This window comes from Cloacibacterium normanense, assembly GCF_003860565.1.
In the GTDB taxonomy this organism is placed as follows: domain Bacteria; phylum Bacteroidota; class Bacteroidia; order Flavobacteriales; family Weeksellaceae; genus Cloacibacterium; species Cloacibacterium normanense.
Window position 1 is genome coordinate 1,671,727 of sequence record NZ_CP034157.1, and the last position, 230,686, is coordinate 1,902,412.

The window sequence follows — 230,686 nt, forward strand, 5'->3', positions numbered from 1 at the left end:
GGGGAAATTATAAGTTTAATTTTTCAAACCAAACTTATAATAATCATCTGGAAGTGCTTTTTCATTAAATTTTAATTTGCCTAACCAATAAAGTTTATCAAAATCACCTTGTTCATATGGAGAAAAGGTTAAATGGATATCTTCAGCTTCAGCTAATTTTTTAAAGTTGGATGGATTTTGTAAATAGCAAGCACAAACATCAAGTTCATCAATCGAATACATTCTATCGTGCATTTGTCTTCTACAATCTAAAAAGTCAAAAAAATTATTGATATGATTTTTCGATTTTAATTGTAACGTTTTTAAAAATACTTCTAAATCATCAATATAAACCGACCAAGGATAATCTATATCGTCTTCCTTCTCTAACAATAAACCTAAATCAGTTTGTATACAGCCAAATCTTTCTAATGTTACAACAATTGAAAATACATTATTGATTTCAGAAGGATTAATAGCTTGTAGTACTTTTTTACGATAATTTTTCAAATGAAAAACTTCATCAGAATAAAAGAAATCCTCTACTCTTTTACATTGATCAAAGCCATATTGAATAGAATTTTCAAAATCTGATTTCAATCTGTCAATAGCCTTATCTACGTCCCTAAAAGGCTCACGTAGTTTTGAAGCTTTAACTTCTATAATAATAGCATTTCCCTTATATATGATTAAAAAATCTTGCTCGTAATTATCAATTACATAATAATTCTCAAAAAAATTGGAATGTTTACTGGCAAAGAAAGATTTAAACATGTCACTAACCTTATTTTCTAAAGTTTTTTCTCTGTGCTTCCTTAATTTAACATTGGTATTATTATCATTAAATAGATGTGTATAAAGAATTTTATAAATAGCAATAGGTAATTGTTTACCATATAAGCTTAAATAATTACCATTAGAAAGTTTCAAAAACGGTGTCTTTTCAAATATACTTTCAGCAGTATAATATCTTATAGAATTGTCAGATACTGGCACTATTGAAACTAATTTTAGAAGTTTATCAACTTTTTCAGCATCAAGCCTATGATACAAATCAGATGCTGAAAATATTAAATATGCATATGTTTTATAATTAAATGAATCTAATGCATCTTGAATTTTCTTTGGCATTAAATCATATGAAGCAGAGACACTCATTTTGCCACCTTGAATTCTATCATTAAAATCTGCAAATTCTTTAGTAAACATAAACTCCATAGTTTGCTTCCCACGAATTAAAGAAATTAATTCAATCTCTTTACAAGCTTCAATAAGAAAATCAATATCAAACCCAAAATCTGAAGTTATCTTTTCATCAAAAGGAGAAAACACCCTTCTTAATTTCTCTAAATCCTGTTCAACATAGCTTAGCACACCATTATCAAAATGATTCCTAACAGCCATTTCGTGAATTACGGATTCTTTAGTATAATTATTTAAATCTTGTGGGTAAATATTTTTTTTTATCTCATCAAGTTTATCTGCAATTAGATGTAATCCATCAAATGGAAACTCAAACTTTTCCTTTCCTTTTTTGTCAGAAAATGCATTCAATGAAATTAAGTATAGAAAATCTTTAAGTTTAGAACCAAATCTATTTATTCCTATATCAGCTGCAGGGTCAATATTTTTTTTAATAAAAAAAGCTAAAGATCCTGCAAAGCTTTCGGTATCATATTGAGATACTAAATCTTGAAGTTCGTTTATTTTGTTTTCAATATCCTTCATATATTTCTCATTAGCTTTTTCAGGCTACATCTGTGTAAATGAAAAGGAGTTATTTGTATGAATATCTCCTTTATCATTAATTAAAAAAAGTGATAATATTTATGCAGATAAAAAAGCATTAAAAAGTTTAGTCCATTTGTCTACATATTCTTTCGGTATATCATCGGATTTTTTGTTTTTCAATTGAGCTTTTGCAGTCATTGATATCCCAACTTTCCAACACTTTTCCAATACGATTCCATTAGCCTTAGCAAATGTTTCGATTTGAGACACTACAGGAATTTTTTTATTGTAATTATCTTCAAAATCTACTTCATCTAAAGAATTGAAAAGCCTGTCAACACCTTTCTTTATCAATGAAAACGGAATCAAATCTTCCACTTCTGATTTTTCAATTTCGGTAAACTCTTTAACATCAAGTATTCTATTTTCCAATCCTTGGTACAAACCCGATAATAATTTTTTCTTCGCATCTTCACCACTCTTATCAGAATCGATAATCAAAAAAGGTATATCATCTGCTTTACTCGAAATCATACTAACAACACCTGGGACACCTTTTACACCACCTGATGGGACAAATACAATTTCTTGTTCTGGAGCAATCAGTTTTTCTCTAATCAAAAATCCTTTAATTGCATTAAGATAAAATTGGTCGGATGGCCCCTCAACTACAATAGCTTGGCAACCTTGTAATAAAACATCTGAGACACTTAATCCTAAAGCTGCGTGAACTGCATATATAGATTTTTCGTTCAGAGCATCACTACCTTGCCTTAAATTACTTGAAGCAACTGTATAGCCATCCTTATCCATAAAAACTACCCTGCATCTGTCTATATTAGAAGTATCAACAATAAATGGAGAATGTGTTGTATTAATTATCTGATTGCCTTGTGATAAATTATCAAAAAATACAGCAAGATCTTTTTGTGCTAAAGGGTGTAAAGTTAGTCCTGCTTCATCAAGCAATAAAATTGCCCCTTTGTGTTGTTCTTGGCTTTCAACTAGAAAGATTAAGTAAAAACTGATAAACCATTGAAGCCCTGTACTACGAAGTTCTAATGCTACTTCGTCAGTTCTAATGCTATCAGATACCCAAATACGAAAATAGTCGCCATCTGCTTCAAATCTAAATTTATATTCTCCCTGTTTCCACCATTCTCTAAACTTCTTCGTTAAATCACCTGAGGCTGATTGCAAAAGAATACTTCTTTCCTCTTTATCATTTTCGGCTTGTCTAATTTCCTCTGCTGTCGGTTGTGAATTTCCGTTTCTACCATTTCTAAGCATTGCCATTTCTTTTGGGTCTTGTCCTAGTTCCAAAATTTCTTTTGGATCTAATTTCACAAATTCAAAAAGCACTCTTAATGTCCTAACTTGTTCTTCGTTTATATCTATACCATCCACAGATTTCCCGTCTAACCACTTAATTACATTTGGAAGATATATCTTTGACGATAAATTTCCATAATTTGAATAATAAACAAATGATGGTAGTTCTGCAAGAATAGCTTTCTCTAAATCGACATCTTTAAGTGGTACAATAACATCTTCTTCTATTGGTTCTTCGCCATCCTCAACTTCTTTGGCTACTTTTTCTGTTTTCGTTGATTGTGGTTTTCCACTTGGAAATTCAAATGTGTAACTCCCATCATAAAAACGCGTAACAGTTATTAATTTATCTCCTTGTAAGCTACATCCAACTTCAGTTTCAATATTCTTTATAGATTCTTCCTCAAGCTCAAATTCTGCCGTAATAAATTTCACTTCTTCAGGAGTTTTTCGATAAGTACTTAGTTTAGAAACCGGCATATCGTGTAAAATGTCAATATTTCCCTCTCGTGCTGGATTTATCTTCCATAAAGCTAAAAGTAAGTTAGACTTTCCTGCTTCGTTAATTCCTACTAACGTTGTCACATTATCGCATTCAATCCACCCGCTATCAAGAATGGACCGAAAATTTTCTACTTTACCTGTTGTGCATTTAGGAATTAAGAAAGAAAAAGATTGTCCATTTGATTAAAAAATCGTATATTTAGTTGATTACCAAGTCATTAAATATATGAACAATCTCATTCAAAATTACAATATTATTTTAAAAGAATTGACAAATACTTGTAAACATATAACTACAACCAAGCAAATTAGGCTTCCAAAAATGTCTGATTTGGAACTTGTGGCACTTAATGTTACTGCGGAATACATGTCAATTAACTCTGAATTACAGCTGTTTAGATGTATTTCAGGAACCGATTTGGACGGAAAAATTGAAAGAAGTGTCTATAATAAAAGAAAGAGAAAACTTTTACCTTACATTGAAAAGATCAGAGAAACTTTAAGCAACAATTTTTCGGATTTTACCGATGTATTTATTGTAGATTCAACGCCAATTGAAATATGCAAAATTAGTAGAGCAAATCGCTCGGCAATCTGCGCAACAGATGAAATTAAACCTTCTTTTGGATATTGTGCTGCACAGAAGTCAAGATATTTTGGTTATAAACTTCATGCAGTTTGCGACAAGAATGGAATCTTTCATTCTTTCGATTTTTCACCTGCAAACGTTCATGATGTTAATTACCTTAATGACATTAAAGAAAATTTTCAGAATTGCCTGTTAATAGGAGATAGAGGATATATCAGCAAAGAAATTCAAATGGATTTATTCAACTATTCTAGGATAAATCTTTCAGTCCCAATGCGCAAGAACCAGCATAATTTTGTGGAGTTTTCAAGAACAAAATCTAAAATCAGAAAACGTATTGAGACCAATATCTCGCAATTGTGCGGACAGTTCACAATCAACACCAACTTTGCAAAAACATTTCAAGGTTTAGCAACAAGAATAGTATCGAAAATAACTTCTTTTACGATGATTCAATACCTAAATTTCTTCGTATTTAAGAGAAGTTTGAACAAATTAAAAATTAATTTGTGCTAAATGCACAATAGGTTCTACTTTGTATTTTTTTAATATCATATTGCTTATAAAGTTTATCTTTTCCAATTATATTTTCTTATTTTACTCTTCCTTCCCCTCAAAACTCTCCAACTCTTTATTTAACTCCTCTAATAATTGTTTTTGACTTGGTAGATAGAGTTCGTATTGACTAGTTACTATTTGTTTTTGGATTTCGGATAGTGTAAATTTTACTATTGCATCATTTTTATTAGCACAAGGAATTGAAGTCAAGGGCTGAACGTAGACTTCTTTGGCTATATCAAGGAAATTAACATGAGAGTGTTGGGAATATTTCCATATTAGTTTTATGATTATTAGTTCATTACAAATATAATAAAAGGAATGAAATAAAATTATGGGAAGTTGTAATTTTTTAAGATGGGGCTTCGACGGGCTCAGCCATCAGTTAAAGTTATGATGTAATGGAGGGATGAGGTGATGGAGTTATGAAAAATCCTTTTCCCTGAGCCTTCCTTCGACTCCGCTCAGGATGACAATGGAGGGATTTTTTGTTTTACGAGAAAGTTGGGATTAAATTACTCAGAAGTTTTGTGCTTTGGAGAGTTATTTTAAGGAGCAGAGATTAGAAACCGAGACATCGAGGGATATAATAAAATATCTTTAACACCTATAATTTTGGCAAAATAATATGATTTTGCCAAAGTTATATCTCTTTATTATATCCCAATTCTTGACCAGATTTGGGACATAATAGAAGATATTTCATTTTCGATTTACTACGCAATGTGTAGTATTTTGCGAATGAAATATTTGTTAAGTTTTGGCAGTAAATAGGATTCATTGCCGAAAGTTAATTTTACCTTTCAATACCGATTTTGGATTTTATATGATAGAACTTCGTTTGGTTTTCATTGACTCTTACCATTTTCCAATCACAATGAATGCGAATAGTTAGTTTTTTGGTTTAAAATTATTTTGGCAAACAATCATTGACTAACTTTATCCAATCTTTCAGTTCCATTTTTACATACTGATTTTTATAATATTCACCTACTATTTGTGCAGCAGTGAGAATTCTATTTGATTTAAGATAGGGTTCAATCTTTTGTAATAAATCTAAATCCGTAATTTTAGATAATTTCCCTTCAGATAAGTATTCAGTTGGAGATTCGTTTAATAATGAGTTTTTTGGGATATTTTTTAATGAATTAAATTTTAAAAAATCAATATATGCATCAAATGCGCATGAATACATGTTTTTGCCAATAATATTAAGTTCTTTAAACTCTTCTTTTTTAAAAAGTTCATGATGAATTCTATTTAATATCAATATATCATCAATAAAAAAAATTGAATTTAAATCTTTTAAAAAAAAATTATTTATTCCATTTGTTATTCTTCCTTTTAAGGCTCCAAAATAATTTTTAATTGATTTATCTGAGAGCATTCTATGATTCTCAAGATAAAATAAAAATTCATCTTCAAGGCTGTCTTTGCGATAAACAATCTTTTCAAATTCAGGAGTCCCGAATTCTGTTGAAAAAAAGGAATGGATATTTTCAAAAAAATCAATCAAGCTAGTTCGTTTAAAAAAAACTGGTGTGTCTCCATTTTTTAAAAGTCTCTTAACAAATTCTCCTTCTTTGACTTCTGATTGAAAAAAAGATCTAGAATAAAATGAAACACTCTTACCTACATTTAACCTACTTTTAGCAACATTAAAGTTCCAACAAACATATACGTCATTAATCCCATCATATCCTAAAAAAATAAAAGTTTTAGCAGATTTCTTAATTTCCTCAAATTCTTTTTTTATTGGAAGTTGAGCTCTTGTTGTTTTATCTCTATCGCTAAAATATGCACTTGATATGTTTTTTATGTAAACATAAAAATCTTCATTTTTAAATGACATCAAGAAGGGTTGTGAGCCTGATTTATAAACAAAATCATCACTTTTATCTAAAATCTCTCTAGCTAGTTCTAGAAGTTTCTCTGGCTTAATTTTATCTATATTTTTATACTCATTCATAAGCCTAAATTTAAAAATAAAGGATTTTCACTAAAATTATTTTCTCCTAATAATAGAGGAGAAACATTAGTTAAATCACAATCAAAAGACACATTAGATATTTGAGATGGTATATTTTGATTCAGTATTTTTGGAATCACTTCGCTGTTGTAAAAACACAATGAATCTTTTGCTAATTGATAATCAAAAAATATATCTCCTAATTTTTCAAAATCACTGCCAATTGTTTTATAGATTATTTCATTCAACCTCAGATGCTGATCAATATTCTTCACTTTTGAAACAATCTCATCTCTTAAATTCAGTATACTTTTACCAACTCCTGTTTCAATAACAAAAACTGATGCAATCATTAACCCAGATCCCATATTGGGATTAAGTTGTTCTATGGAAAACCGATGAATACGATATTGCTTAGTAGTAGACTTAACTTCCAATTTATCTTGACCATCATTAAAGTCGTATTTGTCATTAGGTGAAATATGCCACGAAGCAATTAAATATTCTGGATTCTTAGCGCTGTTTATCACTAATAATTCAGACCATAAACCTTGAATTGATTTTACTGGTGGTTTGGTAATGCTGCTAAATAAATCTATAACTTTTCTAATTTCGCGATGTAATTCTCTTTCAGTGGGAATTGAAGGAAGTTGCTGTAAAATAATAGAAAATACATCTGTAAAATATTGTTGTAAATCTCTGTTCAAAGTTTTTAACAGAACAATGGTATAGACCTCATTAGAATTTATATTACCTTCTTTAATTCTACACTCTTGTGAAAATAAAACTGAAATAAGTTCTAAATTGATATCTATAGATGGTTGAGAATTATCACATTTAACAAAGAATAGAGGAAATCCTTCTTCAGATACACCAATTTTATGGTAATCTGAAAATGGGACCGTATCTACAGAAATATAACCTTCTGCATTTCTGTTTTTATGCTGAAGGTCAAGAAATTTTTTATAACCTGAGGTTTCCATATTATTCATCGTCTTCTGGTTCAAAATATTCAGGTTCTGAATTTGTGTACTTTGTTGCAAAATCTAATGGATAATAGATTGCAATTGTATTAATAACTTTCCCAACAAGTCGGTTTGTTTGATTACAATCAAGTTTTACTTTATGAATTTGTATACAAATAGAATCCTCAAGTTTAATTTCTCTATCCCCTGGATAAGTTTCACTACCACTTGTTGATCTACCTGTAAACAGTTGATCTATTTTTAAAGTATCTGGATTAAAATTACGTCTACGATATTCGCTTTCATATGCCATTTGTATAAAATGAACATGGGTAATAGGCTTTTCAGATTCAGAAGATAGATATTGCAAATATCTTATTGTAGCTTGTTTTCTGGCTGTATCAGCATAATTACCAAACTTAAACTGAGTTAAAAAATCAATAGCTTTTTCAACTGAAACCGTATAAATTTTATGTTTTCTATCTTGTGTTCCATATTGTGGGTTCCAAAGTTCAAATTGATTAGCATCTAAGAAATCGGATACCACCTTTTTATTTGGTTCTATAGAATACAAAGCATTCATAGCATGCCAACCTTTCATTTTTGTTTGAACAATATTGTATGGCAGAATATTTTTTCTAGTCGCATTAAGTTTTTCAGCAAGCATCAGTTGTCTTTCAACATTCTCAAGGCTATCATTATTTTTCAACCATGTTCTCATTTCTTCCTCATGTTCCACATAGTCTACATACTCAATGATTGAATCTGTAGGCAAATAAACACGACAAGATTTTAAATATTTTTGTTTGTATCCAAAAAATCTACATCTCTGTTGTATCGTATCTGCATTGGACTTTCCTTTTGTGTATCTGGGCATATAAGTAACTGCTAAATTCTCAACCGTAAAACCACGATTTAGCATATCTGCACCCACGAGAATATGAGAGGAAGAACTTTCCCAATCTACTTCAGTCTCTGCGTCAGAATCACTTATAATTAAGTTTATTTGTGTGTCATTTATAGCATCAGCAATAAGGAGTTTTATTTCATTAAAAGAAGGTAAATTATCTTCAATAGAATAAAATTTCGTTGCTTCTTTTTCATAAATTTCTTTAAATTCTTTATCTAAATCTTCTCGACCAATATCTCCATCTTCAAGATTAAGAATTGTCGTCCATCTATCAATCAATTCACTTACCCAAGTGTGAAAAAGTCTGCTTACACCTTTCTGACGATCTGCATGAACCATCATGGAAAGAAATTTTTCTTTGTTCCAAAAATTAGTAATTAGGGCAACTCCTAAAATATAAACCTGTAGAGCTTCTTTTAATGATTTTGGTGGAAATTTCAATGGGTTATCTTTATAATGAAAGACTTCATTGTCTGGTATTGAAATTATTAAATCTGGGAAATCTTTAAAATATGTTTTACCACCAGTGTATTTTTTGCCGGGTGTAAGAACAGTATGGCTCTCTGGGGAAAGCAAATCCATTATACTTATTAGCAGCGGACCTTGTGGTGTTGCCGTATATTGAACATATGAATGATTAGGAATTGCGGCTCTTAGATTAAGAATACTAGCATATGTACTTGATTCTTTATTGTCTGTTTCTTCGTCCCATTCAGAAGAAGTACTCTTCTTTTTGCTGTTAGCATAAGAGAAGCCATTCAATGATGCTTGGTCAGCTTCATCATCAATAATCAATACTCCTTGCTTATCAAGTTCTTTCTTAATAGGTTGAGATTTAAAAATATCTGCAAGTTTGTTGATATGATCATAATGTTTTAACAAAGTTATTAAGACCGTTGGTTTAGATGAGAGTCTTAATTTATTGCGAATTTCGAGTATTTTTGAATCTGTTGGATTTTCAAATATTTTATAAGCATTATTCAAAGAACTGCTTGTTATCAAATCTTTTGTTAATCTTTTTGTAGTCTGTGAAAGTAAATTATTTTTTGTACCAGCTAAATAAATTACTATTCTGTAACCGTTATCTGCAGCTAGAGCTGTTAGTGCTGTAAAAGATAAAGTTTTCCCACTTTGAACGTAACCAACAGTAAGATGAGTAACATCTTGTTCCTGATTTAATTGGGGGTTTGTACATCTAGATAGAATGTGAGCGGTTTCACTTACTAAAGAATCAAACTCGTCCTCATCTAAGAAGTCTTTTAGCCTTAAGCCCAAATCATTCATTTTCTCACCAATTACAGGTTTAAATTTTATCTTTTGGCTTGTTGGATGTAGTATTTTGATTTCCATAAGCTGTGTTTATCTATTGAACAATGTAATTATTGAAGTTGGTTCTAAATTCTGAAGGGTAAAGCATGCTTTTTTTTGTTGCAATAAATTCTGCAATAGCAAATGATTTGAAAATCTCAATTATAGGTTGATAATCATTTGCTTTTTTGAATTGTTCAAACCTACTAAAAAAGGGATGTGCCAAATTAATTTTACAAATTAATACAGGGACTTCTATGACTTCAGTTTTTTGTATTTCTTGCTTTACGGCATACAAAGCATCAGACTCATCTTCATTTATCAGATCTACCTGAAATCTGTACGTAGTTCCATCAATTTCAAAATAATCTTCTAAAGTTTCTAAAGCTTTAGCCTTAGCTATTTTTTCTTCTTCAATTGCAATATTTTTTTTGTCTTTTGAAGCATCTTCAACCTTTTTTATTTTATCTGTCAAAGGTTCTTTTTCAACTTCTTTCTTTTGAGTCTTTACAATTTTAGCGGCAATTTTAGAATTTTCTTCTTTTGTCTTCACACGATAGTTATCTGCTTGACTTAGAAGATTGAAATTAGGATCACGAAGTTCCTCGCGCAAAGCATCAATAAATACATTTAGATTTTCTTCATCAGTAAAACCATTTTTATTAAATGTAACATCAAATCCTGATAATTCTAATTCACCAAATAGTCTTTTGTATCTAAAATTACCTGGAGAACCAAAAATTGAACTTGGAAAGAAGCGATCTTCGTCACCTCCTACAATTACACGACCTCTCCTAAGAAGAACAAGACCATTGGCATTATTTTGTATAGTTTTTAGAATCGCTATGAAACCTTTTGCTTCGTACTTTCCTAAATTAAAATTTATTTCTTTTTTCCATTGTATATCTTGTCCGCTTGGATTACTATAGAACGGTGCTTCAAGGACTTCAAAACTAGGAGCCACTAATTTTTCTCCATTTACAATAATATTAATTTCATTATTTCGTAAAAAGACTCTATAAATGCTAGATAAATGGCGTCTCACTTTGTCCATTTGATATGGAGAAGGTGCATTATGAGACAAATTTGATAAGATAATTTCGGTGTAATGTAGATTAGAATTTTTATTAGTTTCAAATACTATTAAATCTTCTTTGTTCTCTTTTATAACTTTATGTAAATCAAACTCAGTATACCTCTCTACATTTTCTCCAATTGCTTTTGTTCGAACACTCCATTTGTCTGCTAGCCAAATGGAAGCTGTTTTCATCCCCATACCAAACTCATTTAATTTAGTATTATCTAAAGGAATATTAGCTGGTTCAAAAGCACGAAGATAATTTTGGTGATCTATACCTCCAGCATTATCTTTAATGATAATTTGATTATTTATTTGATCAACATCAATACTCACTTCAAAAACATGATGAGGATTTTCCTGAAGAATTCGTTCTTTGTTGTCAAGATATGATTGTACAGAATTGTCAACGTACTCACTTAAAGTAAGTGCTACTGTATTATTTAAAGCTCTAAATGTATTATAGACACTTGGCTGTAATGCTATGGATACTTTTTCTATCTGGTTCATGATTTGTTAGTAGTTTTTCAGCGATTAATTTAACCAAATCAACATTAACTGCATTACCAAAAGCTTTAAAAGCAGTGGGAATAGTATATGGATATTTTCTTAAATTTTGCATACCCTGTAACTTCGCAGCTTCAGTAATAGTCATGTATCTACCGTATAATTCTTCATCTGCCTCTAATGATTCCTTAGGAAGTTTTACCCAAGGAAAAATTGGTATTTGTGTAGTTGTTAATACTAATGCGGGAGAATAAGTTGGTTTTTTGACCCTAATCCCTGATGGTCTGAATTGAATAATTTTATTATATATTGTTGGATTATCTTCTTCACCACAATTCCATTCAAATTTTTGATGGCTATTTTCAAAATCAATTATTTTTGGAATCCATTTATCTAGCCATTCTTTATGCTGGTTATAGAAGTCACGATTTCTTTTGATAAATTGAATTTTCCATTTAGGAAATTTTTTAGTCTTATCAGTTATTGCATAAACGGGCAAATGAGAAAGACACTCATTCAATGTTGACCCCACAATCTTTTTCCCTAGTTTTCCTCGCTTATTTTTCAATTGTTTCATTGTTTGATAAGCTGGAGCAATTTCTTCATAATCATAATCTGCACCAAATTCCATAGCCCATATTGGAAAAGTAGGCATTGAACCCCCATGATTATGTAATTCAGTTACAAACTCTTGCCATATTTCAAGATGGTTTCTTGTTTCTTTTCGTAAATGCATAAAGTCTAAAGCATTCTCATCCACAATTGCCTTTATATTACAATCATGTTTCTCTGGTACTGGAAATTTAAAGTTTTTAAGAGGAAACTGATTATTGCTTTTTTTTAATTTTCCCACAATATAAATTCTAAATCTATGCTGTGGAGTTCCAAACTGATGAGGAGATAAAATCGCTTCTTTAACTTCATATAATGAGGATAGCCTTTCATGAATTACATTCCATGTATTACCATAATCGTGGTTCTTTAAATTCTGTACATTCTCCAGAAAGACATATTCAGGTTTATGGTATTCAAGAATTTCCATGATATTATTAAACAAATTCCCTCTATCTTCTGTAAATCCTAATCTTTTCCCCGCTTGAGAAAAAGGTTGACAAGGAAAGCCCCCACAAAGAATATCATGCGCAGGTATATCATTTACTGATATTTTTGTAATATCTCCAAAAATGGGAGTTTCTGGAAAATTTTCAGAATACAATTTTTGTAAATCGGTTTGTAATTCACTTGCAAAAACACATTCATGTCCTAAACTCTCTAAAGCCAAATGAAATCCTCCTAAACCTGCAAATAAATCTATAAACTTCATCTAATTATTTATCTTATCTAGATTTTTTTTCCTTAATATCAATTTATTTTTTTTAACAGATATTAGAAATATTAAGTTCCAATATATTAGTTTTCTACAAATATATCAAATCCTTTTCAAACACCATTACGGAAAAACGTATTGCGATAAAAATCATAAAACCCCATCATTTTTCTCCCAATCAAGTTAGGGTCAAGCTACTCAAGTTTTAGGTTTGTTCGTGGTTTGTTCGTCATTTATGGTACTTTTCCGAGGCTGATTATAAAGAAACACGAAAAAATCACTAGCTAACACGAAGGAAAACCCAAATAATGGCCGATTTTGATACATAACAGAGAAGACTTTCTTTAGAAATGACTTCATTTAAATTGGCTTATATTAAAGTCACTTTCTTATCCATATTTTGTTAGCTATTAACTACAAATTGTGTAGTGTTTTGCGAATGAAATATTTGTTAAGTTTTGGCAGTAAATAGGATTTATTGCCGAAAGTTAATTTTTTCTTTAATGTTGATATAAGATTTTATATGATAGTAATATCTCACCCTCATTAGCAAAGTCTAAAATTAATTATTTCTTCTTTTAATTTAAATGCATTTCAGTTTTTTTCTACCCACTTTTTCTACCCACCCTGAGGTGAGATATAGTTGAGTTTCCAATTACCGCCTTTATCACTTCCTTCTCTTTCAAGCAGTCCCAATTCTTTTAGAACGTTTAAGTTATTATCTATAGCAGAAGCACTTATACCCACTTCTTGTTCTAATTCTCTTTTAGTTACTCTATTATTTGCATGAACTTCTCTAAGAATTTTAACTCTGTTATTGGTTAGTTTTTCTGCCCATCTTTCTACCCACTTTTCAAAATCAAAAGGTCTTCTAAATATTACTGTAAACATTCCCTCCATTGTAAATTCAGGAGGCGTGAGTCCTGCTTCTATCATTAAGTCTCTCATTCTTACAATACCAGAACCTATCTGTTCCACCATTCTAATTCTCTCAAATAGCCCAAAGATAAGAGGGTTTCTGCTTAAACTTCTTTTTCCAAATTCGTTTCTTGGAATACCACTTACCAAACCACCTGGATTGGATATTTCAACCCTATCTGTGAACAATTCAATAGTTATTCTTGCTCCTTTTTCATAATAATCTCTATGAGCTAAAGCATTGATAATAGCCTCTCTAAAAACTGTTTCAGGAATTTCCCATATTTCTTTTCTTGGCTGAGAACCTACTCCTTCAATGTCATAGCGGACATCTAGCTTTCCTTTTAGCCACTCCATTGTCTGAAGAAACTGCTGATACAATGTCCCCTGCATTAATTTATCATCAATTATAAATCTTTTGTCTGTGCCTTCAAACGCAATACATCTTACTACCGCTTTTTCAAAAAATTGTTCGGGATTCTGAGCGAAAAACAATACAGCTCCATTTTTCAGAAAAGTATCTTTGGTATAAAGTTTTAAATTATTGAAAATCTGCTCATCAGCAATAGTACCATTAAATCCTGCTAATTCTCTGAACTGTCTGATGTTTTCTTCCGGAATATCTTTGGCAATATCAATTGCTTTGCACGGAGCTTCATCGAAATAAATGCGATCAGCCTGCTGAAAAAAATCTCTCATTTCTTCCACGGTTGTCAGTTTTTGAGAATTTGGACCTTGACGAACATATATTGCTCCCGAAAGAACATAAGGTTTATTATCTCCAGACGGAACTTTTATTACTATAATTTCCTTTCCTTCAACTTCTGCTGTTTAAATCTCACAATGAAGTGTGGGAGAAATTTCTCCAATAGAATTTTGTAATGCAGAACGTTTTGCATTATCAAAAGTTACTCCCTGAACTGTGTTTTTATCATCAACACCTATTAAAAGCGTACCTCCCGCAGCATTTGCAAAAGCACATACTTCTTCTGTAACTTCTTTAATTTTAGAAGGAAAATTTACTTTGAATTCGGCATTATATCCTTCTCCTGAAGCAATGATAGATTTTAGTTCAATTTCTGTCAGCATCTATATTAATTCTTTTGGTTTTAGTTGTAGTGTCAATATATCTTCTGTTCTAAAAAGCTCAGAACAATTCTCTAAAGAATCTATTTGAATTTTAACTGGTTCTATTTTTTCGTTTTTCAAAAAAAATCTAAATTCTTTCTGATATTCAAATTCTAACGGCTTTTCGAATAAGGAAACTTCTCTACATATTTTTTCCTTATCATAATAATCTACAAATCCGTGATTGTACGAATATCCTAGATTGTGGAGTGTTTTTTCTATTTTGTTAATAAAAGATTTGGGATCAATTACTAAACAATGGGAACCAAATCCATTCAATCTTTCATCTATTTTAAAATCCTGATAATTCCGGAATCCTTTATCTGAAATTGCATATAAAGAATAGATATTCCCTAATATTTCTTTGAATGATTTTCTTAAATGGACTTTTTCAAATCTGAACTCCTGTTCACTTTGCTTAATTTTAAATGTTCCAGGAAGTGAATTAATAACTTCAGAAATACCCTCATATTTATCACCTCTTAGCTCTCCATCCTCAATATTTCTAAAATATTGAATTGTATTTAGAAATACTGTTCCATTATTATATAAATCTATAATATTTTTTTCACTCCCTAATTTTATAAATGCTTTTATATTATAATTCATAACTAAACAATTACCTACCCAAATTATTGAAATTATTATCTACCTCTTCCCTTTCTGGAAAAACAAGCTTGTACGCTCAGTTCTCGTTGAATATTTTAACGAAGTCAAAGTTTGGATTAGTTTGATTATTCACTTTTTAATTTTTTGACTCCTTCCTTAATTCTTTTAATCAATCTATTATTTGTCATTTTTTTACCCTCACTATCAAAACTTAAAAGCAATTTATATTGTGTCCAGCTTAATTGTGTCCGCAGTGCAGACACAATTGGAAATGTTCGAAAAAACTGTCTATACCAATTTAATTGTCTCGCAGAAAAACCACTTCCGAATTCTGGTTGTAATTGTTCTGAAAGATATTTTATTAAGTATTTCCCATAATCAGCACGGTCTTTACCTTCTTGCTCTTCTTCAAAAATACGTTTGCCAATATGCCAATACATGAGTGTGCGTTGATGGTCAACTGCTCTTATCGCCCTATCTTTTGACTGAGCGATGATAGATTTTATGTCTGATATTATGGATTGGTTGAGTTGCATTTGGTTTTCTTGATTTGGGTTTTGTTTTGGATACGGTGTGAAATTTCTGTTTATAAGAAAATAGCACAAGGAAATGAAGCCAAGAGCGGAGTATAGACATCTATGCCTGTATTCAAGAAAATTAAGATGAGGGAGCTGGGAAAATTTCCATATTAGTTTTATGATTATTAGTTCATTACAAATATAATAAAAGGAATGAAATAAAATTATGGGAAACTGTAATTTTTAGAATATGGCTTCGACTCCGCTCAGCCACCGTGAAAGGTGATGGAGTGATGAAGAATGAGGGATGAAGGATGAAGGATGAAGGATGAGGGATGAGGGATTAAGGATGAGGTGCAAGATGTGAGATACGAGATGCGAGATGCGAGATTGGAAAACCTGAAGATGGATTATGAGTAACTAAGTTATGGAAGTGATGTGGGATGTTAAGATAATAAAAATCAGGTTTTTTCGTGGTTTGTTCGTAATTTATGGTACTTTTCCGAGGCTGATTCGAAGGAAACACGAACAAACCACGAACAAACCCCACAGAAAACCCGAATTTCACCCAACTTTGACTCGAATGTATGTCTTCAAACTAACTTAGACATTTTGGAATAAATCCTTAAGGAGTATTTTAGGTTATAAATTTAGAAATTTTTGTTGAAAATACAATTGTCTTCTTTTACGGATAGAATCCGATTTTATTTGTCTTCTTTTTTCCAAAATCTGTTCAGATCTTCCGAAGTATACATCCGCTGGCGTAAGGTTTTCCAAAGATTCGTGATATCGTTTATTATTGTAGTTTTCCACGAATTTCTTTAAAGCTTCGATAAGTTCTTCAGGATGGTAAAAATGATTCAGTTTTACCACATTTTTCATCGTTCTATGGTATCTTTCAATTTTCCCTTGGGTTTGTGGGTGCATAGGCTTCCCATGTACCTGTTTCATCTTCAAATCATCTTTCAGATAGGCATTGAGTTCGTTTGACACATAGCAAGAACCATTGTCTGAAAGTAATTTTGGTTTGGCTTTAGACTTCAATTTTGCTTTTTCAATTGCGGTATTCACAGTTCTTTTCACGTCTTCTGCTTTCATCGAATCGCAGATTTCCCAGTGGATAATATAGCGACTATAATCATCCAAAATGGTGCTCAGATAGTACCAGCCCCAACCGATAACTTTGAAATAAGTAAAATCAGTTTGCCACATTTGATGCACGAATTCGGTCTTGTCTTTAAATTCATTTGCTGCTGAAAGAAGAAAATGATTTGGTGCCGGGATTAAATCCCGTTGCTTTAAAATCCTGTAAACACTTGATTCTGAGATGAAAACACCTTGCTCATCGGTAATTTTGTGTGCCAGTTCTCTTGAGGAAAGTTCAGTATGTTCCAATGCTATTTCTACTACCAAATCTTTTTGTTCTTCAGGTATGCTGTTCCATTGTCTTTTGGAGGTTCTTTCGGTCGTTTTTAAGCCTTCGTAGCCGTTTTCTAAATACTTTTGATACCATTTGTAAAACGTACTTCTCGCAATCCCAAAGCTTTCTAAGGTCCGTTTTACTCCAATCTCACTTGTGGTGACCGCTTGAATAATTTCGTACTTTTCACCTGCTGATAATCTCATATATTTTCGATATTGATGAGTTAATCCAGCATGTCTAAGCTTTTTTTTACGATGTCATAGCGTAGAACCAAATCTGCTACCATCTCCTTCAATCGGGTATTCTCTTTCCTCAAGTTAGAAACTTCATCACTGGTGGCTTCACGGACAACATCTCCGTTGAGACGTTTCTTTCCAGCTTCCATAAACTCTTTGTTCCATGCGTAGAATTGCGATTGAGCAATGTTGTGTTTTCTACATAATTCTACAACAGAGGTCTCTGCACGAAGTCCTTCCATTACAATGAGAATTTTTTGCTCGGCTGTAAAAATCCTTCGTGTATTTTTACGAATGTCTTTTACGAATTTTTCAGTACTTTTTTTCTTAGGTGTTTCCATAATTAAATGTAATTCTTTTTTTTTGAAAACACTCCTTAAGCTTTTAGTATATTGTGTCCACTTTTTGCTGACGATTTACATTAAGACATAATGTTTTACGTCAGACAGACATTTGATGATAAGTTGTATAACTGCTTCAATGCGTTCTATCGAACAGTCTGTTTCAATCTCCAATTCTTTGATTTCGCTTTCCAGTTTAATCAGTGTTTGGTTATAAAATTTATCCATCCGTTATCTTAAATCTATTTTTTAAACAATAATAGAGAAGCCCAAATACTGTCATATTGGAAAGAAATTTGCATTTTCGGGCTTCTCTTTTGGAACTTTGGTTTTTGCTCGATACAGAACTAATAAGTCCACTTTTAGTGATAGTGATAGATATAATAGTGTCTAATTTTTATGTATATCAAAGCAAAAAGACACAGAGCTAAAAATATCCCAAAAAGTATCATAAAGAGCGAAGGTCTTTTCTTCTTCTTCGACAAATTGACATTTGAGGGTTTAGAAGCTCCGTATCTTTTGTACGGAGGTACTTTTTGATAACTTTTGCCTTTCTTACGCATTGTCTGTTTTATTCATCATTAGGATGACCTAATCTTAAAATTTCATCCGTTGTATTCTTACTGCGTTTAGTATAGCCAATAAGGCAACCCCAACATCGGCAAAAACAGCTTCCCACATAGTCGCTAAGCCCCCAGCTCCTAAAACTAGTACAATAGCTTTTACTCCGAATGCTAAAGCTATGTTTTGCCAAACTATTTTTTTAGTTTGTTTTCCAATATTAATTGCCATAGGTATTTTACTCGGTCTGTCGTCTTGTATCACTACATCCGCCGTTTCGATGGTGGCATCACTTCCTAAACCGCCCATTGCCATACCTACGTCGCTCAAAGCTACTACAGGCGCATCATTCACTCCATCGCCAACAAATGCTACGGTTTCGTTTTTGGTTTTTATTTCTTTTACTTTATTTACTTTGTCTTCTGGCAACAAGTCGCCGAAGGCATTATTAATTCCCAATTTATCAGCAACAAATTTTACCACGGTGCTTTTATCTCCACTCAACATTGTAGTTTTTACGCCTAATGTTTTTAGTTTGTCAATCGTAATCTGTGCATCTTCTTTGATGCTGTCGGCAATGGTAATGTAGCCTGCAAATTTTCCATCATAAGCAATGGCGATTAGGGTGTAAACAATTGTACTTGGGTCTAAATCATAAACAATATTAAATTTATCCATCAGTTTAAAGTTTCCTACCAATAACTCTTTTCCGTTAACGATAGCTTTTAATCCGTGACCCGCAATTTCTTCTACATTTTCTAATTTTATAGAATGGTCTATTTCGCCGACATATTGATGGATTGCGGTAGCAACTGGATGCGTGCTTTGACTTTCCAAAGCGTTGACCATTTTCAAGATTTCGTCTTTACTAAATTCTGATTTTAATATTACTTCTTGCACTTTGAAAACGCCTTCTGTCATTGTTCCTGTTTTATCCATCACTACATTTTGGATATTAGCGATGGCGTCTAAGAAATTGCTTCCTTTAAATAAAATTCCATTTTTAGAAGCGGCACCAATTCCACCAAAATATCCTAAAGGAATACTTATAACCAAAGCACAAGGACAAGAAATAACAAGGAAAACCAATGCTCTGTATAACCATTGACTGAACAAATAATTATCAACAAAAAAGTAAGGAACTACAGTAATAAGCACTGCTAATAACACCACAATTGGTGTGTAAATTTTTGCAAATTTTCTGATGAATAACTCTGTTGGTGCTTTTTGAGCAGTAGCGTTTTGTACCAATTCCAAAATCTTTGAGAGCTTGCTATCGGTATATGCTGTGGTTACTTTTACCTGTGCAACGGTCTTTAAATTTATCATTCCTGCTAAAACAGTTTCGCCTTTGGTTTTGGTGTCTGGCTTGCTTTCTCCAGTCAATGCGGCGGTATTGAATGATGCAGTTTCGGATAACAATTCGCCATCCAATCCTAATTTTTCTCCGGGTTTTAATTGAATGATATTGCCGATGTTGACGGTTTCTGCTTTTACAGTTTTAGGTTGGTTATTTTCTAAAATCGTTACTTCATCGGGTCTTTGGTCGAGCAGGGTTTTAATGTTGGCTTTGGCTCTTGTTACGGCTAATGTTTGGAACACTTCGCCAACGGCGTAAAACAGCATAACGGCAACACCTTCGGGATATTCGCCAATGACAAAAGCTCCGATGGTGGCAATGCTCATCAATAAAAATTCTGAAAAAACATCGCCTTTGCGGATGCTCTCAAATGCTTCTTTAATTACAGGAAATCCGACTGGTGCATAAGCTATTATATACCAAACAGCTCTTACCCAACCTGTAAACCAGGATTGCGGTAGCCAATTATCAAAAGCAATAGCAATCATCAATAGCACGAATGAAATGATTGCAGGCAAGAACATTTGAAGGGTGGACTTATTTTCATCGTGGCTATGGTCGTGTCCATCATCGTCTGAATGTTCGTTGCTGTGGTCGTGGTCTAATTCTTCTTTGAACCTTGTACCGTGAAAATGACCATCGCCTTTGAAGTGGCGCTCTCTTGTTTTTTCTTCAATAACGGGTAAGGCTTTGGCACCTTCCTGCTGCACCAATTTTTCATCGGCTTTTTCATTTATTTTTGCTTCCTGCGGCGAACAGCAAATTTGCTTGCCTTGTGCATCGTATTTATGTTTGTGTTCCATTAGAGTAGTCTTTTAGTTGTTTTTTTATAAATTAAATATTGTTCTCCGTGTTGTTTTTCCAAAAACTCTTCTTCCAGTCTTATCTGAATTTGAATAACGATATAGGTAGTAAGCATCAGGAAAAATGTAAGTGTATTGGGTAGTATAAAAAATATTCCTGCAACACTGATTATCATTCCCAAAAAAATCGGGTTCCGGCTGTAAGAGAATAATCCTTTTGTGATTAATTCGGTTTTGTTATTTTCATCAATACCGACACGCCAACTGTTACTCATTTGATATTGCGCTACAGAAATCCATAGTAATGAAAAGTGTATCAGAATTAATCCAATGATTAAAAACACGTCTTTCATTAAATAAGAAATCGGCACTAAATATTGATATATTTTATCGCTGAACGAATAGATGAATACCGCAACGAAGAGCAATGCTATCAATACCTTCATCACAAAACCGATATAATCGTGTGCATTATCTGTTTTGCCAAAAGTTACGGGATTGATGCCAGTTTGCTTGTAGGTTCGGTATTATGGTGGCACAAAAGCTACCATAATATACAACACCAAATACACCGGCAAATAAAATTTTAGCCAAATCATAGCGTTCAATTTTTAATGTTCGTGACCACCTGCATTGCTTAGTTTTGCATTGACGAAAAACGCACCTTTTACTACAATCTTTGCATTGGCAGGAATTTCATTTACAAATGTTACTGCGGTGTAACCCATATCAGATACGCCTTTTAGCACTTCTACCTTTTCAAAATTCTTAGCCGTTTTATCTTCTTTATGGTCTTTTTCTTCGCCCTCTTTGTGGTTGCCTTCTTTTTCTCCTTCTTCGTGATGGGCTTCTGCTTCTTTGTCGGTTTGTACAAAAATGTAGTATTTGCCATCGGCATTTACAATCGCATCATTGGGTACAGCTGGAGTTGTTACATTGCTAAGACTGACAATACCAGTGATGTTCATTCCATCAATTAAACCACTTTTATTACCATTTACACGACAATGAACGGCGATGGTTTTGCTCTCGTTTTCAAAGGATGAACCAATGCTGAAAACTGTAGCATCATACTCAGCAGTAGGATTATTGGTTAAAGTAAAATGAATAGTTTGTCCAACTTTTACCTGTGGTAAATCTTTTTCAAACACCTGTAAATCTAAATGCAATGAACTGTTATCTACAATTTCGATAACCGGCGAAGAAACATCTACATAACTTCCAATTTTGGCAAAAACGTTGCTAACCGTACCGTTCAGCGGACTGGTTACGACCAATGCGGATTTTAAATTTCCGTTTGATACCGAACCTGGATTGATGCCCATTAATTGTATCTGCTGTTGCAAGGAAGCTCTTCGGGTTCTTAAACTGCTTAATTCGGCAGTAGCACTTTGCAGATTTTTCTTTGCACCTGCATTGCCTTCATTCAGTTCTTTTTGCCTTGCTAATTCCTGTTCTGCAAACGTAATTCTGCTTGCTGTACTCAAATATTCTTCCTGCAATTGGATGAACTGCGGATTGGCAATGGTAGCGATTACCTGACCTTTTCTTACATAATCTCCGATTTGAACTTTCAGCGTTTTTATGACACCGCCATACAAAGAAGTGGCGTTGGCTTTATTGTTATTGGGAACTTTCAGATTTCCGTTTGCTTTGATGGTTGCTGTTAATTCCTTGTGTTCAATGGTGCCTAATTGTATGCCTACCGTTTTTATTTGTTCTTCGGTAAGTGTGGCAATGGTTGGCGTTTCTTCCTCGTGTGGTGCTTCTTCTTTTCCTGCAGTTTTGGTTTCGGCAGATTTATCTTCTGCTTTCTTATCATTTTTACAGGCAGAAAAAGCAAATAGTAAAACAGCTATGGCTGTCATCAACGTGATTTTTTTTATATTGAATTTCATTTGTACTTATTGATTGATGAATGAATAAATATTGATTACAGATTGGTTGACCTGCTGAATACTTTTGAGGTAATTCAACTGAATATCGGTTGCGGTTTGCAAGGCAAAAAGATATTCTACATAACCGATGTCGCCTGTTTTGTAACCTAATTGTGCTGCTGAAACAATTTCTTTAGCATTAGGCAAAGCTTCTTGCTGAAAATAATTGAACTGCTTCATATCCTGCTGGTATTGCAACAAAGCATTTTGTATTTGTGTTGCCAACGTTCTCTGTTGCTGTTGTGCATTGGCTTCGGCTGCTTGCTTTCTATAATCCAAAGATTTTATTCTGGCTTTGGTAGCACCGTAAGTAATGGGAATTGCAATGCCGATGTTTACAGAATTAAACCGGTTTCCGCCATTGAAAAACTTCTCAGCTCCATTCACATTTTGAAAACCAATTAAAGACTGATTGACATACCCAATCGTAAAATCGGGTAAACCTTGTGCCCGTTCTACTTTTTTGGTTTTTTCCGCAATAACTGCTTCCTGATACAAAGATTGAATAGCAGGATGATTGGCTACTGCATCATTATCCAACAAATTTGAAATTTGTAAAGGCTGAAAATTTCCATTTCCTGATATGGTAAAATCTTCTTTCGTATTCATCAATGTTTTCAGATTGGCAACGGCATTATTTAAGAAAACTTCATTTTGTTTTAATAACAAATTAATTTCGCCTTTCTTGGCTTCTGCCGTACTGATGTCCACTTTTTTGGTATCGCCCGTTTTGTAACGAAGCTTTGCAATGCCTATGAAATTGTTGTACAAACTGTCTAATTCCTGTAGTTGTTTTTGATTGTGTTGCAAGTACAAAATTTGATAATAATAAGTACGTACTTGGTTTTTTAATTCTAAAACACTCAAGTTCTTCTGCAATTCTTTACCTTTAATTTCAGCATTAATCAACTCCTTTTTTGCTCCGAATAATGACGGAAAAGGAATGGTTTGTGACACCTGAAAAGACTGGTCGAATTTGGTGCTGTTGTATTGTCCCAACTGTGCATTAATATCCAACTTAGGTAATTCTCCGGCTGTTTTTTTCAACGCTTTGCTGGCATCAATTTCTAAATCTGAAGCTTTAATGGCTTGATTATTTTGAAGCGCAATATTTATCGCATCATCAACACTTGATAAATGCTGTGTTTGTGCATTTGCTGTAAAGCCTGTTAATGACAGAAGCAATACAATGATAGTTGCAATAGGTTTCACTTTGGGTTTTCTTTTTAAATTAATTTTTGAATTGAAAATGATGTAGAGTAAAGGCAGAACGAACAGCGTAAGGAAAGTTGCCGTAACCAAACCACCGATTACTACGGTTGCTAAAGGTTTTTGAACTTCTGCACCTGCACTGCTACTTAGTGCCATCGGTAAAAATCCTAAGCTCGCAACGGTTGCCGTCATCAATACAGGTCGAAGTCTTATTTTTGTTCCTTCGATTACTCGTTTGAAAACATCTTTTATTCCTTCTTTTTCCAATTGGTTGAAAGTGCCTATCAATACAATTCCGTTAAGAACGGCTACACCAAACAAGGCGATAAAACCAATTCCTGCACTGATGCTGAAAGGCATTCCACGAAGCATTAAAGCCAATACGCCACCAATGGCGCTCATCGGAATTGCGGTAAATATTAAACCTGCTTGCTTAAAGGAACGGAACGTGAAATAGAGCAACACAAAAATTAATAACAAGGAAATAGGAACGGCTATCATTAATCGGTTACTGGCTTCCTGCAAGTTTTCAAATTGACCGCCATACGTGAAATAGTACCCCGGTGGTAATTTTACCTGTGTATTTAATTTTTGTTGAATTTCTTCTACCACACTTTGTACATCCCTATCTGCAACGTTGAATCCGATTACAATTCTACGTTTTCCAGCTTCACGGCTTATTTGTGCCGGACCTAACTTATAATCAATATTTGCTACTTGTGATAATGGTATTTGATTACCTGTTGAAGTGGGTATCATCAGATTATTTACATCTTCTATACTACTACGATATGTACTGTCTAAACGTACGACCAAATCAAACCTTCTTTCGTTTTCAAAAACTACTCCTGCACTTTTACCTGCAAACGCAGTGCTTACCACGTTGTTCACATCTTCCACTGTTATTCCGTAATTGGCTAAGCGAGTACGGTCATATTCCACATTTATTTGCGGTAAGCCACTCACACGTTCTACTTGTGGAGATGTAGCGCCTTCTACTGTTTGTATAACCTTACTAACCTTATCAGCATTCAAGGCAAGCGTATCTAAATTTTCTCCAAATATTTTTACTGCAACATCTTGCCTAATACCTGTCATCAACTCATTGAAACGCATTTGTATTGGCTGGTTCTTTTCGAAAAATACACCAGGTATTGCTTCTAATTTTTCATTGATAGCATCTGCCAATTCATCATAACTTCTGCCACTTTTCCATTCGCTTTGAGGTTTCAGCAAAATCATCATATCGGTTGCTTCGGGCGGCATTGGGTCGGTTGGTACTTCTGCTGCTCCGGTTTTACCTACAACCATTTTTACTTCATCAAATTGCTTGATAATTCTTGAAGCTTGCATTGATGTTTCGATACTTTGGCTTAATGAACTTCCTTGTGGCAAAATGCAGTGAAAGGCAAAATCGCCTTCCTGCAATTGTGGTATAAATTCGCCACCCATTCTGCCAAATAAAGATAATGTAAAGGCAAATATGGCAACGGTAATTCCCACTAACCAATATTTTATTTTAATGGCTTTTTCTAATAATGGTTGATACATTTTTTGCAACCAATTCATCATTTTATCTGAAATGTTTTCTTTATGCATTGGCTTTTTAGACAAAAACAAAGCACACATCATCGGGATATAAGTGAGGGATAAAATCAATGCGCCAAATATTGCAAAACCTACTGTTTGCGCCATCGGACGGAACATTTTCCCTTCTACACCTACCAACGTTAAAATAGGAATGTAAACAATCAAGATAATGATTTCGCCAAATGCTGCACTGCTACGGATTTTAGAAGCGGATGTAAATACTTCATTATCCATTTCCTGCTGAGTAAGCCTTTGCGTGGATTTCCTTAAACCCAAATGATGCAACGTGGCTTCTACAATAATTACCGCCCCATCTACAATTAATCCAAAATCTATCGCTCCCAAACTCATTAAGTTAGCACTTACCCCAAAAATGTTCATTAAAGCCAAAGCAAACAACATCGCCAAAGGAATAGCAGAAGCTACAATCAATCCGGCTCTGAAATTTCCTAAGAAAAGAACCAATACGAAGATGACAATCAAAGCTCCTTCAATAAGGTTTTTCTTAACAGTATTCATTGCCCTGTCTACCAAATCTGTACGGTCTAAATAAGGTTCTATCACAACATCTTCGGGCAAAGATTTTTGTATGGTGGGTAGTTTCTCTTTTATTTTTTCTACCACATTGTTGGCGTTTTCGCCTTTCAGCATCATCACTACGCCACCTACTGCATCTACCTCTCCATTGTAGGTCATTGCTCCGTAGCGTACTGCATTACCAAAACGGACATCTGCCACATCTTTTATAAAAATGGGTACACTTCCGGTTTCGTTCTTTACACTAATATTTTTTACATCATCTAATGAAGTAACCAAACCGATACCTCGGATGAAATAGGCATTCGGTTTCTTATCAATGTATGCACCGCCTGTATTTTGGTTATTTTTTTCTAATGCTGTGAAAATATCGGTAACACTAACACCCATTGCTTTTAAGCGGTTAGGATTTACAGCTACTTCATACTGTTTCAGCTCGCCACCAAAACTGTTAACTTCTGCAATGCCGGGTGTGCCGAAAAGCTGACGTGCAACAATCCAATCTTGCATTGTTCGTAGTTCTTTAGCATTGTATTTATTCTCGCTACCCTTCTTAGGATGGATAATGTATTGGTATACTTCACCTAAGCCTGTACTCACGGGAGCAAGTTCCGGTGTACCAATACCCTTAGGTATATTTTCTTCGGCTTCTTTTAGTTTTTCATTAATAAGCTGTCGGGCAAAATAAATATCTACTTTGTCTTTAAACACAACTGTAATTACCGACAAACCAAACCTCGAAATACTCCGTGTTTCCTCTAAATCTGGAATATTTGCAATACTTTGCTCAATAGGAAAAGTTACTAATTGTTCTACTTCTTGTCCCGCCAATGTGGGACAAACCGTAATTATTTGTACCTGATTATTAGTAATATCGGGTACGGCATCAATGGGTAATTTTGTGGCGCTCCACACTCCCCAAATAATGAGCAACAAGGTCATTATCCCAATGACGAGCTTGTTTTTAATACTGAATTTTATGATACTGTCTAACACAATTCATTTGATTAATGATTAATAATAGTGGATATAAGTTCTTTCTGTATATTGCAAAAAGAACAGCTAAATGCACGACTTAGATAGTACGCTTCTTTATTAGTGGAGGAAATGCCAAACGCCCCACCTATAAATGCATTTGCTAAAAAATATTAAGCATTAATCTTTGGCGGTTGCCAAATGTTTCCGTGGTAATTGGAAATGAAAGTGAAAGCCCAAAGTGGGAGTTTTTGCTGTTTGCCGAAACTCGGCTTTGTCTCGCTTATTTTGAACGTTTGAAACGTAAAATTTACAACGGTATGGCAACAGGCGCAAGAACAAAAAGGGCTGCACACATCTTTGCAGTTCGTTTGGTCGTTGGAGATTTTAGTAAATTCTGATTTTGAAGAATTGCTTATATTTATATCGCACGCATCAGTACAGGGCATTACGGATAATGCCAAAAAATAGATACTGAATAGGATTACAAATATTTTCATCAGACTGCAAATATAAAAAATATTTTAGTGCAAACGAATTGCAAAGTTGAAAAAGTCTATTTGTTACATTTGTCGCATTTCCCCTTAAGAACTAAATTAGCTCCATATAATTTAAAGTTTTGAGGGACTTTAATGTTTGGAATTTCTGTTTCGTTAAGGCAAAAAGTATGTTTACATTCGGTGCAATAAAAATGAGTGTGCAGTTCCGATAAATCGCAATTACATCCTGATTGGCAAAGTGCGTATTTTATCACTCCGCTTCCATCATCAATAGTATGGATAAGTTTGTGCTCTAAAAAAGTTTTCAGCGTTCTGAATAGCGTAACATTATCTGCATTTTCAAACTGTTCTGCTAATTCCTTATGACTGATGGCATATTGCTGTTTCAACAATTTTTCTACTACCAACAAACGCATTGCTGTGGGTTTAATATTTCTTTGTTGTAAAATATTTTCTTCATTTTTCATAATGATTAATTTCTATTATGATTTATTCTAAATTGAGAGCTATGTTAAAAGGGTGTTCAAACTAAGGGTTCTGCTATTTATATTTAATCTACAATATAATTTCTTATTAATACAAATTAAGGGTTGGATTTTAATAGTTATGGTTTTGCAATGTTTAATTTTTTGTAACAAACCGCAAATTAATTGATAGTTTTAACCCTTAATTCGTATTATATATACACTGTTTACTAATAATTCATTACGAGCCCCACTCCAAAACCCATATCGCTATCGTAATGTGTACGGATGCCCATATTTTTGTTAATGATGTACTTTAGATCTGCAATATATTCCATATCAGTATTGACCAAAAATCCTGCTCTTAATCTTTTAGAAATAGGAATGTCTTCACGCATTAATGACAACCTAACAATGCCATCGTGATATACCTCTGCCTGAAAATTGACTAACATTGGTAATGTGTACATAAAACCTAAACTAAAGGCTCTACGTGTATCCTTCTTATTTTTTTGCCCAAACAAATTTGTTTCGTGTTCGTCCATTCCCATTTTACGATACCTCCAGTCAAAACCGATGAATGGCATAAACCATTGCATTTTACCAATATATCGTCCTAAATGAGTTTCTACTTCATAACCGTGCATATCATTGTAGCCCAAACGCCATTCTGTACCTAAAGACCATCTTGAGTTCTGGAGCATTGCATCACCATCATTACCATTAGTTGCAAAATCATTCTGCGCCATAAAGTGCGGCATATTGCTTTCTCTCTGCAACTTGTTATAGGCTTGTTTTTTGTTGGGTAAATTCGGATTTTGATAATCATCCACTGCAAAAACCCTGTTCATTCCCGACATCATATGATAAAGGATATGACAGTGGAAAAACCAATCTCCTTCTTCGTTTGCTAAAAACTCAATGGTATCAGTTTCCATTGGCATTATATCTATAACATTTTTTAGTGGTGATTTTTCGCCTTTACCGTTGATTACCCTGAAATCAAAACCATGCAAGTGCATCGGGTGGCGCATCATTGAGTTATTATGAATGGTAATTCGTAGAATTTCTCCTTTTTTTACAGGTATTTTATCAACTTCTGAAAGTATTTTATTATCCATACTCCACACATAACGGTTCATATTTCCGGTAAGGGTAAATTTCAATTCTTTTACTGGCGCATCTTTAGGAAGTTCCGTATTGGAAGGAGATTGTAGCATTGCATAATTCAGCGTTTTGATTTCTCCCAAAGCATTTGCATTGTAACGGTTGGGATCATTTTCCATATTCATATTGTGTTGACTATGGTCTTCTTTTGGTTTTGCCTCTCCAGTAATTTCAGGATACATTACCACGTTCATATCCATTTGGTTCAGGCTCATTTTCATTCCCATATCGTCCAAATCTCCATTCATCTTCATCATATCGTTCATCATCTTCATCCCCTCAAAATATTTCAATCTTGGGAGTGGCGATATTAACTGTTTGATACCATTGCCTACAAAATAGCTTGCCGATTGTGTTCTGTCTTCAGTTGTGGCTAAAAACTCGTAGGCAACTCCATCGTCAGGAATTGTTACTACAATATCATAAGTTTCGGAAACCGCAATGAATAATCTATCTACTTCTACTGGCTCTACATCATTACCATCATTGGCTACTACTGTAATTTTACCGCCTGCATACCGCAACCAAAAATAGGATGAAGCTCCACCGTTTGATATTCGCAATCGTACTTTATCGCCTGCTTTTAGCGTTTTGCCGTCAACAGTTTTTAAATCGGTAGTATACTTTCCGTTGATTAAAATTTTATCGTAATAAACATCGCTTACATCCATTGCCAGCATACGTTTCCATTCGTTCTTTATTTTTGTTTTAAAATATCCTTCTCTAATGGCTTCTGCGTAAGACTGTGTTGCATTTTTTTTAATAGCTGCCCAATCGTTGGCATTATGCAGCATCCTGTTAATGTTGTCGGGGTTAAGATTTGTCCACTCGCTTAAAATGATGGGTACAGTCGGCAAATCGTCAATTCCTTTTCTAAAGGTTTTATCATCATCCTTTTTCTTCATTATAAAACTACCATACATCCCAATTTGCTCCTGCAAACCAGAATGTGAGTGATACCAATGCGTTCCGTGTTGGATAATTGGGAAACGATAGGTATACGTTGTGCCTGCCTTAATAGGTTTTTGTGTAAGCCAGGGCACACCATCTTCTTTGTTGGGCAGGAACACTCCGTGCCAATGCAATGAGGTACTTTCTTTTAATTGGTTATGTACAACAATTTCGGCTGTATCACCTTCTGTGAATGTAAGCGTTGGCATTGGTATTTGACCATTTACGGAAATGGCTCTTTTTTCTTTGCCTGCGTAGTTGACAAGCGTATCTTTTACATACAACTCGTAACGAACTACTTTTTGTGCAAAGAGAGATTGCGAACATAACAGTATAAAAACTGCTTGCAGCAACCTGATCGTAATATTTTTAGGTATATTCATTTTGATATTTTTTTTCTTGAAACTTACTCCTGCTCTTTTAACCAATTGGTTAATACTTTGATTTGCTCATCATTCAGTTTTGTATTTTTATGCATCATTGTATATGATGATAAGGGCATTTGTTTAGTTTCGATTTGTTCTTTAATTGAGTTTAATAATCTTTCCTGCTTCCTATTTGAGTATGTATCCCATTCGTTGAAATTCAAATCCTCTTTTGCGTTTTTGATGTGATTTTCTACTAATGCTCTCATAGGTTGCACATAGTCGTACCAAACATAATTAGTATTGTTACTATGACAATCGTAGCAAGAGGTTTGAAACATCGCTTTTACTTGAACAGGCATTTTATAGGCTTGGGTAAAATCGGTTGTGTAAACCTGCCCTTTATCTACATTAAGGGCAGGCTGATAAAATTGTATTCCAATAAAAATAAACAGCACTATTGCCAATATTATCTTTAATACTTTCTTCATTTTAGAACTCTTTTTTTACAGAGCCACAGGTAAGCATCTTACCACCATAGTATGGGTTTTTGATAGCTTTAGCTTCGCTAATCCAAACAGCACCTTTACCATCGTTATACATTGGACAATGGTCTTGATATAATTTTTGTGTAGTTCCAAATAATACTATAAGATCGGAAACATCTTTACTTAATGATGCTAAATGTTCTCTTTGATGGTCTATTTTGCCTGCATTATCGCCAATGTGTTCTGCATTTTCCTTAGCATTTTCGAAAATATCCATAAACTCCTTATGCTTGTTTGCAGCTATGGTTTTCATATCCACCTTGCTTAAAGTAGCAAAAAGTTGTTTTCCTGCATTAGCAGCTGCTTTGTCATTATCTGCAACGAGTGCATTTTTTAAAACCAGATAATCTTTTACAATTGGTTCAATAGAGAAGTTTTGTGCCTGCTCTTTTACAGCGGATTTTTCCACCTTTTGAGATAGTGTATCTCTTGAAGTAACGGCAGCTGTTGTATCATTTTGTGTTGCTGCTGACAAATCTTGGGTTTCAGTTATGGCTGTGCTATCATTAGTTTGCTGGTTGTTATTTTTATTTGAAGATTGATTGCAGGAAATTGTTACAACTGCAATTGCTACTAATGTAATGATTGAGAAAATTATATTTTTCATTTTATTTATTTCTAATATTATTAAAGGAATTTATCTTATTTATTTGTTTTCAAATTCTTTCAGCTTACGCTTCATAAGTTCGATTTCTTTTGCCTGTGTTTCGAGTATGTTTTTTTGCAACTCCATCAGCTCGGGGTCGGTTAGCTTTGCTTTTTCAGACATCAGCACTGCTGCTGCGTGATGCGGTATCATACCTTTTACAAACTCCTTATCTCCCACAAATAATTGCTCCCTAATACCGAACCAAGAAAAGATGCCAATCGCTAGGGAAACTGTTATGATTGCCCAATTGATTTTTTTGTTTTGATACATTCCTTTCATTATCCATATTTCAATGATCAACATTGCCGAAACCATTAGTAGGGTCATATATAAATTATTGATGTTGGGGATAAGGTTCTGCAAACCGTCAATCATAGCATACATAATAAAATACATAGCTACAAACATTGCAACAGCCATTAGAGCAAAACGTTTGTACATTGCTAAAGAATGATTGGGATTATTTTCTTCACTCTTTTGGGTATGTTGTATTCCGTGTTGGTTTTTCATACTTTCCATAACAATTGTTTTTTATTTGTTATTTAATAGTTTCCTGCACACTACCGCAGGTAAGCATTTTAGAACCGTAATATGGGTTTTTAACCACTTCTTCCTTACTTAACCAGTTTGCACCTTTCCCATTATTGTACATAGGGCAATGCAGATAATAAACAGGTGCTTCTTGTTTTGATACCTTAGTTAATTCATACATATTCTTAGAAAGCAAAACGAAAGTTTCTCTTTGTTTGGCAACATCTTTGGAAGTAGCAATCTTTTCAGCATTTGCCGTTAAGTCTTTCATTACTTTCATCCAAACAGTATGTTCTTCAGTAGAAAGTTTTGTCATTTCTACTGCTTTAATAGCTTTTACCAATTCAGCGGCTTTTGCAGATGAGATACCTGCATCAGTTTTTACTAATGCATCTTTAACCGAAAAGTAGTTATCGAAAACGGCTTTTAATTGCGGTACATTTTGCGTTTCAGTGGTGTTTTTTTGAGCCATATCGCTTTGGTTATGGTTGGCGTGTTCATTTTTCATATCCATACCTGCATCTTTGGTTTTTGCAACTGGTTTTAGTTCCCTTTTATACTGGCAACAGTCGGATAATTTTGCATATACATCATCCGGAGCCAAAAATTTCTCACTGTCATAACCTGCCAAAGCAATACGTTTCAGTATTTCATCCTGATTTGTTTTTTTACCATCATAGTTGAGTGTAGCCATCTTGGTATCTTTATTCCAATTTACGGTGGCTACATTTTTTAAATTGCCTGCTTTTTCGATGGTTTTTTTACACATTTCGCAGTTGCCATATATTTTTACGGTTTCTGTTTTTTCATTTTTGATTTGTGCGAAACTGTTTACTGATGATAGTAATACGGCGATTACCATCACTATTTTTGATAATGATTTCATTTTGAAAATTTTTAATTTAATAAGATATACAAAGATTGTGCGAAAACTTAATAGCTTTCGACAAGACATAACTATGGCTGTTAAGCCATCGTTTTAGCTTATTTTAGGCGGTTGCCAAATAGAATAGTAGCCTGAAGAACAATAGGCTTGTTTGAAACCAAATTTTTGCTTTTTAGTTTCGGCAAAAGGGGTTGTTACTTTTAAATCAGTTGGTATCGGTATGCTTAGAGAAGATGAAGAAGTGCTACATCCACAAGAACTGTGCTTGCAATTGCCATCGCAGTCGTGACCATCCTTGCATTTTTTACAGGACTTGTCCTTGCAACTGCTTTTATGTTCTGATCTTTCGGATTGCTCTTTTGAGCAGGAAGCCTGCTCGGTCTTTGCTACTTTTTTTGCACAAGCATAGCTTATGCTTGGCATTAGGAAAAAGCCCAAACATAGTAAAATGACAAAGCTGATATGTTTACTCAAATTTTTCAACCCTACAAAATTAAGAAATTATTTCTTTTAATTGCTATAATTTGCACTTTCATAAATCTTCAATCTAAAATATACACTGCACTGTATAAGTTTTTTAGCGATTTCCGTTCCCTTGAAAGGAATACCTATTTAATTACCACCTTCAAATATTCAAATGAAAATAATTAAAAAGGCATCCCAAATAGAAAGTTATTTTATAGTCAGATGCTCTATTTTAAAACCTGTTTTTTGTATCGTTTCGATAACTTGTTCCTCTGTAATTCCTGTTGATTTTACGGTCAGTACTTTGTCTTTATTTGTTGTGTCCACATCCCAATGACAAATGCCATCAGCATTATCTAAATGCGGTTTTACAGATGCTACACATCCACCACAGTTAACATTTGTTTTGAATCGTAAGTCATGATTATTCTTTTCCATTTTGTTTATTGAATAATTCATTTAAAGTTTAAAGCTGCGTAATCGCAATGCATTTACGATTACCGATACAGAACTCATAGACATTGCTAAAGCTGCAATCATTGGTGATAATAAAATTCCGAAAAATGGATATAAAATACCTGCTGCAATTGGAACACCAAGCACATTATAGAAAAAGGCAAAGAATAAGTTTTGCTTGATGTTTTTCATAACAGCATGGCTCAAATTTTTTGCTTTAACGATACCTAATAAATCGCCTTTTACTAAAGTTATTTTGGCACTTTCTATGGCTACGTCGGTTCCAGTTCCCATAGCTATTCCGATATTGGCTTGTGCTAATGCCGGAGCATCATTTATACCATCACCAGCCATAGCTACAATTTTCCCTTCTGCTTGTAAACGTTTAATTTCGTTGAGTTTGTCTTCGGGTAAGCATCCTGCTTTATAGGAAGACAAACCTAATTCATCCGCTACTGCTTTGGCTGTATTAACATTATCGCCAGTAAGCATAATTACTTCTACACCTTGGAGCATTAGTTCTTTTATCGCTGCTGCACTTGAAGTTTTTATCGCATCGGTAATTGAAACAAAACCAACTGTAGCACCATCAACAGCAATGTAAGAAACCGTTTTACCAAGTTTTTGTTCTGCAATAATTTTGTTTTCTAAATCGTCAGAAATAGTTGCCTTAACCTGTTCCATTAGTTTTTTATTGCCTAATGCTACTTTTCTATTGGTAACCGTTCCCGTAACTCCTTTTCCTGTAACATTTTCAAAATCTTTGACTTCAATTAATGAAATAGATTTTGTTTTGGCATAATTGACTACTGCTTGTGCCAATGGATGTTCACTGTATTGGTTTAAGGAAGCTATATTTTGCAATAAATCATCCTCGTTATTAGTTGATGCGTAAATTTTTTCTACCGAAGGTTTCCCCTCTGTTAGCATTGTTTTAGCTTCTTCTTCATCTCTTCCTTTGAAACCTCTTCTTTGAACCAATTGGTAGAAAACTCTTCCTAAAATCTGAGGATTTTCATAAAATACATTTTTATAATCTGGATTGGAAGCAAAAGTTCTAAAAACATAATAACTCTCATCTTTATCCTTTCCAAACAAATGAAAGTCTGGCTTGCCGTCACCATCAAAGTCAAATCGTATCCAATTCAAGAATTTTTCAGATTGTGGGTATTCTCTTTTCTTTCCCTTTCTGTATGTTTTCCAATTATTAAAGTCCTCAATAGATAAAGGACACATATTTTTTTCAATTAGGAATTGTAAAATTCCAAACTTCCTATACTTTTCTGCTTGATAATTTCTCCTTTTACCTCTACTCTCTGTTCTTTTTTGAACTTTCGGGTATTCATTACCTTTTTCAGAGGCTACTCCTTTTTCAAAAATAATCACTCCAAAACCCTCTATCTGATTACCTTCTAAGTCTGTATTTCTAATTGCCCATCCAGTACTATTACTACCTAAATCGATTCCTAATATTTTACCCGTAACTAATTAGTTTTTAGAGATTGTATAAAAATAAAAAATAAAAAAAAACTCTACAATACGGATTTCCGTAATCGTAATTAAAAAATTGTATTTATATTTGCAATAAGCAATTCACAATAAGGCTAAAAGCCGAAGAAAATCTTTAATCCTGCGTACTCCGTGGGATTTTTTTATATGAAATTGTTTTGTGATTTTTTAGAATAGTGAATGTCAAAGAATATAACTTGTCTTTTTACGTCTAAATGTTTCCAAATCTTATTGAAATAATCAAATGATCTAAAAATTCACAAGCAAAAACATTGAAATTTTAAGTATTTTGACACTCATCTAGCAAAAATCACATCATTAAATTTTAATATGTCGTTTAATCATTTCTAAATATTGTAATGATACCTACATTTTCATTTTATAGATGCATAATCATACTTTTGCAATAAAAAACGCTTTAATCTAGGTCAAAACAGTTCCAAAAATTCTCCGCTCCATATTATTTTTTAATTGAAGAATATTCCCTTTGTCTTTGTAAAAGAATATCGACATCTATTTATATTTTTTTAATTATTAAATTTTTATTGGTTTTGTTTGACAAACAGAGCATTTATTGTTCATCCTCCCTTCCCTTCAAAACTCTCCAACTCTTTATTTAACTCTTCTAATAATTGTTTTTCACTTGTTAGGTAGAGTTCGTATTGGCTAGAAACTATTGGTTTTTTGGGTAGGATTAATTTAACCACATCATCATTTTATTAGCGCAAGGAAATTAAACCAAGGGCATAACATTGACAGATTTGGCTATATTCAAGAAAATTAAGAAGAGGGCGTAGGGAATATTTCCATATTAGTTTTATGATTATTAGTTCATTACAAATATAATAAAAGGAATGAAATAAAATTATGGGAAACTGTAATTTTTTCAATATCGTCCTAAATAAAAAAATAAGAAGGAATTAAAGTAACTCAAAGTATCTTTGAGGTTGCACAACAAAAAAACCTTCTTATGGATTCAAAATTAACATTATTTTCCCAAATCATTTCAAAAATAGACCAAGGAATTTTCAAAAAAATAGTAATTGAGAAGAAAACCGATTACCGAAATAAAGGATTTGATAGTTGTAACCACTTAGTTTCTATGCTTTTCTGTCATTTTGCCAAAAGCACTTCGGTTCGGGACATTTCCAACGGACTTCGCAGTGCCACAGGAAACCTGAATCATTTAGGGATAAAAACAGCACCTTCCAAATCTTCTATTAGCTACCAGAATGGAAAACGAGATGCAGATTTGTTTAAAGACGTGTATTTCAAACTATTAGAACAATTAGGACAGCACACGAAAGATAGACGGATAAAACTCAAAATAAAAGTTCCTGTCTATTTATTAGATTCTACCCTTATTTCTCTATGCCTGTCTTTGTTCGATTGGGCAACATATCGAACTAAAAAAGGAGCCGTGAAAATGCATACCTTACTTGAATATGACGGGAAACTTCCTGTTTATGTGAATATTACCAAAGGAAGTGTTGCTGATAACAAGGGAGCGGAAAACATTCCTTTGGAAAAGGGAGCAGTCATTGTTGCAGACCGATTCTATAACGATTTTCCAATGCTCTCTATTTGGGACAGCAAAGGTGTTTTCTTCGTAATAAGACATAAAGAAAATCTGAAATTTGAAACTTTACAGGAACGAGAACTTCCACCAAAAGGAGCTCAAAGCATCCTAAAAGACGAAGAAATAGTACTCTCAAATCCTTTATCCAAAGAAAAATATCCAAAAAAATTAAGAAGAGTGGCTATTTGGGATAATGAAAACAAGCAAACCATTGAAATGATTTCCAATAATTTCTCTTGGGCTGCTTCTACCATAGCAGAATTATACAAGCAAAGATGGCAAATTGAGATCTTTTTTAGAGATATCAAGCAGTTGCTTCACATCAAAACCTTCATTGGAACTTCTGAAAATGCAGTGAAAATCCAAATCTGGACGGCACTTATCACTATTCTCATTCTGAAATACCTGAAATCCATCGCTAAATATAATTGGCAATTATCAAATCTGGTAGCTTTTATCCGATTGAATATTTTTGTTAAAATTAATCTTCAATTTTGGCTCGACAAACCATTTGAGCAACCGCCTGAAACCCCCAAAAACTATTATCAAGGGGTTCTTTTTTGAAATTAAATGTAAAGCTAAATGTAAAATAGGTATTTAGGCTGTTTCTATTTTTAATAATTTTTTTTTTAGGACAGTATTGAAACTTCAAAAATATTTCCTACATTTGTACTGTTTTACTTTATAATGCACGGTAATTTAAAAATACTATTCCTTTCCTTTACACTCGCGTTATTTCTGGCGCCGGGGATATCTTTAGCTTGCAGCAAAAAGGAGAAGCAGCTTTTTAAAAACCGGGCGCATGCTGAAACTTTCATCAAACAGTCATTCGCGAAATTTCATCCGTCTTGCGATAGCGGCTATTGCAAAGACGAGTGCTGTCATCCAAAATCGCATAATTGTCAAACGGAAGGGTGCTCAGGAAACTGCAGCGGCAACCTTTGCAGTTCTGCTCAATACACCCTTTTAGCCTACAGTAATTTCTTAGAGGATTCCAAAACTGAAGCCTCCGGCTACTATAGCAACAATTCCAATTTCTATTATCAGAATCCTCATTACTCCTGTGAATTCCATACCGTTTGGTTACCGCCCAAAATAGGGTAATACTTCTTTCTTACAGCCCGAGTTATGTCCGGTCGTGAAGAGTTTTTAACACTTTATCCCTGATGACTTATCAGCGCTGTATATTCCTTTGAACTTCAACTTTTCCTTTAAAAGTAAATCTTTCACAAAAGATTTTCCTTTTGGAGCGAGGACGCTTTTGAAGATCTGAATGTTCGTAAGCAGTTTCTTAACAAGGAAACTTAAAATTAACCTGTAATCTAAAATTTAATGAAAAATATTCTTTTGGGAATACTGGCTTTTGCATCGGTATTTCTCGTTTCCTGCAACAATTCAAAAGCTGAAAACACCCAAATCTCGGTCGCAAAGTTCACCACAGGCGACATTGTTCCGCACGATCAGGTATGTATGGTAAATAACGCCTATATGGGTAAAAAACAACTCGAAGTACAGCACGAAGGTAAAACGTATTACGGCTGCTGCGAAAACTGCAAACTGAGAATCCCGCAGGAAGAAAATGCACGAATGGCATACGATCCGATTTCTCATCAACTCATCGATAAAGCAACCGCAATTATAGCGATATCCGATAAAAACGACAATGTCGTGTACTTCGAAAACAAAGCAAACTACGAAGCCTTTTTTAATAAATAATAAATAACCTTTAAACTTATAAAATAATGAAAATACTAGTATTCAGCCTTTTGGCAATCGGAACATTGGCACTCACTTCTTGTAAAGAAAACAAAGAACAGAAAAGCACTACTGAAACATCCATGCAGCACGATATGAGCATGATGTCTGACAATTCAGCAATGGGCGATATGCCTATGGATGAAAAGGTAACCGTGATTGACGCAAAAAAAACTTCCGCAAATCTTACAGAACTCTATTCCCATTACACCCACCTTACATTTGCACTCTCAGGTGATGATGATAAAGAAGCAGTTAATACAGCCAAAGGAATTCTGGAAGCATTGCCTAAAATAAACAAAAAGGGATTTTCCGCTGAACAGAAAAAAGAATATGCAGAACTGGAATCAAGCATTAAGGAACACGCACAGCATATTGCGGATAATGCCGGAAACATTGATCATCAGCGCGAACATCTGGATTTAATGAGTGAAGATTTTTACGACCTGCTGAAAGACTTCGGAACATCAAAAACGGTGTACAAAATATTCTGCCCGATGTATAATGACAACAAAGGGGCCTTCTGGCTCAGCGATTCACGCGAGATCAAGAACCCTTATTACGGCAAAAAAATGGCTTCATGTGGTGAGGTTCAGGAAGAAATTAAGTAAATAGATTCTAAATCATGATTCAAAATTTAATCAAACTCTCCCTCCGCAACAGGTATTTCGTTTTGCTGATTGCAATCGGCCTTTTTATCTGGGGTATTTTTGCGGTAAGGGACAATCCCATCGATGCCATTCCGGATCTGAGTGAGAACCAGGTCATCGTTTTTACCGAGTGGATGGGCAGAAGTCCCCAGATTATTGAAGATCAGGTGACTTTTCCTCTGGTCAGCAACCTTCAGGGAATTCCGAAAATTAAGAACATCCGCGCCTCTTCCATGTTTGGGATGAGCTTCGTATATGTTATTTTCGAAGATAATGTGGATATTTATTGGGCCAGAACCCGCGTAATGGAACGGCTCAATTATGCGCAGCGTTTACTCCCACAAGATGTCACCCCTACGCTCGGACCGGATGGCACCGGTGTTGGTCACGTTTTCTGGTACCATTTTGATGCACCCAAAATGGATTTGGGAGACCAGCGCGCACTCCAGGACTGGTACGTGAAATTTGCCTTGCAGACGGTTCCCGGTGTCGCGGAAGTGGCATCCTTTGGCGGCTTCGAAAAACAGTACCAGCTTATCGTAGATCCTGTAAAATTGCAGTATTACAACGTCTCCCTCATGGAGGTGATGAATAAGGTAAAGGCTAACAACAACGATGTAGGGGGACGGAAATTTGAGATGGCCGATATGGCCTACGTCATCCGTGGACTTGGTTACATTAAGAATGTAGCCGATATCGAAGAAATCGCGGTGGGAAATTACAACGGTATTCCCGTGCGGGTGAAAGATATTGGCTCGGTACAAATGGGTGGAGATCTTCGGCTGGGTATTTTTGATGCGGACGGTGAAGGTGAAGTCGTGGGTGGTATCGTGGTGGCACGGTATGGCGAAAATGCGGATAAGGTCATCAACGATGTGAAAGAGAAAATGAAGGACGTTGAAAAAGGACTCCCTGAAGGCGTCACCTTCAAGACATCGTACGACCGCAGTACGCTGATTGAAGGGGCAATAGACAATATTAAAACCAAGCTGATTGAAGAAATTATCGTGGTGGCAATCATTGTTATTCTGTTCCTATTCCACTGGCGAAGTGCATTGAGCATCATCATTCAGATTCCAGTCACCATTGCCATCAGTTTTATTCTGCTCAATGCGTTTGGACTTTCCTCCAATATCATGTCCCTTACAGGAATTGCGCTGGCAATTGGGGTGATTGTAGATAACGGAATTATCATGTCTGAAAATGCATATAAAAATCTCTCCGATTGGCAGAACCATCAACAAAATAAAACCCCCTAACAATGAAGACCAACTGGTTTAAAAATATATTCAGAAAAAAAGAGAAGGAGAAAGACAGTTACGTTAAAATTCCCGAAGACATTCGGTTGAAGATTATCGAAAAATCATCCTTACAGGTATCCAGAGGCGTATTTTTTTCTACGGTAATCATCGTGGTTTCTTTTCTCCCGGTATTTATGTTGACCGGTCAGGAAGGTAAACTTTTTCATCCGCTGGCATACACTAAAACATTCATCCTGATTGTTGATGCAATCCTGGTGCTTACCCTTGCCCCGGTGCTCATCTCCTTTTTCATGAAGGGAAAATTTAAGGACGATAATAAAAACCCAATAAACAGAGGCTTGGAACGGATTTACGAACCGCTGATAAGATGGTGCATGAAATGGAAAAAAACCACGCTGGGAATTAATATTTTGGCACTGCTCATCAGTATTCCAATGATAATGAACCTTGGACGTGAGTTTATGCCGCCTTTGGATGAAGGATCCCTGCTCTTTATGCCGGTTACCCTTCCCGATATTTCAAACTCTGAAGCCAAAAGATTACTGCAGGTACAGGATAAAATCATTAAGGGAATTCCGGAAGTGGATCATGTCCTCGGAAAAGCCGGAAGAGCCAACACGGCGACAGATAATTCACCCATCTCCATGATTGAAACCATTATTTTGTTGAAACCGCAAAGCGAATGGCGCGAGGGCAAAACAAAAGATGATCTCATCAATGAGCTGAATGCCAAACTGCAGATTCCAGGCGTAACCAATGGCTGGACCATGCCGATTTCCAACCGAATCAATATGCTTTCAACCGGGATCAGAACGGATGTGGGCGTAAAAGTATACGGACAGAACCTGGACAGTATTGCCGTCCTTTCAGAAAAGATTAAAAAGGAACTCACAGGAATTGAAGGGATCAAGGACATGTATGTCGAACCGATTACCGGCGGAAAATATGTGGACATTCAAGTGAAACGCGAAGAAGTAGGAAGATACGGGCTAAGCGTGGATGATGTAAATGCAGTCGTAGAAAGTGCCCTTGGCGGAATGAAACTAACCACCACCGTCGAAGGCCGACAGCGATTCTCGGTAAACGCCAGGTACGGCCAGGATTTCAGAAATAATCTGGAGTCACTGAGAAGACTGCCTATGCAGACCATGGAATTTGGTTCCATCCCACTGAGTGCAGTGGCGGACATCCGCCTTACAGAAGGTCCACCAATGATTAATTCTGAAAATGCCATGTTACGCGGAACTGTTCTGTTCAACGTCCGTGATCGGGATTTAGGCAGTACCGTAGCAGAAGCACAGAAAAAACTCAACAGCATGGTCACCAAAATGCCTAAAGGCTATTTCGTGGAATGGAGCGGCCAGTATGAAAACCTGATTCGGGGTGAGCAGACCTTAAAAATGATTATGCCACTGGTATTGGTCGTGATTTTCCTCTCCATGTATTTTGCATTCAATTCTTACCGCGAAGCTTTTTTTAATCTCATCAGTATTCCTTTTGCATTAATCGGGGGCGTTTTTATGATTTCGATTTGGGGGGTGAACCTTTCCGTAGCAGTAGCAGTAGGATTTATTGCCCTATTCGGACTTGCGGTGGAAACCGGAATCGTGATGGTCATCTACCTGAACGACGCCATGGTTCAGCTTATTGCAAAAAATGGCAACTCAAGGGAGACCATCACCAATGAAGAACTTCGTGAATATGTCATTCATGGTGCAGCCAAAAGATTAAGACCAAAGATTATGACGGTTTGCGTGACCCTCTTCGGGCTTGTACCCATCCTGTGGAGCCACGGCGTGGGAAGTGATATGATGAAACCAATCGTATTGCCGATGGTTGGTGGTGTTTTCACTTCGGCCATTCACATCCTTTTGGTAACACCAATTATCTTTTATATGCAGAAGGAATGGGAACTGAACAAACTAGGGAAAATTGACGTCCTCGACGCTGCCCATTAATCCTTAAATGATTACAAAATGAAAAAATTAATAATAACAGCAGTACTGGCCTTCCTTTACACTACCATTGATGCTCAGCAAATGTCCCTGCCCGCAGTAATGGACAGTATCGCAGCCAACCATCCGGTGGTAAAAATGTACAATGCCGAAATCCGGTCAATGGATGCTGCCGCAAAAGGAGCAAGAAGCTGGATGCCTCCAACCGTAGGAGCAGGTTTCTTCATGACGCCCTATAATGCAAAACTCTGGCAGCGCGACGGCGATATGCTCGGCATGGGCTCAGTAGCAGTTTCGGTGGAACAGATGTTTCCTAACAGAAAGAAACTCAACGCCAACGAAAATCTGATGAAGGCAATGTCTGCTGTAGAAAAGGAAAAACTTTATGCCGCCCTCAATGAAAACTTTCAGGATGCAAAAAAACTGTATTACAGTTCCATTGTCCTGGATAAAAAGCTGAAGGTCGTTAAGGAAAACGAAAAGATGCTGGACTTTATGATTAGAAACGCCGAAATCCGGTACAAAAACGGACTTTCCAAAATATCCGCCTATTACAAAGCCAAAGCGGCCCTCGGAAGTTCAAAAAACATGCAGCTCATGTATGAGAATGACCTGCGCGTCAACCGCATCCGGTTGAATGCCCTCATGGGAAGAGACGCGTTCGCACCGCTGGAGATTGAGCCCGAATACAACCTGAATGACTACTCTCTCGAGACTTTTGGTCAGGATCTCTTTTATCAGAACAGAAGTGATCTCCGCGGCATCGACCGGGAAATCAATATTGCCAAACTCAAACAGGATCTGGAAAAGCAGAATCTAAAGCCGGAATTTGGCGTAAAGTTCGAAAACATGTTTGGTTTTGGTGGCCAGCCCATGCAGTTTTCTCTGATGCTGATGGCAAAACTGCCTTTCGTATCCTGGGCTTCAGGCATGAATAAAGCCAATATTGAAAGCCTGAAACTGAAAGAAGAAGCCTTGCAGGCACAGAAAGAAATGATGGTGAACGAATACAGCGGAATGGCCTACGGAATGCGCAATGAACTGGATCTGAATAAAAATCAGCTGAAACTCTATGAAGACACCATTATTCCGGCCTTAAAAAACAACTACAAATCCATGCAGTTGGGCTATGAGCAGAATACGGAAGAACTCTTCATGTTATATGACGCATGGGAACAGCTGAATATGGCCCAACTGGAATATTTCGAGATCCTTACCAAAGCACTGCAGACGCAAACTGAAATTGACCGCTTAATTGAAAGAAGATGAGAAAAATTATAATATTCACTATGCTTTTATTTGGTTTGACGGCGTGTGACAAAGTTAAGTTCTGGGAAGATAAGCACTCGGCAGAAGCTGCAATGCATACTTATACCTGTCCGATGCACCCGGAAGTGATTTCAGACAAACCCGGCAAATGTCCCAAATGTGGGATGGATTTGGTCCTGAAAGATGCCCCTGAAAAAAAGGAAAAGGGGATTAAACTCGACGATCTGTTGAAACCAACCAATGAATTTGTAGTGTCGGAACAGCCCGTAATAAAAGTAAAAAGAGAAAACATACCCACCACGGTTGATGCTTTAGGGACGGTAGAATACGATACTCGACAGATTGGCAGTATTTCCTCACGCGTTGCTGGCCGTATCGAGAAACTCTATGTGCGGTATAAATACCAGAAAGTGTCGAAAGGGCAGCGTATTTTAGATATATACAGCCCGGAACTTTTAACCGCACAGCAAAACCTGCTCTTCGTTATTAAAAATGACCGCTCAAACAAAACAATGATCGATGCTTCACGCCAGAAACTCCTTCTTTTGGGAATGCCGGCTTCACAGATACAGAAAGTCATCCAGCGAGGGAAACCTGATCTCACAGTTCCGGTTTTCAGCAATTACAGCGGACACATTCAGCAGGCAGGATCGGCCGGAAGCATGGGGTCATCACCACAATCTGCACCCGCAATGGCTTCAAATACGGCAGCCACCGCTGAACTACCCCTAAAAGAGGGAATGTATCTCCAGAAAGGACAGAATATTTTCAGTGTTTACAATCCCAACAGAACCTGGGCCCTGATCAATATTTTCTCTGAAGACATTGCACTGGTCAGCAAAGGACAGTCAGTCATGATCATCCCGGAAGCCAATCCTGAAAATCGCTTCAAAGGAACCATCGGTTTTATTGAACCCTTTTTCAGGCAGGGCAGCAAAACCGTAACGGCGCGCGTCTATTTTGATAATTCCACCGCAAAAATTCCTGTCGGAAGTCAGGTTAAAGCGGAGATTATGAGCCACAACAGAATGGCAGACTGGCTGCCGAAATCAGCGGTGGTTTCTTTAGGGATTGATAAAATCGCGTTCAAAAAAGTAGAAGGCGGTTTTATTGCCCATAAAGTTGTTACCGGCGCGGTGGTAGGCGATAAAATTCAGATCGTCAGTGGTTTGCTTCCTGAAGATGGAGTTGCCGAAAATGCACAGTACCTGATGGACAGCGAAAGTTTCATAAAAATTAACAGATAAAAATTGATAAGATGAAATTTAATATTTTAATGCTGGCCTTGCTGGTTTTTCTTTACTCCTGTAAAAAGGAGGAAGATCCGCATGCCGGCCACGATACCTACTACACCTGTTCCATGCACCCACAGGTGGTATCTGACAAACCGGGAAAATGTCCTATTTGTCACATGGATTTGGTGCCGGTGGAGAAGAAAAAGAATGCGGATCCCAATGAAATTATCCTGAATGATGAGCAGATAAAACTTGGGAATATCAAAACAGTCGCGCTATCTGATGGGTCTATGGCCGACAAACTTACGCTGACTGGAACACTCAATTTTAATCAGTACCAAATGCAGGCAGTAAGTTCCAGAGTAATGGGCAGAGTTGAACGGTTGTATTATAAAAACATTGGCGATTTTGTTCCGAAGGGGGCGCCGTTGGTCGATATTTACAGTGAAGAACTCAATAATGCAAAGCAGGAATATTTGCTGGCATTGGAAAGACGCAAGCTGTTCGTCGGTAATACTTCCATTGATTTTGATCAGTTGCTCCAAAGTTCCCGAAACAAGCTTTATTTATGGGGAATGTCCGAAGGCCAGATCAAACAGCTGGAAAGATCAGGAAAAGCCACGCCAACCACTACTGTGTTCAGCAATGCAGCTGGTTACATCACCGATCTGAGCATTGCCGAAGGCGATTATCTTGCGGAAGGCGGCACCATCGTGAATCTGGCAGATCTTTCATCGCTGTGGGCGGAGGCGCAGGTGTATTCTTCCCAAATGTCACTCCTTCAGAAAGACAGTAAGGTCACCGTATATATTCCCGATCTGGATAATTTGAAGATTAATGGAAAGGTTGATTTTACAAACCCTGAAATAAGCGCCTCCAGCAGGATAAATCTGGTTCGCATTTCCGTGCCCAACAAAGGAAACCTGCTGAAACCCGGCATGCCGGTATATGTTCTGGTGGAAAACAAATCCCGTGATGGTCTTTCAATGCCTGTGGATGCGGTAATCAGGGATGGCAAATCTTCCACGGTGTGGGTGAAAACCGCGAAGAACACCTTCGTCAACAGAATGGTGGAAACGGGTCTCGAATATGAAGACAGAATAGAAATCACATCAGGAATTAAGGCGGGAGACGAAGTAGTGGTCTCCGGGGCCTACCTGCTGAACAGTGAATACATATTCAAAAAAGGGGCAGATCCGATGGCGGGTCACGATATGAGTACAATGTAATATGAGAAAATTGAATATGATAGGCTGGCTGGCGGTGCTAGTGGTGGCTATTGTTTTAGTCATTCAGGTCATACCGGTGGAGCGCAATGTCTCCACCGTTCCGCCAGGTCAAAGTTTTGAAAAAACCGAAAAGGTGCCCGCCAACGTGGCTGCAATCCTTAAAGTTTCCTGCTATGACTGTCATTCAAATAATACCCGTTATCCCTGGTATTCGGTATTACAGCCGGGCGCGTGGTTCATGGCCCGGCATATTAAAAAAGGTAAAGAAGAACTCAATTTTGATGAGTTCAATAACTATTCAAAAAGACGTAAAAAAGCAAAAATAAAAAGCATCATCAGGCAGATTGAGAAAGACGAAATGCCTTTAAAATCATACCGCATGATGCACGGAAACGCCAGATTATCAGCGGATGAAAAAAAAGAACTGTTAGATTTTTTTAATACCATTAACCCACACTAAAAAATTACTAGGATGAAAAATTTAGAACATGACCACAACATGCTTAAGGATACTGATTCAACAACAGGCAATCATTCCAAACATGAAATGGAATCGGGCAAGGAGTCTGTCCAGCACGCGCAATAAAGCCATGCCTCTGCATACAAAAAGTTATTTTGGATGCTTCTGATTTCCTTTATTTCAATGTTTATACTAATGTATGCGATGGTGGACAAGCTGGCTAACGTAATTCCAAACATAAACCAGTTATAGATGGCAGGCCTGATGGCTTCTTCTATGTTAATCATCGAACTGCTGATAATGGGGAAGATGTATCCCAACAAAAAACTCAATAAAATTCTTATGGGCCTCGGAGTGCTGATGATGGTGCTGTTTTGGTCCGGGATTCGGCAGCAGACAGCCGTGGGAGATGTCCAGTTTCTAAAGTCCATGATTCCACACCATGCAGGGGCTATTCTTATGGTCGAAGAAAGTAATCTGGTCGATCCGGAAGTGAGAAAGTTGGGCGAGGAAATTATCAAAGCACAGGAGGAAGAAATTGCCGTCATGAGGGCGAAAATTAAGGAACTTCAAACCCGGAAGTAATCTCAAATAGCAGAATTTAACGCAAAAAAATTGAATTATGAAAAAATACACCTGTCCCATGCATCCCCAGATATTGAAGGACGAACCGGGGAAATGTCCACTTTGCGGAATGAACTTAATTCCCTTGGGAGGAACCGCCCGACCTGAAAAAGACGAACACAGCCATCATCATCAGAATCATGATCATCACTCAGAATCTGATAGTTCAGCGGCGGGATTTGACAAACATGCAGGTCATCATACTCCGGATTTTCTAAAAAGATTCTGGATTACACTGGTACTTTCTGTCCCGGTGCTGCTGCTTTCCCACATGATTCAGCAGTGGCTTGGTTTCACCATAGCTTTTCAAGGCGATAAATACGTGCTGTTGGTTTTGGGAAGTATTATTTATTTCTACGGTGGAATGCCTTTTTTCAAAGGGTTTTTGGGCGAAGTGAAAGCCGGAGCTATTGGGATGATGACGCTCGTTGCTTTGGCGATTACCGTAGCTTATGTCTATTCCGTTGCCGTCGTATTCGGGCTGCCGGGCATGGATTTCTTTTGGGAGCTCGCCACCCTAATTGTCATCATGCTTCTGGGTCATTGGCTCGAAATGCGTTCACAGATGGCAGCTTCAAAAGCGTTACAATCCTTAGTGGCATTGCTACCAAATGACGTAACCGTCGAGCATAACGGAAGTCCGGTTAAAATAAAACTGGAACAGCTGAAAAACGGAGATACAGTAATCATAAGACCGGGCGAAAAAGTCGCCGCTGACGGTCTGATTGTCGAGGGCAGTTCCTATTTAAATGAAAGCATGCTGACCGGAGAAAGTGTTCCTGTAAGAAAAGAGTCCGGTGGAAAGGTTATCGCAGGGTCTATCAATGGAGACGGGGCTTTAAAGATAAAAGCAACAGGGGTTGGAAAGGATTCGTACCTCAATAAGGTCATTAATTTGGTTCAGGATGCGCAGGCAGCAAAGTCGAACACTCAGAATCTGGCGGATAAAGTAGCCAAATGGCTTACTATAGTAGCAATTGTGGTGGGAGTAGGAACTTTCGCTTACTGGTACATCACCATGGGAGATTTGGCTTTTGCTCTGGAACGGATGGTAACGGTAATGGTAACGGCCTGCCCTCATGCTTTAGGAGTGGCAATCCCTCTGGTAGTGGCCATTTCCACTACACTTTCAGCGACAAATGGTTTACTCATCAGAAACCGCACAGCTTTTGAAACCACCAGAAAATTATCGACCATTATTTTCGATAAAACCGGCACCCTTACGAAAGGTTCCCACACCGTACAGAAAATCATTCCTCTAACTGAACACTATTCGGAAAACGATTTACTCCAGTATGCAGCAGCAGTGCAGCAGAACTCCGAACATCACATTGCAAAAGGAATCATGCAGACCCTTTCCGAGAAAAAACTGGAGCTATGGAAGTCAGACAGTTTCCGCTACATGCAGGGAATTGGAGTGACAGGAATCGTAAACGGTAAATCGGTTGTCGCGGCTGGTCCTAATTATTTTGTTCAAAACAATAAACAGGTACCTGCCATTCCGGAAGAAATCAACCAGGATGCAGAAACAGTGAACTTTATTTTGATTGATGACGTGCCCGTGGGTATTGTTTCTTTAGCAGATACCATTCGCGAAGGCGCAAAAGAAGCTATTGACCAACTTCGAAGCATGAACATTAAATCATTCCTGCTTACAGGTGATAACGAAAAGGTAGCGGCGGCGGTGTCAAAGCAGTTAGGAATGGACGGATATTTGGCAAATGTACTTCCGCACCACAAACAGGAAAAAGTAAAAGAATTTCAGGATAAAGGGGAAATCGTTGCGATGACAGGTGACGGCGTAAATGATGCACCGGCTTTGGCAGCAGCAGATGTAGGCATTGCAGTTGGCAGCGGAACTGATGTTGCTGCCGAAACCGCAGATATTATTCTGGTCAACAGTGACCCTCGAGACGTGGTGAAAATGATAAATTTTGGAAAGAAAACCTACAGCAAGATGATCCAGAATCTCGTATGGGCAGTGGGCTACAACGTCGTGGCTATTCCACTTGCTGCGGGTGTTCTGTATCCTACATTTGTCCTGAGTCCCGCCATGGGCGCAGTGCTGATGAGTGTAAGCACCATCGTGGTCGCACTTAATGCAAGTCTCCTTAAAATAGATTAGACGTAACGTCCAAATCTAACAAAAGTCACACTTCTATTTATACATTAAAGGCGCAGCGATGCGTCTTTTTACATTTTGTACTTAAACCTCCCCGCTCTGCCGTAGCAAATAACATAATGCCTTCCTAGCAACATGAAAAGCCTTTATGGGCTACACCTTCCAATCGCTCATTAGGTCAAAATAAATACAAAAACCAAAAGTGATCTCTAAATCTCCCTACATACTCGCTCTTCAAAGTCTCTTATGTCTGAGTATATTAATAAACTCAACACGGTATCCAAAATATAGTTTATATAAAATATTTCAGATATATTAAAATTTATATCCGTTAAAATTCTAATTTACTGTTTTTGGGAATAGAAGGTAGCTTTTTATTTCTATTGTCAAGTTGGATTTATTTAATTCTACAACTCGCAGAACTATAATTAAAAAAATCAATTTCTAAATACTTAAAAAAGCAATATCTATCATAATTAATGTAATTAGAGTCTTAATCATAATATCTAATAATTTCTATAACTAATTATTAATATTGGAACTTTTTTTAAACTTATCATTATAGATAGAAATAGATTTTTTAAGTTAAACTGTATCATTAACCAATCCTATATAAAATAAGCATATCCATTACAATTACTAAAAAATAATATCTATCTTATTCATAAAATTCCTTCTTTCTGATTAAGTATTTTTTTTAAATTATTCATATCTTCACTTACTTTTTTATCCAATATTTTAGCATAATGTTGAGTAGTTTTAATGCTTTTATGACCAAGCATTTTACTTACGCTCTCCATTGAGACATTATTAGATAAAGTAACAGTAGTAGCAAATGTGTGTCTTGCACAATGAAAAGTAAGTTTTTTATTGATATTACAATTATCAGCTATTGTTTTTAAATATTCATTTACTTTTTGGTTTGAATAGACTGGAAGCAATTTTCCAGAATTGGAAACTAATGGATGATTTTCATACTTTTTAATAATTTCTTCTGCTATTGGTAACAAGGGAATATTTGAATTTATTCCTGTTTTTTGACGATTTGTTATTATCCAAAGGTTTCCATCAACACCTATAGTAATTTGTTCTTTTGTAAGGTTAAAAATATCTATGTAAGCTAATCCTGTGTAACAACTGAAAATAAAAATATCTCTAACTATATTTAACCCACTACCAATAAAATCTTTATTTTTAATTGTTTTTATTTCTTCCTCCGTAAGAAAATTAACATTTACTTCATGGAATCTACCTTTGTAAAAAATTACCAAATCTTTTTCAATCCAATTATTCTGATAACACAATTTTAATATTTTACTTAAATTTTTGGTGTGTTTTACTGCTGAATTATTATTGATATTGGGTTTGGTTCGCAAGAAAAAATCAAAATCGTTTAGAAATGATGGTTCCAGTTTCTGAATATCAATGTCGGATTTTTTATGAAACTTCCACAAAAATTCTTTCAAATGAGCCAAACAAGTTTTAAAATTCTTAAGTGTAGCTGGTGCGTATTCCTTACCTAAAAGTTTTTCTATTTTGGAGTTGTGTTCTTCAAAAATTGGAATGAGGTATCTTTCAGTAGTATTTGCACCTGTTAATAGGTTTTTAATATCTATTGCATCAAAACTTTCCCTTGATAGCGCTAATTTGTTTTCCAAAACTAGAACATTAGATTTCAAGATGTCTAAATACTTATTTATAGCTCTCGCTTCTTCAGAATTACCTTTTAAACGATTTTGAGCGGAACTCCATTTGGAAATCTCTACATCTTTTCCAGTAGAAAATTCTGCACGCTTTCCATTCACGGTAATTCGCAAATAAATAGGAACGCGTAAATTAGATTTTGTTTTGGATTTTTTCGCATAGAATAATACCGAAATTTTTGCATTCATACTGGTGACTTTAAAAGTTAAAATAAATTTAAAGTGCCCTTTTTCACAAGATGTTCAAAAATGAAACAAGCTTATACATGGGCTTTTCAAGAGAATTCGGTTACCTATATGCTAAAAAATTTAGAGGTAACCGAATAGGTCACCTCACGAATTGAGAAAAATTGTTTTTATTTGATATCAAATAAAAACAAAAAGCCCCTAAATCTTACGATTTAAGGGCAATTGCTTGAAATTGAACATTTCAACGTGGTTTCTCCAGGAATCGAACCAGGGACACACGGATTTTCAATCCGTTGCTCTACCAACTGAGCTAAGAAACCTTTTTTGTTTCATCACTGTGTTAAAGTGGTGCAAAAGTAAGCACTTTATCTATATGACGCAAGTCTTTTCAAAAGAATTTTACATTTTTTTTTGAACTCCCTGATTTTCAAGTTCATTTTTTTTAACTTTCTTTTAATTGTTCGCTCATCTCTTCTAAAACGGGCTTAATCGTACTTTCTGGAAGGTCGCTTATTCTGATATACATGAGTCCGTCTATCGCATCATTGAAATTAGGGTCTACATTAAATGCGATAACCTTAGCATTTTGCTTGATGTATTTTTTTATTAAAACAGGCATTCTCATTTCTGGCTCTAAATCATCGATGAGTTTATCAAACTTGTTCAAATCATTGTCTAAACCTTCGAAAAAGAGATGTTTTTCCTTTACCTTGAGTTTTACCTTAAAATCGTTTTTAGGATGTACGTATTGCGCCACCACAGAATCATAATAATGCGAACGCATAAACTCAATCATCAAAGACTTAGAAAAATCTGAGAATTTATTACTGATGCTTACTCCACCCATTAAGAATTTATGTTCAGGATTTTTGAGGCAAACATGCACAATTCCTCTCCATAATAAGAACAGTGGTAATGGTTTTTGCTGATATTCTAAATTCACATAAGCACGGCCCATTTCTATCACTTTTCTAAAAAATGGCTGTATTTCTTGGTCAAATTCAAACAATGAGCTCGTATAAAAGCCACTAATTCCATATTTTTTCATGACTTGAGCACCTAATGCCATTCTATACGCTCCAGCGATTTTTTGAGCACTATTATCCCAAAGAATGAGGTGATGGTAATGCTTATCATACTCATCCAAATCAAAAGGCAGGTTGGTTCCCTCTCCTATTGCTCGGAAAGTTAATTCTCGCTGTCTTCCGATTTCTCTCATCATTGAAGGAATTTCGTCATATTCGGTGAAATAAACTTCGTAATTAGAGTTGGAAAACAAGAGTTTATCTTTCTTTTTAAGATTTTCTATATCTTTTAAAATATCTTCATGAGGTGTTTCGTCTATGATATTCTGAATCACTTCTTGTCCAGATTTCAGCGGAAATTTAATCGGCAAATTAGACAGTTTAAAGAGCTCCGCAATGGATTTTCTCCTTTCATAGTAAGACTTCATCATGTAGACTTTCTTTCTCAAGAAATCTCCTAATTCTTTCACCGATTCATATTCTTCTTGAATTTTTGGCGAAACAGGCTTTCCTATTCTGATTCTAATAGGCTTGTCTCTTTTCTTCATCATCTCAGACGGAAGCAAGAGCGTTTGCAAATCTGCATGAATCTTGGCAATGCTATAAAACTTGCTCGAATTCTTGGTATGGAAATACATCGGAACCACTGGAACCTTTGCTTTTTTTATCAATTTAAGTGCTGGAATTTCCCATTCTTTATCCAGAACTTCATCAAAAACATTGTTACGATTCGACACTTCTCCCGCAGGAAAAATACCGATACAACCGCCTTCCTGAAGGTGTTTCAAAGTATCACGCATTCCAGAAATACTACTATACGCCTCTTTTCTGGTCTCAAAAGGATTCACAGGAATCACATAATCTTTCATAGGCTCTATTTTCTGCAAAAGAAAATTGCCCATGATTTTAAAATCAGGTCTAATTTCTGTAAGGATTTTACACATCAGAATGCCATCAATCGCTCCTAAAGGATGATTGGCTACCAAAATGAAAGGTCCTGTTTTTGGGATTTTAGCCAAATCTTCTTCGAAGGCTACGTATTGGATTTCTAATTTTTTGAGAAAAGCATCAAAAAAAGCTACTCCTTCATGGTGTTTTATGCTGTCATACAATCTATTGACATCATTCAATTTGGTAAGTCCCATAATGGTAGAAGCAATCGGACTTTTAATAAATCCGAATTTCTGCAATCCTGCTGCTTTGATAAAATCTTGTTTAGAAATGAGGCTCATGGTTGGTTATTGCGTAACGATTTGTACTGTGTTTTTTGAAATTTGTTCTAAAAGGATTTTTTTATCAGCATAGAAATTAGAAAGCTCGTCCATATTGGCATTTCTAACCGTGTATAACGAAACATTTTTCACAACATCCGTGCTGAATTGTTGAGTTAACGTTTGATTAACCTCATCAATTTTCCCAAATTTATCTTCCAGACAAAGCGCCAAAGAAATCGCAGAGTTTTGCATCATAGAAACTTTGATTTTATGTTTTGCCAAAAGATTAAAAATCTGGCTAATGTGATCTTCGGCAATGAAAGAAAAGTCTCTCGTAGAAATATTCATTAATACTTGATTTTCTTTCAGGATATAACTTTCTTCGCTTTGGTTGACATCAGAATTTCCTACTTTAGTTCCTGGTTTTTCTGGCTCTACAAAAGATTTCACATAAAAAGGAATGTGCTTTTGCTTCAGCGGTTGTAAGGTTTTCGGGTGAATTACAGAAGCTCCGTAATACGCCATTTCTATGGCTTCTTCGTAAGAAATATTAGAAAGCAAGGTTACGTTTTCAAATTTTCTAGGGTCACCTGTCATCACACCCGGAACATCTTTCCAAATGGTCATGGCTTCAGCATTTAAACAATACGCAAAAATCGCCGCAGAGTAATCTGAACCTTCTCTTCCCAAAGTTACAGTAAAATTATTGGCTTCTGAACCGATGAAACCTTGTGTAACATAGGATTGATTCTGGTCTAGACCGCTAATATTCTTTTCGGTTTCTAGCCAGTTCACTACGCCTTCTCTGTACGTGTCATCCGTTTTGATGTAATCTCTAGCGTCTAGCCAAGCATTGCTAAAATTGATATCATTAAGATACTCACTGAGAATTTTAGACGAAATCATTTCACCACAACTCACCACTTGATCATACACAAAATTGTAATTTGGCGATTTATTTCTTCTCAAAAAAGCTTCTAAATCATCAAAAAACAAAGCTACTTCTCCAAAAATTTTATGATTTTCGGCAAAAAGACCTTTGGTAATTTCTAAGTGAGATTGTTTTATTTTTTCTACCTCATTTTGGTAATCTTCTTTCTTAAAATAGTATTCTACTACTTTTTCTAATGCATTGGTCGTTTTTCCCATGGCAGAAACTACTAATAGGCATTTTTCAAAACCTTGCGAGTTTAACACTTTCGCTACATTCTTTACACTCTCTGCATCTTTTACTGATGCTCCTCCGAATTTAAAAATTTTCATCTTCTTTTATTTAAAATCAATTCAAACCTTCAAATTTATTAAATTATTTCCATATGAATCAATTGAATATTTTTTGGGAAATATCACCAAAAATTGCGAAATTTACAAACAAGCAAATACCAAAAAAATGTCTGAACAAACTTTTCAAACTTTAGGTGAATTTATCATTGACAAACAAGACGATTTTAAATATTCCACAGGGGAACTCTCTAGACTTTTGAGCGCCATTAGACTGGCTTCTAAAGTAGTGAATAGAGAAGTAAACAAGGCGGGAATCGCAGAAATCATCGGTCATGCTGGAAACCAGAATGTACAAGGTGAAGACCAACAAAAACTAGATGTTTTAGCCAATAATCTTTTTATAGAAGCACTTTCTCAGCGCGAAGTAGTCTGCGGAATTGCCTCTGAAGAAAGTGATGATTTTATAGAAATTAAAGCGACAAGTAACGCTCACCTTAATAAATATGTGGTTTTAATTGATCCACTAGATGGTTCATCTAATATTGATGTAAATGTTTCAGTAGGAACCATTTTCTCTATCTACAGACGCGTTACGGAGCCTGGAACACCTGTTCAACTGAAAGATTTTTTACAAAAAGGCGTAAAACAAGTAGCAGCTGGTTATGTAGTTTACGGAAGTTCTACCATGATTGTTTACACCACAGGAAATGGCGTAAATGGATTTACTTTAGACCCATCTATTGGTACATATTATCTTTCTCACCCGAATATGAAATTCCCAACTACGGGAAAAATTTATTCCATTAACGAAGGAAATTACATTAAATTTCCTCAAGGTGTGAAAGATTACATTAAATATTGTCAGTTAGAAGAAGGAGACAGACCTTATACTTCTCGATATATTGGTTCATTGGTTTCAGATTTTCACAGAAATATGATTAAAGGTGGGATTTACATCTATCCTTCTACGTCACAATCTCCAAAAGGAAAACTGAGATTGTTATACGAATGCAATCCAATGGCATTATTGGCAGAACAAGCTGGCGGAAAAGCGAGTGATGGCTACAGAAGAATTCTAGAAATAGAACCTACTGAATTGCACCAAAGAGTACCTTTCTTCTGCGGAAGTGCTGCAATGGTAACCAAAGCCGAAGAATTTATGGCAAAAGCTTTAAAACCTTAGAAATTTATAAAATTGCTGATTATAAAATCGTAAAGTCTCTCTTGATTTTACGATTTTTTTATTATTTTTATATCAAAATATTATCATGATTCTCACTTTTTTGTCCTTGTCTATTCTGCACTTGGTTTTCGTTTTGTTCATTATTCTTTTACCTTCTGTTTTATGGATTTTTGCCCTTATTGACATTTTAAAAAGCAACTTTAAGGATTCTACTAATAAAATTATTTGGGTTTTAATTGTACTTTTGTTGCCCGTTTTAGGCTCTATTCTGTATTTTATTTTTGGAGGCCAACAAAAAACAAATTAAATGAACGCTCAATTTACCAGACACGAACTCATCTTTAAACAAGCGAGTGGAACTTCTAGAGGAGTTCTTACTACTAAGGAAACTTATCTTTTAGAAATTTCTGAAAATAACAAAAAAGGAATTGGCGAATGTGCCATTTTCAGAGGATTGAGCTATGATGACGTTCCTGATTATGAAGAAAAACTCACTTGGCTTTGCAAAAACATATATTTAGATTTTGAAGTTTTAAAAAAAGAACTGCTGCATTATCCTTCTATTATTTTTGGGTTAGAACAAGCGCTTCTTAACCTTCTGCATGGCGAAGATTTGTATTTTCCGAGTGATTTTACTGATGGTAAAGATTCTATAAAAATCAATGGACTCATCTGGATGGGAAATGCAGATTTTATGCAATCTCAAATTGAAGAAAAATTAGCCAAAGGTTTTGACTGTATTAAATTAAAAATAGGGGTAGATTGGAAATCTGAAAAAGAAATCATCAAAAAACTCAGAGAAAAATTCCCAAAAGAACAATTGGAACTCAGAGTAGATGCTAATGGCGCTTTTTCTTATGAAGAAGCTACAATTGTTTTACAAGAATTAGCAGATTTAGGAATTCATTCGATTGAACAACCGATAAAGAAGAACCAAGTAAAAAGTAAAAAGAGCCAAGAAACTGATGAAATAAATTCAACGGATTGCTGTGCTCCTTGGAATGACATGGCGAAATTATGCGCAGAAACACCTACTCCTATTGCTTTAGATGAGGAACTTATCGGCGTAATCGATTTTGAAGATAAAAAGAAACTTTTAGAAACCATTAAACCACAATACATTATTCTAAAACCAGCTTTAGTGGGCGGATTTTCGGGTTCTGATGAATGGATTGCCATTGCAGAAAGTTTAGGAATCAACTGGTGGATTACTTCTGCTTTAGAAAGCAATATTGGCTTGAATGCGATTTGCCAGTACACTTACACCAAGAAAAATCCTTTACCTCAAGGATTGGGAACTGGAGCACTTTTCACGAATAATTTTGAAACTCATCTGCAATTAGAAGGCGACCAAATGTGGCATAAAAAATAAAACCTTGAAATAATTTTCAAGGTTTCTACATAGTAGTTTTAATAGTCATGGAAAGATTAAACCGTATCTATAAAAAGTTCATCTATCCATTTTTTAATGATTAATAGTAATTTCCTCTTAGCGTTTTTCATTTTAGTCAGGACTGCCTTCTTTCTGTAATTTTTTATTATCTCTTAAATATTTTATCAATTTATCTACGATTTGTTTAGAATCATCTGAATATTCATTTTTAAGCCTTTGAAATTTATCTGCTTTCACTTTTGAAGCGCTGGTTTCTTGAACACTTACAAAAACTTCTAACAAAACAAAATCATCTGGAATAACGAATAAATCGGTAATGTATTTATAGTCATTATTCTCATCCAAAACATTAAATTGCTCTGCATTTCCTATTTCCACGAGGGGCACTTTTACATTATGGAAAGCGAAGATTTCTTTTTTTTTCCTCCAGATTGATAAGCAATATTAATTTTGATTTCGTAATTATTAAAATTGGTTTTTTCCCAGACTTTAGCACCACTTGCATTGCATTCTATATGGTGAAGTTGATACACCAATGCATTTCCTTTTACGATTTCAGGAATAAATTGTGCGGAGAATGCTGTTAATCTTTCCTTTTGATTTTTGGTAACAATTTCTCTTTTTACTTTAAAAGCAGGAATTCTTTGGTCAAAAAGGTAGGTTCTTTTTGCAGAAAAGGAATCGGTATATTTAAGCACATCTCTATCAATTTGATTTTTAATGATTTTGTAGCTTAAATTCACAAAAGTATTAAGATTGGTATCGAAAAAGCGAAGAAAGCTAGGACCAATGCTTTTTTCGGCATTCAATTCTTCGTATTTATTTACGGGAGGTTTTTCAAAAATCACAAGGGATTCTTCGCCTACAGTGGGAATGGATGAAGCGTCTTTTTTATAAAAAAAATCTTGTGCAAAACTGATTTGTACAACAAAAATTAAAAAAAGAAAATAGAATTTTTTCATTTTTATTGTTTTACTATTCAAAGTTAGTATTATTGCTTGTAGCTTTTTTTTTATTGACCGTGATAATTGTCATAAAACCCAAAAAAAGCTTCTGCCAGAGACAGAAGCTAAAATGAATTCTTTGCTATACAATAGTGTTAATTAAAAATACAGAAATAAGAATTCGTAATTATTATTACAAAAATCATGCTAAACACATAAAAAAACGCCTTATTGCTAAGACGTTTGGTTGTTAGTTTTTTGCATTTGTGTTTCTAGAATGTTTTCATGATTGTTTTTACCGTGACAAAAGTAGTGAACCATGCAAAACGAGTCAATTACACTTTTGTGTAATATCACAATTTTATTTCAAAGACTAAATGCAGTCCTTTTTCACTTGGTTTTATGACAAAAAGACCACACAAATTCTGAATTCTGCGCCGCATATTATTAAGACCATTTCCTGAAGTTAAACTCTCTTCTAATCCTACTCCATCGTCTATAATTTCCATGGTAAAAAGATGATCTTTCAGTGTAAAAAGAATATCTACATTTTGAGCTTTACTGTGTTTATAGACATTATTTAGGGCTTCTTTAGCACAGAGGAAGAAATTTCTTCTGATTTCTGCATTCAATTTAGTATCAGGAAGTTCTACTTTTCTGGTAATATTGATTTTAACATCTGTTTTCTTGAAAAAACTCTCGGCATATAGCGATACATATTGCATAAAATTCCCCAAGTTGTCATTACTAGAGTTAAGGCTCCAAAGCATTTCTCGCATCGAGAGATTCATTTCTTCTGAAGTCTTAAGTAAATCATCTATATCTTCTTTGAGATGCTGTTCTCCCACTTTTTGTTTTAAAAATTCTGCTTGAAGTTTCAATGCTGAAATTCCCGCACCCAAATCATCATGCATATCGTGAGAAATTCTCTCTCTTTCTTCTTGAATTTTTTTCTGAATTTCTAATTCTTTTTCTAGAATTACGTTACGATGCTCTATTTCCTGAAGCAGTTTTTCATTAATGAATACTGCTTGTTTTTTTTTGTACACCATCACTACCAAAATAATAAACCCTACAAACATTAATAGAATAATGATTGCAAAAATAAGTACCAATAATACTGGGTCTGGTAGAATTTGAGCCAAAATTTATTTTTTAAAAGAGTTAAACGTACGTAAAACATTATAATCTACACATCTTAAACCTTTTATAAAAAAGGAATACATCATGATATTACAAATACTAAATAAAAAATTAATCACATTAAAAATATCTTGATTATAATTATATAACCATGTTCCAAGATACATTCTGAACAAAGCAAAAATACTCCAAAAAAGTAGAGCAAAACTTACCCAAAATGATTGTTTTACTGTGATATTCTGCTCATCTACAAATCTAATAATGTATAAAAACCACTGTAAACTCGCTAATAAGAAAAACAGAATCATCATGAGAAATACATTATTATTGAATTTTGGAAAACCAATAGAAAATTGGAAATATAATGACATTCCTACAGAAATAGCCGCAATAGCATTTAAAAAATAATGGTCCTTCTTTGTTTTATAATCTTGGATATAAAAATATCTGAAATACAGTATGGAAAATATGATAAATGGGAAAAACAAATAAGTCTGATGAATCTTAAAAGCTTTTCTTATAAATACAAGCCCTAAAACATCTACAATAAATACCGCCACTAAATAGAGGAAAAAATATTTTTGTTTGGCAGTATATCCTTTTTTCACCCATAAATAAATAGAGTATATCATTGCTATGGCCACAACAATGTCATACGTATAATCTAAAATTTTATCTATCAATATCAACATTATGGGCAATCATTAGGACAAAAAGTATTCAAATCAAAACCAGACAAACTTTCTACATCACTCCCTTGAGCGTTTTGACAGTCTGTAATAAAAGTCATTTGACCAACACTTTCATCATTATACAATTTTAATTTTTTTCTCAAAATATTAGCTTCGGTTGAGGTGAGCAAGGTTTCATAATTTACCCACTGTGCAAGTGTAATTTTAAAATTTTTGACATTTGCCTTAGCTGTTACTTTATTTTTGTAAGCTAACAATTCATCTTTGGTAATTTTTACTCTTAGCGTATTTCCTTGAGCACCTTGTACTACTGCATCTATTTGAGATTTAATGTTTTGGATATAATCATTTTCCATGATTTGGTAATCCGCCTCAGAAACTTCCACTATGTTATTTACATCTAGCATCGCATAAGCTTTATTCCCCACATTATTACCAGATTTATCCATATAATAATACAACAAATAAAGGGAACCATCAAATTTAGTTAATTCTTGGTATTTATTCGGGAACTTCACCTTATTAAATTGAACAAAACTAAATGCTACTCTGTCTGCATTCACAGGAATTTGATCAATCATTTTTAAATAATTTTCTTTGCTTACTTTAAATGATTTTACATTTTTAGGATTCAGTTTTTTAAGAATTTTATACGTTACCGTATCAAAACTGTGTCTCATTGCAGAGTCTAATTTTGGGGGCATTGGAATATGCGAAAGCAATAGGTCATCTTTAGATAATTTTTTCTGGTCTCCACATGAAAATAATAGAAAAAACATCATACAGTAACCTAAAAAATAGAGAGTAGATTTTTTTTTCATAGTTCGATTTTAGATTTTTATGCTTGATTTTTAAGAAGGTTTATTGCTTCTACTTTATTATTTACATGCAGTTTTTTATAGATATTTCCTACATGTTTTTTTACCGTATCTAGTGTAACTTCTTTTATATCTGCTATTTCCTTGTAAAGATGACCCTTTGCAAGAAGATCTAGAATGTCATGCTCTGTTTTAGAAAGCTCGTTTAGGTGGTTGTTAAAATTAGTTTTTTCTTCTCTAAAATATTGTAAAACTCTTTTAGCTACCCCGAAACTCATCGGCGCACCTCCTTGGTAAACATCTTTAATGGAAGTGATGATTTTATCCATACTTTCTCCTTTAATCAGATAACCAGTTGCGCCAACTTTCAAGGCCTCATAAATATGCAAGTCATCTTCAAAACTCGTACACATCATAAATCGTGTATTAGGCATTGTATCTAAAATCTGCGCGATGACTTCTATCCCGCTCATATCAGGAAGTTTAATATCCATTAAAACCACATCAGGATAAATCTCTTGTAAGGAAACAAGAGCTGCTTTACCAGAATAAAATTGACCTACACAATGCAAACCTGCATCATAATCAATAATTTTTTTGAGCGCATTGTTATAATGCTTCTCGTCTTCTACGATAGCTACTGAGATTGACATAATATTTTCATCGTTTGTTCATTACAAATTTCAATAGAAATATTGTAACAACCAATTACACTTTTGTGTAACTAAGTTTGTGTAAATAAAAATAGTCTTTTTTTCAATACAAAATAAAAATAAATCACATTTTTTAAAAATGTGATTTATTGTTTAGAAATTAACAGCAATATTTGGTTTATATTAAATTATTAACAAACACTGTTTTCACATTTTTTTTAACCTCAAATCATAAACGATAACAGACCGGTTAATTGTTAATTTACTTCCACTTGTAAAAATTCCTGTTCTTAATTTTATTTTTTTCACAAACCAATGTTTCAATTTTTTTATTCAACTAAAAATAGTTTTCTAAATATGACAATAACAATTAAAATGTTAAAAATTCTATCATAAAACTATATTCTCATCAACGATTATTAGACTATTTTTTAATTTAAAAAAGAATTTAATTTTTCTTAAATTTGCAAGATTCAAGAACTGATTATGGAAGAAGAAAAAAAACCGCTCAATTTTATTGAACAAATCATCGAAAATGATTTAGAAAATGGTTTAGATAAATCTAAATTGCGTTTTAGATTTCCACCAGAACCTAATGGTTATTTACACGTAGGACATACCAAAGCGATTTGTATAAACTTCGGTTTAGGAGAAAAATATGGTGCTCCTGTTAATTTAAGATTTGACGACACTAATCCTGAAAAAGAAGAGCAAGAATTCGTAGATGCCATCAAAGAAGACATTAAATGGCTTGGTTTCAAATATGACCAAGAGTTATACGCTTCTGATTACTTCCAGCAGTTGTATGATTGGGCTGTAGAAATGATTAAACAAGGAAAAGCCTATGTAGATGAACAGCCTTCTGAAGTGATTACAGAACAAAGAAAAAATCCTACCGAAGCAGGAATAGAATCTCCATACAGAAATAGACCTATAGAAGAATCTCTAGATTTATTCGAAAGAATGAAAAACGGAGAGTTCGAAGAAGGTACAATGTCTCTAAGAGCTAAAATAGACATGACTTCGCCGAATATGAACATGCGTGACCCTGTGATGTACAGAATTCTGAAAAGACCACACCACAGAACTGGCGAAAAATGGAAAATCTATCCTATGTACGATTGGGCTCATGGTGAATCTGATTATATAGAGCAAATTTCACACTCCCTTTGTTCATTAGAATTCGAAAATCACAGACCTCTTTATGATTGGTATTTAGACCAAGTCTATGAAGATGGAAAAGTAAGAAATAAGCAAAGAGAATTTGCGAGAATGAACGTTACTTACATGGTAACTTCTAAACGTAAATTACAAAGATTAGTAGCAGAAGGCGTAGTAACAGGCTGGGATGATCCTAGAATGCCTACGATTTCTGGAATGAGAAGATTGGGTTACACTCCGAAAGCCATTAGAGAATTCATTGACAGAGTAGGCGTTGCAAAACGCGAAAACCTCATCAATATTCAGTTGCTAGAATTCTGTGTGAGAGAAGACCTCAACAAAGTTTCTACCCGAGTAATGTCTGTGGTAAATCCTGTAAAACTTATCATCGAAAATTATCCTGAAGATAAAGAAGAATGGCTAGAAACTGAAAATAATCCTGAAGACGAAAACGCAGGAACTAGAGAAGTGCCTTTCAGCAGAGAACTTTACATCGAAAGAGAAGATTTCATGGAAGAAGCTCCGAAAAAATTCTTCAGATTAACGATTGGTGGAGAAGTAAGATTAAAATCTGCTTACATTATTAAAGCCAACAGAGTAGAAAAAGATGAAAATGGCGAAATCACTACTATTTACGCTACTTATGACGAAGAATCTAAATCTGGAAGCGGAACTGAAGCAAGTATGAGAAAAGTAAAAGGAACGCTTCACTGGGTTTCTGCAAAACATGCTTTACCAATTGAAGTAAGAATTTACGACAGATTATTTACTCACGAACAACCAGATGCAGAAAAGGAAACAGATTTCATGGAATTCGTGAACAAAGATTCTCTGAAAAAAGTTCAAGGTTTTGCTGAGCCAAGCCTTAAAAATGCAAAAGTGGGAGACCATTATCAGTTCCAAAGAATTGGTTATTTTACTCCAGATAAAGATTCTACAGCAGAGCAATTAATCTTCAACAGAACGGTTACGCTGAAAGACAGTTTTAAAATTGATTAAAATTTCAAGTTATAAAGAAAAAAGCTTCACGATGGTGAAGCTTTTTTTAATTTCTATTTTTGAGGAGAACCCAACCTTTAAAATCTCTACCATCTGGTAACGCAATGTGATACCAATAAGTAGACGTAGGTAATTTTCTACCATTAGATAAGCCATCCCAACTCAAAACTCCTGATTTATCTTGTCTGAAAACCAAATTTCCATAACGGTCATAAATACTCAAAACACTCTTCTCTGCACCGAAAAACGCTACATCTGTAATCATCCAAACATCATTAATTCCATCACCATTTGGCGTAAAAGAATTAGGAAATTGAAGAACCAAACCATCCTTAGTTTCGCCGATGCAGTTATCATCTTCGAATCTAACATAAAAAGTAACTTTTCCTTTCGGTAAATTGGTAAAAAGATTGCTTTCTTGCCAAGAAATTCCGTCTATAGAATATAAAATTTTCTTACTTCCCGTTGCAATTACGGTATAATCATTTCCATTGGTTTCTAATTTTGTGATTACAGGAATTTCCTTTTCTAGCACTTCAAATTCATCTGTAAAAGAACAACTTTTATCATCTGTAATGGTAAGTGTATATTTACCCGCAGCTAAATTAATAACCGCATTACTGCTTGAAATAACTGTTCCTACAGCATTTTTCCATTCATAAGTGACGACATTAAATGGATAAGAAGAAAAATCTGGTTGTAAAAACGGTAAAACATCTTTCGGGCAAATCCAGAAATTCTCTATATCAAATGCTGGAACTTTATTTAAAACCAAATTAATTTCCGCATAATTAGGACAAGTTGTGCTTGAAATAATTTTGACAAAAAATTTAAAAATTCCTGAATTTTCATCAAACGAATAAGCATTTGGATTCACGATTTTCTTTGTGGAACCAGCTTTTAAATCAGAGAAAGAAAGATAATATTCGAAAGTTTCATCACTGGTTTTCAATTGATTTTCAAAAACGGTAAGATTAATAGTTTCTTTGCCATCATTTACAGCATCACAAACCGAAAGCGTGAAACTCCCTTTATTTACAAAAGGTTGCAATACAAAATTCACCGTGGTAGTCTCTGCGCAATTTCCATTAATTTCGGCTTTCAATGTAATATTTGGTTGTGCATTATTAATGGTATAATTCATCGCTTGAGCTGTAGTAAGCGCTACTCCATTTTCATAAAAGGTATAGGTTGCATATTGTGCTGCTTCGGAATTGGTGAGAATGTCATTATCTAGATTAGCATCGGTATTCAAACGATTGAGCCAATCTATCAGGTTAAAAGTGTAAACTCCATCTAAATTATCATCGCAAACTGAAATATCTTCAATGACATTAAATTTTATATTTCCAATAATTTTCAAAACAACCTCACCCACATAAAAACAACCATTGATGGATTGATATCTTGCATAAACTGTTTTAAAAGGTGTGGTAGCTGGTAATAAATAATTTTGCACGTCTGCATCGCTTAAATAATTAGTATTCGCAATGTCAAAAGCGTCATTTTGATTTTCAAAAAATCGAACTTCTCTTATAAAATCTGCAAAATTAGGATTTCCCTGATTTTCGTATAGTTTAGGAATCGCTTCACTTAAATCAAAACTCATGGTTTGCGTTCCAGTCGCATCACATCTCAAAATGGTGGTAGATGGAGCTAACTTTACCTGAGTATACGCTGAAAAATCAAACACAAAACGCAATTCTACTTTTTTAAGACAACTGCTTCCATCTAAAGTAGAAATTCTGAGATAAAAAGTGGTATTTCCAGCAATGGTAATCGGTTGAGACGGGTCTACAATCAGTGAATTAAACACGCCAGAAACTGGGAAATAATTTCTAAACCATTCGAATTTATAATTGGCTAAGTTTCCATTAAAAAACTGTGAATAATAATCGGTAAGTTTTACTTTTTCTTCATTATTGTTAAAATGGTCACACTTCAAACTGACGACTAAATTATCCGTAATTATTCCTTGAATTTCTGACAATTGAAACGTAATTTCTTCCACATTAGAGCAAGAAGGCGCTAAAGAAGAATTAATCACGGCGTAAACAGAAACAGGAGTATTGGTAACATTAAGCGTAGTAATCACATTGGTAAGTGCTGCATCACTGTAATAGGTAACAGTAGGCTTCGGATTTTGATTCCACTGTGTTCCTAGAATTTCTATATCATAATTGCTTAACGTAATATTTGCATTTCCAGGACTATTGGTAGCACAGACAAATAGCTTTTTCTTCTCTGCAATAGGTTTGAGAATATGATAATTTAATTTTTTTACCACATAACAACTGTCGTGAACCAAATATCTTACAAAAAATTCTTTTGTGCTGATGTTATCTGGTAAGATTTGGTCTAATTCTGCGGTAGTCAATCCAAAATTGGTTACATCATTAGCTGTAGTCGTATTATAATGAAAAGTTTGAGTGATTCCAGAAGTAGGTGTAATCACTTTGATGACTGCATCTGCATCATTTTTCAAATTCACGAGTTCATCTCTATTTTTTTCGCAGAGATAAATATCTGCATCTTCGGTATCATAAATCGTTGGAGAATCCGGGACAACATCAGTATCTGCATCAGTTACATTTAAAATAATTCTGTCAAAAATCACTTTAACGGTAAATTTCAATACCGAAAAACAAATTCCTTTACAAGCATCTGTTTGTTGATATTCTATTCTCGCAAACAAATCATAAGTGTAATCTTGCAACTCTTGACCTTCTCTGATAAAATCTAAAGGATTTACATTTTGTAAAGCATTTTCTTCTGTTTCAAAAACACTAATTTTAAAAACATTTTGGTCATTAGAAAAGACGATTCCACGATTTTTAAGTTCTTTTTCCCATTCGAAAGGCTCGATATAAATAGGATTGCTGCTAGAAATAATATCACAAATTTCATGAATAGAATTCATCTGAATTGGGGTAGAAACCACTGATGGAGCACTAGTAAAAACTACAGAAATAGGCCCAAAAATCTGTGTACCGCATTGAGCTGTGTTATATTTTACATAAATTTTAGAAGCCGAAGTGAGGTCTGCACTGGTTACTTCTGCAGGATTATTGTCTATGGTAAAACTTACAGAACCTGCGAAATTGGCATCAAACAATTGACAATTTAGTCTAGACAACTGAAAATTTCTCTCTATTCCATCATTGTTTGAATCACAAATTTCTACCGTGTTTTTGAGCAAAATATTATTGAGCAATAAAAAACTCAAATTAGAAATGGTAAAACAACTTGCATTGGTTGCGCTTTCTACTCGTACAAAATATTTCTGCGTAACGTCTAAAGGCAAACTAGCATCTAAAAAATTTGCATTTCCAGCAAAAGCATCGGCTCCATCGAGATAATATTTAAAAACAAATGGAGAAATTGCTGCGCCATGAATGGTTAAATCTGGATTAATATCTGCTTGATAAAAAATATTCGTAGAAGAATTACAAACTGGTTTTACAAAATCTTTGGCTTGAGGATAACTCGGATCAAAAGTAATCCGAATATCATCTGAATGCGTAATCACTACACCATTAGAAAGCGTATAATAAGCAGTAGCAGTAATGGTTTCGTTCTGCACAGAGCATAAATCTATTGAACTATAATTAGTATTAAAAACGGTAGGTAAAGCTTGTGTAGCAGAACCGCTCCAAATAATACGTTGTGGTTTTATTACATTTCCCGAAGGTGAAAATCTGTAGGCTTCTTGAGTAGCTGACCAAATTCCTGTATTTCTATTAATGGGCGCAATTCCGTTTCCTGAAGCATTATTAATCCCAATAAGTGATTCTCTAACCGTCGCTGAAACATCTGGCAAAGGTTTTTCTGCAACATAAACATCTATTTCATTCGTCAATTCATATAACACAATCTGCGTAGTGCTTCTCTGTGTGGTTCTGGTAATTTCTCCGTTGTTAAAATTGATAATTAATTTTCTACACGGCGAAACACCTTCTACTCGATAACTTACATTTCCTACTCTGTCTGTAAAATCTAAATCTTGATAGACTCCAAAAATAGATTTTGTAGGCAAATAGGTATTGGGAATTTGTTTTCCCGTAATATCTGCAGCACTGTAATCACCAACTGAATAGTTTTCATTAAAACTTACAAAGCCATTACTACTAATGATTAAAGACTGTACATTTTCGCCATAATAATTAAAAGAAAAAGGCTTATTTCCAAAAATGGAAGCATCATTAAAAGCTATTTTAGCTAAATATTCATCGTCTTTATAGCCTAAAATCGTTCCAGTATTGGTATCAATGTTAGGAAAAGGGATGGCAGAAACCGAATATTGATTGGTATCTCTAATATCGGGAAAAGTAATATTCAGCGGAAAACATTTAGAAGAATTGAGCGGATAATTACACGTAATAGTAACATCAGAATTTCCTAAAGCATCTTTAATCGATGGACATGACTGAGATTTTATTACTGCATAAGGTAGTAATACCAATAAGAATAGTATAATCTTATTCAGTCTCATTTTCACTTTTTATTCCAATCAAATTTAAAGAATTATAACGAAATAACCACTACAATATTTTACGTAAAAAAAGCCGAGAAAATTCTCGGCTCATTTTTTATCTTCTTTCGTAATATCTTGCTCCAACTAAAACTGGGCTTTCTTTTTCTACTTTTACCAATCCAAATCCTTTCCAATCTGGATTTACAGAAGTACTGAGTTTTTTTCTATGTAAATTTTCATAAGTATCAAAATCTATTGCTCTGCGCTGATTCAGCACTTCAAAAATATTCCATTTTTCTACCACAGATTTCCATTCGCTCCCTATTTTCCCAGCAAAAACTTTAGATTTACTTCCGCTTCCGTAGGCTAAAAACCCTAGTTCTTTTCCTGCTAATTCTTCCCCATTTTCATAAGAAACTTGGAAAGCAGAAAGTAGCGCCATAAAAATAGAAGCGGTGTACATATTCCCAATTTCTGAACTTGCACGTTGCGTAATTTCTATTTTTTCGGCAACTAAATTTTTATATTCATCGGTTTGAGCGATGGCTTTTATATCATCAGAAGTAGTGGCATTCATTCCGTTTTCTAAGCCGAAAATTTCGGTAAATAATCTCTTCCCGTGGAATGCATACGGAAGGTGGAAAATCAAAAATCGCCAATTTTCATAAGGCTTTTCTTTTCCGCTTTCTTCTTTGTAATGTTGATAAGCTTCTCTAATTCTATCTTGGTAACATTGATTAGAATATTGACCGTCAAAAACAGGTTCATCTGTAAAAATTTCTACTTTTTCGGCAAAGGTTTCTGGTAAATTCTGCACCAAATCTTTAGTGGTTTCTCTTCTTGGTTTAAAGAAATCAAAAACGCTTTCTGTAGCGATTCCAAATTTATTTTCAATTTCCAACAATGTAGGATTTGCCGATACCAAAACTGCAACTGCACCACCACCTTGCGTATATTCACCAGTAGAAGCCAATTCATATTTCGCATAATCAGAAGCAATTACAATGGCTTTTTTCTCAGGATTCGCTCTTACAAAATCAAGAGAATTGTGCAACGCATCTACAGCACCTACACACGCAAAAGTCATATCTACTACGTCACAATTTTTGAAACATCTCACTCCAAATTCTTTTTCTAGTTCTTTTTCTACCATTTGCATGGCATAAGTAGCAGTAGGTTTTGCAGCATCTAGCGAAGATTCTGTTCCTAAATAAATTCTAGAAATTTCTTTGGGGTTTATTTTATAATCTTGTATGAGTTTTAAAAGTGCTTCTGCGGCAAAAGTGGCTGCGTCTTCGTGTACATCCGGAAAAGCCATCCTCTTCAACCCTAAACCTTTTTCTAATTTTGCAGGTTCTATTCCTCTTTTTTCGGCTAAATCCTTAATTTCTAAATATAAACTTGGCACAAAAAAACTTGCCGCTTCGATTCCGATTTTCATCATAATTCCTCAATTTTTGTACGAATTTAACGAGTTGAAAATTCCTGACAAAAGAATTATGCTAAGAATTTTGTTTTTTATTTTAAATCTAAATAATTTTTAGCATCAAAAAAGCCCTTTTTACAAAAAATGTAAAAAGGGCTTCAATTTATTAAAACAAATTAATTAGTTGCTGTAAGAAGTAATCGCTTTATTCAGCATTTCTATTTGAGTGTTTAGACTGGTGCTTGAAGGGTTCTCTCTAAATAGTTTCATCTTTCTTTCTAAGCCTTTTTTTAGCATTTGTACAATCATCATTTTGGCTTGTACATTATCGCCAATTTGACTTTTCGCTTGCCCTAAAACTTTCGTAAGATTGTGTACTGCTTTTGTATTATCAGAATCCATAATCCAATTGAAACCTTCTTCTGCGGGTGCTGCTAATGTAGGATTTTGAAACCCAATAAAAGGATAAAACGCTACAAGAGACGCAATATTTGGCATTTGAGCAGTGATTTTATTTTTTACAATCACCGGCAAAAGTGTCATCACTAAATCTTCCGAAGCGCTTTCCAAATCTATTTTTTCGGCATAATTTACTACTTTTTCAGGAGCAACTTGAGCAATTCCAGAAAGTGAATTTCCTTTCACCGAATTAGATACTGCATTGATTCCTTTTTCAAATAATGGTAAATATTTAGGGTTTTTAGTTTTTGCTAAAACACCGATTGCAGCTCCTTTCACCAAATTTTTATCATCATTTTGCGCTAATTTTTCTACATCTGCCAAAAATGATTTTGGATCTTCTGGTAAACCTTCTAATGCTAACAATCTATTTCTGTAAAACTTATCTTTCAAAGCTGCTGCATATAATTTGTCTGCAAACGGATTTTTAGAAACTTGGTCTTTTGCTTCTTCTATAGCCGTGTATTTGCTGTACAAATCTTTAGCAGTAGTGTATTGTAAAAATAATTGTTCTGGAGTTTTGTCTTGTTTAATATCGCTTAGCAATAAACCTTCAGGATTTGCATTAATCAATTCAGGATTTTTAGTCGCATCAAAAACGAAGTCATTTTTCGCATTTGCCGTTACCCAAACTTCTTTTCTAGAAATTTTACCATTTTCTAAAACATCAATCGACAATGGAAACTCAAATTTTTCTTCTTGTGTCTGAGCAACATTTACGGTGACTTGTTTTTTCATCGGGTCAAAAGTAGATTTTACTTCTAACTTAGGATAACCTTTACCGAAATACCATTGATTAAAGAACCAGTTTAAATCTTTTCCCGAAACTTTTTCCAGAGAAAGTCTCAGTTGATGCGCTTCTCCAGTTCCATATTCATTGGTTTTAAGATAATCTGAAAGTCCAGCGAAAAACGCATCATCTCCCAAATAATTTCTTAGCATGTGTAGAATTCCGCCACCTTTATTGTAAGAAACGCCATCAAACATGTCTTCTCTGCTTTCATAATTAAATCTCACTAAATCTTTACCAAAATTTCTTGGGTCTGCTTTAGAATTTCTGAGCGATTTTAATCTTTTATAATCGGCTTCGTCTTTTCCATACTTGTATTCGTTCCAAAGATATTCTGAATAATCTGCAAAACTCTCATTTACCGTAAGATTACTCCAACTTTCTGCGGTTACCAAATCTCCAAACCAATGGTGGAATAATTCGTGAGCGATTACATCTTCCCATTTGTTTTCGTCTGCTAAATCACCCGCTTTTTGTTGTGCAGATTCTTCGTGAATTACTGCGGTAGTATTTTCCATAGCACCAGAAACGTAATCTCTGCCTACAATCTGTGCGTATTTATGCCAAGGAAAATCATAGTTTAATTTTTTAGAAAAGAACTCTATCATTTCTGGAGTATTCCCAAAAATTTGTTTTGCATAAGGCTCATATTCTTTTTCTACATAATAATCTACGTCTATATTTCTCCATTTATCTTTAATCATGGCATATTCTCCTACTCCCATGAAAAACAAATACGGAGCGTGTTTTTTGTCCATTACCCAATGATCTGTTCTCAGGTTTTCGCCTAAATTTTCAGAACTTTTTAAAATTCCGTTAGAAAGGGTTACATATTGTTTAGGAACCGTCATGTAAATTTCCTGCGTGGTTTTCTGATTGGGTTTATCTATTGTAGGAAACCAACAAGAAGAAGATTCCGTTTCACCTTGAGTCCAGATTTGTGTAGGTTTATCAGCATCTTTTCCTTGAGCATTGATGAAATAAAGTCCTTTTGCATCATTAATGGCAGCAGAACCTTTTTGTTTTACTTCATTAGGTCTCGCTACATATTTGATATAAACGGTATAATCTTGATTTTTTTGGTAAGTTTTATCCAAAGAAATTTTTAGAATATCTTCTTTGTAATCATATTTCAAAGGAGTTCTTGCACCATTTTTTTCTAATGCTACCTCATTAATAATCATTCCTTTAGCATCTAAAACCAATTCATTGGAAGCATAAAAAAATGGAGAAGCGGTAATCCAAGCTTCGCCGTTCATTTGTTCTTTTTCAAAATTGAAATTCACACGCAATTTGGTGTGTTTCAACTCTGTAGATTTGGTATGAGTAGCTCTGTAAACACCAGTTCTGCCAGAAGTTTCGGTTTGTGCAAAAGTGAAATTGTCAGTAGAAAAAAGCCCTAAAAATAAGGCTGCAATGAGTAGTTTCTTCATTTTAAAATTTTGTATTTCGGTTAATTAGTCCCATTTATGTACTCTTTGTTACGTATAAAAACTTTGCCAAAGTTAAAATTATTCTCAAATTAACTTTGGCAAAATCCTAAAAAAAAATCAAAATTTACTCTCTAAATCTTAGAGGAAATAAATTTTGATTCTCAAATATTTAATGAATTATCTTTTAAATCGCAACTGGCGCTTTAATTCCAGGATGTGGATTGTAATTTTCTAACGTAAAATCTTCAAAATCGAAATCAAACAAATCTTTAATTTCTGGATTGAGTTTCATAGTTGGTAATGCTCTAGGTTCACGAGAAAGTTGCAATTTTACCTGCTCAAAATGGTTGTTGTAAATATGAACATCACCGAAAGTATGCACATAATCTCCTACTTCTAATCCACAAACTTGTGCCACCATCATACACAGCAATGCATAACTCGCGATGTTAAAAGGAACGCCCAAAAATACATCAGCACTTCTTTGATACAGTTGCAATGACAATTTTCCATCTGCTACATAAAACTGAAATAACGCATGACAAGGCGCTAAAGCCATATTGGGAATTTCTGCTGCATTCCAAGCAGAAACGATAAGTCTTCTAGAATCTGGATTTTTCTTGATTTGCTCTACTACTTCTACGATTTGGTCTACCACTTTTCCATCTTTGCCTTCCCAAGTTCTCCATTGTGCTCCGTAAACTGGACCAAGATTTCCGTTTTCGTCTGCCCATTCATTCCAAATGGAAACACCATTATCTGTGAGATATTTGATGTTTGTATCGCCTTTTAAAAACCAAAGCAATTCATAAATAATAGACTTTAAATGCACTTTTTTGGTCGTTACCAAAGGAAAACCTTTAGACAAATCATATCGCAATTGGTAACCAAAAACGCTTCTGGTTCCTGTTCCTGTTCTGTCGGTTTTATCGGTTCCGTGGTCTAAAATATGTTGGAGTAAATCGAGGTAGTTTTGCATAATGGTTTCAATATTCTTGGTTCTAAGTTCTGAGTTGACTTCTACAAATTAATGAAATTTTTACCAAATATTTTTGATGAATTGATTTAAGTTATTCACAATGAATGCATCGCCTTCTTTTTTACCATTCATGGCTTTCGCTAAAGGAGATTCTGCTGAAATGATGAATATTTTTTCTTGGTTAAAACTCAACTCGCCTAAAGAAACTGCAATGAAAAATTTGCCTTTATCTGTTTCCACCAAACTTCCTAAATTGACGGTTTTATGAGAAATAGTCTGAATATTTTTAAGAATCTGTTGAGATTTCAGTTGTTCATTCAGTTGAAGCTGAAGGTTATTAATTTCTTGCTGAAGCATTTCTCGGGAAGTTTCATACTTATCTCCCATAGAACTTTTGGTATCATTATTAGAAGCTCTGGTTTCGGCAATGAGTTGCTCTAATTTCTGAATTTTTTCAGAAATTTTTTGTTTTACCAGTTCTAAAAGTTCAGCTTTGTTCATGAGTAAATGTTATTAAGAATACTACCCTTTTTGCGTTTAGAACGCAGAAAGGGTTTGTTGAATTAATTAAAAAATTGAATTTAAAAAATCATAATTTTTATGACACAAAACAAAATTTTCAACATCATCAAATAATTCAATTACTTCCTTTCTTTTTAATTTAGTTTTAGCATTTGAAATATGAGAATTATAAGAACTCCATTTATAATCTTTTGGCTTTTCTACTAAATTATGTTTCAAAGGATTAGTATTAATATACAGAATCACTTGTCTCAAATAATGATTATCAGAAATTCTTTTTCTTTCAAATCTTTTTTCGAAAAGGCTTCCTGTTCTGGCATATTTTTTATTTACAGCCTGTGAATAAGCATTTAAAAAATGTGAAAACTGTCTAGAAGCAGAAACTTTTTTTGGCTTTTCAATCGTTGAAAATTTTAATTTATTAATTTCAATTTCATTTTTCTCTTTTATCCTGACTAAAATATGAAAATGATTATTTAACAAACAATAAGCATAAATGTCTGCGACTGGAAAAATATATTTTGTAAGAAGTTTAAGAAAATAAGCATAATTTTCCTCTGAAAAGAAAATCTTTTCACTGTTATTTCCTCTGTTATAAATATGATAGAAATATCCTTCTTCAATTTCATCTATTTCCATATTCAAATATAAAATTATTTCTATAAAAACAACAAACCCTTTCTGCGTTTAGAACGCAAAAAGGGTAAGTCTTTCTATTAACTTTCAAATTGTTTTATTTCTCAAAAACAATATGTTCCCACTTGTACATTTCTATGGTAGGTTTTGTATCAAAATCTGTGGTTAAACCAGAGAAAATACTTTTGAATTTTCCTTTTACCGTTTCGTCTAAAATCTGCACTTTCAAATGTTGAGCATCTGATAAATTAAGGATTACCAAAACTTCGTCATTTCCATTTTTTCTAAGATAAGCAAGAACTTGATCTGGAGCGCTGGTTTTCAAAATTTGGGTAGTTGCTTGATCATCACCTCCTCTCAAAGCAGGATTTTTAGATTTAAGTTCAAATAATTTCTTGTAGAAATTTTCTAATTTATTTTCACCATTCCAAGGAATTGGATCTTTCTCGAAAAATTCTAATCTCTTATTTAACAATGGTAATTCTTGACCGTTGTACATCAAAGGAACACCGTTCCAAGTTGCTGAAAATACGGCTAATGTTTTGGCCATTTCACCATACTTTTCATATTCTGTTCCATTCCAAGTATTTTCGTCATGATTGGTGGTAAACCAAGCTCTCAGGCTTTTGTTTCCGATGGCAGAATACTGTGACAAAAGATTCGTTAAATCTGTAATTGGTAATTTTTTCTGATAAAATTCTTTGGTTAGGTGCATCCATTTCCAGCTGTAACTCGCATCAAAAACTGTTGCATAATCTGGATTGTCTAATTCATCATATTCTCCTAACCAGAAAAGTGGTTTTATGGTTTCAACTTCTGGTTTTGCTTGTTGCCAGAAATCTACTTCTACCCAAGAAGCTAAATCACATCTAAACCCATCAATATCCGTTTCTCTTACCCAATATTTCATGGCTTCAATCATGGCTTCACGCATTTTTGGGTTTTGATAATTGAGCTCTATAATGTCATCCATTCCAGAAGCGATTTGGAAATCATTGGTTTTAGGATCCATCAAATAAAAGTCTGGATGCGTTTTGGTCCAAACATGATCCCAACCCGTATGATTCGCCACCCAGTCGATGATGACTTTAAAACCCATTTTATGGGCTTCATTTACCACACTTTTGAAATCTTCTAAAGTCCCAAATTCTGGATTGATAGAGGTATAATCTTGTGCAGCATATTGACTACCAAGTGTTCCTTTTTTATTTTTTTGAGCAATAGGTGTAATTGGCATAAACCAAAGTGTTTCTACGCCCATTCTTTTAAGTCTTGGTAATTCTTTTTCTACAGCTTTGAAGGTTCCTTCTTTAGAAAATTGTCTTACGTTTACTTCATAAATGTTGGTGGTGTGTTTCCAGTCAGTTGTCATTGTTTTCTGATTTTGTAAAGCGCTGCAAGAGATTAGTGACAAGCCTAACATTGCAGATAAAAATAGCTTTTTCATAGTTGAAAATTTTAGCGAAACAAATGTAGTGATTGTATTCTAAAACCAATAAAAAAATCCGGAAAACTTTTCCGGATTTTTATCATAAATTTCAATATTATTTAATCATCTTCCCCTCCTTCATCGATAAAATCATCACCAAAACCATCATCTTCGTCTTCGTCTTCCGTAGCAAACTCGTCATCAAAATCATCTTTAAAGTCTGCGTCTAAATCTCCAAAATCATCATCCATGAAAGCTGCCGCAACTGATGCTTTGCCAGAAGCGCCACCAGATTTTCCTGGAGCCTTTAATGGAACGTTACCAAATCTAAAAACGGTAATAGGATAATTTACAGCAGGTTTCTCGTCTATAATCTCTACCAATTCACAGAAAAATTCCCATAAATCAATTAGACCATACTGAAACTGCACTTTGTCTCCTACTTCTTCGAAGGCTTCCATCAGATAAACATCTGACATAATTTCTCCGTCACCATCATCGCTCATGTCTTCTAGTGGAACGGTTTTTACTTCCATTCCTTCTTCGTCTAGAATTGTGAACATAGACAATTCGTCACCTTGCAAACTGAAAGCACTTTTAATCCCGTTATGTAAATTCCAAAGGGTTTGCTTTTCTTTAATTTCAATATCTCTAAAAATATTGTCTTTTGAATCTAGAATTACTCTAATTTTATAAACCATATTTTACTTTTTACTAATATTTAGAAGCTAATTGTATTAAAGTATTTTTATTGATTTTGATGTTTAAAATTTCGGTTACAAAGATAAAACAAAAGAAATTTGACTTTCTAAAAAAATAAATTTTTATTCAAAAAAGTTTTTATTAAATTCCCAGCGTTTTCTGGTGCCAATATACAGAAATAATTAATACTACAAAGCTTTTTCTAGATAAAAGGTGAAGAGCGTTCCTTCCAGATATTTGCTTTCTACAGTAATACTTTGATGGTGAGCTTCTAGAATATGTTTTACAATGGCAAGACCTAGTCCAGAACCGCCGTCTTTACGGTTTCTGCTGGTTTCTACCCTATAAAATCTTTCGAAAATTCTAGGCAAGACTTCTGGCTTGATTCCCATTCCGTTATCTTGCACGATAATTTTCACTTTTTCTTGCTCAGTTTTGGTGATTACTTTAATCAAAGCTTCTTCTCTATTAGAATAATGAATGGCGTTTGAAATAAGATTGGTAAGTACTTGAGAAATTTTTTGCTTGTCTGCTCTTACCATAATAGCACTTTGCGAGGTTTGCAAAACTAATTTTGCAGATTTTTTATGCGCTTCGATTTCTAATAAATCGAAGATTTCTTTTGTTAAAGCATTGATATCAAAAACAGAATAATTGATAGAAATTTCTGCGGCTTCGTATTTAGAAATCTGGTCTAAATCGGTGACGATGTTCAGTAATCGTTCTACAGAATTTCCTATGCGTTCTAGATATTTATCTCTAATGTTTAGATTTTCTACAGCGCCATCTTTCAGTGTTTCTACATAACCTTGAATGGAAAAAAGTGGCGTTTTAAGCTCATGAGAAACATTCCCGATGTATTCTTTTCGGTAATCTTCCATTTCTTTCATCATGTCGATTTCTGAAACGTTTTTTTGGATTCTCTCACCTAATTGTTGGAAATTTACATTTTCCTCCTCTTGAAGAATATTTTCGGGGAGAATATCAGAAATTCGCTTAATTTGTTTCTTTCCGTAAGAATTAAAGAGTAATTCTAACACGAAATAATTAAGCAATGCTATAAAAACGAGACTGATACTTAAATAAAAATAAAAAGACTGTGTATCTGCAATCACTTTTTCTTGCACATAATTGAAAGCCAAGGCTACAATTGCCATAGCGCAAGTAAGAATACATGCTGCAAAAAGCGAAAGTCTATGAATTTTCATATTACATTTTCTGAGAAAAAGGTAGAATTACACTACTAATTTGTAGCCAATTCCTTTGAGAGTCTGTATAGAATTATCTCCTAATTTTTCTCTCAATCTTCTGATGTGTACATCTATGGTTCTTTCTCCTACAATCACATCATTCCCCCAAACTTTGTCTAAAATTTCTTCTCTTTTAAAAACTTTTTGGGTATTAGAAGCTAGAAGATAAAGCAAATCAAATTCTTTTTTCGGGAGTAGGAAATGTTCGCCGTTTTTGGTGACTTTAAAATTATCTTTATCAATCACTAAGTCGCCTAGTTCTATTAATTTAGACTGTTCTGCAACTTGAGTAGTGAGTTGTAAAAGTGCATTAACTTTAGAAATAAGCACTTTTGGCTTGATAATTTTTACAATGTAATCATTAGCTCCTGCATCAAAACCTGCTAACTGAGAAAATTCTTCGCTTCTAGCAGACAAGAAAACAATCAATGTTTTTTGAAGTTCTTTTATTTGACGCATTTCTTGGCACGTTTCTATCCCATCTTTTTCTGGCATCATTACATCTAGTAAGATTAAATCTGGGATAATTTCTTTGGCTTTTACGATGCCTTCATTGCCATTATTAGCTGTAAAAACCTGATATCCTTCTTTTTCGAGGTTGTATGACAAGATTTCTAAAATATCTTGTTCATCATCTATTAAAAGAATCTTTTTTCCTTTCATCTATACATTTTAACCTCTCAAAATTAATGAAAATTTACATTGGAAACACGAATATTTAAAACTTCACAATAATTTAACATAAAAGAATTTTTGGTAAAGATTTATTAAAACAAAATTAATTTTTGCTAAACCAGACTTGCACGTGTTTCTTTATTTCTTTGCGCCAAATAAGAAGTAAAAAAATGAATTACAGAAAAATAAGTTTAGCAGCCCTATTTTTATTGACTTCGCAACAAGTGGTTTTCGCTCAAGTTACCAAAACAGATTCGGTAAAAACCAAAGACGAAAAAGTAATAGAAGGAGTTCAACTGAGAGGAAATGCCAATAAAAAATCTGAAAGCGCAATTTTAGTAGAACAGAAAAAAGCCATCATCCAAAAGCAAAGTATGGGAACAGAAGAAATTTCTAGAAAAGGAATTTCGAATGTAGAACAAGGTCTTACTAAAGTGACGGGAATAAACACTGTAGACGGAAGAGGAATTTTTGTACGCGGCTTAGAAGAAAGATACAACACGCTACTTATCAATAATTTAGGTTCTCCATCTAATAACCCTTTCCAAAAAATTATTGCTCTAAAACAATTTCCTACAGATGTGGTAGGTAAATTAAATATCTATAAAACATTCAATGCTAACTTATACGCAGATTTTGCAGGAGCAACATTTGACATAGAAACTCTTACTTACGAAAAGCCTTTCAGCAAAGTAGAATTTTCTGTAGGAGTAAACTCGGTGAGTAGTTTTAGAAATTTCAGGATTTCTGAAAATGCTAATACCATGAAAGGTTATGTAGGTCTCAATTCAGAAGATCGTAAACTACCTTCAGAAGTTAGAGGGTACATCCCAGAAAATTATCAATTTACGAAGGATGAATCTATTCATTCTTTTAAAGATTCTTGGAATGTAGATGTGGTAAAATCTTTACCTAATACCAGCATTGGTTTTACTACTGCCCAAAAGTTTAGAGTAAATGATACTTCTAGCCTTGGTTTACTATTTTCTATTAACCAAGGAAGCAGTTATGAATACAGAAATGGTAAAAAGAACCAGTTTGTGTATAACGGGAACTCTATTATTCTGAATAATAACTTAAATAAAACCCAATACAATTACGAAATAGAATCTTCGGCTTTACTTGGTTTAGGATTTAAATCTCAAAAAACAGAAATCAACTTGAATGCAATTTTCTTACAGAATGCAGACAATATGATTCAGGATTTCAGTGGATATAGAAACAACCAGATCCAAGCGCCAGAATTCTTCCGTGTAAATCAGTTAGATATTTCTAGATTTACAGATGTGCAGCTTTTTGCTTCTCACAAAATCAATGAAAGAAACCAAATTAGAGGTGGAGCAAGTTGGGTAAATAACCATTTTTCTCAGCCAGATAGAAAAATCTTTAACGGAACTCCAGTTAATGCAAATAATGAAACCGAAATTTCTTATGGTGGTAATAATTTCATCAGACAATATCTAGATGTAAACGGTAAAAACTATTTTTCTGGATATGCAGAATATGTGCTAAATCTTGGTGAAAAATCTGGTAAAGAGTATCCTTATACTTTTACTTTAGGTTACAACGGATTTTTTGACAAAAGGTCTAATTCTTACCGTTTCATCTTCGGAAGAAATAATACCAATGCTGCAGGAATTATGGTGGATATTGATAATCTACAAGACACTCTTAATCAATCCATTCAAAACAATGAAATCTATTTCCAAGAAAGTGCTTGGAATTTTGAATACAGAAGTTTTATGTATCAATTGGTGAATGCTGGTTATCTTACATTCAACTATAAACCTAATCAAAATTGGGATATTTTACTAGGAATGAGAGCAGAAAGCAATACGAATCTTACCCGTTATAAAAACTCAGATTCATTGCCTAATTCGCCATTCATAAACCTAGAAAGAAACCAAACCTTCATTCTCCCAAGTTTATCGGTAAAGAAAACCTTAAACAATTCTTCTAACATTAGATTTTCTGCAAGTAAAACCATTACCAGACCTATCTTGATAGAATACATGCCGATTACATACATCAATCCTGACAACGAAAATATTATCGGTAACAAAGATTTAAAAAACTCAGAAAACTACAATTTAGATTTAAAATATGAAGTTTTCCCTACATCTAAAGAACTTTTTGCAGTAAACCTTTTTGCTAAAAAAATAGACAATGCTATTGAGAGATCTTTCGTAGCTTCTGGAAATTCTAACGGACAAACCATTACTTTCTACAACGCAAAACACGCCATTCTTGCAGGAATAGAATTAGAAGGAATTTTTGCCCTGAAAAGAATTCACGAAAATTTAGAAAAATTCTCTTTGGGAGCTAATGCTACTTTAATGTATTCCGAAGTAAAAAGAAGTGCAGCACAATCTGGTGAAACAGATGCAGAAGCTAATAGAAAAAGAACTCTACAAGGTGCAGCTCCTTTTACCATCAATGCAGATATAAAATATGAAACCAAAAACAGAAACAATTTCTCTAGAACAGCTTCATTAGTATATAACGTTACAGGAAAAAAAATCTATGGGGTAGGTTTCAGTAAATTAGATAACATCTACGAAAAACCATTCCATCAATTAGATTTTGTGTACAGCAATCAGATTAATAAAAACTGGAACTACAAATTCTCTGTACAGAATATCTTAAATGATACGTACAAACTAGATTTAGGCGAAAACAGCTTAGTAACTGTAGACAGTAATTCATTAATCATGACTGATTTCAAACGCGGAACTACTTATAGCTTAACCGTAGGATACAGTTTTTAATCCTTAAACCAATATAATTCGTAACTCAATAAAAATAATAAAATGAAAAACAAATTTCTAGCAATCGCATCTCTTACTTTATTTTTAAGCATTACTTCATGTACGATAGAAGTAAGAGAAGATAATGACATCCCGAAATCTGACAATGTTTTCACAGGAAATACTATTTCTGGAACCATTACTAAAAATACTACCATCAAAAAAGGAAATTATACATTAGAAGGAATTGTAAAAGTAGCAGACGGAATTACCTTAACCATAGAACCGGGCGCAGTTTTTACAGCTAAATCTAGCGTTGGTACAAGTTTAGTAGTTCTAAAAGGTGGCAAAATTGATGCTCAAGGAACTGCTACGGAACCCATTATTTTTACCTCAGATAATAAAAAACCAGGAGATTGGGGAGGAATTACCATCTACGGAAATGCGCCTATAAAAGCTGCAAACGGTGCTTCTACTGCATTATCTGAAGACGGAAACAACCAAACTTATGGCGGAAACGATGCCAATGATAACTCTGGCGTAATGAAATATGTAAGAGTAGAATACGGAGGAAGAAAAATTGGAGATGGAACTTCTGAAACCAATACCATGACTTTCTATGCAGTAGGTGCAGGTACAATTTTAGAAAATCTAGTCGCTTACAAAGGAACTGATGATGGTTATGAATTTTTCGGAGGTACGGTTTCTGCAAGCAATTTAGTCTCTTACGGAAATTACGATGATGCTTTTGACTGGCAAGATTCATGGAGCGGACAAAACAATAGCAACTGGTTTGCTTATCAAACTTCTATTGGTAACTTCGGGATGGAAATAGAATCTTCTTCTAATGCAGACAATACTGCTCCTAAAATCTCTGGAATTACCTTAATTAGAGAAGCAGGAACCAACCCAGAAGTTGCAGGTTCTGCAGAAATTTCTGCCATCCAATTCAAGAAACAAGGTTCAGGAATTTTCACCAATGTATTTATCGATGGTTATAAAAACTTAGGCGGTAAAAATGCATTTGCCGTTCTTATTCAAGATGCAGGAACAGAAACGGCTCAAGTTTTAACCAATAAGGTAAAAGTTTCTCCAATTTTTGTTCAGAATTCAGACAATTTTGGAAATTGGGGCTATGCGTTTACTTCTACTCAGCCAAAAACGTACACTAATGATAACACTGTTAAGAAAATCTCTTTAACTTCAGGAGCTTGGGCTACTGTAAATGGTGTAGATTTATTAACAGCACTTAAATAATTTCTTCTTATTTAAAAACCGTTTTTTGATTTTAACGAATGCGCCCCGAAAAAATTTTTCGGGGCGTTTTTTTATCTAAATTTTTAAATCGTAAATCTAAAATCTTAATTCGTCAATCAAAATTATTCCTCGTCTTCATATTGCTCCAGATAATAGGCAAAAGTAAAATCTTCTACCTCATCTTCCGCATCTTCTAAAGTAGTGAGTAAATCTTCGAAAATTTCTAATTGCTCTACACTCATATTAACAAATTCTAAATGTAGAGGCATTTCTAATTCGCCTGTAATCACATCAAAAAGCGCATCGAGATTATCCCCGAAATGCTCTGGTAAAGTCAATTTTTCTTTCAGTTGAGCATAAAAATCCTCGTAATCACCAATTTCTAAAAAATCTATATATACTTCCATAATTTTATTTCAATTTTCAAAGTTAGTAAACTTTTATTTATCAAATTTCCAATGTTTACTTATTAATACTATTTTACAATTTTTGCAGAAATCTGTTTCTTCATCTGTATGATTTTCACCTTCTGCATCTCTCATAAAGCATGTTTTTTCTGGACAATGTTTTAAACCTTGTGTATGTCCTAATTCATGAATGGCAATCTTGTAAAATTGTTCATTTCTATTTTTAGAATTCAGCCTAAAACTTGAAGCTACACAAGCAGAACCAGGTCTATAACCAAGTCCCATAATCCCGAAATCTGCAATTTTGCCTTTGGTTGCACTAATATCTTTATTGGTTAAACCAATAGTGACAGAATTTTCAGGTGTTCTCAATTTTAAAAATTTAATAATAGAATCTGCTCTGTACCGGCTTCTAGGTTTGTAATAACTATTTTTAGGGAACTTTATAGGCTCCAAAACCTTAACATTAGGATAAATCTTTTTGATGTTTTCGGAAATTTCTGACAATTGTTGAGGTTTTATATCTTCAAAAGGTTGAATAAGAATGGTGACAATTTCTTGATTTTTTATTACATTTTCTTTTGACTTTTCACAAGAAAAAATCAATAAAAACAATAGAATATAAAAAATATATTTTTTAAAAACCTCCATCTTCCACCATCCAACTTCTATCAAATTATTTTTCCTCGAAACTTCTGTAATGATCAAACGTCACGAAAACCAAACCATCATTAGAAAAAACTACTCTATCTGCATTTCTATTGCCGCAATTGTAATTAAGGTCTGCTTCGAAATATTTTCGTCCAGATTTTGTAGGAAGAGATTTTTGTCGATTTGTCCAGATATCACCACCAATAGCCTTTCCGGGAGCAACTTCGCAAAGATTTCCTTTGCTTGGAACCCAACCCATAGATTTTGCTTCTGATTTTGTGATGTAATAATCGGGCAATTCTCCATGTTCTTTTAGATATTTCACCACCAATTCATCATTGGTAAGTTCATCAATATTATTCTTGGAAGCATTATTATCATCAGAAAAATCAGACTTTCTTTCCTCAAAATTGTCTTGATTTTTCTTTGAATTATTTTCGTAAGAATAAGAACTTTCAGATTTCTGATTGTCAGATTTTCTGTAAGAAATTTCTGAATTTTCTGATGTGTCTTTTTTCTCGATTTTATAGTTATTGAAAAGATACATCAATAACAATCCTGCCACGAAAGCCAGAAAAATATAAAGTAACGATTTTTTGTTTTGCATAATTATGTTTTCTCAGTTTTTGCAGCCCGACTTGAGTGAAGCTCTTTTTTATTTTTTGCAAAAAAATAAAAAAAGCGGGAGCGGAAGGCGGAAATAGCTGCCCAAATAAACAAATTTTTAATTAACTTCTCCACTCTTCCGGAATATCGCATACCGGAATTGGATTCATTTTATGTTGTGCTGCTTTGTGCATTCTGCTGAAAATTTTATAAACTTCCAAGTCTCTTCCAGAATAATCGCTTTCGGTTTTGGTTCCCCATTCTTTTTGGATTTTTTCCAATTCAGGATAAGTAGCTCCAATTTGTTGCTCATCGGTTCTATCTACATCCCAAAGTCCATCAGTTGGAATGGCATTTTTAATAGATTCTGGCAAATCTAAAGCTCTTGCCAAAGCATACACTTCGGTTTTGTACAAATCTGCAATCGGCGAAACATCTACTCCACCATCTCCGTATTTCGTGTAAAAACCAATTCCGAAATCTTCCACTTTATTCCCAGTTCCACAAACTAAAAGTCCATTGATTTGTCCGTAATAATACAAAGTGAGCATTCTCAATCTGCTTCTGGTATTGGCAAAAGCTAATTTTTCCGCAGGAAATTCATTATCTTTTACATCAAAAGTTTTGTATAACGCTTCGAAAGGTTCATTTAAATCTACTGAGAAACCTTCCACATTTGGAAATTTATTTTTTAGAAATTCTATATGCTCTAAAGCACGAGAAGCTTGATCTTTTTGTTGACGAATTGGCATTTCTAGAGCCAAAACTTTAAGTCCAGTCATGGCACAAAGTGTAGATACCACACCAGAATCTACTCCACCCGAAACTCCAATTACATAACCTTTTACTCCTGCTTTTGTAGCGTAATCTTTTAGCCAAGAAACTATTCTTTCAATTATTTTTTCTGATTGCATTTTATTGTATTTTTGCGAAACTAATTTTTTGTAAAAATAATGAAGTTTTTTAGATTTTTATTGATTTTTTTAGTTTCAATTTCTTTCTTAATTTCTTGTGAAAAGAAAAAAGATTTTGAAAAAAGTAGAGTTGTGAGATTTCATTATGGAGGTTATGGAGATAATGTTAATGGATTTATTGAAGGAAAAGCAATCAAAATTGTTACTTTAGATAAAATTATTGGAGCAGGAAAATTTGAAGTTGAAATAAATCATTCAAAAAGAATTATTGTAAAAACTGATTTAGATGGAAATTATTTGATTAAAATTCCTAATGGAAATTATGACTTAAAATATATTTTAAAAGGATATCAACCAATTATTATTAAAAATTACAAATCTTTTGAAGACCAATTTACAAGAATAGATGTGAATTTTGAACAAGGAAACGAAACACAAATATTTAATGCACCAAAATGGGAACAATAATTATGAAAAAAACAATCACATACTTTTTACTTCTCGCATTTTCTTTCGTACTTTTTTCTTGCAAAAAAGAAACAGAAAACCGTTGGAATGTAGAAATTAAAACTACTGAACCTGTAAAAATTACTGATATTTCTGCAGCTTTTTATAATGATAAAATTCCTTTTCAGAATTTCAAAAAAGATTTTGGTTTTTTCTTGGCGCCACAAGTTCCTGATGCTACTTACGAGAAAAAACGTGCAGATGCCATCGAAAAAAGAGTCTATAAAGATGCTCTAAATAAAAATAATCTGGCGAATTTAGAAAAACAATTGGCTGCACTTTTTGCTCACATAAAATACTATTTCCCTGAATTTAAAATTCCACAAGTTTACGTGTTTTCTTCGGCTACAGAATTGTATGAAGAACCTATTTTGTATGTTCCAAATAAAGGTGTACTTTTCATAGACTTATCTGCATTTTTAGGCGAAAAATCAGAATTTTATGAAGGGATAGATGTTTACATGAGAAAAGAAATGACGCCTCAAAACGTTTTGCCAAAAGTAGCAGAAACCATTGCTGCAGATTATGTTCCTGCAACTCCAGACCACAATAAATTTTTGGACAAAATCATCAATTTTGGAAAGTTAATGATTCTCCAAGACGCTTTTCTTCCTGAAACGATGGATCAATACAAAATACATTATTCTAAAGACCAACAATCTTGGGCGATTTCAAATGAAGAAAATATTTGGAATTATTTTGTAGAAAACGACCTGCTTTTTAGCGATGACAATAGATTAGACGAAAGATTTTTGGCAAAAGCTCCATTTTCTAAATTCTACACCGAAATTGATCCAAAATCTTCACCAAGAGTGGGTGCTTTTATCGGTTGGCAGATTTGCAGACAATATTTAGAAAAAAATCCTGAGGTGACTTTGCAAAAATTCTTGCATTTACCTGCAACAGAAATATTTAACAACAGTAATTATAAACCTAAAAATTAAAAAGAGATGCGAGATGCGTGTTACGAGGTAAACTCGGAACTCGAAACTCGGAACTCGAAACTCCAAAAAATGAGACAAACACAGATAACAATTAACGTAGAATTAGATGAAAACCACGTTCCAGAAAAAATGACTTGGAATGCTCAAGATGGTGGTGTAGAAAATCAAGAAACCAAAGCCACCATGATTTCAGTTTGGGACGAAAAAGCAATGGAAGCATTACGCATCGATTTATGGACTAAAGATATGCCTGTAGATCAAATGAAAATGTTCCTTCATCAGATTTTTGTTTCTCTTGGTCATACTTATCAAAGAGCAACTGGCGAAGATGATGTAGCCGAAAAAATTCAAGAATTTGCGGAAGATTTCGCTTTTATGAGTAAAATTAAATAATGTGATAATTTGTGAATGAGATGATGTGTTAATTTTATACATCATCAAATCAACAAACCAACTAATCAATACATCAACAAATGAAATTCAATACTAAAGTAATACACGGCAATCAAAGCCACGAAAAAGTAACAGGTTCTGTAAACGTTCCAGTATTTTTAACATCTACATTCGCACAAAAATCTCCAGGAGAACATTCAGGTTACGAATATTCTAGAGCGGCAAATCCTACTAGACAAGCGTTAGAAGACGCACTCGCTTCCATAGAAAACGGAGCTAGAGGTTTGGCTTTTGGTTCTGGTTTAGCAGCAATAGATTGCGTTTTGAAATTATTAAATCCAGGAGACGAAATCATCGCTGTAGACGATTTATACGGAGGAAGTTATAGAATGTTTACCAGACTTTTCGAGAAATATCAACTGAAATTTCACTTTGTAAACTTAGAAAATCCAGAAAATATTCTTCCGCTGATTAACGAAAAAACCAAATTGGTTTGGCTGGAAACCCCAACCAATCCTTTAATGAAATTAGTTGACATTCAAAAAGTTGCAGAACTCATCAAAGGAAAAGATATTCTTTTAGCGGTGGATAACACTTTTGCAACACCTTATATTCAGACTCCATTAGATTTAGGTGCAGATATTGTGATGCATTCTGCTACCAAATATTTAGGCGGACATTCTGATGTTATTGCAGGAGCTTTAATTGCCAAAACTCCAGAATTAGGAGAAAAACTTCATTTTATTCAGTTTGCAAGTGGCGGAATTTTAGGACCTCACGACTCTTATTTGGTTTTGAGAGGAATTAAAACTTTGGCTTTAAGAGTTCAAAGACATTCTGAAAACGGACAAAAAATTGCTGAATATTTACAAAATCATCCAAAAGTAGATAAAGTCTTTTATCCAAATTTAGCGAGCAATCCTCAGTTAGAATTGGCAAAAAAACAAATGAAAACTTTCGGCGGAATGATTTCTTTTACTTTCAAATCGGGTAAAAAGGAAGATTCTATCCAATTTTTAGAAAAATTGAAAGTCTTCACTTTGGCCGAAAGTTTGGGAGGTGTAGAGTCTTTGGCAAATCATCCAGCTTTAATGACTCACGCTTCTATTCCTGCAGAAAAACGTGCAGAATTAGGCATTACCGATGATTTGGTTCGTTTAAGTTGCGGTATTGAAGATGTAGAAGATTTAATTGCAGATATAGAACAGGCTTTTAATTAAAAATCTATGTTGACGAGAAAAGCCACTTTAGAAGATTTACCACAACTGTCAAATTTATTTGACCAATACAGAAGTTTTTATCACAAGGAAAGTGATATTGAAGGTGCTGAAAATTTTCTAAAAGAAAGATTAGAAAACCAAGATTCTGAAATTTTCGTAGCAGAAGAAAACGGTATTTTGACCGGTTTTACTCAATTATATCCTTTGTTTTCTTCAACAAGAATGAAAAGATATTGGCTTTTAAATGATTTATTCGTCAATGAAAATCACAGAGGAAAAGGTCATTCTAAAGCTTTGATTGAAAGCGCAAAAGAACTTTGTATAGAAACAAAAGCTTGCGGAATTCTTCTAGAAACCGATAAAACCAACGAAATTGGCAACCAACTTTATCCGAGTTGTGGTTTTGAACATTATAATTACGCCAATTTTTATGAATGGACTAATCCTATTTAATCTTTGATTTTGGATTTACGATTTCTAACAGAATAATGAAAAATTTTAAATCCAATATCTCAAATCGTAAATCGTAAATAATTATGACTGAATTTCAAAAATATATTCAAAGATATTTAGACCTAATTCCATCTGATAATTGGTTGGAAGAAATGATCAATTCTGGAGCAGAAACCATTCAGATTTTTTCTGGTTTAGACAATGAAAAATCACTTTTTGCCTACGCAGAAGGAAAATGGACGCTCAAGGAATTGCTTCTTCATTTAATTGACACCGAAAAAATTTTCCAATACAGAGCTCTTCGTTTTGCCAGAAAAGACCAAACCGAATTGTCTGGTTTTGATGAAGATTTATTTGCTGCAAATTCTTTTGCTAACGATAGAACTTTGGTAAGTTTGTTAGAAGAGTTCAGAATTGTGAGACAAACGTCTATCATTTTCTTCGAAAATTTACAAAATGCAGCACTTACCAACACTGGAAAAGCCAACGGAAACAAAATTTCTGTAGAAACCATCGGAAGATTAATCGTGGGACATAATTTTCATCATTTAAAAATAGTTGAGGAAAGATATTTACCGAATTTGAAATAAATTTCCCACAGATTTTCACAGAAATTTTGAAATCATTTTTAAAACCATTTAATATTATCAATAGGAACGGGCTTTAGCCCGTTTTTTTAGTAAAATAAATTCCTTTGGCTTTAGCCAAAACCTAAATTTTTATTATTTTTGATAAAAAAAACTAAAATGCCTTTTATCAAAATTTACATTCATTTTGTGTTTTCAACGCTAGACAGAAAACCACTCCTAAATTCTTCGGATTTAAGAATTAAACTTTGGAAACATATCAAACAAAACGCCACGGAAAAAGGTATTTTTATTGATATGATAAATGGATATTCAGATCATTGTCATATTGTTTAATCTCTTTAGGTTTTAGTCAAAATATTGAGAAAATAGTTCAGCTAATAAAAGGAGAATCTTCACATTGGCTTAACCAAAATCAATTGACAAAAGAAAAATTTGCTTGGCAAGATGAATATTTTGCAGTTTCTGTTTCAGAATCTATGATTGAAAATGTTAGAAATTACATCAAAAATCAAGAAAAACATCATCAGAAAAAAACTTTCGCAGAGGAATATCAAGAATTTATAGAAAAATATAATTTTGAAAAATTAAAAGATAAAGAATAAGTTTTGGCTAAAGCCAATAAGAATTACTAATTTTGAAAACGGGCTAAAGCCCGCTCCTATTGATGAAAATGAATTTCAAAATCACCATACAATATTTATTAATTTCTGTTCTATTAATTGGAGTTTCATTCTTATTAGCTTATCATTTTTGGTGGAAAATTGATTTAAATTCAGGTCAATTTTTTATAATCGTTTTTGCAACAATAATTTGTTGCCTTGGAATTGGATTTTTATCAATATTAATCAGCGGAATTATTGTATTTAAAAATATTGAAAAAATTGGTTTCATAAGTCCTTTTAATTTAGCAATGAATGGATATTATTATGAAAAATTAGGGCTTGAAACTGCAAAAAAATTAAAAAACACTTTTTCTCTAATTGCTTTTCCTACATTTTTTATTTTAATTTTAGCTTTCTATAAAATTGTAAATTTCGTAGAATACACAGATTTAACCTATTACGGAATTGAAAAATCAGTTAAAATTGAACAAATTTCATATTATAAAGGCAAAAAAAGAGCAATAATAAATTTTGAATTTAACAATGAAAAGATTTCAAAAAATTTGTTTTTGAAAGATACTTTAAAAAATATTGGAGACATTGAAACCATCATTTTTTCATCAAGAAATCCTAATATTGTAGAACTAAAATCAGAATTTGAAGAAAATTCTAAATAATTATGGAAAAAGCACTAGAAATATTAAAAAACGGCGGCGTAATCCTCTATCCTACGGATACGATTTGGGGAATTGGCTGTGACGCAACCAATGTAGAAGCCATCAACAAAATTTTTGAAATCAAAAAGCGTGAGAAAACCAAATCCATGATTATTTTGGTGGAAAACGAACGCCGATTACAAGATTTGGTAGACGTTCCAGAAATGGCTTGGCAAATTATTGATTTGTCTGAAAAACCAGTCACCATCGTTTACGAAAATCCTAAAAATTTACCCAAAGAAATTTTAGCTGAAGATGGAAGCATCGGAATTAGATTGGTAAAAGATGATTTTTGCAAAAAATTGATTTCTAAACTCAATAAACCTTTGGTTTCTACTTCTGCCAATTTTAGCGGAGACAAATCACCATTGAAATTCTCTGACATCTCGCAAGAACTGATTGATGCGGTAGATTATGCAGTAGAAGAAAACAGAGAAAGCGTTTCCAAATATTCTGGTTCATCAGTGATAAAAGTTTGGAGTGACGGAAGAGTGAAAGTACTTCGCGAGTAGTCTTACCACAGCGAAACTGAGGTTAAACAGAGAACACAGAGCAACTACTTTGTGTTCTCTGTGTTTTTCTTGGTGTCTCTGTGTTTTAATATTATCTTTGCAAAAAATTAATTTCTCGCAGATTTAGCAGAAACCGCAGATTAAACCTGCAAAATCGGCTCAATCTGCGAGAGTTTTTATACAAAAATGAAAATCAATTTAACTCAAAATAAAAATTTCAAACTTTTTAAAATCATTTCTAAAGTCGCCCAAGAAAATAACCAAACGGTTTATATTGTTGGCGGTTACGTTCGGGATTTGTTGATGCAAAGAAAAGCACCAACAGACATCGATTTTGTAACCGATCAAAGCGGAATAGAACTCGCAAAAGCGGTAGGAAAAGAACTCGGAGATTTGAAGGTTTCTGTGTTCAAAACTTATGGAACTGCGATGATTAAATACCAAGATTTGGATTTGGAATTTGTGGGCGCCAGAAAAGAAAGTTATTCCGAAGATTCTAGAAAACCAGCGGTAGAAACTGGAACTTTAGAAGACGACCAAAAACGCAGAGATTTCACTGTAAATGCTCTTGCAATTTCTCTGAATGAAGAAAATTTTGGAGAACTGATTGATCCTTTTAACGGAAGAGAAGATATGCAGAACAAAATTCTGCGAACGCCTCTAGAACCTGCGCAAACGTATTCTGATGATCCTCTCAGAATGATGAGAGCGATTAGATTTGCTTCGGTTTTACATTTTGAAATTGAGAAAAATTCTCTCGAAGCCATCAAACAAGAAGCAGAACGCATCAAAATTGTTTCGATGGAAAGGATTATGGTAGAATTCAACAAAATTATGTTGAGCGAAAAACCTTCGGTTGGTTTAAAATTGATGGAAGAAACTACTCTTTTAGAAAAAATAATCCCAGAATTAACAGCACTGAAAGGCATTGAAGAAGTAGAAGGACAAACGCACAAAGATAATTTTTGGCACACACTAGAAGTAGTGGATAATATTTCTAAAAACACCGATAGTCTTTGGTTAAGATGGGCTGCTTTATTGCACGATATCGGAAAAGCACCGACTAAAAAATTTGTAGAAAAAATTGGTTGGACTTTCCATGGACACGAATTTCTAGGCTCTAAAATGGTGAAAAATCTTTTCACGAGACTGAAATTACCATTAGGACCAGACATGAAATATGTTCAAAAAATGGTGAAACTTTCATCCAGACCGATTGCTTTGATTGATGATGGAACTTCGGATTCTGCCTTGAGAAGATTGCTTTTTGATGCTGGTGAAGATTTAGAAGATTTGTTCACGCTTTGTAAAGCAGACATCACCACGAAAAATGCTTCGAAACAGGAAAAATTCAAGAAAAATTTTGAATACGTAGCCAAAAAAATAAAAGAAGTTGAAGAAAAAGATCAAGTTAGAAATTTTCAACCTCCGATTTCTGGAGAAGAAATAATGGAACTTTTCAACTTAAAACCGGGCAGGGAAATTGGAATTTTGAAAGAAAAAGTAAAAGAAGCGATTTTAGAAGGCATAATTGCTAACGATAAAGACGAAGCTAGAAATTTCGTGATTAAAGAAGCGAAACTTTTAGGTTTGGAAGTATAAATTATGCCACTAATGCACGAATTAATTTTAAAAATATTTGTGTATTCGTGGCAATAAAAAAATCCCTCAAAAATTTGAGGGATTTTATTTTAGTCTTCTACTTTATCTGAATAATCAAAATTTCTAACCGCTTCAAGCGTTTTATCAATTTCGGTGTCGTTTATTGCATCAGAAATAAACCACGTTTCATAACCACTTGGTGGAAGATAAATTCCCTGAGCCAACAACTGATGGAAGAAATTATTGAATAATGAATGGTTAGAATCCGCAGCTTCCTCAAAATTAGAAACTCTGTTCGTATGGAAGAAAACACTCATCATACTTCCTTTTCTGTTGATTTTATGGGCAATTCCCTTAGAATTTAGGATTTTACCAATTTCAAAATCCAGCGTTTCTGTAGTTTTATTTAATTTTTCGTAGAAATTAGGATTGTTTTTAATGAGTTGAAGCGTTGTAAGTCCAGCTCTCATTGCGAGAGGATTTCCACTTAAAGTTCCCGCTTGATAAACATCACCTCTTGGCGAAAGTTTATTCATAATTTCGTTTCTTGCAGCAAAAGCACCAACTGGCATTCCGCCGCCAATTACTTTTCCGTAAGTCACAATATCTGCTTTTATGTTAAAAAGTTCTTGCGCACCGCCAAAACCCAAACGGAAACCAGTCATCACTTCATCAAAAATCAATAAAGCGCCATTTTCATCACAAACTTTTCTTAGATTTTGAAGGAAATTATTTTCTGGCAAAACGCAACCCATATTTCCAGCAACGGGTTCTACAATAATCGCAGCAATTTCTCCTTGATTATGACGGAACAAATCCTCTACTTGTTCTATATCATTGTATTTTGCTAAAAGTGTATCTTTTGCAGTTCCTGAAGTTACTCCCGGTGAATTTGGATTCCCAAAAGTTGCCGCTCCACTTCCTGCTTTAATCAAAAATGAATCAGAATGACCGTGATAACAACCTTCAAATTTGATTATTTTTTCTCTTCCTGTATAACCTCTTGCTAATCTGATGGCACTCATACAAGCTTCTGTACCAGAGGAAACCATTCTGATTTGGTCAATATTCGGAACATTTTCGATGATAAATTTTGCAATTTCGGTTTCTAATTCTGTAGGCGCACCAAAAGAAAAGCCTTTTTCTGCTTGTAATTTTACCGCTTCTACTACCTCATCATGAGCGTGACCTACAATTGCTGGTCCCCAAGAATTGATGTAATCTACATACGTTCTGTCATCTGCATCTGTTAAATAAGCACCTTTCGCAGATTTCATAAAAATAGGAACTCCTCCTACAGATTTGAAAGCACGAACTGGCGAATTAACACCTCCTGGAATATATTTGTACGCCTCTTCAAATAAAGCCGAACTTCTTTGATATAACATAATTTTGAATTTATTTTTTTAATGTTTTGGGCGTGTCCTTCATAAAAATTTCAGATTCTTCATTCCATTCAGAATGACAAAAATTTTTATTTCAGGTCGCGCTTTTCGTTACAATTCCTCACTCGCTTTCAGCGGTTGCGGGATTTTCACTTCAATCGCTCACGCAAAATTCTTTACAAAAAATTTTATCTAGGTTTTCTATTTTTAAGATAAATCAATTGACCTTCTTTTACTTTATCTCCATATTCCATGCGGTTTTTGTCATAAAGTTTATCCAATCTTATGGCAAATTTTTGTGCGATAGAATACATATTATCTCCTTTTTCTGCGCGATAAGTTTCTACACTTCCGCTAGAATTTTTCTTTTCGAGGAAGAGAATTTGTCCTTCTTTTAAAGTCTGAGAAGAAAGTTCGTTCCATTTTATCAATTTAGAAGTAGAAACACCATATTTTTTAGAAATATCGTGTAAGTTTACTTCCGAAGCATCGTCATAATCTGGTTCCATCGGAATCACAATATATCTCAAAGCTTCATTAGGATGTGCTTTCATCAAAACAGATAATAAAACTTCTTCTTTAGTCAATTTTTTAGGTTCTGGAGCATCAATTACGACTTTTGGAGCCTCTTCTTTTTTAGGTGTTGGTAAATTTTTAGCTAAAAATTCTTTATCATTCACCAAATCAGGATACAAAGCCAAAAGTTTTTCGGTCACTTGTTCTTTTTTGATATAGTCAAATTCAAAAAGTTTATATTTCTGAATTTTATCAATCAAAATATAAGCATATCTAGGATTGGTCGCATAACCAGCTTTTTTCAAACCATGAGCCCAAGCGTTATAATCTTTTGGGTCAAGTTGAAATAAATTTTTGTAAAAAGGACGATTCACCAAAAACAAAGAATGGTCTCTGTAAGATTCTCTAGGATCTTCATACACTCGGAAACATTCATTTGGTGCGTCATCTGTATGTTTCATGGTTTTGCCCGTCCAGTTTTCTTTACACTTAATCCCGAAGTGATTTTTCCCTTCTTGTGCCAATCTAGACTGACCACCACCTGTTTCTAAAAGTCCTTGTGCCAAAGTAATAGATGCGGGAATATTGTATAATTCCATTTCTTCTACAGCATATTGTGCAAATCGCTGAATGTATTGGTCTTCGGTTTTCCAAGTTTGGGCTTGGACATTTGAAAACAAGGCAATTGAAAATATTAAAATGAGTTTCTTCATATTTATGTGTCGTTCCTACGGAACTTATTTTAAAATTTAAAAAACTTTAATTAGATTATTTAGGACATGACAATTTTTTAAATTATATTTTTAACCGCAAAAGCGACAAAAGATTTCACCTGTTTATAAGTTATTCAAAAGTAAAAAAAGCGAAATGTTTTACTTTTTTTACTTTTGAAATACTTTTTTTAAGTATTTCTTTTGATTCTTTTGTGGTTATTAATTTTTGTCATGTAATAAAATTAAATTTCTTTTTTTCTTTTTCAACATTTCGTTTGCGCCTTTTATTCCTTGCAAACCTCCTGTATGAAAAGCTAAAATCTTGCTATTTTCTGGAAAATAATCTTCTTCTATGAGTTCAAAAATCTTCCTCAGCATTTTCCCAGTGTAAACAGGCTCTAAAACAATGCCAAAATCTTGGTAAAATTTATTTATAAAACGAATATTTTCGTCTGTTATTTTGCCAAAACCGCCATCAGAAGCATCAAAAATGGTGAAATTTTGTCTTTTAGAAAAATTTAAAATCCTTTTTTCTAAAGATTCATCTTTCACTGCTTTGAAACCTAACACTTTTTGATGTTCTTCAGCAAATTTAGAAATTCCTGAAAGGGTTCCTCCTGTTCCTATAGCGCTGCAAAGATAGTCAAAATCTTGAGTTTCTTCATTGAGCATAAACTGAATTCCCTCCACCGCATTTTCATTAGTCCCGCCTTCTGGAACCACCAAACTTTCGGGAAATTCTTCTTGAAGGTTTTTCATCAAAGTTTCCTTGTCTCTATAAGTTTCTCTGGTCACAAATCTGAAAGTCATTCCGTTTTGGTGCGCTAAAGAAAGGGTGGGATTTTCTTGCCAAGTATTTTCTAATTCGTCTCCTCTGATAATTCCTAGAGTTTCGATGCCAAATTCTTTTCCCAAAGCTGCAGCTGCTGCAATATGATTAGAGAAAGCACCTCCGAAAGTGATGATTTTCCTGTCTGAAACTTCTTTTTCTAAATATTTTTTGACATTGTAAAACATTTTCCAATATTTATTTCCTGAAATTTCGGGATGAGTAAGGTCTTCTCTTTTGATGAAAAGTCTTACTTTTTTTCCGATAGGAATTTCTACAATAGGAATTTTATGTTTGGGTAAATTCATAATACAAAACCTGTTGTGCATTTAGGAATTAAGAAAGAAAAAGATTGTCCATTTGATTAAAAAATCGTATATTTAGTTGATTACCAAGTCATTAAATATATGAACAATCTCATTCAAAATTACAATATTATTTTAAAAGAATTGACAAATACTTGTAAACATATAACTACAACCAAGCAAATTAGGCTTCCAAAAATGTCTGATTTGGAACTTGTGGCACTTAATGTTACTGCGGAATACATGTCAATTAACTCTGAATTACAGCTGTTTAGATGTATTTCAGGAACCGATTTGGACGGAAAAATTGAAAGAAGTGTCTATAATAAAAGAAAGAGAAAACTTTTACCTTACATTGAAAAGATCAGAGAAACTTTAAGCAACAATTTTTCGGATTTTACCGATGTATTTATTGTAGATTCAACGCCAATTGAAATATGCAAAATTAGTAGAGCAAATCGCTCGGCAATCTGCGCAACAGATGAAATTAAACCTTCTTTTGGATATTGTGCTGCACAGAAGTCAAGATATTTTGGTTATAAACTTCATGCAGTTTGCGACAAGAATGGAATCTTTCATTCTTTCGATTTTTCACCTGCAAACGTTCATGATGTTAATTACCTTAATGACATTAAAGAAAATTTTCAGAATTGCCTGTTAATAGGAGATAGAGGATATATCAGCAAAGAAATTCAAATGGATTTATTCAACTATTCTAGGATAAATCTTTCAGTCCCAATGCGCAAGAACCAGCATAATTTTGTGGAGTTTTCAAGAACAAAATCTAAAATCAGAAAACGTATTGAGACCAATATCTCGCAATTGTGCGGACAGTTCACAATCAACACCAACTTTGCAAAAACATTTCAAGGTTTAGCAACAAGAATAGTATCGAAAATAACTTCTTTTACGATGATTCAATACCTAAATTTCTTCGTATTTAAGAGAAGTTTGAACAAATTAAAAATTAATTTGTGCTAAATGCACAATAGGTAATACAAATTTAAATAAAGCAGTAAGAAGAAAAAATCAAGGCACAATCAATTATTTACCAATTTGAAACGCAAAGCTACATTAATAAGCAACTAAAATTTAAGAAAGCAAAGATTGAATTCGCTAGCGAATTGATGAAGCGAACGTTTAAAAAACGAATTTATTCGTTGACTTAGCTCACTTTAATCGTTAAATAAATAATTAAAAATCTTTGCGTTTTAAAATTAAAATGTGAATGAATTAGTCATGTCCTATTCACACTCTATACTTCCAAAAACTCCAGATTTTTCTGGTTTCGAGATAATTTAAATCTTCTTCCATAGCGTAAGCTTCTCTTTCGAAACTGATATTTCGGTAAGCCAAATGTTTGTCTTTTAAACTAAAATACCAATAGTAATATTCTACTACATACCACAAATAAAAGAAAATAATGAGGAGTTCTAATTGCTGACGAATGTGTATTTTTTCGTGATTAATGAGTATTTTATTTTCCTTAAACGCTGATTCACGAAGAAAAATGAACGGAAAAATGGTAATTCCGTTGATTCTAGTCTTTCGGAGAAGGCGTAAACTCAAAATAATCATAGAACAAAGATATGAAAAGTTAATAGGAGCAATTAACACAATGATTTAAAAATATGATTGAATTTTTTGTAATTTTATGGAATGAAATTTGATAAAGAATTAGTAGAAGGCGAAGATTTTTATTATAATGAATTAGGCTACAAAGTTTTCACCGAAAGATACCACTTAAAACGCGGTTATTGCTGTAAAAGTGGTTGTAAACATTGTCCTTATGGTTATGATAAGAAGACTGATTCTTTTAAAAAAATTGAGAAAAAACCCTATAAATCATAAAAAAAATGAAGAAATATTTTTTCCTTTTGTTGGCTTCAGCAGCACTTTTTGTTACGTCTTGTTCACCATTTAATGTGAGAACAGATTACGCTGAAACTGCCAATTTTAGTTCTTATAAAACATATCAGTTTAGAGTAGATGATTTAAAACTGAATGATTTAGACAAAGACCGTGTTTTAAACGAAGTAGCTAAAAACCTACAAATGAAAGGTTTATCAGCATCTCAAACTCCCGATTTAGTTGTAAACTTGAAAGCTTCTCATAAAAAAGTAGAAGATACGAGAATTGAACCTAGTTTCGGAATGTATGGTTGGGGAAGACCTTTTGGATGGGGAGTTGGAATGAGCAGAGCTTGGACTACCGATTACAACAGAGGAAGTTTGATGATTGACATCGTAGATGCTAAAACTGGAAAATTAGTTTGGCAAGGTGTAGGAAGCGGAATCAATGTAGATTCTCCTAAATCTAAGCAAAAACAAATTCCAGCGATTGTAGCAGAGATTATGGCCAATTATCCACCTGTGAAAAAATAAAAATATTTTTAACTTTAATATTATTGTCTAAAAACGTACGGCGCGAGCTTTGCTCGCGCCGTACGTTTTTCATTTTTTAAAACAAAAAAATCGGGAAATTTTCCCGATTTTATAATCTAATAATAGATAAAAATCTATTATTTTTCTAAAACTTCTGTAATAGGATTTCCTATGTTTCCACTTGGATTTTCAACTTTCAGCATTTGAGCTAGAGTTGGTGCAATATCAGTCATGTGATATGGTTTTGCACTTTGTCCGTTTTTAACTTTCCAACCCATAAAAATTAATGGAATGTGAGCATCGTACGAATTCCAAACACTGTGAGTAGTTCCTTTTTTAGCATAAGTTGGCAACATGCTGTCATGTGTAATGATTTGAATATCACCACTTCTTTGCCAGTTGTAACCATTAATAATTCTCGTTTTAATCGGTTCAGGAATTGCTGCTTCTGCTACTTCTTCTAAATCTACTGCGTACAATACTCTTTTATCTTTATTCAATAAACCAAGAATCGTTTTCTTTACCTCATCTGTTTCCAATCCTTTTTCTTTGATAACATTTTGATTAAGATAAACTTGGTAATTATCAATTCCTAAAATCAATTTACTTCCTGCATATTTTTTTTCAAGTTCATCATTAAGTGTTTTTTCTAAACCTTCACCAAAGAAACCTGTTGCCATTTTATTGGCTTGCATATAACCTTCTGAATGTGCAGCACCGTGATCTGCAGACAAAAATACCAAGTAGTTTCCTTTTCCTACTTTCTTGTCTAACTGCTGAAAAAACGCTTCTAAATCTCTGTCTAATCTTAAATAAGTATCTTCTATTTCAATAGAATTTGGGCCAAAAGCATGACCTACATAATCTGTAGAAGCAATATTTATTGCTAAGAAATCTGTAATATTATCTTCACCCATTTTGTAACCTTTAATTGTTGCTTCAGCCATTTTTAGGGTTAAAGAATTTCCAAAAGGTGTAGTTCTGATGACTCCTTTTTTAGCATCATAATCCTTCGCTAAATTTTCATAAGGAAAAGTAGGCGTTTTAGCGCTTCCTAAAAGACTTTCCCAAGCTACATTATCCTCTGTACTTTCGAAATATTCTGAAATGGGAAGTAATGTTTTCCAACCTTTTGAAACTAATTTTTTACCGTTTTCTTCTTTGTTAAATTCATTCAACCATTGTGGTAATTCTTTCAAATAGTAATCAGAAGTGATGAAATTTCCTGTGGTTTCATCAAACCAAAAAGCTGCAGTAGGATTATGTCCTGCTGGTAAAATAGAAGCTCTGTCTTTCAAAGAAACGCCCACTACTTTTGAACGGAAATTAGTTGCAATTCCTAACTGGTCTGTAATGGTAGTACTCCAAAGATTTCTAGGAGAATGCTGACCTATTTTTTTAGCTTCTGTTCCTACAGCATTTACTGTTTCATCTGTAGTACAGTAAACATTTTTACCTGTTTCTTTATCCGTCCAGTCGTTTCCAGCAATTCCATGAATCGAAGGAACAGAACCTGTATAAATAGAAGTATGACCTAATGCTGTAACCGTAGGAATATAATCAATCATCACATTATTAAAACTGTAGCCTTCATTTAATAATCTTTTGAAGCCACCATTTCCGTATTTTGCTTGATATTTATACAAGAAATCCCAACGCATCTGGTCTACCACAATTCCTACCACCAATTTTGGCCTTTCTACTCCATCATTGTATTGAGTATTTTTATTTTTTTGTGCATCTACAGATAACAAAGCCAATGTTACTAATGCAAGTGTGCTAATTTTTCTAAGCATTTTTCTAGAAATTTTAATTTAGGCAAATTTAAAGGTTTTTATTGTAGCTAAAGTTTAATTTTACATTAAAAATTAAATCGTTTGACTTCACAAAAAAACGCACCTAAAAGATGCGTTTTATTTATTTCAAAAAAAGGAGTTTTTTTTAGAATTTTAAATCTCCATTTACTTCTCTAACCGCTGCTGCTGCAGTTGCAAATTTTTCTTTCTCTGCTTCAGTTAATTCGATTTCTACGATTTTTTCTACTCCATTTTTACCGATAATCGCAGGAACACCTAAGCAAATATCAGACTGTCCATATTCTCCGTCTAACATAAGTGAACAAGGAATCATTTTCTTTTGGTCACATGCAATTGCCTGAACCATTACAGAAACTGCTGCACCTGGTGCATACCAAGCTGAAGTTCCTAATAATTTAGTTAATGTAGCACCTCCTACTTTAGTTTCTTCTACTACATAAGCTTGTTGTTCTTCAGTTAAGAAAGAAGTTACAGGAACTCCGTTTCTAGTTGCTTTAGATAATAAAGGAAGCATACCAGTATCCGAGTGTGCCGCAATTACCATTCCGTCTACATCAGAAATTGGAGCTTCTAAAGCTTCTGCCAATCTGTATTTAAATCTTGCAGAATCTAGAGCACCTCCCATTCCAATGATTTTATGTTTTGGTAAACCAGAAGTTTTGTGAACTAGGTAAGCCATAGTATCCATTGGGTTAGAAACCACGATAATGGTTACATTAGGAGAATGTTTTACTAAATTAGCCGTTACATCTTTTACAATTCCTGCATTGATACCGATTAACTCTTCTCTAGTCATTCCTGGTTTTCTAGGAATACCAGAAGTGATTACCGCTACATCTGAACCGGCAGTTTTACTATAATCACCAGTTGTTCCCGTAATTTTAGTATCAAAACCATTCAAAGAAGCAGTTTGCATTAAATCCATTGCTTTACCTTCAGCAAAACCTTCTTTAATATCTACTAAAACTACTTCTGAACAGAAGTTTTTCATAGCAATATATTCTGCGCAAGATGCACCTACAGCTCCTGCTCCAACTACAGTTACTTTCATTTTTTTATTTTTTTTAAAGTTTAAAATTAAGTTGCTCAAATTTAATGATTATTTGAGGATTAGACAATTTTCTTGATATGAATTAAATCCTAATTTTAAAATTTTTCAATCGTGTAAATAGATGTAAAAATTACCATAAATCAAGGACAAAAACAGAGACATTGCTTACCTTTGTTTTAAATTTTGAAGGATGGAAAATTTTTTGAAGCATTTACAAGACGGATATTCTAACAGAAAATATGATTTAGATAAAAAGAAAATCGAAACCTTTATCGATGATTTTTTCAGATTCGTATTTTTTCTAGAACTTCAAAGATGTGCTTCAGAAGATGAAATCGCCAATAGATTACAACAATTTAAAATAGATTTTATCAAGATTCTGTATTCTGTTTTTGATGACAAAGAAAAAGCCACAGCATGTGGAGAGTATTTTTTTACCAAATTTCCAGAAATTTATAAAACTTTAGAACAAGACGCTGCATTTGCCCTAGAAAATGACCCAGCTGCAACCTCTGTAGAAGAAGTCACTTTTTCTTATCCGGGTTTTTATGCGATTGCAATTTACAGATTGGCTCACGAATTACAATTGGAAAAAATTCCGTTGATTCCTAGAATTTGGACAGAGTTGGCGCACAGCAAAACAGGAATAGACATTCATCCTGGTGCTACCATTGGTTCGCCATTCTTCATCGATCATGGTACGGGAATTGTAATAGGTGAAACTTCAGAAATTGGAAATGGTGTCAAAATTTATCAAGGAGTTACTCTTGGTGCTCTTTCTGTTTCTAAAGAAATTGCCAATACCAAAAGACATCCTACCATAGAAAATGGTGTAGTTATTTATGCGAATGCTACCATTTTAGGAGGAGAAACCGTGATTGGCGAGAACAGCATCATCGGTGGAAACGTTTGGATTACAGACAGCCTGCCGAAAAATTCGGTGGTTTTTCACAAAGGTCAAGTGACGGTGAGAAACAAATTTCCGGGAGATGAACCAATTAACTACTTTATTTGAGGTAAAGGCTAAGGTTGAGGTAAAGGTGAGGTAAAGGTAAAGATAAAGGTAAAGGTTGAGGTAGAGGTAGAGGTAAATATAGAGGTAGAGACAAGTAAAAACTGATTTTAATTAAGATAACGAAACTTGCAGCCCGACTTGAACGGAGCTCTTTTTAAAATTTTTCGGCTCTCTCCTTTAGGAGAGTTAGTGAGGAAAAAATTTTAAAAAAGCGGGAGTGGAAGGCGGTAAAGCTGCCCAAATTAATAATATTTAAAATTTAAAAAATATGAAAGTTAATAATGTACTAGAAGTGATTGGCAACACTCCATTGGTAAAATTAAATAAGATTTTCGGGAGTGATGTAGAAGTGTGGATGAAACTAGAACGCCAAAATCCTGGTGGAAGCATCAAAGACAGAATTGCTCTTGCGATGATAGAAACAGCGGAAAAAGAAGGAAAAATTAATAAAGATACCTTGATTATAGAACCTACATCGGGAAACACAGGTGTAGGTTTGGCAATGGTTTGCGCGGTTAAAGGTTACAAATTAGTTTTGGTAATGCCAGAATCTATGTCTGTGGAACGCAGAAAACTCATGTCTGCTTATGGCGCTGAATTTGTTTTAACTCCTAGAGAATTGGGAACCAATGGTGCGGTGAAAAAAGCTTACGAACTGGCTTCTACGATTGAAAATTCATGGATTCCACAGCAATTTGAAAACGATGCAAATCCAGAAATTCATAAAAATACCACTGCTCAAGAAATTTTGGCAGATTTCCCAGAAGGATTTGACTATGTGATTACAGGTGTAGGAACTGGCGGTCATATTACGGGCGTAACAGAAGTTCTGAAAGAAAAATTCCCGAATCTGAAAAGTTATGCCGTAGAACCTACTGATTCTCCCGTTTTAAGTGGTGGAAATCCTGGTCCGCATCCTTTGCAAGGAATTGGAGCTGGTTTTGTACCAAAAGTTTTGAATTCTGAAATTCTAGACGGTGTGATTCAAGTAGAAAAAGCAGAAGCTTTTGATTTTGCTAGAAAATTAGCGGCTCAAGAAGGAATTTTAGCAGGAATTTCTACCGGTGCTTCTCTTGCTGCAATTGCGAAGAAATTACCAGAATTACCAAAAGGCGCTAAAGTTTTGACCTTTAACTATGACACTGGTGAAAGATATTGGTCTGTTCCAGATTTGTTCCAAGAAAATGAATCTGAATTGAAATAAATTGAAAACGCTCCAAAAATTTGGAGCGTTTTTTTTGTCTCTCGCTGATTTTGCAGATTAAGCCGATATTTTTTAAAATTAATTAACCGCAAAAAGAGACAAAAGAAAAAATTGAAAATAAGAAGTTCAAAAGGACAAAAAAGTAAATTTTTGTCCTTTATTTTTTAAACTCTAGCTTATTATACTGATGAATATTTTTTTTAAAATCTGCTAAATTTGCTAAATCAGCGAGATATTTTTTTTAGTTTTCTTCTTCGAAATAGAGCATATAATATTTTCCGTTTTCGTCTTGTCCTTGTTGGATGAGTTTTCGGTCTCCGTGAATGTAAATATGGAAGTTTTTATCTAGTTTGATAACGCTTTTTAAAATTCTAGCGTTTTTCTTAACTGCCGCATCATTGATGGCGAATTCGTCTGACAAAGCATAATCTCTTTCGTCCTCGTATTGTGTTTTGAAGGCATTGAAACTTTGGATGACTTCTTGATCTTTCAAAACTTCTCCTGTGAATTCTTCCATCTTAAATTCTTCTTTTTCTTTGAAAAAACTCAGCGATTTATTCAAAAAATCTGCTTGGTCTGCTTTGGTGATTTCAAATTCCTGCGGAAGTTGTTTCGTGATGTATTCTTTGTAAAGTGTAAGCGTTTCTTGCGTCTCGAAATACTCGTCTTGTCGCTGACGAACCTGTAAGAAATCGTCCATCCAATAACTGGTTTCTGCTCTACTCGTTCCATCAATAATAGACATGAGGTAACCTTGTTCTTTATTGGTATTGTAAATCAAGCAACCTTTGTCTACTTTATTCAAATTGATTCCCTGTAAAGTTTCCAATTCAAACACTTCGACTCCGCTCAGTGTGACATCATGTTTGGTAGAAACTTTCAAGAAAGTGTCTTTGTTTTCGGATTTAAAAAGTCCAACTGCGTCATATCTTTCGCCTTTTACGATGCAATCTTTGAAAAAGCAAACGTAGAATTCTCCACCTTTGGTTCTAGGATTGGTAGAATGTTCGTACAGCAGTTTTGCCAATTTTTTAGATTGGTTTTCTAACAATTCTGGTTGTTCAAAAATCTCTGAAATGTAAGTAAACACTTCGTTATTTTCGATATTAGAACTATGAAAAAACTCGAAAAAGATTTCGGGTTTGAAATTTTTAAGGAAATAATCTTTGAGCAATGCTTTCATCTCATCTGTGATGAAAACTTCTGTTTCTGTGGTTACCAAAGCCTCTTGATGCGTTTGGTTTCCTACGTAATTGATGCAAAGATGTTCTAGTGTGGTTTCTTCTGTGAAAATCATGCTGCGAAAATAGGGAAATTTAAAGAATTAAAGGAGTGTCACTTACCTATTAATTATATCTTTATTTTCTCATTTACTTCTTAACTATGTAATAGTTAGTTTCTTTTTCATTATTATAATAATTATTTTCAATTTTAGAAATTACTTTAAAGTTTTCATAACTTTTATCAATAAAATTATTTTCTTCAATTAATTTAGATAACCAATCTTTATTTTCAATTTTGACATTTTCAAAATATATGTTCTGAAAGGAATTATTTTTAAAAATCACTTTATTTTCAATATTACAATTATTAAACTTAACATTTATAAAATCATTTTTATAAAATTCACAATCAAATAAAACAGCATCAGAGAAGCTTACATTTTTCAGCAGAGAATTTTCAATATGAAACTTTCCTGGCTCACTCATAAAAAAAACATTATCAAGATAAGCCTCAAATATAAAACGATTGGAAATAGATTGATCTATGATTTCTACATTAAATAAACTTTCATTCCATAAAAAATTAAAAAAGAAGAGAAAATCTGTTATTCGCTCATCACATTGAATTAGTTTTGGATTAGTTTTATTGGTTTCATGAATAAAAATCCATAAAACAGAAAATATTTGAGCTGATTTTTCATAAGCTGTAAGTTGATTTTTCTTTCTATCATAAAATAATAAAAAATCATCTTTTTTCAATTCATCAAGAAGTTCGATGGTTTGATTAAAAACATTTTCATTAACAACTTTATCCTCATTTTCTATAATTTCAAATAAATTATATTGAATAGAATGTTCCGAAATTTTTTTGTTTCCTATTATTTTATCCAAGAAAGTAAAATATTCTTCCTTATCAAGCATTTCAAATTCTCCAAAATCATCTTTTCTTAAAACATTTTTTTTATTTTCTTCCCAAAAATATTCAGCTGTCAAGTATTCCCAAAGTGAATTATGAAAAAATTCTAATGCAGTATCTCCCTTATCATTATTCGAATGTTGAAAATAAAAACTTATTAGCAAATACTTACTAATTTCTTTTATTTTCTCTTCTGATTTTAATTCTTCATCAAAACATCTTCTTATAAAATTTTTGGTTGCATCTAATTCCAAAAGTTTGTTTACAGTTATATATAGTTTAGGAGATTGATAAATTTCGAAAGCTATGTTCCTTATAAATTCTCTTAAGTACTTTTTATATTGGTTGGGTTTATCTTTTAATTTATGACTTATATAATTTAATTGCCCATTTTCATCCCAACTTCGTTGAGAAAGCGAATCGAAAATTTTATCATAAATTTTAGTCCTTGAATCTTTTTTGTCAATTTTTATATTTGAAACAGCAATGAAATAAATAAGAACAGCCTGTTTTAACAATTCCTTAACATGTTTATATTTTTCATTTTCTAGAATAGTTTTTATACTTTTTACTAATAAGTTTTCCGGATAGAATTTTTTAAATTTTAAACAATATTTATTAATTTGTTCATCTGTTAATTCATTAAGTTGTAAAACCAGCGTATCATCTAAACACGAATCATCAACATTTAAAAAATTGAATCTTGATGTTAGAATTATCTTAATTTTTTTATTACTTCTTTTTTTTAATCTTTCATACAAGTTTCTTAAATCTTCATTTGTAATTCCGCCACTCATATATGCTTCATCTAAACCATCTAATACAAGTATCATCTCATCTTCTTTGAAGTTCATAAAATTATAATAATTAGAAACTGTTTCAAATGGATTATTAATAAAATCTTTCGCAACTAAATCTCTAATTTTTACAAATATTATAGGTATTGGTGGTAAATCAGAATTTCCTTCAATATAATCATATAATAATTTATAACAAAAAGAAGTTTTCCCTTGTCCTGGTTGTCCTAAAACAAAGACCATATCATAACTATCCTTTATCTTATTATGTTTTTTTGATTGTAAAAAAAATTCATTAAAAAACTCATGAATACTTTTAGTTTTAGAATACAATTCAAAATCTTCACTTATAATTTCTTCCCTTTTATTTATTAAATTATTTTTATGAATTGAAAATAGCGGTTCAATATAAAGATCTTTTAAAGTTTCTTTAGTGTCAGAATTTTGCTGTAAAAGGTTTGTGTAAAAACTTTTGAAACCGTAGTGCCTATCTAGCAAAAAAGCAAACTTATCATTCTGTAAGGCAACTGGATTTTTAAAAAAATCTATTAATTCTTGATATCTCTCTTTATGGTTTTGAAATTCATTTTTCAGATTTTCTCTAAAATCAATATAATAATTTAATCTAATATCTTCTGGTAGAACAATACCAATTTCTTTACAAAATTTTGAAAAGAGATTAAAAGATTTAATCATATATTGATTGTCAGATCTAATAACATTTTTAAAAAATTCTTCTGTTAATGTAACATTTAACTCTAAAAATTCTTTATATTCTGATTCTAATTTTTTAGTAATTGAAACTAAATTATATTGATTATCTAATTGCTCTCTTCCATAAGCTTTAGCAAGTTGCATATTTGTTTCTCTAGAAGTATTAAAAATCAAAAGAAATGCTTTTGTTTCTATATTAGATTCTAAACCAACAACTTCTGTTAAAACACTTCCTAAATTAAAATCAAATAAATTTTTAATTACTTCTTTTTTATTAATTTTCATTAAGAATTTTGAACAATTTAATTTTATTTTCATATTATTAATTTTTTACTAATTTAAAAATAAAACCTTAATAATAATTACGGATTTACGTAAATTTCTAGGATTACTTCGTTTGTTTTTGTATTGCTAATAATTACGGAGATGTTTTTGCGGCCCGGCGAAAGCGGAGCTCTTTTTTCTGTATGATGGTGGTTTCAAATTTCTAGAAATTTTGAAAGAATTACTGCTCGTTAGGTTTATTCTGCTCGTTATGACAGAAAAAAAGCGGGAGCTGTAGACGGAAATGCCGCCCAAATAAAAACAAAAAAATCCCCCTTGAAAAACCGGCAACAAATCTACTACTCTACTCACTAAATTTTTTAAAAACGGAGCGTCTTCGGGAAACATGTTTGCCAATTCATTTAATCTTGCCACTTCAAAACTTTGATTATACGTGACAATATTTCCATCGGTTCCGAAATCTTGTTTGAGTTGCCCAACCAATAATTTCAGTGGATTTTTACCATTAGAAAAATCTTCAGGATGAGCTAAAAATTCTTGATGAGAAAGCCTTCCATCTTCTTCTAAAATATGCAAGGAATACTGAAACGGAACTTGCTGATAAGGTCTCGTTCCGTCCAGAACAGGAATGGCTGGGAAAACAGTCTCAAAATCAAAGAAATACAAGGGAAACTGCCAAGAAGAAATCATATTCTTGATGGCTTCTTTATTGATGTACTGCTCTTGATTTCTCAATCCTTTTCTTTGTAAATGCTGAAAATGCGTAAGCGGAAAATCATCTTCTATGTCTTCAATTTTCAGAATTCCTTGCTTATATAATTCCCATGCTTTATTGCCACCACGATACATTTCAAAAACAGAATTTTCGGGAATGTGTTTCCAACAATGATGTACGAAATCACAAGCAAAAGGAGACGAACAATGTGCACCGATGGAAACATTGGGTTCCTGTTTATTTTCTAACATTACAAGTAATCTTTCCAAATTTTCTTCTACCCAAGTTTGTTTAGACAAAACTTTATCTGTAATATCTTCCAAATGAAAAAATTCATCTGTTAACTCACCATTTTTAATGTACTGATTGTTAATGTGCATCAGAAAAAACTTATCTGGTGCATAACCCGCTTCTTTCATCACAAAATATTGCAATGATGCATCGGTAAGATGATAATCTTTGACAGAAGTACTGTTTTTTACTTCTATTGCCCAAACTTCACTATTCATTCGATGTAAAATATCAAGCATACAAAGTGCATTTTTAGCGGTGAAAGTAGCTTCGTAGATGGTTTCTACCTCTTCTGCAATCCATAGTTTGGTTTTTTCAATGGAAGGAGAAAAATCCGAAAAATCTTCTGGAGTGGCATCTTTACCATTAGGAAATCTATTTTGTGCCAAATTTCCTATCTGATGTCCTAGGTCAAAAATTGCTTGAGTTTGTTCATCAGTAGGCAGTTGTAAGTCTTTTCGGTAATAGGAATACCAAAGTTTTTTTTCGCATTGTACGCCAGAAACGAAACGAGATTTAGAAAGTGTTTTCATGGTTATTGGTAAATGTTGGATAATTAATTTTTTATTTTTTAGGAATTACAAAAAATTCTTGAGCATGATTTCTACTTCTTCTTTCATTTCTTTTTTGAAAGATTCTGGAGCCAGAATTTGCACCCGTTTTCCGTAAGAGAGAATTTCTCTCTGGAAATCATAAGTAGGCACTACAAAAACTTTAAAAACCGTCTCGTTTTCATCTTCAGAAATGATGGTTTGTGAATGATGCAATGGCAAAGCTTTTACATAATTGGCTTGTTCATTATCAAACTTCAATAGAATTTCTTGAGGCAAAGCTCCGTCTGCACTGATGATACCGAAAGAATTTTTGTACGTTTCTTCTATATTAATTTCTTCTCTTGTAAAACTTGCTGTGGTAATATCAAGGTCAGAAATACGGTCTAAACCAAAGGTTTTCAAGAAAAAAGAACCATCTTTTGATTTGTAATCTGCAGCCAAAAGATACCATCTGTTTTTAAATTCTTTCAATGCATAAGGTGTTACTACTTTGGAAGATTTTTCGTTTTCCCAAAATTTTTGGTAACTGAAGGTGATGACTTTTTTCTGAGTAATGGCATGCACAATTCCGTTTAAATATTCAAAACCTCTGGCTCTTCTCGGCTCGAAGAACATGACGTCTGTTTTATCTTGAGTTTCACGATAGGCTTGTACCAAAAGCAATTGATCAAAAACACTTTCCTGAGAAAGTTCTAGTTCTTCTTGCTCTATAAAATGTACATTTCGCTTTCTAGAAAATGAAATCTGTATCCCAAAAACATCTGCAATGGCAACTTTGTCTCGCTGAAAAGTGCGTTCTGTAAATTTAAGCGTGAGACCTTTTTCTTGAAATTTATCTTCTAAAAAATCAGAAATTTCTTCGTAAGATGCGCCTCTATCTTTTCTTCTTCTTAATAATTGTTCTATTAAAACTAAGCGAAGCATTTGTTCATTTTTGGCCATGAAATTTGGTTTTTAGGTTCATTATTCTTTTCTATGAACCAAAGTTAAGCAAACAGAACGTCAATTTAAGTCGTTTTAATACAAATTGTGATTTTTTTCTCTTCCACGAGTTTATCATTCAAAAAACACTTCTTATTGGCTTCTGTAAAACCATCGGTAAGAAATCTATATTGAAATAACTGGCTGTTAAATCCTTTTTCGTCATCAAATTCTTGGAGTAACAATTTCCCTTCTTTATCAAAATTTTTAAACGCTTTTCTTTTTTTAACTCCTAGAAAATAAAAATCACAATCAAAGGAATTTGAAAATCTTCTTTCGGAATAGACACAGTCATTGATTTTCAAAATTTGAGCTTTTACATTCTGTTTTTTATCTGTGATGATGATTTCTTCAAAATCATTTTCTTTTTTGATAAAAGGAGTCTTCAACCAACCATCGGGAAGCTGACCTTTCCAAAAATATTTATAAAAACACAACTGACCTTTTTCCTCTAATGTAAAATGATGAAAGGTTTGTTCATAGAAAATACTGTTTTGGAAAAATAGAGATTTTGGTCTTTTATAAGTCTCACATTTTGTCACTTTTCCTTTTTCATCATAGAGGGTAATGGTGTAATCTTCCGTTTCGTTTTCGATCTTATTGGATTCAAAAAAATAAAAAATATTTCCATTTTCAAATCGTTTTTCTTTGACGATTTTTTGGTTTCCATCTAGCCAAACCTCCCGAAAATCATCCTTATAATAGATTAAACGTTCCGAAATTTTTAGAACTTCATCTATCTGAAAATCTGGCTCATATTCTAAAATATCTAAGTGATGATAGTTGAAAAATTTCATGGTATTGGATTTTTTTAATTTTAATGAAGTCTATATTTCTTGGCAAAGAAAAAGCCTTACTCAGACAAAGTAAGACTTGGAGAAAATTTTTTATTTATGAACAATAATTTTAATTAGCGTTTAATTTTTCATTCCAATTTCTCTATTTTAAAATTGTGAAGATTTACAGAAAGCGGATTGCAAACAGTATCATATTTTTCTTCCACCGTAGCCGCTATTTTCATTCTATCTTCTAATAAAAGCAGAGGATTATTCTGCGCAATGCACTCTACTTCCACTACCCATTTCTTCTGAAGAATCGTAGAAAAAGTATTCAAATCTCTTATCGTAATGAATCGATATTGTGGCATATTTTGCGGTTAAAAAAATTCTTTACACTCTGAAATTGATCCAATTTCCCGAAAGTGGATTCAGTGAATCATAAAAACCATTATCGGTAAAAATTACCATCAGATTTTTAGAACTCAACAAATAATGCATGGTAGCTTCGAAACTTTTAAATGAAGTAAAGTTCTTTGCAGTAGTTCTTTTAATCAATAATTCTTTTCTGTTTTCTGGATTAATCTTAAACGTAAATCCGTTAAATTCTACAATTTGTGCCATAACTTTTTTTTTAACAAAGAAAGCCAGAAGAAAAGTCAAAAGAAGTCGTTTGAAAATTCATGGCGTTTTATTTTATTAAAAAATTCACAAAAAAATCCCAACCATTACTGATTGGGATTTGACATTTATATTTAAACGAAGTTTACTTCACTTCTTCGAAATCTGCATCTTGTACATTTTCGCCAGCGTTACCTTGTGTTTGTTCAGGTTGCGGTTGAGCTTCTTGAGTCGCTTTGTACAATTCTTCTGAAGCTGCCATCCAAGCTGCGTCTAATGCTTCTAACTTAGGTTTAATTGCATCTGCATCTTTGGTTTCATAAGCAGCTTTCAATTCTGTGTGAGCTGCTTCGATTGCTGCTTTCTTATCTGCAGATAATTTTTCTCCAAATTCTTTTAATTGTTTTTCTGTTTGGAAAATCATTCCATCAGCTTTATTGATGGTTTCTACATCTTCTTTTCTCTTCGCATCTGCTGCTGCATTTTCTTCTGCTTCTTTTTTCATTCTCTCGATTTCTGCATCAGAAAGTCCAGAAGATGCTTGGATTTTGATAGATTGTTCTTTACCAGTTCCTTTATCTTTCGCAGAAACGTGTAGAATACCGTTTGCATCAATGTCAAAAGTTACCTCAATTTGTGGAACTCCTCTTGGTGCAGGTGGAATATCTACTAAATCAAATCTACCAATTTCTTTGTTGTCATTAAACATTGGTCTTTCTCCTTGTCCTACTCTGATGGTTACCGCAGGCTGATTATCACTTGCTGTAGAGAAAACTTCTGATTTTTTAGTAGGAATGGTAGTATTCGCTTCAATTAATTTAGTGAAAACTGAACCCATTGTTTCAATTCCTAAAGAAAGCGGAGTTACGTCTAATAAAAGAACGTCTTTTACATCACCCGTTAAAACTCCCCCTTGAATTGCAGCACCAATTGCTACTACTTCATCTGGATTTACCCCTTTAGAAGGCGCTTTTCCGAAGAATTTTTCTACCGCTTCTTGAATTGCAGGAATTCTGGTAGAACCACCTACTAAGATGATTTCGTCAATATCAGAAGTGCTCATTCCAGCATTTCTAAGAGCAGTTTTACATGGTTCGATGGTTCTTTGAATTAAATCATGTGCCAATTGCTCAAATTTAGCTCTGGTCAATGTTTTCACTAAGTGTTTAGGACCAGTTGCAGTAGCGGTGATATATGGTAAGTTGATTTCAGTTTGAGTAGAAGAAGACAATTCAATTTTTGCTTTTTCAGCAGCTTCTTTTAAACGTTGAAGTGCAATAGCATCAGATTTAAGATCTACACCTTCTTCAGATTTGAATTCATCTGCCATCCAATCGATGATTACGTTATCAAAGTCGTCACCACCAAGGTGTGTATCACCATCAGTAGCTTTTACTTCGAAAGATGCGTTACCATCTACTTCGTACATTTCTAGTACAGAAACGTCATGAGTACCACCACCACAGTCGAAAACAACTACGTTTAGGTCTTTTTTACCTACTTTATCTAAACCGTAAGCTAAAGCTGCAGCAGTAGGTTCGTTGATGATTCTTTCTACTTTAAGACCAGCGATTTCACCAGCTTCTTTGGTAGCTTGTCTCTGTGCATCGTTAAAGTATGCAGGAACCGTAATTACTGCTCTGGTTACTTCTTGTCCTAAGAAATCTTCAGCAGTTTTCTTCATTTTTTGAAGAATCATTGCAGAAATTTCTTGTGCTGTATATTCTCTATCGTCTATTTTTACTTTAATAGTATCATTTGGTCCAGCTACCACAGTATAAGGAACTCTAGAAATTTCTTCCTTATCTTTAGAGAACTGTGTCCCGATGAATCTCTTGATAGAATAAACGGTTTTAGTAGGATTCGTTACTGCTTGTCTTTTTGCAGGATCACCTACTTTTCTTTCTCCATCTTCTGTAAATGCTACAATAGATGGTGTGGTTCTTTTACCTTCTGCATTTGGGATAACTACAGGATCTTTACCTTCCATTACCGCAACGCAAGAGTTGGTCGTACCTAAATCAATTCCGATAATTTTGCTCATAATATTTATATTTTATTTTTTACTTAACTAATTTGACTTGGATTTCTCCAATTTTATACCATTGAGAAAATTGTGACAAATTGACATTATCATTTTCCTAAATTGACAAATACACGAAAAAGATTAACAAAAATTTATTTTAGAAACCGCTTCATTTTCTTTAATTTTGAAGTAAACTACATCATAAATGCCACAATTCAATCCTAGAGACATTACCTGGTTAGGTTTTAATGCAAGAGTTTTGCAAGAAGCGATGGACGAAACCGTCCCATTACACCTGAGAATTAGATTTTTAGGAATTTTCTCTAATAATTTAGATGAATTTTTCCGAGTGCGAGTTGCAGGACTAAAAAGAGCACTAGAACTGAAAGATAAACTTGCAGTAGAGACGTTTTTTGACAAACCTCAAAGAATTCTGGACAAAATCAATAAAATTGTCATCAAACAACAGGAAGATTTTGAAAAAACTTGGGACAAAATCCAAGAAGAAATGGCAGAGCAAAAAGTTTTCATTAAAACTCCCAAAAAACTCACCGAAAAACAAAAGGAATTTGTAAAAAAATATTTTGACGAAGAAGTAGAAAGCAACGTCATTCCTATTCTGCTTCATGACCATGTTCAACTACCGTATTTGCGAGAAAAAAGCCTTTATCTAGGCATTGCAATGCGCAGAAAAGATTGGAAATTCGAAACTAAATTTGCCATTATAGAAGTTCCAGCGAAAGCGAATGGAAGATTTGTCATTTTGCCCACCGAAAATCCTGAGGAAACTGACATAATGCTTCTAGAAGACGTCATCGCTTTCAATTTACCGCATATTTTTTCTTATTTCGGGTATGATGATTTCAAAGCAAATTCTTTTAAGGTGACCAAAGATGCAGAATTTGATCTCGATAATGACATCAGAACCAGCTTTGTAGAAAAAATTGAAAAAGGCATCAAATCCAGAAGAAAAGGAAAACCTACCCGTTTTGTTTTTGACAAAGACATGGATAAATCTTTAGTAGAATTTCTCATCAAAAAACTCAATCTTACCAAAAGAGACAGCATTATTCCGGGGCAAAAAATTCATAATTTCAGACATTTTATGGATTTTCCAGATGTTTTTAAAAATTATGAAAAACCAATAGAGAGAAGTTCTTTTACGCATCCAGAATTTGACCATGAAGGCAGAATTACAGATGTTATCGTAAAAAAAGATGTGCTTCTTACCTTCCCTTATCACACTTTTACACCAGTTATTGACTTGCTGAGAGAAGCTGCAATGGATCCAGATGTAAAGTCTATTCAAATCACGGCTTATAGATTAGCCAGCAATTCTAAAATTGTAAATGCACTGATTAATGCCGTGAGAAACGGAAAAGAAGTCACCGTAATGCTGGAATTACGCGCAAGATTTGATGAAGAAAATAACCTAGAATGGAAAGAAAGATTAGAAGAAGAAGGCGTAAAAGTTTTAGTAGGATTACCTAATAAAAAAGTACACGCAAAACTCTGTGTCATTAAGAAAAGAGTGAACAATAAGACCATTCAATATGGATTTGTAAGCACTGGAAACCTCAACGAAAAAACAGCCAAAATTTATGTAGACCATTTGCTCATGACTTCTAACAGAGCAATTATGGCAGATATTAATAAAGTTTTTAACGTATTCAGAAAACCAAAAATAGACCCAGTTTTAGCATTGAAATCTTGCAATCATTTATTGGTTTGTCCACATTTTATGAGAGAAAAAATTGTTTGGCATATCGACAAAGAAATTGAAGAAGCAAAAGCTGGCCGAAAAGCTGAAATGATTATAAAAGTAAATTCACTTTCGGATAAAGGTCTAATTAAAAAACTTTATGAAGCAGCGGAAGCTGGCGTGGAAATTAAAATGATTGTTCGTGGAATTTTCTGTGCAGTAGAGCAGAAAACGTTCAAGAAAAAAATTCACGCCATCAGTATTGTAGATGAGTATTTAGAACATTCTAGGGTGATGTATTTTTACAATAAAGGCAGTGAAGATGTTTATCTTTCTTCTGCGGATTGGATGACTCGAAACCTAGATTACAGAATAGAAGCTGCTGTAAAAGTTACCCAAAAAAATCTAAAAAAAGAAATGAAAGATTTATTAGAAATTCAACTAAAAGGTAATGTAAAAGCCAGAATTTTAGACGAAAATCTAAGTAATAAATATGTGAAAAATGACAAAAAACCATTCCGCAGTCAAATAGAAACGTATAAATTCTTGAAAAAGAAAGCTATTGAGAATTAATTTTCGAAAATCTCTGATTTTCTTGCGCCTTCAAAACATTTTAATTTTAAAAATAATTTTGCGCCATTGCGTTAAAAAATGAGGAACATACTTTTAGCATTTTTGGTTTTTTCAAATTTTCTTTTTTCACAGAAGAAAGACAGTTTAGTTTTTTCAGAACAACCAAAATTCACTTCAAAACAACTCATTATTCCAGCTACATTAATGATGGCAGGAAGCATCGTTTTAACTACAGAAAATAGAGATTTCAGCGTTACAGAAAACAAAAATTTCTTGGCTTTCGGTGGTTATCCCGAAGATTACCTTCAATTTGCACCTCACGTTTCACTTTACGCTTTTGAATGGGCAGGAATGAAACCTAAAACCGACTTCTGGAACAGAACTGCTATTTTGACAAAATCTGAAATTATTGTTTTTGGGAGCACTTATCTTTTGAAAAAAGCCATTAAAAAACCAAGACCAGACGGAAGCAATGAATTTGGTTTTCCGAGTGGTCATACTGCGAATGTTTTTGCTGGCGCTACAATGCTTTCTATGGAATATGGCGAAAATTACCGTTGGGTTCCGTATGTTGCGTATTCTGTAGCAACTGGAGTGGGCGTTTTGAGAATTGCTCACGACAAACATTATTGGAGTGATGTGATTTTCGGAGCGGGATTAGGAATTTTATCTACCAAAATCGCATATTGGACGCATCAATATCAATGGAACAAAAAATCAGAAAAAGATAATCTCACGATTTTATACAAAGAACATTTGTAGTTTCTAAAACCACAAATCGAAGATTCTACAAAGTTAAAAGAAACAAAAGAAAATCTCGAAAACAAGCAATTCAAAAGTAAAAAAGTTGGAAATCTCAACTTTTACTTTTTTTTTCTTTTGAAATACTTTCAAAACATAAAGCTTTTGTGTCTTTTGTGGTTTAAAAAAATTAAATTTACACACTAAATTTTCCATTTCTATGAACTTTAAAAAAATATTAGGAACATTGGTTTTAGCTTCGGTTTGTGGTTTCTCGCAAACGCAGCAATTTACCATGAACGACGCCGTTTTAGGACTTAGAACCAATCTTGCCGTGAAAAACATCAGAGATTTTTCTTTCAGCAATGATGGCAAATCTTATCTTCAAATGGTTAAAAACGCTTATCTCATCACAGATATTGCGACCAACAAGTCAGACACTTTGGTTTCTTTGTATCAAGTGAATCAAAATCTAAATGCCGACCAAAAACTGAAAGCACTTTCTCCACTGAAATTTTTGAACAATTCTAAAGCCTATTTTTCTCAAAAAGGAAAATATTTTTGGCTTCAAAAAACGGGAAATTCTTGGCAAAAAACAGAATTTGCTTCTATTCCTGAAGAGGCAGAAAACGCTCAACTTCTTCCTGATAATCAAACGATTATTTACACCATTAAAAACAATCTTTTTGTAAACATCAATGGAAAAACGCTGAAAATTACAGATGACCAAAACGAAAATATCATCAACGGACAATCGGTTCACCGTAATGAATTTGGAATCGATGGAGGAATTTTTGCAGCGCCAAATTTTCAAAAAATTGCATTTTACAGAATGGATCAAAGCATGGTTACAGACTATCCCATCATTGATTGGAGCGTAACTCCTGCAGAAAACCATAATATCAAATATCCGATGGCTGGAAATAAATCTCACGAAGTTTCCATCGGTGTTTTTGATGTAAAAACTCAAACAAAAAAATTCTTAAACATCGAAGGCGACAAAGAGCAATATTTAACCAGCGTAACTTGGAGCCCTGATTCTAAATCTATTTTCGTAGCGGTGCTGAACAGAGCTCAAAACCACATGAAACTGAATCAATATAATGCAGAAACAGGAAATTTGGTTAAAACACTCTTCGAAGAAAAAGATGAAAAATATGTAGAACCTCAACATGAATTAACCTTTTTACCTGGCTCAAATAACGATTTTATTTGGCAAAGTCAAAGAACGGGTTATAATCATTTGTTTTGGTACAACACAGACAAAGGTTTGGTAAAACAAATTACAAAAGGAGATTGGTTGGTGAACGAAATTCTAGGTTTTAACGAAAAGAAAAAAGAAATTTACTTCTCTTCTACTAAAGAAACGCCACTTGAAAAACATTTGTACAAAGTAAATTGGCAAACAAGTAAAATTACCAGATTAGACAAAGACGCTGGTGTTCACAATGGAATTTTGAGCAAAGACGGAACACATTTATATGATGTTTTTGCCAATGCTTCTACTCCAAGAATTGCCAATATTATCAATACGCAAACGCTTCAAACGAAAAATATTTTAACCGCAGAAAACCCTCTTAAAAACTTCCAAAGACCTGAAATTCAGAACATCACCCTGAAAGCAGACGACGGAACGCCACTCTATGGAAAACTGATTTTGCCGACTGATTTTGATAAAACTAAAAAATATCCTGTAATTGTCTATTTATACAATGGACCTCATTTACAGTTGGTTACCAATAACTTCCCAGCTTCTGGAAATATTTGGTACGAGTATATGGCGCAACGTGGTTATATTGTCTTCACGATGGACGGAAGAGGTTCTTCTAACCGAGGAAAACAGTTTGAACAAGCGGTTTTCAGAAATTTAGGTGAAACTGAAATGAAAGACCAATTAAAAGGTGTAGAATATTTAAAATCTTTACCTTTTGTAAATGCTGAAAAAATGGGAATTCATGGTTGGAGTTTCGGTGGATTTATGACCACAAATTTTATGCTGAAATATCCTGAAGTTTTCAAGGCGGGAGTTGCAGGTGGACCTGTAATCGACTGGAATATGTACGAAATTATGTACACAGAACGTTACATGGACACGCCAAAAGAAAATCCTGAAGGTTACGCAAAATCCAATCTTTTAGACAAAGTTCAAAACTTGAAAGGAAAATTACTCATGATTCACGGTGCGCAAGATGATGTAGTGGTTTGGCAACATTCTGTAAAATTCTTGAAATCCGCCGTTGACAAAGGCGTTCAATTAGATTATTTTGTTTATCCTGGTCATCCTCACAATGTTTCAGGCAAAGACAGAGTACATTTAATGCAAAAGGTTACGGATTATTTTGACTTGTATTTGAAATAGTTTTCACCGCAAATCGAAGATTCGACGAAGTCAAAAGAAACAAAAGAAAAGTTTAAAAATAAGCAATTCAAATGCAAAAAAAAAGAGCAAAAAGATTTTTACTTTTTGCTCTTTTGTATTTCTTAAACACAAAGAAAATCTTTTGTGCCTTTTGTGGTTTAAAACTAATCTACTTTTTTCAAATCCAAATCTCCAAAGTCAAAAGAGAAATCCGTAATATCTGAAATTGGTTTCATTTTGGCAGAAACTGCTTTTCCTTTTTCGTCAAAAGTAAGGGTGAAAAATGCGTCTGCGTCATAACTTCTATCATCCCATTTGATTACGAAAGTATCTCTAGAATAAGGCAAAACTTCACCTTTTAATCTTTCGGAAGATTTACAAATAATTCTAAAACCTTTCTTTTCTTTAGAAATTACAATATCTCCAAACCAAGCGTCTCTATACGTTCCTACAAATTGTTCTGGAGCTAGTTTTGCACTTCTGTCTTTTTGGTAAGCCGCTACTTTAGCATACGTTTCAGCTTTTTCTTTGTCATATTGAGCATTTCCTTTTGCGTATCTTTCTGCATAGGTTTTCAACCAATTTCTGTCTTCAATTCCTAAATAAGCATCTTTCACAGTATTGGTAATCGTGTTAAAAGCCACCCCTTGTTGTTGGTTCGTGAGCACTACAATTCCTAAATTCAAATCAGGAATTAACGTAAACTGTGTAACTGTACCGATTAAACCACCTGTATGCTGAATCTGGCGGTGACCTTTTACATCAGAAATAAACCAACCTAAACCATAACCGTAAAATTTAGTATCATAAGGATTTTTAGCAGCCATAGGAATCGGTTGTTGAATTTGCCAAAGAAGATTCGCGTTTTTCTCAGAAACCAAAAGTACTCCATCTTTAGTTACAAAACCATTCATTAAGAAATTTGCCCAAGTCGTCATGTCTGTAATGTTGCTCAAAATTCCACCTGCTGCATTGGCAGTTTCGTTCCAATCGTGAGGAACTGCAACCGCTTTTCCATTGACTGGAGCATGTGCATCAATTTTATTTTCTATAGATTTTGCACGGTTATAACTTCCGAAACTTGCCGTCATCCCAACAGGTTTCATAATTCTTTCTTCGATAAAGTCTGCCCAAGTTTTGCCAGAAATTTTATGAATAACTTCTCCTGCTACAATAAACATCACATTGTTATAATCCATTGTATTTCTGAAAGAATGCGCAGGTTTCAAATAACGAACATTGTGCAATAATTGCTCTGTAGGCATGGTTCCACCTTCTGGAAAAAACATTAAATCTCCTTGTCCAAGACCTAAACCAGCTCTGTGCGTCACCAAATCTTTGATGGTAAGTTCTTGCGTTACATAATCGTCATACATTTTGAAATCTGGTAAAAATTTGGTCACTTTATCATCCCAATTGAGTTTTCCTTCGTCTGCTAAAATCGCTAAAGCAGTGCAAGTAAAACCTTTAGAATTAGAAGCAATTCCTACCAAAGTTTCTGGTGTCATTGGCAATTTAGAATTGAGTGAACGAACTCCGAAACCTTTAGAATAGATGACTTTCCCGTCTTTAAGAACACCGACAGACATTCCGGGAACATCAAAAGTTTTAATCGTATTTTGGATGAGTTCGTCTAGTTTCTGCTCTGAAATTTGACTAAAAAAGAATAATGAGCAAAGAATAAAGAACAAAGAAAATGATTTTTTCATGCTGATTTTTTTGAATTTCTGTAAAGGTAAATAATTCTAAAAAAAAAATCTCGCTGATTTAGCAAATTAAGCAGATAAAAATCAGCCAAACCAGTTAAATCAGCGAGAAAAATAAAATTTTAGGAGTTATTATTATTTCATTGCTTTTTCGTAGTAATCAGAAACTACATTCCAATCGATTACATTAAAGAAAGCTTCTATATAATCTGCTCTTTTGTTTTGATATTTTAAATAATAAGCGTGTTCCCAAACATCCATTGCCAAAACTGGAGTTCCAGAAATAGACATTCCCGGCATTAGAGGATTATCTTGATTTGGAGTGCTTCCTACTTTCAATTTTCCTGAAGCATCAGTAACCAACCAAGCCCAACCAGAACCAAATTGTTTCGCTCCCGCATCAGAAAACTGCTTTTTGAAATTTTCAAAACTTCCGAAATCTCTATTGATGGCATCAGCTAATTTCCCAGTTGGTTTTCCTGTTGAATTCGGAGTCATCAAATCAAAATACAAATTGTGATTATAGTAACCACCTGCATTATTTCTTAACGCAGCATTGCTGGTATCAAGCGTTTTCAACACTTCTTCTATCGTCATATTTACTTGTGGTTTTCCTTCCACCGCTTTATTTAAATTGTTCAAATATCCCACATAATGCTTGGAAAAGTGAATGTACATAGTCTTCGCATCTACATATTTTGAAAAAGCATCATAATTATGTTTCAGTGTTTTTATTTTGAAAGCACCTGCATTTGCAGTAACATCAGAAGGTTTACCATAATCTGTAGATTCTACATTCACTACAGGTTGCGCTGTATTTCCCACTACCGCTACACAAGAAGTAACCGCAGAAAAAGCGATGGCTACAAAAGCCCATTGAACTAATTTTTTCATATCTAAAAGATTAAATTTTTAAAAATAGAATTTCCCAAAAATAGCAAAAAAGTACCGAAAATAGGTCAATTTTTCATTAACAAAATCTATAATTTGGTTTTATGTATTTATTTTAAAGTTGAGCACTCTCTCATTCTACAATTCTACTACTCTATCACTCACACTTTGTACTTTTAACTTTACGCTTCGTACTTATAAAAATCTTACCTTTGTAAAAAGTAAAAAAGTAAAATGGAAAGTAAAAAAGAATTCTTCTTAGAGTGTTATAAACTTGGGATTATAAAATTCGGTAGATTTACATTGAAATCCGGCATCGAAAGCCCATTCTATGTAGATTTAAGACCTCTCGCTTCTGAACCAAAAATCTTAAAACATTTGGCCAATTATCTTTTAGAAATGCTTCCTTTAGATAATTTTGATGTAATTTGCGGTGTTCCTTACGCTGCATTACCTATGGCAACCGCCATGTCTTTAGAAAGCTATATCCCATTGATTATCAAGAGAAAAGAAGCTAAAGAATACGGAACCAAAAAACTCATTGAAGGTATTTATAAATCTGGACAAAACTGTCTACTCGTAGAAGACGTGATTACTTCTGGAAAATCTTTGGTAGAAACCATCGCGGAAGTAGAAAGTGAAGGGTTAAAAGTTTCTGATATTGTAGTGGTTCTAGACCGTGAACAAGGCGGAAAGCAACTTTTACAAGAAAAAGGCTATCACGTTCATACGCTTTTCAGCATTTCCGAAGTGGTAGAAATTTTAAAAGAAGTAGACCATCTTACGGAAGAAGAAGTTCTAAGAATTAATGAATTTATCGCAGGAAATAAAATTGAATTCAAAGAAGAAAAAAGACTTTCTTACGAACAAAAATTAGAAAATTGCGAACATTCTGTTGGCAAAAAAATCTTAGAAATTGCGATTGCTAAACAATCTAATCTTATTGCTTCTGCAGATGTAACGACAACCAAAGAATTGCTAGAATTTGCAGAACAAGTTGGGCCACATATCGTTGCTCTAAAAACGCATATTGACATTATTTCTGATTTTGATAGTGACAAGACCATTCTTCCTCTAAAAGATTTAGCAACCAAGCATAATTTTCTTTTGATGGAAGACCGAAAATTCGGCGACATCGGGAATACTCAGGAATTACAATACAGAGGCGGAATGTATAAAATTTCGCATTGGGCAGATTTGGTTACGTCTCATGTCATTGCTGGCTATCAAAGCATTGATTGTTTTATGAATTCTGGAGTCATTGCCATTCTTTCTATGTCTTCAAAAGGTGCACTAACTGACCAAAATTATAGAGCAGAAGCTTTAAAAATAGTAGAAACGCATCCAAATATTATCGGTTGTGTGGCTCAAAATAAAGTTCCTGCCAATGTTTTACTTTTTACGCCAGGAGTAAATATCAGTTCCAAAGGCGATGACAAAGGTCAACAGTACAACACACCGGAACATGTTTTCAAAAATCTACATACAGATTTCGTGATTGTAGGACGCGGAATTTATAAAGCCGAAAATGTAGAAAAATCCGCAAAACTCTACAAGTTAGAATCTTGGAACGCCTACCTAAAATCGCTCTAAATGGATAAAAAAACGAACATACAATTCTATTCACCCACCGAAGAAAAATTAAATATTTGGTCTCATGCTTTCGGGATTTTCTTGAGCATCATCGCTTTGGTTTTATTAATCATTAAAGCGGTGCAACAAGACAACATCTGGATGATGATAAGTTTCCCGATTTTTGGGGTAAGTTTAATTTTATTATATCTCGCGTCTACGCTTTATCATGCTTCAAAAGAACCTCAAAAGAGATTTAAGCTCAAAGTTTTCGACCATGCTGCTATTTATGTTCTTATCGCAGGAAGTTATACACCTTTTACATTGGTTAGCTTAAATGGAGAAACGGGTTGGCTTATTTTTTCAATGGTTTGGGTGATGGCTTTTACAGGAATTATTCTCAAATTATTTTTCACAGGAAGATTTAAAGTTGTTTCTACAGCGATGTAAGTTTTGATGGGTTGGTTGATTGTTTTTTATTTCCAAGACTTAACCGCTAGTTTACACGAAAAAGGAGTATTTTACCTAATTCTTGGCGGAGTTTTATATACCATTGGTGCCATTTTATACAGCATTAAGAAAATAAAATTCAATCATGCTATTTTCCATTTTTTTGTTTTAGCAGGGAGTTTTTGTCATTTTTTATCGATTTATTTATACGTTTAGCAAAAGAAATTGAGCAACTTAATTTTACTTTTTGTCTGTCTGATTATAGGAATTGTTTTAAAAAAATCTAAAATAATTCCCGATAATTTTCACACCTCACTGAATGCATTTGTGATTAATATTTCGCTTTCTGCATTTTCTCTGTATTATATTTCAAAAATAGAACTCAACAGTTCGGTGATTTATCCAGTTTTAGTGGTTTGGATAGGAATTTTTGCTGCGATATTATTTTTTGCAGGATTAGGAAAAATTTTCGGTTGGAAATCTTCTTTAATCGGCGCTTTAATTATGTGTGCAGGTTTCGGAAATACTTCTTTTGTAGGCATTCCTTTAATCCAAGCGATGTATGGAGAAGAAGGTTTAAAAACCGTGATGTTGGTAGACCAACCCGGATTTGTCGCTCTTTCGACAGTAGGAATTTTAGTCGCCAATTTTTATTCTGGAAGCAAAGATTCTCTACTCAAACATCTTTCTAAAATTTTAAAATTCCCACCATTTATTGCATTTGTAATCGCGTTATTGTTGAATATTTTCTCCATAGAAATTCCAAAAGATTTTGACGAAGTTTTAATGAAATTGGGCGCAACTACTGTTCCACTCGCTTTGGTTTCTGTGGGAAGTCAAATGCAATGGAAAAAAATTGAGAAAAAAGAAGGATTTCATCTTTTCATCGGTTTACTTTTCAAGCTCGTTCTTTTGCCTTTATTGATTTTGGTGATTTACAAATATATTTTCCATCAAAGTGGAGACGTTATAGACATTTGTATTTTAGAAGCAGCGATGGCGCCTATGATTACAGCGGCGATTATTGCTTCGGCTCATGATTTAGAACCAAAATTTTGTAACTTGATGGTTGCCGTAGGAATTCCTCTATCTATCCTTACCGTGGGAATTTGGCATCTACTATTGCCTTTTTTGTAATTTAAAAAGATAAAAAATTCCGATTTATTTCGAAGAAAATATTCATCCGAGAAAGGAATGATAATTCTCAAAATCCATTGTCAATAAAATTCAAAAATTGTTGATAAAATGTAATATTTTTTCGGATTAATGTAAGCAATTTCAATAGTTTCTCTCTATATTTGATTTTCTAAAATCAATGAAGAAGAAGACCATCATTTTACTGTGTTTACTGCTTAATCTTTTTGCTTTCTCGCAGAAAGACTCCATTATTATTGACGCAAAAATTTCAGCAGGAACGCTTTCTGTAAGAGAAAAAATCTATTATCAAAACAAATCTGAGAGTGAACTAACACATCTTAAACTTCAAAATTTCACGGCAGCTTATAAAAGTAGAAATACGCCTTTAGTCAGAAGAAAATTAGAAGACCGAAAAAAGGATTTATATTACGCAAAACCCAATGAAAGAGGCAGATTGGTTTATCTGATGATAGACAAAAAACCGTATGAAGGTGTTTTAGATGATGAAAATCTTTTTATAAAACTCCCAAAACCTTTAGCTCCCAATGCTTTTACTGAACTTTCGCTGGAATATTCTGTGATTTTACCGAGTGCTCAGTATACAGGTTATGGAATTGGGAAAAATAATACTTTGCTCAAATATTTTTTCTTGGTTCCAGACAGTTTTGACCGAGATAATTTCCTTGAAAAATATTACAAAGATTTAGAAGAAAACGTAAATGTAAATACTTTTTACCGAGTAAAATTTGAAAATTCCGCTCAAAATATCAGCAGTAATTTAACAGAAGTTGCTCCTAATATTTTTGAAGGAAAACTGAATAAAGATGTAGAATTTCTGATTGCTGACCAAGAAAACTATCAGCTAGAAACCATCGTTGACGGACAAAAACACTTGCTAGAATTGGGTTATCCTGTTACCGAAAAAGAAAAAGAACTAATAGCGTTTTATCTACCACTTCACCTTCATTTTATCAAAGAAAAAACGGGATTTTTGCCAGAAAAAATCTTCATCAGCGAAAAATTTAAGTCCAAAAATGATTTCTTCGGGAATGATGATATCAAATTTTGGAAATTTAAGTTCCAAATGTTCACCGATGCCGAAAAAATAGACATGGATTACTTCAGCATTGTTTCTCAGCAAGTTGCAGAGCAATTATTCGTGTCTGATAAGGAAAAAAATCACTGGATTACAAACGGACTTAAAACGTATTTAGAAATTCAGTATTTGAAAAAAAATTACCCCGACCATAAAATTCTGGGCGCACTTTCTGATTATAAAATACTGGGAATGAAACCCTTAAAACTTTCATTTGCTTCTCGATTGAAGTTGATTGAAAGATACGGTCTCGCTTATCAATACATTACAGCACAAAACCTTGACCAAAAAATTGACGAAAAATTTTCGGATTTAAGTAATTTTAATGAAATGGCGATTAGCCAATTCGAAACAGGAAGCCTTTTTACCTTGATTGCCGAAAAAATGGGCACTTCTTATTTTGACAATTTCTTGAAAGGTTATATCTCCAAAAATCACACTTCTGAATTAGACAAAAGAGATTTTCTAGACCAACTTACGGTAGCTTCTGGTTACTCTTCAGAATTTTTAGAAAAATACGTCAAAAGAAAGCAAAGAATCAATTTTAAACTCAACGATTTCGAGAGAAAAGATAACGTCATCAACATTAATGTTTCTAAAAATACAGCGCAGAATATTCCTTTTAAATTAGAAACTTTTCATGAAGATGGCAGTAAAAAAACCTTTTGGTATGACACTAATTATCAGGACAGTTCTTGCGGTTACGTAATTCCAGATAATGAAGCGGTAAAAATTGTCATCAATGATTTATATGCTTTCCCAGAAAATAATTTTAGAGACAATTATCTTTATACCAAAGGAATTAAAGACAATGCCAAAAAATTAAGATTTAAACTCATTCCAGACAATCCAAATTCTGAAATCAACGAAGTTTATCTTACGCCAGGAATCGGTTGGAATAATTATGACAAATTCTTATTGGGAATTCGATTTAAAAATAAATCACTGATTGACAAGAGGTTTCAATATCTTATTTCGCCGTTTTTCAGTACAGGAAGTAAGGATATTAATGGATCTTTTAACGCTATCTATAAAATCCAACCACCAGAAAGTTTTTACAGAACGCTTACTTTAGGTGTTGCAACTGCCAAATACAATTATGATTTTGGGTTGTCTTACAAAAAAATCAGTTTTTCTGGGAATATGTCTTTTAACAAGAATCCTAGAAGCGAAATTTCTAGAATTTTGTCTGCTTCTTACAATTTTTTCGAAAGAGATTTAAGCCCAAAAATGATTGCAGAAAATGACTACGCTAAATATAACATTTGGAACTTAGGTTTTGTCTATTCAGACAATAATGTAATTAAAGAAAAGTATATTTTCGGGAATTTCCAATACATGGAAGATTATGCAAAACTTACTGCAGAAAGCTACTACAGACTAGAATATGCCAAAAATAAAAAACTGAGCTTACGATTGTATGGCGGTTATTTTTTAAGAAATCATACCAGAAATAATAATTTCGATATTGGAATTTCTAAAGTTTCCAACTATGCTTTCTCGTATAATCTATTGGCTCAGAGTGCAATAAGCGGAATCCTTTCTCAACAGTTTATTATGGCAGAAGGTGGTTTTAAATCTTATATCAACGGAAGTGTAGACCAATGGTTAATTACGCATAATGTAGAAGCCAACGTATGGAAGATGATAGACGTTTACGCAGATTTTGGAGTATATAAAAACCGTGCGCATTCTCCAAAATTCATTTGGGATAGTGGGATAAAATTTAAGGTCATTCCAGATTTTATAGAAGTCTATTTCCCTATGCAATCAAGCCTTGGTTTCGAACCGAAGTTCAAAGATTACGGCAATAGAATACGATTTACCTTTAACTTAAATGTAGGCGCTCTGATTGGATATTTCAGACGAGGCTGGTATTAAATAAAAAAAGGTTGCTCAAATGAGCAACCTTTAATTTTATCAATAAATTATAATTATTGTTTTACGATTTTTTGAGAAACAGTTTCACCGTTTACTTCACCTGTTACTACATAAACTCCTTTTGGTAAAGAAGAAACATTAAGAGAAGTATTCTTTTCTACAGAAGCAGATTTCACTAAAGAACCGCTTACATTATAAATTTTAATATTTGCTTTTTCTCCAAAACTAATTTCATTAGTTACTTTAGTATTTCTAACAAGATTAAATTTAAGTTTAGCAATATCACCTGTTGACAAACTAGTACTTTTATTTTCTGGAGTAGGTGCTTTAACCTCAAAATCATTTACATTGCTGTTAGTATCAACTACTGGAATTTTTCTTTGTGCTGATTTAGTAGCATCTGTTGCCGGTGCAGCTGCAGTTCCTTCAAAAAGATTTGCAGTTCCATAACCTACAAAATCTAGAACACCTGCAGAAACTGGTCCTGTAGCTTGTACTGGAGCTCCTGGAGCTCCTTGAACTATCGCAACTTTACCATTTGAACCTGACATATTAAATCCTCCATTGTAATTTGTCCCTGAAAAATTAGTATTATTAGTTACTTGATAATCAGCAAGTGGCAATACTGTTCCAACTGTATTTGCAGTAGATGGCACCATCTCGATCAAATATTTTTGACCTGGTGCTAATGTAAATGTTGGTAATACATTATAAGAATTAAATGTTCCTGTAGCAGATGCATATTGAATTGATACGTCTGATAAAGTTACTGAAGTATTACCGATATTAATCAGTTCTACAAAATCATTAATGTAAACAGATGTACCTGCACCGCCACCACCATAAACTTCGTTGATAACAACTTGCGCATTAGCAGAAATTCCTAAAGCAACAAAACTTAAAAGAGTAAAGATTTTTTTCATGCGAATATTTTTTTATATTAAATAATTTCTCAAAATTAATCATTTTATAACGGATAATGAAAATTTATTTGTTAAAATTTTTGTTAATAATAATTAATAATATTTTTTTTAAAAATTATCTGACAGTAAGCAAATTATTTCTATTTTTGTAATTATTAAATATTGATTATGAACAAAAATTTATCCTTTTTATTTAAAGGCTTTATATTTTCTACCCTTTTAACTTGTGGATTATATAACGCTCAAAATGTATTTAGCCAAAACTTCAATTCTTCTACCACTCTTACGGATTATGTAGCGTCTCCAGCTTCTGGAACTTCTAATAAATTTGATGGAATCACTTCAAGTGGTGCTGGTACAACTTGGAGTGTTGAAGCAAATAATCTTACGGTGAGCAGAACCGCAAACGCTGGGTCATTCACAAGAATATCTACCACAGGAACTACTACTGGTCAAGCGTTATGGATAGAGTTTGACTTATCTGTTGCATCTTCTACTACTACCACAAATGCAGGAACACTTTATGTAGGAGATGCATTTTCTGCAACACAAAATTCCGGCCCTACTGCATCGTCTGTAAATTCAAGATTAGGAATTAACTTCACAACTACAAGTGGCAACTTTACACTTAGAAATATTACCGCAGGTACAAATTCTGGTACTTTATCTGGTGTTCAAAAAATAACTTGGGTTATTAATAACACAGGCTCTAGCTTAACCTATACTGCACCTGATGGTTCTACTGAAACCGTGCAATCAAATTTTGCGGACGTATGGACGGGAACAACTAGAACTTTTAACGAAATTGGGGCTACAACCAATGGTGTTGTTCTAAAAGATTTTAAATTTGTAATATCTAATGGTACAGGAAGTATTACTTTTGATAATTTCTACATTAAGTCACTTAGTCCAACCAATTTAGGAGTAGACCTTGTTAAAAAAGACAAGACTACTATTTATGCTGAGAATGGACAAATTAATGTAAAATCAGAAACCAACGTTTCTTCAGTAGAAGTATATGACACAACTGGTAGATTACTTAAATCTTCTAAATCTGCTCAAGTAAGCATTTCAAGATCATCTTCACCAATTGTAGTAGTAAAAGTGCAATTAACTGATGGTACTGTAATTACTAAAAAAGTAAAATTATAAGTCTAACTTATTTCAAAAATACACCTGCTCAATTGAGCAGGTTTTTTTATTTATATGTCTTGTCCTGAAAAAAGTTGACTAAAAATTAGATAATATGTCAACAAAAAAGAAAATTTCAAAAATTCCAAGTGCCCCACAAATTTATAGCGAAGCATTTAAACGTCAAGTTGTAAGTGAATTTGAGAGGGGTTTATTTACTAAAGCAGAACTTCGAAGACGTTACAATATTCTAGGCAATAGTTGTCTACCAAGATGGTTAAAAAAATATGGTAAATTTACCTATGAAGATAAATTAACTATTGGTCGTCCTATGAAAGATCCTCAACAACAGCGTATAAAAGAGCTAGAAGCTCAATTAGCAAAAAAAGAAGAAGAATTAAAAGTATTCAAACGATTTATTGAAATAGCTGAACGTGAACTTAAAATTGATATTGTAAAAAAGTCTGGTTCCAAGCAGTCGAAGAAATAAATGTAAATAGTTCATTGGCCACTTATGAATTATGCGAACTGTTTGGATACACAAAACAAGCATTTTACAAGCGAAAGAAAAACGTTAGAACACCTAAATACAACTCAGAATTATTACGAAGTTTAGTAGTTACTATTCGTAAGCAATTACCACGAACAGGTGGCAAGAAACTTTATGTAATGTTACAAGATGAATTTATAAAACATCATATATCAATTGGTCGGGATAATTTTTTAGATTTTTTAAAAGCAGAATATTTAAAAGTACCTAAAGTTCGAAGATATTACAAAACAACAAACTCAAGACATTGGATGAAACGCTATCCAAATTTAATTAGCAATTTAGTACTTAACAGGCCTGATCAAGTTTGGGTTGCTGATATAACTTATTTACGAACAAAAGAGAAAACATACTATTTGCATTTACTCACTGATGCTTGTTCCAAGAAAATCGTTGGTTATCAACTGTCAGATAATTTAATGAGTTCAACTACAGTAAAAGCTTTAGAAATGGCTTTGATTAACAGGGAAACAAAAAATCAACTTATACACCATTCTGATAGAGGTTTACAATATTGCAGTAAAGAATATACCGATTTGTTAAAGAAAAACAATATTTTAATTAGTATGACGCAAGAAAACGACCCATATGAAAATGCAGTAGCAGAAAGAGTAAATGGAATTTTAAAAGAAGAATTTGGTTTACATGAAATATTTGAAAACTATCAAAATTTAAACAAACAAGTTACACAAGCCATAACTTTATACAACAATTTTAGAATACATATGTCAATTAATATGATAACTCCAAACCAAGCGCATCAACAAACAATAATACATTTAAAACAATGGAAAAAAATAAATCGTAACAGAATTAATTCTGCTACGATTTAACTATATTTGAATTATTAACGAGTCAACCTTTTTTAGGACAACTCAATATTTGTAATTAGTTTTTAATATTTTCGTTATAAACTAAAATTTCAGACTTTGATTTATCGGTTTTTCCTTTTATTTACTTTTTTGAGCTTAAATATATTTAATGCTCAGATTTTCACATGGAAAAACCCTAATTTACCTGCTCAAGATTCCCTAAAAACAGACTCTATTGTTTCAAAAAAATTTAATAGCGAGTTTTTTAAAAAAGATACCGCCCATTTTGTCTGGAAAGAAAAGAAAATTCTCTATGATGAATCGGTTCTCGTAAAGAAGAATTCTCGTTCCCAAATTTTAGGCGATTTAAATACCAAAGGTTCCATCATTCGTGGAATTACTTTTGGCAATAACCAAGGGCAATCGGTGCAATCTTCTATGGATATGCAAATTGCAGGAAAACTCAGCAAAGATGTTTCTATCCTCGCCAGTATTTCAGACCATAACTTGCCCATTCAAGCGGATGGTTATACGCAGACTTTGCAGGAATTTGATAAAATTTATCTCCAACTCAATATTAAAGACAAAAGCATTCTAAAAGCGGGACATCTCGATTTACAAGACGACCAAACGTATTTTGGAAGATACCAAAGACGAAGCATGGGCTTGCAATTTCAGACGAATTTTGGGAAAAACAACAAAACTTTTCTAGATTTCTCGGCGGGAGTTGCCAGAAGTGAATTTCACAGAATCCGCTTTCAAGGTGTGGAAGGAAATCAAGGTCCCTATCGTTTGAACGGAAAAAATGGAGAAAATTTCATCACGATTTTGAGCGGTTCTGAACAGGTTTTTATTGATGGAATTTTGATGAAACGTGGCGAAAACCAAGATTACACCATCAATTACAACACGGGAGAAATCACGTTCACAAGTTTTAGACCGATTTTTAAACAGAATTTCATCACTATTTCCTACAATTACACCAACCGAAATTACAACCGTTTTATCGTCACTTCTTCGGTGAAACATCAAGCCGAAAAACTGAAACTTTCTTTCGACGCTTTCTTGGAAAATGATAACAAAAATGCTCCTCTTTCTCTAAATTTATCCAAAGAAGATGAGCAAATTCTAGCCAATGCGGGAAACAATCAAGATTTAATGTACGCTCCTTCCGCTGTGATTACAGAATACGATGTGAACAAAATTTTGTACAAATTAGTCCAAAATCCACAAGGAAATTACTATGAATTTTCTACTGACAAAGCGGAAACTTTGTACAACGTTTCTTTCACCTATTTTGGTGCAGGTTTGGGAGATTACCAACTGAAACAATCTACCAACAATGGAAGAGTTTTTGAATTTGTAGGTGCTGGAAACGGCGATTATTCTGCGCTTAGAAAGTTGCCTTCTCCGCAAAAATCTCAAGTATTCTCTACTTCGGCAGAATATACTTTTGAAAAAGGAAAAATTGGCGGAGATTTCTCATTAAGCAATTATGATGTCAATCTATTTTCCTCAAAAAACAACGACCAAAATACAGGTTTTGCAGGAAGAATTTTCGGGAATAAAATCTTTACCAAAAACAATTGGCAAGGAACTGTTGGCGCAGAATTTCAGAGAATTTCTTCGCAGTTTCATATTTTAGATAGAATAAATGACGTGGAATTTTCGAGAGATTTTAATTTAACTCAAGAATTCAATCAAATTACTCAAAATAGATTGATTTTCAGTTTTTTAAATCAGTGGAAAAATTCTAATTTTATCAATTACAAACTGAATTATCTCAATGAAAAACAAAGCTATAACGGCATAAAAAATGATTTAGATTTTAAATTCCTAAAGAAAAACACAGAAACCAAAGGAAATGTTTCTTACTTAAATACTACTTCAGATTTTCAAGACACCCAATTTGCAAGAGGAAATGTTTCTACTGAATTTTTGGGCAAAAAAGGAAGTTGGAGTTTTGGTGGAAGTTTCGAGCATAATGTGAAGAATTTTAACCAAACTAAAACTTTAGACGTGACGAGTTTTTCTTGGAAAGAAGTTTTTGTTCAAAAAAGAATTGGCGATAGTTTAAGAACCAAATTATTGGCAAAATCTTATTTCAGAACCAATGATTCTGTTCGAGATAATTCTTTGAAAAAAATGAATAATATTCTCGGCTTAATGCTCGAAAGTCAATTGATTAGAACCGAAAAAACACAACTTTCCACACTCGTTCATTACCGAAAATTTTTCTACGAAAATGAATTAAAAACGCAGTTTAATTCAGATTTTGTGATTGGAAACATACAGTATAATCAACAATTTTTCAAAAACGGAATGCGTTTACAAGCGTTTTATGAACTCGGAAACGGACAAGAAGCGCAGCGAGAATTTCAGTATCTGAAAGTAACAGACGGACAAGGAATTTACAAATGGACGGATTATAACGGCGACGGAATTCAGCAGTTAGACGAGTTTGAAATTGCAGAATATTCGGATTTGGCGCAATACATCAGAGTTTACACAAATACGGTAAAATACACACCTTCCAACAAAAATAAGTTGCAACTTTCGCTTTCGGTGAATCCTTACATTGTTTTTAATTCAGACAATCAGTTTTTAAGACGTTGGAATTTTAACATTTCACTCAATGTCCAAAATTCGTTTTACAAAGAAGACCGAATTTTAGAATTTAATCCATTTAAAACCGAAAATAATCAAATTTTAAAAAATCAGAATTTGCTATTCTCTGTACTTTTCAACCCAACCGAAAAATCTGGCTGGAACGGAAATTACCGTTTTATCGACAATCAAAATTTGGTCAATGCCAATTTCAGCATCGAAAAGAAAAATACGCAAACTCATTTGGTCAATTTTGGATATTGGTTTAATAAAAACTTGCGTGCAGATTGGGAAAATCAGTTGCAGAATTACCAATCTTCATCACAATTATTTAACACAAGAGACTATAAATTAAACATTTACGAAACCAAACCCAAATTGGTTTACAAACTTTCGGAAAGCATACAAACCGAAGTTTCTACTGCTTATAAAATCAAGGACAGAAAAGACGGCGAAGAATTCTTAAAAACTTTCGATTTAACCGGAACTTTACAATGGGAAAAACAGAAAACTTCTATCCGTGGAAATTTCAGTTTCATCAATAATGATTTCACGGGAAATGCTTTCAGCATTGTAGGAAATCAAATGCTTGACGGATTAAAACCTGGCAAAAACCAAGTTTGGAGCGTTATTTTGCAACAAGCATTAAACTCATTCCTTCAACTCAACGTGAATTACGAAGGCAGAAATTCTGGCGAAAGAACGATTCATATTGGAAGTGTGCAAGTGAGAGCTTCGTTTTAACATTATGCAATCAGCTCTCTGCTTTCAGCTATCAGCAAAGAGCAGAAAGCAAATTGCAGAAAGCCGAAAGCTTTTTATATCTTTGCAAAATGGTAAAAATAGGCAACATAGAACTTCCTGATTTTCCGTTTTTATTGGCACCAATGGAAGACGTGAGTGATCCTCCTTTCCGTAGATTGTGCAAATTACACGGCGCAGATTTAATGTATTCAGAATTTATTTCTTCTGAAGGCTTGATTCGTGATGCGATGAAATCTAGGAAAAAACTCGATATTTTTGATTACGAAAGACCTGTAGGAATTCAGATTTTTGGTGGAGACGAAGAAGCGATGGCAATGTCTGCCAAAATTGTAGAAACCGTAAATCCTGATATTGTAGACATCAATTTCGGTTGTCCAGTGAAAAAAGTAGTTTCCAAAGGAGCTGGAGCTGGTGTTTTGAAAGATGTAGATTTGATGGTTCGATTGACGAAAGCCGTGGTAAATTCTACACATCTTCCCGTTACTGTAAAAACGAGGTTAGGTTGGGATGTGGAAACCATTAATATTGAAGAAGTATCACTCAGATTACAAGATGCAGGAATTAAAGCATTGACCATTCACGCTAGAACTAGAAGCCAAATGTATAAAGGTGAAGCAGATTGGGAATATATTTCTAAAATCAAACAAAATCCGAACATAGAAATTCCGATTTTTGGAAATGGTGATATTGATTCTCCTGAAAAAGCTTTAGAATACAGACAAAAATATGCTTGTGACGGAATGATGATTGGTAGAGCTGCGATTGGTTATCCTTGGATTTTTAATGAAATTAAACATTTCTTTGAAACGGGAGAAAAATTACCAGAACCTACCATTTCAGACCGACTTCTTGCTGTAAAACAACACGCAGAATGGAGTGCAGAATGGAAAGGCGAAAGATTGGGATTGATAGAAATGAGACAACATTACAGCAATTATTTCCGTGGAATTTCACATTTTAAAGAATTCAAATCCAAGTTTTTACAGGTTTTAAGTTTGGAAGAATTTTATCAATTACTTGAAGAAACGGAAGCGTTTTATAAAAACAAAATTGAAATCTAATAAATTAATTTCAATCCTTCAAGGATTTAAAATCCTTGAAGGATTATTTATATAACTATGAAAATCATCTCTTACAACGTCAACGGAATTCGCGCTGCTTTTACCAAAGATTTTATCGGTTGGTTGCAAGTGGCAAATCCTGATATTATTTGTATCCAAGAATCTAAAGCTGGAAATGACCAAATAGACATCGAAAGTCTAGAAAAGGTAGGTTACAAAAGTTATTGGCATTCTGCAGTGAGAAAAGGTTATTCTGGAGTAGGAATTGCGAGCAAAATAGAACCAAAACACGTAGAATACGGTTGCGGAATAGAACATTACGATAACGAAGGCAGAATTATAAGAGCAGATTTCGAAGATTTTTCGGTGCTTTCCGTGTATGTTCCGAGTGCTTCTAATATTGAGCGATTAGACTTTAAACTTCAGTTTGCCGATGATTTTCTAGAATATATTAAAAAATTACAGAAAGAAATCCCAAATTTGGTGATTTGTGGCGATTTCAATATCTGTCATGAAGAAATAGACATTCACAATCCGAAAGGTTTAAAAAATACTTCAGGATTTTTGCCTGTTGAAAGAGAATGGATGACAAAATTCCTAAAAGAATGTAATTTGATTGATAGTTTCCGCTATTTGCATCCAGATAAGCAAGAATTTTCTTGGTGGAGTTACAGACAAAATTCTAGAGCGAAAAACTTAGGTTGGAGATTAGACTACCATTTCATCACAAAATCCCTTGAAAACCAATTAGAAAGAGCCTTAATTTTAAAAGAAGCTGTACACAGTGATCATTGTCCAGTATATATTGAACTAAAAGATTAAAAATAGATCTTTTTATAAACAAAAAAACCACCTTTTCAGGTGGTTTTAATCGTTAATCGACAATTTCATATTCTATAGGAATAGTTCCAGAACTATGATCACCAATTTCTTTAAAAGCAGCTTTTGTCATATCAAAAGCTCTAGTTCTATGAAATGGACCTCTGTCATTAATTCTAACTACAACAGATTTTCCTGTTCTTAAGTTAGTAATTTTTACTTGCGTTCCAAATGGTAATCTCATATTCGCAGCAGTTAGTTTTGAATTATCAAAAACTTCACCGCTTGCGGTTTTTCTACCGTTAAATTTATCGTGGTAGAACGATGCAAAACTTGTTTTGGCATCATTGGTATTATATTTGAATGAATATAAACCAAGAGTTGAAATCATCATTATGATTACGAGAATTGCTCTTTTCATCATTTTGAATATTTTTTGTGGGTTTTACAGGTGCAAATTTATCATGAACCTCTTTTAGCACACAACCAATTTGTTAAATTTTCTTAATTTTATGTTAAAATTTTGTTAAACAACACTCTCAACCACCTATTCATGGGAAATAACAGAAAATGTTAAAAAATATGTTAAAATTGTTAACATTATTAACTATTTAATGCATTGTTTTTTGTTAATTCAAAAACATTATCAACAAAAACAATTGAATAAAATCAAAAAAATCATCAATTAATTGATGATTTTCTATTTTTAATTACATTAATTTAAATTTAACTTAATGTAAATTTTATGGTTTTCCGTAAAGAAATAAGAAATATTATTCTGCAATTTCACCATATAAATCGAACTCTTCTGCGGAAGTAATTTTAATATTTACAAATTCACCAATTGAAATATAAGTGTCTTTAGCTTCCACTAAAACCGTGTTATCCACATCTGGAGAATCATATTCCGTTCTTCCCACGAAATAATTTCCTTCTTTTCTATCAAAAATACATCTGAAAGTTTTTCCGATTTTTTCTTGATTTTTCTCCCAAGAAATCTGAGACTGTAATTCCATAATTTCTTCTACTCTAGCTTGTTTCACTTCTTCTGGCACATCATCTTCTAATACAAAAGCGGTTGTATTTTCTTCGTGAGAATAGGTAAAACAACCCAATCTATCGAAACGTTGTGTACGAACCCAATCTTTTAATTCTTGGAACTTTTCTTCAGTTTCACCAGGGAAACCAACGATTAGCGTAGTTCTGATAGCCATATCTGGAACTTTCTCACGGAATTTATCCAATAAAGCATTGGTTTTTTCATAAGTAGTTCCACGCTTCATGGCTTTCAGAATTTCTGTATTGATGTGCTGAAGCGGAATATCTATATAATTACAAATTTTAGGCTCTGATTTAATCAATTCTAATACATCTTCTGGAAAACCTGAAGGAAATGCATAATGCAAACGAATCCATTCTATGCCTTCTACTTTTACCAATTCCTTTAATAAATCTCCTAATGCTCTTTTCTTATATAAATCTAAACCATAATAGGTAAGGTCTTGAGCAATTAAAATCAATTCTTTAACGCCAGATTTTGCTAGTTTTTGTGCTTCTATGACTAGGTTTTCAATTGGAGTAGAAACATTACCACCTCTCATCAAAGGAATGGCACAAAATGCACAAGGTCTATCACAACCTTCAGCGATTTTAAGGTAGGCATAGTGTTTTGGAGTAGTCGTTAAACGTTCTCCTACTAATTCATGTTTATAGTCTGCACCAAGATGTTTTAATAAAATCGGTAAGTCTCTAGTCCCGAAATATTGGTCTACATCTGGAATTTCTCTGATTAAATCTGGCTTATATCTCTCTGAAAGACAACCCGTAACAAAGACTTTCTCTACTTCTCCCCTATTCTTAGCTTCTACAAAATCTAAAATAGTATTGATGGATTCTTCTTTGGCATTATCGATAAAACCGCATGTGTTAATCACTACGATATCTCCACGTTGTTCGTGTACTACTTCTTTGCCGTTTGCTTTGAGTTGTCCCATTAAGACTTCTGAGTCGTAGATGTTTTTTGAACAGCCTAGCGTTACGATGTTAATTTTCTTTTTGCCTACAGATTTTGTTCTCATGTATGATAATTGATGGATGGTAAGTATTGAATTATTTAAGCTTGCAAATTTATGAAATTAAAAAGGAACTTTAGGTAAGAGTTTTATTGAGGTAAAATATGCCTATTCATTTCATGCACTTTTCATGCACTATCTATGCTTTATCTATGGAGTATCTATGGATTTGAAGTGATGATGTGTCGTCCTAAAATAACTATACAGGTTATTTAATAAATCCTATTTTAGTTATACAAATATAATTCTTAATCCTAAATTTACTATACCATTGTTTTTTCATCATTAAATTTTCTATTGTATTTTTTCCATCTTTTCTTTAATTGTTCAGATTTTAGATGGGCTTGATGAGGGGTTAAATAATCACAACTTGCATGAGGCCTGAGTTGGTTATATGACAAAATGCTTGCATTCACCTGTCTCTTCGTTTGTTCAAAACCTAATGCGCTTGTATAAAGATTAAATTCTTTCTTTATAATGCCATTTACTCTTTCTGCTAATGCGTTTTCATAAGGATTACCATTTTCTGTCATACTGATGGCAATATTATTTTTTAATAATAAATCTACATAATTCTGGGAACAGTATTGCGAACCTCTATCGGAATGATGTATGAGAGGATGATGATACAATCGATTATGAAGTGCCATTTTCAATGCATCAATACATCCTTCTGCCGATAGGTCTTGACGAAAACTATAACCCATAATTTTTCGAGAATAGGCATCGGTAATTAAACTCAAATAGCCCCATTGATGGGTTAATCGGATATAGGTAATATCACTTACCCATACTTGTTCTGGCCGATTTATGACCATTCCTTTGATGAGATTACTGTATTTTCGCATCCAATGTCTTGAATCTGTTGTTATGACTTTACGTTTCCGTTTTCTAATCAACAATTGATGCGCTGCCAATAAATCAAATAAATAGTCTCTGCCAAAACTGATGGCATGAGATTTTAGTTGATTTTGAAGCATATAGTGTAGTTTACGGGTCCCTACTTGTGGCAGATCCCGACGAATAGTACGAACCTCTTGAAGGATTATGTCTTCTTTTATCAGACTGTTTTCTTTTCGCCAAAGCGCATCGTAATAGGCATGTCTTGTTTTGCCAAACAATCTACACAAGAACCCTATTCCCAATTTAGGATAGAATTCTTTCATTGTTATGACTGCTTGGCACCAGACTTTTTTCTAATATCTATTTTGAGCTGTTCTTCGGCTACATCAATAAGCGTATTGAGGGCTTTAATTTTAAGCTCCGCTTCTTTTAATGCTTTCTCCAAAGACTCTTTTTCTGGTTCTTTCCTAGGTGTGGTTTTATTTCCCATTATAGAACTATTTCCAATACAAAGTTCGACTTTTTCTGATTTGTACTGTGTTATCCAATTACGAATTACTTTGTCTGTCTTTATGTTATAGGCTATCTTGGCTTCTTGTATCGTTAATAGACCTTGTTCTATCGCTGTAACTATTGTACGTTTTTCTAGTCCTGTGTACGTTCGACGTTTCAAATTTTCTAGGTAGTTAGGCGAACCAAAATCTCGCATCCAACTATCTAAGGTGGATTGGCCTAAATTATAGAGCCGAATCGCCTCCTTTCTCGGTAATCCTGATTCTACCTCTTGAACAATTTGTTTTTTTAATCGTTTGTCGTAATGACTCTGTTTACTCTCGCGAGCTAAAAATCTCTCTTCTTTTGATTGCATATACTCTATTTTTGTGTATAGCTATTTCAGGACAAGACAATAGGTGATGTAGTGATTTGGAAATTTGAAAATGAGAAAATTGATAATAAGTGATTTTGGATAAAAAAAAGAACCGAATATTCGGTTCTGTATTTTTTAGTAAGCTCCTGTTTTTTTGTAGATGTAATATTTGGAATATATGTAGATGATAAAGGTAGGCAGAATTAAATACAACACACCTTCCCAGAAGTTGAGTCCGAACTTTATTACACAAGCGTTAATCAATAACTGAACTCCTCCATATAAAGTAGCCACCAAAAGATGTGACCATTTCATTTGGTTGACCAACAACTGATATAAATGATGACGGTGTGCTTCGAAAATATTTTCCTTTAGTTTTATTCTTTGAAGAATGGTTGAAATTACTTCTATTCCATACACTGCGATGAATAATAAATACGTGAAATCTTTGGTTTTTACCATCAACAATCCTAATAAAGCTAAAACCCAAAATGCAATGCTCATGCTTCCTACATCTCCAGCGAAACATTTGGCTCTTTTCCTAAAATTGAAAAATAAAAACACCAAACTTGCCAAAATCGGGTAGATAATAAAATGAGCATCCGTGAACGCTATCCCATATTGATTAATGTAATAAAACGTGAGCAACATGACCAAACTGTACACTCCCGTAATTCCATTGATGCCATCCATAAAATTATAGGCATTCAGTACTCCTATTACAAAGACATAAACCAAAGGAATGAACCAAATGGATGCAGAGGTGAATAATCCAAGAAAATAAATCAGCAAGGTTACGGCTACAAAATGAAATAATAATCTCAATTTGCTCGATAAATCTAAAATGTCATCTAAAAAACTAATGGTAGATAAGGCTAATAATCCTAATCCAAAACTCCAATAATCTTCCGGTAAAAAGTAATCTTTTCTGTACGCAACACTCACCACAAAATAAAGCACAAATGCAATCGGAAAAATAATTCCACCTCCACGAAGTGTAATCTGCGTATGAGAACTTCTGTGATTAGGTTTGTCAATAATATTATACTTATCTGCTATTCTAAAATAAAGCAGTTCTAAGACCAACAATATAAACGTTACTATGATGAACTCCATAAATTATTTAAAACTTTTAATCGTTTTTTCTAACCCTTCACTTGCAGAAACAGGCAATTGGTCTATTCCTAAAGCATTTTTTATTTTCTGATTGCTTACCCAATAATTTTCGGTCAACTTTTTTAGTCTTTCTGAGTTTAAAGGTAATTTCATCACATCTCCCATTTTGGCAGTTGCCGAAATGAGTTTTGAAGAAATTTTCCATAATTTTTCCTTTTTCCCCGAAGTATTGGCAATGAGTTTTACCAATTCATTGGTAGAAAGTACCTCATCATCTGCAAAATTGTAAATCCCTGAACCTACGTTCTTATTAGAAAGCATTTCTAAAATTAAGAAATTAAGATTATCAATGCTTAAAAATGAACGTTTATTTTCAAAAGCTGCTAATGGATAAGGAATACCTTTTTGTACAAATTTATACAAAAGATTTAAGTTTCCTTTATTTCCTGGTCCGTGAATCATACAAGGACGAATGATGAAGAGTCTTTTATTTTCTGGTAATTTTTGGCTTAATAAAAATTCTTCGGCTTCCAATTTGGATTTTCCGTAAGGTGTTTGTGGATTAGATTTATGGTTTTCGTCTAAGAAACCTTCTACTGTGTCTGCAGTGGCTTTTACGCTGCTGAAATAGATAAAATCTTGTGCTGTAGTATTTAGAAATTCTTTAAATAATTTTTTGGTGAGTTCTGTATTGATTTCAAAATATTCTTTTTCAGCAGAAGTGTTTTTGGTATCGTGTGCTTTTCCAGCCAAGTGAATAATGGCTTCTGCATTTTGGTCTAGTTCCCAAGCTTTTCTTAGAGATAATGGCGAAATATGATGTCCTTTTTCTTTCAAAAATTTTGAAAGATTTTTTCCTACAAATCCTGTTGCTCCTGTTATTATTATATTCATTTATGTTCTTTTGAAAAGTTTAGGCTCTTTTATTCTTTTGCTGATGTTTTTATTTCTTGCTGATTTTTTTTCTCTCGCTGATTACGCAGATTATGCGGATTTTTTCTCGCTAATTTTCGCAAATTTTATGCGCTGATTCTCGCGGATCTTTTTCTTTATGTTTTTAATTCTTGCGGATTTTATTTTTTTCTCGCAGATTTTCGCGAAATAATCTTTATGCTTTATTTTTTTTTCTCGCTGATTACGCAGATTACGCGGATCTTTTTCTTTATGTTTTTAATTCTTGCGGATTTTATTTTTTTCTCGCAGATTTTCGCGAAATAATCTTTATGCTTTATTTTTTTTATCTCGCAGATTACGCAGATTACGCGGATTTTTTTCTTGCGGTTTTTATTTTTTATTGCAAATTATGTGCGGGTTTTATTGGTTTTTAGCGTTTAAAATATTTTCTAAATTGGTGATGCATTCGCTCATTCTGAAGTTTTCTTCGTAGAATTTTCTTGCGTTTTGTCCGAGTTTCTCTAATTCTTCTTTTGGCAACTCAGATGCTTTGAGAATGGTTTCTGCTAAAGCTTTGTAATCACCAGCATTTACCGCAAATCCGCTTTCTGACTCTTTGATGTTTTCGGCACCTTCTCCATTCAGCATCGCCACAATAGGTTTTGAAGCACTCATGTAAGCCTGCACTTTTGCTGGAACGGTAAGGTTAAAAATGGGGTCGTCTTTCAGTGTTACGAGCATGACTTCCGCTTTATTGAAGAAACTTGCCATCGCTTCTACAGGAAATCTTCCTGCAAGGTGAACGGTTTCCTGCAATTGATTTTCTTCTATAAATTCTTTTACAAAAGGCATCTTTCTTCCGTCACCCACTAACACAAATTTAATTTTTTTATGTTGTTTCAGCTCTAAAGCCGCCTTCATTATATTGTCTAAATCCTGCGCTTCTCCAATATTTCCTGCAAACATAACTTTGAAACCATCTGGAAGTGTGGGAATAGGATAGTTTTTATCTCCTTCGGAAATAGAATCTTCTGCCCAATTCGGGAAATAAACTATTTTACTGTCAAAATCGCCTTTTTCATTGATTGACTTTCTAAAACCTTTTGAGGTGATGAGTATTTTTTCTGAATTTTTGTAGAAATTTTTCACCACAGATTCATAGTAACCTAATACCATTTTGTTTTTTACTCCTCCCGCAATGGAAAGGCTTTCTGGCCATAAATCCATTACCCAAAAATAAACAGGTGTTTTCCATAATTTTTTGAGCAAAAGAGCTGGATAAAACTGTGTAATTGGTGATGGTTCATGTACAATTACCGCATCATACGTATTGCTTATTCCTAAGAAAAAAGCTTTTATAGAAGCAAAAAATGCAAAACTGTAGTAATTTAAAAACAAACGGATTCCACCGCCATTTCCTCTCGGCAAAAGCAGTGAACGAATGATTTTCACCCCATTAATATTTTGTTTACGGTTTTTAAAAAAACCATAGCTTTCATAGATTTTCCCTTCCGGATAATTGGGAATTCCTGTGAGTACCGTTACTTCGTGACCACGTTTTTGCAATTCAAAAGCGAGATCTGTACTTTTGAAGGTTTCGGGATAAAAATATTGGGTAACTAATAAAATCTTCATCTTTATTTTTTACTCCACACTACTCTGTTTACATAATCGGTATAGCTCAAGATAATTCTCACCATTTTTTCAGAAACATTCGGCATCGAATAGTCTGCTACTTGGCGGAAATTTCTGTGCATTCCAAATTTTTGTGTCTTTAACTGCTCTAAACCTTGCATGATTCTTTCTGGCGAAAGTCCAACCATCATTACGCTGGCTTCTTCCATTGCTTCTGGTCTTTCATGCGCTTCTCTGATATTTAACGCTCTGAAATTCAGAATAGAAGATTCTTCAGAAATCGTTCCTGAATCTGATAACACGGCATAACTTCTCATTTGTAATGCATTATAATCATGGAATCCTAGCGGTTTTAAAAACTGAATTTCTGGTCTTACCGAAATTTGTTTTTTGTCTATCATATTTCTGGTTCTCGGGTGTGTAGAAACGATGATGGGATAGCCAAATTTTTCGGCAATAGTATTTAAACTCTCGATTAATCCGTTGAAATTCTTTTCAGAATTGATGTTTTCTTCACGGTGAGAAGACACCACGAAATATTTTCCTTCTTCTAAATTTAATCTTGACAAAACATCAGATTTTTCAATTTCTGGAAGGTAATGATTCAGTACTTCAAACATTGGCGAACCAGTTTTAATAATTCTGTCTGCTGGAAGGCCTTCTCTTAGCAAGTATTCTCTTGCAATATCAGAATAAGTCAAATTAATATCTGCGGTGTGGTCTACAATTTTACGATTGGTTTCTTCTGGCACTCTTTGGTCAAAACAACGGTTTCCTGCTTCCATGTGGAAAATAGGAATCTGACGTTTCTTCGCAGGAATGGCACACAAACAAGAATTGGTATCTCCTAATACCAAGAATGCGTCTGGTTGAATGTATTCCAGAAGTGGGTCTATTTTAATCAAAATATTTCCTACAGTTTCTGTTGCAGTTTTTCCAGCAGCTTCTAAGAAATAATCTGGCTTACGAAGTCCTAAATCTTCAAAAAATATTTGATTGAGTTCGTAATCATAGTTTTGTCCGGTGTGAACTATGGTGTGTTCTATTGCGTCTGATTGGTCTAATGCTTTAAGAACCATAGATAATCTGATGATTTCTGGTCTGGTTCCTACCACGGTCATTACTTTTAACTTTTTCATTATAAATGATTTACAATTCTTATTATATTTTCATTAATTTCAGAAGTATTAAAATTTACTAATAGTCCTAATTTCACTTCTGATAGTTTAAGATAGGTTAATAATTGTTTGTAATGTAATTCTGCGAGATGTTCTACTGATTTTACTTCTACAATTACTTTATTTTCTACAAAAATATCAATTCTAAAGCCAACTTCCATTTTTAATTCTTCATAAATGAATGGCAATCCTAATTGAGACTTTACATTTAACCCTATTTTTCTTAGTTCATAAACAAGAGCGGTTTCATAAACTGATTCTAATAATCCTGGACCAATATTGTTATATACTTTATATATGGCGCCTCTTATGAGATAAGATATTTCGTTTTCGGTCATGGTTATAGTTTTTTATGTTTTTTATTTTTGCGGATTTCATTTCTCGCAGATTCTCGCGGATTTTATTCGCTGATTCTCGCGGATGGTTTTTATGTTTTTATTTTTTTGCGGATTTTATTTGTTGCTGATGTTTATTTTATTTCTCGCTGATTTTTGCGGATTTCATTTCTCGCTGATTCTCGCAAATTTTATCCGCTGATTTTCGCGGATTTTATTTCTCGCGGATGGTTTTTTATGTTTTCAATACCTGTTGTGCATTTAGGAATTAAGAAAGAAAAAGATTGTCCATTTGATTAAAAAATCGTATATTTAGTTGATTACCAAGTCATTAAATATATGAACAATCTCATTCAAAATTACAATATTATTTTAAAAGAATTGACAAATACTTGTAAACATATAACTACAACCAAGCAAATTAGGCTTCCAAAAATGTCTGATTTGGAACTTGTGGCACTTAATGTTACTGCGGAATACATGTCAATTAACTCTGAATTACAGCTGTTTAGATGTATTTCAGGAACCGATTTGGACGGAAAAATTGAAAGAAGTGTCTATAATAAAAGAAAGAGAAAACTTTTACCTTACATTGAAAAGATCAGAGAAACTTTAAGCAACAATTTTTCGGATTTTACCGATGTATTTATTGTAGATTCAACGCCAATTGAAATATGCAAAATTAGTAGAGCAAATCGCTCGGCAATCTGCGCAACAGATGAAATTAAACCTTCTTTTGGATATTGTGCTGCACAGAAGTCAAGATATTTTGGTTATAAACTTCATGCAGTTTGCGACAAGAATGGAATCTTTCATTCTTTCGATTTTTCACCTGCAAACGTTCATGATGTTAATTACCTTAATGACATTAAAGAAAATTTTCAGAATTGCCTGTTAATAGGAGATAGAGGATATATCAGCAAAGAAATTCAAATGGATTTATTCAACTATTCTAGGATAAATCTTTCAGTCCCAATGCGCAAGAACCAGCATAATTTTGTGGAGTTTTCAAGAACAAAATCTAAAATCAGAAAACGTATTGAGACCAATATCTCGCAATTGTGCGGACAGTTCACAATCAACACCAACTTTGCAAAAACATTTCAAGGTTTAGCAACAAGAATAGTATCGAAAATAACTTCTTTTACGATGATTCAATACCTAAATTTCTTCGTATTTAAGAGAAGTTTGAACAAATTAAAAATTAATTTGTGCTAAATGCACAATAGGTTTTTCAATTTATACTTCTACGAAATAAGTATCTGGATTTTCTGGATTGTAGGGTTCGTTTATCCAAAACATGGTATACAGTTCTTCTTCTCCTATGTTTTTGATATTGTGAGTGTACCAAATCGGCATGTCTACATAAGCTGGCTCTGAACCATCTAAATAAAAATCAAGCACTTGGTCTGAATCTATTTTTCTCAATTGAATTAAAGCTTTTCCTTTAATCACGGCAAATCTTTCGATTTTTCTGGTATGGAAATGATTTCCTCTGGTAATTCCGGGAACAGTGGTAGAAAAAGAGCACTGTCCGCCAATTCCTAATCTTATTAATTCTACAAACGCTCCTCTATGGTCCGTATGCTGAGTAAACTTCACCGGGAAATGATTTTCTAGATCAATGTACGTTCTGTAAGTATTGAATAATTGATAATCAAAAGGCGTTTTCAGTTCTGGGATTTCGCCGTTTTCTAGATATAAGGTTTTATAATTTTCTAATTTGGCTAAAACTTCTGTTACTTTATGCGTAGAAGTATAAGGAACGTGGTAGATTTCTTCTGAAACGCCCGCTTCTATTTTATTGATGATTTCTTGTACCAATTCGCCTACATAGATTAAATTTACCTCGCCGTCTTGTTGGATTTCTGGTGTTTCTCCATGGGTTAATTTGTGACAAAATGTAGCGATGAAAGAATTATAATTAGGAGCTCCAAATGGCCCAAAAACATTTGGAATCACTAATCCTGTAAAGGTTCCGCCGTGGTTTTTTGCCCAATTGCTTAATAGTTCACGCCCTTCTTTTTTGGATTTTCCGTAGAGGTTATCTTTTTCTTCCTGTGAAGAAGATGAGAATAACACATGCGCCTTGGAATTGGTTTTTTCTAAAGCAGTGATAAGTTGTTTTACCAAATTTACATTGGTTTCATAAATCACTTCTGGATCAGGATGGCGATTCATAGCAGCAAGATGTACAATTACATCACATTGTGCCACGAAATTTTCTAATTTTTCTGGATTTTGAAAAAAAGATTTATCATAGGGAACCCTCTCATATTTTTCAGGTTGTAAACCTAATGTATTGTAAAGATGTGAACCTACGAAACCTTCTTGTCCTGTAATTCCTATTTTCAGCATTTTGGTGTTTTTTTGAGCAATGATTTAATTCTTTTATAATATCTGTTGAATACTTGATTAAGGTAAGTGTCTATATCTTTTACCTCTTTGTAAGCTTCTACTTGTTTTTTTATTTTCTTTTTTATTAAGATAAGTATAATATTCTGAATGCCACCAGATTACCCCATCTATTTTTTTTCCTGCTTCATTGACTTCTAAAAAGCTTTTGAGATAAGTATCAAAAGTCTCATCAGGAATTAATTGAAAGGCATGGTCTCCATTATTGGGATGAAATCTATTCCAAATATAAGGCAAAACGGGTTTATTTAACTTTTTTGCAATTTTAAGAATTGACTTGGCATTGGAAGCATAAAACTGATTGATGATAAAGGTATTGTTAAAATACAAGTAAAACGATGGTGAAAGATAGTCTAACTCTTTGTAGAGTGGCATGAGATTTTCGTTGCTTTCGTCACCATTTTTCGTTACAAAACTCATGACTGGCAAATCAAAGTATGCCCATTTTACATGAGGTCTCATTTTTTTTGCCACTTTTATCGCCTTTATCATTTGCTTCATATAGAAATCAGAAGCTTCTGTATGGTCTGTAACGGCTCTTAGTGCTTCACCTTCCCAATCTAGACTGGCATAACCGGTTGCCTTTTTATTGGGGATTTTTTTTTCGATACTGCTTATCAGTAGTTTTTCGTCTAGGTGATTGCCTTTTACAAATTCATGTTGATAAAAAACGGTAATGGTATTGACTTTGTTCTTTTTTACAAATTCTGATTGTACTTTGTATTGATACGATTCAGGAGAAAACAACAAAATTTTCTTTTGAGAAAAAAGAAATTGAGAACATATTAGTAATAAAAAGAGTAATTTTTTCTTCATTATCATTTAAAATAATCTAAGGGGAATCTGTATTCGTCCTTTATTTCTCCTAACAAATAGTCTGCCATTACGAGTAATCTAGCGTCATCTGTAGTGGCCTTTATCGAGCTTATATATCCACTGGGAATGTGTAAAATTTCTAAATTTTGGTCATTGATTTCAAACTCCAATACCGTAGATTCTGGATTAGGATTTTCCCAGTTATCTATTTGAATTAATTTGATTAAAAAACTTCCTTTAATAGCGGAAAACCATCTTTGTTCGATTCTGTGACCTTGCCAAGCTCTTTCGATAGAGAGGTCTTTGTTTTCTATGATGTAAATTCTCTTGATGGAGGACGCATCAAAATCATTATTGTAACGCAGTATTCCTCTGTGGTCTTGGAAATGATTTCCGTTTATAATAGATGGATTCACGTGACTTTGTTTTTTTTTAAATTTTTACTAAAAATCTATGTTTTTATTTCTCGCAGATTCTCGCGGATGGTTTTTTACTATATTGTTTTTTCTTGCGGAGGTTTTTATTTCTCGCAGATTTTCGCAAATTTTATTCGCGGATTCTCGCGGATGGTTTTTTACTATATTGTTTTTTCTTGCGGAGGTTTTTATTTCTCGCAGATTTTCGCAAATTTTATTCGCAGATTCTCGCGGATGCTTTTTTACTATTTTTTTTTCTTGCGGAGGTTTTTATTTCTCGCAGATTTTCGCAAATTTTATTCGCAGATTCTCGCGGATGGTTTTTTACTATATTGTTTTTTCTTGCGGAGGTTTTTATTTCTCGCAGATTCTCGCGGATGCTTTTTTACTATTTTTTTTCTTGCGGAGGTTTTTATTTCTCGCAGATTTTCGCGGATTTTATTCGCAGATTTTTGCGGATGTTTTTTTTTATTTCTTGCGAATTTCTTTAAATTATTAGATTAAAAAGATTACATTGGATATTGTAAAACGTCTTCACCAAAAATTTCTTTTCTGATTAAAGGCAATTTAGAAATGAGTTTTTTCAATCCATCTACCCCTTGTTGTTCTGTGTTGTGAGAATGATAATCTTCAATTTTAGACATATCTTCTTCTCCTTCAGAGAAATATTTGGCGTAGTTTAAGTCTCTATTATCTGCAGGAATTCTGTAGAAATCTCCCATGTCTTCTGCTTTTTGCATTTCTTCTCTGGTGCAGAGCGTTTCGTAGAGTTTTTCGCCGTGTCTGGTCCCAATGATTTTCACAGGCACTTCTTTTCCTGTAAGTTGTATTAATGCTTTTGCCAAGTCTCCAATGCTTCCAGCTGGCGCTTTGTTTACGAATAAATCTCCAGGATTTCCGTTTTCGAAAGCAAATAACACTAAGTCTACCGCATCTTCAAGAGACATGAAGAAACGCGACATATTAGGGTCTGTGATGGTGATTGGTTCGCCTTTTTGAATTTGGCTTAAAAACAATGGGATTACAGAACCTCTAGAAGCCATTACGTTTCCGTATCTGGTAAGACACACCACGGTATCTGTGAGATTTCTAGATTCTGCTACCGCCACTTTTTCCATCATGGCTTTAGAAATTCCCATGGCATTGATAGGATAAGCTGCTTTGTCAGTAGAAAGACAAATTACTTTTTTCACGCCATTTTGCGCTGCCGCTCTGATGACGTTTTGTGTACCTTCTACATTGGCTTTTACAGCTTGCATTGGGAAAAACTCACAAGAAGGCACCTGTTTCAAGGCAGCTGCATGAAAGATGTAATCTACTCCTCTTGTTGCGGGTTCTACTGATGAATAGTCTCTTACATCGCCGATGTAGTATTTTATTTTATCATTTTTATAGAGGTTTCTCATATCATCCTGTTTCTTTTCGTCGCGTGAAAAAATCCTGATTTCTGAGAAATGGTCTGTATGTAAAAAACGATTAAGAACTGCGGTTCCGAAAGAACCTGTTCCGCCTGTGATAAGAAGGATTTTATCTTTGATTTGCATGATGGGTCAATAGGTTAATAATTTCAAAAATTTTATTTGGAATTTTACTTGTAGACTTTTTTATGTCTTTTTGCAAAGATAGTGATAATGCTTCAACTAAGGATTTTTTATCACAAGGATTAAAAAGTAAAGAAGGTTCACAAGCTGCATGCATATAAGGTAAATCTGCCCCAATAATTTTACAATCTTTTTCAATGGCTTCAATAATACTCAATCCAAAACTTTCGGCTAGAGATGGATATACTACATATTCTGCGCATTGTAATATTTCAGAAACTTTAGTTCTGTCAACCATTCCTACATTTTTAATAGGAATATTTTTCATTTGTTTATCAGCAATTAAATCTATAATTTCTTTTTCGCGATTGCTTATTGTGAGGATCAACTCTCCTTTATGGAATTTCTGATAAAATTCTGAGAAGGCTTCAATGAGGATTCTATGGTTTTTACTTACAAAAGCATCACCTATATAGGTATAAGTATTTTCAATTTTATCGACTTGTTTAGTATCAGGAAGTCTGGGATAAAAAGGCATTTCAAGAATTTTATTTTCTGAAATTTTAAATTTTTTAGCTAACGCATTTTTTATTTTATCGGATTGCACCATCCAGTAATCGGTATTCTGAATTTTGATTTTAAGGATTAATGCTTTGAGGCCATAAACCCATTTTTGTTTTAGGCTAAGATCCTCTGGCAATTCTAAAAATAAGCTTTGGTGAAAATAAGTAAACACTTTGGCACTCGTCTTATACAAAGGGGGATAATTCCCAAAGCACAGAATGGAGGAGAAAGAATTCTTATTATTTTTGTAAAAACGAGCTCTCTGTACAAATCCTGCTTTTATGAATTGTACTTTGTTTGTTTGTTTTACTGGTATATGGTTGTTTTGGACTCTATCATCTAAAAGATAAAAAACTTTTTCATTTGTGTTTTCTAATTCAGTCATTAAATGATCTAATAATACTTTACCACCACCCATATTAATGTAAACGGCGTCTAATAGTATCATTGCATCATTTTTTTATAGAGTTCTGAATATTTTTTTGCTATCATTTGTGGAGAATAATTCTTAATATTTTCTAACCCCGAATTTATTAAAGTTTTTTTGAATTCTGCATCATTCATTAATAATTCTATGGATTTTTTTATTTCATTTTTATCTAATGGATTTACTAAAATGGCACCTTTTCCTGCAACTTCTTTGGTAGGAGAAATATTAGAGGTAATAACGGCTACTTCTGAGGCTTGTGCTTCTAAAATAGGGAGTCCAAATCCTTCGTAGAGAGATGGAAAGCATAAAATATCGGATTCAAAATAAATTTGCTGAAGTTCTTCTTCAGAAATATTGATTTTATTTTTAAAACGAATGTTATGTTCCTTCAGATATTGTAAATGTTTTTTGCTTAGTTCACCTACAATCGTGAGTTCTACGGGTAAATCTTTTATTGCAGAGAAGGTAGTTTCTATATTTTTATTGACTCTGGTTCCTACGATTAAAATCTGTGTTATTGCATTGGGAATTTTTTCTACTTTTTTTACGGGAAAAGTAAGGCAGTTTTCTATTACGGTAATTTTATGCTCTGCCCAAGGTAATAATTCTACAATTTCTTTTTTTGTTTTCTGTGAAATGGTAGTAATGTATTTCAATCTTTTGATTGGTAAGTATACCCAAAACCAATAAAAAACCCATCTTTTCAAACCACTTAATTGAGTAAGTCCCACTAAATCATGAATGGTTAAAACAGTAGATTTTGGGTTTAGAAATATTGCGAGCCAATGGATATCTCCGGTAATGTGATTAATGGTTGTTTTTTTACTTCTAAAAAACAATATGGATTTTATAACTCCCAAGATATTTAAATCATAGGGATTGTTTATGATTTTAGTATCATACCCTAATTTATCAATTTCAGGAATAATGAAACTGAATAATTTTTCTATGCTTAGACTTTTAGTAAGTTTTCTATTGAAGAAATTTACTTTCATGATGATTGGTAATTAGTTAATAATTTTTTTCTTCATAAAGAAGAAGGTTAGAATAGTGTAAATGATAAAATCTTGAATGATGGTTGCCAGAAGAAAATAGATATCAGATTCTACTTTGAGCATCATTATGGTAAGGTTTCCTAAAAAGAGTTGTAATAGTATTCCATTTTTTCTTCTAGAAAATTGAAATAATGATAATACTACACCAAAAATAAAAAACTCTAATAAAACAAAATAAATTCCTCCTTCTAGATAAGCCCAACCGAAAGTGGTAGCTGTTTGAGAGCTTCTGTCATTTCCAGTCATCATTTTATTGAGTACCATTCCTGTATCAGAGACTGGTTTAGAAGGCAATAAGAATCTGGGCAAGAATGAAAAAGGCAAATATGGAAATCTGTCCATGTTTTTATAGTAGGTCCAGTCTTGTTCTGTTTGCACCGCATACTGTAAATTGGGATAAAGAGCAAGTCTTTCTGAATAACTATCAGAACTTTCTTTAAAAATATCAGTAAGATCTTGGCTAAAAGTTTTGGCTACGGCTAAACCTATGGCTTCTTTTTTATCCATTTTAGGGAAATGAATCAGTAAGTCCCTATAATTATTATTGATAGGATATAGTAAGAAGAAGATCACCACAAAAGTGAGTAGCCATTTTTTGGGGATACCGTTTCCTGCTAAAAAATAGGGAATTGAAATTGCAACCAGCACTACAATTACATTTTCTTTCATTCCGGAGAGCAATCCAAAGATTAGATAAAGGACAATAAAAATATAGTAACTGCTGGTAATAAATTTGTCTTTGAATCGATAAAAGAAGATTAGGTAGCCAAAAAGTAGAATATAGAATAGTTTAAGAGAATTGATGATTTGCAACAAGAAAGAGAAACTTGAGGTAGTGTTTTCTGTATATGTACCATATCCTATTACCCCAGTTAATAGGAGCACAAGTTGCATTACAAAAACAAACAATCCAGAGCCTATTAAAATAAATTTATATCTAAGGATATAGTGAAATTTTCTTGTAGAAGGTTTGCTATTTATTTTAACAAACTTGACAATGAACTCTGCTAAATTTAGAGCTAAAAGTCCAATTAAAATCGTAATGAGTGTAGGAATAATAAAAATATCATCCAGTTTAATATTGTCATACTTCCATAGATTATTATCTCCGATTTCAGTAATTACCATAAAATAGTTTAGCAACAACCCATAAAAAGTAGTGAGTCTAAACCAATCTATTACGGTTGGTTTTTTATATTTATACCAAGTTCTTAGGAATTTCATCACAGAGAGTTCCATAATAAAACCACTGATGATGAGTTCATAGATAATGGTAGACCTTTTTGTCACCTTTTCTAAAGTATAAAAACAAAAAACGAAGAATAAAAACCAAATTGTGGCTTTTATAAATAGATAGAGTTTTCTGTTTAATACTAATTTCATTTATATTTTATTCAAAAGTTCTGTTAATCTGATTTCATACGTATGATTTTTATGAAAATACTCGCATTGTATTTTAGCTATTTCATATCTTTCATTTGGCTTTTCTAGATAATATTTCATTTTTTCAATGGCTTCGTCAATTGTTTTAAAACTGTACTTTTCTGGGTCAATAGGAGAATATTCTTCTAGTGCTTTTTTATAATCGCATAATTGAAATCCCCCAATTCCATTGATTTCAAAAAATTTCACATTTACAGATTCTACTTCTGCATAATGAAAGTTATTAAATACTATTTTTGCACCTGTAATAATTTCTGCTTTTCTTTCTCCTGTAATAAATTCGTTTCTGAAATTTTCTTTTATTAGGGGGTTGAAAAATCTTTTATTAGGTACCCCAAAAATACTTAAATTAATACCATTATTAATCACTTGTTCCAACATCCTCTGTCTGTATGGATACATGCTTCCAAAAGAAACCACATCTATATTTACTTTTTTTTCATTCTCAGTTCTATCTCCTTCGTAGGGTTTATGGATTCTAGGATTTAGTGCTTCTGGGAAATAATGAGTATTGAGTTTCATTTTATTTTTCATGAAATTTACCATGAAAGGATCTTTTGTACACCAAGCATCGTATTCGGATGCAAAAATTTGTTGTACATCTAAAGTAGTAATCTGATCTGGATTGATATGAATAATTTTTGCTCCTTTAAGATTATATTTAATTTTTTTGATACATAAAGGATGAATAAATCTATATGTAGCAATTACTAATTCTGGACTTGCCTCTACAACTTTGTCTGCTAATCTATTAAATATAAGTTCATCATATTTTTTTGACAATAATCTAAACAATTGGTTATATCTCAGAGGAACCGGTATTATATCATCTAAGTCTATATGAAATATATCGTGTCCCATTACTTTTAGTGTATCATGCAAATGATATTCTAGGCTATCAAAAGCCTTACTCCCAATAATTGCTATTCTCATAATTATAATTTTTTGTAATTTATGTAAAGGAAATACAGTTTACTTACTACCGCTAATATGAAGCCAAGTAAAATTCCTTTTAAACCGAAAATATTGATAAAGATAATATTAAAAACAATACTTAAAACTCCTGATACAATGTTTGCATACAAAATCATTTTTGTTTGATGATTTGCATAAAAAATCATTTCAAAAAAGTATCCTAGTGTGAGTAAGAAATAACCTAAAGCTCCCCAAAATATTATAAAAAAACCCTCTTTATATTGAGCTGATAACAATATATTTCCTATTAATTGTAAAAATACAAGAACAAAAATAAGAAACAGTACAGCTACAGCTCCATACACTTTAGCATATTTATTAATAACTTTCTTTTTCTCAATAGTATTTATTTCTTTATTAAAGATAATAGGAGTAAGAAGTGTTGTAAAAAAAGGATAAAATAAAAGAAAAAATTTTGATCCCAGCCCTAAATTGGCATTATATAATCCTACACTCTTCTCGTCTAAAAAATATTCTATGATATACCTGTCTGTATAGGTATTTACCCAAGACCAAAAAGCCAAAATAATTAAAGGACTTGAGTAAAGGAAGAATTTTCTAAAAAATTCTTTAAATGATTCTATATGATTATTAAAATACCATTTATATTTTTTAAAAAAACAAATAATTACTCCTACAAAGCCAAATAACTGTGTAATCCATAAAATTTCTAGTCCATTTAATACTTTATTACCAAAAAAAATAAAAAAACCTAATGATGTAAGAAGAAAAATATTTTTTAGAATATTAGCAGTAGAAAATAATTTTATTTTATTATTAAGATTAAAATAATCTGTATATAAATTAAATAAAAAATTACTTACTAAAAATAGATTTATTAGAATAACTAAAAAAGGGGAAATATTATATTTAATTTTAAAAACTAAATATAATATCAAAGCATTCACTATTAAAAATACTACAAAAATTTTCAGAATATTTCTGTGTCCTATCAATTGAAGATTAGAATTATTAACCTTAATGAATTGTAAAAGTGGATTAAAAAAAACGGAAAAAAAGAAAAAATAAATTCCATAATATAAATTAAAAACCCCAAAATCACTAATAGGAATATATACCGCCACCAGTTTCCCATAAACAATCCCTATAAACGCACCTAAAATTTGAGAAAACAATAAATAATTTCTTTCTCTATTTTTAAGTAATTTTTGGATTAAACTTTTAACCTGCATTATTTATCTTCCTTTTTCTGTTATTAAAAAATATTACTACTATATAAATAATACCATTTGCTAATATATAATTTACAATTAGAGAAAAAGATGAAATCAAATCACCTCTCATTAGATAAAATGAAAGAAAAACTAGCTGGAGATAAATAACAGTTTTCCAAGATTTTTTTTCCCAACTCATTTTTCCTTCTTCATCTATTAGATATGCTAACCATGCGTAAATAATAACAAATAAAATTATCCCTAAGATTCCAAAATTAATGTAGCCTTCCCCAAAAAAATTCTGAGATACATTCCCAAATGTTAACCTTTCTATATTTGCCATATAATTTCCTGAACCGATTGGTTTATTATGCCATAATGCTCTTGGTACAAAAAACAAAAACGCTCCTAGTAATTGTTTCCCATAAGTAATCGGCACATCAAAATACGTGAGGGCAAAATTATAATAATTATCATAATGCCCTTGATTAAATTGAAAATACCCCTCAAAAAAATTCATTTTTTTTGTGAATTGGTATTCTCTAAATTTATTCAACATAGGAAAGATGATTAAGAAACAGCCTATCAGAAATACAGAAAAATATTTTACAGAAAAATATTTTCTACACCATAATATTAAAATAGGAAGATAAAGGGTGGCTACATTTGCTCTAGACATAGCAGTAGGAAATGCATTAGTAATAGCTACAAGCACTAATACCGTTATGAGAAATTTATTTTTTATAAAGATATTTCCGTTAATGACATACAGTAATACCGTCAAAGGGATTATGGAAATTAAAATATACACTTGATTTGCAAGTGCACCTAAAAGTTTATTCTGAATCTCAAAGAAAAAACCTCTTTGAAAAAAATGTACATACCCAGAATAAATAAAAATCCCTTTTATTAAAAGCGCTCCTATTAAAAAAGAGCCTAACAAGTATTCATTAATTTCTATTTTAGAAGTCTCCGTTTTGATATCTAAATCTTCTTTAAGTTTTTTTTTCTTTTTTGACAAATAATTATATATCGCATTAAATGATATAACGATTACAAAAAAAATAGTGGTTACCGTTACATATTCAAGAGGTAATAAAGTTCTGCCTCCAAAGAAAGAAGCTCTTTCGGAGAATTGAAATATGGGGATTACTCCAAAAAAAAGCAAATAAAATATATTAAAAACGGCCTTGAGGTTAAATACCTTTTCTTTGTCTTTCCATAAAAAGAAAAGACATGCTAAAATTATGCATAAAGAAAGTATATAAAAAATTACTGAATACAACGGTGACGATTTTAAAATTTAAAATTGAATTTTTCTTCGATAATTTGTTTTACGGTTTTATTTTCCTTTTTGGCTAAATATTCTATTTGGAAAATTTTGGCATCCACTAAAAATTGGTACCAAAACCCTTGTAAAAAATGCCAAATTAGTCCTTGTTTACCATCTAAAAAACCTCTTTTCAAGAAAAAGCGAAAACAAAAATAAAATAAAGCTCTAAAGAACAACGGTAATTTCAAATAAAATTGTTTATTTGATTTATGAACTAATTGTTCTGTTTCGTTTAAAAATTTATATTTTGCATCTAATCTAACTATCGCTTCTCTAGTAGAATAGTTATTATGTTTATCTGTCCAATGTACCAGAGTACTCAAATTCTCATCAACTAAATCATGGTTGAATTCTAGTATTTCGCCTGATAATACATTCATTCTTTCATCCATCATTTTATTATCAATTGATGCCTTTCCGTTTCTCCACATTCTTAGAAGCTTCATAGGATAATATCCACCATTTTTAATCCATTTCCCCATAAAATACACTCTAAGTTTAAAAACAATACCATTCACATTATGAGGAATTGTTTTTATTCTATCATTGATTTCTTTGTAAAGTTCTGGAGTTAAATATTCATCTGCATCTAATCTTAAAATCCATTCTGTATCAATATTCAGATTCTCCAAAGCCCAATTTAACTGATCAGCTTGATTGATAAATTTTCTTTGTAAAAATTTCACTCCATGATTTTGAGCAATTTCGAAAGTTCTATCCGTAGAGAAAGAATCTACAATGATGATTCTTTCTGCCAAATTTTTTACACTTTCTAGACATCTCTGAAGGTGTAACTCTTCGTTATATGTTAAAATTATCAGTGTAATCATTTTAATACATTTTGATACGCTTCAATCCACTTATAAAACTGTGAATCTATGTTATAATTTTGGTCTACTAATTTCACTGCATTTTCTCTGTACGCTGCATATTCTTGTTCTGGCAGTTCTATTATTTTATCAAAAATCTTCGCTATTTCTTCTGCACTGTTCTGGATATGGAAGCCGGCTTTGAATTCTTCTAAAATTTCCCAAGGTGTTCCCAGAGAAGCTACAACAGGTGTTCCTTGATTCAGGGCTTCAATGACAACATTTCCAAAATTTTCTGAATCACTGGTTAGAAATAGAAATTTAGATTGTGCATAATATTTTTCTTTTTCTTTTCCATCTTGGTGACCTAAGAAAATCACTTTATTATGTAAATGGTTTTCTTCTATAATTTTTAGAAGATTATTGTAAAATGTAAGTTGACTTTTTTCTCCTTTTCCTACAATGAGCAATCTGTAGTTTGAGTTTAGGAATTTCTCACTTTTGGCACAAGCTTCTATGAGTCTATCAATTCCTTTAATGGGATGGATTCTCCCTACGAATAAGAAATCATTTTGTATAGGATGATGAATTCTTTCTGGAGATTTTATTAAATTAGGAATCGTGATTACTTCTGCAGTTGGGAAAAAGTTTTTAATCTCGTTGTATTCTTTTTTTGAAGTGGCATGAAAGTAGATGTTTTTACGAAAAAATTTATACATTTTTAGTACATATTTTTTCTTTTTTTGGTTATAAATCAAGGCCTTTTCACTTAATTCTCCTCTTGGAGAGATAATGATTTTTTTATTTGGAAAAAAAATTACGGTTATTAAAAAACAAAACACTGAAAATGGACTGAAAACACTGGTAATATGTATTGCATCTACTCTTTTCAACAAGTATATCATTAATTTAAGCCATTTTAAATAGCTTAATGAATCATCATAGTAGGTAATTCCAGCCTTATTTTTATAGAACTTATTCAGTTTTACTTTATTTTTCTCTATGCCTATATTGGTTGTTAGAATGTAAATTTTATGTCCTAATAAAGAGAGTTCTTTAGTAATTGCATACACACTATTACATGGCCCCCCAGTTTGTGAGGGATAAAATGTATGTATGGGGAAAAATATATTCATTTTTTCTTGTACTAATTTAATTTTTTATCACTTGTTTATTTACTCTTTATAAACTCTTATTTATATTTTTCATTCTTTGAACTTTAGTATTTAAAGTCTCAGTTAGCATTTTTTTTATCCAAAAGTTTATATAATATTTTTTTATGATATTTCTACTTTTTTAGAATGTATTCTATAATAATAAATAGTAAATGATAATGTAATCACTGAAATCAATAAAATGGCTATTACCATAGAATAAGCCCCGCTAAATATGGTGTAATTTACTAATAATATAAACAATATTAAAATAGTAATTTCTCTAAAAAGTCTTATTAAAAACATTTGCCAATTCAGAGATTTAGATAAGTACGCTTGCTCAAAAACATTATTTACACTAGAAAAAATGGTATTAAAAACAGAAATTGTAAGAATTACACTTAATCCAGAAAAACTTTTACCATAAAAATTTGAGATAAAATCTCCAAATAAGAAGACTCCTAAAGATAAACAAGAAGTAACTATAACATTGATTAAAATTGTAATATTTAAAATTCTATTGTGAGAATACGCATCATCATTATAATAAGAAAAATATGAAAGAATTACATTTCTTAGAATGCCTGGAATAAATAAGATAGCGGAATTCCATTGAATAGCGGCGTTATAAATTCCTAGTTCACTATGGCCTGAGAACTTAATTAATAAAACTGTCATAATAAATCCGCTTAAAGATCGGATAATGTCTTGTAATGCAACTGGAGTAGAATATGATACTATATTTTTTAGTATTGATTTATCACTACTGATCTCTAATTTTATGTGACTTGTTGTATTGTAGACTAATAAATAGTTTAATAAAGCATTAATTAGTTGCGTAATGATTAAGGCATAGATTGCGCCTAAAAAATTAAGATAATACACCAATACTATTGTGGAGATAAAAGAAACAAAGCCAATTATAATATTAATTTTTGCTAAATCTCTAAATTTTCTAAAACCAGAAATGATGCCTATTTGTGTAGAAGTAAGTGAATTAATTATAATTAGAATAGAGAGTAATTTAACTGTATTTTCTAAATGGGGCACTTCTAGCACATTGTCTGCAAAATATTTTGAAAAAATAAATATGATGAATGCCACCGCCACACTGAAAATTAAAGTAATCCTATTGGCATATTTAATAAACCATCTGAGTTTATGTGCATGTTCACTATTTTTGGTATAATCTGCCACAAATTTTGTTGCCGTAAAACCTAGCCCAAAATTAGAAATTACACTCATAAAGAGTACCATATTTTTAATGGCACTGTATTCTCCATAAATATCTTTTCCTAATTGTCTCGCCACATAAATACCAGCTACCAGCCCTAAACCTCTCCCAACAAGATTACCTACAATAGACCAGAAAGAATCATTGATAAGTTTACTATTTAGCAGTCTATTTTTAAACTGGTCTACTAATTTCATTTTCAAAAGATAAATTTTACTATAAAGAGTTATCTGCTATACCTTTTAAAACACCTTTTACATCGTACAATATAGCATTTTCTTTTCTAAGAAACGAAAAATCCATATCCAAAAATTCTTTATGTGCTACTCCTAATACAATAGCATCAAATTTAGCATTAGGCTCTTCATTAGTACTCCATATGCTATACTCGTGATATACTTCTTCAGGATTTGCCCACGGATCAAAAGTCGTCACTTTTACCCCAAAATCTTCTAATGCTTTGATTACGTCTACGATTTTGGTATTTCTTACATCTGGACAGTTTTCTTTAAAAGTGATTCCTAGCATTAAGATTTCGGCACCATTCACATTGATGTCTTTCTTAATCATGGTTTTGATGACTTGTTCTGCTACATATTGCCCCATAGAATCATTCAGTCTTCTTCCTGCCAAAATAATTTCTGGGTGGTAACCAAATTCTTGTGCTTTTTGTGCCAAATAATAAGGGTCTACTCCGATGCAGTGTCCGCCAACCAAACCTGGTTTAAAAGGCAAGAAATTCCATTTGGTTCCTGCAGCTTTTAACACTTCATGGGTATCAATATTCATGAGATTGAATATTTTAGCCAATTCATTTACAAAAGCGATATTGATGTCTCTTTGAGAATTTTCAATGACTTTAGCTGCTTCTGCCACCTTGATGGTAGGTGCTAAATGGGTTCCTGCTGTAATCACAGATTTATATAAATTATCTACAATTTTTCCAATTTCTGGGGTAGAACCTGAGGTTACTTTCAGAATTTTTTCTACGGTATGTTCTTTGTCTCCCGGATTGATTCTTTCTGGAGAATATCCAGCAAAGAAATCTACGTTAAAGGTAAGTCCAGACACTTTTTCAAGCACTGGAATACACTCTTCTTCGGTTACACCAGGATATACGGTAGATTCGTAAATGACAATATCTCCTTTTTTCAGAACTTTCCCAACGGTTTTGCTGGACTTATATAGAGGTGTTAAAACTGGTCTATTGTTTTTATCGACAGGAGTAGGAACGGTAATGATATAGATATTCGAATCTGCAATATCTTCTATTTGGTCTGAACAAAAAAGCCCAGTTTTATCTTTAGAAGGATTTTCATTTAATAACACGGATTGTAATAAATGGTCTTCTACTTCTAAAGTAGCATCTTTTCCTGATTTGAGTTCCTGTACTCTTGAAGTATTGATATCAAAACCTACGACTGGATATTTTGTAGCAAATAATCTAGCCAAAGGCAACCCTACATATCCTAAACCAATAATTGTAATCTTATGACTCATTTTATTACTGTTTTAGATTTTCCCAATACCATTTCACTGCTTCTCTAAGCCCTTCTTTCATGGAAAATTTCGGATTATAATTTAAAAGTGTTTTTGCTTTTTCTATACTGGCTAGAGAATGGGGAACATCTCCTTTTCTGTAATCACCATATAGCACTTCAACATTTGCAATTTCCGCATCAAATTCAGAAAGGTATTCTTTCAGGTATTTCACCAAATCATTTAAGGTTGTTCTTTCTCCAAAAGCGGTATTGTATACTTGATTGAGTGCTTCTTCATTTTCTACGGTTAATGCCAAGAGATTCATTAGAATGACATTATCTATATACGTAAAATCTCTAGAATATTCACCGCCTCCATTAATCACTGGTGATTCATGACTCATGAATTGCATGACAAATTTGGGGATTACCGCAGCATAGGCGCCATTTGGATTTTGCTTTCTTCCGAAGACATTAAAATATCTTAAACCGATAGTATCAAAATCATAGGTTTTCTTAAAAACATCTGCATATAACTCATTTACATATTTGGTTATTGCATAAGGCGAAAGTGGTTTTCCTATTCTTTCTTCTATTTTAGGTAAAGCTTCAGAATCTCCGTAAGTAGAAGAACTCGCCGCATAGATGAGTCTTTTTACGCCTGCATCTCTAGCAGCCACTAACATATTTAAGAAACCACCTACATTGACTTCATTACTAGTAATGGGGTCATTAATAGAACGAGGAACCGAACCCAGCGCTGCTTCATGCAAGACAAAATCTTGATTTTCGCAGGCTTTTTTACAAGTTTCTAAATTTCTTATATCTCCTTCGATGAGTATGAAATTGGGATTCTGAAGACTGGTTTCCAGATTTTCTCTTCTTCCTGTAGAAAAATTATCTAGACAAGTGACTATTGCTCCTAAATCTAACAGGGTCTCACAAAGATTAGACCCGATAAAACCGGCTCCTCCTGTGACTAGAATTTTCTTTTTATTGAGTTGAATAAAATTAATGTTTTGCATTTTTTATTTAAAAAAATTAGAATACCATTTTACTTCACCTCCACTATGGTAACCATAACCATATTTGTTCCCGTATCCGAAATAATCATGTTCTACATCATTTAAAACGAATCCTACGTTTTTGATTTTTTCTTCGTCTATAATCTTTCTCGCAAAATCTATTAAACCTTTTTCGGTATAATTTGATCTGGTTACGTACAGGGTAAGGTCTGCAGTATCAGTAATCAAAAATGTATCAGTTACCAATAATAATGGTGCTGTATCAATTACGATGTAGTGGTATTCTTCTTTTAAATCATTAACCAATTTTTGGAATCTTCCGTTATTGAGCAACTCTGTTGGGTTTGGCGGAATAGCTCCTGAGAATATGATTTCTAAATGTGGATTGATGTTTGATTTATGGATGATATCTTTGTAATCATTAACCTCTTCACAAAGGTATTCTGTAAGCCCTTTTAGATTTTTTCTATCTTCACTGTATCTCTGTAACTGAGGGTTTCTAATATCAGAACCAATCAATATGGTTTTTTTGGTTTTACTTGCAAGCGTAAGCGCTAGATTTACCGCTACGAAAGTTTTACCTTCTCCTTTTACTGTAGAAGAAACCAGAATCACTGACCCTTTATCTGTTTTAGGCAATATGAACCTCATATTGGTAATGATAATTCTGAAAGATTCTGCAATAGCCGATCTGTCATTTGGTTTAATCAGTTCTTCTTCCCCTTTTGTTAATCTTGGGATTTCTCCAATGATATTTTTACCATTGGTCAATTTATCTAAATCGTGTTTAGTTTTGATTTTATTATTGAATAGTTCTAACAGATAGATAATGGTCATTGGTAATAAAAGACCTAGTACTAAACCTGTAAGATAGATAATCATTTTCTTAGGAGAAACAGGAGACTTGTTAGAATATGCATAATCTACAATTCTTGCTTTATTCCCATTTAAGGACAAAGAAATTGCGGTTTCTTCTCTTTTTTGGAGTAACAACAAGTATAAGTTTTCTTTGATTTGCTGTTGTCTTTCTATTCCTCTAAAGAGTTTTTCTTGAGAAGGGATTTTAGAGATTCTGCCAATCACTTTGTTTTGTTCGCTTACGTAGTTATTTCTAGCAATTTGCAATCCAGTTCTGGTTTTATTAAGATTCTGGATGATAGAATTTCTAAGATTATTGATTTGTTTGGTTACGTCTATTACCACTGGGTTTTGAGCTGTACCATTTTCTAGTAAGCGATTTCTTTCTAAAACCAATTGATTATAAGCGCTAATATTGGTAATGGCTGTAGGATTATCTAGACCTACATTTACTGGAAGCACTTGAGAGGTTCCTTGGGTTTGAATAAAAGAAAGCAATGAATTGGTAAGTTCTAATTGAGAGTCTAATTCAATTTGTCTTGCTCTGGCCTCTGCAGAAGTTTCTAAATTTATTTTAGCTTCTGTTTCGAGGTCTGTAATGTTATTGCTGGCTTTGAATTGTTCTTTTTGGTTTTCAACTTGACCGAGTTCTTCACCGATTTTATTGATTCTATCATTGATAAAGTCTGCAGATTTTAAAGATTCTGCATTTTTATCTTTAATGGCTTCTTCGTTATATACCATCACCAATCTATTGATGATGTCTTTGGCTTTTTCTATGTTCGAGTGATTGATGGCTAACTTAATAACATCTGCATCTTTGTTCACTAGACTTACATTAAGCTTTGATTGATACTCATCTGTTTTAACTTCTAGTTTTTTAATGTTCAGATGAAGCGTACTGTAATCTTTTGCTTCTATTTTTTTAGGTATAAAATTCTTGTTTTTAAGAATCATGATATGCGCAAAAGGAAGCGCGATGGTTTTATTAAAAGTACTTACAATGGCTGGCATTTTCTCGCTAGAGAGGGTAAGTTTGTCTCCTGATATTTTTAAAATTATAGGAGTGATTTCTTTAGCATCTTCGTTTTCTGATAATACTTTTACGATAATAGGTGAAGATTTACCATATAGTTCTATATTCTGAAATTTACCTGGTAAAAGGATATCTGTTTCAAGGCCTAATTGTTTTACAACCTCTGTCATAATTTTTTTAGACTTGAAAATCTCCATTTCATTATCTACCCCGTTACTTCCTATTTTCCCGAGTCCCGAAATATCATTTAAGATTGCAAAATCTTGCACAGAAGAACTGCTTTTAGAATCTTTAATTAATACGGTAGACTCAATAGAATAAATTTTATTTTGAGTTTTTAAATATAAGTAAGCTCCTAGAATAGATAAAATGAGTCCTGCAACAAACCATGGCCATCTTCTGGTATAAGGTTTAATGAGTTCTATTAAGTTAATTTCTTGTTCTTGGACTTGATTATTATGTACATCGTTGCTCATATGGAAATTCGTTTTTTATCTTCTAAAAATTAATGTAAGTAGTCCTAAAATTACAGAAGCTACAGAAATATAAATACCGGCATTAGGGTCTAATCTTGCTTGTTTTTGTTTGGTTTCATTAGGACTTACTACAATTACGTCTCCTTGCTGAAGGTTATAGTAAGGAGAATTGATAAAGTTAGAATCTGTAAGATTAATTCTACCTTTTGTAATTTCGCCATTGATGTTTCTTACGACTAAAACATTCTCTCTTTTTCCATATATCGTAAGATCTCCTGCTAAACCTAATGCATCTAAAACTGTAGTTTTACCATCTGGAATAATGTAATGTCCTGCTCTGTTTACTTCACCTAATACAGTAATTTTATAATTAGTAAGTCTTATAGTTATTATAGGATTGATAATGTATTTAGAAAGTTTAGCTTTTAGGTCTTCTTTTAATTGGTCTATGGTTAATCCTGCAGCTTTTACATCTCCAATAACATTGAGTGTAATATTTCCATTAGAATCAACTAAGTAAGTAGGTCCTTCTGCCACCACTTGATTATTCATGGGTGCATTGTTAGAGCCCATTGTATATTGGTTAGTAGTTCTAGAAGAATAGTTTTGGTTAAAAGGTTTTACAACATCCATATCTTTGGCTGTCACTAGAATCATTAGCTCATCATTCACTTGAATAGAAGATTTAGCATTTTGGATAGAAGTTTGTACCGCTGTGTCTTCAATATTTTGTAGATAAGATGAAGTATCTGCTTTAGGCTTGCAAGAAAAAAGAGCAAGTACTGCAAAAATATTGAGTAATTTGATGTATTTTTTCATTTAAAAAATTTTGTTATTAGGATTGCAAATATACAATTTTGTTTATTTATCTAGTTTTTCGAAGACTGAATTATTGCTGATAAACTCTGGCACCATTTTTTTCAGGAGTTTCACTACTTCAATTTGGTCTCTTCTGAGTGCCGCTTTGGTAATCTTATTTGCCAGACATTCAATATCTTCGAACTCCATGTGTGGGTCCATAGAGACCATTATTTTTTCGTGTGGTGTAGGAAGGTTTTTAGTATCATCACTTAACAATTCCTCATACAATTTTTCTCCCGGTCTCAGTCCTGTATATTTTAATTTGATATCGATTTCTGGTTCAAAACCAGATAGTTTAATCATTTTGATGGCGAGGTCTTTAATTTTCACGGGTTCTCCCATATCGAACACAAAAATTTCACCTCCTTTCCCCATGGTTCCTGCTTGTAGCACTAATTCGCAAGCTTCTGGGATGGTCATAAAATACCTTACAATATCTGGGTGGGTAATGGTAACAGGACCTCCTTTTTCGATTTGCCTTTTAAAGTGCGGAATGACTGAGCCATTACTTCCTAAAACGTTTCCGAATCTGGTGGTAATGAACTTGGTGGTGTTTCCTGGCACGTCTTGTAATGCTTGTACTAATAATTCTGCACCTCTTTTAGAAGCTCCCATTACATTGGTAGGATTTACGGCTTTGTCCGTAGAAATCATTACAAATCTATTGATTTTATATTTAGAAGAAAGGGTTGCTAAGTTTTTGGTTCCAAAAACATTAACCAGAATCGCTTCATGCGGATTGTTTTCTATGAGAGGCACATGTTTATATGCTGCTGCATGATAAACCATCGAAAAATTATATTTCTGGAAGAGTGGTTCTAGCCTGTGCTTATTAGAGATATCACCTAAAACAAATCTAAAATTAATGTCTGGATACTTTTCTTCCATTTCCAATTGGATTTCATGAAGGGGAGTTTCCGCTTGGTCTAAAACCACAATAAGAGAGGGTTTAAATTGTGCGACCTGCCTTACGATTTCGCTCCCAATAGAACCTGCTCCACCAGTAACTAAAACTGCTTTTTCGAAATGACGTTTCATCACTTCTTCATTTTGGATAGAAATCGGTTCTCTGTCTAATAAATCTTCAATTTGAAGATTTCTTATGCTGGCTTCAATTTTTTTATTGCTGAATTCTTCTACCATAGGTGCTTGAAGAATTTCTAGGTCTTTATCAAGCAAAATATTCACCCATTCTTCAAGTTCTTCCTTGGTTAATCTTTCTTTCAATAACAAAACCCCTTCTAGACCAAGTTGTTCTTTAGTTTTATTAAGAAATTTATCTTGAGTTAAGATTTTAAGCCCTAAAATTTTAGCATATTTAGAGTCATTTCTTTTGGTTAAGAAACCCGTCAATTCGTATGGTAAATTGTCATTATCTAAAATAGCACCTGCTATTGCCACTGAATGGTCTGAAATCCCCAAGACCATAATTCTTTTTTTCTGGGTGCTAGCTTTTACATGCTTAACAAAATAGAAGGATTGTTTAACTGCTAATCTAAAAACCAATAATGCAGTAAATGATATGACGAAGTACAATAATAAAAGAGGCGTATAAAATAATTTGATTTTGGTTAACCAAAAAGTAGAATATTTGAGTACTAAAAGAAATACAACGGTAATAAAAGAAGACCAAAATATTTTTTGAATATCAATAAAAGTAGAATGTCTTATAATGCCCGCAAAGGTTTTAAAGACATACATGAATATGATGTTGGTGCCAATGATGACAATATATTTCCATTCTATGGGTAAATATTTTGGAAGAATGGTGATTTTATTTAATATAAAAAAAGCGGTACCTAATGAAACAAATAAAATACAGACATCAATTAAAAACACCATCCAACGTGGAAGGTATCTTAGACTAGAGATTCTGAGGTAATTGTCCCCACTGGTCATTTTGTTTTTAGAATTGCTCGGCATGATTAAAAATAGATTTATCCTAACAAATTTTTTATTACCTTATTAATTCTTTTTTTATCGTCGTCTGTAAGATTAGAGCCAGAAGGCAGGCACAATCCATTATTGAACAGCGTCTCAGCAATATTTGATCCAAAATACATTTTATTGTCAAAAAGTGGTTGCAGATGCATAGGTTTCCAGAGCGGTCTAGTCTCTATATTCTCTTCTGCAAAGGCCAATCTCCAGAACTCTCTATCTTTATTTCCAGTTTTTTCAGGGTGTATAATGATCGCATTGAGCCAATGATTGGATTGATAATCTTCGGATGGTTCGGTAAATAGTTCTACTCCTTCCTGATTTTTGAAAATATTTTTATAAAACTCGTGATTAGCTCTTCTCTCAGCTACCCTTTGGTCTATCACTTCCATCTGACCTCGCCCTATTCCTGCGCAAATATTACTTAATCTATAGTTGTATCCTACAATAGAATGCTGATAATGTGGCGCATCATCTTTGGCTTGAGTAGAAAGAAAAACTGCTTTTTGTTTATAAATTTCTTCCTTGAGCACTAATGCACCTCCTCCAGAAGTGGTAATGATTTTATTTCCATTAAAACTCAAGACAGAAATATCTCCAAATGTTCCACATTTTTGACCTTTATAAGTGCTTCCTAATGCTTCTGCACTGTCTTCGATGATAGGAATATTATATTTTTCTGAAATGGCTTTTATTTCTTCTACTTTATACGGCATTCCGTAAAGGCAAACCGTAATAATGGCTTTTGGTTTTTTGCCTTTTTCAATGCAAACCTTAATGGCCTCTTCTACTGCAATAGGGCAAAGATTCCAAGTATCTTTTTCACTGTCTACAAAAACAGGAATTCCTCCTAAATAGATGATAGGATTAGCTGAAGCGGCAAAAGTAAGGGATTGACAAATGACAAAATCATCTTTTTCTACGCCTAACATGGCTAGTGCAAGATGCAGAGCGGCAGTACCTGTAGAGACTACTGCTACATGAGATTCTTGTCCTAGATAATTTTCTAAGTCTTTTTCGAAGCCGTCTACATTTGGTCCTAAAGGAGCAATCCAATTCCCATCAAAAGCTTCTTGAATATATTTCATTTCATTCCCGCTCATGTGCGGAGAAGAAAGCCAAATTTTTGATTTATTGTTCACTTAATTCACTCAATTTAATAATTTTACCCGGGTTTCCTACCACTGTAGCTCCAGCTGGAACATCTTTTATGATCACAGCCCCAGCTCCTACTATAGCATCTTCTCCTACAGTAACGCCTGGAATAATTCTCGCCCCAATTCCTATTTGAGCTCTTTTTTTTATGGTAATATTTCCCGCCAAAGTTACTGTGGGAGAAATATGTACAAAATCTTCTATAATACAATCATGCTCTATCACAGATGCTGTATTGATAATGCAATGGTTTCCTATCTTCACTTCTGCATTTACACAAACTTGTGGCATCACTACTGTTCCATCTCCTAATTCTGAGAATCTAGAAACAAAAGCACTTCTGTGAATCAAGGTTTCGAAGACACAAATTCCAGAGAGTTTATTTACAATTTTTTCTCTAGCATTGGCATCTCCTACGGCTACAATTACTTTGTGTTTTTTGAGCAATTCTTCTGTAGGTTTGTAAATTTCGAGATGGTGGAAAAAATCTGCAGGAGGATTGTCATCTACCAGATATTCTAATAACATATCATTAGATAAAATGATATCGTAAATCACTTTTGCATGACCACCTGCACCGTATAAAACTAGACTATTCATTTCCTTTAAAAGCGATATTGGTAGCTTCTCCTTCTCGATTTACCCCTTCTAATTTGAGCACTTTTTTCAAAGTTAAGAACATTATTTGTAAATCTAACAAAAAACTCAAATTTTCTACATACCAAACATCAAACTCAAATTTTTTATCCCATTCAACAGCGTTTCTTCCATTGATTTGTGCCCAACCTGTAATTCCTGGTTTCACATTGTGCCTTTTTTTTTGAACCTCATTATAAAGAGGGAGGTATTCTGGCAATAGAGGTCTTGGACCAATAAGGCTCATGTCACCTAATAAAACGTTTAGTAATTGTGGAATTTCGTCCATAGAAGTTTTTCTTACGAATCTCCCCAAAAAAGTAAGTCTTTGGGCATCAGGTAGAAGTATGCCATGAATATCTTTTTTATTGTTCATGGTTCTGAACTTAATGATTTTAAATAATTTTTCGTTTTTACCAGGGCGGTTTTGTAAGAAAAACACATGACCTCTGTTGCTAATTAACAAAGCAATAAAAATGATAATAAATATAGGGCTAGATAACAAAATCCCTATTACTGATAAAACAAAGTCTAAAAGAGGTTTGACAAAATTCACATACATAACAACCCACAAATTTACTTTTTTTTTGCTTCCAAGACACTACTTATTTAACATTTTTTAAGAATCTAGATGTTTTAGAATTTCATCATATTCAAAACCTTTTGAGCTTAAAAATTTAATCAATTTTTGTTTTTTTTGATATTCTTTCAATCCTTTGTAAGTGGGTAATAGTTTTTCGATAAAATCACGAATGGTATCTTGATAATCATGCTCATCTATTTCCGAAAAAGATTTGGCAATGAGTTTATCAGAAATTCCTTTGAGACGGAGTTGTTGTTTGATTTTATTTTTTCCCCATTTTTTGATGTAGAATTTTCCTCGGGTGAAACTTTTAGCAAAGCGTTCTTCGTTTAAGTAGTTCTCTTTTATGAGATAGAGGAGTATTTCTTCCTTTGCTTCAGGAATCAGAACAAATTCTTTCATTTTCTGTTCTACTTCTGCATGGCATCTGTCTTGATAAACACAATAGTTCACTAATTTTTGCTTAATTTCTTGAAAGGGAAAAAGTTTTTTTTCTTGCATATTTACAAAAATAAAAAACCGAAAGTTAACTTCCGGTTTTTTTTAATTTATTTTACGGTTTTATGATTTTTTAATTTGTAGTGGTATACCATAATTGCGTATGCAGAAATTGCTAAGATTGGCAAATAGTCATCAATAGGAATTTCTTCATCACCTGGAAGGTTTCCAGGACCTGTATCTTCTGTCTGTTCACCTCCAATAGCTCCAGAAGCACTTGTTGTACCCGTAGCTACATTTTCAGATTTTTGAAAGGCATTTATCTCTTGCGCTTCTTGACCAAAGAAAAAATTTGCCGTACAAATCAACGTTAGAGTTAAAATGAATTTTTTCATTTATTTTGAAATTATCTTTTTATTTACTATATCATCAGCAAATATAATGCTAAAAATATTAATACCTGTTGCCAATTTATTTTTTTCTATTGTTAAAATTTTTCTTCCACTTTTAATACTATCGATTAATGAGCAAGATGTATTGAAGATTTTCACCTCAGAAAATACTTTATCAGCTTCTATTACATATTTATCCCCCGACTGATACACTTTTACTCCAAATTTAGCGACTGAATCCTGAGCAGATAAACTTTGCACACTGTAAGTTATTTCAAATCTATTTTTCACTTCCCCTTTATCTGCTGCAAAATTGTAAATAGATAAAAAAAACCTACTGATTATCAATAACTTATTATTAGTAGGGTTTTAATGGTAATATTAAATTTTATTCATACTTCTTTCCTTTTCATTTAGGTTATTTTTAATTATATTAATAATTACATCTACCAAAACAATGCCTATTCTTCTTATTTCATAATCAAGAGAATAAGTAATATTTTATATAAACAATGAGTATTTTTTCAAAAAAAGGACAATCTGATGATTGCCCTTTTTCTTAAGATTAGTGAATAATCTTTTGCTGGAGTTCTTTTTTCTTAGATTTTACTTTCATTAGATAAACTCCTTTTTGTAAACTTTGTGTTTCGAAATTATAATCTGTGGTATTTGGTGTTATTGATTTTATGAGTTTGCCAGACATATCCCAAAGTTCAATTGCAGTAATGACATCTTGATTTGCAATAATACGATAACCGTTTTCTACTTTATATATTTTAATACCTTGCACATTAACTTCATGATTAGAGAGTACTGCATTTGGTTTAAAAACAATCTCGAACCTATTATTGATTTCCCCTCTAGCATTTACGCTGAAAGAATAATGACTTTCTTGCAAATTGGTTTCTGTTCCTGTAATTTTATCTCTAAGGTAAATCATTTGTTTGTTTGTAAAAATCCCTTCTTTTTCTTCTAAAGAAATAGTATAAACCCCTGCAGCATAAAAGCTAGCTCCCAAAGGTATTACATCATTCTCTAACAAAGGATAAGCTCTGCCTTGAATGGCTAATTTTTCTTGATTGAGAAGACTGTAGAAAGAATCAATCCCTTCTACTAAATGTGTTGCATCATAATTTGGATCTAACTGATTAGTGGCTCCTTTTTTATAAGCAATAAGGATTTTATTTGCCACTTGTAGAGGCGTAGTTAATTGCAACCAAAATCTATCTGTACTCTCTTTAGAAACCTTACTATTTCTATTAAAAAACTTAGCAGAAGCTACTCCGTTTCTCATTTGATTATTAAAGATTACGCTCCCAGATGTTTTGGCTTGTATGATAAAACCTTGTCCCACTCTGAAATATTCGGTTGGAATAACACTGCTTCCTGCTGGACCTGTTGCAGGAACTCCTCCACTTGCATTTAAGATGGCATAATTATTATAAGTCCCTTCTTCTGGATAATTATTATATTGCATAGCAGGATTAGGATTAATATTGGTCCAGAAATAGGCTATATTATTAATTACTGAACTATTCACAGAATAAAATTCTTCATAACTGATATTAGATGGATAAGGATTTCCTATTAAATTAAATCCATTAAACGTGTTGGTTAAAGGAACAACAATATCCCCGTTATTTGGCAAGCCTATAAAAACACCATTAAAAACAGTAGGAGTAGAAGGAAAATTATTAGGTGCTCTAATTCCATATCCTTTTCCTGGAATAAAATTATTTCCAACAGGATTTACTGCTACAAAACCATCATTAGATTCATTGTATACATAAAACCTAGAGCTAAGTGTATTGGGTGAAAAAGCTTTCAATTCTTGCCCCGCTACTGGAGTTCCCCAATAGTTATAATCTAAACGTTTGAGATTAGCATTTCTATTGACGGTAATATTTCCTAGGTTTGTTACATTTTTTCTTATTTGAACTAGACTTGCATCATTCTCTACATTGATATTTCCAGATAGCACTTCTATTTCAGCATCTACTGTAAGCGTTTTATTGGCAGGAATAGTTACTACTGCATTATTATTTACTTCTACCGCACAAGCATTTAGGTCTAAATCTATTAAGTAATTATTAGAAAAAACCGCTCTTTTCGAACTGTCTGGTGCACCATTGCTCCAAGTTCCTGTATAAACGGTGGTATTGGTTTTTACAGTTGCTATCGCAGAATATCCATTACAAGAGCCATTAGAAAGCACCGCTCTATAATACCTATCTGTATTTAAATTATTGGGTAATATTAATTGATTCGTGGTATTGGCAATATCTGTAACAGCAGTACTAAAATCACTGGTGGTAGAAGATTGCCATTTGGTAATTGCCCCATTATGTCCAGATAAAGTGATTGTATTGCTTGTGTTATATTTACTGCAAACATTTAAGCTGTTAATCGTTCCTGAGACAATCGCTTGATATACGTTTATTGTAACGGTATCTTCTGCACTGAAGGTTTTTCCTGATTTGGTGATTGATATTTTAAGTTTGAATACATAGGTTCCCGCTATTAAATTATTCACGGTAATGGAAGAAAGGCCATTATTAGAGAAACCTGTGAATCCAACTGGAGCAGAAACTACCGACCATGTATAGGTTTTGGTATCGGTAACATTACTATTACTAGGAGCTGTAAGCGTAACTGAGTTCAATGGTAAACAAATATTAGTAGCTGATGCAATAGGTGTAGCATTGAGCGTTCCTCCCGCTTCTACCACATCGCAGAATGTTCCTGCAACAGCGTTTCCACTTCCCGCACAATTGGTATAGGTAATGTTACCGATTTCTAAAGATGTTTGATTAGAACAACTGCCTCCTATGAAGCCGTATCCATTCAATCCAGTACTATTTCCACAAGAACCCGTTCCTGTATTGATGATTTTCACTTCGGCGTTTTGTTTCAGCTTGAGGTAAACATTATTTTGGTTCCAAAGCACAGTTCCCGCATCAATTAACAAGTCATCCGTATTATTGAGTTCCATATTGATATTTAAGGTGAGTTGCCCAAGGACTATAAGGTCTCCAATGTTATAAGACACTGTAAGGGAAAGGGCACTATTATTTCCATTGGTATAATTACCTACCGTTACCGTGTTGCCATCACTAATGGTGACGGAATAATTACCTGAAGTTTGTCCAGGATATTGAGTGGCTGAAGCCCAGCCTGTAGCAGTGTACATCTGCCAAGTGGCTAATTAAGTCCAATTTCCTGACATTACAGATCTAAAATCTCCTATGTTTTGAGAAAAAATTTGGACACAAAAAAGACTTACTAAAAAAGTAAAAGTTTTAATTTTCATCGTTTATGTTTTTTAATTGGTTTGTGTTGTGTTTTTCAACATCTAAATAACAAAGACTTTTCAGCTTAACCAATACGTCATTTTACGTAAAATAATAACCTTTACCTTAAATATTTGTCAATCCTCACATAATATGGTTCTTAGTTTCTCTTTCCTTTCAAAAGCAACTTAGCAAAAAATTAAAAAGGCCGAGACAAATGCCTCAGCCTTACTACTTTTTTTAAGATTTTTTTATTTTATTATTTTCCTTGTAAAATAACGATTAGTGGTTAACACTTCTATTACATAGGTTCCTGATTGAAAAGAAGATGTATCTATTTGAAAATCTTTTTTGTTTACTTTTTTATGGAAGATGAGTTTTCCAGTAATATCGTAAATTTTAACTGACTTCATACTTTCTGCAGTAGAAATCATAGCATAATGATTTTGCTGATACACTATAAATTCTTTTTCTGTTTGACCTGACTCAGATCCTAGTGTAGAATTGGCATATAAAATTTGGAATCGATTATTCACTTCACCTGAACGGGCTACAAACCGATAGGCACCTTCTGATAAATTAGTTATTGTGCCTGTTATATTATCTTTAAGGTATATACTTTGTCCATTTGCAAACACCCCTTCTTTTGCACCTAATGAAATTTCATATTGTCCTTCAAGACCTAATCTAGCACCTAAAGTTACTTCATCTGATGGATTAAAAGGATAACCTCTTCCTTGTATTGCCAATTTTTTATTATCTAAATTAGAATAGAAACTATCACCTCCATAGATGAGAAGCTCTGCATCATAATCTTCCTCATAATTAGTAGAACTTCCTTGTGGATAACCAATTAAAATAGGACTTACAAAATCTAAAGGTGTTTTCAAAGAAATCCAAAATCTGTCTTTTTCTACATTGGTTCTTTGGTTATTATTAGCCATTCTATTAAAGAATACAGATGTAGAATTATTATTTCTGATACCGCTATTATTTTCTAAACTAAGATTATAACTTCCTGTATCTCTAACCTTTACAATAAAACCTTGCCCCACCTTTATATATTGATTAGGAGTAGCACAAGTAGGGCAGTTGCTAGGAGAACCAATAGGATCATTATTACCTGTTCCCGATGCATAAGGAGCTGACACACCACCAGTTCCGTTTAAAATGGCATAATTATTTGTAATTTTAGTACCATCTGGTAAATTACTTGGGTAATTAGCACCTTGCATTTTAGGATTGTAATTGGTATTTGTCCAGAAGTAAGCGGTGTTATAAATAATGCTGCTATTAGTACCATAATTGTACAAAGCATAAAAGTCTATATTAGAAGGGTACGGATTAGAAATCAAATTATACCCTTGTCCTGTTGCAGATTTCACCACAGGAATACTAGCCAAACCATTATTAGGAACACCAACAAAACTATGAGGAATACTAGACAAAACATTAGAGAGAGCATTAGAAGCTCTGATAGCATATCCTTTACCTTTAATAAATGTATGGGTGTTTTTATCTACAGTAGGAGTAAGGCTATAAGTTACATTATCAGGATAAAGATTTCTTATAAACAATCCATCAAAATAGTCATTGCTTTCGTTGTACACATAGAATCTGGTATCAAGAGTACCTGCCGAAAAGGCTTTTACATTTTGCCCAGCAACAGGACTTCCCCAATAAGTATAATCTAATCTTTTTAAATTGGCATTTCTTTTTACGGTAATATTACCAATATTTACAGAAGAATTATTAATTTGTAGAAGATTAGCATCAGATTCTACCAATACATCACTTGCCGCAGCTTCATTTTTTAAATAGTTTTGAATGGTAAGACTAGACTTAGGATCAATCGTAAGTTTACCACCAGATTTCACAATCACGCTTCTCGCTAAACCATGAGTGCCTGTAGTTAAAGATGGTAATTCTACTGGAGTTCTTACGATAACACATTTTGCAATAGTAGGAACAGTAGTAGGTCTCCATTGTGCCCCTTGATTCCAATCTGTAATGCCAGGTTGCCTCCAAGTTTTAGTATCATTATTAACAGTAAAGTTCCCAATTGCAGGACAACCATTACTAAAGGTAGCATTGGCGTTAAGATTCCAATTTAAATCTTCTAATTCTGTTGGCGTTGGTTTTACACAAACCGTAGATTCTAATGTACTTCCTAATGCCGTAACACAATCTGGTTTATACAATGTAGTAGTTCCACTAGACCACGCAAAAGGCGTGGTAATATTTTTAAAACCGTAGATTCTAACATTGTCAACAGTTGTAATCCCTTCTATAAAACCACTTCCTCCTCCACTGAAAGGCCCTGCATAGGAATAAACCGAAAATCTTAACTTAAAATTAGTTGATGTAAAGTTAGTTCCTGGAATATTGTAAGAAAATTTTTCCCACTTTAACGGATTTCCTCTTGTACCTATGAATTGGTCTAAAGTATTCCAATTTGTTCCTCCGTTTAATGAGTACTCAATAAGTGTATATCCTTCTGTAAAATTACTTGCAATGGTAAAGTTATATAAATCAAAGTCTACTTTTAAATTTAAAAAACCACTCACATCTAGATTATTAGAAACCATTCTATTTAAAATGGATTGACCTGAAGAACCTCTACTGATATCTGTATTAATCATTGCAAAACCTTCGCCAAAATACCCCGAAGACATTGCAGGAGATAACCCTTCATAACCCTCTGCTATTTGTGGGATATAGGGACTGTTTCTTCTTTGCCAAAACCCAATCGAATTGGTGTACGCGCCATTTACTTCGTTGGTAAAAACACCCAAACCAGAGTCAAATTTTTCAAAAATTACATCTTGATATTTATCTCCAGAAGCCGTTACGAGCAAAGTAGGATCGTCTTCGCCACAAATAGAAGGTTTATTAGTACTAAATGCTACGGTTGGATTTGGATCTACTCTAGCTTCTACAGGATATCTAAAAGCTGTTTCGCATCCTGTAGAGCTTACAGCTGTAACATAATAAGTAGTAGTTGAAGAAATAGAAGGTGTATTATAGATATTGCCAGAACCTAACAATGTACCACCGTAGATACTGTCATACCAATTGTATGAAACAGCACTTGCATTACCAGATACTGAAAGCCTTACTGAACCAGCACCGCATCTTTCTCCATCAAAAGGGTTAACATTATTAACGTTCAAAACTTTTGCAGGACAATCTGTAACAACTTTAAATGTATAATCCTCCATTTCACCATAGCCAGAAGTCGTAGAACAAGAAGTAAAATTATTTCCTTGAACAGAAAAAGTACCAATTCTTAATGTATAATTTCCCTCAGCTTGACCAGCAGGAATAATAAATCCAAAGGTAACAGATGGAGTGGTAAAAGAAATCATATTATACACTTCTTCTCCCGCATCATTAAAATCTCCGTCTTTATTCCAATCTACCCACGCTTTCCAAGTACCATTCTGTCTAGGAACTCTGTTTGAACCACTAGATGCTAAAATATTAATCGCCGTACCTTGAGGTTGTTCTGCAATTGGCGTAAAAGAAGTAAAATTTTGATAACCAGAAGCCCATGTAGAAGTATTGGCAACAGTAGTATTAAGCACCCCAACAAATTGAAAACTATTAATATACAATCTTGGTTTATCAGTATTTGTAAAGTTTGGTGTACAATATGTTACCGTTAATGCGGCATTAGAAGAATAAGCAGAAGTGCCACAATTATTAGTTGCAGAAGCTCTATACAAATAACCACTCATCCCTAATGTTGCTCCAGTAATATTTAAAGTAGCGGTAGTAGCATTGCTGTATACCCCACCGTTGGAAATAGTAGTCCAACTGGCACCTGCATCTGTACTTACTTGCCATGTATAAGCATTGGGAGTATAAGATGCTGCTACTGTAAAAGAGGTATTTGCTCCACCATTCACACTTACATTTGAGGGATTTGTTGTTATGGTAGGAGTAGCAATCACTGTAATGGAGGTTGAAACCGAACAACTTCCTATAGTATACACAACAGTTGCAGAACCTACAGAAACTCCAGTTACAATACCTCCAGAAGAAATTGTAGCAGAACCCGTTCCATTAGAAATAGACCAAGTTCCTCCTCCAACAGCATTTGTAAAAGCAGGAGTAACAGAAGCTGTACACACCGTAGAAGCACCACCTCCTATAGCAGACGGGGAAGCATTAATGGTTAAAGACCTCCCATTATTCGTACCATTAGGATTGGTTACCAATACAGTACCAGAAGTAGTACCCGCTCCAACTACAGCAGTTATATTAGTAGAATTTACAACCGTAACACTCGTACATGGGGTTCCATTAATACTAACTGTTGTTGTACCTGTTGTAGTAAAATTAGTTCCGGTAATTGTTATTGTAGAACCTACACATACAGGGCTTGGAGATACATTAGAAACAGAAATATAGGTTAACGTAATTTGTCCATTAGCTCCTGCACCTCCAGCTCGGTCAGTAAACCCAGAACCACCATATTCTCCACCGCCACCACCGCCACCAGGGATGATTCCTGGAGAACCATTGTTATTATTTTGCCCTAAACCTCCAGTTCCAGGCGCATTACCTCCATTACCTCCATTTCCCCAGTTCCAGAATTACCTGGACCACCATTAGCGCCAGAAGTATTAGTACCACCTGTTGCAGTACCACCCGTACCTCCAGTTGAACTGTTTCTGTTTCCTCCACCACCACCATTACCCACTAATGTGGTTGCAGAAGGAGCATGTGTTAAATTTGATAAGTTTCCATTGTTTCCATTGGCTCCAGGAAGATTTGCAATTGCACCAGCTCCCACGGTGTACGTTATGGTTTGGCCTGCCAATACATCAAAGGTTCTAGTGGTATAACCACCACCGCCTCCTCCAGAACCGCTTCTATTATTTGCTGTAGAACCTCCACCAGAACCACCAGAACCCCATACCTCTGCCTTAACAGAAGTAACATTTGCAGGTACTGTAAAGGTTTCAATTCCTGGAAATGGCGCGGGAGTATTATCATTAAACTGCCCAAAGGCCAAAGAAGACATTAAAAGAAATTTTAGGAAAAGTACATAGAAAATCTTCTCTTTAATGATGAATAAAGATTTCATTATTAACTTCATATTCGTGTTTTAGATTTATTTATCCAAATCTATAAATATTATTTTAAATATATTACGTTTTGCTTAATAAAAGTGATAAATATTTCCTAAAAAGGTGCAAGAGTTTATGCTAATTTCATTAAGTTTGTGCCTATAAAATAAGTCTAATATATGAGAAAACAACTATTAATTCTAATGGTGGCATTGCTGTCTACCTATTCCTACTCACAGTCTTACACTCAACTTTATCAAGACCGAGCAAATTTACTCTTACAATCTAATATTAACACATTACTGACAGAGTTAGCCAATCTAGGCGTAAAAACTACAGGAAGTACTGAAAATAATAATGCATTTACTTGGTTGCAAAACAAATATGTAAGTTATGGATATACCACAAGCACCACTGCTACTGATTTAAAAATTGAGTCTCAAAGTTTTACCTACAGTGGCAAAACCAGTAAAAATATTATTGTGACTAAAAAAGGAACAAAATATCCAGATACTTATGTAATTATTTGTGGACACTATGACACCATAGTAGGGCCAGGTGTAAATGATAATGGTTCTGGTGTTGCTATTATTCTAGAAATGGCAAGATTATTAAAAGATGTTCCTACGGAGTATTCTATTAAATTCATCAATTTTTCAGGAGAGGAACAAGGGTTGTTAGGAAGTAAAGCTTATGTTACTAATATCGTTAATGGCACTACTCCTAAAATGAACATAAGATTAGTATTTAATTTAGACGAAGTAGGCGGTGTTGCAGGAGCCAATAATAATAAGATTTATTGTGAAAAAGATGGTACTCCTACTCAACCTACCTCTATGGCCAGCACTTACGCTACTTACCCTTCTACTAATAATGCTGCCTCTAATACCTTTAACACTATTCTTATGAATTGTTTTACTTTGTATAATAATGGTGTGGTAAGCCCAGAAACTTCTTATATAGAACGTTCTGATTATATGCCATTTGACAAAAACAATGATGTAAGTATTGGGTTATATGAATATAATCAAAGTTCACACCCTCATAAGTCTACCGATACTTATGCCAATATGGATCCTATATATGTATATAATGTAGGTAAAGTAGCAACAGCTGCTGTTCAACATTTCGCAGTAGCTACTACTTCTACTTCTACTCTTGGAACAGAAAATATAAAACCTTCTGAAGTTCGCCTCAGTTTATTTCCTAATCCTGTACAAGATTATCTTTATTTAGGTATTGATGAAAAAGAATTTGATATTTCTATTTTTGACAGCACTGGTAAATTGGTTCACCGTTCAAAAAACAATCAAATGATTAACGTGTCCTCTTTCTCTAACGGTATGTACATTCTTCATGCTCAAATTAAAGGTGAAAAAGTGAGTGAGAAATTTATTGTTAAAAAATAGATTTTTTTACTAAAATATATAATAGGCTGTTTCGGTAGATTGAAACAGCCTATTTCTTTTGTAGTTTTAATTTGTCTAAAGCGTTTTCATATTCTTTTTTAAGTTCTTGCCATACGAAATTTTTATCAAAAGATTCTACTACTTTATTTCTGGCATTTTTTTTTAAATTCAATAAAAAATAAGGATTTTTAAACACTTTCTCCATGGCTTTTTGAAGTTCTTGATGATTTTTTTTCGGCACCAAAAGCCCATTGACTTCATGTTCTATAATTTCGTTGCATCCAGGAATATCAGAAACGATACTCGGCAAACCCATCGCTCCCGCTTGTAAAACAGCATTGGGAAATCCTTCACGATAACTGGGCAGCATCAACACATTGCTTACTGCATAGTAAGGTCTTACATCATCCTGAAATCCTACCGTAATAATCTTTTGATTTTGATTTATTGTATGAAACATCGCCCTCTTTTTAGGATTATGTGCATTTTCTCTGGGACCTACTAAAATGAGTTTTATGTTTTGATGTTGCTTGCTAAGAGCGTCAAATGCTTTTACTAATTCTCTCACTCCTTTATCTATGACCAGTCTCCCTACAAATACGAACACAAAATCTTCTTCTTTTATTCGAAGGGAAGCTCTTAATTGTTTTTTATTTTCCTCAGAAAATGCTTCGGGATGATAATAGTCTACATCTACACCGTTTACATTGCCATTGGCAATAATTTTTAGTGGTTTATTTGTAATATTATGCTTTTGTAAATCTTCTTTTACACCTCTTCCTTCTGGATAAACATGTGTAGCACATCTGCACAAGATTTTATCCATGATAATCAATGTACGTTTCATGTAGCCATACTTATGCGGGAAAATTAGTCCAGTAAAGGTGTGCATTCTTACGGGAACTCCTGCTAATTTCCCTGCCATCATGGAGAGTAGTCCTGCTTTTGGGGTAATGGAATGAATGATTGCGGGCTTTTCTTTTTTAAAATACCAATACAGATTCCATAGTGATTTAAGGTCTTGTCTTAAAGAGATGGGACGATGCATCTCTATTGTGTGGATATTTACGCCTTCTCTATTCGCTACGGTTTGCAAATCATCTCCTTCCCCTGAAATAGCGGTAACCTGGAAATGTTTATTCAGAAATTCTAGTTGTCCCTTTAACAAGAGATTCAGTGACATGGGAACGGTAGCGATTCTAAACAGCTTAGGTTTTGGGGAGTTCATTTTTCACGGGGTAATGAATGGTTTGAAATACAAATTTATTTATTCTTATTTATTTCTCACCGTTTATTGCAGATTTTTTCATCAATGGCTTTGCTATTTCTTGTGGATTGTTTTCTTTTTTTTTCTAGCAGATTTTCGCAGATTATTATCTCTATTTTTTTTAAACGCAAAGATTTTATCTCTTATTTATCTTTTTTAAGGTAGCAAAGAAAGCGAATAAATTCACTCCCAAGCGTATGTGTATTTTTTTTATTCTTTCGTGTTTCTTGTGGATTGTTTTATTTTTTTTCTAGCAGATTATTATCTCTATTTTTTTAAACGCAAAGATTTTATCTCTTATTTATCTTTTTTAAGGTAGCAAAGAAAGCGAATAAATTCACTCCCAAGCGTATGTGTATTTTTTTATTCTTTCGTGTTTCTTGTGGATTGTTTTATTTTTTTTTCTAGCAGATTATTATCTCTATTTTTTTAAACGCAAAGATTTTATCTCTTATTTATCTTTTTTAAGGTAGCAAAGAAAGCGAATAAATTCACTCCCAAGCGTATGTGTATTTTTTTATTCTTTCGTGTTTCTTGTGGATTGTTTTATTTTTTATTTCTAGCGGAGTGTTTTTCTTTTTGTTTCTCGCGGATTTACGCGGTTTGTTTGCGCAGATTTTCGCAGATTATTATCTCTATTTTTTTTTAACGCAAAGATTTTATCTCTTATTTATATTTTTTAAGGAAGCAAAATAAGCGAATAAATTCACTCCAAAGCGTATGTGTAATTTTTTATTCTTTCGTATTTCTTGCGGAGTGTTTTTCTTTTTGTTTCTCGCTGATTCTTTCTTTTTGTTTCTCGCAGATTTTCGCGGATTGCTTGCGCAGATTTTCGCAGATGTTTTTGAAAATTAATAGGATGTGAGTGTGGGTAATGGATGAATCGTGAATCGTGTACGTAAATCGTAAATCGTGAATGTTGAATTCATTTGTAGAACTTGGATCTGTTTTTTGATTGACCTGCATGGAACATCCACAAAATGGATTTACCTGTGGTATAATCCGCCTTGTTTTTTGTTTTGATAGATGGTGTAAAGGTATAAAACAAAACCCAATGGAATCATGGCTATCGTGAGAAATTTTCTTGGAGATTCTGCAATAAAGCGCCCATTTCTGGATTTAAAACTATGAGAAACATAGTGTATTATGTCTAATAGTCTTTTTTTTCTAGACTTAGAAAGCAGCATTCCTTGTTTTCGGATGAAAGCAAATCCTTTTGGATTTTTATAATATTGTCTCCACATATTGTTCGATGAACCTTCTGGCTGATAATCAACTAAACAAACCACTTCATTCAGGGTTGCCAATTCGTAATCTTGGTCTGCCAACAAATATTTATACCCTAATCCTACGTATTTTTCTCCTTCAAAAATGGGATATTTAGGATATTTATTCATTATTTCTGTACGGTAAATCAGTTTTTTGTCGCCACTCCCGCCGTTCAAATAAAAATCTTCCAACGTAGTAGATTCTGTAGAAAACGCTGTTCCTATGAGTTGGCCATCAAAATGAGCATCCAATGCGATGATGCCGCTATATTTCTTTTGTTTTTCTCCAAGGGAATTCCATTTTTCTAGAATCACTTCTACTGCATTTTCGGGCATTTTATCATCATCATCCACACAGGTATTCAGCACGGTTTTGCAATTTTCGTATGCTGTATTGTGCGCGCCATGCATTCCTTGATTTTTCTGCTTGATGTACTGAATTTCCAACACCTTCTCGTCTATAAAACCTTGAACCACCTCATCTGTATGGTCTGAAGAACCATCGTTGACAATCATCCACACAAAATCTTGGTTGGTCTGCGCTTTCAAAGATTCATACAATCTCGGAAGCAAAGATGCTCGGTTAAAAGTGGGGGTGAAAATGGTGAGGAGTTTCATTTGAAAAGGTTATAAGGTTATGAAGTGATGGAGTGATGAATTATGAGTTATGGGTTATGGGTTATGAGTGATGAGGTTATAAAGTTAAATGTGTCCTTCGACTCCTCTCAGGATGACAAATAGTGAATGGTGAATGGTGAATTATTAATGGTGAATAGCTCTTTGATTTTGGTTAGGATGATATAACGTAAGGATTTTTTTTATATTGTTTGACTAATTCTTTGTATTTTTTTTCTAGTTTTTGGGCGTTTTCTTTAATATCGTAGCCTTTTTCTTTAATAAGGGCTGCAACATTTTTTCTTTCAAAATTATGGATTTCTGCAATTTTTTCCGCCCATTGTTGAGCAGAATTTTTCAAAGGAATGACGGTTACATTTTCAGGAATCAGAATAGACTCTGTTGGTACGCCATCAGAAATTACCGCTTTAATGTCCGTGGTTTGCGCTTCTACAAATGCTACCGAAAAACCTTCATGCAAACTCGGGAACAGGAAAAGATCCATTGCTTGTAAGAGTTCGGGAACGTCATTTCTTAATCCTAAAAACGCTACATCCTGCTCTATTTTTAATTGTTTGGCTTTTTCTCTGAGTTGAGACTCTAATTCACCTTGCCCGACTAAAAATAACTTGTACTTTTTGTTCCGCTTTATAAGTTCGGCAAAAACTTCCAACAGAAAAGACTGGTTTTTTTGAGTATTGAATCTTCCAATATTCACCAAATTAATGGTTTCTTCTGCTTGAAGTTCTTTTCGTTTTTTCTCTCTCACCTCTTGATTGAACTGAAAATCTTCTACTTCTATCGCATTGTTCATTTGGTAAGAATGACGTGCTAAATTTTTCCCGAAAAGATTTTCTGCTGCTTCTTTGCCACAGGTAAAATACGCATTGATGGACTTGCGCATTCTTTTCTTCCACATCAAACGGAAGAGCAGTTTTTTGTCTCTATCCATTTTCGCATTATGGGCATGAGCAATAATTACGGGAATGCCTCTCTTCTTTGCTTCTTCATAAATAAACACGCCCAGTTCTGAGCATTGTCCGTGAATGATGTCATAATCATTATGTTCCTCAAAAAATGTTTTTACCGCTTTTTTATATTCCTTTAATTTCCAAGGAAGAATGGGTGGCAATCTGAAAATCTTACTCCCAGACTTTATCAATTCTTGTTCAAAAAAACCCGTCTCTCTGTGCACCAAAAAATCTATCTGAAACTGACTTCTATCCATATTACGGTAGTAGTTCATCAGGTTGGTTTCGGCACCTCCTTTGTTGAGTACGGTAAAAATTTGTAGGATTTTGATGGGAGACATTTTTTTGGAGTTATGAGGTTATGAAGGTTATGAAGGTTATGAGAGTTATGAGAGTTATGAGAGTTATGAGAGTTATGAGAGTTATGAGGTTATATAGTTATGTTATATGTGTCCTTCGTGAACTTCGTTCGCAGACCTTGGGTCTGTGCTCAGGATGACAAATGGTGAATTATTAATGTGAATGGTCAATGGTCAATGGTGAAGGTACAGGTTCATGATTTTATGAAATTTATTTATTGTTTGCAAAATTAAACATTTGGTTTTTTGATGGGGAATTATTTCTATTGATGACAAAATTCATTGTTGATGCTAAAAATAAAACCCAAGTGGCATATTTGTATTTCGCGGCATAGAAAAATACTTTCCAATGGAGTGGAAAATATTTCATTTCTAGATTTTGATAGGCTTTTTGGTAGATATCATCGTGTAATATTTCTGAAACCTTCTGTCTTTTTGAGGAAAAAGGCTTTTCTGAAAAGGTTTCGTTCAAAGCTAACCCGATGATGCTTAGTGCGATTCTATTGTTTAAAGCTTTTCTAAATTCTGCATCTTTAGCCATGATGATTTCTGATATTTTTGCGTAGAGATTTTTCCATTGTCCAAAGAGATTGGGTTTGTGTAATTTGGTCAATGAATCGGCATTGATTTTTACATAATTGTACAAAGGCATATCCAAGACTTGAGCGGTTAGCGCATGCTCTAAATACTGAATATTGAACAAAGCGTCTTCGGTTCCTATTTCTTTGGTATCTGTAAATTGGAATTGGTTTTTTCTGATGATTTCTGTTTTGTAGATTTTTCCCCAAGCAGTCACTAAAGCGTCGGTTTGAGAAGGGTCTGACAATTCAGTGTCTATTAATCCGACAATTCTTCTTTGGATAAAACGTGCAGGAAATTTCCCTTGAATATTGAATTTTCTTGGAAGTTTTTTGGTTCCAAACACTCTGTTGTAAGAAAAGCAAAAAAGGTCTTCTTCTTGAAAAAAATCTGCAATGGTTTTTAAGGCCTCTGGTTCTAGTGTATCATCTGCATCTACAAACATAATGTAATCTCCTGTTGCATTTTCTATCCCTGTATTTCTCGCTCCCGAAAGTCCTTGGTTTTGTTGATTGATTGCCTTAATTCTAAAATCTTTTTCTGCTAAATTTTCTAAAACTTGCTGTGTATTGTCTTTAGAACCATCATTTATCATTAGGATTTCAAAGTCAAAACCTTGTTGCATCACAATGCTTTCTGTACAGTTTTGCACAAAATTTTCTACGTTGTAGCATGGGATGATGATGGATAATTTCATTACACAAAAACTTTTCTTTAAGTATGGCTTCGTGAACTTCGTTCGCAGACCTTGGGTCTGTGCTCAGCCACCGGTTTATTTATTATTTCTTCTCTTTGGCATCGACAAACTCAGCCATCGGTTGATTTATTATTTCTTCTCTTTGGCTTCGACAGGCTCAGCCACCGAGGTGAGATTTTTTATTGATTATTTTTTGAAGATTTTCATTGCCTCCTGTCCTAAAGGATGTGAAAATCTTCAAAAAACATCCTCTTATTCTTCGTTCGCAGACCTTGGGTCTGTGCTCAGCCACCGGTTGATTTATTATTTTAGTTTAAAAATTTTTCTTTCCCCTACCCTAAAGGGTGGAAAAATTCTTACTTCTATCAATAAAATGAGTTCTCTTTAGGGTTGGGGCTAAATCATTTTATTTTTCTTTTAATTGCTCTATTTTATTTTTAATCGTTGTCAAAACCTGATTAATATCTTGCTCTACTTCTTCGTTTTTAAATCTAATTATTTTTAAATCATTCAATCTTAATACTTCCGTTCGAACCTCATCTTTTTGTTTTTGCTCTTCTTGATTATGATAGTCACCATCAAGTTCAATAATTAATTTGAATTTATGACAATAAAAATCTGCTATGTAAATATTAACAGGATGTTGTCTTCTAAATTTTAATCCTTCTAACTGATTATTTCTTAATTTTTCCCAAAGTAATTTTTCCGCTATAGTTTCATTTCTTCTAAGAAACTGAGCTTTTGAAAATAAATCCGAAGGCGCACCCTTCCACATTCCTTCATCATGATTAGGTTTAAGTTTTTTCATTAAAGTTTTTGTTAAATTTAATACTTTTTGCTAAAACCTACTTTTCTATTGAGCTTTGAAAAATCTTTTCCTCAACACTTTATTCTATAATGTATTGCGTTCGTTTTTTTAAACGCATTTGAATTGTGTTTTTTGAAGATTTTCATTGCCTCCTGTCCTAAAGGATGTGAAAATCTTCAAAAAACATCCTCTTATTCTTCGTTCGCAGACCTTCGGTCTGTGCTCAGCCACCGAGGTGAGATTTTTTATTGATTGTTTTTTTACTTCTATTGCCTTATTTCAACTTTGCTCAGAATGATAAGGTGAGGCTATTTTTTTAATCTTATTTCTTTAAATAAACGCATCCATTGATGGGATATTATTTCAGGAGTGTATTTAAAACTTTTTTCTATTGAAGATTTTGCAAATGATTTCAGTAGAATCTCATCTTGCATTAATAAGGTTAATTTCTTTGCAAAATCTTCCTCATTACCATTTTCTACTAAAAATCCATTTTCATGATTGTCTATTATAAATGAGGGGCCGAAATCACAATCATAAGATACAACAGCATTTCCATGTGACATTGCTTCAAACATCACTAACGGAAAACCTTCCATAATAGAAGTGAGCGCCAAAATAGAAGAATTATTTAAAATACCATCCACATCATTGGTAAATCCTTTTAAAAAAACTTGGTTTTTCAATTTTTTTTCTTCTATTAAATTTTGCAACATTTGATGATCTTCTCCATCTCCATAAATTTCTAAACTCCAATCTGGAAATTCTTTGGCAATTCTTGAAAAGGAGTTAATTAAGCTTTTAAAGTTTTTAATAAAAGTAAGCCTTCCTATCCCAACAATCTTTTTTTCTTTATTATTTAATTGGGTTTTTCTCTCTTCTTCGCTTACGTGTAAATTGGTGGTTATAGGATTGGGAACAAACCAGACATTCTGAAAATTCTTCCAATTCGTTTCTAAATCTTTTGGCGTAAGAGGAATAACTGCATCATAAAAGAATTTACAAAAAAATCCAAAATCTAAATCGTTTTGAATTTTCGCTTTTATCTTTTCTATAAATGTTTTCGCCAAAATATTTCTATAATGCGTCACAAAATGTAGTTCTCTTATATAAATAGGTTTAGACGTGGTTACAAAACCTTTTCTACATATAAATTTTTCTGATTGGCCAACAGAAATAACCACATCTGGTCGAATACTATTGAGTACTTTCTTTAATTCCTTTTTATGCTTTCTCTTTTTTCTGAATTGTGAAAATTTTGTTTTTATGCCAGGAATCCAATCATCTTCATAGTAATTTACTTCTAAATGTATAAAGTTTACTTTTTCTGAAAGCGTTTCACATTGTACATTTTGCTGATTATCTGTTACTACTACAAATACTTCATTCCCCTCTATTTCAGCTAAAGCATTTGCTTTAACCACCGTAACCCGTTGGATTCCCCCTATTCCTTTAATACTATTTAAACAATAAACAATCTTCATCGTTAACTTCTTAAAAACATGATATAGGTGAATAAATAATAGGCAAAGAAAATTCTGCCTACCATTTTATAATGTTCTTTCCAAAATTTCACTTTAAAAATGGGATATGCAATGACTACTGCCATGAGAAACCAAGACAAATAGGCAAATCTATTCGAGAAATTGGCTCTAATTACTAAAATCCAAAACGCATTGGCAATCATGTAGGTTCCCCAAAGATGCGTGTAAAATTTATCTTGAAACCCTCTCTTGATGATGTAATAATATCCCGCAAAAACTGCAAAACCAGAGTACACCACAAAATCCCAACGAAACCCTGTGGAAGAGAAAGTTGTCCCAGCGTCTACTGAACCCGTCATGTAATTATTTACCCTCTCATCTCCGATTCCCAATGAACCAAAGAAATTTTCCCAGGCACTTCCTCCCACAATAGATAGAGGAATTGCGGCAAGCCAAATGTATAAATAGATTTTAGGATTTTTGTACAAGCCAGAAACGATAAAAGCCCCAATCGGAATCATTAAAGAATTGTGAATCCCATAAGATAACGCCATCAATCCGTACATGAGCCATTTATTCCTGTCATACAAACATAGCGCCCCTATGAAAACTGAAGTTGCCATGCCATTTCTTAATCCATTGGTTCCATAGGTCCAAAAAGAGAAGGAACCAAAAATCATGAGCAAGGGAATGTACCAGTATTCATTAAAATATTTTTTCACAAAAAAATAATTCGGTAGAATATAGATTACTGCGATTAAGAAGAAATATTCTCGTGCATCAATAATCTGTGCACAAAGCTTGGTAAAATACCAAAAAATATAATCTTTCCCAATCTCTACATTGGGGCTTAATTGTAATTTCTGAAATCCATCCGCATAATTAATCATGTCTCCAAAAACGAAAGAGATAGGGCGAGTTCCCATGTATAAGAGTACCGTAATCAGCAAAAAATAACCCAAGAAAGTCATCATTTTTACAGTATCTACATCGTCTATTTTTTTTACATTGGATTGTAGAAAAGAATAGCTTGTAATGATCATTATAAAATGAAAATACAAGGGATTATAATCTGATATGAATATAAAATCAAACACTATTTCAAAATGATTTTAGCGGGATTTCCTACAGCGATGGCATTTTCGGGAACATCTTTGGTCACCACAGCTCCTGCTCCTATTTTCGCATTTTTACCGATGGTAATTCCACCGATTACGATGCAGTTGGCATGAAGTTCTACCCCATCTTCAATGATTGGTCTTTTGCCATTTTTTTCGCCAACGGTTACCAAGTGATTGACATATACCTTTTCGCCAATTTTTTCGGCGTTTAAAATTGTGGCATAAGGATGTGCGAGTTGCAGACCTCCTCCAATTTTGGTATTGACATCGATGATAAAAGTAGATGCTTTAGGATAGAAAATTCTCAATATTTTAGAAAAAAGGCCTTGTGTTCTGTGGTAGAAGAGCGTTCTGAAATATCTATTCAGCCACAACTCTTTTGACAAGTCCCATACTTGATGCCACTTGGAAGCATTAAAATTTTTTCTCGCATATAAATCTTTGGTAATGACTTCTTTTTCCTCAGAAAAAAGAAACAACAAGACATGCGGAATACACAACAATTGTCCGAAAAAATAGAATAAATTTCTCATCAATGATCAAAAATAAGACTTTTCCAAAGATTCATCACTTTTTGGAGTTCATAATTTTTAGCATTTTGTACTGCACCCTCAGATAAACGCTGAATTTTTGTGGAATTTTGGGCTAAAAATTCCAGCATTTGCAGCATTTCTTCTTCGTCATTATGGGGAACTAAAACCCCATCTTCCTGATGATGAATGATATTTCTAGGACCTGTAGGACAATCAAAAGACAGTACAGGAACGCCACAAGCATTCGCTTCTAAAATGACCATCGGGAAACATTCTTGTTCAGAAGTCATCAGAAAAATTTTGGCTTTATTGAGCTCTGTGTAAACCTCATTGGTTTTTCCTTTGAAAATAATGGTATTTTCTAGTTTTCTTTCTTGTACTAATTGTTGAATTTTCTCAAAATATTCTCCTTCGGTTGCGCCATAGATATACAATTGCCAATCTGGATTTTTCTCTGAAAATTTCCCCCAAACATTCATCATTTTCTCTAACTGCTTTACTGGCGCTATGCGCAAAACTGCCACTGCCCTATTTTCTCTATCGGCAATGGTATTGATTTTAAAATCTGGAATTTTTACAGGATTGGGAATGACTACTGTATTTTTGGTTTTATAAAAACTCGCTTCCTCTTGGCTTAATACCACTAAGGCATCATATTTCCCTTCAATGAAATTGAACAGGTTTTCTTTAAAATTATCAGGTTGATTGTATTTGGAATAGTGAAATTCTTTGATGATTTTTGCTTTTGTTTTCATCAAAGGCAAAAGATAAGTCATGGGAATGTGAGACGCTACCAAAATCACGTCTGGTTGTTCTTGCTTTACTAACTTCTGAATTTGGAAGAAGTTTTTTGTCAATTTTCCCAAATTTTTGGGATGAAAAAAGCTGATTCCACGGTGATAGTTGACGGCAAGGTCTCGAAAGGTTACCTTTTGTAAAAGTTTATATACGTATGGTTTGTTCTCTTGTTCTGTACTGATGATTTTTACATCAAAACCAAAAACATCGCTCCAATAGTTGGCTTTTTCTGCCACTAATTTTTCTATTCCTCCGTGCGTATGTAGTTGGTCTATTAAAATAAAAATTTTCATGTGATTCTTTATTATTTCGCTCTATATCATCGGGATTCATCCCGATGCTGATTGATATCGCCACTTCGTGGCTTTACAAAATATTCTGTTTCTTTTCGCTTCATTTCATCGGGATGAATCCCGATGCTGGTTGATATCGCCACTTCGTGGCTTTACAAAATATTCTGTTTCTTTTTACTCCATTTCATCGGGATTCATCCCGATGCTGGTTGACATCGCCACTTCGTGGCTTTACAAAATATTCTGTTTCTTTTCGCTTCATTTCATCGGGATAAATACCGATGCTGATTGATATCGCCACTTCGTGGCTTTTTTGTTCTGGCTTCGACAGGCTCAGCCAACGGGATTTTTTTATTTTTTGAAGATTTTCATTGCCTCTTGTCCTAAAGGATGTGAAAATCTTCAAAAAACATCCCCTTGTACTTCGTTCGCAGACCTTTGGTCTGTGCTCAGCCAACGTGGTTATAATTTTTTTTCTCTTAAAAAATCTTTTCCCCTTCCCTAAAGGGTGAGATTTTTTTTTATTTTTTAATTTTTCTTTCCCCAACCATGGCTTCGACAGGCTCAGCCATCGGAGTGAGATTTTTAAAATATTTATTTTACTCTATGAGCTCAGTTTTTTAAAAAGTTCGCCCCATTGTTTTACTACGTTTTGGGGCAAAAATCGTTGTACATTTTCTCTGGCTTTTTTGCCCATTTGCAGACGAAGGGTTTCATTTTTCATCAGCAATTGTAGTTTTTCGACCAATTCTTTTTCGTTTCCGTTTTCTACTAAAAATCCGTCTTCGTTATTTCTAATGATGTCTGAAGGTCCGTAATTGCAATCAAAACTCACACAAGGAATCCCAAAGCTCATGGCTTCTATGAGCACCATACCAAAACCTTCGTATCTGGAACTCAACACAAAAATACTGGATTCTGCATATTTTTCTTCAATCTTTTTTTCTGGTGGGTGAAAAAATACTTGGTGCCCTATTTTTAAATTTTGAACTTGTTTTTCTAAGCCTAAACTCTCGTCCAACTTTCCATAGATGTGGAGTTGCCAATCTTGAAATTCTTCGCCTAAAAGCGCCCAAGCATTCAATAATCTATCAAAACCTTTCTGGTAGGATTGTTTGCCTACTGCAATTGCTTTTTTGTTTTGAAGAGAAGATTTTTCAGAAGGAAAAAATGGCAATGGATTGGGAATGACTTTTACATTTTTGGATTTCCATTCGTTTTTATTGCCTTGTGTTAAGACGATGAATTGGGTAAAATCTTTGGCCAAAATATCCATCATAAAGAATTTCGCTTTTGTGAAGATTCCTTTTATAAAAGATTGATTTTCTGAAATTTCTATGAGTTTAGAAACGTGTCTCTCATAAATGATGGGGATTTTTGCGCCTAGTATTTTAGGTAAGAAAAACGCCTTTAATCCATCATCACAGACTAAGATTATTTCTGGCTTTACTTTTGCGACCACCTTTTTTATCCCCGAAATGTATTTGGAAATGTATTGCAAAGGATTTCCTGAAACGTCTATATTGTGTTGCACAATTTTATCCGAAAAGGGAAAGAACGAATCTTTTTTTGAAGACTGATTTTCTACAAACTCTGACTTCGAGAGCGTGATGATGTGAATTTGGTACCCGAAATCTTCTGTCAACACTTTTGTTTTCACAGAAAGCACGCGTTCCAGACCTCCTGAACCGTCAATTGCATTGGTGATGTAGAGTAGTTTTTTCAAGTGTGCTTGTTTGGTATACCTTGTACTAAGTACAAAGTAAAATGTATTTTTTAATTATTTACTCGTTTTTTTCTAAAATTTTTTTTTTTTAGCCGTGGCTTCTAAACCGTATTGCTCATTTTTTTGAAACGCAAAGGTTTTATCTCTTTTTTATCCTTTATTAAGCAAGCAAAGAAAGCGAATCAATTCACTTCTAAGCGTGTGTTTACTTTTTTTTTAATTACTCGCTTATTTTTTTACACCCCGTCATTCCGAGTTCTCGGAATGCCACCCCTCTAAAAGAGGGGAACCGTTTTCAATTCATCTTTTTTTCTCTTAAAAAATCTTTTCCCCAACCGTGGCTTCGACAGGCTCAGCCACCGAGGTGGAAAAATTTCTTTCCTTCTCTCTGGCTTCGACAGGCTCAGCCAGCGGGGTGGAATTTTTTATTGATTTTTTTGAAGATTTTCATTGCCTCCAGTCCTAATAGATGTGAAAATCTTCAAAAATAGAGTTTAGTTTTCTATGATGTTTTCTATTTTTTTCAAAATTTTCTGGGCAAAATCCTTATCGAAACTTACGTTTTGTTCGTATTTTTTTCTCAAATTTTTATCTAACATCAGTTTTTCTATTTCTGATGCAATTTCCACAGGATTTAAAGACGTTATTACCCCATCAAAGCCATTTTTGATATGACTAGAAGCGGTGTTGAAATCATTCAGTACGATGCATTTTTTTAGAATTCTCGCTTCTGCAATCGCAATTCCATAACCCTCAAATTTTGACAAATGTAAAAAAACATCTGCTTTCTTGATGTAAGGATAGGGATTGTCTCTCTCTCCTAAAAGTGTGACGTACTTTTCTAGATGATATTTTTTAATTAAATCTTCGATAAGGTTTCTTCTGCTTCCATCACCAATAATCAACCATCTAAAATCGTGATTCTTTTCTTTCAAAATCTTCATTACCTCTACTCCTATTTCATGGACTTTTCCCTCGACAAATCTTCCTACAGAAACTATGGTGAAAGTATTTTCTGGAAAATCTGTGATTCTTTCTTCAGCGTTTACAAAAATTTCTTTCTCAGAAATCATGTTTTCAATAATGATGATTTTATCACTCATTTCAGGAAAATTTCTAATTAGCACTTCTCTATTTTCTTCTGACAATACTGCAATTTTATCTGCTTTCTCAAAATAAGGTTTGTCTATTTCTTTTATCATCCCAAGAGCATTATAATCCGTCATTACGGTAAGGATTTTCTTTTTCGCTTTTACTTTGTCGATGATAAAATAGTTGGGTGTTTTTTCTAAAAAACTAAAGGCTAAATCATAATCCTTTTCTAAGGCAGGTAAATGATTTTTAATGTATTTCCAAGCTTTCTGTTCTGAAATTACATCTTGTTTTTCAGTATTTAATAAATAGGAAAACTTAATTCTATCTTTTATCAAGCTAAAGTTCCCTTTATACAGATTTTCTTTAACCGCCTGATTAAAAGACATATCAAAGTACTTAAAATTCTCAATGGGTGATAATAGGCAAACTTCTTTATGAATTTTATTTAAAAATTTCCCTACATGATAAAAGAGAAATAAATCTACCTCATATTTTTTAAAATCTATTTCATGCAATAAAGAAATCAGTGATTTTTCTGCTCCTCCAACTAATAAACTGTTAATGACAAAAAGTATTTTCTTCTTCATATTCTAAAACAAAGTTCTTAGTACAAAACCTTGTGTAAAAGGTAAAATTTCAAATTTTTGGGAATATACGCCAATGGTTTTGGTATCTCCCTGAGAAAAATCTACGGCTCCATTTCTTTGGGTAACCGATTGTAAATATTGTAGCGATTTCTGAGCGAAATCTGCTCTATTCATTTCTTTTAAAAACCAAGCAAAAACAGCCGTTGCAGAGGAATCTCTTCTCGCATCTGTATCTAAGAAATTCCAAGAGAAACTGCCATCTTTTTTTTGAAATTTCACTAAGGTTTCTGCTAATTTTTGTAATATTTCTTGTAAATCTTCTTTTTCGGAATGTAGTTCTGGCAGTATTTTATAGGTTTCTAAAGCACCGATTAAAAACCAAGCGCAACCGCGTCCCCAACCGAAAATCCCCACAGGGTTTTTAGAATGAATTTCATACGCATGAGCTGGAATTTTATTTTCTAGCATTCCGTATTTTTCAAAGGCTTTGATTTGCGTAATGGCCAGATTGATGGCTTCTTCGTTTTGAAAATCTCTACCGTATTTGGCTAAAAATGGAGCTGTAAAACCAATGGTGTCTACATATCTGTAATTGGGAGTGGACGCTCTGTACATCACCGTTCCGTCTTCTCCTAGTTTAGATTTGATTAATTGATAAACCGTATCTAATGCTGGTTTTATATTTCTATCTAGGAAAGGAATTTCTGAAAGGGCAAAAGCCAACCAAGCAGCATCTACTTCTTGGGGTTCTGAAATCCAATTTCCTTTTTGGTCTATTTTGAAATCCACAAATTTTAAGATTTCCGCTTTCAGATGAGATTCGGGAGAAGTTTTGTAAGCTTGAATTAACCCCAAAAGCAAAGAGGATTCTTGCCAAGATTGTAGGGTTTTATTAGTGTGCTGATTTGTCAGAAGGTCTATTAGCAAGAGTCTATTTACGTCTTTTATTTTGGTTTTGGGCATTTTATTGAGCCAAGTCACCGATTTCTGTAAGACTTTTTCTTTCCATGCCTTTTCATTGGTAAATCTTCCTATTTTAATACGGCTTTGCCAAGTCCAAAAATCAGGAAGAAAGTCTACTGATAGTACCAACAGCAGAAATAGCGTCATCAAAAATAAAACTGTCATCATTTTACAAAACCAAATTTTTCTATTTTATCGAGCATTTCTTGTTTTCTTTCGGGTGTAATTCTTCCCAATTCATAGTCCTCCGAAAAATGAGGCGTATTTTGAAATTTTTCTTTTACCCTTGCTTCATATTCTTCCACGCTACAAATATATTGTGCGGGATTTCCTGCAATCACCGAATTTTCCGGAAAAGATTTGGTTACCACACTTGCTGCGCCTACAATAGAATTTTCGCCAATTTCTACCCCTGGTAAAATCATTACTCTGGCTCCAATGAAACAGTTCTTCCCTATTTTTATTTTGCCTACTCTTACATAACCGGTGCTTCTTTTGGTGCTGGTGTCATGCGCTAAAAGGTACACTTGAGGTGCAAAAATTACCTCATCTCCAATTTCGATGAGCCAACAATGACCATGGTCTATGGTACAATTGTCTAAACCATAGACATTTTTGCCCACTTTCATGCCTTCCTTTAAGTTGGCTTGAACAGATAGCTGTTCGTTTGACACTCCAGCAATGATTTGTTTTATTTTGTAAATAATTTTCCTAATCATAAAACCTTATCTTTCAATTTTGAATATGTATAATACGCTCTTGGATAGAACATTAAGTAAATTATTTTGTCTATCAAAGATAGTTGATTAAAATAACTTTCGCCTGATAAAAGTGAATTAATCGCCAGGTGAATGTAGTTCCACAAAAAATGATGCGGATATTTAGCAAAAGGATAGGTTCTGTTTTTCACTAAATGAAAAAAAGAAAACGCTAAGCCTTTTACATAGTCTTTTTTGTAGGTGTTTCGGGTGATGCCATCTTCTGTATATTCTTTGTATTGTAATAAGTCATTAACTGCAAGAACATTGTATTTTTTTGACATTTCGTGCCAAACTGTTGCTTCAAAAACAAAATGAATTCCCTGTTTTTCGGGAAATGGATAATTGCGCAATACTTCTGTTTTAAAAAAAACAGCTTTATCTCCTAGCACTTTATGTTTCAAATAGATATCTGTAAAAGAAACTTCCCAATTATTTTGAGGAAATTCAGTGCCTATTAGCTCTTCATTTTTAAATGCTGATAAGCCAAGAATTCCAGCTATATTCTGTTTTTCTTTTATGATAACCCAATATTTACTGATGGTTTCAAGCGCTTTACTGGTAAGCCAATCATCTGAATCTACAATTCCTACAATGGGCGAAGTCACCCTATTTATTCCAAAATTAATAGCCGTGTGTTTTCCTCCGTTTTCTTTATAAAAGTATTCAATTTTAATTTTATTCTCTTTTCTATAATTTTCTATTAGTTCTTTTGTAGAATCAGTACTTCCATCATCTACGATAAGCCAAGTAAAATCTTTGGTATTTTGTTCTAATAAACTTAAATATAAACGATGAAGGTATTGACCTCTATTATAAGTAGGCGTAAGAATCGTAATAGACATATTTATAATATTTTGCAAATAATTTGCGAATGACATGTTTCTTCCTTTAAGATGAGCGAACCAGGATTTTCACCATAATCTGCGATATATTTATTATATTCTAAATTAAGATGTCCGATGTCTACAATCCTGAAACCCTTCTGAGCAATATCATTTGCTAAAATGGTGGCAGTAGGACCTAATGAAGCCAAAATAATATCATATTCACCAGCACGAGATAAGGTATCTGTGAATAAATCAAAATATTTATCCCAAGCATTCTCTGATTTAGTAACTACTCTATCTATGCTTTTAGCATTAGAAAAAAGAGAATTATTCACTCCCAATTTACTATTTTCTCCTTCTACGATTAAAACCTTTTTGTCTTTCCATAGAAGCATGATATTTTCAAACCATAATTTGCTTTTAGTTTTATCTAAATAATCTATATAACATCTCGTTAAACTAGCATTAAGGTATTGCTTATAAATCCCACAATATTTAATCCAGTGAAATCTCCCTGTATCCATATTCATATTCCAAAATTTCTTCACGACTGGCTTATATTCTTTTACAGTATTGATTGCTAATGGAATCCCAATCTTAAGGTTAGTTTTATCATTATAATTTAAAAGGATTTGCTTTAACCTTTTGGCCAAATCTGGATGATACTCTTGAAAATGAATATTTCCACCCATCATTATATTAAGTTCACCATCACCATATCTTGCTAATGAAAATTCATGATGAATTAGCAAATCAATCGACTCACTGGTTTCTAAAATTTTAAGCTTAATCAATTTCTTTAAAATCCTGTTAAAACTATATACCAATTTTGTTTTTAGTTTTATTTTATCCGGAGAAGTAATCTTTTCATTAAGAATGGAGTTTAATTTCTCAATTTCGTCTTCATTTCCTAATTTTTCTTGAGAAAGGTTATTGATGATTTCATTTTTGAAATCTTGGTCTCGGTAGAGTTTTTCTATTTTTTCGGCTACAGACAGGGCATTCATTTCGGCAATCAGACCTGTTTTTCCGTCTGTTATCTGTTCTGAAGCCGTAGAAAAATCAGTAATGACTATTGGCTTTTTTAAAATCTTTGCTTCTTCTAGCGCAATAGATTTCCCTTCGAAAACAGAAGTCATTAAAAATAAATCTGCAGCTTTTACCAAAGGATAAGGATTGCTCTGCACTCCCAAAAATACTACCTTCTCCCCAATGTTTTTTTCTTGAACCATTTTCTGAAGTTCTGGTCTTTTATTGCCTTCTCCCACCAAATAAAGTCTCGCATTGATGTTTTTTTTCAGCAACAGTTCTAGTGCTTCTATGGCTATATGCAAGGCTTTTTCTTTGACCAATCTCCCTACAAAAATGATATTGAAAGCCTCATCATTTTTGAGGATTGCTTCTTGTGGTTGATTGGCCAATTCATTGATAATTTTCGCTGAATTGATGTTTTCTATGCAGTGAAATTTCTCTTTTATTTCAGAGAAATAAGTTTGTAATTTATCTACTAAATTTTCGGAAACCGTAATGATTTTGTCTAATTTTTTCAGGTATTTTTCTTCAAAAGCAAAGTCTAGATCCAAGGCTTTCAAATCGGTATGAATCCAACCTATTTTTTGGGAAGCCGAAACACGGTCTGTAATAAAGTAATTCGAAGATTTTTCTAAATAACCTATGGCAAGATCATAATTCCCTTGAATTCTTGGAAAGAAATTTTTCAAGTATTTCCAAGTGATTTGTTCTGAAACCGAAGCATTTCTTGCTCTGGTGTTAGCTAATACAAAAAGCAATCTGTATAAAGCCAAATCTAATCTTCCTTTTTTAGAAAAGGTAAAAACCGATTTTAGGAAAGGTAAAGAAAAGGTAGCGAAATCTTCTGAAATGGGCAGTAGTTTTACTTGTTTAGGCAATAAAGGAAGGAATTCGCCAGATTTCACAAAGAGAAAGACCTCTGCGTCATACTTTTCGAAATCTAAAGCATTGAGCAAATTAACGAAGCTTTTTTCTGCTCCGCCTAAGGCTAAACTTGGGATTACAAAAAGTAGTTTTTTCTTCATGGAATTTTTGATAAAAGGATTTCTAAAAAGTAATTGAGTTTTGCCCCATTACAACAAACTGCTGTTTGAATAAATGCACATAACAAGACCCATACTATTATTTTAAATTTTTGATTTTTGGTAATTTCTGTTTTATTTTCTTCTTTCGTCATTAAATATATAGCTCCTATTGTACTTAATATCATATGAATATTCAGCCACCTACCCCAATCTGTTGCAAGATAAAAAAGTGGTAATGAAAAAAGTAAATTTATAGTAAAATTTTTAAGTATAATTCTGTAATTAGGGCCATAAATTCTTACGAAATAAAAGATACTTCCATAAGCAATCATTAATGGTATAACGTATTTTAAATATCCTGTAAAATAAATTTTGTAATGCTGAAGCGTATTATAATTTTCATGATGATTAAAAATACCATTGGTAAGGTTATTAATTCCTTTTATTTTTAAGAACTCTAATGAATGACCCGAATTAATATTCCCTCCGAACATATAAAAAAGAAATACTGGAATAAAAACAGCACTTACATAAATAAAAGTAGAAAATACATTAACTTTCTTAGCCTTATTCGCTATCCTATCAAATAGAATAAAATAACCAATATAAAAAAAAGTTAACTCGTGAATAAACGACACCAACAGTAAAAGCATCCCAAAAATTAAAGTTCTCCATTTATAGTGTAACTTATCATAATATACCGTATACAAAAGAAATATATTAAATAGTATAATTTCTTTTCTACCAATACTCGCCGTAGAAACGGCATTAAAAAACAGAGAGGTTGTATTAAATAAAAGCAGTATAATTCCAAAAATATTTACTTTTATTTTTGAGATTTGGGTATATAAAAACAATAAAAAATTTAACCAAAGAAAAGTAGCAATAAAAAAAACTTGTTTAGGAATATTTAAATTTAGCGTATCGTATAAAAAGACAAATAACGTCCCTAATAAACCTCTTCTTTTAAACCCACCATCTTGATAATTAATCAACCAATCTCCTAATACCCAACCATCTTCTTTCGTTATTAAATTGTAGTATAAATAAAATAGAATGATAGAAAATATGACCGTTAAAGAAATGTATATATATTTTTTCATTTAATTTGTTATTACAACTCTTCAATAATTTCAATATTTTATTTTACACCCCGTCATTCCGATTTCTCGGAATGCCACCCCTCTAAAAGAGGGGAACCTTTTAAAATTTTGTTCCCCAACTCTGGCTTCGACAGGCTCAGCCACCGAGGTGGAAAAATTTTAATGGTTTAGGAAATAAAATGAGATCCCTTTAGGGCTGGGGTAATCTCATTTTATTTCTTTTTTTTAATTCCTCTTTCCCCTTTAAAATATCTTTTTTCCAGACCCTGGCTTCGTGAACTTCGTTCGCAGACCTTCGGTCTGTGCTCAGCCAGCGAGGTGGAAAAATTTTCTTTCCCCAACCCTAAAGGGTGGAAAAATTTTAATGGTTTAGGAAATAAAATGAGATCCCTTTAGGGCTGGGGTAATCTCATTTTATTTCTTTTTTTTAATTCCTCTTTCCCTTTTAAAATACCTTTTTTCCCGACCGTGGCTTCGACAGGCTCAGCCACCGAGGAGAAAATTTTTCTTTCCACAACCCTAAAGGGTGGAAAAATTTTAATGGTTTAGGAAATAAAATGAGCTCCCTTTAGGGCTGGGGTAATCTCATTTTATTTCTTTTTTTTAATTCCTCTTTCCCCTTTAAAATACCTTTTTTCCCGACCGTGGCTTCGACAGGCTCAGCCAACGAGGTGAGATTTTTTATTTTTGAAATTTTTATATTATTTCTGCTAAATAAGATTTGGCTTTTTGTGCCATTTCTTTGATGTGGGGAATTTTATTTCTTAGAATTTCTTTCAGCATAAGTTCTTCCTGCTTCATTTCTTCAAATTTAGCAATTAATTTTGCTGCATCTGAAATTTCTTCTATGCCCAACACTAATTTTTCTTCTCCAAAAATATCTTTGGCAATGCCTTTTGATTTTACAGAATAGCCCAATACCATCGTTGGCACTCCTGTAGAATAGGCTGCAATGGTGGCATGAGTTCTGGCGCCTATAAAGAATCTCATTCGAGCAATGTAGCCTTTGTATTCTGTAGCATTGAGGTTATTGGGTAAAAGAAAAACTCTTTTGGTTTCTTTGTATTTTTCTAAAAATTCTTTTAGGGTTTCCTCATCATTGCTGATTGCTATGGTCACGTGTGGAACCAAAGCGATATTAAAATCTGTGGTTGCTAAAATCTCTTCTATCAAACGAAAAGCTGCTTCTTTAGACTGTGGGTTTCTACCAAAAATCAATGGTGAAAAATTAAAACCGAGTGTTTTATTCTCTTTGAATCCTTCAGGCAATGGCAGTTCTGTTTTGTCCATTAAGAACGCACCATCTGCTACTAACTTCACGTTTTTGCACCCTGCATTTTTCAATACTTTTTCGGTGAGGGTTTCTCTTGCCAAGAGCAAATCAAAGCGTTGTAAATCTTGTATTTTGGCAGGCGTTAAATCTTCTTCACCAATGGAAGCTCCCCATAAAATGAGTTTTTTGCCTGCTTTTTTGATGAGTCGATTGATTTCGTAAAATCCGGGTAATTCGCCATAGCAATAATTGTCTCCTCCTACCGAAATAAAGACTTCATAATTTTTAATTTTGGAAATGATGTCTTTTTGGGTGTATTGATGATGGTATTTTTCGTCTTGGAAGAATTTCACAAAAAATGCTGACTTCAAGCCTGCCCAAGAAAATTTCTTTGGCGGTTTTTGTTCGTGTCTAAAAACCTGATGAATGTTTTCGAGATGGGCATCCGTTTCTGGTTCGTAAGAAGCCAAATCTATTACCGCATCGGGAAATTGGGTTTTAATTTCTGCGACACCAGTTCTCACTATCGCTTCGCAACCTCTGTTTAAACTGCCTCCGTGAAGGAAAAGGAGTATTTTCATGAATTTCTGTAATAACTGTATAAAGTGTAAAGATACAATTTCAAAATATTTTTTGACTGAATGGCTTTAAAAATTGCTAAATCATAACGCCCTAAATCCTTTTGTAAAGTATTATCAGAAAAGACTTTTTTCACCACTTCATGATTTACGATTTCCCTGATTTTAGAAAACCTTTGGAATAGGGAAAGTTGATTTTTAGGATTCCAATAAATATAAATCAAGGCCATGATGCTTCTGAAAAAGCGTTTGGTTTTCAGTTCATGGATGGTGTTTTCAGAAAGCGCATTGCCAAAATATTTTTGATAATCATACTGATAGATGGCCAAATTGCTTTGCCAATAATCATTTCTCACTACATTTCGCGTGGCACTTCCTTGTACCTCTCTGTAAAAATATGTTTTGAAAGGAGTTTCCGCAATTTTCTGAGCCGGAGAAAAAACTTGATGATTGAATTGGGCATCTTCAGCAATTCTCACCCCCATTGGAAATTTGGCATTCGTTTTTTTGATTAATTCTGCTCGATAGAGTTTATTGCACACCGAATTATAAACATCTGTTTCTATGAATTTTGGAAATATCTTTTGTTCTATCTCTTTTCTATCAAAGCTTTTTATACATGAAGGCGATTGCTTTTCCCTTGATTTTTCGGTTAAAAATTGTGAAATGACGATGTCAATCTCTTCATTTTTTGCAATTTCTATATACTGTTTTAGCGTTTCAGGATGGAGCCAGTCATCTGCATCTACAAAGGTGATGTACTCGCCTTGCGCATTTTCTAATCCAAGATTTCTAGCCGCAGAAACCCCTTTGTTTTCTTGAACGATGATATGCAACCGTGGTTCTTTCGCTTGGTATTTTTTAAGGATTTCTAAAGAACGGTCGGTAGAACCATCATTGATTGCCCAAATCTCAAAATCCGTAAAGGTCTGTTGACTGATGCTCAGCAAACATTCTTCCAGATATTTTTCTGCATTGTAGACCGGGATGATGATGGAGATTTTTGGCATAGAGCAAAATTAAGTATTTTATCTTTAGTAAGAATGTGAGATGTGGGATGTGGGATGTGGGATGTTGAAATTCGTGCGGATATTTTTTAACGCAAAGGCGCGATATTATTTTTTTTAAATTCTTATGTTTTTAAGGCGCAAAGATTTTTAACTTCGTTAAAAATGATGGGGTGATTTAAAAAATTTTTCTTTTCCTTTAAAAATCTTTTTCCCCAACCCTGGATTCGACAGGCTCAGCCAACGCGGTAGAGAGATTTTTTTAATGTTTTTTTAACGCAAAGGCGCAATATTATTTTTTTAATTCTCATGTTTTTAAGGCGCAAGGATTTTTAACTTCGTTAAAAATGATGGGGTGATTTAAAAAATTTTTCTTTTCCTTTAAAAAATCTTTTTCCCCAACCCTGGCTTCGACAGGCTCAGCCACCGAGGTGGAGAGATTTTCTTTCCCCGACTCGGGCTTCGACGGGCTCAGCCAACGAGCTAGAGAGATTTTTTTAATGTTTTTTTAACGCAAAGGCGCAATGTATTTTTTTTAAAATTCTTATGTTTTTAAGGCGCAAAGATTTTTAACTTCGTTAAAAATAATGTGTGATATTTATTGAGTATCCTTATTTAATCATAACTCAAAATCAACAGTCATTTTGTCATTCCGTAGGAATCTAAGCTACCATATTTATTACGGTTTTAGCTTTTGTAGGAGTTGGTAGACTTTTGTTTTGAAGATGAGTTTTTATAAATGTTTTATTTATTTCTCGCAGATTTTCGCGGATTGTTTGCGCGGATTTTTTTTAACGCAAAGGCGCAATGTATTTTTTTTAAAATTCTTATGTTTTTAAAACGCAAAGATTTTTAACTTCCTTAAAAATGATAGAGTGATTTAAAATTTTTCTTTTCCCCTCCCTTCCTTCGTGAACTTCGTTCGCAGACCTTGGGTCTGTGCTCAGGATGACATGGGAGGAAAAATTTTTAATGATTGTTTTTGAAGATTTTCATTGCCTCGAGTCCTAAAGGATGTGAAAATCTTCAAAATTGATGGTTTATTTTAAAGCAATGGTGCCATATTGTTTTTTAATGGTGGATGCAGTTGTTTAATATTAGGGTTTTAGCTTTTGTAGGAGTTGGTAGACTTTTGTTTTGAAGATGAGTTTTTTTTGATGTCTTGCCATTTTAGAGAATGAGGTATCGAAATAGGGATATTTTTCGGCGATGGTATTTGCTAAATGCCAATATCCTTTTTCTGAGAGCAGTTTTTTGAGCTCTTTGTATTTGGGTTGATAAAGGTTTGGCAAAATATGCAGTTCTACGATTCTGGTTACAAACACCAAAATTACCTTATCAAAATACTGTTGAGCTTCTTTATTTTCTGGGGAGAAGTGTTGATTTTTATATTCGTCTAAAATGGTAATGGCATTGATAAATCCCTGATATCCTTCTTCGGTAATGGCTTTCTTGGAAAGAGAATTGGGACGGACTAAATATTTATAATATGGTATTCCCTCAAAAGAAACTCGCTGTGCTTTGCTCTGCACTTTGGCATTAAAAACTGTATCTTCCCCTACTAAAACCTCTTCTGGAAAACGAATCTCTCCCACCAATTCTCTTTTATAAAAAGTAGCAGGAAGAGTTCTGCGCTCTTGAAGCAAACCTGTATTTATTTTACTCTCGTTTTCTATTTTTGATTTTTCTAAAAGATTATCCTTTTCATCGTAAAAATGAATCATAGGATAAAGAATTTCAATCCTTTCTTCTTCTAATTTGGTAATAATTTTATTTAATGTATTGGGATATATTAGATCATCTGAATCTAGAAAAGTAATGTATTTGCCTTTAGCATTTTCTAAACCTCTATTTCTAGCATGAGCAGGGCCTTTATTTTCTGTAGAAACAACCTTTACATTGGTGTTTTCTTCTTGAAATTTATTTAAAATAGACAATGAGGCATCCGTAGAACCATCATTGATGCAGAGTATTTCATAGTCTTGTGGAGAAAGGTTTTGATTAAAAACACTTTCTAAACATTTTTGCAAATATTGTTCTGCGTTGTAAACCGGTATGATGATGGAGAGTTTCATTTTAAACAAATACATCTTTTAGCTGCTCAATTATTATTAAATCATTCGAAATAGATTGAACTTTATTTTTGAAATTTATTCTTTGGGTAATCTTATTATCAATCAGCTTATTTAAATTTTGAAGATCATCATTTTCTCTAATTTTTATATGTCCCAAAATATCTAACCAATTACTAATATTTCCACTTTCGAAACCAACAATTAACTTATTAAACTGAGAACATAAAGTAATATTACCCGAATTTAGGATGTCAATTCTTGGTAATAAAATTAGGTTAGAAATTGTTAAATAATCCGATAATTTCTCATTTGAAAGATAACCTTCATTAATGAAAATTTTATAAATATATTTTAAATATATTTTATTTAATAAATACCAAATATTAAAATAATTAAATCTAGAGTTTATAAAATAATTCCCTCTGAGAAAAAAAAGTTTTTTATTTTTAATATTAATCTTTTTATAAACCTTAACTGCAAAATCATACTCATCTTTTTTTCTAATAGAACCTGGCACCATTATTAAAAAATCTTTTTTTCTTATTTTCATTTTTTTTCTTATCTCACTAAAAGATTTATCTAAATCAAAACTATTATATAGAGGATGATAAACTAACTTATGTGAAATAGTTGGGTATTTTTCTTTATACTTTTCTAATGAAAAATTACCCAAATGAACCAATGTGTTGGATTCAGAATAACAAATATTAAATAGCTCTTGTAAATTTTTATTATTTGAAAAATGTGATTTTTCATCATGAACAAAAGTTATAATTTTTGTCTCATTCTTTTTATGGTAATTTAAAGTATTCTTTATTTTTTTCAAATCTAGAGATGTAATCTCTACTTTCCATCTAAAAAGATAATCTGGCCAATTGATAATTATGAAGTCATACTTTCTTGTAGGTTCCCAAAATTCTTCTAAAGAAGAATACACAAAAGCATCATTGAGCTTTTGGGTTAATTCTATTAACCTAAAAATATAATCATTATTTTTATGATCCGTATTATATGCAAACAATATGTTCATCATTAAACTTCAAATTTTATTTGACTATTATAAACAGAATCAAAAAATTCATTAAAATCATTTTTAGATTGATCACCCATTTCACTTACATATTTACCTTTGATTTGTATTCTATCAAACGTATTAGATTTCATCCATTCGTATTCAACATCAACATGCCCCAAATCTAAAGCCCAAAATCCTTTATTTGCCAAATCATGAGCCAAAACCGTTGCAGTGGGACCGAGAGCTATAATAATTAATTTATTCTTACCATAAAGCATAGATAATTCTAATATTTTTTCATAATGATCAAAAGCATTTACTACTGGACATAGTATTCTCTCTATGGATACTGCATTTTCAAACAAGTCATTACCAACACCTAATCTTGAATATTTACCTTCAATTATTAAAATTTCTTTATTATCCCAGATTTGTTTTAATTTTTGGGAAATTTTAAATGATAATTTTTTATTGGTCTGCCCAATGTAAAAGCGGGTAACGCCCGCATTACCATAAACGTAATCTTTTCTTAAGAGATTGTTAAGTCTTTCAGAATATTTATTTAGAAATTGCTTCCAAAAAAACCTTGAAGAAATTTTCTCATTTTCTAAAGAAACAAATGTAATAGGTATAGATATTAATAAATTTTTATTTGGTGAATTCAAAACTTCTATTAATCTTTTCGATAACAACAAGTTATAACTCTGAAAGCTTGGATTTCCGTCATTAAAAATAATTTTAAATTCTCCATCACCAAATCTTGAAATTGATTTCTTTTCATTAATAATTTTTTCTAAAGTTTCGTGAGAATTTAAAATTTTTATGTTATTTAATTTTCTGAGTTTACGTGTGCGAAAACTCCAATACAAATATTCAAACTTTTCATTATAAAATATAAATCTTTTGAATGATATTACAATTTGAGAAATAGCCATTCTTATTCCTATTTTTTCTAGGACTAAAAAAATTAACTTTATTTCTAAAATAAAATTAAAAGATTTTGATCTATATAATTGGTCATTATATTGTTTAGCAAAACGTTTTATTTGATTTGAAGATAAATATTTATTATGTTTTAATAAGTCTCTTACTACTCTGATGTCTTCAATTAATTTTTCTTTACTTAAACTTAAATTTCCTGTTATATTAATATTTGAAATCCTTACAAAAACTAATTCTTTCAAACTAAAAATTGGGCTGTTATCTGAAAATTCTATAACAGCATAATCATCAGATCCCCAACCAAAATTAAAATCTTTAAATCTATAAGTAAGATATTTTTCTTTTCTGAAAATATACTCAGACAATGAACTTCTTGTAATGCCATCCAATTTTCTGCAATAACTCTCTATGGCGTTTTCTAATTGAGGATGGTGATATTCTTGTGAAATAGGTTCGTCTTTTTCATTGATTAAAACCGAAGAAAACCTCACTACATGAGCAGTTTTTTCTATTTCTGGAAGATTTTTATAAAACGTTTCTACTACATTCTCCCCTAAAACATCATCATCTCCCAAAATCATAAACCATTCTTCCTCTTGCATCATGCCTATGCAACGCTCCCATTGTTTGACCAATGAAATGCTTCCCAAATTATCATCAAATTTTTTATAAGTGAAGTTAAATTTTCCCTGATATTTTTCTAAAAGATCGTTTGGAGCATTAGGACTTGCATCATCCCCAATATATACATTAAATCTCTGGTCGGTTTGCTGTGCAAGAGATTCTAAGGTTTTTTCAAAAAAATTAATTTTGAAATATGGAATGATGATGGCGAGCATTCTCTAGAAAAAATTAGTTGTTTTTATTTTATTCAAAAATAGGGATTTTATTTAAGTCACTATTGAAAGTCTTCATAAAATAGAGCGAAAATTTCAAAATCTGTGCCGCAACCCTAAAGGGTGGATTTTGAAATCTATTTGCCTACATTAATGGTGAGGTTTTGTTTCGCTTCGCTTTTATAGAGTATCCTAAAATAAAAACAACTCCTTAAGCATAAGCTTTCAGAGTTGTTTTACACACACAAAAAATTTACTGATTAGAAAGCAATGTTCCCTAGATAAACAGAATTGCTGGAGGTTTTAGAAACCGTGTCATACAAGAATGCATAGACTTCTACATTATACCCTAAGAAATTCTGTGGTAGCGTAACACTGGCGGTAAGTCCATCTCTGTTTGCTATGCTTTCGAAGACATAAAAGGTATTCACCTCCTCGATATAGCACACTACATTTACGGTGTCTTCTGCTTTGGCATTACCGAAAACGGTATTGTCTTCCCAATTCAGTGTGATTACCGTTTCGGAATGTGTAGTGGTAAGATTCTGAAACCCAAAAAGTGTTCCTTTGGCTACCAAAACTCTAGGATAGAGAATTTGAGTTCCTTGTTCTGTAATCTCTACCGCATTGGTAATGTGGTAAGAAGTGGCCATATTGTACTTGCTTTTCACTCCTGTGTCATTTCCAAAGTAAGTACTTAGGGTGCTTCTTAACGGATTAAGGAATTCACTCACTGCTTTAAATTTTAATCTCTGAATTCTTTGTGATTCAGTTGGCGCTTTCGCCGCTGTTTTAGGTAAAGCTCTCATAATGCTTTCACCTCTCCATGTGGAACCGATTACCGTTCCTACTTTGCCTTGGAATCCTCCGAGGATTCCTGTCTTGATTTTTCCCACTGTTATTTATTTTTAGGGGTTATACAAAAAATTTAAGTCACTTGTATTAGCTCTGCAGCGCTATTACGAGCACAAATATAAATCGTAAAATATTGTAAATCAAACACTTGTCTTCTTTTGTCGGGTATTGTCTAGGTATAGCAAGTATTGTCTTGAAGTGGCGTTTTGGCTGGAGTGAGGAGATTAATTTTGTGGGAAGAATTTCTAAGAATCGAAAAACAGACAGGGTAGAAATTGGGATTTTCTACCCCTCAAAATAGGGTTTTGTTCGAATCACGTTCGAATCACGTTCGAGTCTACTTCGGAAAACGGGTACTTTTTCCGAACAAAACTGCACTTTGACTGCACTTTGATTCAAGGGAAACTTACTCCAAACATTAATTAATTTGATAATAATATGAACTAAAAAAGTTTACATTTTTTTAATTTTAAGTAACTCAAAATATTAATGTTATATACTTTTTTTTAGTAAAAAAGTTTACAATTTTATTTTAAAACAACTAAAAAAAATATTTTTTTTAAAAATTTATTCGCTAATTTTGAAATACACTTTTGGTCTATCCCTCTGATTTACAAAGTAAAAAAATGGGGTAAACAAAAGCTAATAACTATATAATTTTATTATTTTTTAATTTATGATGTACCAAATCAGCGGACAGGAATTAGAAAAAGCCTTAGAGCTAGTTTCAAAAGTAATGAACCCTTTAAAAAAAGCAGAATCTGTTCTAGACAGACCATCTGATGAAGATTTATTGTTTTATGACAATGTCTCAATGATGGAAAAGCTAATGGTCTCTGAAAGAACCTTGCAACGCCGAAGAAAAAACGGCGAAATAAGATTTATTCGCTTTGGGGGTAAGATTTACTATCCTAAAAATTTTATGGTCTTGCCTGCACACGAACCCGAAGTTCCAGAAGACGAAAAAGACAATATCATCCCGCTTAATGAATTTATAAAAAGATATAACACGCCAAGACCGAGAAGCAGAATAATAGATGTAGACCGACTGGCCAAAAGACTGACCTATTTTCCGAGAGGTGAAAATAGTCCTAAAGAATTAAAAAAATACATCCAACACCTCAAGGTCAAACGAAAGCTGCACCACGCCACCCTACAACTTTGGCCTAAGAAAATAAAACTGGTTGGCTTGCCCAATATAAAAAGCAATAGCATTCCCCTGAAATTTTAAATAAAAAGCTCCCGAGTGTATGCTCGGGAGTTTTAATATATAAGACTAAAAAAATTATTATTTACTTAAAACAACCATTTGATAACCTCTTATGCACTTTCTCATATCATATTGTTCAGAAAATAATTCAAATTTTCCACCTTCAATTTCATATATATTTTTATCTCCAAAGATTCTATTTTTAAATTTTTTAAGTAAACTTGGAACTTCCCACTGTTTTAATTGAATAACCACATTTTGTAAATAAACCTCTTTAATCATAAACCACTCATTAATAAGGCTTTGGAAATCAAAAAAAGACCATTCTATGACATGATATGGATTATGTGGTGTCTTAGTCGTTTCTTTGGTGATGGGAGTAGAAATAAATAATACTCCATCTGGTTTTAAAAGGTTAGAATAATTCTCTAGTAAAAGATTATAATCTGGAACGTGTTCAATTGTTTCAAAACTTACTATGACATCAAATAATTCTGAATCATGGAACTTAGTAGCGTCTGCAACTATTCTTTTTATTTTTTCGTGAGGATATTTGTATTCGCCATATTTTATGGCTTCCTCATCTAAATCTACTCCAACAACCTTTTCTGCATTTCCTTTAGTGGCTAATAAAAAACTACCGTAACCAGAACCACAAGCAATATCTAAAACCCTTTTATTTTTAACTTTATCTAAAACAAAATTATATCTATCTAAATGTTCTTCTTCAGTTATTTTATGCATGAAACCATATACCCACCTCTCTGCTTCATCTTTAAAGACAATTTCAGACAATGTTTTTAATTCATATTGTAAACAAAATATTTCTTTTTCTTTATTTTCTTCCATTATACCCATTTTTGATTAATGATAAAACTCCCTTGTGTATTATCTGGTATATTTAATAAATTATTATTCCCAATAATTTCTACATCCATACTCAATCCCTTGTCATAGTAGTCATATACTTCATTTTCTGTCCCTACATAAACTTCTAAATTATAGGTAGATGGTTTTAAAGGAAATTTTTCAATTTCACAAACAATCCTATTTAAACCTTTTTTAATATGAAAAGAATTATTAGTATGTTTAGAAAATGGCGTTATTAATCTATTCCCATATAAATCATTTATTCCCAACCCTATAAGAATATCATATTTCTCTATTTTAGAAGTAATTTCAAATTCAAAAATAGCATTTAAACCTGCTACAACTGGTTTAGCTTTATCACCAATTGTATATGAATTGAAATTACTTAAAAATATATCTTTATTAAAATTAGGAAAAATTTCATATTGATTTGTATTTAAATAATCCCCTAATACTTTATGGACATCTCCTTGTGAAATAACTTTTCCTTTATCTAATAAGATACCTTTATTACATAAATTCTGCACGGCCGCCATATTATGGCTCACAAACAAAACGGTTCTGCCTTCACCTTTGGAAACGTCGCCCATTTTGCCAAGGCATTTTTTTTGAAATTCTGCATCTCCTACTGCTAATACCTCATCTACTATCAGGATTTCTGATTCTAAATGTGCTGCTACTGCAAAAGCCAGACGTACGTACATCCCAGAAGAATAGCGTTTTACGGGAGTGTCTATATATCTTTCTACCCCTGAGAAATCTACAATTTCATCAAATTTCCTATCGATTTCGTGCTTTCTCATGCCTAGAATGGCTCCATTGAGGTAGATGTTTTCTCTGCCCGTCATTTCGGGATTAAAACCTGTACCAACTTCTAGCAAGGAAGCAATTCTTCCGTTTACTTTGAAGCTTCCAGTGGTAGGTTGAGTAACTTTGCTTAATAATTTCAGCAAGGTAGATTTCCCCGCACCATTTCTCCCAATGATTCCTACTGCATCTCCCTGTTCAATTTCGAAATTGATATCTCGTAGCGACCATACATATTCGCTGTCTCCTTTTCTGCTGCGGTCATTGGCTTCGCCAATTTTAAGATAAGGGTCTTCTTTCCCTCTCAATTTTGCCCAAAATCTATTTAAGTCATGAGTGATGGTTCCCGTTCCTACCTCTCCCAATCGATATTGCTTGGAGATGTTTTCGGCTTTTATGGCTAGAGAATGTTTCATTATGGGAAGTTGGTGGTTGGTGATTGGTGATTGGTAATTAGTAGTTGGTAGTTGGTAATTGGTATTTCTTTGTTTTTTTATTCTTTGTTTTTTTTAATTCTTTTACTTCATCATCAAATTTTCAAATTATCACATCATCAAATTATCACATCATCTTTTTACACGGTGTCCATGAATGATTTTTCTACTTTGTTAAAGACAAGCACGCCTGTGAAAAATAGAAATACGATTACGAGTGTGGAGATGAGCAGGTCTGTAATGGTGAAGGTTCCTGTTCCTAGATAGGCATATCTGAAACACTCGAAAATGCTGGATAAAGGATTGATTTTCGCTAATATCTGGAATTTTTCTGGCAAAGCAGAACTTGGGTATACTACGGGTGTAATGTACATGAATAACTGTATGCCAAATGCCAATAAAAAGGTAAGGTCTTTATACTTGGTGGTGAGGGAAGAGAAAATCATTCCTACGCCTAAAGCAAAAAGTGCCATCAATAGAATTAATACAGGGGTAAACAATATCCAAAGATTGGGTTGTATGCTTTGTGCTACAAAGGTGTAATAGAGAACTACCAAAATAAAAAGGGCAAACTGCACTGCAAATTTCAATAAACTAGAAGCGACTATAGACAGCGGCATAATGAGTCTGGGGAAGTATACTTTCCCAAAAATAGAAGCATTGGCGGTGAAAACGGATGATGTTTTGGTAAGGCTTTCTGCAAAGTAATTCCAGATGGTGATGCCTGCCAAATAAAAAGCCAACTGCGGAATCCCGTCTGTAGAGAGTTTGGCAATATTCCCAAAAAGGATAACAAAAATAAGCGTGGTAAGCAGTGGTTGCACGATGAACCATAACGGCCCAAGAATGGTTTGCTTATAGAAAGTGATGAAATCTCTCTTCACGAGCATGAAGAGCAAATCTCTGTAATGCCATATTTCCCTGAAATTAATGGCAAAAAGAGAGGACTCTGCTTTTATTTCTTCAGTCCACATTTGTTTGGGTTCCTTCATCTTTCAGAAAATTATTTTAAGAAAATATCTTTTTGTACCAAGGTTTCTTCTCCGTGTCTGCGGTGTAAGAATATCCGTAACCGTATTTATAACCGTAGCCATATTTATTGCTGTAGGTAAGGTTAAGGTAGCTTACATCATTCAGCACAATGGCCATTTTTCCTTTGGCATGATCACGGTAGATTTGGTTGGCAAACTCCAACATTTCTTTGTCGGTATACTCAGATCTTACCAAGAATAGCATTACATCTGCATAATTGATTAAGTTGTAGGTATCTCCCACCATCAATAACGGTGCAGAATCTATGACGATGTAATCATAATTTTGTTTCCCATATTGCAAGAGTTCTTCAAATTTTTCGCTTTCAAGCAACTCATTAGGATTCGGAGCGATGGCTCCAGAATGGATGAGTTTAAGATTCTTGCTGATATTGGTCTCTTGTACAAAATCTTGTGGTTTTGCATTGTAGTCACTTAAGAATTCAGATAACCCTTGTCCGTGTAATTTCATGAATCTCTTAAGCTGAGGATTTCTGATATCTGCCCCAATCATTAAGACTTTTTTGGTTAACGCCAAGGTAAGGGCTGTATTCACCGAAATGGTGGTTTTCCCTTCTCCTTTGATGGATGAGGAAATGAGGATAACTGGGCATTTCTCATTTTTATTGAAGAAATACTTGATATTAGAATTCAGGATTCTAAAGGATTCTGCAAACGAGGAAAGGTCATTTACTCCTACCGTATCACTATCTCCTTTTTCTATGCTTGGAATTTCTGCTACCACTGGAATCTCTTTGGCAATTTCCATCACATCATATTTAGAATGCACATAGGTATCGAAAGAATTTTTGAGGAAGAAAAATATCAATGGTAAGAAAAATCCTAAACCATAGGCATACATCATAATTTTGCTCACATTAGGCGTCATTACTCCCGTAGTAAAAGCAGGATTCAGAACTTTTACCTTAGGTGTAGTTACGGCAAGCGCCATAGAAATTTCTTCGTTCTTTTGAAGAAGGTATAAGTAGAGTGACTCTTTAATTTTCTGTTGGCGGTCTATATTTTTAAAGAAATTTTCCTGTTCTGGGAACATGTTCATTTCCTGTTTATACTGAGCGATTTTCGACTGCTGATAATTTAAATTATTGGCTAAGACATCTCTCGATTTGTATAAATTTTCTCTGATGAGTTTTTTAAGGTCTGCAATTTCTTTATTGAACTGAATAATCACTGGGTTTGCAGGAGTGGCTTGTCTCAGTGTTTTATTTCTTAGAATGATTAAATCATTGTATTGGCTGATGAGGCTTTCTGCAGAAGTAGGCACGCCAATATTGGTAGGGAGCAACTGTTCTGAAGAAGCATTAGCCAATGCCAAAACAGAGTTTACCATCTCTAACTGAGAGGTAAGTTCTAGTATTTTTTGGGTTCCTTGGTCTAGACCGCTGATGTTCGATTGTGCCTGTGTTTCGATGTCGAAAATATTATTTTCTTTTTTGAAATTTGTTTTTTGGCCTTCGATATTGGAAAGTTCTCTAGAGATAATTCTCAGACGGTCATTGATGAATTTTTCAGAATTTCTGGCTTCTAATTTTTTATCATTGTCTGCATCTTTATTGTACTGAACGATTAATTCATCAATAATATCTTCTGATTTCTCTGGAGTGGTTCCTCTGTAAATGAGGTCTAAGATATTGGTATCTTGGCTGGAGTAATTGACAATAATTCCGCCTTCAATTCCCGCCGCTACGTTTTTATAATTTTTAAAATATAAATCAACAGGATAATCGAAATTAATGTTTGGATTTTTAGAAATGGTGACAATCCCAAATCCTAAATCATAAGGTTGGTCATAATAATAACTCTTAGGGTTATTCCCATTAAAATCTGTTAAAATGTATGATTTATAATTCTGTGATTTTATTTTGTAACTGGCTCCCCCGAATTTTTTCTCGTCTTTCAGTCTGATAATTTTACCGTAGAAAGGCGCTTCGGAACCGTATAAGGCATCGTCTTTCAGTTTTCCTTTGTTGACAAATTCTACATCCAGATTCAGTTCTTTTACTACATTGTTCAATAAAGGTTTTGCCTTGAAGAGCACAATTTCGTCTGCAATAGAATTTTTAGAAACTCCTCCAGAACCTAAGCTCTGTAAGTCATTAAGCCCAATTACGCCTGTATTTTTCTTCAAAGAGGTATTAAAATAAACGGAAGCTTGAGAGTTATAAACAGGGATAGTATATCTCAAATAAATCTTGGCACAAGCATAAAAAAAAGCGATAGAAAGTACAAACCAATACCAAACTCTTAGATATTTAAAAATTTCTTTTTTAAATTCTATTTTTCTAACTTTTTGGGGGATGGATTGTATGGGTTGTAATTGTTCCATTTATTTTATCTAAAAAACAAGGTGTAAATAGTAATTAAGAAGCCAAAACCTGCCATTCCTTTCATCCAATATGCATTTTTATTGGCTGCAATCTGTGCATTTTTGTCTGGAACCGCATAGAGAATATCGTTATTCTGCAAGTAGTAGTAGGGAGAAGTAGTGATGGCATAATCCGTAACATCTAAGACATAGGTTTCGTCTACTCCATTTACATTTCTGATAAGTCTGATGTTTTTAAGGTCTGCATCTTCAGAAGTACCTCCTCCTAAAGCGATGGCCTGTAAAATATTGAGTTTCTCATTATCGTGTACTTTCATTCCCGCTGCTCCGAATTTTCCTAAGAAAACAATTTTGAGGTTGATGGGTTTAATAATGACAATAGGCTCTACTAAGTATTTTTTCAGGCGTTCTTCCAGGTCTACTTTTACCTCGTCTATGGTTTTGCCTGTTACGGGAATATTTCCTAAAACGGGCATGGTAATTTCTCCTTGCTTATTTACGATATAAGATTGTAAAGAAGTAGCATCAGAAGCCTCTTTCACATTCGTATTTGAGATGGTATTGATATTGAAAGGTTTGATGGCTAGCTCGTCATATCCCGTGATTTGGATATTGAGTTCGTCTCCTACCTGTATAAGACTACCGTTATATTGTGCTTGTTTTATTTCTTGGTTATAATCTACTTTATCCATGTAAATCATATTCTTTTTAGGACCGCAAGAAATTACAGCCAAAGAAATGAGCAGTATAAAAAATCTTAGTATCTTCTTCACGTGGGCAATTTATAAAACAAAAATAATATAATTTTATGATAAACAACCATTTTAGGCGCTTTAACTTTATGCAAAAAGCACAGTATGGTGAATACTGTGCCTTGTTGTTCTCTATTATTTTGATTAGTTAAAAGAATAACTAAATCCTACTCCCACTAATCTGTTCCAAGTTTTATGATCTTGATAATTAGGGTATACTTCGGATAAGCCTTGATCATATCTTAAATACACCTCTATCTTATCGCTAATTACATACCCTAACGCTCCAGAAACTGATAAATTCAGTTTTTTCATATCATCATCTCTCAATCCTATGTACCCCGCTTCTTCATTGGTAGGTCCGGCTCTATTTTCTGAAACATTATAAGCAAATCTAGGCCCAATCATGAAATAAAAATTCTCAAAATATCCTCTGTACAAGTGAAATTTCCCATACAATGCAAAAGCAACAAAATCATTTCTGTAATATTGTCTGCCTTGCTCCAAAATGGTTTTTTCGCCTTCCATGCTGAATTCTACTACAGGATAAATGTAATAACGAAGCGGTGCATAGATACTTCTCTGGAAGGTTTCTAGAGGAATTTCCATAAACAAGCCTACACTTGGCGCAATTCTCCCTCTAGAGAAGTCATGTATTCCCTCGATAGACGAAGAGTGCACGTTTGCAGTTGCTCCCCATCTTAGTTCTTGAGCAAAAGAAAATCCTGAAAGTAAAATGGCAAAAACAAAGAATATTTTTTTCATAAATCATGAAATTTATAACAAATTAACAGTTTTCATTTCAGTTAAGCATCATTATCCGTTAAATAATGCTCTTCCTTCCATTAACTGATGTACTTTTTGTTTTACTTGTTCTAGGGTATTTTCATCTTTGATATTGGTCACCACTTCATTGATTAAATCTGCAATGGTCTCCATATCTTTTTCTAATAAACCTCTCGTGGTGATGGCAGCGGTTCCTAATCTGATTCCAGAAGTGATGAATGGAGACTTATCGTCATAAGGAACCATGTTTTTATTACACGTAATATCTGCTTTTACCAATGCTTTTTCGGTTTCTTTACCGTTTACATTTTTATTTCTAAGGTCAACTAGCATTAAGTGATTATCTGTACCACCACTCACAATATCAAAACCTCTATCAATCATTGCTTTTGCTAATGCCTGAGAATTGGCTATTACTTGTTTGGCATAAATCTCAAATTTCTGATCAAGAGCTTCACCGTAAGCTACCGCTTTTGCTGCAATCACGTGTTCTAGTGGTCCACCTTGAGTTCCTGGGAAAACCGCACCATCTAATACAGCACTCATCATTTTGGTCTCTCCTTTAGGTGTTTTATGCCCGTAAGTATTTTCGAAATCTTTGCCCATCATGATCATTCCTCCTCTCGGTCCACGAAGCGTTTTATGGGTAGTAGTAGTCACTACATGGCAATGTTCGAATGGTGAGTTCAATAATCCTTTGGCAACTAAACCTGCAGGATGTGCAATATCTGCCCACAATGTAGCGCCTACCTCATCTGCAATTTCTCTGAATTTGGCATAATCTAAATCTCTAGAATAAGCTGAGAAACCTGCAATCAGCATTTTTGGTTTTTCGCGCAATGCTACTTCACGCATTTGGTTATAATCGATAAGACCTGTTTCTTTTTCAACTCCGTAAAATACCGGACGGAAATTAATTCCAGAAAAATTAACATGAGAACCGTGTGTCAAATGACCTCCCATTGATAAATCCATTCCCATTACCGTATCACCTGGTTTTAAAACCGATAAATAAACCGCTGCATTAGCCTGAGAACCAGAGTGTGGCTGTACATTGGCATATTCTACCCCGAAAAGTTGTTTTGCTCTTTCAATGGCCAAAGTTTCTACTTCGTCTACCACTTCACAACCTCCGTAGTATCTCTTTCCTGGGTAGCCTTCTGCATATTTATTCGTTAAGACACTTCCCATCGCTTTCATCACATTTTCAGAAACAAAATTTTCTGATGCAATTAGCTCTATACCATTGGTTTGTCTTTCTCTTTCTCTTTCAATTAGTTCAAAAATGATGTCTTTACTCATATTAGATTTAAATTTTGCTCAAAAATAAGAAATTATACAGATATTTGCGATAAGTTTACATTAATAATTATGGGAAAGAAAAAATATAAAAAACAATTGCTAAAATCCTTGAAATCATTAGGAAAATCTGAACATTTACTTCTAGAAAGCATGACCAATCTAATGCTTCTGGGAGAATTGAAGAAAAACAATATTGAGTTTAAAGATGGGGATACCTTTACTTTCAAAGACAACATCTTTGATTACAGCGAAGACAAAAACATCAGAAAAATGGCAAAACTTCGTCACAAAATGATGAAAACCATGAATAAACTGGTGGAGAAAAATAATTTTAAGGATAAAGAAATTAAGTTTCTGGCTTAAATCAAAAAAAGCAATCTTACTTGAAGATTGCTTTTTATATTGAAAGATTGATGTATTCAATTCTTTTTAAAACGCAAAGATTTTTTATCCTTTCAACATGGTTTTAAGAGAGCAAAGAAGCGAATAAATTCGCAAAAAGCTTATAATTTAAGATTATTTTCTTACGTCATTGATTTCTTATTCTTCATCTTAACTTCTATTAGAACAACGCTTTAGGTTGAGCCATTACAGGAATGTGAATTTTTGTCCCGAACTCTGCATTCACTTTCTCTATAAAATACGCTGACAACAACGGTGAAGCCAATTCTACATTCTGATGTACAAAGAAATATAAGTTTTTCAAACCTTCTTCTTTCCATAATTTTATTCGTTCTAACCAATCATCTAATCTTGCATAATCACTGTCTGCATTGGCGCCTACATATCTTACAAAAGCGGTGTCTGAAGTGAGTCTCATGTGCAACATGTCTCTTCTTCCTGCCGTGTCTACGATAATATTCGCGATGTTATTCTCTTCCAGCAATTGAGAGAATTTTTCAAAATTTTCTTCTTCAAACCATTCTGCACTGCGTACTTCTATCGCCAGTGGAACTTCTTTTGGCCAGTCTTTTATAAATTTTTCTACCCTGTCAAAATCTTTAGGTTTGAAATTATCATGTAATTGCAAGAATACCATTCCCAACTGGTCACCGAAATTCAAAACTGAAGTCGCGTAATCCGTCACTACATCAGTCACATTAATCAATCTTCTAAAATGTGAAACGGTATTGGTGATTTTTGGGAAAAACTTAAATGTAGGTGGCGTTTTTTCTTTCCATGTGAGCACTTGTTCTGGACTCGGCAAAGAATAAAATGTAGCGTTCAACTCAATAGAATTGAATTGGGTAGCGTAGTATTTCAGTTCGTCTTTGGTTCCTTTTGGGTAAAATCCTTTCAGGTCGGTTTTGTTCCATTTGGCACAACCGATGTAGATATTGAAATCGTTTCCATTAGATTTTCGTAGAATTTCTTGGGTTTTAGGATGGTCTTTTGGAAGGGTGAAGTCTATTTGTGATGGGTCTGCTACTTGTCCGAATTTCATTTTTTTTAGTTTTTAGGGATTAGGAAAAAGGGATTGGTTTCAAAGGTAAAAATTTCTTGTAGATTCTAAAAAGAAAGTGAATTTATATTTCCCGCAGATTTCGCAGAGTTTTAACACAGAGAGCACAGAGTTTTTTCACAGAGAACACAAAGATTGCATTTTATGTTTATCGTTCCGTAGGAATCTAAAAGAATTTATGATTTTATAGAGTTAAAAGTTTCTCACGGATTGCGCAGATTTTTTAACACAGAGAGCACAGAGTTTTTTCACAGAGAACACAAAGATTGCATTTTATGCTTATTGTTCCGTAGGAATCTAAAAGAATTTATGATTTTATAGAGTTAAAAGTTTCCCGCAGATTGCACTGATTTTTTAACACAGAGAGCACAGAGTTTTTTCACAGAGAACACAAAGATTGTATTTTATGTTTATCGTTCCGTAGGAATCTAAAAGAATCTTATGATTTTGATAAAATTAATAGTTTCTCACGGATTCCACAGATTTCGCAGATTTTTAACACAGAGAGCACAGAGAATTCACAGAGAACACAAAGATTGGATTTTATGTTTATCATTCCGTAGGAATCTAAAGAATCTTATGATTTTATAGAGTTAAAAGTTTCTCACGGATTGCGCAGATTACACAGATTTTTTAACACAGAGAGCACAGAGTTTTTTCACAGAGAACACAAAGATTGTATTTTATGTTTATCGTTCCGTAGGAATCTAAAAGAAGCTTATGATTTTGATAAAATTAAAAATCTCTCGCTGATTGCGCAGATTGCACAGATTTTTTTTGATAAAATAAAGTATAGTATTTGTCATTCCGTAGGAATCTAAAAGAATCTTATGATTTTGATAAAATTAATAGTTTCTCACGGATTCCACAGATTGCACAGATTTTTTTTGATAAAATAAAGTATAGTGTTTGTTATTCCAAAGGAATATAAAAGAAGCTTATGATTATTTCTAATATTTTAAGTTTTGGCTAAAGCAAATGCGTTATTAATTAAAAAGTCGGGATTTCTTCGTCTCCGCTCAGAACTTGCGACTCTACTGAATAAAAAATTTCAATCATTATCTTCAAGTTGGAAAATTTCTTCAACATTCATTTTAAAATATTTTGAAATTTTCAAAGCTAAAACAGTAGATGGAACATACTTTCCTGCTTCTAAAGCGTTAACAGTTTGTCTAGAAACCCCAATTCTTTTTGCTAATTCTTCTTGCGTTATATTTAAAATTGCTCTTTGAACTTTTATGTTATTTTTCATTTTCTCGAAAGTAAATAATTGAACTTAAACACATAAAGAACCAATGGTAAATACATTGATAAAATCATCACATTAAAAAAAGCCATTCCATAAATAGTTAAAAATAGAATTAAGACAATTAAATAGCTTATCATTAGACTCCAAAACACGGATTTTAAACGAAGAAAATTTATATATTCATCTTCATTCTTTTCATTGGAAAAACCTACAAGTAGTCCACCAATAATAATTAATAAACCCGTAAGATTAGTCACCCAATCAACTTTAGTAATTTGAAAGAAACCGCTTTCCGAAAACAATCCAGAATTAAAAAAAACTGGTAAATGAATTTTAAAATCTTCAAAATTGATTTCAAAAATAATCATTATTAATCCCCATATTAATGAAGGAATAAAAATCAGCCAACCTACTTTTTTACATCTGTTTGGTAAAAGTTTTAAATTTTTCATATTATATTTTTTTACACTTCCAAATGTAAAAAATATTTTACATTTAGACAAATGTTTTTTACATAAATCTTATAATTAGACTGATATATCAGTTTAAATTTTCTGATGAAAAAAAACCGCAGAAATTTCTGCGGTTTGTATATTGTAAATCAAAAATCTTCAGTCGTCAATTGAATTACGCTTCACAAGAGCTACACGTTACAAAATTCACCATGAGTTCTTTAGAAACAGATTGTGAACGTTGGTAGTATAAGGTTTTAACGCCTAGTTTCCATGCTTCAATCATTAGATTGTTGACATCTTTAATCGCTAATGAAGCTGGGATATTCAGGTTCAATGATTGCGCTTGGTCGATGTACTGTTGGCGCTGTCCCGCTTGTGTAATAATTTCCATTGGGGAAATTTCCTTAAAGGTTTTGAACACGTCTTTTTCGGTTTGGGTTAACTGTGTCATGTGTTGTACAGAACCGTGATTCAACATGATTTCTCTCCAAACATCTTCATTGTCTAAGCCTTTTTCTTCGAGCAGTTTTGCTAAATATTTGTTCTTTCTCATGAAATTTCCTTTTGCCAAACCTGCTTTGTAGTAATTCGATGCAAAAGGTTCAATTCCTGGGGAAGTTTGCCCTAAAATTGCTGATGAAGAAGTAGTAGGTGCAACTGCCATTGTAGTTGTGTTTCTCAAACCATAACCTTTCAACATTTCTGGCTCTCCATAAATATTTGCTAATTCTTTAGATGCTTGTATAGATTGCTCTTGAATTTGTTTGAATGCTTTTGCATTAAACATTTTCGCTTCCATGCTTTCAAAAGGAATCATATTTTTTTGCAAGTAAGAGTGGTATCCTAAAACGCCCAAACCTAATGCTCTATGTCTCAAAGCAAATTTACGAGCAGAAGAAAGGTAATAGTTTCCTTCAGTTTTCTCAATAAATTCTGACAATACTGCATCTAAGAAATAGATGGCTAATTTTACCGCATTGGTATCTTTCCATTCGTCATACAATTCTAAATTCATAGAAGAAAGACAGCAAATGAAACTTTCGTCTGCTGTAGAAGGCAACATGATTTCTGAACACAAGTTACTTGCATTGATTACCGCTCCAGAATCTTTGTAAACTTGAGGTTTATTACGGTTGACATTATCGGTAAAGAAAATATATGGAAGTCCTTTTTTCTGACGAGATTCTAAAACTTTTGCCCAAACTTTACGTTTGTCCATGTCTCCATCAATCATATCTTGCATCCAATAATCTGGAACACAAACTCCTATAAACAAATTCTGAATCGGACTACCAATTTCTTTGATATTTAAGAATTCTTCGATATCTCCATGGTCTATATCTAGGTATGCTGCAAAAGCTCCTCTTCTTACGCCTCCTTGAGAAACCACATCCATAGCGGTATCAAATAATTTCATAAAAGAAACAGCACCAGAAGATTTACCATTATCTGTCACGGCTGTTCCTCTGTGACGCAATTCACCAAAATAACCAGAAGTTCCACCTCCGATTTTGGTCTGCATAATTACTTCTCCTAATTTATGGGTAATGCCTTCGATATGGTCTGGAACGTGAACATTAAAACAAGAAATAGGCAAACCTCGTTGAGTACCCATATTTGCCCAAACTGGAGAAGAAAAAGAAATCCAACCTTTGGTAATCATTTCCTTAAACGCAGGAATGAGTTCTGGCTTGTACAAGCGTTTTGCTGCCGCTGTAGTAATTCTGTCAATAGCTCCTTCTACGGTTTCTCCCTTCAAAAGGTAACCTCTGTTTAGCATTTGCTCAGACTCTTCATTTAACCACCAAATATCTGTATTTTGTTCTTCCATATTTTTTTTAAACTTTTCTTGTTTCTTTTTATATTTTTTGATGCTACCACTAGGTCATTCCTCTGGATTCTACCAATGGGGCGTTCCTCTGGAACTCTCTATAACCCAACATCAATTTATCTACCAACTTACCGTTTCTCTGGAACTTTTCTAATTCCAATAAAATTTTCTACAGCGATCTAATTCGCCAACTTTCACTTTGTTGATGTGTGTGAAAATTACATTGCTATCTGCTTCTTCAAATTGTAATGCTTTTTTAATACAATAATCTATTTTGTATGCCACAGCGATGCATACTCTTTGGTTTTTCACTATGCCCATACCCATATAAAGGTATTCTCCGAGGCGAAATTCTACGGATCTTGTGAATTGAACTTCATCAATAATTTCTGGCGTCATAATAGTGTTTTGTTTCGAGGTTCGAGTTACGAGTTACTCATTCCTTTTATAAGATTGTCATTGCGAGGTACGAAGCAATCTCTTGATTTTTCTAAAAATTTAATTTTTAAGTTTTGGCTAAAGCCAAATTGATTTTATAATTTTTAAAAACGGGCTTACTTCGGCTTAGCTCAGCATAAAAAAGCCCGTTCCTATTGATTTTTTACGTTCTCTATCTTGAAAACAATTGACGCTCGCTTCGCTCGCGCTAAAGACTTCCATCTTCCAGCATCCGACTCCCAGCAAACAGTTAGAATAAATCGTTAGCAGTGATGCTTTTATCGTGCTTGGTATAATCTACTGGTCTTTTTGCAAAGAAGTCATCTAATGAATTGGCAAAAACTTCTTCCTCGAACCACATCATTGGTTTGTATTGTTCAGGGGTTACGTTGTAACGGGTTTTCATGCCAATTTTTTTCAAAGAATCGTCTACTCTATATTTCATAAAGTTGAGCAAGTCTTCTTTTGAGAACATGTCTATCTCTCCCGCTTCGAAAATCCAGTCTAGAATTTTCGCTTCCAGTTCTACAGAACGGTCTACTAAACCATAGATATCTTCGATGTCTGCATCGGTCAATAATTCTGGTTGTTCTTCTCGGATTTTATTGATTAAATAGATTCCAGCATTGGCGTGAATTTGTTCATCTACCGAAGTCCAAGCGATGATGTTCGATACATTTTTCATGTACCCTTTGAATCTTGTAAAAGATAAAATCGTGGCAAACTGACTGAATAGCGAAACGTTTTCTATTAAAATAGAGAATAATAACAATGAAGAAACGTACTCTTTATGATTGGTAGATTTAGCATTGGCTAAAACCGTATTCAAATAGTCTATTCTCTCTCTGATGGCAGGAATTTCTATCACATTATTGAATTCATCATTATATCCTAATACTTCCAATAATCTAGAATAAGCCTCACTGTGACGGAATTCGCATTCTGCAAAAGTAGCTCCTAAACCATTGAGTTCTGGTTTTGGCATGTGGTTGTACAGATTTCCCCAGAAAGTTTTTACAGAAACTTCAATTTGAGCAATCGCTAAAAGCGCATGTTTTACCGCGTTTTGTTCGTACGGTTGAAGATTAGAATGGAAATCTTGTACATCCGCAGTAAAATCTATTTCTGAGTGTACCCAAAAAGATTTATTAATAGCATCAACAAATTGTAGTACTTCCGGATATTCAAAAGGTTTATAACTGATACGTTTGTCAAAAATTCCCATAGCTTGTTGCTTTTTTTATTAATTATCTGATTAAGTCTGACCACAAAAATAGAAATTGAAGTTATAAATCAAAAATGAAAACGCCTCATTCATGTTAAATTTTTGGTTTTTAGGGGCAAAAGTTTTCCACAATTACATAGAGGTTTGATGAATAAAGCCTTTGCGTGTACTTGGCACTTAAATAGGGCTTTTAAAAGGTATTTTTAATTAAACAATTACACAGAATTTCATTATTTAAAGTATTTTACAATTAAACAAAAGATTTTAAAATTTTTGCTCTTTTTTTCTTGTAACAAGTTTCTAAAATTTACTACTTATTCCAAAAAAGCCCATGCTAGTCATCAAGGATTTACATAAGTCTTACGATATCGGTCATAATAAGTTGCACGTATTGAAAGGAATTAACCTAGAAATCGGCGAAGGAGAGTTCGTTTCGATTATGGGAAGTTCTGGTTCTGGAAAGTCTACTTTACTGAATATCATTGGTATTTTAGATGAAAAAGACAGCGGAATCTATGAATTAGATGGCATTCCTATAGAACATCTCACCGAGACCAAAGCGGCAGAATACAGAAGTAAATTTTTAGGATTTGTTTTCCAATCGTTCAATTTAATTGGGTATAAAACGGCATTAGAAAATGTAGCGCTTCCACTCTATTATCAAGATGTACCTAGAAAAGAGCGAAACCAACGCGCGATGGAATATTTAGAGAAAGTAGGTTTAGCACAATGGGCGAATCACTTGCCTAATGAACTTTCGGGTGGACAAAAACAGCGTGTAGCGATTGCAAGAGCTTTAATTACCAATCCTAAAGTGATTTTGGCGGATGAACCAACAGGAGCACTCGATTCTCAGACCACTCATGATATTATGAAACTTCTTCAAGATATTAATAATGAAGGGAAAACCATCATTGTAGTTACCCACGAACCTGATGTAGCTGCTCAAACCAAGAGAAATGTACATTTGAGAGATGGTGTCATTGAAACGGATGAGTATATACAGCAGGTGGTATTGTAAAGATACGAGATATGAGATGCGAGATTTTGAAAACTCGAAACAAATAAATAAATATGTTTGATATAGACCGTTGGCAAGAAATTTTCAGTTCTATTCGCAGTAATGTATTGCGAACGGTGCTTTCTGGGTTTACCGTAGCGCTGGGTTTATATATTTTTATTGTTCTCTTCGGTATTGGAAAAGGATTGCAAAATGCCTTCCAAGAAGGATTTACCAGAGATGCACAGAATCTTATTTCCATTTTTACTGGAAAAACCACCATTGCTTATGAAGGCTTACAAGCTGACAGACAAGTAACCCTCAATAATAGTGACTATAACGCTATTGTAGATGCGCATCCTGAAAAAGTGCAGTATTCTACTCCACGATATTCTACCAATCTTAATGTAAAATATGGGAAAGAAAGTGGTTTCTACCAAATCAGTGGAGCCAATGATGAAGAAGTAAAAATAGAGAACCGACAATTACTCAACGGAAGATTTATCTCTCCAAAAGATATTGACGAAAAACAAAATGTAGCCGTAATCGGTAGAATGGTACAGCGCGACCTCATCAAAAATGGAGATCCTGTAGGAAAAGAACTCGAGATTAACGGTAGTGTTTTCAAAGTGATAGGCGTTTTTTCTGATGATGGTGGTGACTGGGACGAACGTATGATTTCCATCCCTATTTCTACGCTTCAGCAAATGAAAAAAGGTTCTGATACGGTGAGCACGGTTTACATTGCCTATGACGAAAAACTAAATCCTGAACAAGCCCTCGCTTATAGTGACCAACTGAAAAAGGAATTAAAAGCCAGAAAAAAAGTTTCTCCTGATGATGAAAATGCCGTGGTCGTAAGAAACAGAGCAGAAGGTTTGAAAGATTCTTTCCAATTTTTATTTGTCATTACCATGATTGTAGGATTCATTGGTCTCGGAACTTTATTGGCAGGAATTATTGGTATTAGCAATATCATGGTGTATATCGTGAAAGAAAGAACTCAGGAAATTGGGGTAAGAAAAGCCATCGGTGCTAAACCGAGAAGCATTGTCACTTTGATTATTCAAGAAAGTATTGTGATTACCGTAATTTCTGGATTAATCGGCGTTGCTTTAGGCGTTTTGACTTTGAAATTAATTGGCAATAGTTTAGAAGAATATTTCATTAAAGACCCAAGTGTTGGTTGGCTATTGATTACCGCAGCATTTATCAGTTTGGTGATGTCTGGATTGCTTGCTGGATTTGTTCCTGCATACAGAGCGAGTAAAATAAAACCAATAGAAGCGCTGAGAGCGGAGTAATGGAGGTGAATTAATTTGTGAATTTTTCCCTTTGGAAAATGAATGGTGAATTTTTCCAATTGAAATTTTTATAAAATCTTAACCATAAATATGTTTTTAAACTTAAACCATTATAATTTAGATGTATATAAGTCAGCAAAAGAATTGAGAAAACAATGTTACAAAACCATAAGATTTTTGCCTGATACAGAAAAATATAATTTAATTGATCAAATAAGAAGAGCATCAACATCTATCGTTTTGAATATTTCAGAAGGCTCTTCTAGAAAGTCAAAAATTGAAAGTAACAGGTTTTATGAAATAGCAAGAGGCTCAATCATAGAAATTGATTCTTGTTGTGAAATCATTTTAGAAGAGAAATATTTAGAACAAGAAGATTTAACAGACTTAGGAAAAAATATTAAAACGACTTTTATATTATTATCAAAATTAATGAATAGTTGAAAAAAGTGAATCGTGAATTTAAAATTCATTCGTAGAAATTCACCTTAAGGAATTCACTTTTGCAAAGCAAAAAATTGACAACAATATGAACATCATATTCAAAATAGATACGTGGCAAGAAATTTATTATTCACTTAAAAATAATAAACTTCGTACTTTCCTCACCATGATTGGTGTAGGTTGGGGTATGTTTTTGTTTGTTAGTTTATTGGGTGCTGCAAAAGGTATGGAAAACGGTTTTGACAAATTATTTTCTGGATTTGCGACCAATTCTATTTTTATGTGGGCACAGAATACTACTATTCCGTATAACGGTTTCCCAAAAGGCAGACAACTGAGTTTGCACCTTCCTGATATGGATTTATTGGAAAAGAAAATCCCACAGATTGATTACATTTCGCCTCAAAATTCCAGAGGAAATTTTGGAAATCCTGGTGAACAAATGAACCGCAACGGAAAATCTACCACGTATACCCTTACTGGAGATTACCCTGCAGGAAATAAAATTTCTGAAAAGAAATTAATCTTCGGAAGATATATCAATGATGCAGATGTTACTGCCAGTAAAAACGTAGTAGTCATCGGTGAAGAAATTTATAAAAACTTCTTTGATGCTAAGAAAAATGAAAACCCTATTGGGAAATCTATCAATATCAAAGGTATTTTCTTTAACGTTATCGGTGTTTATAAAGTAGCCAAAGCTGGTGGACCTATGGATAATGACACTACTGCGTACATTCCGCTTTCTACTTATACTAAAATGTACAATGATGGAGACAAAGTAGGCTTTTTTGCCATCGTGAGTAAACCAGAAGCCAATCTGGAAACCGTAGAAGAACAAGCCAAACTAGAACTTAAAAAGAAAAACAACGTTTCTCCTGAAGACACCAACGCTTTTGGAAGTTTCAACTTGGGGAAAATGTTCGGGAAAATGTATGGTTTTTTAACAGGAATGCAATTGCTGACCATTATTGTAGGAGCACTCACCATTTTGGCGGGTGTGATTGCGATTTCTAACATTTTATTAATTACCGTAAAAGAAAGAACCAAAGAAATAGGCATCCGAAGAGCTTTGGGAGCGAAGCCTTCTGAAGTAAGAAACCAAATTTTATTAGAAAGTGTGGTGATTACCTTGACTTCGGGATTATTAGGATTTATTTTCGGGATTTTCCTTTTGATGATTATCAATGCGATGACTCAAAACCAAGATGCTTTCCCATTTTATAATCCTACGGTAAATTATTCACACGTTTTTGCAGCGATGGCAGTGATGACGATTTTAGGACTTCTCATCGGGATGATTCCTGCACAAAGAGCCGTGAAAATTAAGCCGATAGAAGCTTTAAGAAGCGAATAATACATGTGAATTTGCCATTGTGAATTTTTTCTTTTGGAAAAATGAATGGTGAATTAAAAAATAAATTAAAATTGACAACAATTAAATATTTCATATAAAATGAAAAACTTAACCTTCAAAAAAGTAGTTTATATTCTCTTAGGTTTGCTTTTTGCAGCTGGACTTCTGATGGGAATAAGTTACCTGATTAAATCTAATTCTCAAGAAAGCGAAGCTTTTCTCACCAGAAAACCATTCGTGCAAAACCTTGATGATAAAGTAATGG

General features: G+C 33.4%; 188 protein-coding genes, 1 tRNA gene and 4 pseudogenes (1 of these 193 cut by a window edge). 54 read left to right on the forward strand and 139 right to left on the reverse strand.

What is annotated here, in order from left to right; all coding sequences use genetic code 11:
• Positions 1 to 15: 15 nt before the first annotated feature.
• Together EB819_RS07725 and EB819_RS07730 are read right to left on the reverse strand one after the other, a co-directional pair.
• Positions 16 to 1,707, reverse strand: coding sequence for a hypothetical protein (locus EB819_RS07725; protein WP_069798799.1), 1,692 nt, complete (start codon positions 1,705 to 1,707; stop codon positions 16 to 18).
• A gap of 99 nt (positions 1,708 to 1,806) precedes the next feature.
• Entirely contained in the window at positions 1,807 to 3,702 is a 1,896-nt protein-coding gene (locus EB819_RS07730; protein ID WP_124878716.1) for an AAA family ATPase, read from the reverse strand.
• A gap of 70 nt (positions 3,703 to 3,772) precedes the next feature.
• On the opposite strand from EB819_RS07730, the gene EB819_RS07735 reads away from it, so the two are divergent.
• Positions 3,773 to 4,651, forward strand: a complete 879-nt coding sequence (locus tag EB819_RS07735; RefSeq protein ID WP_069797575.1) for an IS982 family transposase — start codon at positions 3,773 to 3,775, stop codon at positions 4,649 to 4,651.
• Between the two features lie 952 nt (positions 4,652 to 5,603).
• On the opposite strand, the gene EB819_RS07745 is transcribed toward EB819_RS07735, so the two are convergent.
• The 24 genes and pseudogenes from EB819_RS07745 to EB819_RS12785 form a co-directional block, all read right to left on the reverse strand.
• Positions 5,604 to 6,662: a hypothetical protein gene (locus EB819_RS07745; protein ID WP_069798801.1), complete on the reverse strand. Its 1,059-nt coding sequence runs from the start codon at positions 6,660 to 6,662 to the stop codon at positions 5,604 to 5,606.
• Positions 6,659 to 7,645 carry a PD-(D/E)XK motif protein gene (locus tag EB819_RS07750; protein WP_069798815.1) on the reverse strand — a complete coding sequence of 329 codons (987 nt, stop codon included), beginning with the start codon at positions 7,643 to 7,645 and terminating at the stop codon, positions 6,659 to 6,661. Before EB819_RS07750 ends, EB819_RS07745 begins: the two co-directional genes overlap by 4 nt.
• A 1-nt stretch (position 7,646) precedes the next feature.
• Positions 7,647 to 9,887, reverse strand: coding sequence for a Z1 domain-containing protein (locus EB819_RS07755; protein ID WP_069798803.1), 2,241 nt, complete (start codon positions 9,885 to 9,887; stop codon positions 7,647 to 7,649).
• A gap of 13 nt (positions 9,888 to 9,900) precedes the next feature.
• Positions 9,901 to 11,433, reverse strand: a complete 1,533-nt coding sequence (locus EB819_RS07760) for an ATP-binding protein (protein WP_069798805.1) — start codon at positions 11,431 to 11,433, stop codon at positions 9,901 to 9,903.
• Complete coding sequence (locus EB819_RS07765; RefSeq protein ID WP_069798807.1) at positions 11,384 to 12,754, reverse strand: DNA cytosine methyltransferase; 1,371 nt, start codon at positions 12,752 to 12,754, stop codon at positions 11,384 to 11,386. Before EB819_RS07765 ends, EB819_RS07760 begins: the two co-directional genes overlap by 50 nt.
• Positions 12,755 to 13,375: 621 nt before the next feature.
• Positions 13,376 to 14,374 (reverse strand): ATP-binding protein, encoded by a 999-nt coding sequence (locus EB819_RS07770; protein WP_245993253.1) that lies wholly within the window; start codon positions 14,372 to 14,374, stop codon positions 13,376 to 13,378.
• A 132-nt stretch (positions 14,375 to 14,506) separates the two neighbouring features.
• A complete protein-coding gene (locus tag EB819_RS12875; RefSeq protein WP_245993106.1) occupies positions 14,507 to 14,764 on the reverse strand; it encodes an AlbA family DNA-binding domain-containing protein in 258 nt (85 codons plus the stop codon).
• A complete protein-coding gene (locus EB819_RS07775; RefSeq protein ID WP_069798809.1) occupies positions 14,765 to 15,412 on the reverse strand; it encodes a hypothetical protein in 648 nt (215 codons plus the stop codon). It abuts the gene before it with no gap.
• A 125-nt stretch (positions 15,413 to 15,537) separates the two neighbouring features.
• Positions 15,538 to 15,948, reverse strand: coding sequence for a DUF1016 N-terminal domain-containing protein (locus EB819_RS07780; RefSeq protein WP_069798811.1), 411 nt, complete (start codon positions 15,946 to 15,948; stop codon positions 15,538 to 15,540).
• A 624-nt stretch (positions 15,949 to 16,572) separates the two neighbouring features.
• A protein-coding gene (locus tag EB819_RS07785) for an IS3 family transposase (protein WP_394337956.1) occupies positions 16,573 to 17,930 on the reverse strand; the annotation gives its coding sequence in 2 pieces (ribosomal slippage) (positions 16,573 to 17,592 and positions 17,595 to 17,930; 1,356 coding nt in all).
• A gap of 597 nt (positions 17,931 to 18,527) precedes the next feature.
• A complete protein-coding gene (locus EB819_RS07795; protein WP_069798655.1) occupies positions 18,528 to 20,654 on the reverse strand; it encodes a heavy metal translocating P-type ATPase in 2,127 nt (708 codons plus the stop codon).
• Positions 20,654 to 21,100 carry a methyltransferase family protein gene (locus EB819_RS07800; RefSeq protein WP_221403286.1) on the reverse strand — a complete coding sequence of 149 codons (447 nt, stop codon included), beginning with the start codon at positions 21,098 to 21,100 and terminating at the stop codon, positions 20,654 to 20,656. The genes EB819_RS07795 and EB819_RS07800 overlap by 1 nt, the downstream gene beginning before the upstream one ends.
• A 165-nt stretch (positions 21,101 to 21,265) precedes the next feature.
• Entirely contained in the window at positions 21,266 to 22,552 is a 1,287-nt protein-coding gene (locus tag EB819_RS07805) for an efflux RND transporter periplasmic adaptor subunit (RefSeq protein ID WP_069798653.1), read from the reverse strand.
• 6 nt (positions 22,553 to 22,558) lie between these two features.
• Positions 22,559 to 26,926 (reverse strand): CusA/CzcA family heavy metal efflux RND transporter, encoded by a 4,368-nt coding sequence (locus EB819_RS07810; RefSeq protein WP_074650987.1) that lies wholly within the window; start codon positions 26,924 to 26,926, stop codon positions 22,559 to 22,561.
• Between the two features lie 152 nt (positions 26,927 to 27,078).
• Positions 27,079 to 27,405, reverse strand: coding sequence for a DUF6660 family protein (locus tag EB819_RS12965; RefSeq protein ID WP_074650988.1), 327 nt, complete (start codon positions 27,403 to 27,405; stop codon positions 27,079 to 27,081).
• A 56-nt stretch (positions 27,406 to 27,461) separates the two neighbouring features.
• Positions 27,462 to 27,872, reverse strand: a complete 411-nt coding sequence (locus EB819_RS07815) for a Fur family transcriptional regulator (protein ID WP_069798647.1) — start codon at positions 27,870 to 27,872, stop codon at positions 27,462 to 27,464.
• 227 nt (positions 27,873 to 28,099) lie between these two features.
• Positions 28,100 to 30,370: a multicopper oxidase family protein gene (locus EB819_RS07820; RefSeq protein WP_069798658.1), complete on the reverse strand. Its 2,271-nt coding sequence runs from the start codon at positions 30,368 to 30,370 to the stop codon at positions 28,100 to 28,102.
• A gap of 23 nt (positions 30,371 to 30,393) precedes the next feature.
• Positions 30,394 to 30,843 carry a heme-binding domain-containing protein gene (locus EB819_RS07825; protein ID WP_069798645.1) on the reverse strand — a complete coding sequence of 150 codons (450 nt, stop codon included), beginning with the start codon at positions 30,841 to 30,843 and terminating at the stop codon, positions 30,394 to 30,396.
• A gap of 1 nt (position 30,844) precedes the next feature.
• Positions 30,845 to 31,507 (reverse strand): DUF3347 domain-containing protein, encoded by a 663-nt coding sequence (locus EB819_RS07830; protein ID WP_069798643.1) that lies wholly within the window; start codon positions 31,505 to 31,507, stop codon positions 30,845 to 30,847.
• Positions 31,508 to 31,546: 39 nt separating this feature from the next.
• Positions 31,547 to 32,068, reverse strand: a complete 522-nt coding sequence (locus EB819_RS07835) for a DUF305 domain-containing protein (RefSeq protein ID WP_069798641.1) — start codon at positions 32,066 to 32,068, stop codon at positions 31,547 to 31,549.
• Between the two features lie 19 nt (positions 32,069 to 32,087).
• Positions 32,088 to 32,966: a DUF3347 domain-containing protein gene (locus EB819_RS07840; RefSeq protein ID WP_069798639.1), complete on the reverse strand. Its 879-nt coding sequence runs from the start codon at positions 32,964 to 32,966 to the stop codon at positions 32,088 to 32,090.
• Between the two features lie 93 nt (positions 32,967 to 33,059).
• Positions 33,060 to 33,440: a hypothetical protein gene (locus EB819_RS12780; RefSeq protein ID WP_158005954.1), complete on the reverse strand. Its 381-nt coding sequence runs from the start codon at positions 33,438 to 33,440 to the stop codon at positions 33,060 to 33,062.
• A 198-nt stretch (positions 33,441 to 33,638) separates the two neighbouring features.
• Entirely contained in the window at positions 33,639 to 33,869 is a 231-nt protein-coding gene (locus EB819_RS07850; protein ID WP_069798657.1) for a heavy-metal-associated domain-containing protein, read from the reverse strand.
• A gap of 21 nt (positions 33,870 to 33,890) precedes the next feature.
• Positions 33,891 to 34,814, reverse strand: a pseudogene (locus EB819_RS12785) (HAD-IC family P-type ATPase); the annotation flags it as partial.
• Between the two features lie 1,552 nt (positions 34,815 to 36,366).
• Between EB819_RS12785 and EB819_RS07865 the strand changes: the two are divergent.
• The 11 genes from EB819_RS07865 to EB819_RS07915 all read left to right on the forward strand — a co-directional run bounded on the left by EB819_RS07865 (position 36,367) and on the right by EB819_RS07915 (position 49,539).
• On the forward strand, positions 36,367 to 37,539 hold the full coding sequence (locus tag EB819_RS07865; protein WP_124878718.1) for an IS4 family transposase: 1,173 nt from the start codon (positions 36,367 to 36,369) through the stop codon (positions 37,537 to 37,539).
• Positions 37,540 to 38,307: 768 nt separating this feature from the next.
• Positions 38,308 to 38,691 carry a hypothetical protein gene (locus tag EB819_RS07870; RefSeq protein WP_069797733.1) on the forward strand — a complete coding sequence of 128 codons (384 nt, stop codon included), beginning with the start codon at positions 38,308 to 38,310 and terminating at the stop codon, positions 38,689 to 38,691.
• 26 nt (positions 38,692 to 38,717) lie between these two features.
• A complete protein-coding gene (locus tag EB819_RS07875; protein ID WP_069797735.1) occupies positions 38,718 to 39,341 on the forward strand; it encodes a DUF3347 domain-containing protein in 624 nt (207 codons plus the stop codon).
• Positions 39,342 to 39,355: 14 nt separating this feature from the next.
• Positions 39,356 to 40,639, forward strand: coding sequence for an efflux RND transporter permease subunit (locus EB819_RS12920; RefSeq protein ID WP_069797737.1), 1,284 nt, complete (start codon positions 39,356 to 39,358; stop codon positions 40,637 to 40,639).
• 2 nt (positions 40,640 to 40,641) lie between these two features.
• Positions 40,642 to 42,600 carry an efflux RND transporter permease subunit gene (locus EB819_RS12925; RefSeq protein ID WP_069797739.1) on the forward strand — a complete coding sequence of 653 codons (1,959 nt, stop codon included), beginning with the start codon at positions 40,642 to 40,644 and terminating at the stop codon, positions 42,598 to 42,600.
• Positions 42,601 to 42,618: 18 nt separating this feature from the next.
• The gene (locus EB819_RS07890) at positions 42,619 to 43,866 is read left to right on the forward strand and encodes a TolC family protein (RefSeq protein ID WP_069797741.1); all 1,248 of its coding nucleotides are present in this window, start codon (positions 42,619 to 42,621) and stop codon (positions 43,864 to 43,866) included.
• On the forward strand, positions 43,863 to 45,113 hold the full coding sequence (locus EB819_RS07895; protein WP_245993109.1) for a heavy metal-binding domain-containing protein: 1,251 nt from the start codon (positions 43,863 to 43,865) through the stop codon (positions 45,111 to 45,113). Before EB819_RS07890 ends, EB819_RS07895 begins: the two co-directional genes overlap by 4 nt.
• Before the next feature lie 11 nt (positions 45,114 to 45,124).
• The gene (locus EB819_RS07900; protein WP_069797743.1) at positions 45,125 to 46,330 is read left to right on the forward strand and encodes an efflux RND transporter periplasmic adaptor subunit; all 1,206 of its coding nucleotides are present in this window, start codon (positions 45,125 to 45,127) and stop codon (positions 46,328 to 46,330) included.
• A 16-nt stretch (positions 46,331 to 46,346) separates the two neighbouring features.
• Positions 46,347 to 46,790, forward strand: a complete 444-nt coding sequence (locus EB819_RS07905) for a heme-binding domain-containing protein (protein WP_245993111.1) — start codon at positions 46,347 to 46,349, stop codon at positions 46,788 to 46,790.
• A gap of 252 nt (positions 46,791 to 47,042) precedes the next feature.
• The gene (locus EB819_RS07910) at positions 47,043 to 47,375 is read left to right on the forward strand and encodes a DUF305 domain-containing protein (RefSeq protein ID WP_245993114.1); all 333 of its coding nucleotides are present in this window, start codon (positions 47,043 to 47,045) and stop codon (positions 47,373 to 47,375) included.
• A gap of 37 nt (positions 47,376 to 47,412) precedes the next feature.
• A complete protein-coding gene (locus EB819_RS07915) occupies positions 47,413 to 49,539 on the forward strand; it encodes a heavy metal translocating P-type ATPase (protein ID WP_069797748.1) in 2,127 nt (708 codons plus the stop codon).
• A 659-nt stretch (positions 49,540 to 50,198) separates the two neighbouring features.
• Here EB819_RS07915 and EB819_RS07920 read toward each other — a convergent pair.
• The 4 genes from EB819_RS07920 to EB819_RS07935 form a co-directional block, all read right to left on the reverse strand.
• Positions 50,199 to 51,428, reverse strand: a complete 1,230-nt coding sequence (locus EB819_RS07920) for a site-specific integrase (RefSeq protein ID WP_069797750.1) — start codon at positions 51,426 to 51,428, stop codon at positions 50,199 to 50,201.
• 247 nt (positions 51,429 to 51,675) lie between these two features.
• Positions 51,676 to 51,748 (reverse strand) — tRNA-Phe (locus EB819_RS07925).
• A 122-nt stretch (positions 51,749 to 51,870) separates the two neighbouring features.
• A complete protein-coding gene (locus EB819_RS07930; protein ID WP_069797752.1) occupies positions 51,871 to 53,685 on the reverse strand; it encodes a bifunctional lysophospholipid acyltransferase family protein/GNAT family N-acetyltransferase in 1,815 nt (604 codons plus the stop codon).
• A 6-nt stretch (positions 53,686 to 53,691) separates the two neighbouring features.
• Positions 53,692 to 54,930: an aspartate kinase gene (locus EB819_RS07935; RefSeq protein WP_069797754.1), complete on the reverse strand. Its 1,239-nt coding sequence runs from the start codon at positions 54,928 to 54,930 to the stop codon at positions 53,692 to 53,694.
• A gap of 127 nt (positions 54,931 to 55,057) precedes the next feature.
• Here EB819_RS07935 and fbp point away from each other — a divergent pair, with 127 nt between their 5' ends.
• From fbp to EB819_RS07950, 3 genes are all read left to right on the forward strand, one after another.
• Entirely contained in the window at positions 55,058 to 56,074 is a 1,017-nt protein-coding gene (gene fbp, locus EB819_RS07940; protein WP_069797829.1) for a class 1 fructose-bisphosphatase, read from the forward strand.
• Between the two features lie 85 nt (positions 56,075 to 56,159).
• Positions 56,160 to 56,381, forward strand: a complete 222-nt coding sequence (locus EB819_RS07945; RefSeq protein ID WP_069797756.1) for a PLDc N-terminal domain-containing protein — start codon at positions 56,160 to 56,162, stop codon at positions 56,379 to 56,381.
• Entirely contained in the window at positions 56,382 to 57,446 is a 1,065-nt protein-coding gene (locus EB819_RS07950; protein WP_069797758.1) for an o-succinylbenzoate synthase, read from the forward strand.
• Positions 57,447 to 57,578: 132 nt separating this feature from the next.
• Here the strand turns inward: EB819_RS07950 and EB819_RS07955 are convergent, their stop codons facing one another.
• The 6 genes from EB819_RS07955 to EB819_RS07980 all read right to left on the reverse strand — a co-directional run bounded on the left by EB819_RS07955 (position 57,579) and on the right by EB819_RS07980 (position 61,717).
• A complete protein-coding gene (locus EB819_RS07955) occupies positions 57,579 to 57,845 on the reverse strand; it encodes a hypothetical protein (RefSeq protein WP_069797760.1) in 267 nt (88 codons plus the stop codon).
• An 11-nt stretch (positions 57,846 to 57,856) separates the two neighbouring features.
• Positions 57,857 to 58,429, reverse strand: a complete 573-nt coding sequence (locus tag EB819_RS07960; protein WP_069797763.1) for a hypothetical protein — start codon at positions 58,427 to 58,429, stop codon at positions 57,857 to 57,859.
• Between the two features lie 335 nt (positions 58,430 to 58,764).
• Positions 58,765 to 59,556: a sensor histidine kinase gene (locus tag EB819_RS07965; protein WP_245993116.1), complete on the reverse strand. Its 792-nt coding sequence runs from the start codon at positions 59,554 to 59,556 to the stop codon at positions 58,765 to 58,767.
• Between the two features lie 3 nt (positions 59,557 to 59,559).
• Positions 59,560 to 60,237 carry a hypothetical protein gene (locus EB819_RS07970; RefSeq protein WP_124878720.1) on the reverse strand — a complete coding sequence of 226 codons (678 nt, stop codon included), beginning with the start codon at positions 60,235 to 60,237 and terminating at the stop codon, positions 59,560 to 59,562.
• Positions 60,238 to 60,245: 8 nt separating this feature from the next.
• Positions 60,246 to 61,067 carry a hypothetical protein gene (locus tag EB819_RS07975; RefSeq protein WP_069797769.1) on the reverse strand — a complete coding sequence of 274 codons (822 nt, stop codon included), beginning with the start codon at positions 61,065 to 61,067 and terminating at the stop codon, positions 60,246 to 60,248.
• Between the two features lie 17 nt (positions 61,068 to 61,084).
• The gene (locus EB819_RS07980; protein WP_069797771.1) at positions 61,085 to 61,717 is read right to left on the reverse strand and encodes a response regulator; all 633 of its coding nucleotides are present in this window, start codon (positions 61,715 to 61,717) and stop codon (positions 61,085 to 61,087) included.
• Between the two features lie 486 nt (positions 61,718 to 62,203).
• On the opposite strand from EB819_RS07980, the gene EB819_RS07985 reads away from it, so the two are divergent.
• Positions 62,204 to 63,877, forward strand: a complete 1,674-nt coding sequence (locus tag EB819_RS07985) for a glutamine--tRNA ligase/YqeY domain fusion protein (RefSeq protein WP_069797773.1) — start codon at positions 62,204 to 62,206, stop codon at positions 63,875 to 63,877.
• Between the two features lie 46 nt (positions 63,878 to 63,923).
• Here EB819_RS07985 and EB819_RS07990 read toward each other — a convergent pair whose 3' ends face one another.
• The 10 genes from EB819_RS07990 to EB819_RS08035 form a co-directional block, all read right to left on the reverse strand.
• Positions 63,924 to 68,369, reverse strand: a complete 4,446-nt coding sequence (locus tag EB819_RS07990; RefSeq protein ID WP_069797775.1) for a T9SS type B sorting domain-containing protein — start codon at positions 68,367 to 68,369, stop codon at positions 63,924 to 63,926.
• A 97-nt stretch (positions 68,370 to 68,466) separates the two neighbouring features.
• Positions 68,467 to 69,792 (reverse strand): hydroxymethylglutaryl-CoA synthase family protein, encoded by a 1,326-nt coding sequence (locus tag EB819_RS07995; protein WP_069797831.1) that lies wholly within the window; start codon positions 69,790 to 69,792, stop codon positions 68,467 to 68,469.
• Between the two features lie 165 nt (positions 69,793 to 69,957).
• On the reverse strand, positions 69,958 to 72,459 hold the full coding sequence (locus EB819_RS08000; protein WP_069797777.1) for a M1 family metallopeptidase: 2,502 nt from the start codon (positions 72,457 to 72,459) through the stop codon (positions 69,958 to 69,960).
• A 184-nt stretch (positions 72,460 to 72,643) separates the two neighbouring features.
• Positions 72,644 to 73,438, reverse strand: a complete 795-nt coding sequence (locus tag EB819_RS08005) for a thymidylate synthase (RefSeq protein ID WP_069797779.1) — start codon at positions 73,436 to 73,438, stop codon at positions 72,644 to 72,646.
• A 60-nt stretch (positions 73,439 to 73,498) separates the two neighbouring features.
• Positions 73,499 to 73,939 (reverse strand): GreA/GreB family elongation factor, encoded by a 441-nt coding sequence (locus EB819_RS08010; RefSeq protein ID WP_069797781.1) that lies wholly within the window; start codon positions 73,937 to 73,939, stop codon positions 73,499 to 73,501.
• Between the two features lie 66 nt (positions 73,940 to 74,005).
• Entirely contained in the window at positions 74,006 to 74,599 is a 594-nt protein-coding gene (locus EB819_RS08015) for a transposase (RefSeq protein ID WP_069797782.1), read from the reverse strand.
• A 94-nt stretch (positions 74,600 to 74,693) separates the two neighbouring features.
• Positions 74,694 to 76,043: an alpha-amylase family glycosyl hydrolase gene (locus EB819_RS08020; RefSeq protein WP_069797784.1), complete on the reverse strand. Its 1,350-nt coding sequence runs from the start codon at positions 76,041 to 76,043 to the stop codon at positions 74,694 to 74,696.
• 101 nt (positions 76,044 to 76,144) lie between these two features.
• Positions 76,145 to 76,726: an IS1096 element passenger TnpR family protein gene (locus tag EB819_RS08025; protein ID WP_069797786.1), complete on the reverse strand. Its 582-nt coding sequence runs from the start codon at positions 76,724 to 76,726 to the stop codon at positions 76,145 to 76,147.
• Positions 76,727 to 76,915: 189 nt separating this feature from the next.
• Positions 76,916 to 77,935 carry a sensor histidine kinase gene (locus tag EB819_RS08030; RefSeq protein ID WP_069797789.1) on the reverse strand — a complete coding sequence of 340 codons (1,020 nt, stop codon included), beginning with the start codon at positions 77,933 to 77,935 and terminating at the stop codon, positions 76,916 to 76,918.
• 27 nt (positions 77,936 to 77,962) lie between these two features.
• Positions 77,963 to 78,640, reverse strand: coding sequence for a response regulator transcription factor (locus EB819_RS08035; RefSeq protein ID WP_069797791.1), 678 nt, complete (start codon positions 78,638 to 78,640; stop codon positions 77,963 to 77,965).
• A gap of 182 nt (positions 78,641 to 78,822) precedes the next feature.
• Here EB819_RS08035 and EB819_RS08040 point away from each other — a divergent pair, with 182 nt between their 5' ends.
• Positions 78,823 to 81,420: a TonB-dependent receptor plug domain-containing protein gene (locus tag EB819_RS08040; protein WP_069797793.1), complete on the forward strand. Its 2,598-nt coding sequence runs from the start codon at positions 78,823 to 78,825 to the stop codon at positions 81,418 to 81,420.
• A 42-nt stretch (positions 81,421 to 81,462) separates the two neighbouring features.
• Positions 81,463 to 82,656 (forward strand): beta-helix domain-containing protein, encoded by a 1,194-nt coding sequence (locus EB819_RS08045; protein ID WP_069797795.1) that lies wholly within the window; start codon positions 81,463 to 81,465, stop codon positions 82,654 to 82,656.
• A 122-nt stretch (positions 82,657 to 82,778) separates the two neighbouring features.
• Here the strand turns inward: EB819_RS08045 and EB819_RS08050 are convergent, their stop codons facing one another.
• The 4 genes from EB819_RS08050 to nadE form a co-directional block, all read right to left on the reverse strand.
• Positions 82,779 to 83,066 carry a barstar family protein gene (locus EB819_RS08050; protein ID WP_124878722.1) on the reverse strand — a complete coding sequence of 96 codons (288 nt, stop codon included), beginning with the start codon at positions 83,064 to 83,066 and terminating at the stop codon, positions 82,779 to 82,781.
• Between the two features lie 30 nt (positions 83,067 to 83,096).
• Positions 83,097 to 83,714, reverse strand: a complete 618-nt coding sequence (locus tag EB819_RS08055; RefSeq protein ID WP_069797833.1) for a matrixin family metalloprotease — start codon at positions 83,712 to 83,714, stop codon at positions 83,097 to 83,099.
• 25 nt (positions 83,715 to 83,739) lie between these two features.
• Positions 83,740 to 84,321 (reverse strand): ribonuclease domain-containing protein, encoded by a 582-nt coding sequence (locus EB819_RS08060; protein ID WP_069797799.1) that lies wholly within the window; start codon positions 84,319 to 84,321, stop codon positions 83,740 to 83,742.
• A 121-nt stretch (positions 84,322 to 84,442) separates the two neighbouring features.
• A complete protein-coding gene (nadE, locus tag EB819_RS08065; protein WP_069797801.1) occupies positions 84,443 to 85,234 on the reverse strand; it encodes an NAD(+) synthase in 792 nt (263 codons plus the stop codon).
• 39 nt (positions 85,235 to 85,273) lie between these two features.
• Between nadE and EB819_RS08070 the strand changes: the two genes are divergently transcribed.
• The 10 genes and pseudogenes from EB819_RS08070 to EB819_RS08115 all read left to right on the forward strand — a co-directional run bounded on the left by EB819_RS08070 (position 85,274) and on the right by EB819_RS08115 (position 92,773).
• On the forward strand, positions 85,274 to 85,702 hold the full coding sequence (locus tag EB819_RS08070; RefSeq protein ID WP_069797803.1) for a hypothetical protein: 429 nt from the start codon (positions 85,274 to 85,276) through the stop codon (positions 85,700 to 85,702).
• A gap of 2 nt (positions 85,703 to 85,704) precedes the next feature.
• Positions 85,705 to 86,685: a gliding motility lipoprotein GldB gene (gene gldB, locus EB819_RS08075; RefSeq protein ID WP_069797805.1), complete on the forward strand. Its 981-nt coding sequence runs from the start codon at positions 85,705 to 85,707 to the stop codon at positions 86,683 to 86,685.
• A 69-nt stretch (positions 86,686 to 86,754) separates the two neighbouring features.
• Positions 86,755 to 87,078: a gliding motility protein GldC gene (gldC, locus tag EB819_RS08080; protein ID WP_069797807.1), complete on the forward strand. Its 324-nt coding sequence runs from the start codon at positions 86,755 to 86,757 to the stop codon at positions 87,076 to 87,078.
• 80 nt (positions 87,079 to 87,158) lie between these two features.
• Complete coding sequence (locus tag EB819_RS08085) at positions 87,159 to 88,298, forward strand: trans-sulfuration enzyme family protein (RefSeq protein WP_069797809.1); 1,140 nt, start codon at positions 87,159 to 87,161, stop codon at positions 88,296 to 88,298.
• A 6-nt stretch (positions 88,299 to 88,304) separates the two neighbouring features.
• Positions 88,305 to 88,751, forward strand: coding sequence for a GNAT family N-acetyltransferase (locus tag EB819_RS08090; protein WP_069797811.1), 447 nt, complete (start codon positions 88,305 to 88,307; stop codon positions 88,749 to 88,751).
• Positions 88,752 to 88,834: 83 nt separating this feature from the next.
• A complete protein-coding gene (locus EB819_RS08095) occupies positions 88,835 to 89,341 on the forward strand; it encodes a DinB family protein (protein WP_069797813.1) in 507 nt (168 codons plus the stop codon).
• A gap of 156 nt (positions 89,342 to 89,497) precedes the next feature.
• Positions 89,498 to 89,943 (forward strand): annotated as a pseudogene (gene tnpA, locus EB819_RS13060) (IS200/IS605 family transposase).
• 68 nt (positions 89,944 to 90,011) lie between these two features.
• Positions 90,012 to 90,620 carry a hypothetical protein gene (locus tag EB819_RS08105; RefSeq protein WP_124878724.1) on the forward strand — a complete coding sequence of 203 codons (609 nt, stop codon included), beginning with the start codon at positions 90,012 to 90,014 and terminating at the stop codon, positions 90,618 to 90,620.
• Between the two features lie 2 nt (positions 90,621 to 90,622).
• Positions 90,623 to 91,171 carry an L-threonylcarbamoyladenylate synthase gene (locus EB819_RS08110; protein WP_069797817.1) on the forward strand — a complete coding sequence of 183 codons (549 nt, stop codon included), beginning with the start codon at positions 90,623 to 90,625 and terminating at the stop codon, positions 91,169 to 91,171.
• A 186-nt stretch (positions 91,172 to 91,357) separates the two neighbouring features.
• The gene (locus tag EB819_RS08115) at positions 91,358 to 92,773 is read left to right on the forward strand and encodes a CCA tRNA nucleotidyltransferase (RefSeq protein WP_069797819.1); all 1,416 of its coding nucleotides are present in this window, start codon (positions 91,358 to 91,360) and stop codon (positions 92,771 to 92,773) included.
• A gap of 89 nt (positions 92,774 to 92,862) precedes the next feature.
• Here the strand turns inward: EB819_RS08115 and hemL are convergent, their stop codons facing one another.
• The 3 genes from hemL to EB819_RS08130 form a co-directional block, all read right to left on the reverse strand.
• The gene (gene hemL / locus EB819_RS08120; protein ID WP_069797821.1) at positions 92,863 to 94,161 is read right to left on the reverse strand and encodes a glutamate-1-semialdehyde 2,1-aminomutase; all 1,299 of its coding nucleotides are present in this window, start codon (positions 94,159 to 94,161) and stop codon (positions 92,863 to 92,865) included.
• Positions 94,162 to 94,346: 185 nt separating this feature from the next.
• Positions 94,347 to 95,387: a glucosaminidase domain-containing protein gene (locus EB819_RS08125; RefSeq protein ID WP_069797823.1), complete on the reverse strand. Its 1,041-nt coding sequence runs from the start codon at positions 95,385 to 95,387 to the stop codon at positions 94,347 to 94,349.
• Positions 95,388 to 95,606: 219 nt separating this feature from the next.
• Complete coding sequence (locus EB819_RS08130) at positions 95,607 to 96,524, reverse strand: 1-aminocyclopropane-1-carboxylate deaminase/D-cysteine desulfhydrase (protein ID WP_069797825.1); 918 nt, start codon at positions 96,522 to 96,524, stop codon at positions 95,607 to 95,609.
• Positions 96,525 to 96,623: 99 nt separating this feature from the next.
• On the opposite strand from EB819_RS08130, the gene EB819_RS08135 reads away from it, so the two are divergent.
• Positions 96,624 to 97,502 carry an IS982 family transposase gene (locus EB819_RS08135; protein WP_069797575.1) on the forward strand — a complete coding sequence of 293 codons (879 nt, stop codon included), beginning with the start codon at positions 96,624 to 96,626 and terminating at the stop codon, positions 97,500 to 97,502.
• A gap of 267 nt (positions 97,503 to 97,769) precedes the next feature.
• On the opposite strand, the gene EB819_RS08140 is transcribed toward EB819_RS08135, so the two are convergent.
• Positions 97,770 to 98,099: a hypothetical protein gene (locus tag EB819_RS08140; protein ID WP_069798696.1), complete on the reverse strand. Its 330-nt coding sequence runs from the start codon at positions 98,097 to 98,099 to the stop codon at positions 97,770 to 97,772.
• A gap of 81 nt (positions 98,100 to 98,180) precedes the next feature.
• Between EB819_RS08140 and EB819_RS08145 the strand changes: the two genes are divergently transcribed.
• Both EB819_RS08145 and EB819_RS08150 read left to right on the forward strand, forming a co-directional pair.
• Entirely contained in the window at positions 98,181 to 98,372 is a 192-nt protein-coding gene (locus tag EB819_RS08145) for a C1orf53 family protein (protein ID WP_069798698.1), read from the forward strand.
• A gap of 5 nt (positions 98,373 to 98,377) precedes the next feature.
• Positions 98,378 to 98,905 carry a DUF4136 domain-containing protein gene (locus EB819_RS08150; protein ID WP_069798700.1) on the forward strand — a complete coding sequence of 176 codons (528 nt, stop codon included), beginning with the start codon at positions 98,378 to 98,380 and terminating at the stop codon, positions 98,903 to 98,905.
• A 137-nt stretch (positions 98,906 to 99,042) separates the two neighbouring features.
• On the opposite strand, the gene pafA is transcribed toward EB819_RS08150, so the two are convergent.
• Together pafA and EB819_RS08160 are read right to left on the reverse strand one after the other, a co-directional pair.
• On the reverse strand, positions 99,043 to 100,701 hold the full coding sequence (pafA, locus tag EB819_RS08155) for an alkaline phosphatase PafA (protein ID WP_069798703.1): 1,659 nt from the start codon (positions 100,699 to 100,701) through the stop codon (positions 99,043 to 99,045).
• Positions 100,702 to 100,846: 145 nt separating this feature from the next.
• Entirely contained in the window at positions 100,847 to 101,773 is a 927-nt protein-coding gene (locus EB819_RS08160; protein ID WP_069798705.1) for a malate dehydrogenase, read from the reverse strand.
• Between the two features lie 190 nt (positions 101,774 to 101,963).
• Between EB819_RS08160 and epsC the strand changes: the two genes are divergently transcribed.
• Together epsC and cysK are read left to right on the forward strand one after the other, a co-directional pair.
• On the forward strand, positions 101,964 to 102,788 hold the full coding sequence (epsC, locus tag EB819_RS08165; protein WP_069798707.1) for a serine O-acetyltransferase EpsC: 825 nt from the start codon (positions 101,964 to 101,966) through the stop codon (positions 102,786 to 102,788).
• Positions 102,789 to 103,056: 268 nt separating this feature from the next.
• Positions 103,057 to 103,992, forward strand: a complete 936-nt coding sequence (gene cysK, locus EB819_RS08170) for a cysteine synthase A (protein WP_069798709.1) — start codon at positions 103,057 to 103,059, stop codon at positions 103,990 to 103,992.
• Between the two features lie 241 nt (positions 103,993 to 104,233).
• Here the strand turns inward: cysK and EB819_RS08175 are convergent, their stop codons facing one another.
• The 8 genes from EB819_RS08175 to dnaK form a co-directional block, all read right to left on the reverse strand.
• Positions 104,234 to 105,289 (reverse strand): nucleoid-associated protein, encoded by a 1,056-nt coding sequence (locus EB819_RS08175; protein ID WP_069798711.1) that lies wholly within the window; start codon positions 105,287 to 105,289, stop codon positions 104,234 to 104,236.
• A 73-nt stretch (positions 105,290 to 105,362) separates the two neighbouring features.
• Positions 105,363 to 107,960: an nSTAND3 domain-containing NTPase gene (locus EB819_RS08180; RefSeq protein WP_069798713.1), complete on the reverse strand. Its 2,598-nt coding sequence runs from the start codon at positions 107,958 to 107,960 to the stop codon at positions 105,363 to 105,365.
• A 93-nt stretch (positions 107,961 to 108,053) separates the two neighbouring features.
• Positions 108,054 to 109,466 carry a DUF2779 domain-containing protein gene (locus EB819_RS08185; RefSeq protein WP_069798715.1) on the reverse strand — a complete coding sequence of 471 codons (1,413 nt, stop codon included), beginning with the start codon at positions 109,464 to 109,466 and terminating at the stop codon, positions 108,054 to 108,056.
• A 45-nt stretch (positions 109,467 to 109,511) separates the two neighbouring features.
• Positions 109,512 to 110,429 carry a helix-turn-helix transcriptional regulator gene (locus EB819_RS08190; protein WP_069798717.1) on the reverse strand — a complete coding sequence of 306 codons (918 nt, stop codon included), beginning with the start codon at positions 110,427 to 110,429 and terminating at the stop codon, positions 109,512 to 109,514.
• Between the two features lie 65 nt (positions 110,430 to 110,494).
• Positions 110,495 to 111,265 carry a hypothetical protein gene (locus tag EB819_RS08195; RefSeq protein ID WP_069798719.1) on the reverse strand — a complete coding sequence of 257 codons (771 nt, stop codon included), beginning with the start codon at positions 111,263 to 111,265 and terminating at the stop codon, positions 110,495 to 110,497.
• A gap of 128 nt (positions 111,266 to 111,393) precedes the next feature.
• On the reverse strand, positions 111,394 to 111,615 hold the full coding sequence (locus EB819_RS08200; RefSeq protein ID WP_069798721.1) for a hypothetical protein: 222 nt from the start codon (positions 111,613 to 111,615) through the stop codon (positions 111,394 to 111,396).
• Positions 111,616 to 111,637: 22 nt separating this feature from the next.
• Positions 111,638 to 111,868, reverse strand: a complete 231-nt coding sequence (locus EB819_RS08205; RefSeq protein ID WP_124878727.1) for a hypothetical protein — start codon at positions 111,866 to 111,868, stop codon at positions 111,638 to 111,640.
• A gap of 142 nt (positions 111,869 to 112,010) precedes the next feature.
• Positions 112,011 to 113,909 (reverse strand): molecular chaperone DnaK, encoded by a 1,899-nt coding sequence (gene dnaK / locus EB819_RS08210; protein ID WP_069798725.1) that lies wholly within the window; start codon positions 113,907 to 113,909, stop codon positions 112,011 to 112,013.
• Positions 113,910 to 114,096: 187 nt separating this feature from the next.
• Here dnaK and ppk1 point away from each other — a divergent pair, with 187 nt between their 5' ends.
• The 3 genes from ppk1 to EB819_RS08225 all read left to right on the forward strand — a co-directional run bounded on the left by ppk1 (position 114,097) and on the right by EB819_RS08225 (position 119,266).
• Positions 114,097 to 116,166, forward strand: a complete 2,070-nt coding sequence (ppk1, locus tag EB819_RS08215; protein ID WP_069798727.1) for a polyphosphate kinase 1 — start codon at positions 114,097 to 114,099, stop codon at positions 116,164 to 116,166.
• A gap of 78 nt (positions 116,167 to 116,244) precedes the next feature.
• The gene (locus EB819_RS08220; protein WP_069798729.1) at positions 116,245 to 116,928 is read left to right on the forward strand and encodes a phosphatase PAP2 family protein; all 684 of its coding nucleotides are present in this window, start codon (positions 116,245 to 116,247) and stop codon (positions 116,926 to 116,928) included.
• Positions 116,929 to 117,127: 199 nt separating this feature from the next.
• On the forward strand, positions 117,128 to 119,266 hold the full coding sequence (locus EB819_RS08225; RefSeq protein WP_069798731.1) for a S9 family peptidase: 2,139 nt from the start codon (positions 117,128 to 117,130) through the stop codon (positions 119,264 to 119,266).
• 164 nt (positions 119,267 to 119,430) lie between these two features.
• Here EB819_RS08225 and EB819_RS08230 read toward each other — a convergent pair whose 3' ends face one another.
• Together EB819_RS08230 and EB819_RS08235 are read right to left on the reverse strand one after the other, a co-directional pair.
• Complete coding sequence (locus EB819_RS08230; protein ID WP_069798733.1) at positions 119,431 to 120,975, reverse strand: serine hydrolase; 1,545 nt, start codon at positions 120,973 to 120,975, stop codon at positions 119,431 to 119,433.
• Positions 120,976 to 121,107: 132 nt separating this feature from the next.
• Complete coding sequence (locus EB819_RS08235) at positions 121,108 to 121,866, reverse strand: superoxide dismutase (protein ID WP_069798735.1); 759 nt, start codon at positions 121,864 to 121,866, stop codon at positions 121,108 to 121,110.
• 231 nt (positions 121,867 to 122,097) lie between these two features.
• On the opposite strand from EB819_RS08235, the gene pyrF reads away from it, so the two are divergent.
• The 4 genes and pseudogenes from pyrF (at position 122,098) to EB819_RS08255 (ending at position 127,999) form a co-directional block, all read left to right on the forward strand.
• Positions 122,098 to 123,456: an orotidine-5'-phosphate decarboxylase gene (gene pyrF / locus EB819_RS08240; RefSeq protein WP_069798736.1), complete on the forward strand. Its 1,359-nt coding sequence runs from the start codon at positions 122,098 to 122,100 to the stop codon at positions 123,454 to 123,456.
• Positions 123,457 to 124,101, forward strand: a pseudogene (trhA, locus tag EB819_RS08245) (PAQR family membrane homeostasis protein TrhA).
• A 9-nt stretch (positions 124,102 to 124,110) separates the two neighbouring features.
• On the forward strand, positions 124,111 to 125,022 hold the full coding sequence (locus EB819_RS08250) for an AEC family transporter (RefSeq protein ID WP_069798738.1): 912 nt from the start codon (positions 124,111 to 124,113) through the stop codon (positions 125,020 to 125,022).
• Positions 125,023 to 125,200: 178 nt separating this feature from the next.
• A complete protein-coding gene (locus tag EB819_RS08255; protein WP_069798740.1) occupies positions 125,201 to 127,999 on the forward strand; it encodes an aminopeptidase in 2,799 nt (932 codons plus the stop codon).
• A gap of 53 nt (positions 128,000 to 128,052) precedes the next feature.
• Here EB819_RS08255 and EB819_RS08260 read toward each other — a convergent pair whose 3' ends face one another.
• Positions 128,053 to 128,922 carry a T9SS type A sorting domain-containing protein gene (locus EB819_RS08260; protein ID WP_069798742.1) on the reverse strand — a complete coding sequence of 290 codons (870 nt, stop codon included), beginning with the start codon at positions 128,920 to 128,922 and terminating at the stop codon, positions 128,053 to 128,055.
• A gap of 168 nt (positions 128,923 to 129,090) precedes the next feature.
• Between EB819_RS08260 and EB819_RS08265 the strand changes: the two genes are divergently transcribed.
• From EB819_RS08265 to EB819_RS08285, 5 genes are all read left to right on the forward strand, one after another.
• Positions 129,091 to 130,074, forward strand: a complete 984-nt coding sequence (locus EB819_RS08265) for a DUF8694 domain-containing protein (protein ID WP_069798744.1) — start codon at positions 129,091 to 129,093, stop codon at positions 130,072 to 130,074.
• Positions 130,075 to 130,168: 94 nt separating this feature from the next.
• Positions 130,169 to 131,436, forward strand: a protein-coding gene (locus EB819_RS08270) for an IS3 family transposase (RefSeq protein ID WP_124878729.1) whose coding sequence is annotated in 2 segments (ribosomal slippage) — positions 130,169 to 130,508 and positions 130,508 to 131,436 — 1,269 coding nt in all. Because the reading frame shifts where the segments join, the coding sequence is not laid out codon by codon here.
• A gap of 129 nt (positions 131,437 to 131,565) precedes the next feature.
• Positions 131,566 to 134,766 (forward strand): DUF8818 domain-containing protein, encoded by a 3,201-nt coding sequence (locus EB819_RS08275; protein WP_394337957.1) that lies wholly within the window; start codon positions 131,566 to 131,568, stop codon positions 134,764 to 134,766.
• 89 nt (positions 134,767 to 134,855) lie between these two features.
• The gene (gene dusB, locus EB819_RS08280) at positions 134,856 to 135,848 is read left to right on the forward strand and encodes a tRNA dihydrouridine synthase DusB (RefSeq protein ID WP_069798534.1); all 993 of its coding nucleotides are present in this window, start codon (positions 134,856 to 134,858) and stop codon (positions 135,846 to 135,848) included.
• Between the two features lie 57 nt (positions 135,849 to 135,905).
• Positions 135,906 to 136,670 (forward strand): exodeoxyribonuclease III, encoded by a 765-nt coding sequence (locus tag EB819_RS08285; protein WP_069798532.1) that lies wholly within the window; start codon positions 135,906 to 135,908, stop codon positions 136,668 to 136,670.
• Positions 136,671 to 136,722: 52 nt separating this feature from the next.
• Here EB819_RS08285 and EB819_RS08290 read toward each other — a convergent pair whose 3' ends face one another.
• The 9 genes from EB819_RS08290 to EB819_RS08330 form a co-directional block, all read right to left on the reverse strand.
• Positions 136,723 to 137,091 carry a septal ring lytic transglycosylase RlpA family protein gene (locus EB819_RS08290; RefSeq protein ID WP_069798530.1) on the reverse strand — a complete coding sequence of 123 codons (369 nt, stop codon included), beginning with the start codon at positions 137,089 to 137,091 and terminating at the stop codon, positions 136,723 to 136,725.
• Between the two features lie 349 nt (positions 137,092 to 137,440).
• The gene (gene rimO / locus EB819_RS08295) at positions 137,441 to 138,745 is read right to left on the reverse strand and encodes a 30S ribosomal protein S12 methylthiotransferase RimO (RefSeq protein ID WP_069798528.1); all 1,305 of its coding nucleotides are present in this window, start codon (positions 138,743 to 138,745) and stop codon (positions 137,441 to 137,443) included.
• A 257-nt stretch (positions 138,746 to 139,002) separates the two neighbouring features.
• Positions 139,003 to 139,905 (reverse strand): IS3 family transposase, encoded by a 903-nt coding sequence (locus EB819_RS08300; protein WP_124878731.1) that lies wholly within the window; start codon positions 139,903 to 139,905, stop codon positions 139,003 to 139,005.
• A 2-nt stretch (positions 139,906 to 139,907) separates the two neighbouring features.
• Positions 139,908 to 140,450, reverse strand: coding sequence for a helix-turn-helix domain-containing protein (locus tag EB819_RS08305; RefSeq protein ID WP_083250170.1), 543 nt, complete (start codon positions 140,448 to 140,450; stop codon positions 139,908 to 139,910).
• A gap of 135 nt (positions 140,451 to 140,585) precedes the next feature.
• Positions 140,586 to 141,566 carry an MraY family glycosyltransferase gene (locus EB819_RS08310; RefSeq protein WP_069798748.1) on the reverse strand — a complete coding sequence of 327 codons (981 nt, stop codon included), beginning with the start codon at positions 141,564 to 141,566 and terminating at the stop codon, positions 140,586 to 140,588.
• Positions 141,567 to 141,569: 3 nt separating this feature from the next.
• Positions 141,570 to 142,460 carry an NAD-dependent epimerase/dehydratase family protein gene (locus tag EB819_RS08315; RefSeq protein ID WP_069798750.1) on the reverse strand — a complete coding sequence of 297 codons (891 nt, stop codon included), beginning with the start codon at positions 142,458 to 142,460 and terminating at the stop codon, positions 141,570 to 141,572.
• A 420-nt stretch (positions 142,461 to 142,880) separates the two neighbouring features.
• Positions 142,881 to 144,095: a glycosyltransferase family 4 protein gene (locus tag EB819_RS08320; RefSeq protein ID WP_069798754.1), complete on the reverse strand. Its 1,215-nt coding sequence runs from the start codon at positions 144,093 to 144,095 to the stop codon at positions 142,881 to 142,883.
• 2 nt (positions 144,096 to 144,097) lie between these two features.
• Positions 144,098 to 145,234 (reverse strand): non-hydrolyzing UDP-N-acetylglucosamine 2-epimerase, encoded by a 1,137-nt coding sequence (gene wecB, locus EB819_RS08325; protein WP_069798755.1) that lies wholly within the window; start codon positions 145,232 to 145,234, stop codon positions 144,098 to 144,100.
• Positions 145,234 to 145,611 (reverse strand): GxxExxY protein, encoded by a 378-nt coding sequence (locus tag EB819_RS08330; protein ID WP_069798757.1) that lies wholly within the window; start codon positions 145,609 to 145,611, stop codon positions 145,234 to 145,236. The genes wecB and EB819_RS08330 overlap by 1 nt, the downstream gene beginning before the upstream one ends.
• A 336-nt stretch (positions 145,612 to 145,947) precedes the next feature.
• Between EB819_RS08330 and EB819_RS08335 the strand changes: the two genes are divergently transcribed.
• The gene (locus EB819_RS08335; protein ID WP_069797575.1) at positions 145,948 to 146,826 is read left to right on the forward strand and encodes an IS982 family transposase; all 879 of its coding nucleotides are present in this window, start codon (positions 145,948 to 145,950) and stop codon (positions 146,824 to 146,826) included.
• Between the two features lie 21 nt (positions 146,827 to 146,847).
• Here EB819_RS08335 and EB819_RS08340 read toward each other — a convergent pair whose 3' ends face one another.
• The 28 genes and pseudogenes from EB819_RS08340 to EB819_RS08470 all read right to left on the reverse strand — a co-directional run bounded on the left by EB819_RS08340 (position 146,848) and on the right by EB819_RS08470 (position 180,244).
• A complete protein-coding gene (locus EB819_RS08340; protein ID WP_069798178.1) occupies positions 146,848 to 147,966 on the reverse strand; it encodes a polysaccharide biosynthesis C-terminal domain-containing protein in 1,119 nt (372 codons plus the stop codon).
• 57 nt (positions 147,967 to 148,023) lie between these two features.
• Positions 148,024 to 148,770 carry a hypothetical protein gene (locus EB819_RS08345; RefSeq protein WP_158005952.1) on the reverse strand — a complete coding sequence of 249 codons (747 nt, stop codon included), beginning with the start codon at positions 148,768 to 148,770 and terminating at the stop codon, positions 148,024 to 148,026.
• Between the two features lie 71 nt (positions 148,771 to 148,841).
• Positions 148,842 to 149,255, reverse strand: a complete 414-nt coding sequence (locus EB819_RS08350; RefSeq protein WP_069798174.1) for a cupin domain-containing protein — start codon at positions 149,253 to 149,255, stop codon at positions 148,842 to 148,844.
• Positions 149,256 to 149,764: 509 nt separating this feature from the next.
• Positions 149,765 to 150,799: a polysaccharide biosynthesis protein gene (locus tag EB819_RS08355; protein WP_069798170.1), complete on the reverse strand. Its 1,035-nt coding sequence runs from the start codon at positions 150,797 to 150,799 to the stop codon at positions 149,765 to 149,767.
• A complete protein-coding gene (locus tag EB819_RS08360) occupies positions 150,783 to 151,808 on the reverse strand; it encodes a glycosyltransferase (RefSeq protein WP_069798168.1) in 1,026 nt (341 codons plus the stop codon). Before EB819_RS08360 ends, EB819_RS08355 begins: the two co-directional genes overlap by 17 nt.
• Positions 151,805 to 152,785: a glycosyltransferase family 4 protein gene (locus tag EB819_RS08365; RefSeq protein ID WP_069798166.1), complete on the reverse strand. Its 981-nt coding sequence runs from the start codon at positions 152,783 to 152,785 to the stop codon at positions 151,805 to 151,807. Before EB819_RS08365 ends, EB819_RS08360 begins: the two co-directional genes overlap by 4 nt.
• 12 nt (positions 152,786 to 152,797) lie before the next feature.
• Positions 152,798 to 154,228 carry an O-antigen polymerase gene (locus tag EB819_RS08370; RefSeq protein ID WP_069798164.1) on the reverse strand — a complete coding sequence of 477 codons (1,431 nt, stop codon included), beginning with the start codon at positions 154,226 to 154,228 and terminating at the stop codon, positions 152,798 to 152,800.
• Positions 154,229 to 155,221, reverse strand: a complete 993-nt coding sequence (locus tag EB819_RS08375) for a CgeB family protein (RefSeq protein WP_069798162.1) — start codon at positions 155,219 to 155,221, stop codon at positions 154,229 to 154,231.
• Positions 155,222 to 155,223: 2 nt separating this feature from the next.
• The gene (locus tag EB819_RS08380) at positions 155,224 to 156,456 is read right to left on the reverse strand and encodes an oligosaccharide flippase family protein (RefSeq protein ID WP_069798160.1); all 1,233 of its coding nucleotides are present in this window, start codon (positions 156,454 to 156,456) and stop codon (positions 155,224 to 155,226) included.
• The gene (locus tag EB819_RS08385) at positions 156,446 to 157,723 is read right to left on the reverse strand and encodes an O-antigen polymerase (protein ID WP_069798158.1); all 1,278 of its coding nucleotides are present in this window, start codon (positions 157,721 to 157,723) and stop codon (positions 156,446 to 156,448) included. The genes EB819_RS08380 and EB819_RS08385 overlap by 11 nt, the downstream gene beginning before the upstream one ends.
• Positions 157,724 to 157,734: 11 nt before the next feature.
• Complete coding sequence (locus tag EB819_RS08390; protein WP_069798157.1) at positions 157,735 to 158,601, reverse strand: glycosyltransferase family 2 protein; 867 nt, start codon at positions 158,599 to 158,601, stop codon at positions 157,735 to 157,737.
• Positions 158,598 to 159,299 carry a glycosyltransferase family 4 protein gene (locus EB819_RS12755; RefSeq protein WP_158005951.1) on the reverse strand — a complete coding sequence of 234 codons (702 nt, stop codon included), beginning with the start codon at positions 159,297 to 159,299 and terminating at the stop codon, positions 158,598 to 158,600. Before EB819_RS12755 ends, EB819_RS08390 begins: the two co-directional genes overlap by 4 nt.
• Positions 159,300 to 159,857: 558 nt before the next feature.
• Positions 159,858 to 161,165, reverse strand: a complete 1,308-nt coding sequence (locus EB819_RS08400; protein ID WP_069798153.1) for an oligosaccharide flippase family protein — start codon at positions 161,163 to 161,165, stop codon at positions 159,858 to 159,860.
• A 19-nt stretch (positions 161,166 to 161,184) separates the two neighbouring features.
• The gene (locus EB819_RS08405; RefSeq protein ID WP_069798151.1) at positions 161,185 to 162,468 is read right to left on the reverse strand and encodes a nucleotide sugar dehydrogenase; all 1,284 of its coding nucleotides are present in this window, start codon (positions 162,466 to 162,468) and stop codon (positions 161,185 to 161,187) included.
• Between the two features lie 4 nt (positions 162,469 to 162,472).
• Positions 162,473 to 163,474: an SDR family oxidoreductase gene (locus EB819_RS08410; RefSeq protein WP_069798149.1), complete on the reverse strand. Its 1,002-nt coding sequence runs from the start codon at positions 163,472 to 163,474 to the stop codon at positions 162,473 to 162,475.
• 3 nt (positions 163,475 to 163,477) lie between these two features.
• Positions 163,478 to 165,844, reverse strand: coding sequence for a GumC family protein (locus tag EB819_RS08415; protein WP_069798147.1), 2,367 nt, complete (start codon positions 165,842 to 165,844; stop codon positions 163,478 to 163,480).
• A gap of 15 nt (positions 165,845 to 165,859) precedes the next feature.
• Positions 165,860 to 166,663 carry a polysaccharide biosynthesis/export family protein gene (locus EB819_RS08420; protein ID WP_069798145.1) on the reverse strand — a complete coding sequence of 268 codons (804 nt, stop codon included), beginning with the start codon at positions 166,661 to 166,663 and terminating at the stop codon, positions 165,860 to 165,862.
• A 42-nt stretch (positions 166,664 to 166,705) separates the two neighbouring features.
• Positions 166,706 to 168,604: a polysaccharide biosynthesis protein gene (locus EB819_RS08425; protein WP_245993118.1), complete on the reverse strand. Its 1,899-nt coding sequence runs from the start codon at positions 168,602 to 168,604 to the stop codon at positions 166,706 to 166,708.
• Between the two features lie 38 nt (positions 168,605 to 168,642).
• Positions 168,643 to 169,746, reverse strand: coding sequence for an aminotransferase class I/II-fold pyridoxal phosphate-dependent enzyme (locus EB819_RS08430; RefSeq protein ID WP_069798182.1), 1,104 nt, complete (start codon positions 169,744 to 169,746; stop codon positions 168,643 to 168,645).
• A gap of 28 nt (positions 169,747 to 169,774) precedes the next feature.
• A complete protein-coding gene (locus EB819_RS08435) occupies positions 169,775 to 170,398 on the reverse strand; it encodes an acetyltransferase (RefSeq protein ID WP_069798141.1) in 624 nt (207 codons plus the stop codon).
• A complete protein-coding gene (locus tag EB819_RS08440) occupies positions 170,391 to 170,996 on the reverse strand; it encodes a sugar transferase (RefSeq protein ID WP_069798139.1) in 606 nt (201 codons plus the stop codon). Before EB819_RS08440 ends, EB819_RS08435 begins: the two co-directional genes overlap by 8 nt.
• 57 nt (positions 170,997 to 171,053) lie before the next feature.
• Positions 171,054 to 171,518, reverse strand: coding sequence for a regulatory protein RecX (locus tag EB819_RS08445; RefSeq protein ID WP_069798137.1), 465 nt, complete (start codon positions 171,516 to 171,518; stop codon positions 171,054 to 171,056).
• A 47-nt stretch (positions 171,519 to 171,565) separates the two neighbouring features.
• Positions 171,566 to 171,850: a hypothetical protein gene (locus tag EB819_RS08450; RefSeq protein ID WP_069798135.1), complete on the reverse strand. Its 285-nt coding sequence runs from the start codon at positions 171,848 to 171,850 to the stop codon at positions 171,566 to 171,568.
• Positions 171,851 to 172,138 carry a hypothetical protein gene (locus EB819_RS08455; protein WP_069798133.1) on the reverse strand — a complete coding sequence of 96 codons (288 nt, stop codon included), beginning with the start codon at positions 172,136 to 172,138 and terminating at the stop codon, positions 171,851 to 171,853. It abuts the gene before it with no gap.
• 274 nt (positions 172,139 to 172,412) lie between these two features.
• Positions 172,413 to 175,037: a RemA C-terminal-like gliding motility protein gene (locus EB819_RS08460; protein WP_069798131.1), complete on the reverse strand. Its 2,625-nt coding sequence runs from the start codon at positions 175,035 to 175,037 to the stop codon at positions 172,413 to 172,415.
• A gap of 351 nt (positions 175,038 to 175,388) precedes the next feature.
• Positions 175,389 to 179,360: a RemA C-terminal-like gliding motility protein gene (locus EB819_RS08465; protein WP_124878735.1), complete on the reverse strand. Its 3,972-nt coding sequence runs from the start codon at positions 179,358 to 179,360 to the stop codon at positions 175,389 to 175,391.
• 27 nt (positions 179,361 to 179,387) lie between these two features.
• Positions 179,388 to 179,564, reverse strand: a pseudogene (locus EB819_RS13035) (IPT/TIG domain-containing protein); the annotation flags it as partial.
• 116 nt (positions 179,565 to 179,680) lie between these two features.
• Positions 179,681 to 180,244: a glycine-rich domain-containing protein gene (locus EB819_RS08470; protein ID WP_124878737.1), complete on the reverse strand. Its 564-nt coding sequence runs from the start codon at positions 180,242 to 180,244 to the stop codon at positions 179,681 to 179,683.
• A gap of 150 nt (positions 180,245 to 180,394) precedes the next feature.
• On the opposite strand from EB819_RS08470, the gene EB819_RS08475 reads away from it, so the two are divergent.
• Positions 180,395 to 181,624, forward strand: a complete 1,230-nt coding sequence (locus EB819_RS08475) for a M28 family peptidase (RefSeq protein WP_069798127.1) — start codon at positions 180,395 to 180,397, stop codon at positions 181,622 to 181,624.
• Between the two features lie 49 nt (positions 181,625 to 181,673).
• Here EB819_RS08475 and EB819_RS08480 read toward each other — a convergent pair whose 3' ends face one another.
• The 22 genes from EB819_RS08480 to EB819_RS08585 form a co-directional block, all read right to left on the reverse strand.
• A complete protein-coding gene (locus tag EB819_RS08480; protein ID WP_245993120.1) occupies positions 181,674 to 182,807 on the reverse strand; it encodes a glycosyltransferase family 4 protein in 1,134 nt (377 codons plus the stop codon).
• A 1,070-nt stretch (positions 182,808 to 183,877) separates the two neighbouring features.
• Positions 183,878 to 184,777, reverse strand: a complete 900-nt coding sequence (locus tag EB819_RS08485; RefSeq protein ID WP_069798121.1) for a glycosyltransferase family 2 protein — start codon at positions 184,775 to 184,777, stop codon at positions 183,878 to 183,880.
• 172 nt (positions 184,778 to 184,949) lie between these two features.
• A complete protein-coding gene (locus EB819_RS08490) occupies positions 184,950 to 186,086 on the reverse strand; it encodes a glycosyltransferase family 1 protein (protein WP_069798119.1) in 1,137 nt (378 codons plus the stop codon).
• A 229-nt stretch (positions 186,087 to 186,315) separates the two neighbouring features.
• Positions 186,316 to 187,380: a glycosyltransferase family 2 protein gene (locus EB819_RS08495; RefSeq protein ID WP_069798117.1), complete on the reverse strand. Its 1,065-nt coding sequence runs from the start codon at positions 187,378 to 187,380 to the stop codon at positions 186,316 to 186,318.
• 406 nt (positions 187,381 to 187,786) lie between these two features.
• Positions 187,787 to 188,188, reverse strand: a complete 402-nt coding sequence (locus tag EB819_RS08500) for an endonuclease domain-containing protein (RefSeq protein ID WP_245993124.1) — start codon at positions 188,186 to 188,188, stop codon at positions 187,787 to 187,789.
• A 308-nt stretch (positions 188,189 to 188,496) separates the two neighbouring features.
• Positions 188,497 to 189,672 carry a glycosyltransferase gene (locus EB819_RS08505; RefSeq protein ID WP_069798115.1) on the reverse strand — a complete coding sequence of 392 codons (1,176 nt, stop codon included), beginning with the start codon at positions 189,670 to 189,672 and terminating at the stop codon, positions 188,497 to 188,499.
• A gap of 2 nt (positions 189,673 to 189,674) precedes the next feature.
• Positions 189,675 to 190,715, reverse strand: coding sequence for an EpsG family protein (locus tag EB819_RS08510; protein WP_069798113.1), 1,041 nt, complete (start codon positions 190,713 to 190,715; stop codon positions 189,675 to 189,677).
• Between the two features lie 53 nt (positions 190,716 to 190,768).
• On the reverse strand, positions 190,769 to 191,326 hold the full coding sequence (locus EB819_RS12970) for a serine acetyltransferase (RefSeq protein ID WP_069798111.1): 558 nt from the start codon (positions 191,324 to 191,326) through the stop codon (positions 190,769 to 190,771).
• Positions 191,326 to 192,417, reverse strand: a complete 1,092-nt coding sequence (locus EB819_RS08520; RefSeq protein ID WP_069798109.1) for a glycosyltransferase — start codon at positions 192,415 to 192,417, stop codon at positions 191,326 to 191,328. The genes EB819_RS12970 and EB819_RS08520 overlap by 1 nt, the downstream gene beginning before the upstream one ends.
• Before the next feature lie 604 nt (positions 192,418 to 193,021).
• The gene (locus tag EB819_RS08525) at positions 193,022 to 194,143 is read right to left on the reverse strand and encodes a glycosyltransferase family 4 protein (protein WP_069798105.1); all 1,122 of its coding nucleotides are present in this window, start codon (positions 194,141 to 194,143) and stop codon (positions 193,022 to 193,024) included.
• A gap of 494 nt (positions 194,144 to 194,637) precedes the next feature.
• Positions 194,638 to 195,825: a glycosyltransferase gene (locus EB819_RS08530; RefSeq protein WP_069798103.1), complete on the reverse strand. Its 1,188-nt coding sequence runs from the start codon at positions 195,823 to 195,825 to the stop codon at positions 194,638 to 194,640.
• Between the two features lie 3 nt (positions 195,826 to 195,828).
• Positions 195,829 to 196,956, reverse strand: a complete 1,128-nt coding sequence (locus EB819_RS08535) for a glycoside hydrolase family 88 protein (RefSeq protein WP_069798101.1) — start codon at positions 196,954 to 196,956, stop codon at positions 195,829 to 195,831.
• The gene (locus tag EB819_RS08540) at positions 196,953 to 197,507 is read right to left on the reverse strand and encodes an acyltransferase (RefSeq protein ID WP_069798100.1); all 555 of its coding nucleotides are present in this window, start codon (positions 197,505 to 197,507) and stop codon (positions 196,953 to 196,955) included. Before EB819_RS08540 ends, EB819_RS08535 begins: the two co-directional genes overlap by 4 nt.
• The gene (locus EB819_RS08545) at positions 197,504 to 198,391 is read right to left on the reverse strand and encodes a glycosyltransferase family 2 protein (RefSeq protein WP_069798098.1); all 888 of its coding nucleotides are present in this window, start codon (positions 198,389 to 198,391) and stop codon (positions 197,504 to 197,506) included. The genes EB819_RS08540 and EB819_RS08545 overlap by 4 nt, the downstream gene beginning before the upstream one ends.
• Positions 198,392 to 198,393: 2 nt before the next feature.
• Positions 198,394 to 200,433 (reverse strand): GT-D fold domain-containing glycosyltransferase, encoded by a 2,040-nt coding sequence (locus EB819_RS08550; RefSeq protein ID WP_069798096.1) that lies wholly within the window; start codon positions 200,431 to 200,433, stop codon positions 198,394 to 198,396.
• Positions 200,430 to 201,536 (reverse strand): hypothetical protein, encoded by a 1,107-nt coding sequence (locus tag EB819_RS08555; RefSeq protein ID WP_069798094.1) that lies wholly within the window; start codon positions 201,534 to 201,536, stop codon positions 200,430 to 200,432. Before EB819_RS08555 ends, EB819_RS08550 begins: the two co-directional genes overlap by 4 nt.
• 696 nt (positions 201,537 to 202,232) lie before the next feature.
• Complete coding sequence (locus EB819_RS08560) at positions 202,233 to 203,390, reverse strand: polysaccharide pyruvyl transferase family protein (RefSeq protein ID WP_069797543.1); 1,158 nt, start codon at positions 203,388 to 203,390, stop codon at positions 202,233 to 202,235.
• The gene (locus tag EB819_RS08565; RefSeq protein ID WP_069797545.1) at positions 203,387 to 204,397 is read right to left on the reverse strand and encodes a glycosyltransferase family 2 protein; all 1,011 of its coding nucleotides are present in this window, start codon (positions 204,395 to 204,397) and stop codon (positions 203,387 to 203,389) included. The genes EB819_RS08560 and EB819_RS08565 overlap by 4 nt, the downstream gene beginning before the upstream one ends.
• A gap of 1,094 nt (positions 204,398 to 205,491) precedes the next feature.
• A complete protein-coding gene (locus tag EB819_RS08570; RefSeq protein WP_158005948.1) occupies positions 205,492 to 206,469 on the reverse strand; it encodes a glycosyltransferase family 2 protein in 978 nt (325 codons plus the stop codon).
• 1 nt (position 206,470) lies between these two features.
• Entirely contained in the window at positions 206,471 to 207,502 is a 1,032-nt protein-coding gene (locus tag EB819_RS08575) for a hypothetical protein (RefSeq protein ID WP_069797548.1), read from the reverse strand.
• Entirely contained in the window at positions 207,502 to 209,265 is a 1,764-nt protein-coding gene (locus EB819_RS08580; protein ID WP_069797549.1) for a GT-D fold domain-containing glycosyltransferase, read from the reverse strand. Before EB819_RS08580 ends, EB819_RS08575 begins: the two co-directional genes overlap by 1 nt.
• Positions 209,266 to 209,522: 257 nt before the next feature.
• The gene (locus EB819_RS08585; protein WP_069797551.1) at positions 209,523 to 210,158 is read right to left on the reverse strand and encodes a DUF6266 family protein; all 636 of its coding nucleotides are present in this window, start codon (positions 210,156 to 210,158) and stop codon (positions 209,523 to 209,525) included.
• A gap of 635 nt (positions 210,159 to 210,793) precedes the next feature.
• Between EB819_RS08585 and EB819_RS08590 the strand changes: the two genes are divergently transcribed.
• Positions 210,794 to 211,348 (forward strand): helix-turn-helix domain-containing protein, encoded by a 555-nt coding sequence (locus tag EB819_RS08590; protein ID WP_069797553.1) that lies wholly within the window; start codon positions 210,794 to 210,796, stop codon positions 211,346 to 211,348.
• 57 nt (positions 211,349 to 211,405) lie between these two features.
• Here EB819_RS08590 and EB819_RS08595 read toward each other — a convergent pair whose 3' ends face one another.
• From EB819_RS08595 to glyA, 7 genes are all read right to left on the reverse strand, one after another.
• On the reverse strand, positions 211,406 to 212,176 hold the full coding sequence (locus EB819_RS08595; protein WP_069797555.1) for a class I SAM-dependent methyltransferase: 771 nt from the start codon (positions 212,174 to 212,176) through the stop codon (positions 211,406 to 211,408).
• Positions 212,176 to 213,420 carry an ABC transporter ATP-binding protein gene (locus EB819_RS08600; RefSeq protein WP_069797558.1) on the reverse strand — a complete coding sequence of 415 codons (1,245 nt, stop codon included), beginning with the start codon at positions 213,418 to 213,420 and terminating at the stop codon, positions 212,176 to 212,178. The genes EB819_RS08595 and EB819_RS08600 overlap by 1 nt, the downstream gene beginning before the upstream one ends.
• 158 nt (positions 213,421 to 213,578) lie before the next feature.
• Positions 213,579 to 214,430 (reverse strand): ABC transporter permease, encoded by an 852-nt coding sequence (locus tag EB819_RS08605; protein ID WP_069797560.1) that lies wholly within the window; start codon positions 214,428 to 214,430, stop codon positions 213,579 to 213,581.
• 16 nt (positions 214,431 to 214,446) lie between these two features.
• A complete protein-coding gene (locus tag EB819_RS08610) occupies positions 214,447 to 216,816 on the reverse strand; it encodes a GumC family protein (protein WP_069797562.1) in 2,370 nt (789 codons plus the stop codon).
• 5 nt (positions 216,817 to 216,821) lie between these two features.
• Positions 216,822 to 217,589, reverse strand: coding sequence for a polysaccharide biosynthesis/export family protein (locus tag EB819_RS08615; RefSeq protein WP_124878739.1), 768 nt, complete (start codon positions 217,587 to 217,589; stop codon positions 216,822 to 216,824).
• Between the two features lie 123 nt (positions 217,590 to 217,712).
• Positions 217,713 to 218,333: an outer membrane beta-barrel protein gene (locus tag EB819_RS08620; protein ID WP_069797566.1), complete on the reverse strand. Its 621-nt coding sequence runs from the start codon at positions 218,331 to 218,333 to the stop codon at positions 217,713 to 217,715.
• Between the two features lie 51 nt (positions 218,334 to 218,384).
• Entirely contained in the window at positions 218,385 to 219,656 is a 1,272-nt protein-coding gene (gene glyA, locus EB819_RS08625; protein WP_069797568.1) for a serine hydroxymethyltransferase, read from the reverse strand.
• A gap of 69 nt (positions 219,657 to 219,725) precedes the next feature.
• Between glyA and EB819_RS08630 the strand changes: the two genes are divergently transcribed.
• Positions 219,726 to 220,019 carry a hypothetical protein gene (locus EB819_RS08630; RefSeq protein WP_069797570.1) on the forward strand — a complete coding sequence of 98 codons (294 nt, stop codon included), beginning with the start codon at positions 219,726 to 219,728 and terminating at the stop codon, positions 220,017 to 220,019.
• Between the two features lie 199 nt (positions 220,020 to 220,218).
• Here EB819_RS08630 and EB819_RS08635 read toward each other — a convergent pair whose 3' ends face one another.
• From EB819_RS08635 to EB819_RS08660, 6 genes are all read right to left on the reverse strand, one after another.
• Entirely contained in the window at positions 220,219 to 221,100 is an 882-nt protein-coding gene (locus tag EB819_RS08635; protein WP_069797573.1) for a DUF72 domain-containing protein, read from the reverse strand.
• 1,069 nt (positions 221,101 to 222,169) lie between these two features.
• Positions 222,170 to 222,370, reverse strand: coding sequence for a helix-turn-helix transcriptional regulator (locus EB819_RS08640; RefSeq protein WP_069798907.1), 201 nt, complete (start codon positions 222,368 to 222,370; stop codon positions 222,170 to 222,172).
• Positions 222,367 to 222,819: a hypothetical protein gene (locus EB819_RS08645; RefSeq protein WP_069798905.1), complete on the reverse strand. Its 453-nt coding sequence runs from the start codon at positions 222,817 to 222,819 to the stop codon at positions 222,367 to 222,369. Before EB819_RS08645 ends, EB819_RS08640 begins: the two co-directional genes overlap by 4 nt.
• Positions 222,820 to 222,994: 175 nt before the next feature.
• Positions 222,995 to 224,653 (reverse strand): ribonucleoside-diphosphate reductase subunit alpha, encoded by a 1,659-nt coding sequence (locus tag EB819_RS08650; protein ID WP_069798903.1) that lies wholly within the window; start codon positions 224,651 to 224,653, stop codon positions 222,995 to 222,997.
• A gap of 150 nt (positions 224,654 to 224,803) precedes the next feature.
• Positions 224,804 to 225,052, reverse strand: coding sequence for a hypothetical protein (locus EB819_RS08655; protein ID WP_069798901.1), 249 nt, complete (start codon positions 225,050 to 225,052; stop codon positions 224,804 to 224,806).
• Between the two features lie 289 nt (positions 225,053 to 225,341).
• Positions 225,342 to 226,316 carry a ribonucleotide-diphosphate reductase subunit beta gene (locus EB819_RS08660; protein ID WP_069798899.1) on the reverse strand — a complete coding sequence of 325 codons (975 nt, stop codon included), beginning with the start codon at positions 226,314 to 226,316 and terminating at the stop codon, positions 225,342 to 225,344.
• Positions 226,317 to 226,647: 331 nt separating this feature from the next.
• On the opposite strand from EB819_RS08660, the gene EB819_RS08665 reads away from it, so the two are divergent.
• The 5 genes from EB819_RS08665 to EB819_RS08685 form a co-directional block, all read left to right on the forward strand.
• Entirely contained in the window at positions 226,648 to 227,337 is a 690-nt protein-coding gene (locus EB819_RS08665; protein WP_069798897.1) for an ABC transporter ATP-binding protein, read from the forward strand.
• Between the two features lie 53 nt (positions 227,338 to 227,390).
• Positions 227,391 to 228,620 carry an ABC transporter permease gene (locus EB819_RS08670; RefSeq protein WP_069798895.1) on the forward strand — a complete coding sequence of 410 codons (1,230 nt, stop codon included), beginning with the start codon at positions 227,391 to 227,393 and terminating at the stop codon, positions 228,618 to 228,620.
• 90 nt (positions 228,621 to 228,710) lie between these two features.
• Positions 228,711 to 229,064 carry a four helix bundle protein gene (locus EB819_RS08675; protein ID WP_069798893.1) on the forward strand — a complete coding sequence of 118 codons (354 nt, stop codon included), beginning with the start codon at positions 228,711 to 228,713 and terminating at the stop codon, positions 229,062 to 229,064.
• An 85-nt stretch (positions 229,065 to 229,149) separates the two neighbouring features.
• A complete protein-coding gene (locus EB819_RS08680; RefSeq protein WP_069798891.1) occupies positions 229,150 to 230,421 on the forward strand; it encodes an ABC transporter permease in 1,272 nt (423 codons plus the stop codon).
• A 99-nt stretch (positions 230,422 to 230,520) separates the two neighbouring features.
• A protein-coding gene (locus EB819_RS08685; protein WP_069798889.1) for an efflux RND transporter periplasmic adaptor subunit crosses the window boundary here: on the forward strand, positions 230,521 to 230,686 show its 5' portion. It continues 1,025 nt past the right edge of the window; 166 of the gene's 1,191 nt are visible here — the first part of the coding sequence; the start codon lies at positions 230,521 to 230,523; its stop codon lies beyond the right edge, outside the window.

What these genes read in the sequence shown, in the direction of transcription:
- EB819_RS08185 (WP_069798715.1), bottom strand. Translation starts at nt 109,466, where the DNA reads ATGAAAACACTTTCTAAATCTCGTTTCGTTTCTGGCGTACAATGCGAA.
- EB819_RS08510 (WP_069798113.1), bottom strand. Translation starts at nt 190,715, where the DNA reads ATGATCATTACAAGCTATTCTTTTCTACAATCCAATGTAAAAAAAATA.
- hemL (WP_069797821.1), bottom strand. Translation starts at nt 94,161, where the DNA reads ATGTTATATCAAAGAAGTTCGGCTTTATTTGAAGAGGCGTACAAATAT.
- EB819_RS08365 (WP_069798166.1), bottom strand. Translation starts at nt 152,785, where the DNA reads ATGAAAGTAAATTTCTTCAATAGAAAACTTACTAAAAGTCTAAGCATA.
- EB819_RS08370 (WP_069798164.1), bottom strand. Translation starts at nt 154,228, where the DNA reads ATGAAATTAGTATTAAACAGAAAACTCTATCTATTTATAAAAGCCACA.
- EB819_RS07910 (WP_245993114.1), top strand. Translation starts at nt 47,043, where the DNA reads ATGGCAGGCCTGATGGCTTCTTCTATGTTAATCATCGAACTGCTGATA.
- dusB (WP_069798534.1), top strand. Translation starts at nt 134,856, where the DNA reads ATGGTAAAAATAGGCAACATAGAACTTCCTGATTTTCCGTTTTTATTG.
- EB819_RS08640 (WP_069798907.1), bottom strand. Translation starts at nt 222,370, where the DNA reads ATGAAAAATAACATAAAAGTTCAAAGAGCAATTTTAAATATAACGCAA.
- EB819_RS08315 (WP_069798750.1), bottom strand. Translation starts at nt 142,460, where the DNA reads ATGAATATAATAATAACAGGAGCAACAGGATTTGTAGGAAAAAATCTT.
- EB819_RS08005 (WP_069797779.1), bottom strand. Translation starts at nt 73,438, where the DNA reads ATGCAAAACTACCTCGATTTACTCCAACATATTTTAGACCACGGAACC.
- EB819_RS08125 (WP_069797823.1), bottom strand. Translation starts at nt 95,387, where the DNA reads ATGAAGAAACTCATTTTAATATTTTCAATTGCCTTGTTTTCAAATGTC.
- EB819_RS07865 (WP_124878718.1), top strand. Translation starts at nt 36,367, where the DNA reads ATGGATTCAAAATTAACATTATTTTCCCAAATCATTTCAAAAATAGAC.
- EB819_RS07850 (WP_069798657.1), bottom strand. Translation starts at nt 33,869, where the DNA reads ATGGAAAAGAATAATCATGACTTACGATTCAAAACAAATGTTAACTGT.
- EB819_RS07915 (WP_069797748.1), top strand. Translation starts at nt 47,413, where the DNA reads ATGAAAAAATACACCTGTCCCATGCATCCCCAGATATTGAAGGACGAA.
- EB819_RS08485 (WP_069798121.1), bottom strand. Translation starts at nt 184,777, where the DNA reads ATGAAACTCCTCACCATTTTCACCCCCACTTTTAACCGAGCATCTTTG.
- EB819_RS08200 (WP_069798721.1), bottom strand. Translation starts at nt 111,615, where the DNA reads ATGCCACAATATCGATTCATTACGATAAGAGATTTGAATACTTTTTCT.
- EB819_RS08180 (WP_069798713.1), bottom strand. Translation starts at nt 107,960, where the DNA reads ATGAAAATAAAATTAAATTGTTCAAAATTCTTAATGAAAATTAATAAA.
- EB819_RS08470 (WP_124878737.1), bottom strand. Translation starts at nt 180,244, where the DNA reads ATGAAGTTAATAATGAAATCTTTATTCATCATTAAAGAGAAGATTTTC.
- EB819_RS08290 (WP_069798530.1), bottom strand. Translation starts at nt 137,091, where the DNA reads ATGATGAAAAGAGCAATTCTCGTAATCATAATGATGATTTCAACTCTT.
- EB819_RS08070 (WP_069797803.1), top strand. Translation starts at nt 85,274, where the DNA reads ATGAAGTTTTTTAGATTTTTATTGATTTTTTTAGTTTCAATTTCTTTC.
- EB819_RS08110 (WP_069797817.1), top strand. Translation starts at nt 90,623, where the DNA reads ATGGAAAAAGCACTAGAAATATTAAAAAACGGCGGCGTAATCCTCTAT.
- EB819_RS08680 (WP_069798891.1), top strand. Translation starts at nt 229,150, where the DNA reads ATGAACATCATATTCAAAATAGATACGTGGCAAGAAATTTATTATTCA.
- EB819_RS08380 (WP_069798160.1), bottom strand. Translation starts at nt 156,456, where the DNA reads ATGCAGGTTAAAAGTTTAATCCAAAAATTACTTAAAAATAGAGAAAGA.
- EB819_RS08000 (WP_069797777.1), bottom strand. Translation starts at nt 72,459, where the DNA reads ATGAAGAAACTACTCATTGCAGCCTTATTTTTAGGGCTTTTTTCTACT.
- EB819_RS08040 (WP_069797793.1), top strand. Translation starts at nt 78,823, where the DNA reads ATGAATTACAGAAAAATAAGTTTAGCAGCCCTATTTTTATTGACTTCG.
- EB819_RS08610 (WP_069797562.1), bottom strand. Translation starts at nt 216,816, where the DNA reads ATGGAACAATTACAACCCATACAATCCATCCCCCAAAAAGTTAGAAAA.
- rimO (WP_069798528.1), bottom strand. Translation starts at nt 138,745, where the DNA reads ATGAGAACAAAATCTGTAGGCAAAAAGAAAATTAACATCGTAACGCTA.
- EB819_RS08085 (WP_069797809.1), top strand. Translation starts at nt 87,159, where the DNA reads ATGAAATTCAATACTAAAGTAATACACGGCAATCAAAGCCACGAAAAA.
- EB819_RS12755 (WP_158005951.1), bottom strand. Translation starts at nt 159,299, where the DNA reads ATGTATAAATTTTTTCGTAAAAACATCTACTTTCATGCCACTTCAAAA.
- nadE (WP_069797801.1), bottom strand. Translation starts at nt 85,234, where the DNA reads ATGCAATCAGAAAAAATAATTGAAAGAATAGTTTCTTGGCTAAAAGAT.
- EB819_RS08530 (WP_069798103.1), bottom strand. Translation starts at nt 195,825, where the DNA reads ATGAAGAAGAAAATACTTTTTGTCATTAACAGTTTATTAGTTGGAGGA.
- EB819_RS12875 (WP_245993106.1), bottom strand. Translation starts at nt 14,764, where the DNA reads ATGCTGACAGAAATTGAACTAAAATCTATCATTGCTTCAGGAGAAGGA.
- EB819_RS08255 (WP_069798740.1), top strand. Translation starts at nt 125,201, where the DNA reads ATGAAGAAGAAGACCATCATTTTACTGTGTTTACTGCTTAATCTTTTT.
- EB819_RS08230 (WP_069798733.1), bottom strand. Translation starts at nt 120,975, where the DNA reads ATGAAAAAATCATTTTCTTTGTTCTTTATTCTTTGCTCATTATTCTTT.
- EB819_RS08130 (WP_069797825.1), bottom strand. Translation starts at nt 96,524, where the DNA reads ATGAATTTACCCAAACATAAAATTCCTATTGTAGAAATTCCTATCGGA.
- EB819_RS08660 (WP_069798899.1), bottom strand. Translation starts at nt 226,316, where the DNA reads ATGGGAATTTTTGACAAACGTATCAGTTATAAACCTTTTGAATATCCG.
- epsC (WP_069798707.1), top strand. Translation starts at nt 101,964, where the DNA reads ATGGAAAATTTTTTGAAGCATTTACAAGACGGATATTCTAACAGAAAA.
- EB819_RS08175 (WP_069798711.1), bottom strand. Translation starts at nt 105,289, where the DNA reads ATGATTTTCACAGAAGAAACCACACTAGAACATCTTTGCATCAATTAC.
- EB819_RS08285 (WP_069798532.1), top strand. Translation starts at nt 135,906, where the DNA reads ATGAAAATCATCTCTTACAACGTCAACGGAATTCGCGCTGCTTTTACC.
- EB819_RS08450 (WP_069798135.1), bottom strand. Translation starts at nt 171,850, where the DNA reads ATGAAAAAATTCATTTTAACTCTAACGTTGATTTGTACGGCAAATTTT.
- EB819_RS08670 (WP_069798895.1), top strand. Translation starts at nt 227,391, where the DNA reads ATGTTTGATATAGACCGTTGGCAAGAAATTTTCAGTTCTATTCGCAGT.
- EB819_RS08235 (WP_069798735.1), bottom strand. Translation starts at nt 121,866, where the DNA reads ATGAAAAAATTAGTTCAATGGGCTTTTGTAGCCATCGCTTTTTCTGCG.
- EB819_RS12970 (WP_069798111.1), bottom strand. Translation starts at nt 191,326, where the DNA reads ATGAGAAATTTATTCTATTTTTTCGGACAATTGTTGTGTATTCCGCAT.
- EB819_RS08095 (WP_069797813.1), top strand. Translation starts at nt 88,835, where the DNA reads ATGACTGAATTTCAAAAATATATTCAAAGATATTTAGACCTAATTCCA.
- EB819_RS07980 (WP_069797771.1), bottom strand. Translation starts at nt 61,717, where the DNA reads ATGTCAATCTCAGTAGCTATCGTAGAAGACGAGAAGCATTATAACAAT.
- EB819_RS07760 (WP_069798805.1), bottom strand. Translation starts at nt 11,433, where the DNA reads ATGAACCAGATAGAAAAAGTATCCATAGCATTACAGCCAAGTGTCTAT.
- EB819_RS08545 (WP_069798098.1), bottom strand. Translation starts at nt 198,391, where the DNA reads ATGTCTATTACGATTCTTACGCCTACTTATAATAGAGGTCAATACCTT.
- EB819_RS08675 (WP_069798893.1), top strand. Translation starts at nt 228,711, where the DNA reads ATGTTTTTAAACTTAAACCATTATAATTTAGATGTATATAAGTCAGCA.
- EB819_RS08425 (WP_245993118.1), bottom strand. Translation starts at nt 168,604, where the DNA reads ATGACCAGTGGGGACAATTACCTCAGAATCTCTAGTCTAAGATACCTT.
- EB819_RS08300 (WP_124878731.1), bottom strand. Translation starts at nt 139,905, where the DNA reads ATGAAAGAATTCTATCCTAAATTGGGAATAGGGTTCTTGTGTAGATTG.
- EB819_RS08015 (WP_069797782.1), bottom strand. Translation starts at nt 74,599, where the DNA reads ATGGAAATAGATGAAATTGAAGAAGGATATTTCTATCATATTTATAAC.
- EB819_RS08390 (WP_069798157.1), bottom strand. Translation starts at nt 158,601, where the DNA reads ATGATTACACTGATAATTTTAACATATAACGAAGAGTTACACCTTCAG.
- EB819_RS08520 (WP_069798109.1), bottom strand. Translation starts at nt 192,417, where the DNA reads ATGAAAATTTTTATTTTAATAGACCAACTACATACGCACGGAGGAATA.
- EB819_RS08490 (WP_069798119.1), bottom strand. Translation starts at nt 186,086, where the DNA reads ATGTCTCCCATCAAAATCCTACAAATTTTTACCGTACTCAACAAAGGA.
- EB819_RS08570 (WP_158005948.1), bottom strand. Translation starts at nt 206,469, where the DNA reads ATGAAACTCTCCATCATCATACCGGTTTACAACGCAGAACAATATTTG.
- EB819_RS08340 (WP_069798178.1), bottom strand. Translation starts at nt 147,966, where the DNA reads ATGCTGAAAATAGGAATTACAGGACAAGAAGGTTTCGTAGGTTCACAT.
- EB819_RS07875 (WP_069797735.1), top strand. Translation starts at nt 38,718, where the DNA reads ATGAAAATACTAGTATTCAGCCTTTTGGCAATCGGAACATTGGCACTC.
- EB819_RS08355 (WP_069798170.1), bottom strand. Translation starts at nt 150,799, where the DNA reads ATGCAAATCAAAGATAAAATCCTTCTTATCACAGGCGGAACAGGTTCT.
- EB819_RS08140 (WP_069798696.1), bottom strand. Translation starts at nt 98,099, where the DNA reads ATGATTATTTTGAGTTTACGCCTTCTCCGAAAGACTAGAATCAACGGA.
- EB819_RS08115 (WP_069797819.1), top strand. Translation starts at nt 91,358, where the DNA reads ATGAAAATCAATTTAACTCAAAATAAAAATTTCAAACTTTTTAAAATC.
- EB819_RS08405 (WP_069798151.1), bottom strand. Translation starts at nt 162,468, where the DNA reads ATGAGTCATAAGATTACAATTATTGGTTTAGGATATGTAGGGTTGCCT.
- glyA (WP_069797568.1), bottom strand. Translation starts at nt 219,656, where the DNA reads ATGAGTAAAGACATCATTTTTGAACTAATTGAAAGAGAAAGAGAAAGA.
- EB819_RS07995 (WP_069797831.1), bottom strand. Translation starts at nt 69,792, where the DNA reads ATGAAAATCGGAATCGAAGCGGCAAGTTTTTTTGTGCCAAGTTTATAT.
- EB819_RS08475 (WP_069798127.1), top strand. Translation starts at nt 180,395, where the DNA reads ATGAGAAAACAACTATTAATTCTAATGGTGGCATTGCTGTCTACCTAT.
- EB819_RS07735 (WP_069797575.1), top strand. Translation starts at nt 3,773, where the DNA reads ATGAACAATCTCATTCAAAATTACAATATTATTTTAAAAGAATTGACA.
- EB819_RS08565 (WP_069797545.1), bottom strand. Translation starts at nt 204,397, where the DNA reads ATGCCAAAAATCTCCATCATCATCCCGGTCTACAATGCAGAAAAATAT.
- EB819_RS08010 (WP_069797781.1), bottom strand. Translation starts at nt 73,939, where the DNA reads ATGAACAAAGCTGAACTTTTAGAACTGGTAAAACAAAAAATTTCTGAA.
- EB819_RS08480 (WP_245993120.1), bottom strand. Translation starts at nt 182,807, where the DNA reads ATGTCACTGAATCTCTTGTTAAAGGGACAACTAGAATTTCTGAATAAA.
- EB819_RS08020 (WP_069797784.1), bottom strand. Translation starts at nt 76,043, where the DNA reads ATGAAAAAGCTATTTTTATCTGCAATGTTAGGCTTGTCACTAATCTCT.
- EB819_RS08195 (WP_069798719.1), bottom strand. Translation starts at nt 111,265, where the DNA reads ATGAAATTTTTCAACTATCATCACTTAGATATTTTAGAATATGAGCCA.
- EB819_RS08220 (WP_069798729.1), top strand. Translation starts at nt 116,245, where the DNA reads ATGAGGAACATACTTTTAGCATTTTTGGTTTTTTCAAATTTTCTTTTT.
- EB819_RS08645 (WP_069798905.1), bottom strand. Translation starts at nt 222,819, where the DNA reads ATGAAAAATTTAAAACTTTTACCAAACAGATGTAAAAAAGTAGGTTGG.
- ppk1 (WP_069798727.1), top strand. Translation starts at nt 114,097, where the DNA reads ATGCCACAATTCAATCCTAGAGACATTACCTGGTTAGGTTTTAATGCA.
- EB819_RS08135 (WP_069797575.1), top strand. Translation starts at nt 96,624, where the DNA reads ATGAACAATCTCATTCAAAATTACAATATTATTTTAAAAGAATTGACA.
- EB819_RS08030 (WP_069797789.1), bottom strand. Translation starts at nt 77,935, where the DNA reads ATGAAAATTCATAGACTTTCGCTTTTTGCAGCATGTATTCTTACTTGC.
- EB819_RS08435 (WP_069798141.1), bottom strand. Translation starts at nt 170,398, where the DNA reads ATGAATAGTCTAGTTTTATACGGTGCAGGTGGTCATGCAAAAGTGATT.
- EB819_RS08375 (WP_069798162.1), bottom strand. Translation starts at nt 155,221, where the DNA reads ATGAGAATAGCAATTATTGGGAGTAAGGCTTTTGATAGCCTAGAATAT.
- fbp (WP_069797829.1), top strand. Translation starts at nt 55,058, where the DNA reads ATGTCTGAACAAACTTTTCAAACTTTAGGTGAATTTATCATTGACAAA.
- EB819_RS08550 (WP_069798096.1), bottom strand. Translation starts at nt 200,433, where the DNA reads ATGAAGAAAAAACTACTTTTTGTAATCCCAAGTTTAGCCTTAGGCGGA.
- EB819_RS08635 (WP_069797573.1), bottom strand. Translation starts at nt 221,100, where the DNA reads ATGAAATTCGGACAAGTAGCAGACCCATCACAAATAGACTTCACCCTT.
- EB819_RS08580 (WP_069797549.1), bottom strand. Translation starts at nt 209,265, where the DNA reads ATGCTCGCCATCATCATTCCATATTTCAAAATTAATTTTTTTGAAAAA.
- EB819_RS08205 (WP_124878727.1), bottom strand. Translation starts at nt 111,868, where the DNA reads ATGGCACAAATTGTAGAATTTAACGGATTTACGTTTAAGATTAATCCA.
- EB819_RS08190 (WP_069798717.1), bottom strand. Translation starts at nt 110,429, where the DNA reads ATGGCCAAAAATGAACAAATGCTTCGCTTAGTTTTAATAGAACAATTA.
- EB819_RS08265 (WP_069798744.1), top strand. Translation starts at nt 129,091, where the DNA reads ATGAACAAAAATTTATCCTTTTTATTTAAAGGCTTTATATTTTCTACC.
- EB819_RS08105 (WP_124878724.1), top strand. Translation starts at nt 90,012, where the DNA reads ATGAATTTCAAAATCACCATACAATATTTATTAATTTCTGTTCTATTA.
- EB819_RS07800 (WP_221403286.1), bottom strand. Translation starts at nt 21,100, where the DNA reads ATGAAGGTATTGATAGCATTGCTCTTCGTTGCGGTATTCATCTATTCG.
- EB819_RS07830 (WP_069798643.1), bottom strand. Translation starts at nt 31,507, where the DNA reads ATGAAAAATATAATTTTCTCAATCATTACATTAGTAGCAATTGCAGTT.
- EB819_RS08160 (WP_069798705.1), bottom strand. Translation starts at nt 101,773, where the DNA reads ATGAAAGTAACTGTAGTTGGAGCAGGAGCTGTAGGTGCATCTTGCGCA.
- EB819_RS08060 (WP_069797799.1), bottom strand. Translation starts at nt 84,321, where the DNA reads ATGCAAAACAAAAAATCGTTACTTTATATTTTTCTGGCTTTCGTGGCA.
- EB819_RS07820 (WP_069798658.1), bottom strand. Translation starts at nt 30,370, where the DNA reads ATGAATATACCTAAAAATATTACGATCAGGTTGCTGCAAGCAGTTTTT.
- wecB (WP_069798755.1), bottom strand. Translation starts at nt 145,234, where the DNA reads ATGAAAAAGTTAAAAGTAATGACCGTGGTAGGAACCAGACCAGAAATC.
- EB819_RS08505 (WP_069798115.1), bottom strand. Translation starts at nt 189,672, where the DNA reads ATGAAGATTGTTTATTGTTTAAATAGTATTAAAGGAATAGGGGGAATC.
- EB819_RS08495 (WP_069798117.1), bottom strand. Translation starts at nt 187,380, where the DNA reads ATGAAATTATCCATCATCATCCCATGCTACAACGTAGAAAATTTTGTG.
- EB819_RS07935 (WP_069797754.1), bottom strand. Translation starts at nt 54,930, where the DNA reads ATGAAAATTTTTAAATTCGGAGGAGCATCAGTAAAAGATGCAGAGAGT.
- EB819_RS07805 (WP_069798653.1), bottom strand. Translation starts at nt 22,552, where the DNA reads ATGAAATTCAATATAAAAAAAATCACGTTGATGACAGCCATAGCTGTT.
- EB819_RS08415 (WP_069798147.1), bottom strand. Translation starts at nt 165,844, where the DNA reads ATGAGCAACGATGTACATAATAATCAAGTCCAAGAACAAGAAATTAAC.
- EB819_RS07930 (WP_069797752.1), bottom strand. Translation starts at nt 53,685, where the DNA reads ATGAGCCTCATTTCTAAACAAGATTTTATCAAAGCAGCAGGATTGCAG.
- EB819_RS08620 (WP_069797566.1), bottom strand. Translation starts at nt 218,333, where the DNA reads ATGAAAAAAATATTCTTTGTTTTTGCCATTTTACTTTCAGGATTTTCT.
- EB819_RS08630 (WP_069797570.1), top strand. Translation starts at nt 219,726, where the DNA reads ATGGGAAAGAAAAAATATAAAAAACAATTGCTAAAATCCTTGAAATCA.
- EB819_RS12925 (WP_069797739.1), top strand. Translation starts at nt 40,642, where the DNA reads ATGAAGACCAACTGGTTTAAAAATATATTCAGAAAAAAAGAGAAGGAG.
- EB819_RS07770 (WP_245993253.1), bottom strand. Translation starts at nt 14,374, where the DNA reads ATGAGAGATTTTTTTCAGCAGGCTGATCGCATTTATTTCGATGAAGCT.
- EB819_RS07780 (WP_069798811.1), bottom strand. Translation starts at nt 15,948, where the DNA reads ATGCAACTCAACCAATCCATAATATCAGACATAAAATCTATCATCGCT.
- EB819_RS08440 (WP_069798139.1), bottom strand. Translation starts at nt 170,996, where the DNA reads ATGTATGTGAATTTTGTCAAACCTCTTTTAGACTTTGTTTTATCAGTA.
- EB819_RS08400 (WP_069798153.1), bottom strand. Translation starts at nt 161,165, where the DNA reads ATGAAATTAGTAGACCAGTTTAAAAATAGACTGCTAAATAGTAAACTT.
- EB819_RS08430 (WP_069798182.1), bottom strand. Translation starts at nt 169,746, where the DNA reads ATGAGCGGGAATGAAATGAAATATATTCAAGAAGCTTTTGATGGGAAT.
- EB819_RS08575 (WP_069797548.1), bottom strand. Translation starts at nt 207,502, where the DNA reads ATGATGAACATATTGTTTGCATATAATACGGATCATAAAAATAATGAT.
- EB819_RS07725 (WP_069798799.1), bottom strand. Translation starts at nt 1,707, where the DNA reads ATGAAGGATATTGAAAACAAAATAAACGAACTTCAAGATTTAGTATCT.
- EB819_RS08650 (WP_069798903.1), bottom strand. Translation starts at nt 224,653, where the DNA reads ATGGAAGAACAAAATACAGATATTTGGTGGTTAAATGAAGAGTCTGAG.
- EB819_RS07920 (WP_069797750.1), bottom strand. Translation starts at nt 51,428, where the DNA reads ATGAATGCAAAAATTTCGGTATTATTCTATGCGAAAAAATCCAAAACA.
- EB819_RS07950 (WP_069797758.1), top strand. Translation starts at nt 56,382, where the DNA reads ATGAACGCTCAATTTACCAGACACGAACTCATCTTTAAACAAGCGAGT.
- EB819_RS08360 (WP_069798168.1), bottom strand. Translation starts at nt 151,808, where the DNA reads ATGATACTATTAGACGCCGTTTACATTAATATGGGTGGTGGTAAAGTA.
- EB819_RS08605 (WP_069797560.1), bottom strand. Translation starts at nt 214,430, where the DNA reads ATGAAGGAACCCAAACAAATGTGGACTGAAGAAATAAAAGCAGAGTCC.
- EB819_RS08600 (WP_069797558.1), bottom strand. Translation starts at nt 213,420, where the DNA reads ATGAAACATTCTCTAGCCATAAAAGCCGAAAACATCTCCAAGCAATAT.
- EB819_RS08055 (WP_069797833.1), bottom strand. Translation starts at nt 83,714, where the DNA reads ATGGAGGTTTTTAAAAAATATATTTTTTATATTCTATTGTTTTTATTG.
- EB819_RS08045 (WP_069797795.1), top strand. Translation starts at nt 81,463, where the DNA reads ATGAAAAACAAATTTCTAGCAATCGCATCTCTTACTTTATTTTTAAGC.
- pyrF (WP_069798736.1), top strand. Translation starts at nt 122,098, where the DNA reads ATGGAAAGTAAAAAAGAATTCTTCTTAGAGTGTTATAAACTTGGGATT.
- EB819_RS07835 (WP_069798641.1), bottom strand. Translation starts at nt 32,068, where the DNA reads ATGGAAAGTATGAAAAACCAACACGGAATACAACATACCCAAAAGAGT.
- EB819_RS08655 (WP_069798901.1), bottom strand. Translation starts at nt 225,052, where the DNA reads ATGACGCCAGAAATTATTGATGAAGTTCAATTCACAAGATCCGTAGAA.
- EB819_RS08025 (WP_069797786.1), bottom strand. Translation starts at nt 76,726, where the DNA reads ATGGTTTATAAAATTAGAGTAATTCTAGATTCAAAAGACAATATTTTT.
- gldB (WP_069797805.1), top strand. Translation starts at nt 85,705, where the DNA reads ATGAAAAAAACAATCACATACTTTTTACTTCTCGCATTTTCTTTCGTA.
- EB819_RS08035 (WP_069797791.1), bottom strand. Translation starts at nt 78,640, where the DNA reads ATGAAAGGAAAAAAGATTCTTTTAATAGATGATGAACAAGATATTTTA.
- EB819_RS08225 (WP_069798731.1), top strand. Translation starts at nt 117,128, where the DNA reads ATGAACTTTAAAAAAATATTAGGAACATTGGTTTTAGCTTCGGTTTGT.
- EB819_RS08150 (WP_069798700.1), top strand. Translation starts at nt 98,378, where the DNA reads ATGAAGAAATATTTTTTCCTTTTGTTGGCTTCAGCAGCACTTTTTGTT.
- EB819_RS08335 (WP_069797575.1), top strand. Translation starts at nt 145,948, where the DNA reads ATGAACAATCTCATTCAAAATTACAATATTATTTTAAAAGAATTGACA.
- EB819_RS08410 (WP_069798149.1), bottom strand. Translation starts at nt 163,474, where the DNA reads ATGCAAAACATTAATTTTATTCAACTCAATAAAAAGAAAATTCTAGTC.
- EB819_RS08540 (WP_069798100.1), bottom strand. Translation starts at nt 197,507, where the DNA reads ATGATTAGGAAAATTATTTACAAAATAAAACAAATCATTGCTGGAGTG.
- EB819_RS07905 (WP_245993111.1), top strand. Translation starts at nt 46,347, where the DNA reads ATGATAGGCTGGCTGGCGGTGCTAGTGGTGGCTATTGTTTTAGTCATT.
- EB819_RS08560 (WP_069797543.1), bottom strand. Translation starts at nt 203,390, where the DNA reads ATGAAAATACTCCTTTTCCTTCACGGAGGCAGTTTAAACAGAGGTTGC.
- dnaK (WP_069798725.1), bottom strand. Translation starts at nt 113,909, where the DNA reads ATGAGCAAAATTATCGGAATTGATTTAGGTACGACCAACTCTTGCGTT.
- EB819_RS08305 (WP_083250170.1), bottom strand. Translation starts at nt 140,450, where the DNA reads ATGCAATCAAAAGAAGAGAGATTTTTAGCTCGCGAGAGTAAACAGAGT.
- EB819_RS07775 (WP_069798809.1), bottom strand. Translation starts at nt 15,412, where the DNA reads ATGAATTATAATATAAAAGCATTTATAAAATTAGGGAGTGAAAAAAAT.
- EB819_RS08665 (WP_069798897.1), top strand. Translation starts at nt 226,648, where the DNA reads ATGCTAGTCATCAAGGATTTACATAAGTCTTACGATATCGGTCATAAT.
- EB819_RS07765 (WP_069798807.1), bottom strand. Translation starts at nt 12,754, where the DNA reads ATGAAGTTTATAGATTTATTTGCAGGTTTAGGAGGATTTCATTTGGCT.
- EB819_RS07890 (WP_069797741.1), top strand. Translation starts at nt 42,619, where the DNA reads ATGAAAAAATTAATAATAACAGCAGTACTGGCCTTCCTTTACACTACC.
- EB819_RS07895 (WP_245993109.1), top strand. Translation starts at nt 43,863, where the DNA reads ATGAGAAAAATTATAATATTCACTATGCTTTTATTTGGTTTGACGGCG.
- EB819_RS07750 (WP_069798815.1), bottom strand. Translation starts at nt 7,645, where the DNA reads ATGGAAACCTCAGGTTATAAAAAATTTCTTGACCTTCAGCATAAAAAC.
- pafA (WP_069798703.1), bottom strand. Translation starts at nt 100,701, where the DNA reads ATGCTTAGAAAAATTAGCACACTTGCATTAGTAACATTGGCTTTGTTA.
- EB819_RS08535 (WP_069798101.1), bottom strand. Translation starts at nt 196,956, where the DNA reads ATGATGACAGTTTTATTTTTGATGACGCTATTTCTGCTGTTGGTACTA.
- EB819_RS08500 (WP_245993124.1), bottom strand. Translation starts at nt 188,188, where the DNA reads ATGAAAAAACTTAAACCTAATCATGATGAAGGAATGTGGAAGGGTGCG.
- EB819_RS07795 (WP_069798655.1), bottom strand. Translation starts at nt 20,654, where the DNA reads ATGGAACACAAACATAAATACGATGCACAAGGCAAGCAAATTTGCTGT.
- EB819_RS08555 (WP_069798094.1), bottom strand. Translation starts at nt 201,536, where the DNA reads ATGAAAAAATATATATACATTTCTTTAACGGTCATATTTTCTATCATT.
- EB819_RS07870 (WP_069797733.1), top strand. Translation starts at nt 38,308, where the DNA reads ATGAAAAATATTCTTTTGGGAATACTGGCTTTTGCATCGGTATTTCTC.
- EB819_RS08330 (WP_069798757.1), bottom strand. Translation starts at nt 145,611, where the DNA reads ATGACCGAAAACGAAATATCTTATCTCATAAGAGGCGCCATATATAAA.
- EB819_RS08590 (WP_069797553.1), top strand. Translation starts at nt 210,794, where the DNA reads ATGATGTACCAAATCAGCGGACAGGAATTAGAAAAAGCCTTAGAGCTA.
- EB819_RS07900 (WP_069797743.1), top strand. Translation starts at nt 45,125, where the DNA reads ATGAAATTTAATATTTTAATGCTGGCCTTGCTGGTTTTTCTTTACTCC.
- EB819_RS07840 (WP_069798639.1), bottom strand. Translation starts at nt 32,966, where the DNA reads ATGAAATCATTATCAAAAATAGTGATGGTAATCGCCGTATTACTATCA.
- EB819_RS07975 (WP_069797769.1), bottom strand. Translation starts at nt 61,067, where the DNA reads ATGAAAAAAAAATCTACTCTCTATTTTTTAGGTTACTGTATGATGTTT.
- EB819_RS07985 (WP_069797773.1), top strand. Translation starts at nt 62,204, where the DNA reads ATGGAAGAAGAAAAAAAACCGCTCAATTTTATTGAACAAATCATCGAA.
- EB819_RS08310 (WP_069798748.1), bottom strand. Translation starts at nt 141,566, where the DNA reads ATGGAGTTCATCATAGTAACGTTTATATTGTTGGTCTTAGAACTGCTT.
- EB819_RS07990 (WP_069797775.1), bottom strand. Translation starts at nt 68,369, where the DNA reads ATGAGACTGAATAAGATTATACTATTCTTATTGGTATTACTACCTTAT.
- EB819_RS07945 (WP_069797756.1), top strand. Translation starts at nt 56,160, where the DNA reads ATGATTCTCACTTTTTTGTCCTTGTCTATTCTGCACTTGGTTTTCGTT.
- EB819_RS08595 (WP_069797555.1), bottom strand. Translation starts at nt 212,176, where the DNA reads ATGGAAGAAAATAAAGAAAAAGAAATATTTTGTTTACAATATGAATTA.
- EB819_RS08090 (WP_069797811.1), top strand. Translation starts at nt 88,305, where the DNA reads ATGTTGACGAGAAAAGCCACTTTAGAAGATTTACCACAACTGTCAAAT.
- EB819_RS07745 (WP_069798801.1), bottom strand. Translation starts at nt 6,662, where the DNA reads ATGAATGAGTATAAAAATATAGATAAAATTAAGCCAGAGAAACTTCTA.
- EB819_RS08420 (WP_069798145.1), bottom strand. Translation starts at nt 166,663, where the DNA reads ATGAAAAAATACATCAAATTACTCAATATTTTTGCAGTACTTGCTCTT.
- EB819_RS07960 (WP_069797763.1), bottom strand. Translation starts at nt 58,429, where the DNA reads ATGAAAAAATTCTATTTTCTTTTTTTAATTTTTGTTGTACAAATCAGT.
- EB819_RS08320 (WP_069798754.1), bottom strand. Translation starts at nt 144,095, where the DNA reads ATGAAGATTTTATTAGTTACCCAATATTTTTATCCCGAAACCTTCAAA.
- EB819_RS08445 (WP_069798137.1), bottom strand. Translation starts at nt 171,518, where the DNA reads ATGCAAGAAAAAAAACTTTTTCCCTTTCAAGAAATTAAGCAAAAATTA.
- gldC (WP_069797807.1), top strand. Translation starts at nt 86,755, where the DNA reads ATGAGACAAACACAGATAACAATTAACGTAGAATTAGATGAAAACCAC.
- EB819_RS07825 (WP_069798645.1), bottom strand. Translation starts at nt 30,843, where the DNA reads ATGAAGAAAGTATTAAAGATAATATTGGCAATAGTGCTGTTTATTTTT.
- EB819_RS08260 (WP_069798742.1), bottom strand. Translation starts at nt 128,922, where the DNA reads ATGAAAAAAATCTTTACTCTTTTAAGTTTTGTTGCTTTAGGAATTTCT.
- EB819_RS12965 (WP_074650988.1), bottom strand. Translation starts at nt 27,405, where the DNA reads ATGAAAATATTTGTAATCCTATTCAGTATCTATTTTTTGGCATTATCC.
- EB819_RS08145 (WP_069798698.1), top strand. Translation starts at nt 98,181, where the DNA reads ATGAAATTTGATAAAGAATTAGTAGAAGGCGAAGATTTTTATTATAAT.
- EB819_RS07755 (WP_069798803.1), bottom strand. Translation starts at nt 9,887, where the DNA reads ATGGAAATCAAAATACTACATCCAACAAGCCAAAAGATAAAATTTAAA.
- cysK (WP_069798709.1), top strand. Translation starts at nt 103,057, where the DNA reads ATGAAAGTTAATAATGTACTAGAAGTGATTGGCAACACTCCATTGGTA.
- EB819_RS12920 (WP_069797737.1), top strand. Translation starts at nt 39,356, where the DNA reads ATGATTCAAAATTTAATCAAACTCTCCCTCCGCAACAGGTATTTCGTT.
- EB819_RS08460 (WP_069798131.1), bottom strand. Translation starts at nt 175,037, where the DNA reads ATGTACACTGCTACAGGCTGGGCTTCAGCCACTCAATATCCTGGACAA.
- EB819_RS07815 (WP_069798647.1), bottom strand. Translation starts at nt 27,872, where the DNA reads ATGAAAAATGAAGAAAATATTTTACAACAAAGAAATATTAAACCCACA.